This is a genomic window from Streptomyces sp. NPDC091281, from assembly GCF_044757425.1.
Classification (GTDB): domain Bacteria; phylum Actinomycetota; class Actinomycetes; order Streptomycetales; family Streptomycetaceae; genus Streptomyces.
The window spans coordinates 1-228,570 of record NZ_JBIVUY010000010.1 but is presented as its reverse complement, the minus strand read 5'-3'; the positions used below and the strand labels follow the sequence as shown (position 1 = coordinate 228,570).

Genomic DNA, 228,570 nt, shown 5'->3' with positions numbered 1-228,570 from the left:
GCGGGCGGCGACGAGATCGTGCGGGCCGTGCACAGCGTGCTGTCGGGGGAGGCGGGACTGTCACCGAGCGTCCAGCGGCGGCTGCTGGAGCGGCTGTCCGCCCCCGAGCCGGAACCTGCGGTGCCGGCGCCCCCGCCCGACGGGCTGACCCTGCGGGAGACGGAGGTCCTCGTCCTCATCGCCGAGGGGCTCAACAACCAGGAGATCGGGCGTCGGCTGCACGTCTCCACCGCGACCGTGAAGACCCACATCAACAACCTGTTCGCGAAGACGGGGCTCAAGGACCGGGCGGGGGCGGTGCGTTACGCGTACGCGCACCGGCTGGTGCGTCCGCCGAAGGCGTGACCCTCACGGACCGTGACGGTGCTGGTCACCTGATGGGGTGAAGACCGCCGGAAGAAGAGTCGGGGATGCTCCCGATCTGTCCATGCTTGGGCATGCAGTCAAGTACAGGCCGTGTCCGTGCTGGTGGGACCGGCCCCGAGAACACGGGCACACACCAGCCGGACGGGGGACCGGCGTTCGTCGAGATGCCCGACAAGGTCCCGTACGAGGACCCCTGGTACGACGCACTCGCCACCGGCTGGGGCGAGTCCGGCGGCCCGCCGCCGACCGCCGCCGAGGTCCCGCCCGCGCGCCGGGCGTCGTCGTCCGCCGTCGGGGCGACGGCCCGCGTCTACCTCGAAGTCCAGCGCAGCGAGGCCTTCCAGGAGGTCCGCGGCCGGTACCGCCGGTTCGTGATCCCGGCGACCGCGGGCTTCTTCCTCTGGTACGTCGGCTATGTCGTGGCCGCCACCACGGCACCCGGGCTGATGGCCCGCCCCGTGGTGGGCGCGGTGAACGTGGCGCTGCTCGCCGGGCTCGGGCAGTTCCTCACCACCTTCCTGCTCACCTGGGCGTACTCCCGGCACGCGCGGCTGCGCCGGGACCGCGCCGCACTCGAACTGCGCTGGGACACCCAGCAGCTGACCCGTGAGGCGCAGGGCGGAGCATCGTGACCGACGACCACCAGACACTGGCACTGCTGCTGTTCAGCGCCTTCATCGCGCTCACGCTCGGCATCACCACCTGGGTGAGCCGCCGCAAGCAGGGCTCGGCCGAGGAGTTCTACGCGGGCGGCCGGTTGTTCTCCCCGATGGAGAACGGTTTCGCCATCGCGGGCGACTACATGTCGGCCGCCTCCTTCCTCGGCATCTCGGGCCTCATCGCGCTCTTCGGCTACGACGGGCTGCTGTACTCGGTGGGCTTCCTGGTCGCCTGGCTGGTCGTCCTGCTCCTCGTCGCCGAACTGGTCCGCAACTGCGGCCGGTTCACGCTGGCCGACGTGGTCGCCGCGCGGATGAGCGAGCGCCCGGTCCGGATCGCGGCGGGCACCTCCTCGGTCACCGTGTCGGTGCTCTACCTGGTGGCGCAGATGGTCGGCGCGGGCAGTCTCGTCGCGCTGCTGCTCGGCAGCACCGGCGCGGCGGCGCAGGTCTGGGCCGTCATCGGGGTCGGCGCCCTCATGGTGATCTACGTGTCCCTCGGCGGCATGCGGGCCACGACCTGGATCCAGATCGTGAAGGCGGTCCTGCTCCTCGGCGGCACCGTCACGCTCACCGTGCTCGTCCTGGTCCGCTTCCACGGCGACTTCGACCAACTGCTGCGGACGGCGGCCGACCGCAGCGGGCACGGGGCGGCGTTCCTCGCCCCCGGCCTCAAGTACGGCGGCGACTGGACCGCCCGCTTCGACTTCATGAGTCTCGGACTCGCGCTGGTCCTCGGCACGGCCGGGCTCCCGCACATCCTGTCCCGCTTCTACACCGTGCCCACCGCCCGTGCCGCCCGCCGGTCCGTCGTCTGGTCGATCGGCCTCATCGGCGGCTTCTACCTGATGACGATCGTCCTCGGCTTCGGCGCGGCCGCCATCGTCGGCCCGGACGCGGTCCGCGACTCCAACGCGGCCGGGAACACCGCCGTACCACTGCTCGCCCTCGACCTGGGCGGCGGCGCCGACTCCACCGGGGGCACGGTTTTGTTCGCCGTGGTGGCGGCCGTCGCGTTCGCCACCATCCTCGCCGTGGTCGCCGGGATCACCCTCGCCTCCTCGGCGTCGGTCGCCCACGACCTGTACGCCACGCTGCGCCGCAAGGGCTCCACCCCCCGCAGCGAGGTGGCCGTAGCCCGGATCGCCGCCGTCGGCGTCGGCGTGGTCGCGATCGCCCTCGGGCTGCTCGCCCGCGATCTCAACGTCGCCTTCCTGGTGGGCCTCGCCTTCGCCGTCGCGGCCTCCGCGAACCTCCCGGTCCTGCTCTACTCGCTGTTCTGGCGGCGCTTCACCACCCGCGGCGCCGTCTGGTCGGTGTACGGCGGACTGATCCCGGCCCTGCTCCTCGTCGTGCTCTCCCCCGTGGTGTCGGGGACGCCCGCGTCGCTGGTCCCGGGCGCCGACTTCGACGTGTTCCCGTTGCAGAACCCGGGGCTCGTCTCGATCCCGCTGGGCTTCCTCGCGGGCTGGCTCGGCACGGTCACCTCGACCGAGGTCCCCGACGAGGCCCGGCACGCGGAGACCGAGGTGCGCTCGCTGACCGGGGCGGGGGCCGTCTAGGCGACGCGGGCGGCCCCGTCGCCGTGGCTGTGCGGGGCCGGTGCCGCGCGCCAGGTCCGGTCGCGTGTACGGGGGAGCGGGGAGCGGATCGAGCCGTTCCGGGATGGCGTACGTACTGCCGGGGGAGGGCGCGGTCCTTCCCCCGCCCTACGGGCCGTGTCCTCAGGCGCGGGTCGCCCACGCGTAGCGGTGTTCCGGGCGGCCCGCGTCGCCGTACTTCAGCGTCAGTGTGGCCCGCCCGGTGCGTTCCAGGAGCTTCAGATAGCGCTGCGCGGTCTGGCGGCTCACGCCGGTGCGGTCGGCGATCTCCTGGGCGGACAGGGGCTGTTCGGCGTTCATCAGGGAGCGGCGCACGAGTTCCGCCGTGGTGGGGGAGTGGCCCTTGGGCAGTCCGGGCTCCGAGGGCGCGGACAGGGCGCCGAAGATCCGGTCGACGTCCGCCTGCTCGGCCTCGCCCCCGCCGTCCAGCGTGCGGCGCAGCGTCGCGTACGCCTCCAGCTTGCCGCGCAGACCCGCGAAGTTGAACGGCTTGACCAGGTACTGGAGCGCGCCCTGGCGCATCGCCGCCTGCACCGTCGAGACGTCGCGCGCGGCCGTCACCATGATCACGTCGGCCTGGTGGCCGCGGCGGCGCATCTCCTGGACGACCTCCAGGCCGGTCCCGTCGGGCAGGTAGTGGTCGAGCAGCACCAGGTCGATCCGGGTCGGCGGTTCCAGGCGGGCGAGCGCGTCGGCCGCGCTGTGCGCCTGCGCGACGACGTGGAACCCCGGCACCTTCTCGACGTAGGCCGCGTTGACCTTGGCCACTCTGACGTCGTCGTCCACGACGAGGACCTCGATCATCGCTGCTCCTCCCCGGCGGTGCCCGGCGCGGGTGCGGTCAGGGCCGGTCGCGGCCCGGTCTCCGGCAGCGCCTCGGGCAGGACGACGGTGAACTCGGCGCCCCCGCCCCGCGCCTCGGTGACGGTGGCGCTGCCGCCCTGCCGCTCGGCGAGCCTGCGCACCAGGGAGAGGCCGATGCCGCGCTTGCCGTGGGCCGGCGGTGTCTTGGTGGACCAGCCCTCGGTGAAGATCGTTTCACGTTGCGCGGCCGGAACGCCGGGGCCGGTGTCCCGCACCCGCAGGACGACCGTACGGCCCTCGGCGCGGATCTCGACCTCCACGCGCGCGTGCGGACGTCCGGCGGACGCGTCCAGGGCGTTGTCCACGAGATTGCCGACGACGGTCACCAGTCCGCGGGGATCGACCAGCCGGTCGGGCAGCCGACTGCGGTCCGACACGCCCAGGGCCACCCCCCGCTCCGCCGCGACAGTCGCCTTGCCGACCAGGAGGGCCGCCAGCAGCGGGTCACCGATCTTCTCCGCCACCTGCTCGGACGTGGCCCGGTGGTCGCCGACCACCTCGCCCACGAACTCCACGGCGTCCTCGTACATCTCCAGTTCCAGCAGTCCGAGGACCGTGTGCATACGGTTGGCGTGCTCGTGGTCCTGGGCGCGCAGCGCGTCGATCAGGCCGCGGGTGGAGTCGAGCTCCCGGCCGAGCTGCTCCAGCTCGGTGCGGTCCCGCAGGGTGGCCACCGCGCCCCCGTCGTCGGTCGGCATCCGGTTGACGACCAGGACACGCCGCCCCCGGACGGCGATCAGGTCGGTGCCCGTCACCCGGCCCGCCAGGACGTCCGCCGTACGGCCCTCGCCGAGCGCCTCGTCGGGCGTGCGGCCCACGGTCTCCTCGCCGAGGCCCAGGAGACGCTGCGCCTCGTCGTTGAGCAGGCGCACCCGCCCGCGCCGGTCCAGGGCGACCACGCCCTCCCGGATGCCGTGCAGCATCGCCTCGCGCTCCGCGAGCAACCCCGAGATGTCGGAGAAGGCCAGGTCACGGGTCTGCCGCTGGACCCGCCGCGAGATCAGCCAGGCGGCGAGCGCGCCGACCGCGAGCGCGCCGCCCGCGTAGGCGAACAGGCCGGGGATGGCGTGGATCAGCCGCGCGCGCACGCTGTCGTACTCGATGCCCACCGACACCGCCCCGATGATCGTGCCGTCGGTGTCGCGCAGGGGCACCTTGCCGCGCGCGGAGCGGCCCAGGGTGCCGTCGTCGATCTCCATGACCTCACGGCCCGCCAGAGCGCGGCTAGGGTCCGTCGAGACATGGCGGCCGATCGAGCCGGGGTCGGTGTGGGACCAGCGCACCCCCCGCAGGTCCATGACCACCACGTACTCGGCGCCGCTCGCCGCCCGGATGCGCTCCGCCTCCCGCTGCACAGGCCCGTCGACCGTCGGCGCGGTGCTCCGCAGGTCGTCGGCGATCTGCGGGACGGCCGCCGTGGTCTGCGCGATGGCGAGCGCGCGCCGCATCGCCTGGTCGTCCAGCTGGTCGCTCAGCGGGGCGAGGAACAGTCCGGTGGCGAGCACCACGACGCCCGCGGCGATCGCCAGCTGCATCAGCAGGATCTGCGAGAACGCGCGCCGGGGCAGGCCGAGGCGCAGGCGGCGGGCGGGGGGCGTGGGGCTCATACCCACGAAGGTACGTGGACGGGCCCGCCGAGCCGTAGAGGTGTGTGGCGTGGATCTCTTGATCAACCTTGATCGGTGCGGATCAGCCCGCGAGGGCCGCCGGGGTGAGGGGTGCCGCCAGTGCGGGCGCCGCGGGCGTCAGCTCGTCGACCGCCACGACCTCCATGCGGGCGGGCGTGCCGAGGACGGCCGCCCCGCAGCTTTCCGGGCGGGGCGGCAGCGCGGCGGTCTGGGCCACGGTCACCCGCCAGTGCCGTCCGTCGACGTGCGCGACGGTCACCTCCCAGCCCTGCGCCGTCCCGCGCGTGTGCACGACGGAGAGAGTCTCGGCGGTGTCCTCGCCGGTCGCCGCGCGCACGGCCAGTTCGGCCGCCTGGCCGGGCCGGTCCCAGGCGGAGTTCCCCCGGCACCGGTCGATCACGATCCGCCCCTCCTGCGCGCCGTGGAGGACTTCCTTGACGGTGTGGGCGGCGGCCCGGCCATAGGCGTAGCCGTACGGCAGGACGAGCAGGGTCGGGGAGAAGCGGTGACCGCCCAGATGGGTGACCTCCCAGACGCCCGCCACGTCCGACGCGGCCAGTTCGGCGGCGAGCGGGCGTCCGAGGACGGCGCAGCAGCGGTCCCGCTTGCCGTTGGTGCACACGAGCGCCAAGGGGTCGCCGGTGTGGGCGCGGCCGTCGAGGACGGTGTCGAACGACCGGTGGTCGCCCCGGCCGAGCGCCGCGAAGTCCAGGCCGAGCAGCCGGTGCGGTTCGTGGGTGGTCGCGCCGCGCATCCACACCCGCCCGGGGACGGTGTGGGCGGCGTAGACCCGGCGCAGCGGCGGGGTGCCGAAGTCGGCGTGGCGGCCGGGGCGCCGGATGAGCACGACGCGTACGCCGGTGCCTTGTGCCGCGGCCTCCAGGGCGCGTCCCAGCACGGGGTCCAGATGGCTGGAGGTGAGCGCCTTGGCGCCCCAGGGGCCGGGCTGTTCCAGCAGCAGCCAGGTCGTTGCCGTGGCCGCGGTCCCGGACATGGGCTCGTCGAGGTCCCGCGAGACGGTCGTGCACGTACTCACGGAGGTGAGCCTAACCTGACTTGACAGGTGGTGAGTTGCTGTGGGGCACGTGTCCGGCGTTCACGTGTGCGGGCCCGTGCGGGAGGTGCGTGCGGCCCGCGGATGTCGTGCCTGATCAGGGGGGTCCGGTCGACGCGCTGTGATCAGGCGGGTACGGCGACGAGGTGTCGGGCGGTTTTCCAGGCCGCCTGCCGAACGGCCTTCCAGGGCGGCGGCCGACCTGTTTCTCCAGGGCGACGTGCGGGCGGTCGGTGCTCCGGGGCGACGGGCGGTCGGTCGGTCCCCTAGGGCAGCGGGCGGGGTGGGCGGGGGCCGACGTAGTGGCCGCTGGGGCGCATGCGCAGGGGGCGCTCGCCGTACTCCTCCTGGGCGTGCGCGATCCAGCCGGCCGTTCTGGCGATCGCGAAGACGGTCTCGCTCGCCGAGGGCTCCATCCCGCAGGACGCCGTGAGCACGGCCAGCGCGAGGTCGACGTTGGCGTGCAGCGGGGCGTGCCGGGCGGCCGTCCGTTCGACGTCGCGGGCCGCCGCCAGGGCCGGTGCCGCGGCGGGGACGTCCGCCAGCAGCGCGAACAGGGCCCGCGCGCGAGGGTCCTCCCCCCGGTAGAGGCGGTGCCCCAGGCCCGGGACGCGGCGGCCCGCGCGCAGCTCCTCCGCGATCACGGGGCCCGCCGAGCCCCGGTCGAGCACGTCGAGGAGCAGCCGGTGGACGAGGCCTCCGGCGGCGCCGTGCAGATGCCCCTCGACGACGCCGAGCCCGGCCGACACGGCCGCGTACGGGTGCGCGCGGGCACTGGCCGCGACCCGCACGGCGAGGGTGGACGCCGCGAGGTCGTGGTCGACGAGCAGGGCGAGCGCGGCGTCCAGGACGTGCACGGGGGACTCGGCGGCGGGCCGCCAGCTGAGCCGCCCCCAGAGGCGCTGCGCCAGGGAGGCGCCGTCCCGGTGGGTGGGCACCTTGGGCGGCAGCGCGGCGACGAGGGTCGGGATGAGGGTGCGCGCGGTGCCGAGCACGGCGTCCTCGGACAGGTCGAAGCGGAGCGGGTCGGTGACCGCGCAGGCGATCGTGGCGACGCGCAGCCGGTCGGCGGGGCCGGTGTGCTCGGGGAGCGCGCCGACCGCGCGCCGGGCGGCCTCGACGGACGCGCGCGGCGCGTCGAAGGCGACGCCCGCCCGCATCCGCCCCGTCCACAGCCACTCCGCGACCTCCTCGTAGGAGTGCCGGGCCGCCAGTTCCACGGCGTCGACCCCGCGGAAGTAGAACCGGTCGTCCTCGATGAGCGTGACGCCGGTGCGGACGGCCGGTGCGGCCCCCCGGTCCTCGGCGCCGCCAACGCCACCGCCCGTGTGGCTCTCCCGCCGGTTGCTGCGGGCCAGTGCCTCGATCTCGTCGGCGTCGAAGGTGCTGCCCCGGGTGCCGGGCACCCGGCGGCTGCTGAGCCGCCCGCGGCTCACGTACGCGTACACCGTCTCGGGCTTCACGCCGAGGAGGTCGGCGGCCTGCCGGGTGCTGAGCCGGCGTCCTGAGGCGTCGGGGCCGGGTTCCTGATCGAGCATGGGATCACCGTATCCAGAAGCTGCATGCATTGATTGCATCAATATATTGACGTCATTCCCTCAATCATGGACAGTCGAATCAAGTTCTAGGAGGGAATCATGTCCGTCAACAAGGCCGAGGCCACCCGCTCCGAGGTGCCCCGCGGGCTCGCGGGCGTCGTCGTCGCCGACACCCGGGTCGGCGACGTCCGGGGGCGCGAGGGCTTCTACCACTACCGGCAGTACTCCGCGGTCGATCTCGCGCGCGGCCGCTCCTTCGAGGACGTCTGGCACCTCCTCGTCCACGGCGACCTCCCGGACGCCCGCCGCTCCGCCGACTTCGCCGCCCGGACCGCGGCCCTGCGCCGCCTGCCCGGCGAGGTCGCGGCGGCCCTCCCGGCCGTCGCCGCGGCGGGCGCACGGGCCGCGACCGGCCCCGACCCCCTCGCGGGCCTGCGCACGGGCCTCTCCCTGCTGGGCGCGGCGCGGGGCTTCCGCCCGGTCTACGACACCGACCCGGAACAGCGCCTCTCGGACACCCTGGTCGCCGCCGCGGCCGTCCCCACCCTGCTCACCGCGCTGTACCGACTGGGCCGGGGACTCACCCCCGTCGAGCCCCGCGAGGACCTCTCCTACGCCGCGAACTACCTCTACATGCTGACGGGCGACGAGCCGGAACCGCGCCGGGCGCGGGCCGTCGAGCAGTATCTGATCTCGACCATTGATCACGGCTTCAACGCGTCAACGTTCACCGCCCGGGTCATCACCTCGACGGGTGCCGACGTGGCCGCCGCCCTGGTCGGCGCGGTCGGCGCCCTGTCCGGGCCGCTGCACGGCGGCGCGCCCAGCCGGGCTCTCGACACCCTCGACGCGATCGGCACCCCCGACCGCGTCGACCCGTGGATTCGCGCACGCGTCCTGGCGGGCGAGCGCATCATGGGCTTCGGCCACGCCGTGTACCGCACCGAGGACCCGCGCTCGCGCATGCTCCGCGAGATCGCCCAGGAGTTCGGCGGGCCGCGCGTCACGTTCGCGGTGGAGGTCGAGCGGCAGGTCGAGGCGATCCTCGCGGAGCTGAAGCCCGGCCGGGAACTGCACGCCAACGTCGAGTTCTACGCCGGTGTCGTCATGGAACTGTGCGGTGTGCCGCGGGAGATGTTCACCCCGACGTTCGCGGCGGCCAGGGTCGTCGGCTGGAGCGCGAACATCCTGGAGCAGGCGGAGGACAAGAAGATCATCCGGCCCGCGGCGCGCTATGTCGGCCCGGAGGCACCGGAGCCGGTCGCGGCGGCCTGAGGAGGCCGCGAGAACAGCGGTTCAGGAAGTCCAGATTCAGGAAGTCCAGAGGCCACGGCAGGACGGTCCGGGCGGCTTCGGTCCGGTCCCGGACACGCGTGCGGCCTGGTGCCGTTCCGGCGCCAGGCCTCATCGGTGGGGACCGAGCAGGGACGGGGTGCCGCGCTGCTCGCCGGGTGGTCCGGCCCGCCCACAGGTCGTGCGCGGCCGGAGACGCGGGGGAGGGGGTCCTCGGTCGGACCCGGGCTCGTGCGGGGGACTGCGCGGGATCAGGCGTCGGGGATGTCTGCCTTGGCGCGGATCAGGGTCTCGCGGCTGACCACGACGATGCGTTCGTAGTCCGCGCGCGACGCGTCCGCGGGCAGTTCGCCGTCCAGTGCCTCGGTCGCCTCGGTGCCGACGACGGCGAAGTTGCCGTCACTGAGTTCGAACACATCCGGGCAGTTCGCGCCGGAGTTGCTGCCTCGGGCACTCGGGGGCACACCGATGCGGCGCACGATCTTCAAGGGGTTACCGGTCCTTACACGGGTGGTGTACACAGAGGGCAGAACCGTATGGGAAACGTGATGCGCGCGGGCCCGGTTGGGCGAAAGTGACATCGCGCGTGTCGTCGGCGCCGGTCCGGCGCCGGACGGTCTTCGCGCCGGGGCCGGTACGCGGTCCGACGGCGGACGGCGTGCTCGCCGCGGCCCGTGCTCAGTCCGACGGCGGATGCCCCACCACCCACCACGCGTCCGTGTCGGCCTCGTCCAGATCGTTGACGAGGCCGTCGATCATCCGGCCGATGCCCGCCTCCTCCGAGGACTCCCGGATCGTCGACCGCTGGGTGCGCGAGGCCTCCCAGTACTCCCGGAAGAGCGGGCTCTGGAAGAACTCCCGCAGGTACGTGTACAGCTCCTCGCGGTCCAGGATGCCCGCCAGATACAGGTGGTAGAGGTGCGTGTACCAGGCGTTGGCGTAGAAGAACTGCCGCCGCTTCTGCGCGGGGATGGACTGGTCGTAGGTGTCGATCACGGCGGCGAGGGACGGGTCGTCGATGGCCCTGGCCAGCAGTTCCCAGTGCATGCGCTGCTGGTGGGCCAGCGCCTTGCGGCGGTCCGCCAGCTCCTCGATCTCCAGGCGTCTCTCCTGGAGAAGCGCCTCCCGCCGGTGCCGCAGCTGCGCGGCCAGGGCCGTCGCGGCGGTGGCGAGCAGCAGCCCGGCCACGGCCCTCCCCGCCCTGTCCTTCTTAGTGTTCATGTCAACCCCCGGATCGGGCGTCCGTCAGCCGGTCGCCGGAGTGCGGGACGGACGGCGGGGGCCGGCGGGCGGTGGGCGGCGCTTGCCGACTCCCAGGGTGCCGAGCGGCTCTGATCGGCGGGGGAGGCGGAGGGGAGGCGCACGGAGGGAAGCGAGGGTCGCACACCACGGCGCCTGACCGACGTCTGCCCCGGCGAGGCGGTTGACAATCGTTCACTCCGCGGTGATTCCCACCGGCTCGTATCCTGGCTGAGCATTCCGTTTCCGACCCGTGCGCCGGACCGTGAGCCGGTGTACGCGCAGGTGCCAGAGAGGTCGCACGTTGACGCAGAGCCGCAGTCCGCAGCAGATCCCGGTCGTCGTCCTCGCCGGATTCCTCGGGTCCGGCAAGACGACGCTCCTCAACCATCTGCTGCACCACAGCGGCGGCAGCCGGATCGGCGCGATCGTGAACGACTTCGGCGCCATCGAGATCGACGCCATGGCCGTGGCCGGCGCCCTCGGCGACTCCACCGTCTCCCTCGGCAACGGCTGCCTCTGCTGCGCCGTCGACGCCGGTGAACTCGACGTCTACCTCGAACGTCTCGCCCGGCCCTCCACCGGCATCGACGTCGTCGTCATCGAGGCGAGCGGCCTGGCCGAGCCGCAGGAACTGGTGCGGATGGTGCTCGCCAGCGAGCATCCGGGCATCGTCTACGGCGGTCTCGTCGAGGTCGTCGACGCCGCCGAGTTCGACGCGACCCGCGCCCGGCACCCCGAGATCGACCGGCATCTCGCCCTGGCCGACCTGGTGGTCGTCAACAAGGTGGACCGGGTGCCCGACGCCGACCGCGTCCTCGCCCTCGTCCGCTCCCTCACCGACCGCGCGGCCGTCGTCCCCGCGCACCACGCCCGTGTCGACCCCGAGTTCTTCTTCGACTGCCGGCCGAGCGAGGAACGGATGGGCCAGCTGTCCTTCGACGACCTCCACCTGCACGACGAGGGCGAGGAGAGTGACGGCACCGGCACCGGCGGGGGCCACGACGGCGGTCCGGGGCACGCGGGTCACCTGCACGCCGCGTACGACAGCCTGTCGTTCGTCAGTGACACCCCGATGGACCCGCGCCGTCTCATGGCGTTCCTCGACAGCCGCCCCGAGGGCCTCTACCGCGTCAAGGGGTACGTCGACTTCGGGCCGAACGACCCCGGCAACCGTTACGCCGTGCACGCCGTCGGCCGCTTCCTGCGCTTCTACCCGGAGCCCTGGGAGCCCGGCCGTCCGCGCCGCACCGAACTCGTCCTCATCGGCGCGGGCGTCGACATCGCCGCGCTGGGACCGCGGTTGACGGCGTGCGAGAGCGACGCCCCGCACGCCGACGAGCACAGCATGTGGGGCGTCCTGCGGTACGTCCAGGACCCCGAGGAGACGCCCCCGGCTGAGCCCGCCGGGGCCGTCTCCGACCCGTACTAGGTCACCCCGTACCAGGTCACGTCACGCGGCGCGGCCCCGCGCCGGACGGCTCCGGGCGGGCCGGGCCGGTCAGACCGGTCCGGCGACCACCGACACCGTCTTGGCCAGGGACACCCCGGAGCCGTCGCGGCGCGGGTCGATCTCCGGCAGCTCCGCCGGGGTGCCGTTCTTCTGCGCGGCCTTCGGCGGCGTCGGACCCGCCCAGCCCAGGGACAGGCAGTCCTCGCCCTTGAGGAACCGCTGGCAGCGCACCCCGCCGGTGGCGCGGCCCTTGCGCGGGTACTGGTCGAACGGGGTCAGCTTGGCGGTGGTCTGCACCGAGTCGTCGAGCGTGCCGCGGGAGCCCGCGACCGTGAACACCACCGCGTCCACCGCGGGGTCCACGGCCGTGAAGGAGATCACCTTCGCGCCCTCGGTCAGCTTGATCCCCGCCATGCCGCCCGCCGGGCGGCCCTGCGGACGGACCTGCGCCGCCTGGTAGCGCAGGAGTTGGGCGTCGTCCGTGATGAAGACCAGGTCCTCCTCGCCGGTGCGCAGCTCGACCGCGCCGACGATGCGGTCGCCCTCCTTGAGGGTGATGACCTCCAACTCGTCCTTGTTGGTCGGGTAGTCGGGCACCACCCGCTTGACGACGCCCTGTTCGGTGCCGAGCGCGAGACCGGGCGAGGACTCGTCGAGCGTGGTCAGACACACCACCGTCTCGGCGCCCTCCAGGGACACGAACTCCGTCAGCGGCGCGCCGCCCGACAGGTTCGGCGTCGACAGGGTGTCCGGGAGCTGCGGCAGGTCGATGACGTTGATCCGCAGCAGGCGCCCGGTCGAGGTGACCGCGCCGATCTCGCCGCGCGCGGTCGCCGGGACCGCCGAGACGACCACGTCGTGCCGGGTCCGCCGGGCGTCCTCCTCGTCCGTGAAGGGCTCGGCGTTCGCCGTGCGGGCCAGCAGGCCCGTCGAGGAGAGCATCACCCGGCACGGGTCGTCGGCGACCTGCAACGGCACGGCGGTGGCCTGGGTGCCCGCCGACTCCAGCAGGACCGTCCGCCGCTCGGTGCCGAACTTCTTCGCCACCGACGCCAGTTCGGCCGAGACGAGCTTGCGCAGCTCCGCGTCCGACTCCAGGATGCGGGTCAGCTCGGCGATCTCCTGGCTGAGCCGCTCCTTCTCCGCCTCCAGCTCGATCCGGTCGAACCGGGTCAACCGCCGCAGCGGCGTGTCGAGGATGTACTGCGTCTGGATCTCCGACAGCGAGAAGCGCTCCATCAGGCGCTCCTTGGCCTGCGCGCTGTTGTCGCTGGAGCGGATCAGCCGGATCACCTCGTCGATGTCGACGAGCGCGGTGAGCAGACCCTCCACCAGGTGCAGCCGGTCGCGGCGCTTGCCGCGGCGGAACTCGCTGCGCCGCCGGACGACCTCGAAGCGGTGGTCGAGGTACACCTCCAGCAGTTCCTTGAGGCCGAGCGTCAGCGGCTGGCCGTCCACCAGCGCCACGTTGTTGATGCCGAAGGACTCCTCCATCGGCGTCAGCTTGTAGAGCTGCTCCAGGACCGCTTCCGGCACGAAGCCGTTCTTGATCTCGATGACCAGGCGCAGGCCGTGCGCGCGGTCGGTGAGGTCCTTGACGTCGGCGATGCCCTGGATCTTCTTCGAGCCGACCAGGTCCTTGATCTTGGCGATGACCTTCTCGGGGCCGACGGTGAAGGGCAGTTCGGTGACGACCAGGCCCTTGCGGCGGGCCGTGACCGTGTCCACCGTCACCGTGGCGCGGATCTTGAAGGTGCCGCGGCCCGACTCGTACGCGTCGCGGATGCCCGAGAGGCCCACGATCCGGCCGCCGGTGGGCAGGTCGGGACCCGGGACGTACCGCATCAGGGTGTCCAGGTCCGCGTTCGGATGGCGGATCAGGTGGCGCGCGGCGGCGACGACCTCGCCGAGGTTGTGCGGCGGCATGTTGGTGGCCATGCCGACCGCGATCCCCGACGAGCCGTTGACCAGCAGGTTCGGGAAGGCGGCGGGCAGGGCGACCGGTTCGCGCTCCTGGCCGTCGTAGTTGGGCGTGAAGTCGACCGTGTCCTCGTCGATCGACTCGGTCATCAGGCTGGTGGCCTCGGCCTGACGGCACTCCGTGTACCGCATGGCGGCGGGCGGGTCGTCGTTGCCGAGCGAGCCGAAGTTGCCGTGGCCGTCGACCAGCGGGACGCGCATCGAGAACGGCTGCGCCATGCGGACGAGCGCGTCGTAGATCGACGCGTCGCCGTGCGGGTGCAGCTTGCCCATGACCTCGCCGACGACACGGGCGCACTTGACGTACCCCCGGTCGGGGCGCAGGCCCATCTCGTTCATCTGGTAGACGATGCGGCGGTGGACCGGCTTGAGGCCGTCGCGGGCGTCCGGCAGGGCGCGGGAGTAGATGACCGAGTACGCGTACTCGAGGAAGGAGCCCTGCATCTCGTCGACGACGTCGATGTCGAGGATGCGCTCCTCGTACGAGTCGTCGGGCGGCGGGGTCTTCGTGCTGCGGCGGGCCATCGCTGCCGGCTCCTCCTGTTTTCTGGTCTCTCGCCGAGGCGTGTGACGGGATCTGACGCGGACCATTGTGGACCGCGGCACTGACAGCGCGGCCCAGGACCCCGGGTGTCGGTGTCCGCCCGGCCGGGGGAGTTCCACGTCGCGGGGTGTCCGAAGCTGTCCGGGGCTGTGCGCGGCTGTCCGTTGCTGTCTGTGCCCGGCCGGGGCCGGCCGACGTCGGCCGACCACCGTCCACGGCTGCCCGCAGGCTACGCGATCTCGCTCTCGGCGTACGGACGGCGGGAACTCCGCCGCCGCTCCGCGCGCTTGCATACAGTGGCAGGACCGGCAGGAAAACCGCGGTTTGCACGACCGCGCCCGCGATCGGAAGGACGTACATGCCCATGGGTCACACGGCCACAGACCAGGCAGGCACCGGGGGCCTGACAGCGACCGAGCACCGCCTGGCCAACGGGCTGCGCGTGGTGCTCTCGGAGGACCACCTGACCCCCGTCGCGGCGGTGTGCCTCTGGTACGACGTCGGCTCGCGCCACGAGGTCAAGGGCCGTACGGGCCTGGCTCACCTCTTCGAGCACCTGATGTTCCAGGGCTCGGGCCAGGTCAAGGGCAACGGCCACTTCGAGCTGGTGCAGGGCGCGGGCGGCTCGCTCAACGGCACCACCAGCTTCGAGCGCACCAACTACTTCGAGACCATGCCCGCCCACCAGCTGGAGCTCGCCCTCTGGCTGGAGGCCGACCGCATGGGCTCCCTGCTGGCCGCCCTGGACGACGAGTCCATGGAGAACCAGCGCGACGTCGTCAAGAACGAGCGCCGCCAGCGCTACGACAACGTCCCCTACGGCACCGCCTTCGAGAAGCTCACCGCGCTCTCCTACCCGGAGGGCCACCCCTACCACCACACGCCGATCGGCTCCATGGCCGACCTGGACGCGGCGACCCTGGAGGACGCGCGCGCGTTCTTCCGGACGTACTACGCGCCCAACAACGCCGTCCTGTCGGTCGTCGGCGACATCGACCCCGAGCGGACGCTCGCCTGGGTCGAGAAGTACTTCGGCTCCATCCCCGCCCACGACGGCAAGCCCACCCCCCGCGACGGCTCCCTGCCCGACGTCATCGGCGAGGAACTGCGCGAGGTCGTCGAGGAGGAGGTTCCGGCGCGCGCCCTGATGGCCGCCTACCGTCTCCCGGAGGACGGCACGCGCGCGTGCGACGCCGTCGACCTGGCGCTCACCGTCCTCGGCGGCGGCGAGTCCTCCCGCCTGTACAACCGCCTGGTCCGCCGCGACCGTACGGCGGTGGCGGCCGGGTTCGGTCTGCTGCGCCTGGCGGGCGCGCCCTCCCTGGGCTGGCTGGACGTCAAGACGTCCGGCGACGTCGAGGTGCCGGTCATCGAGACCGCCATCGACGAGGAGCTGGCCCGCTTCGCCGAGGAGGGCCCGACCGCCGAGGAGATGGAGCGCGCGCAGGCCCAGTTGGAGCGCGAGTGGCTGGACCGCCTCGGCACGGTCGCCGGACGCGCCGACGAACTCTGCCGCTACGCCGTCCTGTTCGGCGACCCGCAGCTCGCCCTGACCGCCGTCGGGCGCGTGCTGGAGGTCACCGCGGACGAGGTCCGGGAGATCGCCGCCGCCCGGCTGCGCCCCGACAACCGCGCCGTGCTCGTCTACGAGCCCACCGAGGCCGCCGACACGACCGGTGACGCCGAGGCCGACACCACCGCCGACGAGGACCAGAACGAGGAGGCGGCCCAGTGAGCGAGCTGACCGCGATGGACTTCCACCCGCAGCCGCAGCCCGGCGACGCCCGGCCCTGGGCGTTCCCGGCCCCCGAGCGCGGCACGCTCGGCAACGGCCTCACCGTGCTGCGCTGCCACCGCCCCGGCCAGCAGGTCGTCGCCGTCGAGGTCAACCTGGACGCGCCCCTGGACGCCGAACCGGCCGGACTCGACGGCATCGCCACGATCATGGCGCGCGCTCTCTCGGAGGGCACCGACAAGCACTCCGCGGAGGAGTTCGCCGCCGAGCTGGAGCGCTGCGGCGCCACCCTCGACGCGCACGCCGACCACCCCGGCGTACGGCTCAGCCTGGAGGTGCCGGTCTCCCGGCTCGCCAAGGCGCTCGGCCTGGTCGCCGACGCCCTGCGCGCGCCCGCGTTCGACGACGGCGAGATCGAACGCCTGGTGCGCAACCGCCTGGACGAGATCCCGCACGAGCTGGCCAACCCGGGCCGGCGCGCCGCCAAGGAACTCTCCCGGCAGCTGTTCCCGGCCACCGCGCGCATGTCGCGTCCGCGGCAGGGCACCGCAGAGACGGTCGACAAGATCGACTCCGCCGCCGTGCGCGCGTTCTACGAGAAGCACGTCCGGCCCGCCACGGCCACCGCCGTCGTCGTCGGCGACCTCACCGGTGTCGACCTCGACGCGCTGCTCGGCGAGACCCTGGGCGCCTGGACGGGCTCCTCGGCGCAGCCGCGCCCGGTGCCGCCGGTGACCGCCGACGACACCGGACGGGTCGTCATCGTGGACCGGCCCGGCGCCGTCCAGACCCAGTTGCTCATCGGCCGCGTCGGCGCCGACCGGCACGCGCGCGTGTGGCCCGCCCAGGTCCTCGGCACGTACTGCCTCGGCGGCACCCTCACCTCCCGCCTGGACCGCGTCCTGCGTGAGGAGAAGGGCTACACGTACGGCGTGCGCGCCTTCGGGCAGGTCCTGCGGTCCGCGCCGGACGGGTCGGGCGCCGCGATGCTCGCCATCAGCGGCTCCGTGGACACCCCCAACACCGGTCCCGCGCTGGACGATCTGTGGAAGGTGCTGCGCACCCTCGCCGAGGGCGGGCTGACCGACGCCGAGCGCGACGTGGCCGTGCAGAACCTCGTCGGTGTGGCCCCGCTGAAGTTCGAGACGGCCGCCGCCGTCGCGGGCACGCTCGCCGACCAGGTCGAGCAGCACCTGCCGGACGACTACCAGGCGACGCTCTACCGTCAACTCGCCGAGACCGGCACCGTGGAGGCGACCGCCGCGGTCGTCAACGCCTTCCCGGTCGACCGCCTGGTCACGGTGCTCGTCGGTGACGCCGCGCAGATCAAGGCGCCCGTCGAGGCGCTCGGCATCGGCGACGTGACGGTCGTCTCCGCCGAGTGACCGAGTGACCGAGCGGCGTCGCCCGCGCGTGGCGCCCGCGTGCCACGCGCGCGTCGCCCGCTCGTCGCCGCACGACGCGTGTGCGACCTGGGCCCCGGAAGGCGTATCAGCCTCCCGGGGCCCGAGGTTCGGCCGACCGCGTTCCCTCGGCCCGCCACTCACTCCCCTCCCGTCGGCATGCCCGATTTGCGGGGGAGGCGGCCCCTCTGGCCTGTGTCATGCGCTACAAAGGCCCCCTCCCGTTTGGGAATCGAAGGCGTGGGTGTCTAGGTTCGTCCGGGCTGTCCGTCAGGCAGTGCGCCGCGCCCGCGGCACCGGACAGTCATCGCCGAGTCCCCGTACGGCGCGAGCCAGGGGAGCCGGGGACCCAACGAAGGCAGTCCCTGGGGTGAATCGGGTGCCCGCGCGCAGGCGAGGGGGCCCGTAGGAGACCTTCCTGCTCCGAACCCGTCAGCTAACCCGGTAGGCGAGAGGGAAGGAAAGGACCGCTCACCTCCATGGCGTTCATCTGCGCCTCCGGGAAGCACCGGCGACCCGGCCGCACGCAGCGCACCACCGCCCGCGTGGCGGGTGTCGCGGCGCTCACCACCACCGGCGTCCTCGCCACCGTCGCCTCCGCGCCGGCCCACGCCGCCGAGGCGCCCGCCGAACGGACCGGGCTCACCCCCGTCGTCATCGTCGGCGAGACCGTCGCCGCGCGCGTCGACGACCAGGCCGCCGTCCAGTCGCAGGCCGCGGAGCGGGAGGCCGAGCGCAAGGAGGCCGCCGCGCAGGCCGCGGCCAAGGTCAAGGCGGAGCGGGAGGCCAGGGCGCGCGCCGCCCGCGAGGCCGAGCGCAAGCGTCTCAACACCTTCGTGGCGCCGATCAGCGGCTCCTACGTCTCCACCGGGTACCGCTCCGGCGGCTCCCTGTGGTCCTCCGGCAGCCACACCGGGATCGACTTCCACGCCGCGACCGGCACCCCCGTGCACGCGGTGGGCGGCGGCACCGTCGTGGAGGCGGGCTGGGGCGGCGCGTACGGCAACCAGGTCGTCCTGCGGATGCACGACGGGACGTACACCCAGTACGGGCACCTGTCCTCCGTGGCCGTCTCGGTGGGACAGCGGGTCCTCCCCGGGCAGCGCATCGCGCTCTCCGGCGCCACCGGCAACGTCACCGGACCGCATCTGCACTTCGAGGCCCGCAGCGGCCAGGAGTACGGCACCGACCTCGACCCCGTCGGCTACCTCCGGCAGCACGGCGTACGCGTCTGACGGCGGACGCGTCCGACAGCGGACGGCGACAGGACGTCCAGCCCCGGCCCCCGCGGCCGGGGCTTTCGCCGTTTTCGGCCCCGTGTCGGCCAAAAAATATCCCTGGATTCCCGGCTGCCATCGGAAATTCCCGCACGTTGCAATAGAGTCACGGAACACACGTCAATCGTCGACGTTTCACGGGGATTACCGCGGAGGTCGGTCATGCGAATTCCGGCACATTCGGTGTGCACGGCCATCCGGGACGACATCGTCGCGGGTGTCTACGAGCGCGGCGGCCGCCTCACCGAGGAACTCCTCGCGCGCCGCTACGGTGTCTCGCGCGTCCCCGTCCGCGAGGCCCTGCGCACGCTGGAGGCCGAGGGCTTCGTGGTCACCCGGCGCCACGCGGGCGCGTGCGTGGCCGAACCGACCGAGCAGGAGGCCGCCGACCTCCTGGAGATGCGGATGCTGCTGGAGCCGCTCGGCGCCGCGCGGGCCGCCCAGCGGCGCACCGAGGCCCACCTCAAGGTGCTGCGCGGACTCGTCCGGCTGGGCCAGGAGCGGGCCAGGAGGGGCAACAGCGAGGACCTGCGCTCCCTGGGCGGCTGGTTCCACGAGACGCTGGCCCAGGCATCCGGCAGCCAGTCCCTGACCGCCACGCTGACCCAGCTGCGCCACAAGATCTCCTGGATGTACGCGGTGGAGGCGCCCGCCGACCCGCTGGAGTCCTGGACCGAGCACGGGGCGATCGTGGACGCGGTGGCGCGCGGCGACCACGAGCGCGCGCGGGCGGTCACGGCGCTGCACACCGAGCGCGCGACGTCCGCGCACCGGCTGCGCTTCGCGCGGGGGGACCGCCCGGACCGTGTGAGGACTTCGCAACATGCCGTAAACATGTCCGGTCCGCGCCATTAACACGAGGGCCGTATACAAAGGGCAGTCAATTGTGCGGACCCTGCGTCAGGTGCCCGCAAAGCGGTGTCGTCCCGTGAATGCGTGGACGATCGGAAGTCGGTGAGAAACCGATCAGAAACAGACGGCGCGTGAATTCCGCTGCCCGTCGTCCGGCGCGCCCGCGTATTCCGGCGGAGCGCGCTTTTCGTCTGCCGTACCGCCTTTCGCATGGCCTCTTTCCGGCCTGCCTTCTCTCGGGCCCAACGTCTCCCTTGCCCGCCCTTTCGCGGGCGCGGGTGGAAACGACGAGGCCGCGCCACCCCCGGACGGGGTGACGCGGCCCGCGGGTGCGGTGAGCGCGGGGCTCAGACCGTCTCGGGCAGCTCCTCCAGGCCCTCGGCGACCAGCTTGGCCAGCCGGTCCAGGGCCGCGTCGGCGCCCTCGGCGTCGGAGGCGAGGACGATCTCCTCGCCGCCCTGGGCGCCCAGGCCGAGGACGGCCAGCATGGAGGCCGCGTTGACGGGACTGCCGTCCGCCTTGGCGATGGTGACCGGGACGCCGGTGGCCGTGGTGGCCCGGACGAAGATGGAGGCGGGGCGGGCGTGGAGACCCTCGGCCCAGCCGACGTTGACGCGGCGCTCAGCCATGTGATGCTGCCCTTCAGGTGTCTCAGGTTGTCTAGACCAGTGTTCCACACGCGGAGCGCCGACGGGACGCCGGACGCCCCGGCGATCCCCGCGCGCGCCGCACACGGCCCCACGCCCCCCTCGGCGCGGACCCGCGCCCGCCCCACACTGCCTCGCGCCGTTGTCGTACGCGAGCCGTACGCTGGGCCCCATGCAGAGCGCGTCGGACCGGCACGAGTACCCCGCCCACTGGGAAGCCGACGTGGTGCTGCGCGACGGCGGCACCGCGCGCGTCCGCCCGATCACCGTCGACGACGCGGACCGCCTGGTCAGCTTCTACGAGCAGGTGTCCGACGAGTCGAAGTACTACCGCTTCTTCGCGCCCTACCCCCGCCTCTCCGCCAAGGACGTCCGCCGCTTCACCCACCACGACTTCGTCGACCGCGTCGGACTCGCGGCCACCGTCGGCGGCGAGTTCATCGCGACCGTGCGCTACGACCGCATCGGCGGCGACGGCATGCCCGCCTCGGCCCCCGCCGACGAGGCCGAGGTCGCCTTCCTCGTCCAGGACGCCCACCAGGGCCGGGGCGTCGCCTCCGCGCTCCTGGAGCACATCGCGGCCGTCGCGCGCGAGCGCGGCATCCGCCGGTTCGCCGCCGAGGTGCTTCCCGCCAACAACAAGATGATCAAGGTGTTCACCGACGCCGGGTACACCCAGAAGCGCAGCTTCGAGGACGGTGTCGTCCGCCTGGAGTTCGACCTCGAACCCACCGAGCGCTCGATGGCCGTGCAGCGCGCGCGGGAGCAGCGCGCCGAGGCCCACTCCGTACGGCGCCTGCTCGCCCCCGGTTCCGTCGCCGTCGTCGGCGTCGGCCGCGCCCCCGGCGGTGTCGGCCGCAGCGTCCTCGGCAACCTCCGCGAGGCGGGCTTCGCCGGGAGCCTCTACGCCGTCAACAAGGCGTTCCCGGCGGACCTGAAGGACGTCGACGGGGTGCCCGCCCTCCGGTCCGTGCGCGACATCGACGGCCCCGTGGACCTCGCCGTCCTGGCCGTCCCCGCGGAGCGCGTGCCGGACGTCGTCACCGAGTGCGGCGAGCACGGCGTCCAGGGCCTCGTCGTCCTCGCCGCCGGATACGCCGAGAGCGGCCCCGAGGGACGGCACCGCCAGCGTGAACTCGTGCGGCGCGCGCGGGCGTACGGCATGCGGATCATCGGCCCCAACGCCTTCGGCGTCATCAACACCGCCCCCGGCGTCCGCCTCAACGCCTCGCTCGCCCCCGAGATGCCCCGCCCCGGACGGATCGGCCTGTTCACCCAGTCCGGCGCGATCGGCGTCGCCCTGCTGTCCCGGCTGCACCGGCGCGGCGGCGGCGTCACCGGCGTGACCGGCGTGTCGACCTTCGTCTCGTCCGGCAACCGGGCCGACGTCTCCGGCAACGACGTCGTGCAGTACTGGTACGACGACCCCGACACCGACGTCGCCCTCATGTACCTGGAGACCATCGGCAACGCGCGCAAGTTCACCCGCCTCGCGCGGCGCACGGCGGCGGCGAAGCCCCTGGTGGTCGTCCAGGGCGCCGGATCGGCCCCCCAGGGGCACGCCGTCCAGGCCACCCGCCTGCCGCACGCCACCGTGTCGGCGCTGCTGCGGCAGGCCGGGGTGATCCGCGTCGACACCGTCACGGAACTGGTCGACGCCGGTCTCCTCCTCGCCCGCCAGCCGCTGCCGCGCGGCCCGCGCGTCGCCATCCTCGGCAACTCCGAGTCCCTCGGCCTGCTCACCTACGACGCCTGCCTCTCCGAGGGCCTGCGCCCGCTGCCCCCGCTGGACCTCACCACCGAGGCGTCGGCCGAGGACTTCCACGCGGCCCTCACGCGCGCCCTCGCCGACGAGACGTCCGACACGGTCGTCGTCACCGCCATCCCCGCGATCGGCGAGGCCTCCCCGACCGACGCCGAGCTGGCCCAGGCGCTGCGCACGGCCGTCGCCGCGCGCCCCGCCAAGCCCGTCCTCGTGGTCCACGTCGAACTGGGCGGCCTCGCCGAGGCGCTCTCCGCCGCGACGAGCACCGCGCCCCGCGCGCGCCCCGCCGCCCCGCCGCCCGCCGCGGGCACCGCCTCCGACCCCGCACCGGCTTCCGCCGCCCAGGCCCCCGAGGCCCCTGCCTCATCCGAAGCCCCGGAGGCCCCCGCGACCGCCGAAGCGTCCGCGTCCCCCGAAGCCCCCGACGGCACCCACCTCATCCCGGCCTATCCCGCCGCCGAACGCGCCGCGCGCGCCCTCGCCGAAGCCGTCGGCTACGCGCAGTGGCGCCGCGACGCCGCCGACCCCGGCAAGGTGCCCGAGTTCGAGGACATCGACGAGAAGGGCGCCGCCGACCTGATCGGCGGCCTCCTCGCGCGCGGCCAGGGCCTCACGCTCGGCACCGACGCGACCCGCGACCTCCTCGGCCGCTACGGCGTCACCGTCCGCGCCGCGTGCCCCGCGCCGACCCCCGACCACGCCGCGCGCGCCGCCCGCGACCTCGGCTACCCGGTCGCCCTCAAGGCGACCGCCCCCCACCTGCGCCACCGCGCCGACCTGGGCGGCGTCCGGCTCGACCTCGCCGACGAGGAGCAACTGCGGCGCGCGTACGCCGAACTGGCCGACCTGTTCGGCACCGCGCACGAGGTGCGTCCGGTCGTCCAGGCGATGGCGCCGCGCGGCGTGGACACCGTGGTGCGCGCGGTGGTCGATCCGGCGGCCGGGGCCGTGCTGTCCTTCGGGCTCGCCGGAGCCGCCTCCCAACTGCTCGGCGACATGGCCCACCGCCTGGTCCCGGTCACCGACCGCGAGGCCGCCTCCGTGATCCGCTCGGTCCGCACCGCGCCCCTGCTGTTCGGCTGGCGCGGCTCGACGCCCGTCGACACCCCGGCCCTGGAGGAGCTGCTGCTGCGGATCTCCCGCCTGGTCGACGACCACCCCGAGGTCGCCGCGGTCACCCTGGAGCCGGTCGTCGTCGCCCCGCACGGCCTGACCGTCCTCGGCGCCTCCGTCCGGCTCGCCCCGCCGCCCGCCCGCGACGACCTGGGCCCCCGCACCCTGCCCGCCTACTGACCCCTGCCCGCCTACCGACCCCCGCCGCCGCGGCCCCCGGCCGCACACCGCTCCGGCCGGACCGCGCCCGCCGCGGGCCCCCGGCCCCCGGACCCCCGCCCGCCGCGGGCCCCCGGCCCCCGGACCCCCGCCCGCCGCGGTCCGCGCGAGAGCAGCCTGTGTGACGGGTCCCTCGCAGTCAGCGGGTCCCCGTAGGATGGACGTCATGGCCAAGACCAGTACGACGACCCAGGGGCTGCGAGCGGCGATCGAGCGCAGTGGCTACTACCCGGCCCTCGTGGCCGAGGCGGTGGAGGCCGCCGTGGGCGGCGAGCCCGTCCGGTCGTACCTGGTCCACCAGGAGACCACCTTCGACCAGAACGAGGTCCGGCGGCACGTCACCGTGCTGGTCCTCACCGACAACCGCTTCATCGTCAGCCACACCGACGAGCAGGCCGCCGACACCACCTCGCCGACGCCGTACGCCACCACCTCCACCGAGTCCGTGAAGATCGGCCGTATCTCCTCGGTCGTGGTGAGCCGCATGGTCGCCAACCCGGAGTCGTACACGCCGGGCACGCTGCCCCGTGAGGTCGTGCTGACCATCGGCTGGGGCGCCGTCTCCCGCATCGACCTGGAGCCCGCCGCCTGCGGCGACCCCAACTGCGACGCCGACCACGGCTACACGGGCAACTCCACGGCCGACGACCTCAGTCTGCGCGTCAGCGAGGCCGGCGACGGACCGGAGACCGTGCGGCAGGCCCTCGCCTTCGCCCAGGCGCTCTCCGAGGCGACCGCGGACCCGGCGCACTGATGGTCCAGCCCGCCGCCTGGGACCACCCGGAGCCCCTCGCCGTCTCCTCCGCCCCCGTCCCCGCCTACGGATCGGGCTCCCTCGCCGACCTGCTGCCCACCCTGGCCGCCGGTCTCGGCGTGCCCGGCACGACCGCGGCGCTCCCCGAGCTGACCCCCGCCGACCGCAACTGCGTCTTCCTCGTCGACGGCCTCGGCTGGGAGCAGATCAAGGCCCACCCCGACGAGGCGCCCTACCTGCACTCCCTCCTCGGCACCTCCCGCGGCGGCACCGGCCGCCCGCTCACCGCCGGATACCCGGCGACCACCGCGACCTCCCTCGCCTCCGTCGGCACCGGCCTCCCGCCCGGCGCGCACGGCCTGCCCGGGTACACGGTGCGCGACCCCGCGACCGGCGCGCTGATGAACCAGCTCCGCTGGCAGCCGTGGACCCGCCCCGACCAGTGGCAGCCCTACCCGACCGTCTTCGAACTGGCCCATGCCGCCGGGGTGCACGCCGCGCAGGTCTCCGCGCCCGCCTTCCAGAACACCCCGCTGACCAAGGTCGCGCTCAGCGGCGGCACCTTCCACGGCCGCCTCACCGGCGAGGACCGCATGGACGTGGCCGCCGAGCAGCTCGCCGCGGGCGACCGCTCCCTGGTCTACACGTACTACGCCGAACTCGACGGCGCGGGCCACCGCTACGGCGTCGCCTCCGACACCTGGCGCGGCCAGCTCATGTACGTCGACCGGCTCGTCCAGCGCCTCGCCGAGCAGCTTCCGCCGCGCAGCGCGCTCTACGTCACCGCCGACCACGGCATGATCGACGTGCCCTTCGACGAGGACCACCGCATCGACTTCGACGCGGACTGGGAGCTGAGCGCCGGGGTCGCCCTCCTCGGCGGCGAGGGCCGCGCCCGCCACGTGTACGCGGTGCCGGGCGCCCAGGACGACGTCCTGACGTGCTGGCGCGAGGTCCTCGGCGAGCAGTTCTGGGTGGCCTCGCGGGACGAGGCGATCGCCGCGGGCTGGTTCGGCCCGCACATCGACGACCGGGTGTACGCCCGCCTCGGCGACGTCGTCGCCGCCGCCCGCGACGACGTCCTGCTCATCGCCTCCGACCGGGAGCCCAAGGAGTCCGCGATGGTCGGCAACCACGGCTCCATGACCCCCGCCGAGCAGTTCGTCCCCCTGCTCGAAGTACGCTCCTGAACCGCTCCCTCCGCCGACCACGCCGCACCCCCACCGCGCCCCCTCCGCCGAAAGGTCCTCACCTCCCCATGCCCGAGCTGGTGTTCTTCTCCGGAACGATGGACTGCGGGAAGTCGACCCTGGCGCTCCAGATCGGGCACAACCGCTCGGCGCGGGGGCTCCAGGGCGTGATCTTCACGCGGGACGACCGGGCGGGCGAGGGGAAGCTGTCCTCCCGGCTCGGTCTGGTCGCCGAGGCCGTCGAGGCGGCCGAGGGCATGGACGTGTACGGCTACCTCGTCGACCAGCTCTCCAAGGGCGGCAAGGCCGACTACGTCATCGTCGACGAGGCGCAGTTCCTCGCGCCCGCGCAGATCGACCAGTTGGCGCGGATCGTCGACGACCTCGGGCTCGACGTCTTCGCCTTCGGCATCACCACCGACTTCCGCACCCGCCTCTTCCCCGGCTCGCAGCGGCTCATCGAGCTGGCCGACCGGATAGAGGCCCTCCAGGTCGAGGCCCTGTGCTGGTGCGGCGCCCGCGCCACCCACAACGCCCGCACGGTGGACGGCGAGATGGTCGTCGAGGGCGCCCAGGTCGTCGTCGGCGACGTCAACCGCCCGACGGAGGAGATCGGTTACGAGGTCCTGTGCCGCCGCCACCACCTGCGCCGCCTGACGGCCGCAGCCGCCCGCGCGGGCGCCCTCTCCCCGGACGTCCTGCCGGTCACCCCGGCCTGACGGCGGAGGTCCCGGCCCCGCCGCCGGACCGAGCCGCGTGCCCCGTACGCCAAACCGGGCCACGCGCGCGTCGCGCACCCCGTTACCCTCGGCGCATGATCGAGATCAGGACGGCCGGGCCGGACGACGCGGGCGCGCTGGGGGAGGTGCACGCCGCCGGGTGGGAGGCGGCGTACGCGCCCTTCTTCGCGGCGGAGTTCGCGGCGCGCGAGGTGCGCGACCGGCGGACGCGGTGGCACGCGCGCGTCGGCCGCGACCTTCTGCTGCTCGCCTCCCTCGACGGGCGCCCGCTCGCCCTGTCCTGGGCCGGACCCTCCACCACCCGCGCGGGGGAGGCGGAGGTGTACGGCTTCTACGGGCATCCCGACGGCTGGGGCAGCGGCATCGCCACCGCCCTCATGACGCGGACCCTCGACCTGCTCCGCGCCGACGGCCACCCCCGCGTCCACCTGTGGACCCTGCGGGACACCCCGCGCTCGCGCCGCTTCTACGAGAAGAGCGGCTTCGCCCTCACCGGCGAGACGCGCCCCCACGACTTCGGGGACGGCCGCCCGCTCGTCCAGGTCGCCTACGCGCGGGAGTGCTGACCCGTACCGTCACCGCGTGGCGTAGCGGCTCGCCGGGCGGGCCAGACCGAGGTGACCGCGGAGGGTGTCCGCCGTGTACGCGGTGCGGAACACGCCCCGGCGTCGCAGCTCCGGGACCAGGGCGCCGGTGATCGCGTCCAGGTCGTGCGGCAGGGCGGCCGGGCGGAGCCGGAAGCCGTCGAAGCCGGTCGTCCGCCAGTCGAGCAGCAGGTCGGCCAGGTCCGCCGGGGTGCCGGTGAAGACGTGCGCGTCGGAGGCGAGCGGGGCTCCGGCCAGGTCGTCGAGGCGTTCCTTGCGCGCGCGGGCCGCGGCGGCGCTGTCGTCGAGGACGACGAGCACGTCGGCGAAGCGCCGCAGCGGACGGTCCGCCAGATCGCGGCCGGTGACCTCGACGGCCGCGTCCAGCTCCCGGTGGATGCCGCGCGCGTGCTCCGTGTCCCGCGGGGTGACGAACACGACGTCGGAGGCGCGGGCGGCGAACTCGTAGGGCACCGAGGCGTGCGCCAGGCTCGCCACCACCGGCTGCCCCTGCGGCGACCGGGGGGTGATGGACGGGCCCCGGACGCTGAAGTGCGGGCCCTCGAAGTCGATGTGGTGGAGCCGGTCGCGGTCGATGAAGCGGCCCGTCGCCGCGTCGCGTATCTCGGCGTCGTCCTCCCAGCTGTCCCACAGCCGCCGCGCCACCTCGACCACGTCCACGGCCTCGTCGAACAGGGGCCGCAGCCGCGCGGCGATGCTCTCCCCGCCGGTCACGTCCTCGTCGGTGAGCTGCGGCGTGGTCCTTCGGCCGAAGTGCAGGGCGTCGGCGGCGCGCGAGGCGATCTGCGGGCGCCAGCCGGCCCGGCCGCGCGCCGCGTGGTCGAGGGTCGCGATGGAGACCGCGACGTGGAACGGCTCGGTGTGGGTGACGTTGGCCGTCGGGACCAGCCCGATCCGCTCGGTCACCGGCGCCAGCCGCGCCGCGAGCAGCACCGCGTCGAAGCTGCCCCGGACCTGGTCGGTGCGGTCGTCGGGCCGGTGCAGCACCGCGGACTGCTGCCCGAGGGCGTCCTCCAGGGTGACGAAGTCGAGCAGCCCCTCCTCCGCGCGGGTCACCAGGTCCGTCCAGTAGCGGGCGGAGAACAGCTCCGCCGGGCGCGCGTCGGGGGCCCGCCAGGCCGCCGGATGCCAGCCCGCGCCGTCCAGGGCGACGGCCAGATGCAGGGTCACGATGCCTTCCCTTCGCGCACGGGGGAGCCGAGGCCCAGGTGGCCGCGGAGCGTCGCCCCGTCGTAGTCCGGACGGAAGACGCCCTTCTCCTGGAGCAGCGGGACCACCCGGTCCACGAAGTCGTCCAGGCCGTCGGGCGTCAGCAGCGGCACGAGGACGAAGCCGTCCGCGCCGCGCGACTGCACGAAGTGGTCGACGGCGTCCGCGACCGTGCGCGGGCTGCCCACGAAGGTCTGGCCGCCGTGCACCTCGATCATCAGCTCACGGATCGTCAGGTCCTTCTCCGCGGCGAGCGCGCGCCACTTGCGCGCCGTCTCTTCCCGGCCCTTGCGGAACACCGAGTGCCCCTTCAGCAGCAGCGCCTCCGGCTCGGGGTCGACGTCCGGGAGCGGCCCGTCGGGGTCGTAGGCGGACAGGTCCCGGCCCCACACCCCCTCCAGGTGGGCGATCGCGGTCTGCGGGCTCACCTGGGCGCGGGTGATCTCGTCGGCGTAGGCGCGCGCCTCCGCGTCGGTGTCGGCGACCACCGCGGTCGCCGTGGGCAGGATCTTCACGTCGTCCTCGGTCCGGCCGTACGCCGCCAGCCGGGACTTCACGTCCCGGTAGAAGGCGCGGGCCTCGTCGAGGCGGTTGTACTTGCTGAACACGACCTCCGCGTCCGAGGCCGCGAAGTCCCGCCCCGCGTCCGACTCCCCGGCCTGGATGATCACCGGGTGGCCCTGCGGGGAGCGCGGTGTGGTGAAGCGGCCCTCGATGTCGAAGTGCCGTCCCCGGTGCGCGAACCGGCCCGCGCCCTCGCGCACGAACCGGCCCGACGAGGCGTCCGCGAGCACGTCGCCGTCGGCCCAGCTGTCCCACAACGCGCGCGCGGTGCGCAGGAACTCGGCGGCCCGGCCGTAGCGGTCGGCCTCGTCGAGGAAGGCGCCCCGGCGGAAGTTCTCCCCGGTGAACGCGTCGTAGCTGGTGACGATGTTCCAGGCGGCCCGTCCGCCGCTGAGCGCGTCCAGGGTGGCGAGCTTGCGGGCGACCTCGTACGGCTCGTTGAAGGTGGCGTTGACGGTTCCGGCGAGGCCCAGCCGTTCGGTGACACCGGCCAGCGCCGCGAGCACGGTCAGGTTGTCCGGGCGGCCCGTCACGTCGAGGTCGTAGATCGCGCCCTTGTGCTCGCGCAGCCGCAGGCCCTCGGCGAGGAAGAAGAAGTCGAACCGGCCGCGCTCGATGGTCCGGGCGAGCCGGATGAAGGAGTCGATGGCGATCTGGCTCTCGGACCGGGGGTCGGTCCACACGGTCACGTTGTGGATCGCCGGTAACTGCGCCGCGAGATGCACCTGTCTCATGCGTCTGCTCCTTCGGGAACGCCAAGGCCGCACAGAGGTACGGCGATGATCAGAGGCTGCCCGGACGGACCGCCGTCCGCCCAGGGCAACCGGGCTTGTTTCATGAGGTGTTCACGCGGGCGGCGTGGGCCGCACCTGCCGCACCTGGTTCTCGAAGGCGACGCCGTGGCTCTTCACGTCGATGGCGATCCGGTCGCCGTCCTCGATCCGGAACCCGTCGTGGAAGCTCGCCTCGTCGGCGCCCAGCAGCACGTAGTGCACGAGGTGGGGCCGCCGGACGGCCGGGAAGGAGAACAGGTGGTCCGTCATGTCCCGCACCCGGTAGTACAGGGCGTCCTCGCCGCAGTCGAAGCCGCCCTCCCAGGCCGTCGTGCCGTCGCGGGTGATGGTGACCCGGCCGGACGCGGTGCTCGGCGGCTCCCCGAGGAACAGCCAGGGCGTGAGGGCGGTGTCGCACAGCTTGCAGTACGGGTTGTAGCCGGGGTCCTTGCGGTGCAGGCCGATGTCGCACAGGTCGTTGCCGAAGGTGTAGCCCGCGTAGTGCGGGGTGCCGTCGGCGTCGTTGACGTACACGAGCGCCACCTCGGGCTCCTCGATGAGGGCGACGAAGCCGTCGGGCACGGTCAGGGGTTCGCCGGGCAGCCGTATCCAGTCGCCGAGGCCCTTGAAGAACCACTTCGGCGGGGTGAACTCCCCGCCCTCCGGGGCCTTCCGGCCGTCCCACTTCTTGCGGTGCGTGCCCATGAAGCCGCTCAGCAGGGCCCGCGCGCCGCCCTCCGGCAGCAGCGGCGGGACCAGCCGCAGCTCCGGGTCGTCGGCGGCGACCGTGACCGGGGCGGTCCCGGCGGTGACCGCGGCGCGGACCGCGTCCGGGGAGCCGTCGGTGGCCACGAACGCCGCGGCCACCTGCCCCTCGGCCACGGGGTGCAGGACCAGCGCCTCGTCCGGGCCGGGGACGCCGAAGCCGACGTGCCGCTCACCGCGGTACACGGCCTCGAACAGGGTCGGGAGTGACATGGGGACCTCCTGAGGAGAGGGGGGAGAAGGGGAGACGGGGAGACGGGGGCAGAGGGAGGGGGGAGAGGCCGTTCGGGAAGGGGTGTCAGGGCGCCGGGTCGGCGGTCCGGCCGCTCGTCAGGTCCGCCACCGCCCGGCCGATCCAGGCCACCGACTCCCTTATCCACGGCAGTGCGAGCGGATCGGACGCCGCGAGCGCCCGCGCGCGCCGGACGTTGTCGTCGCCGTACAGCCGGCTCGTCGCCAGCCGGACCCGCCAGGTGCCGGACGGTTCCCCGAAGGCGCTCGCCGGGAGGACGCCGATGCCGTGGCGTGCGGACAGGAAGCGGGCCACCGCGTCGCCGCCGTCCAGCCCGTGGGCGGCGGTCAGCCGGGCGGCGAGCGGGGTGAGGTCCGGGTAGAGGTAGCAGGTGGCGCGGACAGGCGCGAGGAGCGCCCCGGCGTCGGTGAGGTGCGCGGCCACCGCCCGCGCGACCGCCGCGTGCAGGCGCCGGCTCGCCGCGATCCGCTCCACCACCTCCGGCGGTTCGGCGAACGCCCAGGCCGCGGCGGACTGCACGGGCGCGGGCGGGCTGGACCAGATCTGGCTGGCCACCGACACCAGCCGTCCGTGCAGCCCGTCGCCGAGCGGGCCCTCGGGGAGCCGGGCGACACCGGTCCGCCAGCCGCCCAGCGCCAGGTTCTTGGTCAGTCCGGTGGTGACGGCGGTCCGCTCCGGCGCGTACCGGGCCGGGGACACGGCGGGCGGCACGCCGTCGTGGACCAGGTCGCCGTAGATCTCGTCCGACACGATCACCAGGTCCAGGTCGCGGGCCGCCTCCGCGAGCCGCCGCACCGTGCCGGGCGTCGCCACCGTGCCGGTCGGGTTGTCCGGCACGGTCACCACGACCGCCCGCGGGTCCCGTCCGGCGGCCCGCGCCGCGAGGACGGCCGCCCGCAGCCGCTCCGGGTCCGGTACGCCGCCCTCGCCCGGCACGATCGGCACCGGCAGCGGCCGGGCCCCGGCGAGCCGGGCCTGCGCGCCGTAGCTCACCCAGCCCGGCACGGGCACGACGACGTCCCCGCCGACCGCCAGCATCAGCGCGAACAGCAGCGCCTTGCTGCCCGGTCCGGCCACCACCCGGCCGGGGTCGACGGGGAGGCCGCGCCGCGCCCAGTACCCGGCGGCGGCCTCGCGCAGCTCCGCGCTCCCGGCCACCGGCCCGTACGCGTTCGCCCCGGCCGCCGCCTCCAGCCGGGCGCGCAGGGCGGGCAGCACCGGCAGGCCGATCTCGCCGCTGGCCATCGGCAGCACCCGTTCCCCGGCCGCGCGGCGGCGGTCGAGGGCGGCGTCGGCGGCGAGGGTGGCGGACATGGGCACGGCGGCGGGGGCGGTCGACACGGCTGCTCCTCAGTGGCGCGGGGGGTGGGGGTCAGGCGGCGGGGGAGGGGCCGGGGCCGAAGCGGCGGCGGAGTTCCTCCTTGCGGACCTTGCCGGTGAGCGTCTTCGGCAGCGCGGTAACCGGCTCCACCCGGTCGGGCAGGAAACGGGGGTCGTCGTGACCGGCCGCGACGAGGTGGGCGCGGACCTCGTCGAGGGTGGGGCCCGGCGTGCCCTCGGGCACCGCGACGACCGCGAGGATCACGGCCGTGTCCGTCACGGGCCCTCCCCCCGCGCGGTCCGCCGGACCGTCCAGGCCGACCAACGCGGCCTCCAGGGCACGCGGATGACCGCCCACGACCGCCTCCAGCTCCGTCACCGGCGCGACCGCGCCGCCCCGGACGATCGCGTCCCGCGCGCGGCCGATGATCCGGACCCCGTCCCGGCCGTCGCCGCGCGCGAGGTCCCCGGTGTCGAACCAGCCGTCGGCGCCGAGCGACTCCGCGAACGCCTCCTCGCGCCGGTGGTAGCCCAGCGCCAGGGCCGCCCCGGACACCCACAGCCGCCCCGCGCCCGCGCGCCCCGGCTCCGTGGAGCCGTCGCCGACGCGCAGCCGCATCGCGTCGATGGTCCGCCCGTTGCTGTGCGCGGCCCAGTCGGCGGGGTCCGACGGGCGGGTCATGGTGACCGGGCCCGCCTCCGACATGCCCCACAGCGAGTACGCGCGCGCCCCGAGCAGGGTGTGGACGTCCTCCGCGAGCCGCGGCAGCACCTGCGCCGAGCCGATCACGACGTGCCGCAGCGTGCCGGTGTCCCGCTTCTCCTCGCGCTGCGAGGCGACGACGTCGGCGAGGGTGGCGGGCGGCCCGTACAGCAGCGTCGCCCCGTACCGTTCGACCAGGTCGAGCAGCACCTCGTTGCGGCGCACGTCCTGGAAAGCGACGGTCCCGCCGAGCAGGACCGAGGTCAGGACGCCCTGCGCGAAGCCGGAGTAGTGCACCAGCGGCGTCGACACCGCCGCCACCCAGCCGTCGTCGGCGCCGAAGGCGTCCGCGTAGCCCCGGATCGCCGCGTGGACGGTGTTCGGGCTGTGCAGCACGCCCTTCGACGGGCCCGTCGTGCCCGACGTGAACAGGACGACGAACGGGTCGTCGGGGCCGACCGCCAGGTCCGGCGGGAGCGGGCCGCGTTCCTCGCGCGCGTCGGCCACGAACCGCTCCTCGAAGGAGAGCGCCCCGTCCGGGACCGGCCCGTCCACGACCACCACGTGCTCCAGCGTGGGCAGTTCGGCCTTCAGGGCGGTGACGACCGGCGCGAGCGGGGTGCCCGACCACTCCGGGACGGTGACGCACACCCGCGCCTCGGTGAGGGAGAGCCGGTGGCGCAGCTCGTCCTCGGGCGTCACCGGCGAGATCGGGCAGACCACCGCCCCCACCCGCAGGCAGGCGAAGACCAGCGGCACCGTCTCCCACCGGTTGGGGAGCTGCACGGCCACGAAGTCGCCCCGCCGGACGCCCAGGTCGTGCAGCGTGGCGGCGAACCGCTCGGTGAGCCGGGCCAGTTCGGCGTAGTCCAGGGTGTCGGTACGGGACGCGGCGACCCGGCGGCCCGCCACGGCGAGCCGGTGCGGGCGCTCGCGGGCCTGCCGGTACAGGTCGTCCAGGAACGTCTCGTCGCGCCACCAGCCGTTGCGGCGGTACGCGGCGGCGGTCGCGGCGCTCACGGTCCGGCCCGCCCGGCCGGCCCCGCTCGTCGCGCTCATCCGAACAGCTCCTTGCGGCGGGCCGCCAGGAGTTCGGGGAGCGGGTCGCCCGCGTGGGAGCCCGCGATGTCGAGCAGGTCCCGCGTGTTGTGCCGCACCCGGTTGCCGACCCAGTCGAACACCCACTGCTTGCGCTGCTCGGCGGGCAGGTCGAAGGGGACCACGCGGGTGACGGCCAGCGCGGCCGAGGCGGCGCCGCCGATGTTGGCGATGACGCCCGGCACGAGGGTGCTCCCCGACGCGGCCACCTTCTCCTTCGCCGCCGCCGTCGAGGCGAGGTTGGCGCCCTCCACCACCAGCGCGGCCCGCAGCCGGTGCGCGTTCTCGGCGGTCAGCGCGTGCTTCTGCGCGGCCAGGATCAACAGGTCCGCGTCGACGTCGAGCCACGCCTCCGGCTCACTCGACAGGGTGACGCCGTCGGGCAGCCGGGAGCGGTCGATGCGGCCGTACTCGTCGGTCGCGGCGATCAGGCCGTCCACCGGCAGCCGATCCGCGCTCACGGTGCCGGCGACGTCGGCGACCGCCACGACCACGTGCCCGCGCTCCTCCAGGAAGCGCGCCACCGCCCGGCCGACCGCGCCGAAGCCCTGCACGACCACCCGCGCGGACCGCGCGTGCCCGCGCGCCTCCAGCGCGGCCAGCGCGGCGACGCCGACTCCGTGGCCGGTGCAGTCGATGAGCGGTTCGTAGTACGTCCGCCAGTCGATCGGCATGTCGGGCGCGCCGAGCCGGAAACGGGGGTCGTAGCGGGCCTCGTCGAAGAAGACGGCGCGGTCGGCGGGCGTGACGCCCATGTCGATGCCGAGGTGGATGCCGCCGTGCAGCAGCGGCTTGACGGTCCGTCCGAACGTACGGAACGCCTCCTCGCGGCCGGGCCCCTCGGCGTTGCCCGCGTCGGCGACCAGGCCCGCCTTGGCGCCGCCGATGCGCAGCCCCGCGAGGGTGAACTTGTCGGTCATGTCGCGGGCGAGACCGGCGACCTCCTCCTCGGTGACGCCGGTCGTCATCCGGGTGCCGCCCATCGCCAGGCCGTCGACGAGGGTGTCGACGACGACCCAGCCCCGGACGGTGCCCCGGCTGCCGTTGAGATGCACGGTGAACGCGGGCTTCTGCGGGTTCTCCCCGAGCGTCATGGCATGCCCCTTCCTGAGAGGTGTGCGGGTGTGTCGTGATACGTGGACGGGCGTCGCGCCGGTCGGTGCGGGCCTGGCCGCGCCCGCAGCGGGCCGGGCCAGGTGGTGCCGAGCCGTGTCGGGCCTGGTCGGGCCCGGTCGGGCCGTGTCGAGGCCGGACGGGTCCCGCCGCCTCCGGGCGGGCCCCGCGCCTCAGCCCCCGTAGAGCCGCGCGAAGCCGCGCAGGATCTCCAGGCCGTCGCGGCGGAACTCCAGATGGGCCTGGGCGCCGAGGACGCGCCCGTCGTCGGAGCTGAGGAACTCCACCGGGGCCTGCGCCGACCGCCCGATCGACCGGAAGCCGGGGGGCGCCTCACGCAGGTAGAGGGTGTGCCGGTGGAACACGGTCACCGTCGGCTTCACGTAGGTGAAGAGCGGCTCCCCGGTGTCGACCTGCGCCTCGTGGCCGCCGACCCGCTGCGGGCCGGGTGTCAGCTCGGCGCCCGCCGCGACGGCGATGATCTGCATGCCGCCGCAGATGCCGAGCACGGGCACGTCGCTGGAGTGCACCAGGTCGAGCAGCGGCCGGTAGAAGTCGGTGTCGTAGGCCCGCACCTTGGTGCCGCTCAGCACGATCGCCTGGTGGCGGCCGTCGAGCCGGGACGGCACCTCGGACGCCCGGACCGCGTCGGTGCGGGAGCCGAGCTGTTCGAGCCGGGAGCGGAGCTGCTTCAGGGAGAGCGTGCCGTTGTCGACGACCAGCACGCGCGGCTGTACACGGGGCTGCGCGGCTGAGCGCGCGGGATTCTGCGCCACGGTCGGGCTCCTCGGGTCAGGGGCGGGTGATGACGGTGCCGGACCGGCCGGCGAGCAGGTCGCTGACGAGGCCGTCGCCGAGGACGACACGGGACACCCCGGCGTCCAGGGCCTCACCGGCCGCCCGCAGCTTCTTGCGCATCCCGCCGGTCGCCTTCCGGTCGCGGAAGGCGGCGGCGTCCGCGGCCCCGATCCGCCGCACCGGCTCACCGTCGACCAGCAGGTGCGGTACGTCGGTGACGAGGACCAGGTCGGTGGCGCCGGTGGCCCCGGCGAGCGCGGCGGCGGCCCGGTCGGCGTCCGTGTTGACCTCCTGCCCGGCACCGTTCCTGGCCAGCGGCGTCACCAGGTGGGCGTGGCCGGGCGCGCGGTTCTTCAGCGGGGTCGGGTCCACGCCGGTGATCGGGCCGACGAGGTTGTCCAGCTCCACGAGCTGCTTCTCCCGCCACCACCAGCGTTCGCCGGGACCGGCGGAGACCAGGCCGTCGCTGCCGAGCAGCCGCTCCCCGCCGACGCCGCGCGCCGCGAGCCGGGCGAGCACCTCGGCCGCCAGGTCGGCGCTCACCCGCTTGATGTCGTCGATGACCTCGGGGGTGGTCCACCGGCTCTGGTTGCCGTACCGGTCGCGCAGCACCGCCGACGGGCCGCGGTAGCGGGCGCCGAGGTCACGCAGCGGCTTCGACCAGCCGTGCACGAGGACCAGCGGACGGTCCCGGCCGTACGCGGCCAGGTCGTCCCACCAGACGGCGGACAGTCCGTCCAGGCAGCTCCCGCCGAGCTTCACCACGAGGGGGACGGGCGGTGTCCCGCGGTCCGCGCTCACGCCGGCACCAGCGGCTGCGCCGTCAGCCCCGTCTCCTCGGGGAACCCGAACCGCAGGTTGGCCGCCTGCACGGCCTGCCCCGCGGCGCCCTTCACCAGGTTGTCCAGCGCGGCCAGCACCACGATCCGCCCCTCGTCCTCGTCGCGCAGCACGGTCACGTCGCAGTAGTTGGAGCCCAGCACCGCCTGCGGGTCCGGCACCGGGATCACCGTCTCGGTGTGCCGCCGCACCCGCACGAACCGGTGGTCCCGGTAGAAGCGGAGGTAGGCGCGGTGCAGTTCCCGCTGGTCGACATCGGCGTCGGTCAGCACGTAGCTGCTGGTCAGCAGGCCGCGCACGGTCGAGACGCCGTACGCCGACATGCTCAGCGAGCCGATGCTCCCGGAACCGGAACGGGCACCTGAACCTGATCCGGACGCTGCGTCTGCGCCGGAGCCGGACGCACCGGAGACCCGGCGTGGCTTGGCGCGGGACAGGAAGTCCAGCACCTCGCCCGCGTGCCGGTGCCCGGTCGGCGCGTACGGGGCGATGGCGCCGCTGCGGAAGGGGTGCAGGTCGGCCGTGGCCGAGCCGAGGCCGCCGCCGCTGGAGCCGCCCTTGCCGTCCACGATGACGGTGTCCAGGTCCAGGCCGAGGCCCAGGACGAGCGGGGCCAGCGCGAGGGTGATGGACGTGGCGTAGCAGCCGGGCAGCGAGATCAGCGACGCGTCCCGCAACTGGTCCCCGACCAGCTCCGGTACGCCGTAGACGAAGCGGTCGGCGAGGTCGGTGGCCCGCTCGACGCCCGGGTACCACCGCCGGTGCAGGGCGGGGGAGCGGATACGGAACGCGCCGCTGAGGTCGACGACGACCGGCACCCTGTCCGCGAGCAGCGCGGCGAGGCGGGCCGAGGCGGGCGCCGGGGTGGCGAGGAAGACCACGTCGAGCCGGTCGGCGAGGGCGTCGGCGGTCTCGGGGGTGACGGGCTCGACGGTGAGGCCGCCCAGGGCGAGGCGCAGACCGGGGTGGAGTTCGGCGGGGCGGCGCCCGGCGCTGGCGGAGCCGCCGAGGAAGACCGGGTCGAGGTGCGGGTGCTGGTCGAGGAGCCGGAGCAGTTCGCCCCCGGCGAGCCCCGAGGCGCCGACGACGCCCGCGCGGACGGTGCGGGTCACGCGAGGACCTCCTGGAGGTGGCGGGCGACGGCGGCGGCGATGTCCGCGCCGGTCGCGGAGGCCACTCCCCGGAAGGCGGGGGCGTGGTTGACCTCGTTGACCAGGGGGCCGTCGGGGGTGCGGAAGAGGTCGATCCCGTAGATGCCGGGACCGAGTTCGGCCACGACGCCGTCGACGGTCTTGCGCACGTCGGGGTCGTGGGCGACGGCCCGGCTGGTGTTGCCGAGGGCCGCATTGTTGCGCCAGTCGGTGCCGCCGCTGGCGAACTCGGCGGCGCCGACGATCTCGGTGCCGACGACCAGGCAGCGCACCGAGGTGCCGTCCCCGACGTACGGCTCGACGAGGCAGGCCTGTTCGAAGGCGTGCCCCAGGTCCTCGACGTAGTCGTAGACGGAGTCGGCCAGGTCGGCGTCGCGGACCAGGGTGACGCGCTTGCCCATGCCGCCGTAGACCGGCTTGAGGACGAGCGGGGTGCCGAGTTCGCCGACGGCCTGCCGGAAGTCCTTGCGGGAGAGCGCGAGCCGGAAGTCCGGCACGGGGACGCCCGCCCGGCGCAGCTCCGCCCGCAGCAGGGGCTTGTTCTCGCAGAGGTGGATGGCGCGCGAGGAGTTGACGACGCGGGCTCCGGCCGCCTCCGCGAGGGCGGCGATCAGGCCGCCGCGGGTGTAGCTGCGGCTGCGCAGGAGGACGGCGTCGTACTCCCGCAGGGCGGGCAGGCCCTCGGCGCCCAGCGTCAGGGACTCGTCGTTGACCCACTCCAGCTGGAGGCCGAGCCCGGCGCCGGTGCGGATCAGCTCGCGTTCCTCCCAGGCGATCCGGTCGGCGACGATCGCGATGCGGTGGCCCATGTCACTGGCCCCAGTCGCGCAGCTGCACCTCGACCGTCTCCAGCCGCAGCGTGTCGGCCTCGACGGCCTCGACGCGCAGGGTGAGCAGGCACTCGGGGCACGAAAGGGTCTCGCCCTCGCCGATCGGCGGCACGGTCAGGTCGGTCTCGCACTCGGGGCAGACGCCGGTCAGAGTGGCAGCGGGCATGGGGAACTCCCGGAAAGGAAGAGGAAAAGGAAAGGGGGGTGGGGGAGAGCGGGGTGCGGGGGCGTTCGGCGGTCAGGTGGCCCGGTAGGCGGTGACGGCCCTGCGGACGCCCTCGCGGTCCAGCAGCGGGGCGCCGCCGGTCTCCTGACGGGCGGTCAGCCAGGTGGTGAAGGCGTCCACGTCGACATCGGCGTACGGGTGGGTGCTGGCGTCGCCGGGGCTGTCGAGGGCCCACCGCACGAGGGCGGGCGTCAGCCGGGTCCTGACCCGCAACTCGCGCCGGTTGCCGACGAGTTCGGGCGGCAGCGTCTCGTAGGCCGCGGGGTGGGTGAGCTGGCCGGGCAGTTCGTAGGCGAAGGCGTGCGGGGTGGTCGGGCCGGACTGGAAGGCCTCGCCGAGACCGGCGCCCGCGAGCGCGAGCCGGGACAGCTCGGTCAGGTGGCTCAGGTCGAAGCGGGTGTCGCCGTGGATCACCCGCAGCGCGGTGAGCAGTTCGGCCAGCGGCGCGTTGCCGCCGCGTTCGCCGATCCCGCCGACCGTCGCGGAGATCCACCGCGCCCCGGCCCGTACGGCGGCCAGCGAGTTGGCGACGGCCAGGCCCAGCATGTTGTGCGAGTGGATCTCGATCTCGGACCCGTCGATCGCCGTCAGGTCCGCGATCACGCGTTCCATCTGCCAGGGCGAGAGGTACGCGACGGTCTCCGCGAGCCGGAACCGGTCGGCCCCGGCGGCGAACCCGGCCGCGACGTACGGCACCAGCCGCCCGGCGGGCGTCCGCGCGCCGTCCTCGCCGCTGAACGTGACGTGGAAGCCGCGCTCCTTGGCCTGCTCGACCGCCGAACGCAGCAGCGCGTGCAGGAGTTTGGCGCTCGGCGTCCCCAGCTTGAGGACGGCGTGCTCCTCGGACGTGGGGATCGAGTACATGATGTGCCGGACGCCGAGCCTTTGCGCCTCGTCCAGCGCGCGCGCCACCTGCCGCCGGTCGCGCACCACGACGAGCGTCATCGACCGTTCCGGGCCGACCGCCTCGTGGGTGGCGAGGACCAGGTCGGCGTCCTTCGAGCCGGGGCCGGACACCATGCCGACCTCGACCAGCTCGACGCCGGTGCGCACCAGCAGGTCCGCGATCGCCGAGGCGTCCTTCGGGCCGAACTCGACGCCCGCCATGTGCGCCGAGTCCCGCAGCGTGGCGTCGGAGACGCGGGGCGGCACGGGTATCGGCTCCGGAGTCAGTTCACTTGCCATGTGCGCTCTCCTTCTCGAATCCCCTCACGAGAAATCGTCAGAGGGCCGTCGGTCTGGTGATCCGCGGGCTGTGATCACCAGACTCCGCAGAATCGTCCGACGAAACAAGGGGGACGCGTGTCAGGGATTCTTCGGAACTGTCAAGAAACGTCAGGAAGGACAAGCCGTGCAAAGGCCGGGTGAGCACTGTGTCGAATACCGTGCGATACGGCGGACGGTGGACCTGGCGGGTCCTAGGGTGCGGGCCATGGACCCTTTCGCCTTTCCCCGTCTCGGTGTCGTCGTGCCGCCGGAGAACCCCACGGCCGAACCGGAGTTCCACCGCCTGCTCGGTGCCGCGATCCACGTCCACACCGCGCGGTTCCCCACCACTCCCGGCGCCGGGCTCAAGGACATGCTGGAGACCTACAACCGGGTGCTGCCCGACACCCTCGACGGCTTCGGCGCGCTGCGCCTGGACGCCGCCGTGATCGCGTGCAGCGCCTCGCACTACCTGCTCGGGCCGCGCGGCGACCGTGAGCTGTGCGAGGCGCTGTCGGAGCGGGCCGGCTTCCCCGTACGGTCCTCGACCCAGGCGACCCTGGCCGCCTGCGAGGCGCTCGGCGTACGGCGCCTCACCCTCGTCTCGCCCTACGAGCCGTGGCTCACCGAGGTGTCCCGGCGCTTCTGGGAGGCGGCCGGGCTCACCGTGGACCGGGTCGTCCTGGTGCCGGCGGGCCGCGACGCCGACGGCGCCGACCACTTCGACCCGTACCGCGTCTCCCCGGCCGCGCTGCGCGAGCGGATACGCGCCGAGCTGGGCGAACCCGGCGTCGCGGGGGGCCGGCCCGGCGCGTCCGCGGGCGGCTCGGCGGTCCTGTTCACCGGCACCGGCATGGGCACCCTGGCCGCGCTGGAGGAGTGGTCCACCGCGGGGACCCCGCCGCTCTCCTCCAACCTGGCCTCCGCCTGGTGGGCGCGGCACGCGGTCCGTACGGCGGTCCCGTCCCCGGAGGCGCATCCCCTGGTGCGGCGGATCGACGTACGGTCGCGGGCGGCGGCGTGAGGGCGGTATGACGGCGATATGACGGCGATATAACCGGCGGCGTGACGGACGGCCGGGTCCGGGGTACGGCGTCCCCCGGACCCGGCTGGTCCGATCCGGTCCGATGCGGTCCGATGCGGTCCGATGCGGTCCGGTCCGGCCGGGTCCGATCCGGTCCGGTCCGGCCGGGTCCGTCGGGGTCAGCCCGCGCGGGTCTCCGGCACCCGCAGGGAGTGCCCCATCCGGTAGCCGACGCCGCGCACCGTGATGATCCAGCGGTTGCACCCCAATTTCGCCCGCAGGGTGCTCACATGGGTGTCGATGGTGCGGCTGCCCGCGGCCCATTCACTGCCCCAGACCTTCGCCATCAACATCTTTCTCGTCACCACGGTCTCGGAATGCGAGGCGAGCAGGTAGAGCAACTCGAATTCCCTGGTCGTCACTTTCACGAGCTGCCCGCGAAGACGCACCTCGCGGGTGCGCGGATCGATATGGAGCGGATCGAGTGAAATGGCGCGTGGACGCGCGGTGAATTCCCGGCGGGTGCGCCGGAGAACGGCTTCTATCCGCGCGCCGATCTCCCGGATGCCCCAGGTCCGCGCGACGCAGTCGTCGGCGCCCGCCTTCAGCGCGAGCACGCGTTCCAGTTCGTCGTCCCGGCCGGTGAACGCGATCACCGGGACGTCGCTCACCGCGCGCAGCCCGCGGCACACCTCGATGCCGTCCACGTCGGGCAGTTCGAGCGACAGCAGGACGAGGTCGGCCTCCCGGTAGGCGAGCAGGGCCCGCGCCCCGGTGTCCACGCTGTGCACGGTGTACCCCTGCCGCCGCAGGTCGCCCGCGAGCGACCCGGCGCCGGACGTCTCGCGCTCCACGACGAGTACGGTGCTGGTTCTTCCTCCCACCTCCACCGCCCGCCCCTCAGCCCGCGGCGGCGGCCGGAGCGCGGACCGCGCCCGGCGCCGGGGAGGGGACGGGGGACGGGCCGGGCCCCTGACCGCGCCCCGGACCGGGCCCGCGCGCCCCCGGCGGTGCGGTGCCGGGCGCGGGACGGCGGCCCAGGTGCGCGTAGGCGTACGCGACGGACGTCATCGTCATGTGGTGGTGCCAGCCCGGGAACGAGCGGCCCTCGAAGTCGACCATGCCGAACCCGTCCTGGAGGGCGGCGACCGCCGACCGCACCGCGGCGGGGCCGCGCAGCAGCTCCGCGACCCGTTCCGCGTGCGCGTCACCGAGGTTGGTGACCCAGAACCGCGAGCCCCGCGACCCGTCCGCCTCCGGCACGTCCAGCAGCCGGTAGGCGCGCGGCCCGCCGTCCGTCCCGGCGGCCCGCGGCGGCAGCCGGACCGTGCCCGAGTGCGTGTACAGGAACAGCGGGCGCCTGTCGGGCCCGGTGACCGCGGGCCGCCGGGCCGGGAAGCCGCGCCAGGACCCGCGCCGGTCCCGCAGCGCGCCGACCGTCGTGGGCACCGGCGTACGCCCCCCGGCCAGCACCGCCTGGCGGGGCGCGACCTCGCACAGGACGTCCACCCGGTGCCGGGCCAGCCCCGCCAGGACCCCGCCGACGTCCTCGCTGTGGGTGAGGTCCAGCACCCAGGGCAGCCCGGAGAGGCCGGGCAGGCCGGGCGCGCCCGGGGGTCCCGCGTACCGGGCGGCGTGGTCGAGCACGCAGGCCCCGACCGGCCGCGCGGTCTCCTCCTTCGGGATGCGGGCCCGCACCCGGCGCTGGGTGTCCCAGCCCCACGGACCGCCCAGGACGAGCGTCCAGTCCACGGGGAAGCAGTGCGTGTCCGTGACCAGGAACAGGCCCACCGCCTGCTGGCCGTTGACGATCCGCCCCGACCGCGGGTCCGCGCGCCGGTGCACGCCCACCGAGTGCTCGCCCCGCTTGGGGATCAGCAGGTCCGCGACCGTCCAGGCGTACGGTGTCGTGCCTGCCGCGACTGCCCCGGCGAGCCTGCGCCGTACCGGCTCCCACGCCCACGGGCTGGTGCTGACGAACTGGTGCAGGCTGTTCGCCGCGGAGGGCGGCAGCCGTCCGGCCCGCGCCATGTTCGCCGGGGTCCGGCGGCCCGGGGCATGGATCAGCCCCCATAAGTAGGTACGCGCCCAGCGACGTTGCTCGGCTCTGTGCAACGGGGCGAAGACCTCTTCGAGGAAGGTCCGCCCTCCGTCCGCCGTGTCCGACGGTTCCGCGCGTTCTCCGACCGGCCTGCTCGACGACATCTGACGTCACGCCCCCTCGTACTTCCCTCGCCCGCACCTGATCCGGTGCTGCTCGCGCTCCGTACGAGGGCAAAAATAGTGTCCCGGCGCAACATTTCCCGAGATCGTCGCCTACTTTGCCCACTCACCCCCTGACCTGCGGAAAAGCCGCCGCGCGAGTGGGCGGGGGGTTCCGCCCACAGGGCGTGGGGGGCGTGCGCCGATCCAGCGCACGCCCCCCACGACCGCTGCGTCGTCGCAGGTCAGGGGCGGTCTCTCCGGCAGCGGCCCGGGTCGCGGCCACTACGTTCACCGTGCATATGTCAACAGCGTGTGAAATGGCGGCGACCGTCGGTGCGCCGGTTCGACGGGTGACGGGCGACGTCCGACGGGTGACAGGCGCTGCCACGCTCCGGCACGCGCCCGACTGGCCGCCCGACCGGTCGTTGGACCGGAAGCCCGACCGGCCGCCCGATCAGCCGCCGACGGGCCGCCCGACCGGCCGTCCGACCGGTCGCAGACCCGCCTCAGACGCCGGGGCGCCGCGCCGGGAAGCCGTGCGCGCGGGACGCCACGACGACCACCAGCACGGGTGCCAGCAGCACCAGGACGGTCCACGGGAAGGAGTCGCTGCCGATCGAGTCGAGCAGCAGCCCGCCCGCCACACCGCCCCCGGCCATCGCCACGTTCCACAGGGTCACCAGCATCGCCTGCGCGGAGTCGGCCTCCTCGCCGCCCGCGTCCGCGACCGCGGTCTGGAGCAGCGTCGGCACCCCGCCCCAGCCGAGGCCCCACAGCGCCGCCGCCGCGTAGACCAGGGCCGTGCTGTCGGAGAGTACGGCGAGGACGGCCGCCCCGGCGGCGACCAGCAGCGTGCTCGCGATCGTCAACTGCCGCAGCCTGCGGTGGATCTGCGCGCCCACGATCCAGATGCTCAGCAGCGAGGCCGCGCCGAACACCAGCAGCACCAGGTCCGCGCTGTCGCCGAGGCCGACGTCGTCGAGGAAGGTGGCGATGTACGCGTAAAGGATCGTGTGCGCCAGGACGAAGACGAGCGTCACGAACAGGACGGCGCTCACACCGGACACCTTCAGCGCGCGCAGCATCTTCGGCCGCGGGCCCGCCTCCTGGCCGGGGAAGTCGGGCACGGCGACGCTGATCCACACCAGCAGGACGACGGTCAGCGCGGTCATCGACAGGAACGCCCAGCGCCAGCCCAGTTGGGTGCCGAGGAACGTGCCCGCGGGCACGCCGAGCGAGAGGGCCAGCGGGATGCCCGCCATCGCCACGGCGATGGCCTTGCCCTGCAACGGCACCGGCGCCAGCCGGCGCGCGTACCCGGCCAGGAGCGCCCAGGCCAGGCCCGCGGCGACACCGGCGACGAAGCGGGCGACCATCGTCAGCCCGTACTCCGACGACACGGCGGTGACCGTGTTCGCCACGGCGAAACCGGCGACGGCGGTGAGCAGCAGCCGCTTGCGCCGCCAGCGCGCGGTCGCGGCGGTCAGCGGGATCGCGGTGAGGGCGGTGCCGAGCGCGTAGATCGTCACCGTCTGGCCGGTCGCGGCCTCGCTGACGTTCAGGTCACCGCTCATCGAGGGCAGCAGACCGGCGGGCAGCGTCTCGGTGAGGCTGGTGATGAAGACGGCGGTGGCCAGCGCCAGCAGCGCGAACAACGGCAGCTTCTGCGCCTCGCCCGGCGGAGCGCCGTCGGGCGTGCTGCCGTCGGGCGGGGAGGCCTCGGTGGCGGTGGTGTCGGGCGTAGTGCTCATGGGGACTGCTCCGGGGGATTCTCGGGGAGAGGGGGGATGGGCGGGTACCAGTGGCACGAGTGGGGGACTGAGGTGGAGGGAACGGGGGCGCGCGGGCGCCGTAGGGGAGCGGGGGAGTCAGGGCAGCCGGGGCGGGGTGCGCGGTGGTCCGGCGGGCCTCACGCGCCCGTCCTAGCCGTCGTGTCGCGAGCCGTCGTGTCCCGTGCCGTCGTCTCCCGTCCGCCGTCCACGGGCAGGCGGGCGCCGGTCGTGAACGTCGCCTCGGTGGCGAGGAAGAGCGCGGCCCGCGCCACCTCCTCGGCCGACCCGAGACGACCGAGCGGCGGCAGCGACGGCGCCACGGACAATGGCGGCGACACGGACCGCGACGGAGGGGCGGAGGGCGACGAAGGGGTGGACGGAGGGAAGGAGGGCGACGAAGAGGTGGACGGTGAGGCGGACGGCGACGGCGACGGCGCTTCCGTCGGGGGCGACGCGGGCGGTGACGGGGCTGTCGGCGCCGCCTCGATGCAGCCCGGCGCGACCGCGTTGACCCGGATGTGCCGCGACGCGCCCTCGGCGGCGAGCGCCCGCACCGCCGCGGCCGACGACGTGGGGTCCGTGACGACGACCGCGCCGCCGTCCCGCAGCCATGCGGGCAGCGGACTCACCAGCGACACGGCGTCCGTGAAGAGCAGGTCGGCCGCCTCGGAGTCGCCGGTCGCGCAGAGCCCGCCGACCGTGCCGACCCCGGCGGTGCCGTCGGTGACGCGGGCGCCGGAACCCAACTCGGTGCGCGCGCGGGCGCGTTCCGCGGGGGTACCGGCGCCGAGGCGGACCTCGGCCCCGCCCTCCACCAGCCGTTTGGCGATGGCCAGCCCGATCGAGGTGTCACGGCAGAGGACGACGGCCCTCTGCCCCGCGTACCTGGTCATGCCCGCCGCTCCCTCACACCACGTCATCGGCTCTCCGGACACGGTGCACCGGCCCGCTTCGGGACCTCTTCGGGTTTCCTTCGGGAACCCTTCGGGCGCCCGTCCGGGCACGGCCCGCGGAGGCCGCCCGCGAGGCGTCGCCAACCGGACAGCCGCCGCGGAAGGGCGAGTTGACGGACCGGAGCCCGGTGTACGGTGACCGAATGCGTTTCGGGGTGCTGGGACCGCTCGTGGTGTGGGACGACGACGGCGCGGTGGTCACCGTTCCCGAGGCCAAGGTCCGGGCGCTCCTGGCCGACCTGCTCGTCCACGACGGCGGGCCCGTCTCCACCGACCGGCTGGTGCGCGACCTGTGGGGCGACCGCCCGCCCACCCGGCCCGTGGCCGCCCTCCAGGCCAAGGTCTCCCAACTGCGCCGCGTCCTCGGCCGGGACCGGGTCGTCCGCCAGCCGCCCGGCTACCGGCTGCGCCACGACGGCGGCCCCGCGCGGACCGACGCCGACCGGTTCCGCGCCCTCGCCGCCGAGGCCCGCACCGCGCCCGACCCGCGCGCGCGGGCCGCGCTGCTCACCGAGGCCCTGGGGCTGTGGCGGGGGAACGCGTACGCCGACTTCGCCGACGAGGAGTTCGTCCGGCCCGAGGCCCGCCGCCTGGCCGAACAGCGGCTGTCCGTCCAGGAGGAGCAGGCCGAGGCCCGCCTCCTGGCCGGTGACCACCTCCTCCTCGCGGGCGAACTCACCGCCCTGGTCGACCGGCACCCGCTGCGCGAACGCCTCCGCGCGGTGCAGATGCGTGCCCTGTACCTCGCGGGACGGCAGAGCGACGCCCTCGCCACGTACGCGGACCTGCGCGCCCGGCTCGCCGACGACCTCGGCGTCGACCCCGGCCCCGCCGTCGCCGCCCTCCACCTAGCCGTCCTCCGCCAGGACCCCGCCCTCACCCACCCGGACCCCCCAGCACCGGCCACCCCGACGCGAAGGACCCCGACCGGCGACCCGGCCACCCCGACCGTCACCCCCCTCACGACGACCGGAACCGCCCCCGCACACCCGCCCATTGCAGCCGACCCCTCTCCGGACAGCCCCCTTCCGCACAGCCCCCTTCCGGACACCTCGCTCCACGCCAGTGGCCCCCTCCCGGACGCCCCCACGTCCGCTGCCGACGCCCCCACGTCCGCTGCCGACACCACCACCCCGCCAGCCACGTCTCCCGCCCCGCCGACCACCACCCCCACTGCCCCCGCCGACACCCCCCTCCCCCCACCCGGAACCCCCGCCCACCTCCCCACCCCCCTCACCGACCTCGTCGGCCGCGCCGAAGCCCTGACCGAGGTGACCCGCCTCCTGCGCGGGCATCGCCTGGTGACCCTCACCGGCGCGGGCGGGGTCGGCAAGACGCGCCTGGCCGTCGCCGCGGCCGCCCGTGAGGCCGCCGAACCGACGGGCACGGTACGGCTCGTGGAGTTCGCGGGCGTCCGCGGCGGCACCGCCGCCGACCTGGCCCAGATCGTCGCGGGCGCGCTCGGCATCCGGGACGACACCCCCGGCGGCCCCCCGGGCACCGGCACGTGCGCGGGCCCCGCCTCGCCGGTCCACCGCCTCGCCGCCGCCCTGCGCGACCGGCCCGCCCTCCTCGTCCTCGACAACTGCGAGCACGTCGTGGACGCCGCGGCCGAACTCGCCGACCTGCTGCTGCGCACCGCGCCCCGGCTCCGCGTCCTGGCCACCAGCCAGGAACCGCTCGGCCTGCCCGGCGAGACCGTGTTCCCCGTCGAACCGCTCGGCGAGGACGCCGCCGTACGGCTGTTCGCCGCGCGGGCCGCCGCCCACGACCCCGCCTTCCCCGCCGACCTGGACGCCGTCCCCGCCGACCGCGCGGCCGTGGCCGAGATCTGCCGCCGCCTCGACGGCATTCCTCTCGCACTCGAACTGGCCGCCACCCGCGTACGAACCCTGGGCGTACGGGAGTTGGCGGACCGGCTCGGCGACCGCTTCCGGCTGCTGGACACCCGGCGGCGCGGCGCGCCCGCCCGGCAGCGCACCCTGCGCGCCGTCATCGACTGGAGCTGGGAACTGCTCACGGCCCCCGAGCGGATCGTGCTGCGCCGCCTCGCGGTGCACGCCGACGGCTGCGACCTGGCCGCCGCCGAGGCCACCTGCGCGGGCGACGGCGTCCACCGCGACGAGGTCCTCGACCTGGTGACCCGGCTCGTGGACCGCTCCCTCGTCGTCGTGGTGGACGGCCCGGCGGGCCGCCGCTACCGGCTGATGGAGTCCGTCGCCGCCTACGCCACCGAACGGCTCGACGAGATGGCCGACCTGGCCGCCGTCCGCGACCGGCACCTGCGCCACTACCTGGCGCTCGCCGAACACGCCGACCCCCTGCTGCGCGGCGCCGCCCAACGCGCCTGGCTGACCCGCCTGGACGCCGAGTCCGGCAACCTCCGCGCCGCCCTCGACGAGGCCGTCCGCCGCGCCACCGACCCACCCCCCGACGCCCCCCACGAGGACGCCCCGCACGAGGACGCGTCCCCCGCCGTCCGCCTCGCCACCGCCCTCGCCTGGTGGTGGCTCCTGCGCGGACGCCTCACCGAGGGCCGCCGCGCCCTGGCCGCCGTACGGACCGCCACCGACCGGCGCGACCCCGAACTGGCCCTGCTGCACGAGGCGTTCACCCTCCTCACCGGCGGCCTGCCCGACGGCTCCGCCACGTCCCGCGCCCCGGAGGTCCCCGACCCCGTGCGCCGGGCCCGCGCCCTCTGGCTCTGCGCCTACGGCCGGTTCAGCGCGGGCGACACCGCGACCGGCGAACGCCTCGACGCCCAGGCACTGGCCCTGTTCACCGAGGCGGACGAGGAGTGGGGCACGGCCGCCGCGCTGGGGCTGCGCGCCGCCCTCGCCCTGGTCCGCGGGGACCTGGCCCGGCTCGGCCGCGACGGACGGCGCAGCGCGGCGGCCTTCCACCGCCTCGGCGACCGCTGGGGCGCACTCCAGACGGTCTCCCCGCTGGCCGCGCTCGCCGAGATCAAGGGCGACTACGCCGACGCCGCCCGCCGCCAGCACGAAGGGCTCGCCATGGCCCGCGAACTGGGCCTGGAGGCCGAGGTGTCGGCCCGGCTGTCCGGCCTCGGACGGCTCGCCCTGCTGGCCCACGACTTCGACCGCGCGCGCGAGCTGCACGAACAGGCCCGCGCCCGCGCCGCCGCCCAGGGATACACGTACGGCGAGATCCACGCCGAGATGGGACTGGCCCTCGGCGCCCGCCGCGCGGGCGACCTGGCGGCGGCCGAGGCGCATCTGCACCGCATCCGGGACGGCTGGGCCGACGTGTCCTCCCAGGCGGGCGACCATCTCCTCCACGCCGAACTGGGCTTCCTCGCGGAGCTGCGCGGCGACGCCGACACCTGCCGGGACCAGCATCTGCGCGGCCTGGCGGTCGCCCGCTCGCTCGACGAACCGCGCGCGCTCGCCCTCTCCCTGGAGGGCCTCGCGGGCGCGTCCCTCCTGCGCCCCGCCCCGGTCCCCGCCTCGACCGGCACCCCCACCAGCGCCGACCGCCCCGCCGTCTGCGCCGCTGCCTGCGCCGCCCTGCTGCTGGGTGCCGCCGACGCGGCCCGCCGCAGTGTGGACGCCCCGCTGCCGCCCGCCGAGCGCGGCGACGTCGACCGTGTGGAGTCGGCGGCCCGGCGGGCCCTGGGCGACCGTGCGTTCGAGGAGGCGTTCGCGCGCGGCGCCCTGCTCGGCCCCGCCGAGGCGGTCCGCCGGGGCGTGCCGCTCAGCGTGGGCGCCGGACGAGCGTGAAGCGCGCGCCCTCCGGGTCCGCGGCCTCCACGACCCGCCCGTGCGGCCCGTCGTGGACGGGGCCGAGGGCGCGCCCGCCGAGTTCCGTGACGCGCGCGTGCGCCACGTCCGGGTCGGCGACCTCGAAGTACGTCGTCCAGTGCGCGCCCCGCTCCACCGACAGCGCGTCCCCCGCGCCCCGGACACCGGCCACGGGCCGCCCGCCGACGCGCAGGGTGACATGGTCCACGCCCGGAGCGCCGTCGGCCTCGCCCGCGTGACCGAACACCGTCTCGTAGAAGCGGACCACGCCCGCCGACGTGCCGGTCACCAGCTCGTGCCAGGCGGGCGCGCCCGGTACGCCCGTCACGCCGAAGCCCGGATGGTCGGCGGCCTCCCAGATGCCGAACAGGGCGCCGGACGGGTCGGAGCCGAGGGCGAGCCGCCCCGCCTCGGCGGCGTCCAGCGGGCCGACCCCGATGGTCCCGCCGCACAGACGCACCGTCTCCGCGGTCGTGTCCACCCGGTCGGAGGCCAGGTACGGCGTCCAGGCGACGGGCAGCCGCCGGTCGGCGGGCGCCTGCCCGAGCCCGGCGACCGGCCGCCCGTCGAGCAGCGCGCGCACGTACGGGCCGAGCTGGAACTCCCAGCCGAACAGGGCGCCGTAGAAGTCCTGCGCGGCCGTCAACTCCCTCACCATCAGACTCACCCAGCAGGGTGTACCGGGCGCGTACCGCGGGTGCGCCCCGCCGTGGGGACCGGCCGCTCCGGGTGCCTCGGTCATCGTCACTCTCTTCCGGTCCCCGCGCGGGGGTCCGCGTCGCTTCCGCACGCCGGTCGGCCGGGGGCGCGCACCCGCGCGCCGACCGGGGCGTCGCTCGCGCGCACGCCACGTGCCCGTGCCGGTACGCCGTGTCATCGGGCCGTCCGGCGGAGCACAGTAGCCGTACCCGGGCACCGGGGCCACCCCGTGCGCGAGGATGGTCCCCATGAACGCCATCATCTCCGCACCGGAACTCGCGACCGCGCTGACGGGGGACGCCCCGCCGGTCGTCCTGGACGTCCGCTGGCAGCTCAGCGTGGCGAAGGCGGCGGGCGAACCGCCGTTCGACGGCAGGGCCGCGTACGCGTCCGGCCATGTCCCCGGCGCCGTCTACGTCGACCTCGACCGCGAACTGGCGGGCACCGCGGGCGACGCGGGCCGTCATCCGCTGCCCGACCTGGAGGAGTTCGGCGCCGCGATGCGCCGCGCGGGCGTCTCGGCGGACCGTCCGGTCGTCGTGTACGACGGCGGGCAGGGCTGGGGGGCGGCGCGCGCCTGGTGGCTGCTGCGCTGGACCGGCCACCCGGACGTACGGGTCCTCGACGGCGGTCTGCCGGGCTGGACCGGCGACCTCGCGACGGACGTGCCGGCGCCCGCGGCGGGCGACTTCGAGCCCCGGCCGGGCGCGTCGGGCCTGCTCGACGCGGACGCGGCGGCGGCGCTGGCCCGCTCGGGCGTGCTGTTCGACGCGCGCGCGGGGGAGCGTTACCGGGGCGAGGTCGAGCCGATCGACCGGGTCGGCGGGCACATCCCGGGCGCGGTCTCCGCGCCCACGACGGGGAACGTCGACGCCGCGGGCCGCTTCCTGCCCGCCGCCGACCTGCGGGACCGCTTCAAGGGGCTCGGCGCGGCGGACGGCACCGAGGTGGGCGTGTACTGCGGTTCGGGCGTCTCCGGCGCCCACGAGGTCCTGGCGCTGGCCGTGGCGGGCATCCCGGCGGCGCTGTACGTCGGTTCCTGGTCGGAGTGGTCCTCGGACCCGTCCCGCCCGGTCGCCGTCGGCCCCGACCCCCGGTAACACCCCACACGCGCGTGACCCGTGCGCGACGTGGGCGCGCGCGGGGTGACGCACGACCACGCGGCGCAGCCCGAAGCGGGCAGCGCGAAACGGCCGCACCCTTTCGCCGGGGTGCGGCCGCTTCGTCGTCGCTCCTGTGCCTGCCTACTCCTGCTTCTTGCGCCGTGTGCCGAAGACGATCTCGTCCCAGCTCGGCACCGCGGCCCGGCGTCCGGGGCGGACGCCGTCGGCCTCGGCCTGACGGTCCGTGGACCCGACGAGCCGGTCCCGGTGGCTGCCGACGGAACGCGGCATCAGGACGTCGGCGTAGGCCGATCCGGCGGACGCGGCGGGCGCGGGCGGCTCCTCCGCCTCCGGCTCCTCGCCGGGCTCCTCCGGCTCCTCGACGGGCAGGTCGGGGACGACCATGTCGCCGCGGAAGCTCGGCACCGCCTCCAACAGGCTGGTCAGCGAGTCCCGTTCGCGTTCGGCACCGCTCTCCTCGGCCGGGTCGGGCGCGGCGGGCAGGCTCGGCCGGTCGAGCGCGCGGTCCATGCCCCGGTCGCGCGGCAGCCGTGCGATGCGCGGCACGAACGGGAAGCTGGGCTCGGGCGCGGCGAGGTCGTCGGACTCGCCGATCAGTGAGCGCGCCTCGTCGTCGACGGCCTGGACGAGACGGCGCGGCGGATCGTACGTCCAGCTCGCCGAGTGCGGTTCGCCCGCGACCAGGTAGACGAGCAGGACCTCCCAGGTGCCGTCGTCCCGGCGCCAGGAGTCCCACTGGACGGTCTCCTTCTCGGCGCCGCGCAGCGTCAGCCGCTCCTGCACGGCCTCACCGAGCTGCGGCCCGGCGTTCTCCCCGGGCCGCCGGACGGGCGTCTTGCGCGCGCGCTCGGCCATGAACGCGCGCTCGGCCAGCACCGGGCCCTCGAAGCGGCGTACGCGGTCGACGGGGATGCCCGCCATCTGGGCGACCTCTTCCGCCGTCGCGCCCGCGCGTATACGTGCCTGGATGTCGCGGGGGCGGAGATGGCTCTCCACCTCGATCTCGATCTGGCCGAGGCGGGGACGGTCACCGCGGACGGCGGCGCGCAGCCGCTCGTCAATCGGAAGGGTGTACTCCGTGCTGTCCGCAGCCTTCAGCACCAGCCGTGTGCCGTCATTCGAGACGGCCACGACACGCAGTTCGGGCATGGGGACCTCCCGGGTGGTGCCTGCCGACGTCACGTGCGTCGCTGCTTCCGCTAGTCGAGTGTGGCCTGCCCGGGTGCAGCCTGCCACAACCTTGCCGAGTTGCCCGGCGTGTCGGGCACGAGCCCTTGATCGCCGTTATGGCACGGTTACTTATTCGCCACGCTGAGTGACCGATGTCGTCACCCTGTGCAACTAGCCCCTCCTGGCGGTCCAGCAAAGGCTCCGGACGCCCTGATGGGAGACCGGACCCAGGGCTCGCAACAGTACTCCATTCGGGCCACGTGCGTGGATTGGCGCGCCGCCCAACTTCTGCCGCCAGGTGCGACTTGGCGGTCCGGCAGGCGATTTCGACGATCTTGAAAGTGGCGTACTTCACGTAACCGCCGTAATCGGAACTATCGATTTCGCCCGTACGTCCCCTTCTCGTACGGATGAGGGATCAGATCCCGGAAGTCGATCAAGTACGGGAAAGGCAGGCAAGGCCCCGGTATGCGTGAACAGCCGGACGTCGGTGCGGAGTCGAGCGGGGGAGAGGAGGTGAAGGAGGAGTCCACGGACGGGACGAAGGAGCGCGCGCGGATCGACCTGAGCGTCCCTCAGGTCGCGGGCGCCGCGGTCGCCGCCGTGGTGGCCGCCAAACTCGCCTCGTACTTCGGTGTCTACGGGACGATCCTCGGCGCGGGGCTGGTGAGCGTCGTCGCCACCTGCGGCGGCACCGTCTTCCAGCACGTGTTCAGCCGCACGGGCGAGCAACTCCGCGACGCGGGCGCCCCGTCCGGGGCACGATCGGGGACGGCGCCAGGCGCGCGGCCCCCCTCCCGGTCCCGCGGCCGAGACCGGCCGGCGGCCACCCCGGCGCCGACCATGGCGACCGCGTCCCCACCGGGCGCGTACTCCGCGGGGACCGTGCACCGCGCGCGGGTGCGGGGCCGACGGCGGCCCCTGACCGCGGCGGCCGTCGTCTTCGGCGTCACCCTGGCAGGCATCACCACCTACGAGCTGGCCTCCGGGAGCAGCTTCGGCGGCGGCACCGGCACCACCGTCCGCGACGCCCTCACCGGGCACAACACGCCCTCCTCGTCCGGCGGATCGACCGACCGCGACCCCGACCGGGACGGCGAACCGTCCTCCGGCGGCACCGACCCGGCACCGGCCTCCCCGTCGCCCTCGACCTCGTCGGAGGACCCGTCGGACACCGGCGGCCCGTCCCCGTCCACGCCGCCGCCCTCGTCCGGCGCCGACGACGGCGGCACGGAGTCCCGCGACCCCGCCGACCCCGGCACCCCGAGCGGTACGACGGAACCGACACCCGCGCCGAGCGCGAGCGGCGACGCCGGGAGCGGCGGTGACGGCACCTCGCGCGCGCCCGGCGGGACGGCTACGCCCCCAGCACCCTCCGCAGATAGTCGTTCTGGAACAGCCGATCGGGGTCCAGCCGGTCCCGCAGCGCCGTGAACTCGGCGAAGCGCGGGTAGACCCCGGCGAAGTACTCCGCGTCCCGGGTGTGGATCTTGCCCCAGTGGGGCCGCCCCTCGTGCGCGGTGAAGATCCGCTCGGCGGCGGTGAAGTACCCCTGGTAGGGCGTCCCCTTGACCATGTGGACGGCGATGTACGCGGTGTCGCGGCCCGAGGCCGTGGACAGGGTGATGTCGTCGGCGGGCGCGGTGCGCACCTCGACCGGGAAGCTGATCCGCAGCGGAGAGCGTTCGACCATCGCCCGCAACTCCCGCAGCGCCCCGGTCACCGCCGCGCGCGGCACCGCGTACTCCATCTCCACGAACCGCACCCGACGCGGCGAGGTGTAGACCCGGTAGGGGATGTCCGTGTACGTGCGCGCGGACAGGGCCCGGCTGGAGACCTTGGCGATCGCGGGGATCGTACGGGGCACCGCGCGCCCGGCCCACTGTGCGGCCTGGAACACGCCGTTGGAGAGGAACTCGTCCTCGAACCAGCCCGCCACCTGCCCCACCGGCTTGCGGGGGCCCGCGCTGCGGTTGTTGCGTTTGGTGTTGGTGCTGCCGGTGTGCGGGAACCAGTAGAACTCGAAGTGCTCGTTCTCCGCCCACAGCGCGTCGAAGTCGGCGAGCACCTGGTCCAGAGGCATCGGCTCCTCGCGCGCGGTGAGCAGGAACAGCGGTTCCACGGCGAAGGTGAGCGCGGTGACGATCCCCAGGGCGCCGAGGCCGATCCGGGCCGCCGCGAAGACCTCCGGGTTCTCCTTCTCCGAACAGTTCAGGACCGACCCGTCCGCGGTGACCAGTTCCAGGCCCTTGATCTGCGCGGCGATGGACGCCGACTCCCGGCCGGTGCCGTGGGTGCCGGTGCTGGTCGCCCCGGACACCGTCTGCTCCATGATGTCGCCCATGTTGGTGAGCGACAGCCCCTCGCGCGCCAGCGCCAGGTTGAGTCTCTTGAGCGGGGTCCCCGCCTCCACCGTGACCGTCATGGACTCCCGGTCGATGTCACGGATCCCGGTCAACAGTTGAGGGCGGATCAACACACCGTCCGTCGCGGCGATCGACGTGAACGAGTGCCCCGTACCGACCGCCTTGACCGTCAGACCGTCCTCGGCGGCCCGGCGCACGGCCGCGGACAGCTCCTCGACGGAGGCGGGCGTGACCTCCCGCGCGGGACGCGCGGAGACCGTGCCGCCCCAGTTACGCCACGTGCCGTTCTTCCCGCTCGCTGTGCTGCCCAACGGTGCCTCCCCGACCCGGAGCCGGCCTGCTGAGCCGGCGGTACCCCAGGAAACCGACCGCGACCGCGACGGCCCCGGCCACCGCCGGGACCCCGTACCCCGCCCGCGCGCCGGCCGCGTCGATGACCCACCCGGAGATCGAGGAGCCGAGCGCGATGCCGACCGCGAGCCCGGTGCTCACCCAGGTCATGCCCTCGGTGAGCTGCGCGCGTGGTACGTGCTCTTCGATGAGGGACATCGTGGTGATCATCGTGGGAGCGATGGCGAGACCCGCGACGAAGAGCGCCACGGCCAGAAACGGCAAGTTTCCGACCAGTAGGAGGGGGATCATACTCACGGCCATCATGACCACGCCCAGCAGCCAGCGCCGCTCCGCCGAACCCTTGAGCCGCAGCAGGCCGAAGACGAGCCCGGCCGCGCACGAGCCCGCCGCGTAGAGGGCCAGCACCAGGCTCGCCGCCGTCTTGCGGCCCTCCTCGTCGGCGAAGGCCACCGTGACCACGTCCACGGCCCCGAAGATCGTCCCGGTCGCCGCGAACGTGGCCACCAGCACCTGGAGCCCCGGCGAGCGCAGCGCGCTGTCACCGCGCGTCCGCGCGCGCGGGTGGGGTTCCGGCTCGGTGGCGCGCTGCGCGGTCAGCCAGAAGACCCCGACCGCCAGGAACCCGGCCGCCAGCAGCGGCCCCGCCTCCGGGAACCAGGCCGTGGACAGACCGATGGAGAGGATCGGCCCGAAGATGAAGCAGACCTCGTCCACCACCGACTCGAAGGAGTACGCGGTGTGCAGTTGCGGGGTGCCCCGGTACAGCGCCGCCCACCGGGCCCGGACCATCGCGCCCAGCGAGGGCACCGCCCCGATCCCGGCCGCGCTCACGAACAGCACCCAGTCCGGCCACCCGAAGTGCGCGGTCAGGAGCAGCAGGGCCCCCGCGGCGAGCGCCACCAGGGTCGCGGGACGCAGCACCCGGCGCTGCCCGAGCCGGTCCACCAGGCGGGAGATCTGCGGCCCGAGCACCGCCGCCGACAGCGCGATGGTCGCGGACAGCGCGCCCGCGAGGCCGTAGCGCCCGGTCAGCTGGGAGATCATCGTCACCACGCCGATGCCCATCATCGACAGCGGCATCCGGCCGATGAAGCCCGCGGCGGAGAACCCCTTGGAGCCGGGGGCGTCGAACAGGGCGCGGTAGGGGCTGGGCACGGCGGTCTCCGATGATCCGGTCGTACGCGCGCGTACGACGGCTCGGCGCGGCGCGAGGGGCTGTACTGGGCTGTACAGAAGGTTCTGCGGGGTCCTGCGGCGGTTCTGCGAGCCCTGCGGGCGCGGGCGGGCGCGGGTCCTGAGGGGGCTCGGTGGGGCATGGTGCGTGCGCGGCGGGCCCGTAAGGCGTGACACGCACCCATACAGCTTACGAGTCGGCAAACCCTAACGCACCGGTCGGTACAGGCCACGCGCGCGGGACGCGCGGGACATGAGGGGCCGCCGACGCCCCCCTCCCCCACCCCCCCGGGGGGGGGCGGGGGGGGGGGCGGCGGGGGGGGCGGGGGGGGGGGGGGCCGGCGGCCGGGCCGCCGTCGGCGCGCTCCTCGCCCTCGCCGCCTGGGCCGGGGGGGGGGGCCCCCCCCACCCCCCCCCCCCCCCCCGGGCGCGCGGGGGGGGGGGGGGGGGGGGGGGGGGGGGGCCCCCCCCCCCCCCCCCCCCCCCGGGGGGGGGGCGCGGGGGGGGGGGGGGGCGGCGGGTGGCAGGATCGGAGGTATGCCAGACGCGCTCGATGCCACCCCCTACGACGCCCTGCTCCTGCTCTCCTTCGGCGGCCCCGAGGGCCCGGACGACGTGGTCCCGTTCCTGGAGAACGTGACACGGGGACGCGGCATCCCCAAGGAACGCCTCAAGGAAGTCGGTCAGCACTACTTCCTGTTCGGCGGGGTCAGCCCCATCAACGACCAGAACCGCGCCCTGCTGGACGCCCTGCGCAAGGACTTCGCCGACCACGGCCTCGACCTCCCGGTCTACTGGGGAAACCGCAACTGGGCGCCCTACCTCACGGACACCCTGCGCGAGATGACCGCCGACGGGCGCCGCCGCGTCCTCGTCCTCGCCACCAGCGCGTACGCCTCCTACTCCGGCTGCCGCCAGTACCGCGAGAACCTCGCCGACGCCCTGGCCGCCCTGGAGGCCGAGGGCCTGCCGGTGCCGAAGGTCGACAAGCTGCGGCACTACTTCAACCACCCGGGCTTCCTGGAGCCGATGATCGACGGCGTGGTCCGCTCCCTGGCCGACCTCCCCGAGGACGTCCGCGACGGCGCCCAGATCGCCTTCACCACCCACTCCATCCCCACGGCCGCCGCCGACACCTCCGGCACCCCCGCCGACCACGGGGACGGCGGCGCCTACGTCGCCCAGCACCTGGAGGTGGCCCGCCTGGTCGCCGACGCGGTCCGCGCCCGCACCGGCGTCGACCGCCCCTGGCAGCTCGTCTACCAGTCCCGCTCCGGAGCCCCGCACATCCCCTGGCTGGAGCCCGACATCTGCGACCACCTGGACGAGCGGCACGCGGCCGGTGCCCCGGCCGTCGTGATGGCCCCCATCGGCTTCGTCTCCGACCACATGGAGGTCCTCTACGACCTCGACACGGAGGCCACCGCCCGCGCGGCCGAACTGGGCCTGCCGGTCCGCCGCTCCGCCACCGTCGGCGCCGACCCGCGCTTCGCCGCCGCGATCCGCGAACTGGTCCTGGAACGCGCCGCCGGCGAGAGCGGACGGGACGTCACGCCCTGCGCGCTGGGCTCCCTCGGCGCGAGTCACGACCTGTGCCCGGTCGGCTGCTGCCCGTCCCGTGCCCCCCGGCCCGCCGCCGCGGGCGTCGACAGCCCGTACGCGTGAGGAGCGCCGTGACCGACCCCCTGCACACCGACCTGCTCGCCCTGGCCGAGGAGGCCGCCCGCCGGGCGGGCGAACTGCTGCGCGACGGCCGCCCGGCCGACCTGGCCGTCGCCGCCACCAAGTCGAGCCCGATCGACGTCGTCACCGAGATGGACATCGCGGCCGAGAAGCTGATCACCGGCCTGATCTCCGACCGGCGCCCCGACGACGGCTTCCTCGGCGAGGAGGGCGCCTCCAGCGAGGGCACCAGCGGCGTCCGCTGGGTCATCGACCCCCTGGACGGCACCGTCAACTACCTCTACGGCCTGCCCACCTGGGCCGTCTCCATCGCCGCCGAGCAGGACGGCGAGACCGTCGTCGGCGTGGTGGCCGTACCGATGCGCGGCGAGACCTACCGCGCGGTCCGCGGCGGCGGCGCGTGGCTCACCGCCGACCGGGACGGCGAGCGCGCGCTCGCCTGCCGACCCCCGGCCCCCCTCGACCAGGCCCTGGTCTCCACCGGCTTCAACTACGTCACCGACGTCCGCACCCACCAGGCCGACGTGGCCCAACGACTGATCCCCCTGCTGCGGGACATCCGGCGCGGCGGCTCCGCGGCCGTGGACCTCTGCGACGTGGCCGCCGGCCGCCTCGACGGCTACTACGAGCGCGGACTGCACCCGTGGGACCTCGCGGCGGGCGACCTCATCGCCCGGCAGGCGGGCGCCCTGACCGGTGGACGCCCCGGTGAGCGCCCCGCGTACGCGCTGACGGTCGCCGCCACCCCCGGCGTCTTCCAGCCCCTCCAGCGGCTCCTGGAGGACTTCGGCGCCTGGCACGACTGACCCCGCCCGACCGCCCGCCCCTGGGGACCGGGAACGCGCGGAGGCCCCGGCGCTGGATTCGCCGGGGCCCCTGCGTCGTACGGGAGAAGCGCGTACGGGAAAGTGCTCGGACCGCTCGTCCGTCGTGCGTCGAACCGCTCAGACGCTGGTCGCGCCGACCTCCACGCCGTGCTCGGCGGCGAGGCGCCGCAGGTCGTCGAGTTCCGCCTGCTCCACCTCGGCGAGGAAGTCGTCTCCCTCGTCGCGAGCCCGCGTCAGATCCGTCTCGGTCGCCCTTATGCGCTGCAGAAGTCCTGCGGTGAATGCGTCCATGCTGCGCCCCCTCGTCCTGGGTCGTGGGTCGTTGGCACGGGGGTGTGCCGGTTGGGAAGGGGCGATCACGTCTCTTGCGGGTGCCCAGCGCTGCCCTGGCCGGGCGGCGACGGTGCCGGACACCCACGCCCGCTCCGCGGCAAACGGAAGGTGACGTGCCGCATGGTGCTGCGGCACATGCAGAGCGTGATCGCGGGGTGTAAAGCCGTCCTCCCCCCGCTCTCTTCCTCAGAAACCTCAACCCGGCGAGAAAATCTGGCATTCCCGGGTCTCACACCCGTCTCTCAGGGGCCCCACCGTCGTCTTACCGCCGACTTACGGCCGAAAAGGGCAGGATGGAGACACACACTCACCGGAAACCCCCCTGCCCGCGTGCGCCCACCGAGCGCTCGCGCGGGTGGACAGCGGGTGGACACAGGAAGGACAAGCGACGTGCGCGTACTCGTCGTCGAGGACGAGCAGCTGCTCGCCGATGCGGTGGCCACCGGACTGCGCCGGGAGGCCATGGCCGTCGACGTCGTGTACGACGGCGCGGCCGCCCTGGAACGCATCGGCGTCAACGACTACGACGTGGTCGTCCTGGACCGCGACCTGCCCCTCGTGCACGGCGACGACGTCTGCCGCAAGATCGTCGAACTCGGCATGCCCACGCGCGTGCTGATGCTCACGGCCTCCGGCGACGTCAGCGACCGCGTCGAGGGACTGGAGATCGGCGCCGACGACTATCTCCCCAAGCCGTTCGCCTTCAGCGAGCTGATCGCGCGCGTGCGCGCCCTCGGCCGCCGCACCAGCGTGCCGCTGCCGCCCGTCCTGGAGCGCGCCGGCATCAAGCTCGACCCCAACCGCCGCGAGGTGTTCCGCGACGGCAAGGAGGTGCAGCTCGCCCCCAAGGAGTTCGCCGTCCTGGAGGTCCTGATGCGCAGCGAGGGCGCCGTCGTCTCCGCCGAACAGCTTCTGGAGAAGGCCTGGGACGAGAACACCGACCCCTTCACCAACGTCGTCCGGGTCACCGTCATGACCCTGCGCCGCAAGCTCGGCGAACCGCCGGTGATCGTCACCGTCCCCGGTTCCGGCTACCGGATCTGACCCGTGGCCACCACCCCCGCGCCGCCCCAGGCGCCCCCCAAGCCGACCTGGGACCCCAGAAGGCCCCAGACCCCGTTCCCGTGGCTCCGCCCGACCATCCGCATACGGCTCACCCTGCTGTACGGCGGCATGTTCCTCATCGCGGGCATCCTGCTGCTGTCGATCATCTACCTGCTCGCGGCGAACGCCCTGAACGTCGGCAGTGAGCTGCCGTTCAGGATCCTCGCCGGTCAGGTAGCCAGCGACAGCTGCAACTTCCCCAGCTCGCCGACGGCCACCGAGCTGAACCGGGCGATGGCCGAGTGCGCCAGCCAGCAGCGCCAGCACGCGCTGGACGACCTGCTGAGCCGTTCGCTGCTGGCCCTCCTCGGGCTCGCCGTGATCGCCTTCGCGTTCGGCTACGCCATGGCGGGCCGGGTGCTCTCCCCGCTCGGCCGCATCCTGCGCATCGCGCGCTCCGTGGCCGGCTCCGACCTCTCCCGCCGGATCGAGCTGGACGGGCCGGACGACGAGCTGAAGGAGCTGGCCGACACCTTCGACGACATGCTGGAGCGGCTCCAGCGCGCGTTCACCGCCCAGCAGCGGTTCGTCGGCAACGCCTCGCACGAGCTGCGCACCCCGCTGGCGATCAACCGGACCCTCCTGGAGGTGCACCTCTCCGACCCGGAGGCGCCGGTGGAGCTCCAGCAGCTCGGCAAGACGCTGCTGGCGACCAACGAGCGCAGCGAGCAGCTCGTGGAGGGCCTGCTGCTCCTCGCGCGCAGCGACAACCAGATCGTCGAGCGCAAGCCGGTCGACCTCGCGGAGGTCGCCGGACAGGCCGTCGACCAGGTGAACGGCGAGGCCGAGACGAAGGGCGTGGAGATCCGCGGTAAGCGCGAGACCGCAGTCGTCCAGGGCAACGGCGTCCTGCTGGAGCGCATCGCCCTGAACCTCCTCCAGAACGCCGTGCGGTACAACGTGCCGGAGGACGGCTGGGTCGAGGTCTCCACCGAGATCCAGCACGGCCAGGCGGTCCTGGTGGTGTCCAACACCGGTCCGGTCGTCCCGGCGTACGAGATCGACAATCTTTTCGAGCCCTTCCGGCGACTGCGCACGGAGCGGACGGGCAGTGACAAGGGGGTCGGGCTCGGGCTGTCGATCGTGCGGTCGGTGGCGCGGGCGCACGGGGGGCATATCGTGGCCCAGCCGCGTGAGGGAGGAGGACTCGTGATGCGAGTCACCCTTCCTCTCTGAGATCATGTCGCCGACACACACGGGGATGTTCGCTTTGCGCGGAATTTTCAGGGCTCGGACCGAGCACCTCCATGTGTGATCGATCACAAGGGCGAATTTCCAGCCATCCACTCTCCGTGATCATGAATGCCGTCGGAAAGCCCGGAAGCTCCGGGTTTTCGGGGGTCCTGATCACGGGAAGTACACGGTGAGGCGCCTTTGGAGTGCGACATTCGGACCGTGTACGGTCCCGATCGCCGCCCAACCCGATCACCTGTGAGGACCCCGGTTGGGTGTCGATTGAGTAACAGACCTTGATGTGAGGCAAAATCTCCGCCTCGAGGCGGGCACAAGTCCGGCCTCTCACGCGTTACGTGCGCTGGAGACACCGCAAAAACCCAGAGGGGGAGAGGCGAAATGGCAACCGATTACGACACCCCACGCAAGACCGATGACGACGTCGACTCGGACAGTCTTGAGGAGCTGAAGGCCCGGCGGAACGACAAGTCCGCCTCGGCCGTGGACGTCGACGAGTTCGAGGCCGCGGAGGGCCTGGAGCTTCCCGGAGCAGACCTCTCCAACGAGGAGCTTGCCGTCCGGGTCCTGCCGAAGCAGCAGGACGAGTTCACTTGCATGAGCTGCTTCCTGGTCCACCACCGCAGCCAGCTGGCCCGCGAGAAGAACGGCCAGCCGATCTGCCGCGACTGCGACTGAGGGCGGGTCGGCCGTGACTGGCTCGACCCCTCCCCGGAAGCGCCGCTTCCCCCTGGGAGCGGACAAGGGGCCCTCCGAAGGCCCTCACGGCGTGCGTGACGACGAGCGGGGCTCATCCGCTCGGGGAGAACTCCCCGGGGGATCGGCCTCGCTCGAAGCGGGTGGCCGGGGTGACCTCCCGGCGCCGGTCGCCGCGCCCGTCGCGCGGCGACGGGCCGCGGTGATCCGCGACAAGGCCGTCGACCTGGCCCGGGAAGGCGTCCGCAAGGGCGGCAGCCGCGCCAGGGCGGGCGTCGCGCATCTCGCCGACCGGATCATCGAGATGGCGCCCCGGGTGCCCGTCCGGGACCTGGCGACGCTCCGTCGGCAGTTCCCCGGCCTCGGACCGGAGCAGCTCGCCGACAAACTCGTCGCGGGCGCGGCCAACGCCACCTCCACGGTCGGCGCGGGCGTCGGCGCGGCGGCCATGCTGCCCGTGCCACCGGCGATGCCCGCCGAGATCGCCGCGGAGATCACCGGCGTCGCCGCGATCGAACTGAAGCTGATCGCCGAACTCCACGAGGTCTACGGCGTACGGCCCGCGGGCAACCTCGTCGAACGCAGCACCGCGTATCTGCGCTCCTGGTCGGGCGAGCGGGGCGTGGACGTCCTCAAGCCCGCCTCGATCAACGCCGCCCTCGGCGGCCAGATGAAGCGCGAGCTGCGGCAGCAGATCATGAAGCGCATGGTCCGCGACCTGCCGAACCTGATGCCGTTCCTGGTGGGCGCCGCCGTCGGCGCGATGATGAACCGCCGCGACACCAAGAAGCTCGCCGGGAAGGTCAGGAACGACCTCCGCAAGCTCCAGGTGCCGTGGGACGCGCTGCCCGCGCAGCCCCCGCTGGAGAAACCTGACGACCCGCTGCCGCTGCCCACGGGCGAGCACTTCCCGGACCCCGGTCACTGACCCGAAAGCCGAGAGCGGGGGAAGCGACCTTCGGGCGGACTACGACTCCGCCTGCGCCGCCGTGCTCTCCCGCGCCGCGCGCAGCGCCTCGGCCAGCCGCTCGGGCTCACGCGTCGACAGGTACAGGTACGGCGTCGGGTCCGCCGGGTCGGTGACCTCGACCCGCAGCGCGGTCGGGATGTAGGAGCGCAGCAGCAGGAAGGCCCGGGTGTCGGCCTTGTACGTGCGCCAGGCGCGCGCCTCCTCCGCGTCCAGCACCTCGGCCTCGCCCAGCGCCGCCACCGGGATCTTCGCCTCGCCCGCGATCAGGGCGTCACCGACGACACGGATGCGCAGGGAGCCGTAGGCACTGGCGGCCACGGCCGCCACGGCGGTGCCGCCGACCAGGCCGCCCAGCAGCGGCAGCGTGCCGAAGGGCAGCAGGATCAGGGCGAACGAGACGCCCACGAGGAACGAGATCAGCCACCATGAACGGGGCGCGGTGAGACGTTCTTCGTACGGGCCGGCGGAGAGCTGCATACGTCCAAGCTTGGCACGCTGCCCCGGTACCGCGGGGGCCAGGGTCGGCCCGCGTACGACGCCCTCCGGAGCGGTGCGCGCGACGCCCTCCGACGAGGTGGCGGCGGCCACAGGGCGGGCGGGTAAGGTCTCCCGCTGTGAGTCGTACTTCCGCAGCTCTTGAGCCTCCGGCCGACGCCGTGAAACCGGCCCGGCACCCCGACGCACCCGCCCCCGGCGAGCCGCTCGGCGCCCACTACGAACACTGTTTCGGATGTGGCGGAGAACAGCCCCACGGGCTGCATCTGGAGTCGCGTGCCGGGGAGGGCGTGACCGTCACCGCCGAGTTCACCGTCCAGCCCGCCCACCAGGGGGCACCCGGCCTCGCCCACGGCGGCGTCCTGGCCGCCGCGCTCGACGAGACCCTCGGCTCCCTGAACTGGCTGCTGCGCACCATCGCCGTCACCGGGCGGCTGGAGACGGACTTCGTGCGGCCCGTACCGGTCGGCACGACGCTGCACCTCGCCGCCGAGGTCACAGCGGTCGCCGGACGCAAGATCTACTCGACCGCCACCGGCCGGATCGGCGGACCGCGGGGCCCCGTGGCCGTCCGCGCCGACGCGCTCTTCGTCGAGGTCGCCGTCGAGCACTTCGTGAGCCACGGCCGCGAGGAGGAGATCAAGGCCGCGATGAGCGACCCCGACCAGATCCGCCGTACCCGCGCCTTCGAGGTGAACCCGTGACCGCCGAGCCCCCCGCCCGCCCCGCCGCGCCCTTCGCGGCGCGCGAGCCGCTGCCCGTGCTGATCCGCCGCGTCGATCCGGACGTACCGCTTCCGACGTACGCGCAGCCCGGGGACGCGGGCGCCGATCTGCGGACCACCGAGAGCCGGGAACTGGCGCCGGGGGAGCGGGCCGTGCTGCCCACGGGGGTGTCGATCGCCCTCCCCGAGGGGTACGCGGCCTTCGTGCATCCCCGGTCGGGGCTGGCCGCCCGCTGCGGCGTCGCCCTCGTGAATGCCCCGGGGACGGTTGATGCCGGGTACCGTGGGGAGATCAAGGTGATCGTGGTGAATCTCGACCCGCGCGAGTCCGTGCGGTTCGAGCGCTTCGACCGGATTGCCCAACTGGTTGTCCAGCAGGTCGAGAGGGTCCGCTTCCAGGAGGTCGCGGAACTTCCCGGCTCGGCACGGGCCGAGGGGGGCTTCGGGTCCACCGGTGGCCATGCCGCCGTGGGCGCCGGAAGCGGCACAAACGGTCAGGCCGCCGTGGGCGGCGCGACGGGTGGGAATCGATACGCTTCGGTCGTATCCGACCGGGAAGGACAGTGACGTGTTCGGACGTCGCAACAAGAAGGGTGCCGCCGAGGACGCGGCCGGCGAGGCCGAGCAGGTCGTCGACAGCGTCGACACTGAGGCGGACGACACCGAGGGCACGCGCGAGCGCGTACGGCTCGAACCGGAGCCGCGGCCCGACGGGCCCTGGGACAGCACCGAGGTGCGCGACCCCGCCGAGGGCCGCGTGGACCTGGGCGGCATCTTCGTGCCCGGAGTCGACGGCATGGAGCTGCGGGTCGAGGTCGCGGGCGACGCGATCGTCGCGGCCACCGTCGTGCTGCGCGACAGCGCCATCCAGCTCCAGGCCTTCGCCGCTCCCAAGCGCGAGGGCATCTGGGGCGAGGTGCGCGAGGAGATCGGCTCCGGCATCACCCAGCAGGGTGGCATCATCGACGAGGTCGAGGGCCCGCTGGGCTGGGAACTGCGGGCCCAGGTGCCCGTCCAGCTCCCGGACGGCACGGGCGGCTTCCACGTCGTGCGGTTCGTCGGCGTGGACGGCCCCCGCTGGTTCCTGCGCGGGGTGATCTCGGGACAGGGCGCGGTGCAGCCGCAGGCCGCCGGGCTGCTGGAGCAGATCTTCCGCGACACGGTCGTGGTCCGCGGCGAGGGCCCGATGGCCCCGCGCGACCCGATCGTCCTGAAGCTGCCCAACGACGCCCAGATGGTTCCCGAGGGCGTGCAGACCGAGGAGGCGGGCTCCCGCTTCTCCGGCGGCATGGGCCAGCTCCAGCGCGGACCGGAGATCACCGAGGTCCGCTGAACGACCCGGAATCCGGCCGTCCGTGAGGCGCGGCCGACCAGGCACGAAAGGGCCGTACCCCCCTCGGGGTACGGCCCTTCGCGCTGCGCGGCCTCTTGACGCCGGATTGGTCTGTACCTACGGTCTCCGCTCAACGCCTCATTCATAAGGGCGCTCTGTGTTCACATACAAGAACGAGAACGGAGTCGCTGTGCGTCGAACCCCCCTCCTGGTGACCGTCACCGCCCTGCTCCTGGGCACCCTCGCCGCCCCCGCGGTCACCCGCGCGGAAGCCGCCCCCGCCACCTTCGTCCACCCCGGCGTCACCGTCTCCCGGGCCCAGCTCGACTTCACGCGGGGCCGCGTCAACGCGGGCGCCCAGCCGTGGAAGGGCGCCTACGACCGGATGCTCGCCAGCAAGTACGCCGATCTCAACCGCACCCCCAAGCCCCGCGCGGTCGTGGAGTGCGGCTCCTACTCCAACCCCAACAACGGCTGCACCGACGAGCGCGAGGACGCGATCGCCGCCTACACCACGGCCCTGGCCTGGTACATCACCCGCGACGAGCGGTACGCGCGCAAGTCGATCCAGCTCATGGACGCCTGGTCCGCGACGATCCGCGACCACACCAACAGCAATGCCCCGCTCCAGACCGGCTGGGCCGGCTCCTCCTGGCCCAAGGCCGCCGAGATCATCAAGTACACGTACACCGGGAGCTGGGCCAACTCCGGCCGCTTCTCCACCATGCTGCGCGACGTCTACCTGCCGAAGGTCATCAACGGCTCCAACTCCAACGGCAACTGGGAACTGTCGATGATGGAGGCCGCCGTCGGCATCGCGGTCTTCCTGGAGGACAAGTCCGCCTACGACCGCGCCATGGCCCGGTTCCGCACCCGCACCGCCGCCTACGTCTACCTCGCCTCCGACGGCGCCCTGCCCAAGACCGTCCCCAGCCAGAACCTCAACACCCGCGACAAGATCGTCTCGTACTGGCAGGGCCAGTCCACCTTCGTCGACGGCATCAGCCAGGAGACCTGCCGCGACTTCACCCACACCGGGTACGGCCTCTCCGCGATCTCCCACATCGCCGAGACCAGCCGCATCCAGGGCCAGGACCTCTACGGCACCGACGTCGGCGAGCGGCTGCGCCACGGGCTCGGCTTCCACGCCAAGTACCAGCTCGGCACCGCCGTGCCCGGCTGGCTCTGCGGCGGCTCCCTCACCCTCGGCCTCGGCCCGATCACCGAGGTCGGCTACAACGCCCTGCACAACCGCCTCGGCATCGCGATGACCAACACCCAGACGCTCACCCAGCAGAACCGCCCGTCCGGCACCAACAACCTCTTCGTCGCCTGGGAGACGCTGACCCACGGGGACAGCACGGTGTGAACCGGCGTGCACGGCGTGAGCCGGGCAAGTGTGGCTTGAGCCAGGGAAGTGTGGCGTAAGCCGAGGAGGCCCGAGCCGAGAAAGTCCGTGCCGGTGTGAACCGATCGAGGGGGCCCGTCCGATGAAGGGGTGAGAAGGAAGCACTTCGGCACGAGCGAGGGGGAGGGCCCATGGCCGGGACGACCTGCGGACACCCGCCGTCGGGACCCACCGCGTCAGGGTTGCGTCAAAGGCGCCCCGGGCCCTCCCTCTCGTCCTCTTTGTCCCCGCCCCCGGTCGTAGGGTCGACGCTGCGTACACAGCAGTCACGGGAAGACAATGAGGCCATGGCACGCGGCAAGCTTCGAATCCACCTCGGCGCGGCCCCGGGCGTGGGCAAGACCTACGCCATGCTCTCCGAGGCCCACCGCCGGGTGGAGCGGGGCACGGACTGCGTGGTGGGCTTCGTCGAGCACCACGGCAGGCCCCGCACCGAGGTGATGCTGCACGGCCTGGAGGAGGTTCCGCGCCGCACCCTGGAGTACCGCGGCGGCTCCTTCACCGAGATGGACGTCGACGCGGTCCTCGCCCGCCGCCCCCAGGTCGCCCTGGTGGACGAACTGGCCCACACCAACGTCCCGGGCTCCCGCAACGCCAAACGCTGGCAGGACGTGGAGGACCTGCTCGCGGCCGGCATCGACGTCCTGTCCACCGTCAACATCCAGCACCTGGAGTCCCTCGGCGACGTCGTCGAGAAGATCACCGGGGTCCGGCAGCAGGAGACCGTCCCGGACGAGTTCGTCCGCCGCGCCGACCAGATCGAGCTGGTCGACATGTCACCGGAGGCCCTGCGCCGCCGCATGGCCCACGGCAACATCTACGCCCCCGACAAGGTGGACGCCGCCCTGTCCAACTACTTCCGGCCGGGCAACCTCACCGCCCTGCGCGAGCTGGCGCTGCTGTGGGTCGCCGACCGGGTCGACGCCTACCTGAAGCAGTACCGCACCGAGCACCGCGTCTCCGCGATCTGGGGCTCCCGCGAACGCATCGTGGTCGGACTGACCGGCGGTCCCGAGGGGCGCACCCTCATCCGGCGGGCGGCCCGACTGGCCGAGAAGGGCGCGGGCGGCGAGGTCCTCGCCGTCTACATAGCGCGCAGCGACGGACTCACCGCCGCCTCACCCAAGGAGCTGGCCGTCCAGCGCACCCTGGTCGAGGACCTCGGCGGCACCTTCCACCACGTCGTCGGCGACGACATACCGGCCGCGCTGCTCGACTTCGCCCGCGGAGCCAACGCCACCCAGATCATCCTGGGCTCCTCCCGCCGCAAGGCCTGGCAGTACGTGTTCGGGCCGGGCGTCGGCGCCACCGTCGCCCGCGAGTCGGGACCGGACCTCGACGTGCACATCGTCACCCACGACGAGGTCGCCAAGGGGCGGGGCCTCCCGGTGGCCCGGGGCGCCCGCCTCGGGCGGGCCCGCATCGTCTGGGGCTGGGCGGTCGGCCTGGCCGGACCCGTGCTGATGGCGCTGCTCCTCAGCACCGTCCACCTCGGCCTCGCCAACGACGTGCTGCTGTTCCTGACGGTCACCGTGGCGGCCGCTCTGCTCGGCGGGCTGCTCCCGGCGCTCGCCTCGGCCGCCCTCGGGTCGCTGCTCCTGAACTACTTCTACACACCGCCCGTGCACCACTGGACGATCGCCGACCCGAAGAACCTCGTCGCCATCGTGATCTTCGTCGGGGTCGCGGTGTCCGTCGCGTCCGTGGTGGACCTCGCCGCCCGGCGCACCCACCAGGCGGCGAGACTGCGCGCCGAGTCGGAGATCCTCTCCTACCTCGCGGGCAACGTGCTCAGAGGCGAGACCAGCCTGGAGGCGCTGCTCGACCGGGTCCGCGAGATCTTCGGCATGGAGTCGGCGGCCCTGCTGGAACGGCAGGGCGACCGGGGCCCCTGGGCCTGCGCGGGCCGGGTCGGTGTCGGCCCCCCGGTCGGGCGGCCCGAGGACGCCGACGTGGACGTACCCGTCGGGGACCACCTCGCCCTCGCCCTGACCGGCCGGGTGCTGCCCGCCGAGGACCGGCGGGTGCTGGCCGCGTTCGCCGCCCAGGCGGCGGTCGTGCTGGACCGGCGCCGCCTCCAGGCGGAGGCCGAGCAGGCACGCGCCCTCGCCGAGGGCAACCGGATACGCACCGCCCTGCTCGCCGCCGTCAGCCACGACCTGCGCACCCCGCTGGCCGGGATCAAGGCGTCGGTGTCCTCCCTGCGCTCCGACGACGTGGAGTGGTCGCCCGAGGACGAGGCCGAGCTGCTGGAGGCCATCGAGGACGGCGCCGACCGCCTCGACCACCTGGTGGGGAACCTCCTCGACATGTCCCGGCTCCAGACCGGCACGGTCACCCCGATCATCCGGGAGATCGACGTGGACGAGGTCGTGCCGATGGCGCTGGGCGGGGTCCCCGAGGACAGCGTGGAGCTGGACATCCCCGAGACCCTGCCCATGGTCGCCGTGGACGCCGGTCTGCTGGAGCGGTCGGTGGCCAACCTGGTGGAGAACGCCGTCAAGTACAGCCCGCAGGGCGTCCCGGTATTCGTCGCGGCCAGCGCGCTCGCCGACCGCGTCGAGGTGCGGGTCGTGGACCGGGGGCCGGGCGTCCCCGACGCGGCGAAGGAGAAGATCTTCGCGCCCTTCCAGCGGTACGGTGACGCTCCCCGGGGCGCCGGGGTCGGACTGGGCCTCGCGGTAGCGCGCGGCTTCGCCGAGGCCATGTCCGGCACGCTGACCGCCGAGGACACCCCGGGCGGCGGACTGACGATGGTGCTGACCGTCCCGGCGGCGGGAGCGGAGCCGGCGGGTCCGCTGCCGCCCGAGGACTCGTCGGCGGACCCGTCCACGGGGGCAGCGGCCGAGGGCGAGGCGACCGGCGGGAGTCCCGGCTCCCGCGCCTCCGGCGCCACGCCCCCGCAGCACCCCGCACGACCTGAAAGGCAGGCCTCATGACCCCGACCGGGGCGGCCCCGCAGCCGAGCGCCACCAGGGTGCTCGTGATCGACGACGAGCCGCAGATCGTGCGCGCGCTCGTGATCAACCTCAAGGCCCGCAAGTACGAGGTCGACGCCGCCCACGACGGCGCCACCGCGCTCCAGCTCGCCGCCGCCCGTCACCCGGACGTGGTCGTCCTGGATCTGGGACTGCCCGACATGGACGGCGTCGAGGTGATCAAGGGGCTGCGCGGCTGGACCAGGGTGCCGATCCTGGTGCTGTCCGCCCGGCACTCCTCGGACGAGAAGGTCGAGGCACTCGACGCGGGCGCCGACGACTACGTGACCAAGCCCTTCGGCATGGACGAACTGCTGGCCCGGCTGCGGGCGGCCGTCCGCCGGGCCGAACCGGCGGGCGGCGGCGAGGACGAGGTCCTGGTGGAGACCGACGGCTTCACCGTCGACCTGGTCGCCAAGAAGGTCAACCGGGACGGCCGCGACGTCCGGCTGACCCCCACCGAATGGCACCTGCTGGAAGTCCTGGTCCGCAACACCGGCCGCCTGGTCAGCCAGAAGCAACTGCTCCAGGAAGTCTGGGGACCGTCGTACGGCACGGAGACCAACTACCTGCGGGTGTACATGGCGCAACTGCGAAGAAAGCTGGAGGCCGACCCCTCCCATCCACGGCACTTCATCACCGAGCCGGGAATGGGATACAGGTTCGAGCGGTAGCCGCACGGAGGGCAGAAGCGCAGCACGGCGCGGCACGACCCCGGGAGGGCAGCGGCAGGGCCGTGGCGGGGCACCGGCGGGGGCGGCCCGCGCGTGTCGGCGTGTCGGGCCCTCCCGGTACCCTTCAGACATGAGTGCTGTTTCTCGTTCCGAGAAGCCGGTGGGCCGGTTCCGGCGCATGCTCGATCGGCTCTCCTCGTCCCAGGAGGACCTGGAGTCCGAGGAACTGCGGGAGGACGCCGCCACCGCCGGCTGCGTACGGATCGGAGACTGCCGGGACCGCCAGATCGTGACGGTTACTGGTACCTTGCGCACGGTCACCCTGCGGCCGCGCGCCGGAGTCCCCGCCCTGGAGGCCGAACTCTTCGACGGTTCCGCCGCACTGGACGTGGTGTGGCTGGGCAGACGCTCCATCGTGGGCATAGAACCGGGGCGCAAGCTCATCGCATCGGGCCGTATCTCGATGAGCCGGGGCCGCCGGGTGCTGTTCAACCCGAAGTACGAACTGAGACCCCTCGGTAGGGAGTAGCCGGTGACGTCGCTCGACAAGCCGACCCAGGACACCCAGCAGGACGAGGACGCGCGGGCGGTGACGGAAGCCGCGCTGTTCGAGGCCTTCGGCGGCGTCCGGGGCATGGTCGAGACGGTGGTGCCCGGCCTCCTCTTCGTCACGATCTACACGATCAACAAGGACCTCCACATGTCGGCGATCGCCGCGCTGGCGGTCTCGCTGGTCCTGGTCGTGATCCGGCTCGCCATGAAGGACACCGTCAAGCACGCCTTCAGCGGCGTCTTCGGTGTCGCCTTCGGTGTCGTCTTCGCGATGATGACGGGCAACGCCAAGGACTTCTACCTGCCCGGCATGCTCTACACACTGGGCCTGGCGTTGGCGTACATCATCACGACCCTGTGCGGGGTGCCGCTGCTCGGGCTGATCCTCGGCCCGGTCTTCAAGGAGAACCTCTCCTGGCGCACCCGCAACCCCGGCCGCAAGAAGGCGTACGCCAAGGCCAGTTACGCGTGGGGCCTGATCCTGCTCGCCAAGTGCGCGATCCTCTTCCCGCTGTACTGGTGGGCCGACACCACCCAGCTCGGCTGGGTCCTGGTCGCCCTGAAGATCCCGCCGTTCCTGCTCGCCGTCTGGCTGACCTGGGTCTTCCTCGCGAAGGCTCCGGCGCCCATCGACGTGTTCGCGGAGATGGAGGCGGAGGAGAAGGCCGAGGAGGCACGCAAGGAGGCCCTGGCCGCGGAGCGCGCCGGGACAGGCGCGACCGGCGCGACCGGTGCCGAGACCGCCGGGACACCCGGTACGACGGCGTACACCCCCGAGCAGACCGGTCGCACGGACACGACCGGCGGACGGCACCGCCGCTAGGCTCGCCGACAGCTGGGCCGGGCCGCAGGGCCGGGCCTGGCCGCAGGGCCTTTCGGCCCGTTCGACTGTAGGTGTGCCGATGGGGCGCCCGGAGATCTCCGGGCGCCCCATCGACGTCAGCGGATCACGCCCCAGCGGATCACGCGTCGGCGGACCACGGCGGGAGCGTCTCAGCCCGCGTCGGTGCGGCGGACCGACAGCAGGTCCTCCAGCTGCTCCTCGCGGGCCTGGGCGGCCACGAAGAGCAGTTCGTCACCGGCCTCCAGGGAGTCCTCGCGGGACGGCGTCAGGACGCGCGTGCCACGGATGATGGTGACCAGCGTGGTGTCCTCCGGCCACTCCACGTCCCCGACCTGGGTACCGGCCAGCGCCGACTCCTCGGGCAGGGTCAGCTCCACCAGGTTGGCGTCGCCGTGGCTGAAGCGCAGCAGGCGGACCAGGTCGCCGACGCTCACCGCCTCCTCGACCAGGGCCGACATCAGACGCGGCGTGGACACGGCGACGTCCACACCCCAGGACTCGTTGAAGAGCCACTCGTTCTTCGGGTTGTTGACGCGGGCGACGACGCGCGGGACGCCGTACTCCGTCTTCGCGAGCAGCGAGACGACCAGGTTGACCTTGTCGTCGCCGGTCGCGGCGATCACGACGTTGCAGCGCTGGAGCGCCGCCTCGTCGAGGGAGGTGATCTCGCAGGCGTCGGCGAGCAGCCACTCCGCCTGCGGGACGCGCTCGACCGAGATGGCCGTCGGCGCCTTGTCGATCAGCAGGATCTCGTGGCCGTTCTCCAGCAGCTCGCCCGCGATCGAGCGGCCCACAGCACCGGCCCCGGCAATGGCGACCCTCATCACTGACCGCCTTCCTTCGGGCCCTCGGCGAACGAGGCCTCGACCTTCTCGACCTCGTCGCTGCGCATCATCACATGCACGAGGTCGCCCTCCTGGAGCACCGTCTGCGAGGTGGGCAGGATCGCCTCGCCGAGCCGGGTCAGGAACGCGACGCGGACACCGGTCTCCTCCTGGAGGCTGCTGATCTTGCGGCCGACCCAGGCGTCGGAGGCGTGCACCTCGGCGAGCTGCACCCCACCGGTCGGATCACGCCACAGCGGCTCCGAGCCCGAGGGCAGCAGACGGCGCAGCATCTGGTCGGCCGTCCAGCGGACGGTGGCCACGGTCGGGATGCCCAGGCGCTGGTAGACCTCGGCGCGGCGGGGGTCGTAGATGCGGGCGGCGACGTTCTCGATGCCGAACATCTCGCGGGCCACCCGGGCGGCGATGATGTTGGAGTTGTCGCCGCTGGAGACGGCGGCGAACGCGCCGGCCTCCTCGATGCCCGCCTCGCGCAGGGTGTCCTGGTCGAAGCCGACCCCGGTGACCCGGCGGCCGCCGAACGAGGAGCCAAGACGTCGGAAGGCGGTGGGGTCCTGGTCGATCACGGCGACCGTGTGCCCCTGCTGCTCCAGGGTCTGGGCGAGAGCGGAACCCACTCTGCCGCAGCCCATGATGACGATGTGCACGACCGTCCTTCCGAGGTCAGAACTTGCTTGCTTGGCTTGAACAGGGTCTCAGACCGCCGACCAAGCTACACACGCGCGGTCGGCGGAGGGCACCCCCGTGCACCCGGTGCGGGTTCAGCGGCGGCTGATGCTCCAGACGCTGAGCAGGGCCAGGACGCCGACTCCGACGAGGGCGCCGACGGCGCCGATCAGCTCGGGGTTGAGGTGCATGGTGGCGGCTCCGGGGAGGAAGAGGGGCGGGTACGCCCCAGGGGTTCCGGGGCGCGGCGGAATCCTCATATGAGCACGGCGATCGTCCCGACACGGGCACGCGGAACGCCCCGGCCACGGAATCCGCACGAGCGGCTCGGCCGATTTCACCCGTGAGGCGGGCGGCGGCCCGCCCGCACCGCGCCGGAGCAGGGCAGGCACGGGTCCGCGGGGCCCGCAGAACCCCTCCGCGGGGCCCACGGGATCCGTTGTGACCGACCCGAGCCCGGGGGAGTGTGGGCGATCCCCTGTTCGAAGGCCTACGATGCTCTGTTGTGTCCAAACTGACCGACGTGCCCAAGCGCATTCTGATCGGGCGCGCACTGCGCAGTGATCGGCTCGGAGAAACGCTCCTGCCGAAGCGCATCGCCCTTCCCGTGTTCGCTTCCGACCCGCTGTCCTCCGTGGCCTACGCGCCCGGGGAGGTGCTGCTGGTCCTGTCCATCGCGGGCGTGTCGGCCTACCACTTCAGCCCCTGGATCGCGCTCGCCGTGGTCGTGCTGATGTTCACCGTGGTCGCCTCCTACCGGCAGAACGTCCACGCCTACCCGAGCGGCGGCGGCGACTACGAGGTCGCCAACACCAACCTCGGCGCCAAGGCCGGCCTCACCGTGGCGAGCGCCCTGCTCGTCGACTACATCCTCACCGTCGCCGTCTCCATCTCCTCCGGCATCGAGAACCTCGGTTCGGCGATCCCGTTCGTCGTGGAGCACAAGGTGGCCTGCGCCGCCGCCGTCGTCATCCTGCTGACGCTGATGAACCTGCGCGGCGTCAAGGAGTCCGGCAAGCTCTTCGCGATCCCGACGTACGTGTTCGTCGCGGGCGTCTTCATCATGATCGCGTGGGGCGCCTTCCGCGGACTGGTGCTGGGCGACGAGATGCGGGCGCCGACCGCCGACTACACGATCAAGGCCGAGCACCAGGGCCTCGCCGGGTTCGCCCTGCTCTTCCTGCTGCTGCGCGCCTTCTCCTCCGGCTGCGCCGCGCTGACCGGCGTGGAGGCGATCTCCAACGGCGTCCCCGCCTTCCGCAAGCCCAAGTCGAAGAACGCGGCGACCACGCTCGCGGCGATGGGCCTGCTGGCCGTCACCATGTTCTGCGGCATCATCGTGCTGGCCCTGGTCACCGACGTGCGGATGGCGGAGTACCCGGCCGTCGACCTCCTCAAGAACGGCGCCGCGGTCGGCTCGGACTACGTCCAGAACCCGGTGATCAGCCAGGTCGCCGAGGCCGTCTTCGGCAAGGGCAGCTTCCTGTTCGTCGTCCTCGCGGCGGCGACCGCTCTGGTGCTGTTCCTGGCCGCGAACACCGCGTACAACGGTTTCCCCGTCCTCGGCTCGATCCTCGCGCAGGACCGCTACCTGCCCCGCCAGCTCCACACCCGCGGCGACCGCCTGGCGTTCTCCAACGGCATCGTGCTGCTGGCCGGGGCGGCGACCCTGCTGATCGTGGTCTACGGCGCCGACTCGACCCGGCTGATCCAGCTGTACATCGTCGGCGTGTTCGTGTCGTTCACGCTCAGCCAGACCGGCATGGTCCGCCACTGGAACCGCCACCTGGCCACCGAGACCGACCCGGCCAAGCGCCGCCACATGGTCCGCTCCCGCGCGATCAACGCCTTCGGCGCCTTCTTCACCGGCCTGGTCCTCGTCGTCGTCCTCGTCACCAAGTTCACCCACGGCGCCTGGGTCGCCCTCCTCGGCATGGTCATCTTCTACGGCGTGATGACCGCGATCCGCCGCCACTACGACGGTGTCTCCGCCGAACTCGCGGCCCCCGACGGCCCCAGCGAGGACAGCGTCCGCCCCTCCCGCGTCCACTCGGTGCTGCTGATCTCCAAGATCCACCGCCCGACGCTGCGCGCCCTCGCCTACGCCAAGCTGATGCGCTCCGACACCCTGGAGGCGCTCACCGTCAACGTCGACCCGACCGAGACGAAGGCGCTGCGCGCGGAGTGGGAGCGGCGCGGCATCGACGTCCCCCTCAAGGTCCTAGACTCGCCCTACCGCGAGGTCACCCGGCCGGTCATCGAGTACGTCAAGAGCCTGCGCCGCGAGTCGCCGCGCGACGCGGTGTCGGTGATCATCCCCGAGTACGTCGTCGGGCACTGGTACGAGCACCTGCTGCACAACCAGAGCGCGCTGCGCCTCAAGGGCCGGCTGCTGTTCACGCCGGGCGTGATGGTGACGTCGGTGCCGTACCAGCTGGAGTCGTCGGAGGCGGCGAAGCAGCGGGCCCGCAGGCGGCAGGAGTGGAGCGCGCCGGGCGCGGTGCGGCGCGGTCCGGCGGACCACCACGGCCATGGCCATGGCCACGGCCAAGGCCAAGGCCCGGGTCACGGTCGCGGCAAGGAAGCCGCGGCGGGCGAGCCGTCCGGGTCTTCCGGGTCCGCGGGAGCGTCGGGGACGTCGAGGGCCTCGGGGCCGCAGGGCGGGCCCGGTGCCTCCGGGGCGGGGCCCGAGGACGGCTCCTCCGGGAGCTGACGGACGGAGTCGACGGAGCTGACGCAGGGGGCGGCCGGAGTGGTCGGCGGCCGGGCGGCACCCACGTAGACTGGTGGGCTGTTGTCCGGCCGTATCCCCGTCTCGTATCTGGAGTCACCCCGCCATGCCGCAAGAACCGACGAAGACGCTGGTGGGGGCGGAGTACGAGGTCGAGGTCGGCCCCGTCGCCCACGGCGGCCACTGCATCGCCCGGACCGAGGCGGGCCAGGTGCTCTTCGTCCGGCACGCGCTGCCCGGCGAGCGGGTGCGGGCGCGGGTCACCGACGGCGAGGAGGGCGCCCGCTTCCTGCGCGCGGACGCCGTCGAGGTGATCGAGGCGTCCAAGGACCGGGTGGAGGCCCCCTGTCCCTTCTCCGGCCCCGGCCGGTGCGGCGGCTGCGACTGGCAGCACGCCAAGCCCGGCGCCCAGCGCCGCATGAAGGGCGAGGTCGTCGCCGAACAGCTCCAGCGCCTCGCGGGCCTCACCCCCGAGGAGGCGGGCTGGGACGGCACCGTCGTCCCGGCCGAGGGCGACAAGCTCCCGGCGGGCCAGGTCCCGCGGTGGCGCACGCGCGTGCAGTACGCCGTCGACGAGGAGACCGGTGCCGCCGGACTGCGCCGCCACCGCTCGCACGAGGTGGAGCCCGTCGACCACTGCATGATCGCCGCGGAGGGCGTCAGCGAACTGGGCGTCGAGAAGCGGGACTGGACCGGGATGGCGTCGGTCGAGGCGATCGCGGCGACCGGCTCCCAGGACCGCCAGGTCATCCTCACCCCGCGCCCCGGCGCCCGCCTGCCGCTGGTCGAACTGGACCGGCCGGTGTCGGTGATGCGGGTCGAGGAGAAGGACGGGGGCGTGCACCGCGTCCACGGGCGCCCCTTCGTGCGCGAACGCGCGGACGGGCGGACGTACCGCGTGGGCAGCGGCGGCTTCTGGCAGGTCCACCCCAAGGCCGCGGACACGCTGGTGACCGCGGTCATGCAGGGCCTGCTGCCGCGCAAGGGCGAGACCGCGCTCGACCTGTACTGCGGCGTCGGCCTCTTCGCCGGCGCCCTCGCCGACCGCCTCGGCGAGACGGGCGCGGTCCTCGGCATCGAGTCCGGCAAGCGCGCGGTGGAGGACGCCCGACACAACCTCGCGGCCTTCGACCGCGTCCGCATCGAACAGGGCAAGGTCGAATCGGTCCTCCCGCGCACCGGCATCACCGAGGTCGACCTCATCGTCCTCGACCCCCCACGCGCAGGCGCCGGCCGCAAGACCGTCGACCACCTCACCTCCCTCGCCGCCCGCAGAATCGCCTACGTGGCCTGCGACCCGGCCGCGTTGGCCCGGGATCTGGGGTACTTCCGGGACGGGGGGTATCGGGTGCGGATGCTGCGGGTGTTCGATCTGTTTCCCATGACGCATCATGTGGAGTGCGTCGCGATCCTCGAACCGGCCTCGAAGGGCGCCTGAGCTGCTGGTCTGATCGTGCGCGGTTGGGTGCGGAGGCGGCCTGACTGCTACTTGAGCGTGGTGTGTGGCTGCCGGATCTCCCCGGGGCGGGCGGCGCGGGGAGATCCGGCAGCGGGACTCAGTCGGTGCAGGTGGTGCCTGGGGCGGGCAGCTTTCGGGTGGTCAGGTAGTGGTTGGTGGCGTCTCGGACGCACTGGGAGACCAGGAACATGCTGTAGTCGTCGCCTTCTCGGCTGAGGACGACGCTGCCGGGCAGTTGGGCCGCCATGGCCGCGCCCGCGCTGTGGGGGGCGAGGGCCTGGTGGGTGGACTGGACGATCAAGGTGGGCGGCGCGCCGTGGACGGGGGCGCCGGCCTTGACCGGCCGGGCCGGGACCGGCCAGCCGAGGCAGCCCGCGAGCGCCTTGTACGAGCGTACGGCGCCGCCCAGGTGGGGAGAGATCCGGGCGAGATCCTTCTGCAGGTCGGCGAGTTGGGCGAAGGTGCGCACCGGGCGGGCGTTGTCCAGGCAGGCCGGCACCTGCACCTGTACCTGGTCGAGCGTGTCGTCCGGGTCGTGGGTGAAGTCCGCGGCGTCCGGGCCCTTGGTGAAGTCGGCCGCGTCCTTCTTCTCCGTGGCCTTGACGATGGCGCCCGCCAGTTCCGACCAGGCGGGGGAGACGACGTTCAGGAAGTCCTGGGTGGCCTCTCTGATGTCCTCTCCGGTCAGCGGTCTGTGGGCCCGTGCCTTGGCCGGGATCGGGTCGCGGTCGGCGGCGGCGACCAGGGCGTCGTACTCGGCCGCGACGTCCCTCCCGTGCAGCGCACAGTTCTGCGACGCCTCGCACCAGGCGACGAAGCGGTTGAACGCCGTCTCGGCCGTGGCCGCCTCTGCCTTGATGCGTTTCAGCGGTGCCGTGGTGTCGTCGAGCGCCGTGTCCAGGACCATGGTGCGCAGTCTGCCGGGGTGGAGCTTGGCGTAGGTGCGCCCGAGGAGGGTGCTGTAGTGGATGCCGTACCAGTTCAACTGGCGTTCGCCGAGCCCGATGCGGACCGCTTCGAAGTCCTTGGCGGTGCTCGTCAGATCGACCTGCCCCACGAGCGAGCCGTTGCGGCGCAGGCAGTCCGAGGCGAAGGCCCGGTTGTGGCGGGCGAGCGCGTCGTAGGCGGCCTGGTTCTCGGGGAAGTGACTGACTCCGGCCGGCTTGGGGTCCTCCCCGCACAGGATCGGCGTACTGTGCCCGATGCCGCGGGGGTCCACCGCGACGATGTCGAAGTTCTTGGTCATGGCTCCGCCGACGGCGGACAGACCGAACTGCGCGGCCAGCCGCAGCTGTTCGATCGAGGAGCCGCCCGCGCCGTCGTTGAGCAGGAGCGTGCCCCGGCGGTGGGCCCTGTCGTCGGCGGGCCTGCGGACCATCGCGAGGGTGAGTCTGCCGGCCTCGGGGCGTGACCAGTCGACCGGCACCTCCATCGTTCCGCACTGCATGTTCCTGAAGCCGGTGTCCGCGCAGGCGTGCCAGGAGATGTCGTGTACGGAGGGCCGGGGAGTGCTCTTCTCCGGCTGGGCGAGCGCTGTGGTGGCGGCGGTGCCCAGCAGGGCAGCCCCGGCGGCGGTCCAAGCGGCGTACTTCCAGGTTCGTGGCATGTCGCTTTTCCTCGTGGGTGATGGGGTGGCGCGTCAGCCCTGGGGCTGCGCGTCGTCGATCGTCAGGTCCGGGATCCCGGAACGGGCGTCGGCGACGGTCGGTGGAGGGGGGCGGCGTGTGAGGAGCAGGGCCAGGAGCGCGGTCGTGGCCAGGACCGCGGCCGAGACGGTGAACGCGGCTCGGTAGCCGGCGGTGAGCGCCTCCGCGTGGGGTTCGTGGAGCGCGGAGCGGGTGGTGACGGAGCCGGCCAGTGTCGCGAGGGCGGCGAGTCCGACGGCGCCCCCGACCTGGCGGGTGGTGTTGACCAGACCGCCGGCCAGCCCCGCGTCCTCGGGCGGGACGCCTTCGACGGCGAGGGCCGTGAGCTGTACGAAGGCGATGCCGAGGCCGAGGCCCACCAGGATGCTCGGGCCGAGGATGTCGGCGATGTACGTGCCGTCGGCCCTGATCCGGGACAGCCACAGCAGTCCGGCGGCTTCGGTGAGCAGGGCTCCGGTCACCGTCACGGTGGCACCGGCACGACGGGACAGGCGCGGGGCGAGGGTGGAGCCGAGCATGTTCGCCGCCGCGAGCGGCAGTTGACCCGCGCCGGTGGCCAGGGGGCCTGCCCCGAGGACTTGTTGCTGGTAGAGCGGAAGGAAGAAGAACAGGGCGATCCACACCGACCCGAGGAGTGCCATGAGCACGTTGCCGACGGCGACCCGGCCGGTGCTGAACAGCCTCGGCGGTATCAGGGCGTGAGGTCGGCGCAGCTCGATCACGGCGAAGGCGGCGAGCAGCGCCACCGCGGCACCGAGAGCAGTGAGCACCGCGGCGTCCGTCCAGGCAGTGCCGCGCGCGGTGGTCAGCGCCCACACCAGACAGGTCAGGGCGAGAGTGACGGTCGACGTGCCCAGCAGGTCGAACCGTCCGGGCACGCGGACACCCGTCGGCGGCACGAACACCACCACGCCGACCAGGATCAGCACCGCCCCGAACGCGACGGTGTGGAAGATCCAGGCCCAGCCCCACGCCTGGGTGAGCACGCCGCCCAGCAGGACTCCGCCTGCGCCGCCCGCGCCGGAGACGGCTCCCCACACGCCGAGTGCTTTTCCGCGCCCGGCTCCGGCCGGGAACTGGTCCATGGCCAGGGCGAGCGCCGCCGGGGCGATGGCCGCGGCGCCGAGCCCCTGAGCGGCGCGGGCGGCGATCAGCGTGCCGGGACCGTCGGCCAGTCCCGCCGACAGCGAGGACGCCGCGAACAGCAGCAGACCCGCGATCAGTACCCGGCGTCGGCCGAGGAGGTCGGCCGCTCGACCGCCCGCCAGGAGAAGCGCCCCGAACGCCAGGCCGTAGGCGTTGACCACCCAGGTGGTTCCGCTGTCCGACAGGCCCACCCCGCCACGGATCTGAGGGATCGCCACGTTGACGATCGACGTGGCGAGCATCACCGTGAACTGGCTCGCGGCGAGCGCGGCCAGCACGGCACCGGCTCGGGGGGCCCGCGCTCGTCCGTCCCGCCGCGGGCGGAGGGCAGCGCGCTGCCTGGTGTCGGCCACCCGGCCGAAGAGCCTGCGCCGGTGGGGGTCGGGCGGGCTGTCCCGCAAGGATCGGTCGGTCATGGCAGTCCAGAGGTCGGAAATCCGGGTCGGATGGGCGGCGGCGACCCCCATGGCTCGGCGCAGGGGAGGGGACGCCCGGTCGCGTGGTCAGACGGACCGTTCGGTGTCGGGGATCCAGTGGCCGTGGATGCCTGCCGGCACCCTGCGGGGCAGTTCGACGGTGGCGACAGGGCTCAGGTCGTTCGCCGCCAGGACCAGGAGTTCCGAGGCGTCCGCTTCGATGTCACTGACGATGGTGAGGAGGTAGCCGTCGTCCTCGGAGGTCGCGCCTGCGGCGGGTGCGAAGACCGCCTCACCGGGCATCCGGCCCTCACCGTGGGAGAACAGCCGCTGCCGGCCGGTGCGTGAGTCGAGTTTGACGGTGTGGTAGGTGGACAGACCCGCGCCGGGGAAGCCGACGGCGTAGCTGTAGCGGTAGTCCGCGCCGGTGTGGGAGTCGTTGATCGAGGGGAACTCGGTGACCAGGTCGTTGAGGGCTTCCGTGGTGATCTTGCCGGTAGCGGGGTCGATGACCCACCGGTGAAAGGTCGAGCCGGCGTTGGGCGTGGTGCCGTAGCCGGGCGCGCCGATCCACCACTTCCACGACATCTTCCACGAGGAGCGGTCGAAGCGCGGTGCCTCGAGGACGATCCGGCCGTGTGCGTCGGTGTAGGCGTTGGCGACATGCAGCAGCGCGGCCTGCTCCGGCGCCTCGAACCACGTGGTCCGGTCGCCGTCGCGCGACATCACGCCGATGCGCAGCGGGACGTCGTCGTGCCAGCGGTAGGGGATGCCGGACTGCTCGGCGTGGTCGAAGACCACCGGGGAGTCGAGGAAGACGACGTGCTCGCGGGTGATGGCGAAGTCGTGCATGAGCGAAGGGCCCGCGCCCTCGACGACCTGGGACGTGACGATGTCTCCGGACGCGTCGGCCACGTAGTAGGTCAGATGCGGCGGGAACGGGCTGTAGCCGAAGAAGTGCAGCTCACCGGTCTCCGGGTCCTCCTTGGGGTGTGCGGTCATCGCGGTGCTGAGCTTGCCGCCGAAGTCGTGGACGCCGATCGTGTCGAGGTCGGGACCGACCTCCCACGGCAGGTTGGCCTCCTGGAGGGCCAGGTAGCGGCCGGCGTGGAAGACGATGTTGGTGGCAGCGGCGCTGACGTCCAGCTCGGTTCCGGTGAACGGCACGCCGTCGAGGAACGGCGTACGCACCCAGCGGTTGCGGTACCACTCGGCTCGTCCGCCCTGAAGCCGCACCCCGTGGATCATGCCCTCGCCACGGAACCAGTGACGTGGAGTGATGCCTGGTTTCGGGTTGTGACCGTTGCGGAAGTAGCGGCCGTTCAGCTCGGGCGGGAGTACGCCCCGCACCTTCAGATCACGGCCCGTGATCTCGCTCGTGACGGGGGCGAAATGCCCGCTGATGTAGGGCTTGTCGAGAGTCATCGTCATGCTTTCCGGGTCGGGAGGGCCGTCATGAGGTGCGCCAGGACGACGCAGGTGAGGAAGCCCGCGCTACGAGGGAGGAGATGAGTGGGGTGGGCGGTCTCGGTAGGTGGTCCTGTCGGCCGACCTGCTGCTCGTCTCCGTCGAACCGGAGTGCTTCCTGCGGCGACCCGCTGCGGGGTGACCGCTCTCTTCTCGGAGTCGAACCGCTCGACGTCCGGTGCGAGGCAGGCGGTAGTCAGAGCCTGGCCGCGGCGGAGACCTGCTCGCGTCGGTAGTTTTCACCTACACGACCGCACAGGAGAGCCGGGAGCGGGCTGGACCGCCCCGCATGTCTTTGAGATCGAAATGCGCATATATTTTGCTCATGGCGATGACAAATGCCGACGTACTGGTAGGTCGTCAGGACGAGATACGAAGGCTCGACGCCCTGCTGACCTCGGTACGGGCCGGCAAGGGCAGCGCTCTCGTCCTGAGAGGCGAAGCGGGCATCGGCAAGAGCACCCTGTTGCGGCACCTCCAGGACACCGCGACGGGACTGCTGGTCCTGAGTGCGTCGGGCGCGGAGTTCGAGACCGAGCTGCCGTTCGCCGTACTGCACCAGTTGCTTGCTCCCGTCGCGGGCCGATCGGACGCGCTGCCCGCACGGCACCGTGAAGCACTGGACATCGCCTTCGGCCGAGCCAAGGGCGCCCTCGATCCGTTCATGGTCGGTGTCGCCTCGTTGGGCCTGCTGGCGGAGAGCGCGTGCGAGCGTCCCCTGGTGTGCGTGATCGACGACGCCCAGTGGCTCGATCAGGCGTCGGCGAAGGCAGTGGCCTTCCTCGCCCGCCGCATCGCCGCCGAACCGATCGCCATGGTTCTGGCCGTGCGCGAGCCGAGTCGACTGCCCGCACTGGAGGCACTGCCCCGCCATTCCCTTCAGGGACTTCGTGAGACGGAAGCCCGCGCACTGCTGGCCCGCGCGGTGCGTGCGCCGCTGGACGAGCGGGTGCGCGACCGCATCCTGTCCGAGGCACGCGGCAACCCGCTGGCCCTCCTGGAGTTGCCGAGGACCTCCGGGCTCGCCGGGATGGCCGGTGGCTACGTCCAGCCCGACTCCGTGCCGTGCGTGATCGAGCAGAGCTTCCGGTCCCGGCTCGAACTCCTGCCACCGACGGCCCGGCTGCTGGTGACGCTCGCCGCCGCCGACCCGATCGGTGACCCCGCCCTGTTGTGGCGCGCCGCCGAGACCCTGGGCATCGACGAAGGGACCGCCGCGCAGACAGCGGGGCTGGTCGAGTTCGGCACCCGGGTCCGATTCGGTCATCCCCTCGCCCGCTCGGCCGCCTACCGGGCCGCGGCCCCGGAGGAGCGGCGCAGGGCGCACGGGGCCCTGGCCACCGCGACCGACCCGGTCACCGATCCCGACAGGCGAGCCTGGCACCGCGCCCAGGCATGCGCGGGCCCGGACGCGCACGTGGCCGCCGAACTCGAGGCCTCCGCGGCCCGCGCCCTCGACCGGGGCGGCGTCGCGGCCGCGGCCGCCTTCCTCGAACGCTCGGCAGCGCTCACCGTGAGTCCGGCCCGGCGCACGGAGCGAGTTCTCGCGGCGGCCGAGGCCAAACTCTCGGCGGGCGACTTCGACACCTCGGCCGACCTGGTCAACACCGTCGTCACCGATGACTCCGGCAAAGCCGCCCAGGCGGACCTGCTCCGCGGCCGGCTGTCCTTCGTCCGCCGCCGGGGAGGCGAGAGCCCCACGACGTACCTCCTGCGCGCGGCCACCCGCCTGGAGCGGACAGATCCCTGCCGGTCACGGGAGTGCTACCTGGACGCCGTCGAGATGGGTCTCCTTCTGGGCGGTCTCGACCAGGTGGTGGAAGCCATCGGCGTCGCCCCGCCGCTCACCGAACCAGACGCGACGGTGGCAGTCCTGACCGGCCTTGCCAGCCTGGTCGGCAAGGGCCACGAGGCGGCGGGAGAGGTGCTCAGATCCGTCATCGACGACACCGGCAACCACGTGTGGAGCAAGCGGCCTTCGCTGGGGTTCATGCTCGCCGCGGAACTGTGGAACTTCGACGCCATGTGCGGCATCGCCGGTCTCGCCGTCGCGGCCGGTCGCGCGTTCGGATCCTTCCACGCCCTCCCCATCGGCCTGGCGATGCATGCCACCGCCGCGGTGCACCGAGGCGACTTCGGCGCCGCGATGGAGCTGATCTCCGAGGAAGAGGCGATCGCCGACGCGACCGGAGCGGCCCCGTTGATCTACCCGCGCCTCCACCTGGCCGCGCTGCGTGGGCGGCGCGAGGAAGCCGTCGCGCTGTTCGCCTCGGTGGACCAACGGATGACCCTCAGCACCCCATGGGCGACAGCGGTGCTCAACAACGGTCTCGCCGACTACCCGGCCGCGATGAAGGCAGCACAGCGGGCCGTCGACCACGGCGCCATCACCACCACGGGCCTCGCTCTGCCCGAACTGATCGAGGCGGCGACGCGATGCGGCGAGCGCGACGTCGCCGCTGGGGCGCTCGCGTCCCTCCAGGAACGCGCACGGGCCGGCCGGCATCCCTGGGGCCTCGGCGTCGCCGCCTACTCCAGAGCCCTGGTCTCCGATGACGAGGCCTCCTACTGCGAAGCCGTCGCCCTCCTCGACGACAGTGCCCTGGTCGTCTACCGGAGCCGGGCCCAACTGCTGTACGGAGAATGGCTACGCCGCCGGGGCCGACGACGTGACGCGAGAGCCACGCTGCGGCAGGCTCACGAGACGCTGGCCGGTCTCGGCATGTCGGCGTTCGCCGAACGCGCGGCGTGCGAACTGCGCGCGACGGGTGAACAAGTACGCAGCCGCACGCCACAGGCGACCGAACAGCTGACGGTCCAGGAAGTGCACATCGCGCGCCTGGTCGCCGAGGGCGCCACGTCCAAGGAGGTGGCGGCGAGGCTCTTCCTCAGCCCGCGCACCGTCGACGCTCACCTGCGAAACATCTTCCGCAAGCTCGGCCTCACCTCACGAAGGCAACTGAGGGGCCTTGCCGAACTCTGCTAGCGCGTCCGGCCCGTGCGCCACTGGCCGGACGCGCGTCGGTGTCGCGGCGGCCGGTCGACGGCGTGACGCGGGACCACGATCGAGCCGGGGGCTCAGGGCGTAGGGGGCAGGAGCGGAGCAAGTGACTCTGTCCCGTGCTTCACGGGCACGTCGGGAGTGTGACGCGGGTCGTCAGGCCGCCGGTCGGGTTCGCCGTCGCGTCGATGTCTCCGGCGTGGGCGCGGACGACGGAGGCGACGATGGACAGGCCCAGCCCCGCGCCCTCGCCCGGTGCGTGACGGCGGGCCTGCGCGCGGCGGAACGGCTCGAACAGCAGGGGGACGACGGCCGGGTCCACCAGGGGGCCCGTGTTGGCGACCGTCAGACCGGTCGGGCCGACCCGGACCCGTACGGTCCCGCCGGGATGGTTGTGGCGCAGGGCGTTGGCGACCAGGTTGTGCACCAGGTGGTCCAGGAGGACCGGGTCGCCCCGGACGTGCAGCGGCCGGGTCTCCACGTCGACGGTGACGGCCCGCTCCGCCGCCTCGGCCGCCAGCTTTCCGGTGACCGCGGCGGTGGTCGCGGTCAGGTCGACGCGTTCGCGCCGGCCCAGTCCCTCGTCGGAGACGGCGAGGAGGAGCAGGCCCTCGATGAGCTGCTCGCTGTCGGCGGCGGTGTCGATGAGCTTGTCCCGTATCAAGGCGACCTTGCCGGGGGACGGATCGTCGGCGAGGCCGATCTCGGCGGCGGCCCGCTGCACGGCGAGCGGGGTGCGCAGTTCGTGGGCGGCGTTGGCGGCGAACCGCTGGCGCGCGGCGACCAGGTGCTCGATCCGGTCGAGCATGCCGTCGAAGGTGTCGGCCAGTTCCTTCAGCTCACCCGGCGGGGCCTTGAGCGCGATCCGCTCGTGGAGGTTGGAGCCGGAGAGCCGACGGGCCCGCGTGGTGATGATGCCGACCGGGCGCAGGACCCGCCCGGCCATCCACCAGGCGAGCGCGACGGACAGCGCCGAGTAGACGGCCAGGGAGATCCCGGAGACGGTGAGGAGCTGGTGGAGCACGGTGTCCCCGGCCACGGTGGACACGTTCCGCGCGACCGCGTACTGGCCGGGCAGGATGCCACTGGGCTGCGCCCGGCCGGAGGCGGGCAGTGTGGGGACGGAGGCGGTGTCCGTCAGGGAGGCGGGGACGGCGGGGGCGACCGCGGTCAGGACGCTGCTGTAGAGCCCGTCGCTGACCTGGACGTAGACGCAGCCCATGAGCAGGACCCCGGCGAGGACCAGCAGGCCGCCGTAGAGCGCGGTGAGCCGCGCGCGCTCGCCGGTCACCGGGCGCCGCCCCCGCCGCCCGCCGAGGGGCCGTCCCCGATGCGGTAGCCGGCCCCGGGGACGGTCTCGATCACGGGTGGCGCGCCCAGCTTCGTCCGGAGCTTGGAGAGGGTGACCCGGACCGCGTTGGTGCGGTAGCTGGTGTCCTCCTCCCACACCTCCTCGATCAGGTCGTCACCGCTGACAACGGCGCCCTCGGCCCGCAGGAGGGTCTCCAGCACGGCGAACTCCTTACGGGAGAGGGAGAGGTAGCGGCCGTCGCGGCAGACCTGGCGGCGCGCGGTGTCCAGACTCAGCCCGGCCCGTTCGAGGACCGGTGGGAGGGCCGGGCGGGAGCGGCGGCCGAGGGCGAGGACCCGGGCGAGGAGTTCGTCGTACGCGAACGGCTTCGTCAGGTAGTCGTCGGCGCCGAGACCGAGGCCGACCACCCGGTCCCGTACGGTCCCCGCGGCGGTGAGCATCAGGATCCGGGTCAGCAGGCGCGCGCCGACGACCCGACGGCACACCTCGTCGCCGTGCAGTCCGGGCAGATCGCGGTCGAGGATCATCACGTCGTACGCCCCGAACCGGAGCTTCTCCAGCGCGGTCGGCCCGTCCGGGGCGACATCCACCGCGACCGCGTCACGGCGCAGCCCCTCGGCGATCATCTCCGCCAGGAATTCCTCGTCCTCCACCACCAGCACGCGCATGGCCCCTGTGTACCCGACCGGGATGTTTCGTCGGTGTAAGCACCGGCGCTGAGAGAAACGAAACCGGCTCCCCGCCGACGCTGAGCCCGTCCGTGCCGGACCCCGGTATGCCGGCACCGTAGGAGGAGCCCCACATGATCCATCGCGCGATACGCCGGCGCGGCCTCGCCGCCTGTCTGCTCGCCGTGACCGTCGTCCTGTCCGCCACGGCCTGCACGGGCGACGGCGGCGGCACGAAGGACGGCGGACCGGCCTCCACCGCGAAGAAGACGGACGAGGACCAGGCGCTGGAGCACCGCAAGTGCCTGCGCGAGCAGGGCCTGGACATCCCCGAGCCGAAGCCGGGCGAGGTCGGCGCCGGCGTGACCATCGACGGCGGTTCGAAGAGCCGGAAGGAGGTGGAGAAGGCGTTCAAGGCCTGTGAGGACAAGGCGGTCGGCGGCGGCCCCCAGGAGCTGAGCCAGGCGGAGAAGGACAAGATGGTCGCCTACGCCCGGTGCATGCGCAAGAACGGCTTCGACATGCCCGACCCGAAGTTCGGGGGCGGGGCGGCGCCGGGGATGCCCGCGCTGAAGCCGCAGGAGATGAAGACGTACGAGAAGGCCGACAAGGCCTGCGCGGGCGTGGGCCGATGAGCCGCGGACGGGTGGTGGCGGCGGCCCTGGCGGTGGTCGCCATGACGGCCGGGACCATCGCGGTCACCCAACTCGGCGACGGCGCAACGGAGTCGGCCGGCGCGGGCGGCGGCGGACTGCCGCCCGCGACCGCCCCGGTCGAGCGCGGCGACCTGCGCGACAGCGCGCAGGCCGAGGGGACCCTCGGCTACGACCGGCAGCGCAGGATCAACGCGGCCGTCGCGGGCACCCTGACCCGGGCCCCGCGCACCGGCTCGACGATCGAGCGGGACGAGCGGCTGTACGAGATCGACGGCCGGGCGGTCCGGCTGATGTACGGCTCGGGCCCGATGTACCGGACGCTGAAGGCGGGCGACGAGGGCCGGGACGTCGAGCAGTTGGAACGCAACCTCGCCGCCCTCGGCTACACCGGCTTCACCCCGGACACCGAGTACACCGAACTGACGGCCGCGGCCGTCAAGCGCTGGCAGAAGGCGCACGGCGACCGGCAGACCGGCACGGTCGGCCCGCAGGACATCGCGTTCGCCGCCGGGAAGGTCCGGATCAAGGACGTGGCGGCGGCCGTCGGCGATCTGGTGCAGCCCGGTACCCCGCTCCTGACCACGACGGGCTCCGAGCGGATCGTGACCTTCGAACTGGACGTGGCGGAGAGCCGGTTGACGAAGGCGGGCACCAAGGTCGAGGTGGAACTGCCGGACGGGGGCAGCGCGTCCGGCACGGTCTCCTCGGTCGGCCGGACGGCGCGGCCCGGCAAGGACCCGCAGGACACCGGCCCCAAGGTGACGCTGACCGTCTCCTTCGACAAGCCGGACGCGGTCGGCGGTGTCGACCAGGCGCCGGTCACGGTCAACCTCACCGGCGAGACCCGCAAGGACGTCCTGACCGTCCCGGTGAACGCGCTCCTGGCGCTGCCGGGCGGCGGATTCGGCGTCGAGGTCGTCCACGGCAGCACGACCCGCGAGGTCGAGGTGCGGCTCGGGATGTTCGCCGAGGGCCGGGTCGAGGTGTCCGGCGGCGGGCTGCGCGCGGGCATGAAGGTCGGGGTGCCGAAGATATGAGCGACGCCGCACCCACCGACACAGCTGCCCCGCCCACGGACAAGGTCACCGAGCCTGCGGACAAGGTCGCCGCACCCACCGACACGGTCGCCGCACCCACCGACACGGTCGCCGCACCTGCGGACACGGTCGTCAGTCTCCGGGGTGTCACGAAGGAGTACGCGGGCGGGGTCACGGCGCTGCGCGGCGTGGACCTCACCGTCCGCGAGGGTGAACTCCTCGCCATCGTCGGCCCGTCCGGCTCCGGCAAGTCCACCCTGCTGCACATCGTCGGCACCCTGGACCGCCCCACCACCGGTACCGTCCACATCGCCGGCCACGACGTGGCGGCCCTCTCCGACCGCCGCCTCTCCGCCCTGCGCGCCCGTCATGTGGGCTTCGTCTTCCAGGCGTTCCACCTGGTTCCGGGCGTCAGCGCCCGCGACAACGTGGCGGAGGGCCTGCTCTACTCCGGCCTCCCGCGCTCCGTACGCCGCCGCAGGGCCGCCGAGGCGCTGGACCTGGTCGGGCTGGCGGACCGCATGGACCACAAGCCGCACCAGCTCTCGGGCGGGCAGAAGCAGCGGGTCGCCATCGCGCGCGCGGTCGTCGGCCGGCCCGCCCTGCTGCTGGCCGACGAACCGACGGGGGCCCTGGACTCCGCGTCGGGGGCGGCGGTGATGGAGCTGCTGCGGCACCTGAACCGGGAGGGCGCGACGATCGCGGTGATCACGCACGACACCGAGATCGCGGCGAGCCTGCCGCGCGCGGTGCGGATCAGGGACGGTGAGGTGGTGGCGGACGTACGGAACGAGGCGTCCGCCCCGTCCGTGGCGGCGGGGGCGCAGAGGTGAGCCGTACGGAACGGGGGCGGGGACGGCTCAAGGCGGCCCGCCTGGGTCCCCGCGAGGTCCTGCACGTCGGTTCGTCCGGCCTGCGCAGCCGCCCGGTGCGGGTCGTGCTCTCCGCCTTGGGCATCGCCATCGGTATCGCCACCATGATCTCGGTGGTCGGCATCTCCGCCTCCAGCCAGGCGAAACTCCTGCGGGAACTCGACGAGTTGGGCACCAATCTGCTGGTGGCCTCGCCCGGCGAGTCCATGTTCGCCGGACAGGACGTGAAACTGCCCGAGGGCGCGGTCGGCATGGTGGGCCGGATCAAGGGTGTCCAGGAGGTCGGGGCCACCGCCGACCTCGACGCGACCGTGCGCCGCAACGAGAGGATCGACGAGGGCGACACGGGCGGGATCACGGTCCGGGCGACGACCGCCGGCCTGCTCCGCGTGCTGCGCGGCGAGGTCGCCACCGGCAGGTGGCTCAACGCGGCGACCGGCCGTTACCCCTCGGTCGTGCTCGGCCATGTCTCCGCCGGACGGCTCGGGGTCACCAGGCCGGGGCAGCAGGTGTGGATCGGTGACCGGTACTTCACCGTCACCGGCATCCTCGCTCCGCTCCCCCTCGCCCCGGAGATCGAGCGCTCGGCCCTGGTCGGGTGGGAGGGCGCGAAGCGTCTGCTGGGCTTCGAGGGCCACCCGACGTCGGTGTACGAGCGGTCGGACGACGCGGCGGTACGGGACGTGCGCAAGGTCATGGCGGCGACGATCGACCCGCAGCACCCGCAGAACGTCAAGGTCACCGACCCGTCGTCGGCGCTCCGGGCGAAGGCGGCGACCGAGGGGGCGTTCAGCAGTCTGCTGCTGGGGCTCGGCGGCATCGCCCTGCTGGTCGGCGGTGTCGGCGTCGCCAACACCATGATCATCTCTGTGCTGGAGCGCCGGTACGAGATCGGTCTGCGCCGCTCGCTGGGCGCGACCCGGGGTCACATCCGCGTCCAGTTCGTCACGGAGTCGCTGATGCTGTCGGGCCTCGGCGGCCTGGCGGGGGTGGCGTTGGGCGCGGCGGCGACCGGGGTGTACGCGTACTCCGGCGGGGTGCCGTGGGTCGTTCCGCTCTGGGCGGTCGGGGGAGGATTCGGCGCGACGCTGGTCATCGGCACGGTGGCGGGCCTCTATCCGGCGGTCCGGGCGTCCCGTCTCTCCCCGACCCTGGCGTTGCACGCGGCGTGAGGACGGCACCCTCTGCGGCGTGAGGACGGCACCCTCCGGGGCCGTACCTCCCAGGACCCGTACCTCTCAGGGGGTACGGGTCCTGAGGGGTACGGGTCCGCCTGCCGCCGGGCCGCCTCGGAGTTCCGTGGCGCCGGTCAGGGCAGGGCTGTCCAGCCGTGGGCGAGGTGCCAGTGGCCTCCGGCGCGGAGGTGCCGGACGAGGGAGCGTTGCAGCGCCGTCCCCTGCGGCAGGCGGCCGAGGTCGGCCCGTCCCGGCGGCCGGTGGAAGACGAACTCCAGGACGTCGTCGTCGCACACCGGGCGGGCTCCGAACCGGGCGAAGCGGCTCTGGAAGGCGAGGATGCGGGACTCGGGCGCGAGGTGCTCGGCCAGCTGCGGGTCCAGCAGCCAGGAGCTGCAGGTGGCGCGGGCGTGGCGGGTGGCCGGGAAGTGCCGTGCGTAGAAGTGCCGGGCGGCGGCGAACGACGCGTCGCAGGCGGAGCGGGAGAGCGGGCCGTCCCCGGGGATGTGCACCTGGAGGACCGGGTCCCCGTGGGCGGGGCCGCCCGAGGCCGCCGCGTCACCGCCGTGGGCGTCCGCGTCGAGGACCGCCCGGTCGAACTGGAGGCGCCCCAGCCGGTGCAGGGTGCCGCGGAAGTGCCGGGCGATCCACCGCTGGCGGTCGAAACCGCCGGTGCCGTGGGCGAGCCGGTAGGAGGTGAGTTTCGCCCCGAGGTCGGCGAACGTGGCGCCGACGACGTCGTCCGGGACACCGAGCCGGTGCTGCCGCTCCAGCGCCAGAGGGAGCGCGAGGACGAACAGGTGGGCGTAGAAGTACCGCCCGGTGGCGCCGAGGGCGGCGGGGGCGTCGGGCCAGTCGAGCGCAGCCGTGCCGTCCGCGCCATCTGTGCCCTCCGCGCTGTCCGCGCCGTCCGCGGGGGCGGCGAAGAGGCGCTGGTGGCAGCGGATCAGCGCCTCCCACACGGCGGGGTCGCGGTCGGGCCCCGGCATCTCGGCGCACAGCCGCTCGCGGTCCGCCTCGGGGACGGCGAGCAGGGCCAGCCGCTGCCTCAGCCCGGTGGGGGAGGGCGGTACGGGGTCGGGGACCCGCCCGGCGGGCTGTCCGCGGAGGCCGGCCAGCCAGCGCCGCACCGCCGCGGGGTCGGCTTCGTGCCGCGTGTGCGCGGGTGCCGTTCCGCCGGTCATGCGCGGGCCGCCCGCTGGAGCTGGTGGCGGAGCCGGTCCAGTTCGCCGATGCTGTCGTCCAGTCCGCCCGGCCGTGACCTGAGGAGCCAGCAGGCGCGCTGCTCGGCGAGCAGGGGTTCCATGCGGCGCAGCAGACGGCGCGCGGTCGACGGGGCGACGGCGTCGGCGTCGGCGTCCGTGCCGGTGCCCGGTGCGGTACCGGCGTCGGGGCCGGTCCTGATCGCGGCGCGGGCCCGCAGGACGTCCACGGCGAACTCCGCGAGGGCGATGGCGTGCTGGAGTTCGCGCCGCACCACCTCTCCGTCACCCGCCGCGGGGTCGGCGGCGGCGAGGTCGTCGCGGCAGGCGGCGAGCGTCGCGGCGACCCGGTCCGCGGCCTCCGGCGTCGGGAGGGACGGCAGGGGGACGGCGGGGTCGGGGAACAGGGCGCGGGCGATCGGTGAGCCGTTGAGCAGCGGCACCCCCAGGTCGCGGTGCACCCGGCCCAGGCGCGTCAGGACGCCGCCGGTCAGGCGCGCCGCGTCGAGCAGGACGTGCTCGTCGAGGACGGCGGCGATGTCGAGGTCCCGGTTCGCCTCCAGGCACCAGCTCACCGCGCCGCCGAAGACCGCGGGTCCGTACGCGACCGACGGGGCGTCCCAGTGGCCGTGGTCGCCCCAGGACGTGAGCAGGAATCCCTCGGCGTCGTTCTCCAGGCCGGTGCCCGCCGCGTCGAGCATGTTGTCGACGGCGTTGTCGATCCGGCCGAGGACCGAGTTCCAGTTGCTCGCGCCGGGGGCGACCCAGAACGGCACGCCCGCGTCGGAGAGCGGCTTGCCGCGCGAACGGAACCCGCCGCGGAGGTTGTCGAGGTCCGCGCCGAGGCGCTGCCAGGTGCGGGCCTCGGGGGTGTCACCGTCGATGACCTCGGACAGCAGGCGCGGCCCGTCGTACTGCCACACCACCGGCACGGCTCCGGGCGGGACCCGGTCCATCAGCTCGGGGTGGTCGGCGAAGACGTCGGCCCAGAACTCGACGGTGTGCCCGGACTCCAGCCAGGGCGCCATCAGCCGGGTGACGAAGTCGAAGTAGACCTCGCCGACACCGCGCGCGGCCACCAGGTCCGCGGAGCGCCCCCGGCCGAGTTCGAAGGGCTCGTCGGCGCCGATGTTGAGGCGCCGGGAGCGGATCTCGCGGGCGACCTCCCCGACCAGGGCGTTCGCGAAGGCCGCGTTGTCGTCGGTGGGGCGCAGGGTGCTGGGCGGACGGTGGACCCCGCCGCGTTCGAAGCCGTCGGGGTTCTCGGCGCGGTGGGCGTGGCGGGGGTGGCGCAGGAAGCGCTCCATGTGGCCGAAGGTGTTCTGGTTGGCGACCAGTTCGATGCCGGCGGCCGCGCAGCGCGCGTCCAGCCAGTGGAGGTCGTCGGCGGTGAGCGGGGAGGCGTCCCGCCAGACCTCGTGGTGGTCGCGGAAGGCGTAGGTGTGTTCGCCGTACAGCTCCAGCTGGGTGTAGCGGGCCAGGGAGAGGATCTCGATCCAGCGGGCCAGGGTGCGGCGGGTGGGGACGCGGTCGCGGCTGATGTCGAGGAGAAATCCCCGGACCGGGAAGTCGGGGTGGTCGCTGATGTCGTAGCCGGTGGCGGTGTAGGCGCGGTCGGCGCGGAGCTGGTCGAGGGTGGCGAGGGCGTAGCGCAGGCCGGGGGCGTCGCGGTGGTCGACGGTGACGCCGCCGGGGCCGGTGCGCAGGCGGTAGCCCTGCGGCGGGAGGGCCGGGTCGGCGCGCACGTGGACCGGCGCGTCGAGTGCCGCGCCACCGGGGGTCGTCGTCAGGGAGCGCGGGGCGGGGAAGGGGGTGACGGGCACGGTCGGGCTCCGGGGTGAGGGGGCGGCGGTGCCGGGCGGCGCGGTGCTCGCGCCGCCCGGCGGGGTGCGGGTCAGGCGCAGGAGCCGAGTTCGCAGATGTCGCCGCGTCGGGTGGAGACCTTGAGGTCGTCGTACCAGATGTAGCTGGTGTCGTTGTTCGGGGCGAAGGAGGGGGTCGCGCCGCCCGCGAAGCTGGAGAAGTAGGCCCGGTCCACCTGGTCGTTGTTGGTGACGAAGCGCAGGCCGGTCACCTTGGCGGCGGACGTCCCGTTGTAGAAGACCTCGATCTCGCCGTCCGCGTTGGCCCTTCCGCCGGTGACGGTGTTGACCTTGACGCGCTGGGCGACGTTGACCCACTGGTTCCTGGGCCAGTGGATGTCGGCGCCGTTCCTCTTCAGCACGGCGTAGTCGCCGTACTGTCCGGCGTGCCCCATGTGGTAGTAGTACACGGCCGCCTGGCCGTTGTTCTGGCGCCAGATCATGCGGGAGCTGAAGCCGTTCGTGCCGTCGCAGACCTGTCCGCCGGAGCAGGAGGCGCCGCCCGCGAGGCCGAGTCCGACCTTGCCCGCGTACTCGGTGGTGCCCCAGCTGAAGCTGCCGCTGAACTTCACCCAGAACGAGAGGTAGTACTCGCGCGCCTTGGTGAGGGTGAAGGGGGCCTGGGCCCCGGAGTCGGCGGGGCCGATCTTGCCCTTGGGGTAGTGGACGCGCAGGGACTTGGAACCGCCGTGCGCGGGGGTCGAGTTGTCGATGCGGGCCCGCGTCTCCATGCCCTGCTGCCAGGGGGCGGTCCAGCCGTCGGCGGCCCACTGGCCGAGGGGGTAGTTGGTGCCGGCGGCGGGGCGTTCGAAGGTGTTGGACTTGTACGTCGCCGCCTTCGTCGCGGGGGCGGCTCCGGCGGTGGCCTGCGGTGCCAGGACGGCGGCGGGGACGAGCAGCGCGGTCGCGGCGGTCAGGAGCAGGGTCTTCTTCTTCATCTTTCCTCTTCCCTGTGGGGTCGGGAGTGCGGGGTGATGTCAGGCGAGCCAGCGCGGCAGGGCACCGGCGACGAACGCGTCCTCCTCTGCGAGCCAGGGGTACGTGGTGTGCACGCGGTCGATCTCCTCCGCCTGTCCGGGCGAGAGGCCTTCCGCGGGATCGAGGCACCAGGTGCCGTTCAACAGGCCCTGGCGGCGCAGTACTTCGTGGACGCCCGCGATGACACCGGCGAAGCCGCCGCGGACGTCGTAGACGGCGGCGTTGGCGTCGGTGTCCCCGGCGAGCCGGGCGAGCGCCCGCCGCCGGGCCCGTTCGTCCCCGCGGTCGGCGGCGTGGACGTCGGCCAGCAGCCGGACGGCCGAGCGGGTCCAGACGGCCCAGTGGCCGAGCAGCCCGCCCACGAAGCGGCGGACGGCGGGTCCGCCGGGAGTGGTCACGTGGTACGGGGTGAGAAGGTCGGCGACGATGGTGTCGTCGTTGCCCGTGTAGAGGGCGACCTCGGCTCCCCGGTCGGAGTCGGCGACGCCCTGGACCAGTTCCAGGGTGCGGTAGCGGTCGAAGGGGGCGGCCTTGACCGCGACGGTGGACTCCTGGTCGGCGAGGGCCCGCCAGTAGGCGCGGGGCAGTTCGCGGCCGCCGACGGCTTCCTGGAGGTAGAAGCCGATGACGGGGAGGATCTCGCCGACGGCGGCGCTGCGGTCGAGGAGGTCGTCGAGTCCGGCGTGCGGGAGTCCGGCGGGTGAGACGAGGACGGCGTCGTAGCCGAGTGCGCGGGCGGTGGCGGCCTCCTCGACGGCCTGGCGGACGGGTCCGGCGACCCCGGCGATCCGCAGGAAGGGGCGCTCGGCGGCGGTGGGCGCGCTCTCCTCGGCCGCGAGTTCGAGGACGGGGCGCAGGAGTCCGTGGTCGCGGACGGCGAACTGGGTGGTGTGCACGCCCACCGCCACTCCTCCGGCGCCCGCCTCCAGGTAGTAGCGGGTGAGCGCGCGCTGGCGCCGTTCGTCGAGCCTGCGTCCGGCGGTGAGGGCGAGGGGGTGGGCGGGGACGACGGTTCCGCGGTGCAGGAGTGCGGCGGTCTCGGGAGCCAGTGCGGCGGGCATCAGACCTCGCCCTCCCGTCCCGGCGCGCGGGTCGTCGGCGGTGTCGTGGCGCGCATCAGAACCGGCCGTCCCGTCGCTCGAACTTGGTCGGCCTGTCCCAGAGTTCGCCGCCCTCGGCGATCCATCGGGCCTGGAGGGCGAGGAGTTGGCCGAGGGTGCGGTCCGGGTAGCCGAAGAGGGTGTGGCAGAGCGTGGCGTCGGCCAGCAGGCCGGTGGCGGGCTCCTCGCCGGTGAACTCCGCTGCGACGCCCAGGTGGTGGGCCAGCCGGGTGGCGAGGGCGCGCACCCCTGCCGTCTCGGGTCCGGTCAGGTTGAGGACGAACGGTTCGGGTGCCGTCGCGTGCGGGACGCTGCGCAGGACGACCTCGTTGGCGTACCGCTGCCAGACGACGTTCACCGCGCCCGCGCCGAGGTCGACGGCGTGCCCGGCGAGCAGGGTGCGGGCCAGGTCGGCGAGGACGCCGTAGCGGGGTTCCACCGCGTAGTTGAGGCGGATCAGGGCGACCGGCGTGGACCGCTCGCGGGCGGCGTGGGTGAAGACCTGCTCCCGGCCCCGGCAGGTGACGGCGTAGTCGCCGACGGGGCGGGGGGCGTCGCTCTCGCGCGAGCCGCCGGTGACCGGGGCGGTCATTCCGTAGACGTTGCCGGTGGAGAGCGCGACGACGCGGGCGTCGTGGTAGCGGCGGGCTACGAAGGCGGGCAGCACGGTGTTGGTCATCCAGGCCTGCTCGGGAGCGGAGGCGGTGCCGAACTTCGCGCCGACGAGGTGGATCACGACGGCCGCGTCCGGGAGGGCGTCCACGGCGGCGGTGTCTGACAGGTCGGCGGCGACGGTGCGGACGCCGAGCGTCTCCAGCGCGGCCCGACCCCGCGGGTCCGTCCACCGGGAGACCGCCCGGACCCTCACGTCGTCCCGGCCCGCCGCGTCCAGGGCGCGGCGGGCCATCGACGAGATGCCCGTCCCGGTCTTGCCCCCGGCCCCCAGGACCACCACGTCACCGGGCCAGTCGGCGGCCTCGGTCACCAACCCCGGTCCCGGTCGGCCCAGTTCCTCCTCAAGATCCGACACATCGAGATCCGACACATCGAGATCTGGCACGTCGAGATCCGGGACATCGCTCCGGATTTCCTGCATCGCATTCTCCCGCCCAATTCATTCCCTCAAAAGGAATGAATTTCTGCATTTCTTGAAGCTGACGTTACGAAAGCACCGCCAAGTGGTTGACGCAAGAGGTTGATTGCTGCAATCTCACCGGCATGAAATCGGCAGAGGAGAAGGATTCATTCCTTCGCGGGCCCAAATACCTGCAAGTCGCCGAGCGGCTGCGCAGGGAGATCAGCAGCGGCTCCTGGGCGCCCGGAACCCGCATGCCCGTCGAGCGGGAGCTGGCGGACACCCTCGCCGTCAGCGTCAACACCCTGCGCCGGGCGGTCGGCGAACTCGTCGACGAGGGCATCGTCCAACGGCGGCAGGGGGCGGGCACGTTCGTCGCGCCGCCCGTCGAGACCGCACCGGAGGACGCCGGTCCCTCCGCGGGCCGCCGTCTCGTCGGCGTCCTCGTCCCGTCGACGACGTACTACTATCCGCGGGTCGTCGACGGCATCCAGCGGGTGCTGCGGGACGCGGGCGTCGGGGTCGTCCTCGCCTCCTCGAAGTACGACCCGGACACCGAACGCGACGAGGTGCGGGCGATGCTCGACAGCGGCGTCCAGGGGCTGCTGCTCGTGCCGAACCTCCATCTGCTGGACGCGCCGCAGGACCACGTGGACGATCTGCGGCGGCTCACCGTGCCGTACGTCCTCGTCGAGCGGCGTCCGCCCGCCCCCGCGCCGGACGATCCCACCTCCTACGTGGCGACGGACCATCCGGGCGGTGTCTGCCTGGCCGTACGCCATCTGCGCTCGCTCGGCCACGAACGCATCGGTCATCTGGGGCGGCTGCGCACCGGCACGTCCGACGCCGTGGCCCGGGGCTTCGACGAGGCCGCGGCGCTGCTGGGCGCCGACGTCGTGGACGGCGCGGTGGCCCGCGCGGAGCTGTGGACCCCCGAGGGCATCGCCGCCTACGCCCGGCACTGCGCGGCCGCGGGCGTCACCGCGGTGTTCTGCCACGGCGACCGGGACGCGGCCGCTCTGGTGGTGGCGGCCCGGCGGCACGGCCTGTCCGTCCCCGCGGACCTCGCCGTCGTCGCGTACGACGACGAGGTGACCGACGTGGGCGACACCCCGCTGACGGCCGTCTCGCCGCCCAAGGAGGAGGTCGGGGCGCTGGCCGCCCAACTGCTGCTGCGCCGCATGGACTTCGGCCCCGGCGCGGTCTCCCACCGGATCGACGTCCAGCCGCGCCTCATCGTCCGCGCGTCCTGCGGCGCCGCGCCCCGCGACCCCTGACCTCCCCTCCGCCGTCCGCCCCGCTCCACCTCACCCCGTCTCACCCCGCCTCTCCTGGAGATCTCCATGCCCCCCGCCCCGCCCGCCCGCCGGTTCCGGATCGGCGTTCTCGGCGCGGGAGGCGTCGGCGCCGCGCACGTGCGCGCGGCCGTCGGCGCCCCCGGCCTCGAGATAGCGGCGATCTGCGACACCGACCGTCGCGCGGCCCGGTCGCTCGCCGAGACCGCCGCCGTGCCCGCCTACGACGACCACCGGGCCATGTTCGCCGAGGCGGGCCTCGACGCGGTCGTGATCGCCGCGCCGCACGCCCTGCACGCCCCGCTCACCGTCGAGGCCGCGCGCGCCGGACTCCACGTCCTCGTGGAGAAGCCGATGGCCACCACCGACGAGGACTGCGCCCTGATGGCGCGGGCGAGCGCGGAGGCCGGGACGCTGCTCGCGGTCGCCCACGTCATCCACTTCGATCCCGTCGTCCGCGAGGCCCGCGCGCTCATCGCCTCCGGCCGGTACGGACAGCCCCTGCTGCTCACGCACCGGCGCTCCTCCCACTACGAACCCGGCTCCCGGCCACCGTGGTTCTTCGACCGGGCGGTCGCCGGCGGCGGCATCGTCCTCAACGTCGGCACCCACGGCATCGACCGCATCCAGCTGTTCGCCGGCTCCGCCGTCCGCCGGGTCAGCGGGGTCGTGCGGGGGCGTCCCGGACTGGACGTGGAGACCGACGCCCTGGCACTGGTCGAACTCGGCAACGGGATCAACGCCACCCTCGCGCTGACCAGTCGGGGCATGCCCTACGTCGACGAGACCGAGGTGGTGCTCGACGAGGCCACGCTGCGCATCTCGGCGACCGAAGGCCTCTTCGTGCTCCGCGGCGGACGGGCCACCCACCTCCTCGGGGCCGACCCGGGCCATCAACAGCAGGCCTTCCGCGACCAGTTGCGCGGCTTCGTGACGGCGGCGCGCGGCGGCGCCGGCGACTACGTCGACGGGGCGTACGGCCGCAGCGTCGTGGCCGCCGCGCTCGCGGTGTACGACTCCGCCGCGCGGGGCCGGCAGGTCGAGGTCGCCGACGAGCGGGTGGCCCCGTGAACCCGCGGGCGTTCAGCACCCTGGGCTGCCCCGGCGCCGACCTGGACGAGGTGATCCGGCTGGCCCGCGCGGGCCCCTGCTCCGGCGTCGAACTCCGCTGCACCGAAGGCGAGTCGGTCCATCCGGACCTGGACCCGGAGGAGGCGGACCGGATCGCCGGAGCGCTGCGGCGAGCGGGGCTCGCGGTGCCGGTGCTCGCCTCGTACGTCCAGGTCGCCGCCGACGAGCCCGACGTCGTCGACCGGTTGGTCCGGCACATCGCCCTGGCGGCCCGGTTCGGCGCCGGGCAGGTGCGGGTCCTCGGCGGCGGCGCTGGGGACCCGGCCGAGCGGCGGGAGCGGGCGGTGCGCCATCTGGCACGGGCCGCGCCGGTCGCCGAGGCGGCCGGGGTCGGCATCGCGCTGGAGACCCACGACGTGTTCCTGACCGGCGCCGAGGTGGCCGGAGTACTGGAGTCCGTCGGCTCACCCGCCGTGGGGGCCGTGTGGGACGCTGTCAACCCGTGGCGGGCGGGCGAGAGCCCGGAGCGCACCGCCGCGCTGCTGGCGCCCTGGCTGCGCCACGTCCAGCTCAAGGACGTCGCCTCACCCACCGATCTGCGGCCGGTCCTCCCCGGCCGGGGCGTGCTGCCGCTCGGCGACGTGCTGGCGCAACTGCGCCGCCTCGGTCACCAGGGCTGGATCAGCCTCGAATGGGAGCGCGCCTGGCACCCCGAGGCGGCCCCCCTCGCCGAGGCGCTCGCCGCCTTCCACCAGGTCCTCGACACCGCCGCCTGACGCGGCACCTCTACGCGCCCTCTCGCGCCGAACCACCCACCCACGGCCAACCACCCACCCGCGCAGGTCACTTGCGCGCACGCCTGAGCGGCCTCCGCGTCTTTGAGGCTCTCGGCTGCCGGACCTCCCGTCACCACCTCCCACGAAAAGGGGTTTCCCATGCGTCCTTTCCGTCCCACCGTCACCGTGCCCGCCCCGGGTGTCCGCCATGGGTAGGCCGGCGCTCGGCAGACGGGGCCTGCTCTCCGCGGGAATGTGGACCGCTCTGGCCGGAGCCACCGCGACCGCCTGCGCGGGTGGCGCGGCGGCCGGGCGCGGCGATCCCGACGGCCCGCTGACCCTGTGGTCCGCGCTGCGCGGCACGGACACCCTGGTCAGCGCCTGGAACGAGCGGCACCCGGACGACCCGGTCGACTTCTCCCCGATGACCTCCGGGCTCGCGGGCGGCAACGCGAAGCTGTCGAACGCCGCGCGGGCCGGAAACGCGCCGGACATCGTGACGCTGGTCGACGCCGATCTGCCGTCCTTCGCCATCGACGGCGTCTGCGCGGACGTCACCGATCTCGTCACCCCGCGTCTGCGCGAGCGGCTCGGCCCCCAGGCGTGGACCAACGGGGTGCTGGACGGGCGGACGTACGGCATTCCGGTCGATCTCGGCCCGATGCTCTTCGCCTACCGGGAGGACATCCTGACCCGGCACCGGATCGAACCGCCCGCGACCTGGGAGGAGTTCGAGGAGGCCGCCCGCCGGCTGAAGCGGGACGCGGGCGTCGACCTCGCGACCTTCCACCCCAACGCGTACAACGTGCTGGCCGGGCACGCCATGCAGAGCGGCGGGCAGTGGTTCGCCGTCGAGGACGACACCTGGGTGCTGGACTTCCTCGACGAGCCGACCCGGCGGGTCGCCGGATACTGGCAGCGCCTGGTCGACGAGGACCTGCTGATGTTCGCCCCCGGCTCCAGCCAGCAGTGGCTGTCCGCGCTCGCGGGCGGGCGGGTCGCCTCGCACCTCGTCGGCCCCTGGGGGCTCGCCGCCCTGGTCCGTTCCGTACCGGGCACCGCGGGCCGCTGGCGCGTCGCCCCCCTCCCGCGCTGGGACGGCGGCCGGGACCTCGTGGGCACCGACGGGGTCTCCGTGCACTCCGTCACCGCCGGGAGCAACAAGAAGGAACGCGCGATGCGGTTCCTGGAGTGGATGACGACCTCGCCCGAGGCGATCACCGCCCGCCTCTCCGGGGGCCGTTCCAGCATCCTGCCCGCCGACGCGCACCTGGTGCGGGACGCCGCCCGCCAGTTCGACACGGCGTTCTACGGCGGCCAGGACCTCTACGGACTGGTGGAGAAGCAGGCGCGGCTGCTGCGCACCGGCTGGACGTGGGGTCCCCGCATGCAGGCGACCGCGACCTCGCTCCACCAGGGGCTGGCCCGCTTGGAACACGGCACCACCATCGCCGAGGCGCTGCGCACCGCCCAATCCGAGACGCTGCCCGACCTGCGCAGCCTGGGCCTTTCTGTGAGGCAAGCATGAGCACCGCCACCGACTCCCGCCGTGCCCACCGCCCTCGGCGCCTGGCCGTCCCGGCCCTCCTGGGGCCCTTCGGCGTCCTGCTGTTCGCGGTCTTCGTCGCCCCGACGCTGTACGCGGTCCACCTGAGCTTCTTCTCGACCTCCCACCACGGCCTGGGCTTCGGCAACGCCCACACCTCGTTCGCCGGACTGCGCAACTACGCCGCCGTCCTCTCCGACCCGAGCTTCGTCCGCGGCGTCGGCATCACCCTGCTGTACGCGCTGGTGTTCATCCCCCTCGTCCTGCTGGGGGCGCTCGTACTGGCGCTGCTGTTCGACTCGGGGCTGATACGGGCCCGGCAGCTGACGCAGACGCTGCTGTTCGTGCCGCACGCGGTGCCGGGCATCATCGCCACGGTCATCTGGCTCTACCTCTACACGCCGGGCATCTCTCCCGTGCTGGACGCCCTCCACGGCCTCGACATCACGGTGGACTTCCTCGGCCTGACGATGATCATCCCGTCACTCGTGAACATCGCGATGTGGAGCGGCCTCGGCTACACGGCCGTCATCTTCTTCGCCGCGCTCAAGGCCATCCCGCCCGAGCTGATCGAGGCCGCCGCGATGGACGGCGCCGGTCCGGTGCGCACGGCGCTCACCATCAAGGTGCCGCTGATGCGGGGCACCCTCGGCACGGTGGCGATCTTCACGACCATCGGAGCGCTCCAGCTGTTCACCGAGCCGATGCTGCTGGCGAGAGCCACCCCGCTGGTCAGCCCGCGCTACACGCCCAACATGTACATCTTCGACGCGGCGTTCACCCGGAACAACTACGGCCTGGCCTCGGCCGCCTCCGTCCTCCTGCTGATCGTCTGCTGCGCCCTGTCCTTCGCGGTGACCCGCGGGTCGACCCGGCAGCGCACACGAGTCACCCCCTCGGGAAAGGCCCGCCCGTGAGTACGTCGGTCCGCCCCCACGCGTCGGCGCCGGACGCGTCCGGCGCACCCTCGCCCTCCGCCCCGCGCCCGACCCGCGGCCCGCGCCGCAGCGGCTGGACCGGCCCGGCCGCGGCCAACCTCGTCGTCGGTGTCAGCGCGCTCTACGCGCTGCTGCCGCTGCTCTGGCTGCTCATGGCGTCCGCCGTGGACGCGGAGGCGCTGTTCGCCTCGGACTTCTTCGACCTGTCCCACTTCGCCCTCTTCGACAACGTGAAGACGCTGCTGGCGCAGGACGACGGCGCGTATCTGCGCTGGTACGGCAACAGCCTGCTCTACGCGGTCGGCGGTGCGGCCGTCGGGGCGCTGATCAGCACCTCCGCCGGGTACGTGTTCGACAAGTTCGAGTTCACCGGCAAAGGCCCGCTGTTCGCGCTGATCCTGATCTCCGTCATGGTCCCGGCGACGGTGCTCGCGCTGCCGATGTACCTGCTCGCCTCCGACCTGAACCTCGCCGACACCGTCTGGTCGGTCCTGATCCCGGTGCTGTTCAACCCCTTCGGCGTCTACCTGGCGCGCATGTTCTCCGCCTCGTACGTGCCGGACGAGGTGCTGGAGGCCGCGCGGGTGGACGGCGCTAACGAGCTGCGCAGCTTCTTCTCGGTCGGCCTGCGGATGATGGCACCCGGCTATGTGACGATCTTCCTGTTCCAGCTGACGGCGATCTGGAACAACTTCTTCCTGCCGCTCGTCATGCTGTCCGACGAGTCGCTCTACCCGCTCAGCCTCGGCCTGTACAGCTGGAACGCCGCCGCCCCCATCAACCCCGACTACTACCCGCTGATGGTGATCGGTTCCCTGCTCGCGCTCCTCCCCCTGGTGATCGCCTTCCTCCTGCTTCAGCGCCACTGGCGATCCGGACTCACCGCGGGCAGCGTCAAATAGCGCATCCTCACCCGTCGGCCGCGTAAGCCCGTAGCAGCGTCATCGTCTGGCGCAGGGCGTGGGTGAGGTGGGCGGTGTTCGCGGTGGCCCTGTCCATGACGGCGCCGCCCTGGAGCACGGCGATGATCAGGGAGGAGAGCTGGTCGACGGGGGCGTCGGAGCGCAGCAGGCCGTTCGCGCGGAGGGTGTCGAGGCGCTCGCGCAGGTCCGTGTCCCACTGGGTGAACACGCGGCCGATCAGGGCGCGTTCGGTGGGGTCGGCGTCCAGGGCGCGGCCGGCGAGGGCGGCGACCTCGCAGGCGTCCTCGCGGGTCTGCCGGACGTGCAGGGCGATGATCTGGCCGAACCAGGCCTCCCAGTCGTCCCAGGTCGCCAGGGGGCCCGGAGTGCCGTGGTCGACGAGGCGCCGTACCTGGAGTTCGGTGGCCGCCCGGCGCAGTTCGTCCTTGCCGCCGGGGAAGTGGGAGAAGAGCTGGCCCTTGCTGGTGGCGGTGGTGCGCAGGACGTCGTCCAGGCTCAGCCGGGCCGCGCCGCCCGCGATCAGCAGGTCCACCGCGGCGTCCAGAATGCGCCGCTTCGTCGCCTCGCCCTTCGGTGTTGCCATGCGACCATTTTCGCCCTCTCATTTTTGGACTTGCAAGTCCAAAAATGGCGGAGGAAGGTCGGAGGCACTGGAGCGGGCGGACACCGCCCACCCCGGTCCCCCCTTTCGCTGACCTTCCGAGGATCTCTGTATGACCACCACATCGCTCACCCGTCAGCGCCTCGCCGGGCGCCGCGCCCTCGTCACCGGCTCGACCTCCGGTATCGGCCGGGCCGTGGCCGAGGCACTCGCCCGCGAGGGGGCGTACGTCGTCGTCACCGGCCGCGACAAGACCGAGGGCGCCTCGGTCGTCGACGCCGTGACCGCGGCGGGCGGCGGCGCCCGCTTCGTGCCCGCCGACCTCGCCGCGGGGGCGGCCGCGGTCGAGGAGCTGGCCCGCGCGGCGGCCCTCGCCGCCGACGGACCGATCGACCTGCTCGTCAACAACGCCGCCCAGCTCATCCCCGCGCAGTCCCTCCTCGACGTGGACGAGGACCTGGTCGACCGGGCCCTCGCCGTCAACGTCAAGGCGCCCGCCCTGCTGACCAGGGCCCTCGTCCCGCACATGCCCGCGACCGGCGGCGCGATCGTCAACATGGGGTCGGTCAACGGCGAGACCGGCATGGCCGTCGCCGCCCTCTACGGGGCGACCAAGGCGGCCCTGCACTCCCTCACCGCCTCCTGGGCCGCCGAGCTGGCGGGCCGGAACATCCGCGTCAACGCGGTCGCCCCCGGTCCCACGACGACCCCCGCCAACGCCCCCGCCCACGGCATGCTGCGCGACCTGACCGCGGGCCAGCCCGACGGGCGGCCCGGCACCGGCGAGGAGGTCGCCGACGCCGTGGTCTTCCTCGCGAGCGACGAGGCAGCCCACATCCACGGCGTCGTCCTCCCCGTCGACGGCGGCTACCTCGCCGCCCGCTGGTAGCGCCGTGCGGAGGGCGTACGGGGCACGAAACCCCGCCTGGTCGGTCCGCGACCTCCCGGACCGCGCGGGCAGGACCTACCTCGTGACCGGGGCCGGCTCGGGCATCGGGTACTTCATCGCCGAGCAACTGGCCTCCACGGGCGCCGAGATCGTCCTCGCGGGCCGTACGGCGGACCGGCTGTCGACCGCCGCCGCGACGATCCGCGGACGGGTGCCCGAGGCCAGGCTGCGCCCCCTCGTCCTGGACCTCGCGAACCTGACGTCCGTACGGGCGGCCGTGACGGCGCTCGACGGCACCCCGCTCGACGGGGCCGTGTTCAACGCGGGCGTACTGAAGCAGCGGACCCGGCGCGAGACGGCCGACGGGCACGAGCTGGTGTTCGGCACGAACCATCTGGGGCACTTCGCCCTGGGCGCGCTCCTGCTGCCCCTGATGGCCGCCGGGAGCAGGTACGTGACCATGGGCAGCGTCGCCGCCCGCTCGGCACGGCTGGACCTCGACGGCCCCGGCGCCCGGCAGCGCCTGGAGTCGGCGGCCGGGCCCTACCGGGGCTTCGAGGTCTACAAGCGGTCCAAGCTCGCGCAGATGACGTCCGCCTTCGCACTCGACCGACGGCTGCGGGCCGCGGGCAGCCCCGTCGCCAGCGTCGTCGCCCACCCGGGTGGCGCGCTGGACGGGCTCACCCCGTCCCGTCCGCCCGTCCACGTCCGCCGGGCCGCCGCGTTCCTCAAGGCCGCCCCGCTCGCCCCGCTCGTGCAGGGCAAGGACGCCGCCGCCTGGCCCGCGGTCCGTGCCCTCCTCGACCCGGAGGTGACCGGGGGACAACTGTGGGGACCCCGGCTGGCGCGCAGCCGGGGGCGACCGGTCCTGGAGCGGCCCACCGCGCGGATGCTCGACGCGGCGACCGGCCGACGGCTGTGGAGCCTCACCGAGGAGGCTGTCGGCCTCGCCTGGCCGGGCCTCTGACCTCACCTTTCTCCCGCCTGCGGGGCGAGCCCCACGCCCCAGGGCTCGCCCGGCAGCCGCGCACGACTCGTCGTGCACCTGGCGTGGGGCAACCGGGAGAAGACACTCCGGGCATCCCTGACCGCACTCCTGGCCGTCGGCCGGGAATTCCACCGCAGACTTCCCGAAGAGTTTCCCCTATTTCCCGGGGTGAGCGACCTGTTCACGCGCGACCCCGTTCTCCGGGAATGCGTGTTACTGCTCAACGGCGCGTTGCAAGCCACGTATTTCTTTGTCGGCGTGAAAGCGGCAGGCCCTGCCGCCGGACCGATGAACGGATTCGGCGAGGACGGCGTCAACCGTGAATTCCTCCCCGACGGCCGGCTTTCCGTGCTGGTCGCCGTGATCCTCGGCCGGCCCGTGCCGATGCGTACACCTGCGGCCCGCGGTCGGCGCGATCTGTCCGGCATGCTGCCGAAGCCGTCCTCCGGCACGCTGCCGAGGTCGGTCCGGTGCTACGCGGGGCGGCGGACCGTCTCCCGGTACCAGCGGCCCCACTTGTCCAGTTCCTCGGTGATGGAGTCCAGGCTGTGGCCGACGTCCGTCAGGGTGTAGTCCACCCGGGGCGGCACCTCGCGGTGGACGGTCCGGGTCACCAGGCCGTCCGCCTCCAGCTCCCTCAGCTGCCGGGTCAGCATGCGCTGGGTGATCGGCGGCAGCGCCCGCCGCAGTTCTCCGAAACGGAGCGAGCCCGGCACCAGTTGTTTCAGGATCGCGAGTTTCCACCGGCCGCCGAGAATCTCCATGGCTAACTCGACCGAGCAGTGATCCGGCGTTTCTTCGACCGCGGAACGCACCGCTGACCTCCATTGGTATACCGAGTGGTACTAGGGGACACGAATGACCGTACTTGCGGCCCGCGTCTTTACGTACGGAAACTGAGGATATGTTGAACAGGGACGTGTCCGCACCGCCGCGGACGACCGGCGAATCCACCGCACCGAACCGACGCCGGCTGGTCCTCGCCGTGGTCTCGGGAAGTCTCCTGCTGTGCGGGATCGACCTGACCGTGCTGCATGTCGCCGTACCGAGCATGAGCCGCGAACTGCGTCCCAGCGCCGCCCAGTTGCTGTGGATCGTCGACGTGTACTCGCTGGCGCTCGCCGCCCTCCTCGTGACGTGCGGGACGCTCGGGGACCGCATCGGGCGGCGCAGGATGGTGCTGAGCGGCTTCGCCGCGTTCGGTCTCGCCTCGGCCGCCTGTGCCTTCTCGGCGTCGACCGGTCAACTCATCGCGGCCCGCGCCGCGCTCGGCGTCGCCGCCGCGATGATCATGGCGTCGACGGTGGCGATCATCCGCGTCGTCTTCACCGACGACCGGGAACGGGCCCTCGCGATCGGCGTCTGGACCTCCGCGCACAGCGTCGGCGCGACCATCGGCCCGCTCGTCGGCGGGATCGTCACCGAACACTGGGGCTGGGGCGCGGTGTTCCTCGTCAACGTCCCCGTCATCGTCGTCATCCTGGCCGTCGGCGCCCGCGTCATCCCCGAGTCGAAGAACCCGGTGCCGCGCCGCTGGGACGTGGCCAGCGTCGCGCTGTCCGTCACCGGACTCGCGGGCGTGGTCTACGCGCTGAAGCAGGCCGGTGAACATGCCGGGGTGGACACCGTGATCGCCGTCACCGCGCTCGGCGGGGCCGCCCTGCTGTACGTCTTCGTCCGCCGCCAACGACGCCTCGCCGAACCGCTGCTGGACTTCTCCCTGTTCGCCGAACGCCGCTTCACCACGGCCACCCTGTGCGTCATCGGCTGCTTCGGCAGCTACGTCGCCCTCCTCTTCTTCCTCACCCAGTGGCTCCAACAGGTGGGCGACTACTCGCCGTTGCGCGCGGGGCTCACCCTGATGCCGCTGGCCGCCGCCAACGCCGTCGGCGCGGTCACCGCGCCCTGGGTGTCGGCCCGCCGGGGCAACCGCTGGTCGCTCACCGGGGCGTTGGTCCTGTTCGCCGCCGCTTACGCCGCGATCGCGGCGGTGGGCGACACCGCGCACTACGGGCTGCTCCTGCTGCCGCTGCTGGGCGCCGGGTACGGCGCGGGGATCGTGATGACCCTGGGCGCCGACTCCATCATGAGCGCCGCCCAGCCCGAACGGTCCGGGGAGGCCGCCGCCATCCAGGAGACGTCCTTCGAACTCGGCGCGGGCCTCGGCGTCGCCGTCCTCGGCACGGTGCTCGCCCTCGTCTACCGCACCGGCCTCCCCGACGTGGCGGGCCTCACCACGGCGGACCGGTCCCACGCCGAGGAATCCTTCTCCGCCGCCGAGGACGTCGCCGCCCGCCTCCCGTCGTCCACCGCCGACGCCGTCCTCGACGCGGCCCGACAGGCCTACGACCACGGCTTCACCATCGTCGCGATCACCGCGACGGTGGTGCTGATCGGCACGGCGGTGATGGCGGCGGTGATGTTGCGGTCTGCGGGGGCGGGGGAGTCGTGACGCGCGGGACATGCGTGCGGCTACCGGCGCTTGCGCAGGCGGTCCGTCGTGATCAGGGTGAGGTCGATCGCCAGGGCGGTCGCGGCCAGGGCGGTCTGCCAGACGGGGCCGTCGGTGACGATGTTCTGCACCAGGTAGATCGCGAGGATCGCGCCGATCACGAACCTGTGCACGTCGTCGCGCAGCCACCACCGTACGCGGGGGGTCTTCTCCTGCTCGGCGAGCTTCAGCGCGTAGACCTCGACCGGGCCGAACTCGTCGACCGGTGAACGGCCCGTGGCGATCAGGTGGTTGGCGGCCTCGGTGGTGAGTTCCGTCGCTCGCGCGCGCGGTATGCCGTTCCGCTCCTCCAGCAGGCGGGGCAGGTCGCGCAGCCAGTCCTCGTTCCTGAACTCGCTGCGGCTGTGCTCCTGACGGTTCATGCCGGCTCCTTCATCATTGAGTGTCGTCGGTCGTCGGTCATCGTTCGGTCGTCGGTCCGGTGCGCGTGGCCGACCAGAGGAGGGCGATGCCCAGTGCGCACAGGGCGGGGGAGGGGAAGCGGCCGAAGTCGGTCGTGGGGAGGGTGGTGAACGCCACCGCCGCGCTCACGACCGACACAAGGGCCACGACTGCCCATGCGGCCGCGGTGCGGAGTCGGTGGCGGGAGACGGTGAGGGCCAGGGAGGCGCTCGGGAGCGCGACGGCGGTGAACGTGGTGCCGACCAGGCCGGCGGCGGTCAGCGGGGGCATGATGCCGGTGGAGATCCACAGGTAGGCGCCGGTGAGCAGGGCGGTCACGCCGGTCGTCGTGAGGGCGGCGAAGACGTCGTCCGCGCGGGTCAGGCCGTCCCGGTCCCGGCGGGCGCGCTCCTCGACCGGGACACGCTCACGCACCACCGCCACGGCGTACTCCTTCGGCGTGCCGAAGGCTTCCTCCGGGGTCTCGCCGCTCTCCGCGCAGTGCTGGGCGACCTCGGCGAGCACCGTGTCGGCGGTGGCCCTGTCCACGGACGCCGCCGCCAGCTCCAGCCGCATCTGCGCGTCCCATCGGGCGAATGCGTTCGTCACGAGGACTCCTTCACGTTCGTGGCCAGCAGCCGGTCCATCGCGTCGGAGAACTGCCGCCAGCCGGCGGTGTCCTCGCGCAGTCGGGCGTGTCCCGCGTCGGTGAGCCGGTAGACCTTGCGGCCGGGGCCGCCCTCGCCGGGCTCCCAACGCGCCTCCACCAAGCCGTCGTTCTCCATCCGGCCGAGCACCGGATACAGCGCGCCGCCGCGGACGGTGCCGAAACCGTGGGCCGCCAGTTGCTGCACCAGCGCGTACCCGTGCTGGTCGCCACCGGCCAGCACCGCGGCGAGCGCCAAGGGCAGTACGCCGCGCAGCCATCCCGGCGTGGAATCCGCCGTGGGCACCGTAACCACCTTCGCTCTCTAGTTACGTTTCTTGACTAGTTCTATTTCAGACTAGAGGGGTGAGGGCGGTGAGTCAACGGCCGACGGCACGCCGTCGGCCGGGGCACCGCCGTCACCGCCACCCCCGCGAGCCCGGACCCCACCGTTTCGAATCTCTGTCCGGTCTCCCCGTGCAACTGATGCTCTCTCTGATGTAATTGGGGCTGCTGCGCGTAGGGATCCTGCTGTGGTCCTCCGGGGGTGCGGCGCACGGTCGGTGTGTGCTGTGGATGCTCTGCGTGATGCACCGGACCGGTCGGCTGCCTCCCCGCGCACCTCACGGCACGCGTGCTGGGGACTCGTGGGCCTCCGCACCCTCGCCGCCGGTCCGCGCCGTGCCGACCGCGCCAGACGAGGAGCAAGCCCATGGATGCCCAGACGCCCTCTCCCACGCCACCGCCGGGATGCCCGGCCCACGGCCCCGGCGGCCGAGTGCCGCTCTACGGGCCGACGTTCGACGCCGACCCGCAGGCGTACTACGCGTTATTACGGCAGTACGGACCCACGGCGCCCGTGGAACTCGCCCCCGGTGTCGAGGCCACCCTGGTCACCGACCACGCGACGGCGCTGAAAGTGCTGCGCGACACCGCGACCTACCGCAAGGACGCCCGCCGCTGGCGCGACCTCATGACCGGCAGGATTCCCGCGGACAACCCGGCCGTTCCGCTCCTCGCCCACCGGCCCAACTGCATGTTCGCCGACGGCGGCGAACACCAGCGGCTGCGCCGGGCGGTCACCGACAGCATGGCCCACGTCGACTTCCACCGGTTGACGACGGTCACCGGGCAGGCCACGGACTACCTCATCGCCCAGTTCAGCAGCCGCGGTTCGGCCGACCTGATGGCCGACTACGCCCGGCAGCTCCCGCTCCTGGTGTTCAACGAACTCTTCGGCTGCCCCGCGGAGATCGGTGACCGGGTGGTGTTCGGCATATCCGGCATGTTCGACGGCGTCAACGCCGAGGAGTCGGCCCACGTCCTGCACGGGGCCGTCGCCGAACTGGTGGCCCTGAAACGGGCGTACCCCGGCGACGACGTCGCCTCGTGGATGGCGCAGCACCGTGCGGCCCTCTCCGACGAGGAGATGACGCACCAGCTGTCCCTGCTGCTGGGTGCGAGCGCCGAACCGCTGCGCAACCTCATCGGCAACACCCTGCACCTGCTCCTCACCCGCAGGCGGGAGGCCTACGAGGACGTACGCCAGATCCTCAACGACACCCTGTGGGAGAACCCGCCCGTCGCCAACTTCGCCCCGCACTACCCGGTGACCGACACCGTCCTGGCCGGGCAGAAGCTGGCGGCCGGGGACCTGGTGCTGATCGGGTTCGCTGCCGCCAACACCGGTCTGGCCCTGATGGACGCGATCCGGGCGGGCAGCAGCCAGGGCTCCCTGGCGTGGAGCGCGGGCCCGCACGCCTGCCCGTCGAAGGACGTCGCCCAGCACGTCACCATCGTCGCCCTGGAGAAGCTGCTGGCCCGGGTCCCCGACATCGAACTCGCCGTCCCGGCCAACCTCCTGACCTGGCGGCCCGGCCCCTTCCACCGGGCGCTGAACCAGCTTCCGGTCCGCTTCGAACCGGTCCAGCCGCTTCGCTCGTCAGGCCCGCCCGTGCCGCCCGCGACACCAGGTCAGGGCGCGGGCGCCGCACCCCACCGCAAGCAGCAGGAAGGCGGGAAGTGGAGCCAGTTCCTGGCCTGGCTCACGGGGTGATCCGACAGGCCGGGCGGTCCTCTCCGGCCCGGGGCCGCACGGCCGCGCCGCGAGTGATCAACTCGGCGGTCTAGACGGCCCCGGAGCGGGGAAGCATGCCCGGCGACACCCGAACCCGCCTGACTCCGGGCGGGTTTCTTCTTATGCGCACTTCGCGTTCATGGAGGTATGACGTGCTTCGTACAGAGACCGCCTGGGTCTTCTTCTCCGCTGGGATCATCTTCGTCGTCGCCATGGTCCTCGGCGTGTGGAAGTGGCAGCAGTCGATCTCGTCGGCGGACGGCACCGCCCACCGGTACGTCAACGTGGCGCACAGCGCGGCGCTGATGTACTCGTTCGCCACCGCGGCGATCGTCGCACCGCTCGTCCAGTTCTCCGGCTGGCCCACCGCGGTGAACGTCGCCGCCGCGGCGGCGACGGTCGGCATGTTCGTCGTGACGGTCACGAACTACATACGGCTGGGAATCCGGGGCGGGACCGACAATCAGATGCGGGACCACCGCGCCAACCTCAGATTCGTCCGCGAGGCGCTGGTCCTCGGGGAGATCGGCGGCACCGTCGTCCTGCTGGCGGGCTTCGCCTCCGCCCAGCTGTAGCCCGCGACGGCGGAGGCCCTGACCGGGGTGGGCTGACCGGGATGGGCCTGACCTGGGGCGGCCCTGACCGGGGGTGGGCCCCGACCCTGGCGGGCCCCGGGACGTCTTCGGCCCTGGGACGTTGCCGGTCCCGAGGCGTCGTCGGCCCCGGGACGTCGTCGGCCCAGGAGCGGACGGTCGCCGCCCTCAGTCGAACAGCGGCGCCAGCGCGGCCCCGCCCGCCAGGATCCGCCAGGCGGGCACCCGTACCGTCCTGGTCACGGGGCAGGGCTTGGCGCCACGGCCCCCGGAGGGCAGGGCGGTGAGCAGGTCGGACCGGGCGTGGGTGAGCCGGAGGTGCCGTGCGGGGTCGGTGCCGGGGGCGGGGCCCGCGTCGATCAGTACCGCCGTGTTCGTGCCCTCGTCGGTGAAGAGGAGGTCCACCGGGTGCCCGCCGACCAGCGCGGAACGCTCCAGGTCGGTGACGCCCCGCGCCATGAGGTACTCCTGGAGGCGGTCGGTGAGGTCCTCGCCCGCCCCGGTCGCCGGACCCGGCGCGGCTTCTCCGGCGCCACCGCTGTCGTCGCCCGCTCCGAGGGCGGCCGAGCGCGCGGCCAAGAGAGCGGGCAGGCCGCTCCGGTCCTGCCAGAAGGCCCTGCTTCCCACGGTGATCAGCTGTGACCTGGCCCGGGTGACCGCCACGTTCCACAGGTTGACCTGGCTCGCGACCCAATGGGCCGTCCGCTCGGGCGTGTTGGGCGCCGCCACCGGGCTGAGCACCATCACGTCCCGCTGTCCGCCCTGGAAGGTGTGGACGGTGCCGACCTTGACCCGGTCGTCCGCCCGCCACCTCCGCGCCAGTGCCTCCTTCTGGGCCCGGAACGGGGTGACGACACCCACCGTCGCCTCCGGCGGCAGCCCCGCCAGCAGCCCGTCGACCACGTCCTGTACGGCTTCCGCCTCCCGCGCGTTGCGCCAGGACTGCCCGCCGCTGCCACGCGCCGACTCCCCGGACGGCACGTCGACCCAGCCGAGCACCGGTGCCCGGCCGGACGCGCCGGTGGGGTCGTACGCCGCCGCCTGCCGCCGTGTGTCGGTCAGCACCCGCAACCGGCCGCCGTAGCAGTGGCCGTTGACGACGTCCGCGATCCGCGGGTGGCAGCGGTAGTGCTCGTCGAGGAGCAGCGCGGTGTCGCCGTGCTGTTCGGCCGCGTGGTACGCGGAGTGCACGTGGTAGGTGAGGCGCTGGTGTTCCAACTGCGCGGCGCTCAGCCCGGCCCGTGCCCGTGCCTGGCGTTCCTGCTGCGGAGACACGCCGGGGATGTGACCGAGCTGCATGGGGTCCCCGATGATCAGAGCCCGGCGGGCCCGGAACAGCAGCGGCAGGACCGACGGGATGGAGCACTGGCTGGCCTCGTCGATGACCACGAGGTCGAACAGCTTCGGGGTGAGTTCCAGTTTCCCCACCGAGTGGGTGCTGATGGCCCACCCCTTGATGTGCGTCATCAGGTTCCGCTGACTGCGCCGGTGGCCCGCGCCGCTGCGGAGGGCCTGGAGGCGCTGGTTCAGGAAACCGGTGGCGCGGGCCAGGGCCTCGGCGGACAGGGCGCGGGACAGCTCCGCCGAGAGGTCCGACCGCGCCTCGTCCGTCGCGAGCCGGTCGCGCCGCAGCTCTTCCTCGTCCCACCGCGTGTGCTGGTGGACGCCTTCCCGGACCTCCCGCTCCACGGACACGATCGCGGCCAGGGACAGCAGCAGTTCGGGCGGCACCGGTCGGCCCGTCACCCACACCGGCCATGCCGGTCCGGCCCCGTCCGGGCGCTCGGCCCGCGCCGCGACCAGCGCGGCGAGTGCCCGCCCGCGCCGCCACGCTCCCAGCTGCCACCAGCGTGCCCCGGCGGTCTTCCGCGCCCGCTCCGCCCACCGCTCCAGCGCCGCCACGCCGTTGCCGTCCGCCGACCAGATCCCCTCGACCAGGGACAGCGGCAGATCCAGCGCGGCGGCCCGCTCCTCCCGGTCGCGGAGCAGTTCCAGCAGCCGTCCCTCCTCGGTGACCCGGTGTGCCGCCCGCGTCCGCAGCGTTTCGGCCGCCTTGCGGGTGGCGCGCAGTTCGCCGCCGACGGTGGCCGATCCGCGCCGCGGCACCCCGGCGGGCTCGGCGAGCAGCCTTTGCAGCTTGGCCGCCTCCCGCTCCAGCGCCTCCGCGTTGCCGGTCCGCATCAGCAGACCGGGCGCGATCGCGTCGCAGCGCTGGGCGACGACGTTCACGGCCTCGTTGTTCGTGGACGCCACCAGCACGGACTGGCCCGCGGCGACACAGGTGGTGACCACGGCCGTGACCACCTCGCTCTTTCCCGTACCCGGCGGCCCGGTCGCCACGGTCAGCGGCTCGGTCATCGCCGACGCGATCACCTGCTCCTGGCTCTCGTTGCACGGCCCCGGAGCGACGGGTGTGACCGAGCCCTCGGCCGCCGCGGTGGACCGCGGGGCCGCTCCACTCAGCAGGGCCTCCAGGGCCGTGCCCGTGATCTGCGCGGTACGCGTGGACATCTGGAGCAGGTTGTCCACCAGCGCCTGGGTGGCCCTGGCCTCCGCGCCCGAGGGCACCAGCAGCACGGCCGCGTTGTGCGCGCCGGGCCGCAGCGCCTGCATCACGGTGCGGTCGCTCAGCGCGGACGGGACCAGCGGTTCGAGTTCCGGCAGTCCCAGCACCTCCAGCACGTCCCGCACGGCGCGCAGCATCTGCGCGTCGTTGCCCTCCTGCCAGGCGGGTTGCCAGCGCGCGACCAGGTCGGCCGCGTCCTCCGCGTCCAGGAGTTCCGATACGACGCCGCTGTGCAGGGACGGCACTCCGCTGGGCCGGAGCACGTCCCGGCCCTCCTCGTCGGGCGCCAACTCCATCTGCTGGATGAACAGCGGCGCCAGCTCCACCGCCGTGCGCCGCCCACGCGCGCCGTCCCGCGCGGGCAGGGTGATCGCGGGGTAGCCGTACCAGTACTCCTGCCGCGCGCCCGCCTCCGCGCCGGAACCGGTCGGCCCCTCCTGGGGCCGGGGGAGCGTGCCGGGCGCGACGATGTGCGGTCCGCGCCCGGACTGGATGGTCTCCTCGCCCTGCGCGAGCAGGAAGTACTTCGTGTTCCGCCCGCTGTCCCGGTCCGGCCGCATCCCGGCCGCGGCCTGCGCCGTGAGGCAGTCCGCGTAGTACCGCAGCAGCCGCTGCGGGTCGACGCCGTCCCGTTCGTCCGCGTCCGCCCGTTCCCGTGCCTTCAGCAGGGCGGGTGAGTGCCGGACGGCTGCGGAGGCGTCGTGGGGCAGCGCGGGGAGGCGCACCGGGCGCGCCACCGACCGGGCGAAGGGAAGGCTCCGGGTCGCCCTGATCGTGGACTTGGTGGGCCGCTGCTCCTCCGGGACGCCCTCACGGGCCATCTGAGCGGTCAGATAGTCGAAGAGGTCGTCCGGGGTGATCCAGCCGCCGCCCTTGATCCTTCCGTTGCGCAGCCCCTCCACGATCTCCCCGGTGAACCGGGAGGTGCCGAGGTCCGACCCGGGCGGCGCCATCGCGGAGGCCGCCTGGAGGGCGTCGGACGCGGTGATGAAGTACACGCCCGACGGCCGCAGCAGGGTGCTCGGCGCGGGCCGGTCCGGTTCCCCCGACGGGCCCTTGGCGGTCCAGCCCTGGACGACGGACCCGCTGGAGCAGCAGTCCAGCAGGACCAGCTTGGAGGCGGCCCGGCAGGACTGGAGCATCCGCTCCAGGAACTCCGCCGGTACGGCCGTGCCCGGCAGGTCGGCCGGGTCGGTGTCGCGGGTCAGGAAGTACAGCTGGCCGTCCTGCTCGCAGTACTCGCCGTGCCCGCTGAAGTAGAGCAGCGCGGTCTCGCTCGGCTGCCGTGACTCCAGGAACGTCTCGACGGCGTGCAGCATCTCCGCGCGCGTCGGCTCGGCGGCCACCTCGCACTCGTTGTACATGCCGATCTCCAGGTTCTCCAGCACGGCCCGCATGTAGTGCAGGTCCGCGCGGACGGCCGGGAGGTCGGCGTACGTCTCGCTGTCGTAGGTGGAGACGCCGACGAGCAGGGCGTGCCGGTCGTTGTCGGTCATCGGCGCTCAGTCCGCCGTCGGTGCCGACGCGCTGCCGACGGTGCCGTCCGTGCTGACGGTCTGCCCCGTGTCGGCGGTGTTCTCCGCGAGGAACCGCTCGACGAGGGTGTCGTCCTCGCGGGCCTCCTTGCCGGTGAGCCGCAGGGTCGCCCCGTCCGGCCGTTTCACCACGACGGTGCGCTGCGGGACCCGGGCCAGCCAGGTCTGCACCAGCGCGACGGCGAAGGAACCGGCGCTGAGCACCAGCCCGACGGTCTCGGCGGACGGCCCGCCCTTGTCCCCGACCCCGGTCAGGGGTCCGGCCGCGGGAAGGTCGAGCCGGGCTGCCGGGTCCACCGTGGTCAGCGTGGCGAGCAGTTCGCGGGCGTCCCTGCGGGCGCGCAGGGGATCGTCGTCGACGACGGAGATCAGGTGTCCGGTGCGGTGGTCGGGCATGGCTTTCTCGTACTCCCCGTGGCTTCACCGGCTCTCTGCCGGGCGAACGACAGTAGTGCCCGGTACTGACACCGGACGGCCGGGGGGTGCTTCCCTCCTGGTCGTTGGCGTGAAATCGGCTGACGATGGCCGGGCACCCGCTTCTCGCGTCCGGCGGTGGGTGTGCGCCCGCCGGGCGTGCGCGCCGGTGCGCCGGCACCCCCGTGCCGGGGCTCGCCTTCGGCCCGTCGGGCTCCGCCACGGCTGCCCGTCGGCCGGTCCGGCGCCGCGGCGCCCGCCCTTCGACCGATCCGGCCAGGGACTCATGATGTCTCACTGTGTCGTCACTGTTATGCTCGTGATGACACAGTGAGACATCGGATGGGTTGTTCCGGAGAGGGGATGGCGCATGGCGGAGAGCGCGAGCGGCGGTGAGGTCTGGGTGCTGGGTGCGGGCGGGCGGATCGGCGGGGCCGTGTCCGCGTCGCTGGTGGCACGGGGGGTCAGGGTGGTCATGGTCGGCCGGGACGCCACGCGGCTGCGCGCTGTGGTCCCGGAGTCCGCCGTGCGGGACGGCACGGTCGAGACCGTCGAGGCCGACAACGCGTACGACATCGCCGCCCGCATCCGGCAGCGGCGGCCCGCCGTCGTCGTCAACGTCATGGGCGGGTTCGCGCGGAACGCGGTCCCGATCGCCCGCGCCTGCCTGCCCGGCGGCCACTACGTCGACGCGGCCGCCGACATCCCGGCGCTGACGGGCCTGCTCGGTCTGCACGCCGAGGCCCTCGCGGGCGGCAGCACCCTCGTGACCGCGGCGGGATTCGGGGTGCTCGGCACCGAAGCGGTCGTGGCCCGGCTGTGCGAGGGGCGTCCCACCCCCAGCAGTGTCCGCGTCGACGCCCTGGCCTCGGTGGCCACCGTCGCCGGGACGGTGGGCGAGGCCTTCGCCGCGACCACGGCCGACGTGATCACCTCCGGCGGCCTCGCGTACGAGCACGGGCACCTGGTCCGCACGCGTCTCGGGTCGGACGTCCGGCGCCTCACCCTGCCGGACGGCGAGACCGTCCGCTCGGCGAGCGCCCCCTCGGGAGAACTGCTCGCGGCCCGACGGGCGAGCGGCGCGCCCTCGGTGGCGGTCACGTCCGCGCTCGCTCCGACCGCGTTCGTGGTCCGCGCGGCCGTTCCCCTCCTCAAGGCCCTGCTGTCGATTCCGGCCGTACGGCGCGTCTTCGTCCGAGGGATGGCCGGTTCCCGGCTCAAGGCGGCGCCGATGCCCCGCAGGCACTCATGGGGGCACGCGGTCGTCAGCTGGCCGGACGGCGTCACCCGTGAGGGCTGGCTGCGCGCGGGGGACGGCATGGACTTCACGGCCGACACCCTGACGGAGGTCGCCGTCCGCCTGGCGCGCGGCGAGGGCAAGCCCGGCGCCCACACCCCGGCCGCCGCCTTCGGCCCCGAACTGGCCGTCGCGGCGGGGGCCACGCTCCTCGTCGACTGACGGGCACGTCGCCCCGGCGGGCGTACGCGGTGATCCGCGCAGGTCGGTCGCCCGCGCCGCCGCCTCGGCCGACTTCCTCGTGCGGCACCTCGGCCCGTGGTGGCGCGGGGGAAGGGTGACGGAGGGGCGGGCGTACCCCCAGGGGGTCAGGCGGACTTCGTCCCCAGGGCCTCGCCCAGCAGTTCCGTCTTGGTGTCGAGGCAGGCGGCGAAGCCGCGGTCCGGGGTGTCCACGCACTCCTCGAACGCCGCCTGGAAGAGGTCGACGGCGACGCGCGCGAAGAGGGCGGCCGTCGTCGGCGCCACGCCCCGCTCTTCCAGGGCGCCGGCCGCGGCCGCCGCCAGCGAGGCGAGCTTGGTCCGCTCCCGTTCCTGGAGTTCGGGGCTCGACCGGATGACCGCCTGGCGCTCGACCGGGCGGGACACCAGCGCCGTCAGCTCGGTGCCGACCTCCGCGAGGGCGGCGATGAGGGCGTCGAACGGGGGGAGCGCGCCGTCCGCGCGCCGGACCGCGTCGGCGAGGAACGGCGGCAGCCGGTCCGAACCGGCGAACAGGATGTCCCGCTTGTCGGTGAAGTAGCGGGAGAACGTGCGCCGGGTCAGCCCCGCCCGCTCGGTGATCTCCTGGACGATGACCTGGTCGTAGCCGCGCTCGACGAACAGGTCCAGTCCGGCGTCGCGCAGCCGCTCCTCGGCCCCGGGATTCCAGCGTGCCATGAGGTCATCCTAGAGGGCATGTTGCGGTGAGACATCGACGGTCCGGCGTGCCGAGCGGTCGGCGGTCGATGCGCTGAGCGGGGCGCCTCCGCGTCCCGGCCTGTACTGGCCTAGCCCCCTCACACCCCCAACTCCCGCTCCAGCCCCCCGATCAACGTCTCCACCGCCGCCGCGAACGACGCGTCGACGCGGGCCGCCTCCGACGCCCAGCGTTCGCTCTCCGCGGTGAGGGCCGCGCCGCCGGGGAGGTGGGCGGGCCAGCGCTGGGGTTCGGACTTGTCGGAGAGGGCGATGCCGAGGGTGACCGCGTCCAGGAGGTCGATGACCTGGGAGGCGCGGGTGGCGGAGAGGCCCGCCGTCATCAGGGAGTGGCCGAGCTGGGTGTAGGAGGCCAGCACCCGTTCGGAGTTGATGGGGACCTGGGCGAGCAGCTTGATGAGGCCGGGGTGGTCGGCGAAGACGCGGCGGTGCGTGGTGGCGACCGTGCGGACGGCCTCCTGCCAGGTCATGAGGTCCAGCCCGTCCGTCGGGTACGCGGCGGCGATCCGGTCCCGCAGGTGGTTGACGAGGGCCTCGCGGCTGCCGATGTGGTTGTACAGCGACGACACGTGGACGCCCAGCTCGCGGGCGACCCGGCCGACGCTGAACTCCTGTCCCTCCCGTACCAGCCGCCACGCCGTGTCGACGATGACGTCCTCGGTCAGCAACGGGGAGGTCGGACGGCCTCGCCGGACACGGTCGTGCGGGGGGGAGCTGCTCATCGGATCAACGTAGCCCATCGAACGAATGCGGCGGGAGTCTGGCGCTACCGCCCATTAACCAATACCGTTGGTTTCGGTTAACCAATGGTACTGGTTTACTTCCGCCGGGCCGCTCCCCGAGCCCGGACGGAGCCCGGTCGACCAGCGAGAAGAGGCCCTGAGTGCGAGCCGCAGAGAGCGTCACGGACGCCACCGTCACCGAGATCCAGCACGCCCTCACCGAGGGCGTCACCACCCGCCGCGAGGTGGTGGAGCACCATCTGGCCCGCATCGCGGCCCACAACGGCGTCGTCAACGGCTTCGTGGAACTGCGCGCCGACGAGGTCCTCGCCGAGGCCGAGGCGGCCGACGCCGCGCACGGCCGCCGTATCGCGGGGCCGCTCGACGGCGTGCCCTTCTCCGTGAAGGACTCCTACTCGGTGGCCGGCCTGCGCCGCACCGACGGCCTCCCGGTCAACAAGGACAACGTCGACGCCGTGGACGAGCTGACCGTGCGGCGGCTGCGGGACGCGGGCGCGCTCGTGCTCGGGCACGCCGCGATACCCGACCTCTGCATCCGCTGGAACACGGTCAGCGGTCTCTACGGCACCACCGTCAACCCTCGGGACGTCACGCGCTCGGCGGGCGGCTCCTCCGGCGGTGACGCCGCCAACGTCGCCGCGGGCTTCGCCACCGTCGGCATCGGCGGCGACCTCGGCGGCTCGATCCGCGTCCCCGCCTCCTTCTGCGGCGTCTACGGCTTCCGGCCCGGCGCCGGACGGGTCGCCGAGTACAACCCCAACGTCGCCGAGCCCGAGGGCGTCTCCCACGAGCTGATGTGCGAGATCGGCCCGCTGGCCCGCAGCGTCACGGACATCGAGACGACGTACGACGTCATCCGCGGCCACCACCCCCGCGACCCCGCCAGCATCCCCGGCCCGGCCCGGCCCGCCGGGGAGCGGCCCCCGGTGGCGCTGCTGCGCCACGAGACCGGCGCGGTCCTCGACCCGGCGATCGAACGCTCCCTGGACGAGACGGCCGAACTGCTGCGCGCCGAGGGCTACACCGTCGAGGAGCACGTCCTGCCGGACCTGCGCCGGGCCCCGGACGTCTGGGCGCAGATCATCGGCACCGAGCTGATCCGCGACTACCTGCCCGTGATCGGCGAGCACGTCATCGACAGCGAACGCGTCCACATCGAGGAGATGTTCGGCGCCTACGAGGTCGGCGGCGACGTCCGCGCCTACCTGGCCGCGTGGCGTGAACGCCGCGCCCTCCAGGGCGTGTTGCTCGAAGCGATGGAGAAGCACCCGCTCGTCCTCGCCCCGGTCGCCGGGATGCCCGCCCCGCCGCTCGACTTCGACAGCTTCATCGGCCGCGAGGCCTCCGTGGCGCTGCTGGACCGGATGCGCTGCGTGCCGTGGGTCAACCTGTTCAGCCTGCCGGGCCTCGCCCTGCCCAACGGCATCCAGATCGTCGGCCGCCGCTTCGCCGAACCCGAGGTGCTCGCCGCCGGACACGCCGCCGAGCGACGGCTGCCCCGCGTCGCCGTCGCCGACCTGTGACCCGCCCGACGCGGACGCCCCGGCAGGCGCCGCGCACGCCCCCCACACGGCCGACCCAGCAGTTCCCGCCCGTCCCGCCGAGCCCGCCGGGTCCGCGGACCCCGCCGATCCGGCCTCCCGGAAGGAAAGCCCCATGAGACGCACACTCACCGCCCTGGTGGGGGTGACCGCAGTCCTCCTCAGCGCCTGTACCGTCAGCGGGACCGGGGGCGACAAGAAGACCACCGCCCGCGTCACCATCGACGCCCCCAACACCATGGACCCGCGCAAGTCGCTGGCCCTGCCCGACTTCCAGCTCGCCCGGCTCAGCTACGACACCCTGGTCCGGCGCGACGAGGGCGGTCTGGTCGCGGGGCTCGCCACGTCGTGGAAGGCGGAGCCGTCCGAGGTGACGTTCACCCTCCGCTCCGGAGCCACCTGCTCCGACGGCACCGCGATCACGCCCGAGGTGGTCGCCGGTTCCATCAACTCCTTCGTCAAGAACGGCGAACCCTCCACCCTCGCCTCCATCTTCGGCGGGACGACCCCCAAGGCCACCGCGAGCGGCGACTCCGACGTCGTCGTCACGACCGACTTCCCGTGGGCCGAACTGCCGCAGGCCTTCAGCGTCGCCGCCTCCGGCATCGTCTGTCCCAAGGGCCTCGCGGGCGGCGGCAAGGAACTCGCCCGCGGGCCGGTCGAGGGGGCGGCCTCCGGCCCGTACACCCTCAAGTCCTTCGAGAAGGGCGTCCGTTACGTCTACGCCCTGCGCGACGACTACAAGTCCTGGCCCGAGTGGCGGACGAAGCTGGACGGCGAGGCCCCGAAGACCGTCGAGTACGTCGTCGCCCCCGACGCCTCCGCCACCGCCAACATGGTGCTCTCCGGCGACCTCGACCTCGCCCGGATCATGCCCGACTCCCGCAGCCGCTTCGACGGTTCGCGCGACGTCACCCTGAACAGCTCGCCCTTCGGCACCTTCTTCATGCTGTTCAACGAGCGCAAGGGCAGCCCCTTCGCCGACCGGGCCAAGCGCGTCGCCGTCGCGCAGGCCGTCGACCGGCAGGCCCTCAACCAGACCACCACGGACGGCACCGGCGTCCTCGGCGTGACCCTCGCCAACGCGGGCAACACCTGCGTCCCCGAGACCAACGACGCCCTGATCCCCACCGACCCCGCCGCCGCGGCCAAGGCCCTCAAGGGCGTGAAGATCCGCATCCTCGGCGCCCAGATCGTCGGCGCGGGCGGCAGCGGCAACGTCTACCTCCAGGAGGTCCTGCGCAAGGCGGGCGCCGACGTCACCCTGGAGAACGTCGACATCGGCACCTGGGTCTCCAAGGCGTTCAGCGAGCCCAACACCTGGGACATGACGATCTTCCCCGACCTGAACTTCCTCGGGTCGCTCGCCAACGTCCTGCCGCTCTTCCTCGGCCCCGACGTTCTCGACGGCGGCCCCAACATCGGCGCGGTGCAGAACTCCACCACCGCCGGTGCCTTCGACCAGGCCCGCGGCGAGGAGAACCTCAAGGCCCGGTGCGCCCTCTACAACAAGGCCACCGACGCCCTGATCTCCCGCGCGGACGCGGTCCCGCTCCTCACCGAGCAGTACATCTACGCACAGCGCGCGGGCTTCAAGGTCTACCTGCTGGGCGGCTCCCTCGACGACCACATCTTCCGCGTCGTCGACTGACCCCCGGGCCGCTGGTCCCGTAGCCCCGCAGGCCCGACCCCGCAGGCCCCCGGCCCGCGGACCCGGGGCCGGTCCGCCCCCGCGGCCGGCCCCCGGGCCCCACCCCCTGGAGGAATCATGAGCACCCTGACTGCGGTGCAGCCCGGCACCGAGCGCCGCGGCCGGTCGGCCGGCGGCTGGCAGACCTTCGCCGTACGGCGGGGGCTGGGGTTCGTCCTGTCCTTCGCGTTCCTGGTGCTCGTGACGTTCCTGATCGTGCCGCTGCTGCCGGGCGACCCGGCCCGCGCCATCCTCGGCACCCGCGCGACACCCGCGTCCATCGCCGCCCTGCGGGACCGCTTCGGACTGGACGACCCCCTGCTGACCCGCCTCGGCGACTACGTCGGCGGACTGCTCCACCTCGACCTCGGCACGTCCTACCGGTACGGCACCCCGGTCGCCGAGACCATCACGACCAAACTGCCGTACACCCTCACCCTGACCGGCCTGGCGATCGCCGTGGTGCTCGCCGTAGGCGTCCCCCTCGGCATGCTGGCCGGGGTCCTGACCCGCGGCGGCCGCCGCCCCCGGCTCGGTCTCGTCTTCGGCTCGGTCGCCGGGTTCATGGCCTCGATCCCCGGCTACGTCACCGGGACCATCCTCATCGTCGTCGCCTCGATCTGGCTCGGACTCCTGCCGCCCGGCGGCGCCACCGAACCGACGAGCGTGATCCTGCCCGTGCTGTCCCTCGCGCTGGGCCCCACCTTCGCCGTCGCCCGCGTCGTCCGCCAGGAGACCCAGAACGTGATCGAACAGGACTTCATGCGCACCGCGCGCGGCCGCCGCCTGCGAGCGGCCCGGCTCTACGTGGTCCACGCCCTGCCCAACCTGCTGACCAGCACGCTCACCCTCTGCGGGCTGATCGTCTCGGGGATGATCGGCGCGGCCGTCGTCATCGAGAGCGTCTTCAACTACCCGGGGATCGGCCAGGAGATCGTGCAGGCCATCATCTACAAGGACTACCCGGTGGTGCAGGGCATCGTGCTGGTGCTCGGCCTGTTCGCCATCACCGTCAACCTCCTCATCGACGTCGTCCTCGGTTTCCTCGACCCGCGCACGCTGGGAGGCCGCGATGTCTGATCCGACCTTCCTCCCCCCGGCGGCGCAGACGGCTCCGACAGCGGCCGGAGCATCACTGCCGGGACCGGCGACGGGACCCGCGGAGGGACCGGCCGCGGTCCGCGGAGCGAAACCCGGCGCCGGACCCGGCGCGCAACGGGCCCGCCGTCCCGTCCCGCTCGTCGCCGGACTGATCATGGCCGGTCTCCTCCTCGCGGTCGCCGTCCTCGCCCCGCTGTTCCTCTCCGGACCCGCCACCGACCTCACCGACCAGGTGCGGCAGGCCCCGTCCGCCCAGCACTGGTTCGGCACCGACCAGTTCGGCCGGGACATCCTCGCCCGCGCCCTCGTCGCCACCCGGCTCACCGTCCTCATGGCCGTCGCCGCCACCGCCCTGTCCGTGGTCGTCGGCGTCCTCGTCGGCGGGCTGAGCGTCCTGCTGCCCCGGCGGCCCCGCGAGATCGTCCTGCGATGTCTGGACACCTGCGTCGCGTTCCCGCCGCTCATCCTCGCCCTCGTCATCGCCGCCATCCTCGGCCCCGGCACCACCTCGGCCGTCGTCGCGATCGGCGTCGCGGGCATCCCGAGCTTCGCCCGCCTGACGTCCACGATGAGCGCCTCCGTCGTCACCCGCGACTTCGTCGTCACCGCCCGGCTGCTCGCCGTGCCCTGGCCCGCGATGTTCCGGCGGCACGTCCTGCCCAACATCGGCGGACCGCTGCTCATGGTCGTCACGTCCAGTTTCGCGCTGACCCTGCTGGAGATCTCCAGCCTGTCCTTCATCGGACTCGGCGTGCAGAGCCCGCAGTTCGACTACGGCCGTGTCCTCAACGAGGCCCTCTCCACCATCTACGTCCAGCCCTGGGGCGCCGTCGCCCCGTCCGTGATGCTCATCTACGCGGGCATCACCGTCATGCTCATCGGCGACGGCCTGGGCGCCCGCCTCAACCCCGCCTCCCGCGGCGGCCGTTCCGGTGCCGTGCGCCGCCCGGTCGCCCAGGGTCCGGGGCGTCCCGAGGCGCTGCTGGAGGTCGACCGTCTGACCGTGACCGCGCCGAACGGCGCCGTCCTCGTCGACGACGTCTCCCTCAGCATCGCGCCCGGTGAAGTCCTCGGCCTGGTGGGGGAGTCGGGCTCGGGGAAGTCCACGACGGCCATGGCGATCGCCCGCCTCACCCCCGAGGACCTGCGGGTCGAGGCGGCCACCCTGCGCCTCGACGACCTCGACCTCCTCGGTACCCCGCCCGCCCGCCGCCTCGCGACCGACATCGGCCTGATCTTCCAGGACCCCGGTACGACGTTCAACCCGGCCCTCAGGATGGGCCCGCAGCTCACCGAGACGGCCCGCGTGCACCTCGGCATGAAGCGCGGCGAGGCCCGCCGCTCGGTCGTCGACGCCCTCACCGGAGTCCAGGTCCGCGAGCCCGGACGGCGGCTGCGGCAGCACGCCCACGAACTCTCCGGCGGCATGCTCCAGCGGGCGGCCATCGCCACGACGACGGTGAGCGACCCGCGGCTGCTCGTCGCCGACGAACCGACGACCGCCCTCGACGTCACCGTGCAGGCGCAGGTGCTGCGGCAGTTCCGGCGCGTCAACCGCGAGTCCGGCACGTCCGTGCTGTTCATCTCCCACGACATCGCCGTGGTGACCGCGCTCTGCGACCGGGTGCTCGTCATGCGCGGCGGCCGCGTCGTCGAGGAGGTCACCGCCGACGCCCTGCGCTCCGGCCGCGTCACCCACCCTTACACCCGCCGCCTGCTGGACGCCACGCCCACGATGAGCGGCACCCGCCGGAGGAGGACCGACGCATGACGACCCCGACCGGAGTCCCCACCGGCCCGCCCGCAGGAACCGACATCGAGCCCGGCGGCGCGGGAGCCCGCGCCGCGTCCGAGACCGAGAGCCCCATGACCGAACAGACCAGCCGCCGGCTCCTCGAAGTCGACGACCTCCACGTGCACCTGGGGTCGCCGCGCCGGCACATCCTCAGGGGCGTCAGCCTCTCCGTCCCGGCGGGTGCCGTCCTCGGCCTGGTCGGGGAGTCCGGTTCGGGGAAGTCGACCCTGGCCAAGACACTCGTCGGCGTGCACCGGCCGAGCGGGGGCGCCGTCCGCTTCGACGGCCGCGACTGCCTCGCCCCGGGCCGCCGGGAACGCGCCCGGCTGCGGCGCGACATCCAGTACGTGCCGCAGGACCCGTACTCCTCCCTCGACCCGCGCCGCACGATCGGCCAGACCATCGCGGAGGCGCTGGACCCGAGGCGGGCGCGGGTCGGCGCGAACCTGGCGCGGATCACCGAACTCCTGGAGACGGTCCAGCTCGACGGCTCGGCCGTGCACCGCTATCCGCGGGAGTTCTCCGGCGGGCAGCGGCAGCGCGTCGCCATCGCGCGGGCGCTCGCGGTCCGGCCCTCGCTGGTCATCGCCGACGAGATCACCTCCGCGCTCGACCTCTCCACCCAGGCGGAGGTGCTGGACCTGCTGGCCCGCCTCAAGGAGTCGATCGGGCTGACCCTCGTCTTCGTCTCCCACGACCTGGCCGTGGTCCGCAGCATCAGCGACTCCGTGCTGGTCCTGCTGCACGGCGAGGTCGTCGAGTCCGGGCCCACCCGGCAGGTCTTCGAGGAACCCCGCGCGGAGTACACCCGCACCCTCATCGACTCCGCCCCGGGCGGACCGGGCTTCTCCCTCGACTGAGACCCCTGACGGGGATTTCCCCGATCTAGATCCACCCGCTGCGCGTGGGGACAGCGGGTTCCGGGCCGGACCGCCGGGGACGACCGGACCGGCTCGGCAGACGTGCACGCCGGGGGGCGTGTGCGGCGCGGGGGCGCGGCGTGGTGTCGCCACGCCCCCGCGTGAAGGCGCGCCGCAGTGCATTCGCGCGTGGGTGCACTGCGGCGCGTCGTACGTATGGCGACCTCCGGCGTACGGCCGCCTCGGGCGCACGACGTGCCGCGCCGTACGGCGTCCGCGGGGCGTACGCCCGTCAGTCCGCGTCCGCCGTCGCCGCGCGCATGCCGCGGGCGGCGGCCAGTTCCGACGCCCGGCCGGAGCGCAGGAGGGCCAGGGCGTCGCGGGCCCGGTCCGGCGCGGCGGAGGCGGTGAGTACGGCGCCGTCGAAGGCCGAGGTGATCGCGGTGTCGCCCGGCAACGGGCCGACGACCGTGACGCCCGCCAGGTCCGCCAGCTCACTGTGCTGCTGGAACGCCAGCTCCGCCCCGCCGTCCGCCAGCAGGCTCCCCACCGGCACGCCCGGCGCCGCCCGGACCAGCCGGTCCCGCAGCGCGTCCGTCAGGCCGAGCCGTGCGATCAGCTCGACCAGGGCTGTCCCGCTGGGCCCGGTCGAGTAGGCGATCCGCCCCGCCGACAGCAGCGCCGCCCGCAGCTCCGCCGCCGACCCCAGCACGGGGACGGGCGCCCCCTCCGGGACGGCCGCGACGACCTGCGACAGCCAGAGCGGCGTCACCGTGCCCGGCACCACGAACCCCTCCGCCGCCAGCTTGGCGAGCGCCCCCGACGCCAGCACCAGCAGATCGGCCGCGGCCCCCTCCCGGACCCGCCGGGCCGTCTCCACACCCCCCGCGGCCTCGAACCGCACCGCCACGCCGTGCGCGTCCCGCAGGTGTGCGGCGAGGTCGGCCAGGACGGGCCGGGTCGCCATCGAGGACAGTCCGGACAGCTCTCGGTTCACTGGACCTCCAAAGGGTGGGCCCGCGGACGCCGGGCCGGAAACCGGCAGCTCGACGCGGGTCTGGGAGACTGGCCGCATGAGCACAGTCCGGATCTCGGCGGCGGGGAAAGTCCTCAAGGTCCTCTCGGCCTTCGACCGTGAGCACCCGGCGCAGACGCTGTCCGAGGTGGCCCAGCGTACGGGGCTGGCGCTCAGCACGACGCACAGGGTGGTCGCCGAACTCGCGGGCTGGGGCGTCCTGGAGCGCGCGGAGGACGGGTCCTGGCACGTCGGACTGCGCCTGTGGGAGATCGCCTCCGGCTGCCCCCGCACCCAGATCCTGCGCGACGTGGCCCTGCCGTTCATGCAGGACCTGTACGAGGCGACCCACGAGAACATCCAGCTCGCGCTGCGCGAGGGCACCGAGCTGGTCTTCGTCGAACGCATCGCCGGGCACCGGTCGGTGGAGCTGCTGACGATGGTCGGCTCCCGCTTCCCGATCGCCGCCACCGGCATGGGCCGCGTCCTGCTCGCGTACGCGCCGGGGGAGTTGCAGGAGGAGGTCCTCGCGGCGCCGCTGCGGGCCTGGACCCCGCACACCGTCACCGACCCGAGGGAACTGCGCGGCGAGCTGGACCTCATCCGCCGCGAGCAGGTCTTCGTCAGCGACCGGCAGCTGTCGGAGAAGTCCGTCGCGGTGGCCGCGCCGGTCCGCATCGGCCGTACCGGCCCGGTCAGCGCCGCCCTCGGCATCGTCGTCGCCGCGCACGGCGCGCACCGCGCCCGCCGGTTGCGTGAGCCGCTACTGCGGGCCGCGCGCGGCATCTCCGACGAACTCGGCCGCCGCGCCCGTACGAGCCTCTGACCCGTACGAGCCTCTGACCCGTACGGGGCGGGTCGGGACGCCGCCTACCGCGAACTCGCCTCCCACGAACCCGCCTCCCGCGAACCCGGCTTCCGTCTGGTGGAAACGGCGGCGACCGGGTGGTCCTCCGGGTGCCACCGTTCGACGTGTCCGGCATCCCGGCCGCCGCTCGGAGACCCCTCATGATCATCGACTGTCACGGTCACTTCACCACCGCTCCGCCGCAGGTCGCGGCCTGGCGGGAGCGTCAGATCGCGGCGATCGGCTCGCCCGCCGACGCCCCCGACCCCGACGACCTGGTCGTCACCGACGACGACCTGCGCGAGGCCGTCGGCGCGAACCAGCTGCGCTTCATGGACGAGCGGGGCATCGACCTGACGGTGTTCTCGCCGCGCGCCAGCTTCATGGCCCACCACCTCGGAGACCTCGCCGTCTCCGCCGCGTGGGCCCGCGTCTGCAACGACCTGGTCCACCGGGTCGCCGCCCTGTACCCGGACCGGTTCGCGATGGGCGCGATGCTGCCCCAGTCGCCGGGCGTCGACCCCGCCACCTGCCTGCCCGAACTGCGGCGCGCGGTCGAGGAACTGGGCGCGGTCTCGGTCAACCTCAACCCGGACCCGTCCGGCGGCCGGTGGACGGCGCCGCCGCTGACCGACCGGAGCTGGTACCCGCTGTACGAGGCGCTCACCGCGTACGACGTGCCCGCGATGATCCACGTCAGCACGTCCTGCAACCCGGCCTTCCACACCACCGGCGCCCACTACCTCAACGCCGACACCACGGCGTTCATGCAGCTCGTCCAGGGCGACCTGTTCGCCGACTTCCCCACGCTGCGGCTGGTGATCCCGCACGGCGGCGGCGCGGTGCCCTACCACTGGGGCCGCTTCCGCGGGCTGGCGCAGGCCCTAGGGCGGCCCGACCCGGTGACCCTGCTCGACAACGTCTCCTTCGACACCTGCGTGTACCACCAGCCCGGCATCGACCTGCTGACCCGGGTGATCCCCGCGCGGGCCGTGCTGTTCGCCAGCGAGATGATCGGCGCCGTCCGCGGCGTCGACCCGGACACCGGCCACCACTTCGACGACACCCGGCGCTACGTCGAGGCCACCCCGCACCTCACCGACGCGGACCTCGAAGCCGTCCGGCACGGCAACGCCCTGCGCGTCCATCCCCGGCTCGCCGCCCGCCTCGCCGCCCGGCCCTCCGCCGCCGGCCTCTGACCAGGAGCAGCGTCATGGAACCCGCACCGATCGGCGTCGTCCGCACCGCGATCACCCGCGCCGACCCGGAGGCCGTCGCCGCGCTGTCGGCGTTCGGCGTCGCCACGATCCACGAGGCGATGGGCCGCACCGGCCTCGCCCGCCCCTACCTCCGCCCCGTCTATCCGCACGCCCGGCTGTGCGGGCCCGCGGTGACGGTGCTGCTCCAGCCCGGCGACAACTGGATGCTGCACGTCGCCGCCGAGCAGATCGAGGACGGTGACGTCGTCGTGGCCGCCTGCACCACCGAGAGCGAGGACGGCTTCTTCGGCGAACTCCTCGCCACCTCCTTCCGCGCCCGCGGCGCCCGCGGCCTCGTCATCGACGGCGGGGTCCGCGACACGGCCGAGCTGGAGGAGATGGACTTCCCGGTGTTCTCCCGCGCGGTCAACGCGCGGGGCACCGTCAAGGCCACCCTCGGCTCGGTCAACGTGCCCGTCGTGTGCGCGAACGCCCTGGTCCGGCCCGGTGACGTCGTCGTCGCCGACCGGGACGGCGTCGTCGTGGTGCCGCGTGAGCGCGCCGCCGAGGTGGCCGCCGCGTCGGCCGCCCGCGAGGCCGCCGAGGAGACCAAACGCGCCCGCTTCCGCGCGGGCGACCTCGGCCTCGACCTGTACGGCATGCGCGCCCCGCTGGCCGCGCTCGGCCTGCGCTACGAGACCGGGTCCGAGGGCGCCGACGGGACGAAGAACCTCCGGGACGGCGACGCGCGGGAGGCCCGACGATGAGCGCCCTCTCCGAGAAGACCCCCGGCTGGCTCGACTGGCACCCCGATCCGAGCGTGCCGCGCTTCCGGCTGCCCGAGGGCGCCGTCGACGCGCACTGCCACGTCTTCGGCCCGGCGGACCGCTTCCCGTTCGCGCCGGAGCGCAAGTACACGCCGTGCGACGCCTCCAAGGAGCAGCTCTTCGCGCTGCGCGACCGGCTCGGCCTCAGCCGCAACGTCATCGTGCAGGCCACCTGCCACGGCGCCGACAACCGTGCCCTCACCGACGCCCTGCGCGCCTCCGGCGGGCGGGCCCGCGGGGTGGCGACGGTCCGGCCCGACGTGACCGACGCGGAACTGCGCGACCTGCACGTGGCCGGGGTGCGGGGCGTCCGCTTCAACTTCGTGCGGCGCCTCGTCGACGCGGCGCCCCGCGACGCCCTGCGCACGGTCGCCGAGAAGATCGCCCCGTACGGCTGGCACGTCGTCGTCTACTTCGAGGCCGCCGACCTGCCCGGCCTGCGGGACTTCCTGCTGTCGGTGCCGGTGCCGCTGGTCGTCGACCACATGGGCCGCCCGGACGTCACCCGCGGCGCGGACGGCCCGGAGTTCGGGGCCTTCCTCGACTTCCTGCGGGCCCGGCCGGACATCTGGTGCAAGGTCAGCTGCCCGGAACGGCTGTCGGTGAGCGGCCCGCCCGCCCTCGACGGCGAACCGCACCCCTACCGCGACGTCGTCCCCTTCGCGCGGCGCGTCGTCGCGGAGTTCCCCGACCGGGTGCTGTGGGGCACCGACTGGCCCCACCCGAACCTCACCGGCCACATGCCCGACGACGGCCTCCTCGTCGACCACATCCCCCGCATCGCCCCGACACCCGAGGCGCAGCACCGGCTGCTCGTGGCCAACCCCACCCGCCTGTACTGGCCCGACGCCGACTGACCCCCGAAGGGAGCCACCCACCATGTCCGTGGACAAGTCCTACCAACTGGTGCCGGGGACGACGATCTTCGACGCCGACCAGTCCGCCAAGGGCTACCACCTCAACCAGTTCTGCATGTCGCTCATGACGGCGGAGAACCGCGCCCTCTACCTCGCCGACGAGCGGGCCTACCTCGACGCGTGGCCGCTGCGCGAGGAGCAGAAGCGGGCGCTGCTGGACCGCGACCTCAACGCGGCGATGCGCGAGGGCGGCAACATCTACTTCCTCGCCAAGTGGGGTGCCACGCTGGGGTTCTCGTTCCAGCAGATGGCGGGCTCCATGACCGGGATGACCGAGGAGGAGTACCGGGCGATGATGGCGGGCGGCGGCCGCTCCGTCGAGGGCAACCGCATCGACCACGCCGTCCTCGACGCCGCCTACGCCGACCCGACGCCCCCGGCCGAGCACGCCACGGTCACCGGCGCCGTCTTCACCTCCCACGTCCCGGCCATCGGCGCCGCCATGGACCACGGCAAGACCGAGGAGCCGTACTGGAAGCCGCTGTTCGAGGGCTACGCGTACTCCCGGGCCTGGCTGCGGGAGAACCTCCCCGACGTGATCTTCCTGGTCTACAACGACCACGCCACCAGCTTCGACCTCTCCCTCATCCCCACCTTCGTCCTCGGCACCGGCGCCGCCTACCCCACCGCCGACGAGGGCTACGGCCCCCGCCCGGTGCCCGGCATCGAGAGCGATCCCGACCTGGCCGCGCACATCGCGCACTCCCTCATCCGCGACGACTTCGACCTGACCCTCGTCAACGAGATGAGCGTCGACCACGGCCTCACCGTCCCGCTCTCCCTGATGTTCGGGGAGGTCGACGCCTGGCCGTGCAAGGTGATCCCGTTCCATGTCAACGTCGTCCAGTACCCCGTGCCGTCGGGCGCCCGCTGCTTCCGCCTCGGCCGGGCCCTGCGCAAGGCCATCGAGTCCTACGACAGGCCGCTCAAGGTGCAGGTCTGGGGCACCGGCGGCATGAGCCACCAGCTCCAGGGGCCCCGCGCGGGCCTCATCAACCGGGAGTGGGACAACGCCTTCCTCGACCGCCTCATCGACGACCCGGTCGGCCTGTCGGAGGTCCCGCACCTGGAGTACGTGGAGGAGGCGGGCTCGGAGGGCATCGAACTCGTCATGTGGCTGATCGCCCGCGGCGCGCTCAGCGACGTGCCCTACGAGGACGCCGCCGCCGCGTCCGCCTCCGACGGCGCCGAGGACGGCCGGGTCGAGGTCCGGCACCGCTTCTACCACGTCCCGGCCTCCAACACGGCCGTGGGCCACCTGATCCTGGACAACCATCCGCGGGCGCAGGAGCCCGCCGAAGGAGCGCACTGACATGACCGACGACCGGACCCTGCGGATCGCCCTGGCCGGGGGCGGCGCCTTCGGCGCGAAGCACGCCGCGGCACTCAGGCGGATCGAGGGCGTCGAGGTGGCCGCCGTGGTGAGCGCCCACCTGGACGAAGCCCGGAAGTTCGCCGCCGAGCACGGTGTCGGCCGCGGTGTCGGCTCCCTCGACGAAGTGCTGGCCGACGACTCCATCGACGCCGTCGTCCTCGCCACCCCGACCCCGCTGCACGCCGAGCAGACCCTCGCCTGCCTCGACGCGGGCAAGCACGTCCAGACCGAGATCCCCGTCGCGATGTCGCTGGCCGACGCTGAGGCGTGCCTCGCGGCGCAGCGGCGCACCGGGCTGGTCGCCATGGTGGGGCACACGCGGCGCTTCAACCCCAGCCACCAGTGGATCAACCGGCGGGTGCGCGCGGGGGAGTTCAGCATCCAGCAGATGGACGTGCAGACGTACTTCCTCCGCCGCTCGAACCTCAACGCGCTGGGTCAGCCGCGTTCCTGGACCGACCACCTGCTGTGGCACCACGCGGCGCACACCGTCGACCTGTTCGCCCACCAGACCGGTTCGCCGATCGTCCGCGCCCACGCCCTCCAGGGCCCGCCCCACCCCGAACTCGGCATCGCCATGGACCTGTCCGTCCAGCTCCAGGCCGAGAACGGCGCCCTGTGCACCCTGTCGCTGTCCTTCAACAACGACGGCCCGCTCGGCACGTTCTTCCGCTACATCGGCGACACCGGCACCTACCTCGCCCGTTACGACGACCTCGTGACCGGCAAGGACGAGCCGATCGACGTCAGCGGCGTCGACGTCTCCCTGGACGGCATCGAACTCCAGGACCGCGAGTTCGTCGCAGCCATCCGAGACCACCGCGAACCCGAAGCCTCCCTCTCCCGCGTCATGCCCTGCTACCGCACCCTGGCAGCCCTGGAAACCCAACTGACCTCCTGAATCCACGCCACCCCCGCTGACCCCGGGACCGCCGCAGGCGTCCCCAGGGGCGCGGGGAACGGCGCGCCCAGCCACAACACACCCGCACGTGCGCACCGGGACCGCCGCAGGCGTCCCAAGGGGCGCGGGGAACTGCGCGCCCAGCCACGACGCACCCGCACCCCGCACCCGCACCCCGCAGCAGCACCCCGCACCCCCGGTACACCGCTGAGCGCCGCACGGCACCCGCAAACCTGCCCCGGCCGAAACATGGCCCCGAAGGCAGGTGGTAGACGAGCAATGAGCGCTCCGGGCAAGGGTGTTCGGCCATCGACCCGATGGCCGCCCCCGCACCCGCCCCCGCCGCGCCGTCGAGCCACCGGACACGGAAACGGAGCACGCCATGCGGGAAGCCACCCAGACGGAAGTACGCCGTGCCTTCGACAGCGGACTGCCGGGGCTGCGGCCCCCGCGGTCCGTCATCGTCGTCGGCGCCGGCCTCGCGGGACTGGCCGTCGCCCACGAACTCGCCGCGCGGGACTGCGAGGTGACCGTCCTGGAGGCCTCCGGCCGGCCGGGCGGGCGCGCCTACACGTTGAGGGAGCCGTTCGCCGACGGCCTGCACGCCGAGGCCGGCGCGATGACGCTCACGCCGCACTGCCACTACGCGATGCACTACCTGCGCGAACTCGGCGTGGAGACGGACACCGCCGACCTCTTCGGCACCACGTTCTCCTATTTCGCGCGGGGCCGTTTCTTCACCCCCGACCCGGAGTCGGTCGCGGAGGCCGGACTGGATCTGCACCCGCACGAGAAGGACCTCGGCGTCGGCGGCATGATCGAACGCTACGTCTCGGCGGTCGCCGACAGCCTCCAGCCCGATCTGAGCGCCCGCGACTGGGCGGTCACCCAGCGCCTCGCCCCGTACGACCATCTCTCCGTGCACGAGGTCCTCACCGACCGGGGCGCCTCCCAGGCGGCCATCGACCTGATGGAGCCTCTGTTCCTGGAGATGCGCGGCGGTGACCTGAAGGCGGCGTCGGCGCTGTCCTGGCTGCGGCACGAGGCGAGCCCGCACTCGCTGGGCCACGCCGACCCGCGCTGGGCGAAGGTGCGGGGCGGCACGGACCGTTTCCCGCAGGCGTTCGCCGAGCGCCTGAAGAGCCGTATCCACTACCGGCGTCCGGTGGTCCGCGTCGAGCAGGACGCGGAGCGGGCCCGGGTCACGTTCCTCGCCCACGGCCGCCTGGAGACCGTGGAGGCCGAACGCGTCGTCGTCACCGTCCCGTTCAGCACGATCCGGCACATCGACTTCACCGACGCGGGCTTGACCGACGCCAAGCACGACGTGATGCGCCGGGTGAAGTACGCGTCGATCGTCCGCGTCTACCTCCAGATGCGCCGCCAGTTCTGGCCGCAGCACAACGCCAGCTTCTCCACCGACCTGCCCATCCGCTGGATACGTGACGCCACGCCTCAACTCCCGGGCCCGCGCAAGATACTGGAGTGTCTGATGACGGGGTGGCGGGCCCGCGCGGTGTCGGTGATGACCGAGGGGGAGCGCCTGGACTTCGTCCTGAACGAGGTCGAGCGGATGCTGCCGGGCGCCCGCGAGCACTTCGAGACGGGCACCTCGGTCTGCTGGGACCAACGCCCGTACGCGGAGGGCGCGTACATCCTTCCCGAGCGCGGCCACAGCGCGCTGATGCCGGTGATCCGCAGGCCGGAGGGGCGGGTCCACTTCGCCGGGGACCACGCCGGGTTCGAGCCCAACGGCGGTTCGATGACCTTCGCCCTGGAGTCCGCGGCCCGCACTCTCGTGGAACTCGGCGCGGCGGCCGACGCCTCCTGAACCCGCGGGAGACGAGGCCGCGGGCGACGGGGCCGGGGCGGCGGTCCGGTGGACGGGTCAGTCCAGCAGGCGTCGCAGCACCCCGGCCCCGTCGGTCGTCAGCACCGACTCGGGCCGGAACTGCACGCCCCGCACGGCCCGTTCACCCTTTTCGTCGAGGGTGACCAGTTCCCGCCCTTCCGGGCCGGTCACGATCGCGTAGGTGTTACGGAACGCGGCCGTGACCGGCGTGCCGAAGGCCTCGACCCGCCGTGCCAGCCCGGTGCCGCCGGGCCGGGGCACTACGCGGGCGTCCGGCAGGGCGGCCAGGGCCAGCAGTTGGAAGCCGAGGCCGACCCCGGCCACCGGGGGTCCGCCGGGCGACCGGTCCCGCACCAGGGACGCGGCCGTCCGCCGCAGCAACGCCAACCGCGCGCATCCGGGGTCGTCGGGGCGGCCCGGCCCGGACGCAAGCAGCACGGGCCCCGGATGCCAGAGCAGGGTCTCGGCGGCACCGGGGGCGTCGTGACGGACCACCTCGGCGGGCCCGTGCACGGCCCTCACCAGGTGCAGCAGGGCGGTGAGTCCGGCGAGCGGGTCGCCGCCCGGGTCGAGCACCAGCACCGGGGCGGCGTCCGCGGGCGGGGCGGTGGCGCCGTCCGTCCAGAACGCCGACAGCGCCGCGTGCCGCCGGGCCAGCGCGTCCCGTACGGCCGGGTCCACGTCCGGTGCGGCGGGGGTGGGAGGCGGGCCCGCCTGCTCCGTGGCGGGCGGGTCGGTCGTGAGGGCGGTCAGCAGGGCCCGTGCCTTGGTGCGGGTCTCGGCCGCCTCCGCCTCCGGCGTCGACCGGCCGCCCACGGTCGCCCCCACCGACAGCCGGGCCCGGCCCCGGTGGTCGACGACGAGGGTGCGGATCGCCGCCGCCGAGTCCAGCTCCTCCCCGCCCGCCGCGTCCCGGCCGAGCAGCGCGAGGAGACCGCCGTAGTAGCCGCGCCCCGTCGTCTCGTACCGGTGGATCGCCCGGCAGGCGTCGGCGTACGGGCTGCCCACGGCCGTCGAGGCGAACAGCGTCCGCGCGAGGGTCTCGCGGGCCCCGGCCGCCGCGGGCCCGCTGATCCGGCACTGGGTGTGCAGCAGATGCGCCATCCCGCGCAGGAACGGCCCCTCGACCCGCACCCCTCGACCGGCCAGCCCGCACAGCACCGCGACCTCCGCGTCCACGGTGGTCGCCAGCTCCTCGGACTCCTTGCGGTCGGCGAGGAAGGCGAGCAGGCCCCCGGTGTCCGGTCCCTCGGGCGGGCGCCGGTACGTGCCGCACAGCGGGTTCATCACCACCCGGCCCTTCTCGACGCCCACATGCCCCTGCGGGGTCGCGCCCACCAGGGTGACCGGCCGGGCGCCCCCGGTGTGCACGACGAAGGTCCAGTACGCGCCCGACTCGGCGGTCAGCAGCCGCCGGAACAGATCCACCGCCACCGCGGGCCCGAACTCCGGCAGGCGGGCCGTCCAGTCGCGGCGCAGCAGCACGTTCAAACCGCCGCGGGCCTCCTCCGACGCGACGAACTCCCGTACCAGGTCGCCGTATTCGGCGTCACTCGTCGTGAACCCGGCGTCCTGCCACCGCACCGGCCGTCCCCCGTGAGCGGGCCGCCCGGTGAACACCTCCACCGGCAGCACGTGATGCTCCCGCACCCGCAGCACCCGCACCGGCGTGCCGTCGTCGTGGCACACCAGACCGTGCCCGGCCAGATGCCGGAAGGGCAGCAGGGCCAGCAGCCGCGGCCCCGGACCGGCCCCGCACGCACCGGCCCCACCCGCCGCGCCGACACGCTCCGCACCGTCCGTACCCTCCGTGCCCACCACGTCGTCCGGACCCGCCAGTTCCGTCAGTTCCGCCGCCCGCGCCGCCTCCTTCACCTCCCCGAACAGCAGCTCCACCGGCGCGGGCCCGAGTGTGCCGGGGCGCTGCCGGCGCAGCAGCGCGAAGGGCGGCACGTCCGCCCCGTACAGCCGCTCCAGCACGTCCGTGTCCGTCGTCGGCGTCATCGGCCGCTCCCTCCCCGTCGGCCGCGCGGCGGCGGACCGCCCGAGGCGATTGGTTTCCCCACGGATAATAATTTCGGCCTCACGGGCAATAAGTAGCCCGTCGGAGGGGCCCGTTGCCGTCCCCCGCGCGCGCCACCCCGTCACTCGACCGAGTCCCCGTGAGGTGTCATGCGAATCGCGATCATCGGAGCCGGACCCGGCGGCCTCTACACGGCCGCGCTCGTCAAACGGCTGCGCCCCGCAAGCGAGATCGACGTCTGGGAGGTGAACGCCCCCGACGACACCTTCGGCTTCGGCGTGGTCTTCTCCGAGGGAGCCCTCGGCGGCATCGAGGCCGCCGACCCCCCGCTGTTCGCCGCGCTCGGCGCCGAGTGCGCCCACTGGTCGAGGATCGACGTCCACCACCGGGGCCGCACCACCCGCAACGGCGGCTACCGCTTCTCGGCGATCGGCCGCCGCGCCCTGCTGGGCATGCTGCGCGCCCGCTGCGCCGACCTCGGCGTCACCGTCCGCCACGGCACCCGCGCCCCCGAGGCGGACGTGCTGGCCGCGACGTACGACCTGGTGGTGGCGGCCGACGGTGTCAACTCCGCGACCCGCGAGGCCCGTCGGGAGGAGTTCGGCACCGAGACCACCCGGCGCGGCTCCCGCTATCTCTGGCTCGGCACCGAACGGGCCTTCACCGCGCTGACGTTCGCCGTGGCCGAGACCGGGCACGGCACGCTGCACGCGCACGCCTACCCCTACGCGCCCGGCCTCAGCACCTTCATCGCCGAGGTCGACGACCGGGTGTGGGAGGCGGCCGGATTCACCGAGGGCGACGCCGGTGAGCCCGACGCCTCCGGCCGCAGCGACACGGACCGCCTCGCGGAACTCTTCGCCGACGTCCTGGACGGCCACGACCTGCGCGTCAACCGGTCGCGCTGGGGCCGCTTCGTCTCCGTCCGCAACCGGCGCTGGAGCCACGGCCGGACCGTCCTCCTCGGCGACAGCGCGCACACCACGCACTTCTCCGTCGGCTCGGGCACCCGGCTCGCCATGGAGGACGGTCTCGCGCTCGCCCTCGCCCTGGACGCACACGGGTCGGTGCCCGAGGCGCTCGCCGCCTACGAGGCCGAACGCCTGCCGGAGGTCGCCGCCATGCAGCGCACCGCCCGCACCAGCCAGGAGTGGTTCGAGGAACTGGACCAGTACACCGACCTCGAACCGGAGGCGTTCAACGCCCACCTGATCACCCGCAGCGGCCGGCTCACCCGCGACGACCTCGCGTCCTGGTCCCCGGACCGCGTCGAGCGGGTCCGGGAGCGCTTCGCGCGCGCCGACCACGGCACGCGCGGAGCCGCCGTCCGCTGAACCGGCGGCCCCGCACGTGCGAGCCGCCCCGGAGAGTCCGGGGCGGCTCGCGGCGGTGCGGGGACGGGTCACGAGGGGGAGGCGCGCCGCTCGGCCATCGACCGGCCGCCCACGAACCAGCGGTCCGGCGGCGCCTCCTCCACGATCACCCGGACGGACTCCGCCGGGGTGCCGAGGGTCTCGTGCGCGGCGGCCGTGAGCGCCTCGCCGAGCGCGGCCACCTCCTGCGGCGACCGGCCCTCCAGCAGGGTGACGCGGATCAGGGGCATCTCCGTACTCCTTCCGGTGCGGTGCGGGGAGCGGGTCAGGACGAGGGCTTCTCGCGGGCGGCCCGCAGATCGGCCGCGAGGCTGCGCCCCGTGTGCGAGTCCTTCGAGCGGGCCAGGTCGGCGGGGGTGCCCTCGAACACCACCCGGCCGCCCTGGCTGCCCGCCTCGGGGCCGAGGTCGACGACCCAGTCGGCGTGCTTGACGACGTCCAGGTCGTGCTCGATCACGAGCACCGTGTTGCCGCCGTCCACGAGCCGGTCGAAGAGGTCCAGCAACCGGCGCGTGTCGCTCATGTGCAGTCCGGTCGTCGGCTCGTCGAAGACGTAGACGCTGCCCGTCTCCTTCAACCGGTGCGCCAGCTTGAGGCGTTGCCGCTCGCCGCCGGAGAGCGTGGACAGCGGCTGGCCCAGGGTGAGGTAGCCGAGCCCGACCTCGGTGAGGAGGGCCAGCTTGCGGCGGACGGGCGCGTCGTCGAAGAAGTCCGACGCCTCCTCGGCGGTCATCGCGAGGACGTCGACGACCGTCCGGCCGCGCACGGTGTGGCGCAGCGCCTCCTCGTTGAACCGGCGCCCGTCGCAGCGTTCGCACACCGTGGTGACCGGGTCCATGAAGGCGAGGTCGGTCTCGATGACGCCCTTGCCGCCGCAGTCGGGGCAGGCGCCCTCGGAGTTGAAGCTGAACAGCCCCGGCTTCTCGCCGGAGGCGCGCGCGAACCGCTGCCGCAGACTGTCCATGATGTCGGTGTACGTCGCCGGGTTGGAGCGCGCGGAGATCCCCACCGACGACTGGTCGATGACCACGGCCTCCGGGTACTGCGCGGTGAACACCTTCGACACGAGCGTGCTCTTGCCGGACCCGGCGACACCGGTCACCGCGGTGAGCACCCCCGTGGGGAAGCCGACCGTCACGTCCCGCAGGTTGTGCAGCTCCGCCGCCCGCACGGTCAGCTCGCCGGTGGGGGAGCGGACCTCCTCCTTCAGCCCGGTCACGCTCCGCAACTGCTTCCCGGTGACCGTGCGGGAGCGGCGCAGCCCCGCCGGGGTGCCCTCGAACGTCACCTCGCCGCCGTCGCGTCCGGCGCCCGGACCCATGTCGACGACGTGGTCGGCGATCGCGATGACGTCCCGGTCGTGCTCCACGACCAGCACCGTGTTCCCCTTGTCCCGCAGCGCCAGCAGGATCTCGTTCATCCGGCTCACGTCCCGCGGGTGCAGCCCGACACTCGGTTCGTCGAAGATGTACGTGAGCCCGGTCAGGCTGCTGCCCAGGTGGCGCACCATCTTCAGCCGCTGCGCCTCGCCGCCGGACAGGGTCCTGGTCTGCCGTCCGAGGCTGAGATAGCCGAGCCCGACCGCCCGGATGCGCTCCAGCGCGGCCCGCGCGCCCGCCACCACCGGCTTCACGGCGGGCGTGTCGATCCGGGCCAGCCGTTCGATGAGGTCGGTGATCTCCATCGCGGAGAAGTCCGCGATGTTGTCGCCGTCGATGCGGGAGGCGAGGGCGGCCTCGGTGAGCCGTCCGCCGTGGCAGACGGCGCAGGGGCCCTGCGTCACCACCCGCTCGATCTCCGCGCGCTCCTTGCTCTTCGCGTTGTCCAGGCCGGGGGTGATGTAGCGGCGGGTGAAGCGCTCGACGACGCCCTCGTACTCGTTCTTGTAGACGCCGTTGCGGCCCGCCCGGTCGACGGTGAACCCCTTGCCGTGCAGCAGCAGTTCGCGGTCCTTCTCGGTGAAGTCGCGTAACGGCCGGTCGGGGTCGAAGAGCCCGGACTCGCCGTAGAGCTGCCACTGGAAGGTGCCGACCGCGAACGACGGGAAGCGGATGGCGCCCTCGTTGAGGCTCTTGTCCTCGTCGAGGAGCTTGTCGAGGCGCAGGGTGACCGTCGTGCCGAGGCCCTGGCACTCCTGGCACATGCCGCGCGGGTCGTTGGGCGAGTACATGTGCGAGGGGCCCGCGCTCGGGGTGCCCGCCCGCGAGAACAGCACCCGCAGCATGGGCAGGATCTCGGTCATCGTGCCGACCGTGGAACGGGCGTTGCCGCCGACCTGTCGCTGGTCGACGACGATCGCCGTGGAGAGGTTCTCCATCACCTCCGCGTCGGGCCGTTCGTACTTCGGCATCCGGTGGCGGACGAAGGCCGGCAGGGTCTCGTTGAGCTGCCGCTGCGACTCGATCGCCAGGGTGTCGAAGACCACCGACGACTTCCCCGACCCGGAGACCCCGGTGAAGACGGTCAGCTTCCCCTTGGGGATGCGCAGGTCGACACCCTTGAGGTTGTTCTGCCGGGCCTCGCCCAGCACGATGTAGCCGTCGGAGCGTCCGCCGTGTCCGCTGTGTCCGGAGGGGTTCTTCCGGTGAGCCGCCATGTCAGCACCTTCCGCGAGAAGACGGGTGGTTTCCCTCGGGAAACCATTCCATGTCCTCCTCTCCTACCCCGCGACCGCGTACGCCTGCGCGCCGCGCGGGCTCGCCGCGCCGACGACCAGTCCGTCCCCGGTCAGCCCGGTGGCGCACACCTTGCTGAGCGAGTGGTCCGCCACCAGCTCCACCTCGTGGCCCCGCCGCCGCAGCGCCTCCACCTCCGCCGCGGGCCAGCCGCCCTCCATGACGACCGTCCCCGGCCGGAACCGGCGGGGCGCGAAGGAGGTGGGCACGTGGTCGGTGTGGAAGGTGCGCGCCTCGATCGCCGCCTGCGGGCCCATCCCGTGCTCCGTGTGGTGCAGGAGGAAGCTCAGCGTCCACTGGTCCTGCTGGTCGCCGCCCGGCGTCCCGAACGCCAGGTACGGCTGTCCGTCCCGCAGGACCAGGGTCGGGCTGAGCGTGGTCCGCGGGCGCTTGCCGGGCGCCACCGTGTTGGGGTGACCCGGGGTGAGGGTCGCCATCTGCCCCCGGGTACCCAGCGGGAAGCCCAGTCCCGGCACCACCGGGGAACTCTTCAGCCAGCCGCCGCTCGGGGTGGCCACCACCATGTTGCCCGCGGCGTCGGTGGCGGTGACGCAGCAGGTGTCGCCGGTCGCCGCCGTCAGCTTCATGATCGCCGGGATGCCCTGCTCCAGCTCGCCCAGCCAGGCCGGGTCGGCGGGTGCGCCGCTGTCGTCGTGCAGCGGCGGCAGCAGCGGCTCGCGCCCGCCGGGACGGCCGGGCCGCAGTTCGTGCGAGGCGAACGCGCCGAGGAGTGCCCGCCGCGCCGCGGTGTACGCCGGGTCCAGCAGGGCGTCCACGGGGACGTCGGCGTGGTCCGGGTCGCCGTACCAGGCCTCACGGTCGGCGAAGGCGAGCTTGGCGGCCTCGACCACCGTGTGGACGTACGCGGCGCTCTCCGGGCCGGTCGCGGCGAGGTCGGCGTCGGCGAGCAGGGCGAGCTGCTGGAGGAAGACGGGGCCCTGCGACCAGGGGCCCGCCTTGTGCACGGTGAGCCCGCGGTGGTCGAGGCTCAGCGGCCGCTCCAGGCCGGGCCGCCAGGCGGCGAGGTCGGCGCCGGTCAGCAGGCCCCTGTTGCGCCGCCCCGTCGAGTCCATCTCCTCGGCCTTGGCGAGGTACGTGTCGATCGCCTCCGCGACGAAGCCGGTGTAGAACGCCTCCGTCGCCGCGTCGATCTGCCCCTCGCGGTCCCGGCCGGACGCCTTCGCCTCGGCCACCAGCCGCCGGTACGTACGGGCCAGGTCCGGGTTGGTGACCCGCTCCCCGGCGCGCGGGGCGACGCCGCCGCGCAGGTAGGTGCGGCCCGACTCCGTCCAGGTGTCGCGGAACAGCTCGGTGAGCGCGCCGATCATGGCGGCGCACTTGGGCAGCACCGGGTAGCCGTGTTCCGCGTAGCCGATCGCCGGTTCCAGCACGGTCTCCAGGGGCAGCGTGCCGTACTCCTTGAGCAGGCGGAGCCAGGCGCCGAAGGCGCCGGGGACGACCGCGGGCAGCAGGCCGGAGCCGGGAATCACGGCGAGGCCGCGCCCGGTGAAGGCGTCCGGCGTCGCCGCCGCGGGCATCGGCCCCTGCCCGCAGACGACGTCGACCGCGCCGGTCCCGGAGCGGTGGGCGAGGATCGGGACGTCGCCGCCCGGCCCGTTGAGATGCGGTTCCACCACCTGGACGACGAAGGCGGCGGCGGTCGCGGCGTCGAAGGCGTTGCCGCCCTTGTCCAGCATGGACATGCCCGCCGTGGAGGCCAGCCAGTGGGTGGAGGCGACGGCACCGCGGGTGCCGTGCAGTTCCGGTCGGAAGAGCACCTGGGGAGATCCTTTCTGGTCGTACGGCCACACGGTCCGTACCGCGTGGGGGAGCGGGCGGCTCAGGGCCGTCCGGGGGGTGTCATGCGGCCGGAGGCGGTGGCGGTGACCCGGCCGTGGACCGTCGCGGCGGCGGCCCGGCCCCCGGTGAGGTCGACGGTGCAGGACAGGGTGGCCGGGCGGCCCAGGCCCTCGCCCTGGCGGACCTGGTAGGCGTGGCGGCCGTCGGTGCCGGGCAGCGCCTTCTCCTCGGCGAGCCAGGCGCCGAGGCCCAGCGCGGCGGAGGCGCAGGCGGGGTCCTCGGGCATGCCGTAGCCGGGCGCGAACACCCGGACGCGGGCGGTCCGGCTCGCGGTGTCCCAGGCGACGAGGACCGCGTCCGCGCAGTCCGCCCAGACCGGGTCGGCCAGGTCGGCCGCGGCGCGGTCGAGGGCCCCGGCGGCCACCGGCAGGACGTGGAAGGCGGGACCGAAGCCCGTCAGCCGCGGGGTGCCCGCCAGGTCGGCGTCCGTGAGGCCGCACGCCGCGAGCAGCGCAGCGGGGTCCCACTCCGGCCGCAGCAGCGGCTCGCCCGCGACGGACAGGGTGGAACCGGCCGCCCCGGCGGTCACGGCCAGCTGCCGCCCGCCGCACTCCTGCACCGCCTCCCCGGCCGCCAGCCGCCCGGCCCGCACCAGCGCGCTCGCCGTGCCCACCGCGCTGTGCCCGCCGTACGGCGACTCCCCGTCCGGGGTCATCACCCGCACCCCGTACGTGGACCCCGGCAGGGTCGGCGGCACCACGAACGCCGTCTCCGTCAGCGCGGTCTCGCGGGCGACGGCCAGCATGTCCGCCGTGGAGAGCCCGGCCGCGTCGGGGACCACCCCGAGGGCGCAGCCGCCGTACGGGGTGTCCGTGAACATGTCGACGATCTCGTACGCGATCAACGTCCCTCTCCTTCGCCGCCGGGAGCGCCGTCCGGCCGGGGTGCCGCGGCCGGGGGCACGGGACCGGCCTGCGGCGCGGCCTCCCGGCCGGGGAGGAGCACCTCCTCGGCGACGGCCTCCAGCACCCGCGGGTCGCCCTCGTAGGGGAACGACGCGCGCGGCCAGTGCACGACCAGGTCGGTGACGCCCAGCTCGCCGAAGCGGCCCACCGCGTCCCGGTAGGACTCGACGGAGTCGAGGACCCCGCCGACCAGGGCGCCGGTCAGCAGCAGCCGGTCCAGGGTGGCCGGGTCGCGGCCGGCCGCCTCGCACGCGGCGTCCAGCGCGTCCAGCTGCCGGGCGATGTCGGGCAGCGCCTTCTCGTAGGGCAGCGCGTCGAAACGGCCCGGAGGCCCGGCGGTCACCCAGGTGTCGGCCCGGCGTGCCGCCAGCCGCATCCCGCGCGGCCCGGTCGCGGCGACGGCGAACGGCACCCGCGGGCGGGTCAGGCAGCCGGGGTTCACCGGCACGTCGTCGAAGGCGTAGTGCTCCCCCGCGTACGAGGCGCTCCGCTCCGTCAGCAGCACGTCGAGCGCCTCGACGAACTCGGCGAACCGGTCGGCGCGTTCACGCGGGGTCCGCTCGGCGGGGTCCACCACCCGGTCGTCCAGGCCGCCCGCCCCCGCGCCCAGTCCGCAGACGAACCGGCCGCCGGCGACGTCCTCCAGCGACATCACCTCCTTGGCCAGCGTCACCGGATGGCGGTAGGTGGGCGTGGCGACCATCGTGCCCAGCGTGATCCGGGAGGTGACGGCCGCGGCGGCGGCCAGGGTCGGGACGCAGGCGAACCAGGGCTCGTCCCGCAGCCACCGCCACATCAACTGGTCGTAGGTCCAGGCGTGGTCGAAGCCCAGGCGCTCGGCCAGCACCCACTGGTGGCGCGCCGTCGACCAGCGCCGTTCGGGCAGGATCACCACTCCGTGCCGCACGCGTACTCCTCCTTCGTCCCGTCCTCGTCACGTCGTGCGCGGCGTCCCGTGTCGCGTCGGACGCCGCCGGGTCAGGGGGTGCTGTGGTGCAGCACCTTCGGCCTGAGCTGCCGGGCGGCCGCGTCGATCCGGCCCAGGACGGTCGCGAAACCCTCCTCGTAGACCTGGCGCACCTCGTCGCCGCGCAGCTCCTCCGGGAACGCCGCGTCCTCCCGCGGACCGAGGCCGGGATAGAGCCCGTTGGTCGCCACGTCCTGGGTGATCGCGCGCAGCCTGCTCCGCAACTGGCCGACCAGCTCGCCCGCGTCGACCGGAGCCCGCAGGGTGAGGAAGTAGTGGTCGTAGATCAGGGCCTGCGTCTCGGGGCGGGTCGGGGTGACCTCGGTGGCCGACTCCTGGAGCAGCGACCGGCCGCCCGGCACCAGCTTGGCCGCCACCCCCGCGTGCACCGTGTGGTACATCCGGACCGCCTTCTTCAGCCGGTCGGCCTCGGGCGTCCCCTCCCACTCGGTCTTCCGGCCCCGCAGCAGCGAGCGCACGGGCACGAAGTCCGGGGCCCAGGTGCCGCTGAAGCTGCGGTGCTGGAGGTACATGCTCGGCCGGATCACCTGGCCGTACACGTCGGCGGGGCAGGAGCTGGTGTAGAGCAGCATCGCGGTGTAGGCGTCGGTGAGGTCCGTCATCGCCCGCAGCGAGGGGGCCGGGTCGGCGCGGACGCGGGCCTGGTGCAGGGCGTGCGCGGTCAGCTGCCAGACGGCGAAGGTGGCCTGGTGGCCGGTGATCCAGCGGAACCAGAACAGCTGGTGGGAGATCTCCTCGGCGGCGAGGGCCGGACCCGTGCGCGGGCACCGGACCCCGCGGTCCACACGGGACTCCTCGGCGGGCAGCACGTCGGGTATGTCGTACCCGGCGTCGGGCGTCGGCGGCTCGGGCAGGGTCAGCGGCTCCAGACCGTAGGGGAAGTCCCCGAAGTCCCAGCCGTCGGGCACCGGCAGTTCGGTCACGGTGCGCGGGACGCGTGTGCTCATCGGTCTCCTCCTGGCGGCACGTAGGTGAACTCGAACTCCAGCCCGTTGACGTCCAGGACGTAGCAGCTCTGGACGCCGTCGTCGTCGATCACGATGTCGGTGGGCTTCTCGTCCCCGGCGAACGTGAAGCGGCCGGACTCGTACAGCCGGAACCAGCGCTCGCGCCAGGCCCGCAGCTCCTCGGGGGAGCCCGTGGCGAGGCAGATGTGCTGGAACTGGCGGGTGTTGGCGCCGGGGACGGCGCCGTCGTGCCCGGTGCGCTCGAAGAGGTGGAAGCGCAGCCCGGCCACCATGACCTCGGTCAGCCGGGTGATGCCCGGCAGCCGGCTCAGGGTCAGGTCGGAGAAGGTGTCCAGCGTCCAGTTGGTCCGGCAGCCGAAGAACTCCTCGTACCAGGCGGCGCAGTTGTCGAGGTCGTCGGTCTGCACCCCCACGTGGTGCAGCACCGGCACGAGATCCGCACCGGGCCCGGTGTCAGGTCCGGGGTCGGGTTCGAGGGCGGGGTCGGAGGCGGGTCCGTCGTGCGGCGGTCGCTCGGTCGTGGTCCCGGTTCGCGGCAAGATACTGCGCTCCTCTCAGGGCGATCAGGTCAGGAGAGATCGAAGGGCGTTCTTTTCTCTTTCAGGCAGGCGATTTCCCGGAAATCCCGTCGACTAACCGACCGGAAAGTGATCGGAATAAGTGGACGACGTGAATCCGCCGATTTTCTGGAATTTCTTCCTTCCGGGTGCCGGATTTCCTCCTCGCGGGGAACACTGGAGTCATGACACAGCATCAGTGGAGCGCGGTGGACGGCTACTTCGACGCGGTTCTCGGTGACGAGGACCCCGCTCTGGCCGCCGCCGCCCAGGCACACATCGGATTCGACCTCCCCGATATCGGGGTCTCCCGCTCCCAGGGGAAGCTGCTGCATCTGCTGGCCCTCGTCCAGCGCGCCGAACGCATTCTGGAGATAGGCACCTTCGGCGGGTACAGCTCGATCTGGCTGGCCCGCGCCCTGCCGCCCGGCGGACGGCTGGTCACCATCGAGTGGGAGCGCTCGTTCGCCGAGACCGCCGCCGGCCACCTGGAGCGGGCCGGGGTCGCCGACCGAGTCGAGCAGCGGGTGGGCCGGGCCCTCGACATCCTGCCCGACCTCGCGAAGACCGCCGAGGAACCCTTCGACCTGGTCTTCATCGACGCCAACAAGCCCGACACCCCCGAGTACTTCGACTGGGCGCTCGAACTGTCCCGGCCCGGCGGCGTCATCGTCGTCGACAACGTGGTGCTCGGCGGCGCCGTCGCCGACGGCGACAACCCCGACGGCGGCGTCCGCGGGATGCGGCGCTTCCACGAGAAGGTCGCCGCCGAGCCCCGGGTGAGCGCCACCACGATCCAGACGGTGGGCGCCAAGGGCTACGACGGCTTCACCCTGGCGGTGGTCCTGCCCGACCCGGACGACCGGACCGCGGCATCCGACCTGCCCTGACATCGCGCGGACGACCGGCCCCGCGGGGGCGGCGGAGGACCGGACACCGGCCGCCCGCCGCCCCCGTCGCCGTGCCGCCCCGCCGCTCATGCCTGGTCGGGCCCGATGAGGTCCGGCGCGGTCCAGCCGTCCAGGTCGTACTCCGCCATGCACTCCTCGGCGAAGCCCCGGTAGCCGTCGACCAGACCGGACGCCGTCTGCGCCATCAGCAGCTCGATCCGCACGTTCTCGTGGTTGCCCGAGTAGTTCCGCTCGTACAGCTCGTGCCGGCCCGCGAACTCCGTGCCCACCGAGTCCCAGATCAGCTTCATCAGCTTGACCCGCTCCACCGCGTCGTATCCGTTCGAGCCCCGCATGTACCGGTCCAGATGCGGACGCAGTTCGGGGTTCTGGAAGTCCTTGGCGTGTGAATTCAAGTAGATGAGACCGCTGCTGAGGTCCTGGAGAATGATCTCGCGGACGCGCGGATAACCGATCGTCATGAACCAGCGGTACGCCATGCCGTAATCCAGGTTCGGCAGCAGTCCGTCGTCGTGCCACTTGTTCGGGTTGTGCGCCATCGCGTCGCTGAGACCCCAGAACATGTTCCGCCAGGCGAGCACCTCGCCCACCCGCGTCTGAATGCCCCGGAAATCCTTCGTCCCGGTCACGTCCAGGCCCTTGAGGAGCAGACCGGCCAGGAAGTCCAGCTTCACCGCGAGCCGGGTCACCCCGTGGAAGGTGAGCCGGTGCGTGAACCCGGAGGTGTTGAGGAACGTCCCCGCCTTCGCGGTGTCGCCGTAGATGAAGACGTTCTCCCAGGGGATCTTCACCTTGTCGAGGATGAAGACGGTGTCGTTCTCGTCGAGGCGGCTCGACAGCGGGTAGTCGAAGGGGCTGCCCATCCGGTTCGCGGCCAGCTCGTAGGACTGGCGGCAGATCAGCTTCACCCCCGGCGCGTCCATCGGCAGCGTCGCGACGAGCGCGAACTCCTTCTTCTTCACGGGCAGTCCGTAGTGCGCGACGAAGTTGAAGTGGGTCAGCGCCGACCCCGTCGCCACCACCTTCGCCCCGCTCACCACCAGACCGTCGTCGCACTCCTTCTCGACGTGCACGAACACGTCGCCGACGTCGTCCGGCGCCCGGTTGCGGTCCACCGGCGGGTTGATCACCGCGTGGTTCCAGAACAGCACCCGCTCCTGCGCCTCCGCGTACCAGCGGCGGGCGTTGTCCGCGAACTCCCCGTAGTAGTCCGGGTCCGCGCCCAGCGTGACGAGGAAGCTCGCCTTGTAGTCGGGGCTGCGGCCCATCCAGCCGTACGTCATCCGCGCCCACCGGGCGATCGCGTCCCGGTCGCCGACCAGGTCCTCCACACTGCGCGGCACCCGGTAGAACTTGTGCGTGTAGCCGTCGCTGCCGGTGTCGGTCGGCGTGGTCAGCGTGTCGTGGTGCTCCGGGTCGTGCAGCGCGTCGTACAGCCGCGCCGTCATCCGCGCCGTGTTGCGGAACGCCGGGTGCTTGGTGACGTCGTCGACCCGCTCCCCGTACGCCCATATCTCCCGGCCGTCGCGGATGCTCTCCAGGTACTCGTCACCGGTCATCGGGCGGGTCGTGCGGCGCGGCCCGGTGTCCCCGGCGCCCGCGGCGGTGCCGGGGGCGCCCGCCGGGCCGGTGCCGTGCGTCGTGTCCGTGGTGTCGGTCATGTGCGTCAGTCCCCTGTCCTGTCCGCCCTGTCGGGCTCGTCGTGTACCGGGAGGTGCGCCACCGGGTCCATGCCGTCCAGGCACAGCGACCAGGCGACGGCCGTGTCGTCCGGCGCCAGCTCCGGGAAGGCGCCGCCGTGGAACAGCAGCGGCCGCCCCGGACGGCTCTCGAACTCCTCGACGCTCCCGATGTGCAGCGTGTGGTCGCCGCCGTCGTGGATCTGCCAGGGCCGGCAGACCAGATGGGCCACCGTCCCCGCCAGCCGCGGATGCGGCCCCTCCTCGTCCACCCACGGCACCGGGTCCGCCATGGGCCGCCCGGCGAAGTGCATCGCCAGGTCGCGCTGGGAGGCGTCGAGGATGTTGACGACGTAGTCGCCGTCCTCCCGCAGCAGCGCGCCCGCCCGGCTGCGCCGGTCCAGCGCCACCAGGGCCAGCGGCGGGTCCAGCGACACCGACGTGAACGCGTTGACCGTCGTGCCGTGCACCAGGTCGCCGCGACGGCAGGTGATCACCGTGACGCCGGTCGCGAACTGCCCCATGCAACTGCGCAGGGCGCGCGGGTCGATCGGACGGGGCGCGGTGTCCACGCCCCCTCGCTCAGGCATGCTCATGGGTCCCCCTGGACTCCCGGAGCCCGGTGCCGTGGACACCGGACCCGCCGTGGTCGTGGACGCCCGGCCGGGGTGCCGCCGGTGCCAGGGCACCGCTCAGCAGGTCGGCCAGGATGCCGGGGCCGTCCTCGGTCAGGAACGACTCCGCGTGGAACTGGATCGTCGACAGGGCCGGGCCGCGCAGCGCGATGACCTCGTCGCCGACCCGCTGCACCTGCACCGGCCCGCCGCCGGACGGCGGCTGGAGCCAGTCGCCGTCGGCCCGCGCGGCGAAGCTGTTGTAGAAACCGGCCCGGCGCGCCCTGCCCCACAGCGGGACCCGCAGCCGCCGGCCCTGCGCCGGGTCGGGCAGCCGCGCCACCCGCAGCCCCAGCAGCGTGCACACCACCTGGTGCCCCAGGCAGACCGCCGCCAACGGCAGCCCGGCCGCGAGGCGTTCGGCGGCCGTGGCCCGCAGCGCCCGCACCCGCGGGTTGGCCACGTCCCGCGGATCGCCCGGCCCCGGACCGAGCAGGACCACGCCCGGCGCCCCCGCGACCCCGGCGGCCGTACCGTCCGCGTCGGCCGCCCGGTGCCACGGCACCAGCCGCACCGCGCAGCCCAGCGACCGCAGCTGGTAGGCGAGCATCGACGTGAACCCGTCCTCGGCGTCGACGATGGTGACCTCGGCGCCCGCCACCGGCCGGGCGGCGGGCGCGTCGGCGGCCCCGCGCAGCCAGAACGCCGCCAGCCCGTCGTTGCGGGCGGCCAGCGCCCCGCGCACCGGAGGGGCCTCGGCCAGCCCGGCGGCGGAGGCGGGGGCGGGCGTCTTCGCCGACCGCCGCCCGGACAGCGCGTCCAGCAGGCCCGACAGCTTCGCGGTGGTCTCCGCCGTCTCGTGCGCGGGCACCGACTCCCGTACGACGGTGGCGCCCGCCGTCAGCCGGACCGAGCCGTCCGCCCCGAGGTCCGCCGTCCGCAGCATCAGCGCCGCGTCCAGCCGCCGCTGCCCGCCGTCGCGGCCCAGCAGGGCGATGACCCCGCTGTAGTAGCCCCGGCCGCGCGGCTCGTACCGCTCGATCACCCGGCAGGCGTTCTCCACCGGGCTGCCCGTCACGGTCGGGGCGGGCATCGTGGTGCGCAGGATCTCGGTGAGGGGGCGCCCGGAGCGGCCGGAGAGGTAGTACTCGGTGTGCGCGAGCCGGGACATCCACTTCAGGGACGGCCCGCTCACCCGCACCTCGTCGCCGCACAGCGCGGCCATCATCTTGAGTTCCTCGTCGACGACCATGTACAGCTCGTCGGTCTCCTTGGGGTCGCGCAGGAAGCGCAGCAGCCCCGGCAGGTCCGCGCCGGTGCGCGGGTAGCGGTAGGTCCCGCTGATCGGGTTCATCTCCACCAGGTCGCCCCGCACCCGCACCTGCTGCTCGGGCGTGGAGCCGATCAGGTACCGGTCGCCGGTGAAGATGAGGAACGTCCAGTAGGCGCCGGTCTCCGCCGTCATCAGCCCGCGCAGCACCGCGAGCGCGGCCGTGCGGTCGAAGGCGGGGATACGGCCGTGCAGACTGCGGGCCAGGACGAAGTTGGAGCCCTCGCCGCGGTGGATCTCGTGGTGGACGATGCCGTCCACGGCCGCCGCGTAGCCGTCGTCGTCGATGTCGAAGCGGGTGTCCTCCACCCGCGGCGCCCGGTCCGGCAGGCAGGCCAGCAGCCGGTCGAGCGGGACCCGCCGGTGCTCGCGCACCTCCATGGCGAGCAGCGGCTCGCCGTCGTCGGGGTGCGCGAAGCCGCGCTCCCGGATCTGCCGGTAGGGGGCGAGGACGAGGGTGTCCGTGGCGTCCGCGCCGCCGCCCGCGGCCCGGTCCGTGCCGCCGGGCCCGTCCAGGCCGAGGGCGTCCAGGTCGTCCGCGCGCCGCACCGGGCCGCTGAGGATCTCCACGGGCGCCGCGCGGTCGGCGCCGGGGCGGTGCAGCACCGCGAAGGGCCGGCCCGGCGGCGGCAGCAGCGCGTCGAGGGCCTCCGCCGGAGCGGTGGCGGTGGTGGGGGGCGCGGTCATGCCGCCGCCCCGACGGGCAGCCGCCAGTGCGCGGCGGCGGCGACGGCCTGGACGAGGCTCAGCCGGGGGTCGCACAGGCTGCGGTAGCCCGGCCCGCGCACCGGGACGCGGCCCGCGCCCTCGCACTCGGAGATGTCGTCGGGGGAGGCCTCCAGGTGGAGTCCCGCGCAGCGCTCCCCGTTCTCCGCCAGCACGTCCACGCACTGCCGGATCTCGGACATGATCGCGTCGAGGCGGCGGGTCTTCAGCCCGTCGGCCGTCTTCACGGTGTTGCCGTGCATCGGGTCGCACATCCACAGCACCGGGTGCCCGGCCTGCCGCACGGCCCGCACCAGCGGGGCCAGCGCGGCGACCCGGTCCGCGCCGAACCGGGCGATCAGGGTGAGCCGGCCCGGCGTGCGGTGCGGGTCGAGCACCGCGCACAGGTCCAGCACCTCGTCGACGGTCGCCTCGGGCCCGATCTTGCAGGCCACCGGGTTGTCCAGCTCGGCCATCAGCCGCACGTGCGCGAAGTCGGCCTGCCGGGTGCGCTCCCCGATCCAGGGCCAGTGCGTGGACGCCAGATAGCTGCCGCCGTCCGCGTGCCGCCGTACCTGGGGGAGTTCGTAGTCGAGCAGGAGCGCCTCGTGGCTGGTCCACACCCGGTCGGCGGGGTCGGCGCCCTCGCCGCGGCCGAGCCGGTCGAGGGCGGTGACGGCGCAGCGCGCGGCCTCCAGCCCGGCGACGACACGGGACGGGTCGGGGGTGCGGGCCTCCTCGCAGGCGTCCGGCGCGTTGACGACCGGGCCGCGGAACACCGGGAGCCGTCCGCCGGGCACCGTCTCCCAGTCGTCGGAGCGGGGCTTGGCGAACTGCCCGGCCATCCGCCCGACGCGCACGACGGGCAGCCCGGAGCCGGTGCGCATGACGTCGCCGAGGACGTCGAGCATCTCCACCTTGCGTTCCACGTCGCAGGGTTCGCACTCGGTGGTCAGCTCCACGCAGTCACCGGCCTGGATGAGGCAGAACTCGCCCTCGGCGGCCCGCGCGAGCAGTTCCCCGAGGTCGCGGACGCTGTCGTACGACACCAGGGGGGACTCCTGGACCAGGCGGTCGTGCACGGGGGACAGGAGGGAGCGGTCGGGCCACCGCGGCTGCTGGCGGGCGGGGAGTCCGGCCACCATCGAGGCGATCAACGGGTCGTGTCCGGCTCCCTGAAAGGGGTATCGAGACATGCTGTCGGCCTTCGTTCGGAGGCGGCGCGTGGGGGCGTTCGCCTGCGGATGTCTGGGTGGGGGAACCGCTGGACGGCGCGGCCTACGCGCGCGCGGGGGGCCGGGCGGTCAGCTCACCGGCCGCCTCGAACCAGCGGATCATGCGGGAGAGGGACCGGCGGTCGATGTCGGGCCAGCGCAGCCCGAGCCGGTCGAGGAGCCGGGTCGTCCTCTCGTTGCCGTAGGTGTTCTCGCCGAGTTCCAGCGCGCCCTCCCGGAACAGCGGCACGGCCGCGGCGAGGGCGTTGCCGCCGGGGCGCCGCGCGGACTCCTCCAGGAGGGTCAGCCACTCGTCGGCGGGGACCGTGTCCAGCGGGTGGCCGCAGGCGCGGACGGCGGCGTGCACGGGGGTGAAGTCGGAGCCGCGCGGGTGGAACAGGTGGTGGGTGGCGCCGTCGGCGGAGGGTTCGCGGGAGAGGGCGACGACGGCCCGGCCGACGAAGTCCACCGGCAGCAGGTCGGTGGTCAGCTCCTCGGCGGGCGGGGCCGAGCCGAGTTCGATGAAGCTCTTGATCTGCCGCCACAGGAAGTCGTCCGCCTGGCAGGCGCCGGTGACGCTGTCGCCGGAGATCCGGCCGATGCGGTAGACCGTGACCGGCATCCCGCGCTCGCGGGCCAGGCGGGCGACGCCCTCGGCGACCCACTTGCTCTGCGTATAGCCGATCCCGAGCCCCTCACACGTGTCGGGCACCGCTTCCTCGGTGATCGGCCCGTCCGTGCGGCCGGGCGCGAACACGGCGACGGTCGACATGTGGTGCACGTGCTTGAGCCGTCCCGTCGCGGCGAACTCCAGGACCGAGCGCAGCCCGTCGACGTTGGCCGGCTTCACCGAGGCGTACGGCAGCACGAAGTTGATGTGCGCCGCCGCGTGGTGGACCGCCTCGACCGAGGCGGCCAGCTCGTCGTGGTCCGCGTCGGACAGCCCCATCCGGGGGCGGGCCAGGTCGCCGGGGACGGCACGGACCCGGTCCCAGGCGATGTCCCCGCCGATGCCGTACCGGTCGGCGGTGGCGTGCAGCCGGGCCAGCGCGGCGTCCGCGTCGTCGGCGCGCACCAGGCAGGTGACGGTGTGTCCGGGGACGGCCGCCAGTTCACGCAGCAGCCAGCCGCCGAGGAAGCCGGTCGCGCCGGTCAGCAGGAACCGGGTCGCCGCGTCCGGCGCGACCGGCGTACGGTCGCCGGGCCGCACGGAGTCCGGCAGGGTCACGTCGGCCCGCAGGTCGGCCGCGGGTTCGGTGAACGCCGTCGTGTCGCCCGCCCGCCGCTCGTCGATGCGGGCGGCCATCCCGGCGACCGTCGGGTTGTCGAACAGGGTCCGCAGCGGGATGTCGACGTCGAACAACGTCCGCAGCCGGTAGACGAGTTCGGTGGCGATGATGCTGTTGCCGCCGAGGGTGAAGAAGTCGCCGTCCCGTCCGGGCGAGCCGCCGCCCAGGACGTCCGCCCAGGCCTCGGCGATCGCCCGCTCGGTCCCGGTGCGGGGCGCCTCGGCCGTCCCGGAGCGCTCGTCGGCGCGCCGGTCGCGGACCTCCCCGGCCAGCCGCCGGGCCAGCCCGGCGCGGTCGATCTTCCCGCTCGGCGTGGTCGGCAGCCGGTCCAGCCGCACCAGGTGCGCGGGCACCAGGTACTCCGGCAGCCGCTCGGCCAGTTCGGCCCGCAGCCGTACGTCCTCGTCGGCGCCGTCCCCGGTGACGGCGGCGACCAGCCGCCGGTCGCCGGGACCGAACTCCACCGCCACCACCGCCGAGTCGCGCACCCCGGCGAGGGCGTCCAGGGCGGCCTCCACCTCACTGGGCTCCACGCGGTAGCCGCGGATCTTGATCTGGTCGTCGGCGCGGCCCAGGTACTCCAGGTCGCCGTCCGGGTTCCAGCGGACGAGGTCGCCGGTGCGGTAGAGCGTCTCGCCGTCGCCGCCGTACGGGTCGGGCAGGAAGCGGCGCGCCGTCTCCTCGGGGCGCCCCCGGTAGCCCGGCGACAGGTGCGGGCCGCCGATGTACAGCTCGCCCGTGACGCCGGGCGGGAGGAGTTCGCGGTCCGGGCCGAGGACGCGCAGCCGCATCCCGTCGACGGCCCGCCCGATCGGCGGGGCCTCGGGCCAGTCGGCGGGGTCGCCGGACAGCTCGTGCCAGGTGGCGAGATGGGTCTCGGACGGGCCGTACATGTTGAGCAGCCGGGCCCGCGGGTGCCGGGCGAAGAACTCCCGGATCTGCGGGGACACCACCAGCGCCTCGCCCACCGAGGTCACCTCGCGCAGCGCGTCGCAGGACAGGTCCTCCGCCACCGCGAGCGCCGCGAACCGCTGGAGCGCGATGTACGGCAGGTACATGCGGGTGACGTCGTGCGCGGCGACGAACGCGGTCAGCCGGTGCAGGTCCTTCTGGAGTTCGTCCGGGATCAGGGCGAGCGTGCCGCCGACGCAGAGCGTCCCCAGGATCTCCATCACGGAGACGTCGAAGGAGAGCGTCATGTACTGGAGGGTGGTGCCCGTCGCCCCGCACGGGGAGACCCGGTGCTGGGCGGCGACCAGGTTGCCGACCGTCCGGTCGAGGATGACGACGCCCTTGGGGGCGCCGGTCGACCCGGAGGTGTGGACGACGTAGATCTCGTCGTCGGGCGTCCTGGTCCGGCCGAGCGGCGCGGGGTCGGCGGCGGCGATCCGGTCCGCGACCCGGTCGATCTCCAGCAGCCGCGCGCCGGACGGGAGTCGGGCGCCGGTGGCGCTGTCGGTGAGGACGAGGTGGACCTCGGCGTCGTCCAGGACGTACGCCACCCGCTCCGGCGGGTGCGACGGGTCCAGCGGCACGTAGGACGCCCCGGACCGTACGACGGCGAGCAGTCCCGCGACCATGTCGGCCGAGCGGGGCAGGGCGATCGCCACCCGGCGGCCCACCGCCGCTCCCTCCTCGCGCAGCACGCGGGCGATCCGGCAGGCCCGCGCGTCGAGTTCCCGGTACGTCCAGGTCCGGTCGCCGTCCGTGACGGCCACGGCGTCCGGGGTGGCCGCCGCCTGCCGTTCGAACAGCTCGGCCACCGGCACCGGGGGAGCCGAGCGGTCCACGCGGTCGTCGTGGGCCAGCAACTCCCGCTCCTCGTCGGCCGCGAGGAGACCGAGCGTGTGCAGCGGGGTGTCCGGCTCCGCCTCGGCGAACCGGGCCAGCAGCCGGCCGAGCCGTTCGCCCATGCTCCGGGCCGTCGCCTCGTCGAAGAGGTGCGCGTCGTACTCCAGGCTGCCGTGCAGCCCGTCCGCCTCCCGCGCGAACACCACCGACAGGTCATACTTCGCGCCGTGCGCCATGTCCCGCCGGATCGTCAACGGATGCCCGTCGTACGTCACTTGCGCGGAACCCGGATCGGTCAGCACCAGCATCGTCTGCACGACCGGCGTGTGGCCGCCGGTGCGGTCGGGCCGCAGCCGTTCGACGACCTTGTCGAAGGGGGCCCACTTCAGGCGCAGCGCGTCGGCCACCTCGTCGCGGGCCCGCCCCAGCGCCTCCCGCACGGTCAGCTCGCCCGTCACGTCCTGGCGCAGCACGACCATGTTGACGAAGTAGCCGACGAGGTCGCGGGTCTGCGGGTCGTCCCGCAGGGAGACGGGCGAGCCGACCAGCACCCGCTCCTGGCGGCTCAGCTTGGCGAGGAACGTGCCGTACACGGCGAGCAGCGCCATGAACAGCGTGACGCCCTCCCGTTCCGCGAGCCGCTCCAGCTGCTCCGTCACCGCGGCCGGGACGTGCAACGGGACGGTGCCGCCCCGGTGTTCCTGTGCGGCGGGCCTGGGGCGGTCCGCGGGCAGGGCCAGCACGGGCAGGTCCCCGGCGAGCCGCTCGGCCCACTCGTCGAGCAGGCGCGTGCTGCGCTCGGGCGAGAGGTGGGAGCGGTGCCAGTGCGCGAAGTCCGCGTAGTGCGGGCGTCCCGGCTCGGCCTCCACCGGCAGGTCCCGCCCGACACGGTCGTAGGCGTCGAGGAGTTCGCGCAGGAAGATCCCGGCCGAGGCGGCGTCGGAGGCGATGTGGTGGATGTTGCAGACGATCGCGCTCTCCTCGCCCGGCCCGAGCGCGCAGGTCACGGAGAGGACCGGCCCGTGGGTCAGGTCGAGGCGGGTGTTGGCCACCCGCTGGGCGAGCGCGTCGAGTTCCTTGTCGTCGCCGTAGTCCTCGACGCCGTAGAGGAACGCGGTGTCGTCGTCGGAGACGACCTGGAGGAGGCGGGCTTCGCGCAACGCGTAGGTGGTGCGCAGCACTTCCTGGCGGCGCAGCACCCCGGCGACGGCCCGGCGCAGCCGTTCCCCGTCGACCCGGAACGGCAGCCGCACCAGGAACGGCCCGTTGTACGCCTGCGGGGTCGGCAGGTACTGGTCGATGAGCCAGATGCCGCTCTGGCCGAACGAGGCCTGCGTGGCGCCGTCTTCGCGCGGCGCGGAACCGGCCGTCAGGTCCTGCCCGGCGGAGCCGGACCGGCCCCGCGTGAGGCGTTCGGCCAGCGACGCCGCGCTCTGGCCGCCCAGCCGCTCCCCGGTCGGCGGGTCGACGGCGAACACGGCCCGCAGCACGGTGCCCAGTTCGTCCAGCAGCGCGGGATCGTCGCAGTGCTCGGCGAACGTCTGGTCCGGTCCGAGGCCGGGCGACCCCAGTGTTCTCCTGGCCAGGTCCAGAACGGCCGATGTCAAAGGGTTGTTCACGGTCCGCCCCCTCCGGAGACGTCGGGCGACCGGCGCGGCGTACGGGCCGGGCGCTGTCGGGTCTCCGTCAGCCGTGCGACGACGAGGTGGTGGCCGCCTGCTCGCGGGACTCCTCGATGAAGCGCGCCAGCTGCTCGACCGTGCCGTGCCGGAACACCGACTCCGTGGTGATCTCGATCCCGAATATCTTCTGGAGCCGGGAGGCGAGCTGCACGAAGTGGAGGGAATTCCCGCCGTGCCCCAGGAAGGAGTCGGTGGTGGAGAAGTCGTCCATTCCGGATATCTCGATCCAGGACTGGAGGACGACAGCTTCGAGGGGATTCTGCATGGTCTTCTCGCCTTTCTCGGATTTCGCGTTGCCGTTGTTCGGGATGTTCAGGTCGTTCGGTTCGTTCGGGTTGCTCCGGTTCTTCTGGTGGTCGCGGTTCTTCCGGCTGCTCCGGGATTCCACGGTGAGGGCGGTGCGGTCGATCTTCCCGTTCACGTTCGTCGGCATCTTCTCCAGGTGCCGGAACGCGGAGGGGACCATGTGGGAGGGCAGGTCCGCGGAGAGCCGCCGGACCAGCTCGCCGGGGTCGACCGGGCGGCCGTCGACGGTGGTGTAGAAGGCGACGAGGTGCTTCTCGCGGGTGTCCTCGTCCTCGAACGCCTTCACGGCGGCGTCCGCGATCCCGTCGAGGGCGCGCGCCGCCAGCGTCACGGCGCTCGTCTCCACCCGGAACCCGCGGATCTTCACCATGCTGTCGGACCGTCCGACCAGCACGATGTCGCCGTTCTTGCTCCGCCGCGCGAGGTCGCCCGTGCGGTAGAGCAGCCCGCTGCCGTCCGGGTCCCGCGTGAACTTCTCGGCGGTCAGCTCCGGCTGGTCGGCGTACCCGAGGGCCACGCCGGTGCCGCCGACGCAGAGTTCGCCCACCTCGTCGGTGCCGCAGGGGCGCAGCGCCGGGTCGTAGACCTCCAGCGTGACCGTCGGCAGCGGCCGGCCGATCGGGACGACGCCCGCGCCGTCCACGTCGTCGGGCGAGGTCAGCGGGTGCAGGGCGGTGATCGAGGAGTTCTCGGTGCAGCCGTAGCCGTTGTAGATCACGGCGTCGGTGTGCGCGAGGGCGCGGCGCAGGTGGTCGGGGGAGGGGAAGTCGCCGCTGAGCAGCACGATCCGCACCGAACGCAGGCACTCCGGCTCCTGGTCGACCAGGGCGTTGAACAGGCCGCACGGCAGGCTGAGCACGGTCGCGCCGCGCTCCTCGACGGCCTCGCGCAGCACCGGCAGCGAGGGCAGTCCGGGGGGCATCGGCAGCAGGGTGGCGCCGTGCAGGAACGCGAGCCAGATCTCGATGGTCGAGGCGGCGAACGAGAACGCGGCCGACTGGGTCAGGCCGTCCGCCGGGCCGATGTCGAGGGGGCCGCTGTACGGGCCGAGCCGGGCCAGTCCCCGGTGCGCGATCCGGACGCCCTTGGGCCGGCCGGTGGAGCCGGAGGTGTACATGAGGAACGCGGTGTCGTCCGGGCCGGTGCCGGGATCGGGGGCGCCGTCGTCGAGGCCCTCGCTGTCGCGGACCAGGTCGTCGCGGGAGAGCGCGCTGTCACGGGCCTCGGGGGGCAGGTCGTCCGGGTCGTCGCAGATCACCGGCGACGGGCGGGCCTCGCGGAGGATGCGGGCGAGGTACTCCGTGGGATACGCGGGGTCGAGCGGGACCACGCAGGCCCCGGCCTTGAGGACCGCGAGGAGGACGGCGTAGAGGTCGGGGGAGCGGCGCATGTGGACGCCGACGCGGTCGCCTCTGGTGACGCCGCGGTCCCGGAGGTGCCGGGCCATGCGGTTCGCCCGCCGGTCGAGCCGGTCGTACGTGACGCGCTCGGCGCCGTCCGCGAGGGCGACGGCCTCGCCGTGCTCGCGGACCGTCCGCGCGAAGAGGGTCGTGAGGACGAGAGGGGGTGCCTGGGACGAGGGGTCCCGGGGCGGTGGGGCCGGGGAGCCGTGGGTCGGTGGACTTCCCGCCCGTAATGCGGCCTCTGGCTTTTCGGTTAACTTTTCCGTCGAGGGTGACGGGGAATTGTTCTCCATGATCGCTGATCTCCTCGGGGGTTCGTCCGGAGGAAGGGCTCCCGTGGTCCCCGCGGCGCGTGGCGCGCATTATGTGGAGAACCTGAGACGGGTTCGTGCGTGGTCAGCGGGCAAAAGTGGAAATATGGTTTCCTTCTGGAAATCGATGCTAATCACGGTTTCGCATCGATGTCAAACGCCTGCGCTGGACCGTGAGTTGAGCGGGTATTTCCGTGCTTTTCGTGCGCATGCCGACCGTCGGAACGGGGCCTGCGGCGCACCCCGCTTCCGTGCCGGTCCGATCTGTCCGGTGCGCCCGTTCGGTCCGGTCGACCGGTACGGGCCCGTGACCGGCCCTCGCACTCCGGTACCCCCGCTTCGCGCCCTCACGCCCCCCGGATGGTGTCCTCAGGGAAATCATTTTTCGCCGCGACCGGAGGCCCGCGCGCGGCCCCTTGATATCTTGGAACCACCCCCACCGGTCACCCCCGTACCGGAAGCGCTCATGACTTCACGAGACGACCAGACCCCCACCCGCCCCCCGGAACCGACCGTGCTCCAGACGGCCCTGACGCACCTTCAGTGCCTCCTGGTCGCGCGCCGCTCCCGCGTCAACCCCGAGGGCGTCAACTGGCACCAGTACGACGTCCTCGAACTCCTGCGGGCGCGCGGCTCCATGCGGCCCTCCGAACTGAGCGACGTCCTGGAGGTCTCCCGGCAGACCACCTCGAAAGCCCTGCGCGTCCTCAAGGACCTCGACCTGGTGACCCAGGTCGCCGCCGGGGAGGACCGCCGCGAACTGAGCACCTCCCTCACCCCCGAGGGCCATCTGTTCCTCGCCCGGATCGCCCGCGGCCACCACGACGTCGGACAACTCGCCGCCTCCGTCCTCACCGAGGGCGAGAGCGCCCTCTTCGCGGAGCTGTGCCAGAAGGTGGCCGCGGCCATGGAGTCCGACCCGGTACGGTGACGCCCCGCCCGGTGCCCCGCGGGGTGCTTGCTCGTTGCGCCGGGCATGAACGACCACACCCCCCACACCGCACCGGCCCCCGTCCTCGTCCTCGGCGCCCGCGGCACCACCGGCCGCCGGGTCGCCGCCCGCCTGCGGGACGCCCACCACCCGGTACGCCCCGCCTCCCGCGACTCCGAGGTCCCCTTCGACTGGCACGACGACACCACCTGGGAGCCCGCCCTCACCGGCGCCGACCGCGTCTACCTGATGCTCCCTCATGAACTGCCGCTGGACCCGGACTTCGTCCACCGCGCGGTCGACACGGGCGTACGCCGCCTGGTCCTCCTGTCCAGCCGCGCCGTCGAGGAGATGGGCGACGAACGGCTCATGGCCGCCGAACGCCTCGTCCGCGACTCCGGGGCGGACTGGACGGTCGTACGGGCCGACTGGTTCAACCAGAACTTCGACGAGGGCATCTTCCGCGCGGCCGTCCTCGACGGCACCCTGGCCCTGCCGCTCGGCGACTGCCGCCAGACCTTCGTCGACGCGGACGACATCGCCGCCGTCGCCGTCGCCGCCCTCACCGAGGACGGCCACACCGGCCGCACCTACGAGGTGACCGGCCCCGAGGCGCTCTCCTTCCCGGACGCGCTGGCCCTGATCGGCACCGCCGCCGACCTCTCCGTCGACTACCACGGCGACCAGGACACCTACCGCGCCACCGGCCTCGCCGAGGGCCGCCCCGCCGAGGACGTCGACCGCGAGATCAACGCCTTCGCCGCCCTGACCGCCCTCGGCGACGCCCACCCCTCCGACACCGTCCACCGCCTCACCGGCCACCCGGCAAAGCCCTTCGCCACCTACGCACGGGAGGCGGCGGGGACGGGGGCCTGGGCGGGGAAGGGGTAGCCCGCGGGGGAAGGGAACGTAGCGGCGGGACGCAGTGCCGGGACGTAGCGGTGGGGACATCGTCCCACCGACCGGCCCGGAGGTGGCGTGCCGGGCCGGAACACCCCCACGCCACCTCCCGCCGTCACCCCTGGGGCGGTGCCGCCCGAGGCCGCTTCCTGATACGAGCGGCACCACCGGTCCGGGGCACAGCCCACGCTAGGCCGCCGACCGGCGGAGGCACCCGCATCGCGCCGGGGCGTCATCACTCCGTAAGACGTGCGGCAGCCCGGGGACGGGTCGCCGCGCCAGGAACGGCAGGACCGGCCAGGAAGCGGAGAACGTGCCGGGAAGATCCGTTCGGCGGGCGCGGGCCGTAGGCAGATCGGTGGGCGTGCGGGGGTTTATCCCGTGTTCTCGGGATCACGCGGGTAGAGGTCCTGACGTAGTCCGCCGCCGATCCATTACGACCTGTTCCGATCTATCTCGATCTATCTCGTTCTACTCCGATGCAGTGCGAAGGGCAGAGCCATGACGGAGATCCGACCCGTGACCACGACCGACTCCGGTGCGCCGGTCGAGAGCGACGAGCACTCACTGACGGTCGGACCCGGCGGCCCGATCCTGCTCCAGGACGCCTATCTGATCGAGCAGATGGCGCAGTTCAACCGGGAGCGGATTCCCGAGCGGCAGCCGCACGCCAAGGGCAGCGGGGCCTTCGGGCGCTTCGAGGTCACCGACGACGTCAGCGCGTACACGAAGGCCGCCCTCTTCCAGCCCGGCGCGCGGACCGAGCTGGTCGCCCGCTTCTCGACCGTCGCCGGGGAGCGCGGCAGCCCGGACACCTGGCGCGACCCGCGCGGCTTCGCGGTGAAGTTCTACACCAGCGAGGGCAACTACGACATGGTCGGCAACAACACGCCGGTCTTCTTCGTGAAGGACCCGATGAAGTTCCAGCACTTCATCCGCTCCCAGAAACGCCGCGCCGACAACAACCTGCGCGACCACGACATGCAGTGGGACTTCTGGACCCTGTCCCCGGAGTCCGCCCACCAGGTCACCTGGCTGATGGGCGACCGGGGCATCCCGCGGACCTGGCGCCACATGAACGGCTACACCTCGCACACCTACATGTGGATCAACGCGGCCGGTGACCGGTTCTGGGTGAAGTACCACTTCAAGACCGACCAGGGCGTCGAGTTCTTCACCCAGGACGAGGCCGACCAGATGGCCGCCGTCGACACCGACTACCACACGCGAGATCTCTTCGAGCACATCCGCGACGGCGACCACCCGAGCTGGACGCTGCATGTGCAGGTCATGCCGTACGAGGAGGCCGGGGGCTACCGCTTCAACCCGTTCGACCTCACCAAGGTGTGGCCGCACGCCGACTACCCGCTGATCCGGGTGGGGCGCATGACCCTCGACCGCAACCCCGTCGACAACCACGCCCAGATCGAGCAGGCCGCCTTCCAGCCGAACAACTTCGTCCCCGGCATCGGCCCGAGCCCCGACCGCATGCTGCTCGCCCGGCTCTTCTCCTACGCCGACGCCCACCGCTACCGCATCGGCGCCAATTACCAGCAGCTCCCGGTCAACGCCCCCGTCGCCGACGTCCACACGTACTCCAAGGACGGCGCGATGGCGTTCCGGAACACCACCGACCCGGTGTACGCCCCGAACTCCAAGGGCGGCCCCGCCGCCGACACCGAGCGGTACGGCACCCCGCCGAGCTGGACCGCCGACGGCGAGATCACCCGCGCCGCCTACGTCTCCCACCCGCAGGACGACGACTGGGGGCAGGCCGGGACGATGGTCCGCGACGTCCTCGACGACGCCGCCCGCGACCGCCTCGTGGACAACGTCGTCGGCCACCTCCTCAACGGCGTGAGCGCACCCGTCCTGGAACGTGCCTTCGCCTACTGGACCTCGATCGACGAGACCCTCGGCAAGCGCATCGCCGACGGGGTGCGCGCCAAGGCCGACGAGACGGACCCCAAGGCCGACGAGCAGGGCAACCCGGCGCGCAGCACCATGCAGCACAAGGCCTGACCGGCGACACGGCAAGGCGGCACGGCACAGCGGCACGGCGCACAGAGTTCCCAGGCCCGAGCGGGCCGCGGCGGCGGGGCCCACCCACGAGCGGTACGGGTGGGCCCCGACCCCTGCGCGGCACGGGTCGGCGCCGCCCACGAGTGGCGTCCCCACGCCCGCGGGCGTGGAATGGAAGGGCGGGGGCGGACCTCTGGAGGCGCCGTGGGTGTGACACCGCTGGACGAGATACTCGCGGCCCCCTTCGCCGAGCGGTACGCCGTACCGGCCATCAACATCGTCAACGACCTCACGCTGGAGGCGGTCCTCGCCGCCGCCGTGGAGCACGACTCGCCGCTGATCGTGCAGACCTCCGTGAAGACGGTCCGCTCCATCGGCAGCGACGTCCTCTTCGCGCTGTGGACCTCGATGACCGCCGGGATCGAGGTGCCGGTCACCCTCCACCTCGACCACTGTCCGGAGCGGGAGGTCATCACCGAGTGCCTGCGGCGCGGCTGGAACTCGGTGCTGTTCGACGCCTCCACCCTGCCCGTCGAGGAGAACATGCGGCAGACCGTCGAGGTCGTCGCCGAGGCCCGGACGTACGGCGCGGCCGTCGAGGGCGAGATCGAGTCGATCACCGGCGTCGAGGACGGCGTGGGCAGCGACACCGCCGCCGAACGGCAGGACCTCGCCGTGGCGCTGGAGTTCCTGCGCACCACCGGCGTCGACGTCTTCGCCCCCGCCATCGGCAACGCCCACGGCTCCTACAAACAGGCGCCCGTGCTCGACGCGCAGCGCGTCTCCGACCTGGTGGCCGCCCACCCGCTGCCCATCGCGCTGCACGGCGGCAGCGGGCTCTCCGACGCCCAGTTCCACGACCTGATCTCCCGTGGCTGCGCCAAGGTCAACATCTCGACGGCGCTGAAGGAGACGTACATGAAGTCCAACCTCGCCTTTCTCCGTACCGCCGAGGAACGGCAGAAGTGGGACCCGCCCTCGCTGTTCAGGGCCGTCCGCGCCGACGTCATGGAGCTGACCGGCTCGCTGATGCGGCTCTTCGGCAGCGCGGGCCGGGCGGGGCGGGACGCCGGAGGCGCGCGGGCCGGGCGGGCGGGGTAGCCGTGGCCACGCTGATCTTCGACTGCGACGGGGTCCTCGCCGACACCGAGCGCGACGGCCATCTGCCCGCCTTCAACCAGACCTTCGAGGAGTTCGGCCTGCCGGTGCGCTGGAGCGACGCCGCGTACGCCGAGAAGGTCAAGGTCGGCGGCGGCAAGGAACGTATGCGGACCCTCCTCACCCCCGAGTTCACCGCCGCCGCGGGGCTGCCCGCCGACCAGGACGCGCTCGACGAGCAGGTCGCCGCCTGGCACCGCCGCAAGACGGAGATCTACACCGGCATCATCCGCGGCGGCAGCATCCCGCCCCGCCCCGGCGTACGCCGCATCGCGGGCGAGGCGTACGAGGCGGGCTGGACCCTCGCCGTCGCCTCCACCTCCGCCGAGGCCTCCGTGCGCAGCGTCCTCGACCTCGCCATGGGGCCCGAACTGGCCGCCCGTTTCACCGTGTTCGCCGGTGACGTCGTCCCCCGCAAGAAGCCCGCGCCGGATATCTACCAGCTCGCCGTCCGTGAACTGGCCGTCGACCCCGCCTCCGTCGTCGTCATCGAGGACAGCCGCAGCGGGATGCTGGCCGCGCTCGCCGCCGGGCTGGTCTGCGCGGTCACCACCAGCGCCTACACCGGCGACGAGGACTTCACCGGGGCCTCCCTCGTGGTCAGCTCCCTCGGCGACCCGCCGCCCCGCGAGACCGTCACCCGCGTCCTGAGCGACCCGCTCGGGGTACGGCCGGGCCCGTACGTGGCACTCGCGGGCCTCGCCGTGCTGCTGACCCCGGAGGCCGCCCCGGTGGCGGACCCGACGCCGGGCCCGGTCCCGGACCCGGGCGGCGCGGCGTGACCGGCGGGGCGGGTGTGGCGGGCGGGGCGGGCGTGGCCGGGGCGCCGGCACGGCAGGTCGCGGCACGGGCGGCACACGCGGCACACGCGGCACGGGCACCGGGGGGACAGCCGAAACAGTGGGGAGAGCCATGACATCGCCCTCGGCCTCCGAGCCGTCACCGTCGACACCCGGGCCGTCGCCCTCGGCACCCGGGTCCGGGTCCTCGCCGGACGCCTCCGGTTCGTCGCCCTCGGCGTCCGGCGGCGATCTCGCCCTCGTGGTGCAGTCCATCGCCCGTACCGCCGTGGACAACGAGCGCGCGTTCAGCGACCTCGACGCCGTCGCGGGCGACGGTGACTTCGGGTACTCGCTGGCCCGCGGCTTCGAGATCGTCCTCGCCGACTGGGACGGCCTGGTCTCCGACGTACCGTCCGACCTGCTGAAGAACGTCGCGCTGGTCATCTCCAAGCGGGTCGGCGGCACCTCGGGCCCGCTGTGGGGCACCGCCTTCCTGCGGGCCTCCGCGGCGGTCCGGGACCGGCCGGAGCCGACCGCTGCCGACGCCGTGGCCATGCTGCGCGCCGCCGCCGAGGGCATCAAGGCGCGCGGGAAGTCCGACCTCGGCGACAAGACGCTGCTCGACGCCCTGATCCCGATGACGGACGCCCTGGAGGCGCGGCTCGCCGACGGCGGACCGCCCGCGACGGCGGGGGAGCTGGCCGCGCTCGCCGCGACCACCGCCCGGACCGCCGCCAACGCCACGACCCCGCTCCAGGCGCGGCGCGGACGCCAGAGCTATACGGGGGAGCGCAGCATCGGCTCCCCGGACCCGGGCGCCGTCGCGGTCGCGGTCATGGCGGAGCGGGTCGCCGCGGAGTGGGACGCCCGCGGCTGAGCCGCCGGTCCCGACGGCACGAACCAGAGAAGGTGCGGCATGAAGAAGTTCGTCAACGATCCGAAGGACTACGTCGCCGAGATGCTGGAGGGACTGGCCCTCGCCAACCCCGGCACCCTGACGTACGTCCCCGAGTACAACCTGATCATGCGGGCCGACGCCCCGCGCGAGGACAAGGTGTCGATCGTGCAGGGCTCCGGCTCCGGGCACGAACCCGCGCACGTGATGAGCGTCGGACCGGGGATGCTCGACGCGGCCTGCCCCGGCGACGTGTTCGCCGCGCCGCCCGCCGACTTCGTCTACGAGACCGTCAAGCGGGTCGCCTCGCCCAAAGGCGTCCTGCTGCTCGTCAACAACTACACCGGCGACCGCATGGCGTTCGAGATGGCCGAGGAGCTGTCCCAGGCCGACGGGATCACCGTACGGACGCTGTTCATCGACGACGACGTGGCCGTGGAGGACTCGACGTACACCGTCGGGCGGCGCGGCGTGGCCGGGAACTTCTTCGTGATGAAGGCCGTCGGCGCCGCCGCCGAGCGGGGCGCCGGCCTGGACGAGGTGTACGCGATCGGCGAGAAGGTCAACTCCGTCACCCGCACCATGGGCATGGCGCTCACCGCCTGCACCCCGCCCGCCAAGGGGTCGCCGCTGTTCGAACTCCCCGACGACGCCGTCGAGATGGGCGTCGGCATCCACGGCGAACCCGGCCGCAGGCGCGAGCCGCTCCAGCCCGCCACGGCCCTGGTCGGCGAACTCGTCACCGCCGTCGTGGACGACCTGCCGTTCACCTCCGGCGACCGGGTCGCGCTCATGGTCAACGGCCTCGGCGGCACCCCGGTCGGCGAGCTGTACCTCGTCTACGGCATCGCCCACAAACAGCTCGCCGCCCGCGGCTTCGAGGTCGGGCGCAGCTACGTCGGCGAGTACTGCACCTCGCTTGACATGGCCGGGGCGTCCGTCACCCTGACCCGCCTCGACGACGACCTCCTCGACCTGCTCACCGCTCCGGCCGAGATCCCGATCCGGGTGTTCTGACACCGGACGCCGGACGGTCACCGCCGTCACCGGGGCCGGTGGCGGGGGCGGTCGCGGGCTCGGCCACCGTCCCGTCCGGCGCCTGCGCCTCCCCGGCTCGTACGACCGCCTCCGCCTCCGAGGCCTTTGCCGCCTCCGCGGCCTCAGCGACATCGGCGACATCGGCGACCTCCCCGGTCTCCTTCGCGCCGTCGTCCCGGCCGACGCCCGGTCCCTTCGCGGTCCGCGGGTCCGTCCTCGGCAGCAGGACGGCCGCCGCCACCGCCGCGACGGCCATGAGCGCGCCCGCGACGAGGAACGCCCGCGCGTACCCCGCCGTCAGGGCCGCCGGACCGGCCGCGCCCGCGGGGTCGTCGTGGTGGCGGGTGACGGTGGACGCGACGGTGACGAGGACGGCGAGGCCGATGCTTCCCCCGCACTGCCGCGCCGAGTTGAGCAGCCCGGAGGCGAGTCCGGCCTCCGCCCGCGTGACGCCGGAGGTGCCCGCCGCCGTGTTGGTGACCATGCACAGACCGAGCCCGAAGGAGGCGACCAGGGACGGGCCGAGCATGTCGGTGAGGAAGTCGCCGTCCGCGCTGACCCCGCCGAACCAGCCCATGCCCGCCGCGCCGAGCGCGAGCCCGGCGACCAGGAGCGGCCGTGGCCCGACGGTCGGCATCAGGCGTCCGGCGACGATCGTGCCGACGACCACGCCGACGCTGAACGGCACGAAGGCGAGGCCGGTCGCCACCGGGCTGTAGCCGAGGACGCCCTGGAGGTAGAGGGAGGCGAAGTAGAAGGCGCCGAACTGGCCGCAGGCGATGAGGAACACGGTCAGACAGGCCACCGCCAGGGACCGTGTGCGCAGGATGCCCAGCCGGACCAGCGGGGCGGCGGTCCGCCGTTCCACGACGACGAACGCGGCGGCCAGCAGCACCGCCAGGGCGAACCCGCCGAGGGTCTGGGCCGAGCCCCAGGCGTAGGTGTCGGTCCGTACGACCGTGTAGACCAGGGTGGTCATCGCGGCCGTGCCGAGCAGCGCGCCCACCACGTCCGGCCGCTCCCGGCGCCCCGGCCGCAGGTCGCGCAGACAGCGGGCGGCGAGCGGTACGGCGACCACGGCGATCGGCACGTTGACGAAGAGCGTCCAGCGCCAGTCCAGGTACTCGGTCAGCACCCCGCCGAGCAGCACCCCGGCCGCGCCGCCCGCCCCCGCGACCGCGCCCCACACGGCCAGCGCGCGGTGCCGGGCCGGGCCCTCCGCGAAGGTGGTGGTGATGACGGTCAGGCTCACCGGCAGCAGCACGGCACCGGCCACGCCCTGGGCGGCGCGCGCGGCCACCAGTTCGGCGGGGCTCTGCGCGAGTCCGCCCAGCAGCGAGGTCACGCCGAACAGGCCGAGGCCGAGGACCGCGGCGCGGCGCTGACCGGCGAGGTCGGCCAGTCGCCCGCCGAGCAGCAGCAGGCCGCCGAAGGTGAGGGTGTAGGCGTTCACCACCCACTGGAGCCCGCTCGCGCCGAACCCGAGGTCCGCGCGGATCGACGGCAGGGCGACGTTCACCACCGACACGTCCAGCACCACCATCAGCTGGCACAGACACACCACCGCCAGCACCAGCCCCGGCCGCGGAGGCCCGTCCCCCCGCCCCCTCGGACGCCCCCGCACGCCACTCCCGGTACGCGCGCCCACCCGCTCGGCTTCCGACATCACGCTCCCCTTCCCGCCCACGCGGCCCGTACGGCCGTATTGGACACTGTCCAATTAGGTTAGCCTTACCTGAATCAAAGGTCCAAGTGTCGACCGGCTCCACGCACTTGATCCGCCGCGCACCGGGCCCCCTCGAAGGCCGAACGAGACCACCACCCCGGACGGCGATCCGCACGCCCCACCTCCCCGACCGGGCCGCGTCCCCCCACTCACCGGTGTGAGAACGTAACCGGCATGGCAGCGACCCCCGGTGCGCCCCGGACCGGCCCTGATCCCTCCCGCCCGCGCAGGGGCCCGAAGCCCCGGCTCACCCCCGACCGGGTCGTCGACGCCGCGCTGGAACTGACCCGCGAGTACGGCCTGGAGGGCTGGACGGTCCGGCAGCTGGCGCAGGCGCTGGACACCTGGCCCAACACGATCGCCCACCACGTCGGCGACCGGGACGCGGTACTGGACGCGGTCGTCCAGCGGGTCGTCGCGATGATGCCGAACCCGCCCGCCGAACTGGGCTGGCAGGACTGGTTCCGGGCACTGCTCTACCCGGGCCGCGCCGTCATCGCGCGGCACACCGGAGTGGCCCGGCGGCTGGCCCGCGACGGTGCCACCGTCCCCGCCGCACTGCCGATCATGGACCGCGGCATCGGCCTGCTCACCGCGGCGGGCTTCGGCCCCCGCGCCCCCCTCGCCTACGCCGTCCTCCTCAACACGGCCGTCCTCCTCGTCGCCCTCGACGACGACCGCAAACTCGCGGGCCACCCCACCGACGCCGCCGCCACCCTCCTCGCCATGCCCGCACCCCCCGGCGCCGGAACCGGCTGGAGCACCATGCAGCCCTGGCTCCGCCAGTGGTCCGCCGACCCCGAGACCAACCGCGAGACCTTGTACCGCTACACGATCGAATCCCTCCTCACCGGCCTGGAGGCGAACCGGGAGGGGGAGTGAGTGTGCGGCACGCGCAAGGTCGGCGCCTCTGACCCCGTCGCCCTGTAGGTGTGTTCGGCCCAGGACCGACGGGCGTGCGGAGTTCAGGGGAGGGCGGCGACCTCCAGCAGGGCGGGCGGGAGGTGGTCGCCCGCGTGCACCGCGATCCGCGGCGGGAGACCCGCGCCCGTCGCTCCGGCGACGTACGCGTGGACGGCCGACGCGGCGACGGCGAACGTGACCCATTCGGCGCGGTCCGTCCAGCGGGCCCGGAGCCGGGTGCCGTCGGCGAGGAGCACCGCGCAGCCCTGGTCCGCCTCCTCCACCGCGACCAGGGAGCACCCCGGGAACCGGGCGGTGAAGTCGGACCACTTGACGTCCTCGGCCCGGGGGCACCGCTCGCGCGGCAGCAGCAGCACGTCGGCGGACCGGGGATGACGGCACTCGGGGTCATCGGGGTCGGCGGCCAGATGGGCGCCGGTCAGGTGGGGGCCGCCGGTCCGCTGGAGCGCGCTGGGGAAACGGCGCACCACGACGCGCGGCACCGGTCCGTCGTCTCCGCCGTCATGGACCGTCGCCGTGACCAGCAGGGCGGGCAGATGAGGCAGCCGCCATGCACCCGACCCGTACGGCACCGGGATCGCGCGGACCGGAGCGGGACACGGCGGCTCCGGCAGCGCGAGCCAGGTGTGGAAGAGACGGCGGAGCAGCGTCGCGGACTCACCTGGTTCCGATGTGACGGTCGCGCGCAGCGCGGCCAGGGCCGGGTCGTCCCGCTGGGTGGCGGCGGCGTGGGCGAGCCGGGCCGGTAGCGGCTCCGCGAGGTCCAGTCGGGGGAGGAGGTCCCCGAGGCGCCGCATGGGGGAGCCCGGCGCGACGACGGCGTCCCGGAATGCGCCGAGCACCGTGGGAATTCCGAGGGCCGTTCCGTAGAGGGTGAGGGAACCGTGGTCGCCGATCAGGAAATCGGCGGCGCAGAGAGCGGCTTTCCAGAATTCGGTGTCCGGGGTCGGGAGAATGAGCCCCGCTTCGAGCAGCGGGGTCAGCCACGTACGGATCTGCCAGGCGCCGTGCCCGTGCCACGCGTTGGGGTGGACGGCCGCCACGACCCGGAACTCGTCGGCGGGGAGTTCCGCGAGGGCGCGCCGCAGGGCATCGGACCGGGGCGCGCCTACGACCGAGTCCGGGCCCCAGGTCGAGGAGACGACCACCAGGCGCTGACCGGGCAGCAGGCCGAGCGCGCGCCGGTACGTCTCCCGGAACGGCAGGCCCGCGCGCAGTTGGTCGATGACGGGATCACCCACGACGTGGGCGATCGGCAAGGCCTGCGGGCAGCCCTCGGCGAGCCGGTCCAGCTGCTCGGTGTGCGACAGCACGATCGCCGACGGGATCAACCGCCCGTCGTGCACCAGCCATTCATCGGTGAGACCGAAAGCTCCCGGCTCCCGGCTCCCGGCTCCCGGCTCCCGGCTCCCGGCTCCCGGCTCCCGGCTCCCGGCTCCCGGCTCCCGGCTCCCGGCTCCCGGCTCCCGGCTGAGTTTCTTATTGTATCCGGACCCGTGGGGCGTAAATATGAGCGGGGAGTTAATTCTTTGGAGATCTCCGCCCCGACTGGTCGCGATGGCGAGATCGAAAGGCAGGTTCACCGCTTCCTCCCACGGGAGGTGGAGCATTCCCCGGGCGGTGAGGAATTCCGCCGTTCCCCCGTCGAGCGCCGACGAACCCGTGCACGAGAACACCACCTGGACCCGCCCGTCACCGCCGAACACCGACAGCAGGTCAAGGAGTCGGGTCGCGGAGGCGATGTTGTGCACGATGCCGAGGACGGTGCGCTCGGCGTGCACGGTGCTCCAGCGCCGTCCGTCGTCCCGCACCGGCACGGGCAGCCGCCCCGCCTCCGCCACGCGCACCCCTCATATGATCGCCCCGGCCCGTCGGCCCCCACGATAGCCAGGTCTCGGGGCCGTTCCGTCTGTCATGGGCCCGTACGGGATCGGTGACCGTCCTGTCGCAGGGCGTCCGGTGTCTGAGTTCCCGCGCGGGGCGGGGACGTAGCCGGGGGTGAGGGGTCGCCCGGTGCCTTCCGGGGGCGGGTTGACCGCTCGGTTCACTTCTTCGGCACCGGTCGAGGCGGCCGACCCGGCTCCTCACTTCCACGGGATACTTGCGTATGCGCTTTCGACTGCTCGGACGGCTCGACGTCACGGCATCCGACGGAACCCCGGTCGACCTGTCCGGACCGCTGGCCCGGTCGGTCGTCGGCCGGCTCGTCCTCGCGGGCGGGCGGCCCGTCCAACGGGACTCCCTCATCGACGAGTTGTGGGGCGACCGCGAGGCCAGGAACCCGGTCAACGCGCTCCAGGTGCAGATCACGAAGCTGCGCGCGCTCCTCGCCGAGCACGGCGAGGACGACCGGCTGGGCATGCGGGCCGGTGGGTACCGGTTCCTGCTGGACGACCGGGACCGCGTCGACGTCACCGACTTCGAGGACGCCGTCCGCCGGGGCCGCGAACAGTTGGCGGCGGGCGCGTACCGGGATGCGGAGAAGACCCTCCGCGGCGGGCTCGGGCTCTGGCACGGGCGGGCCCTGGAGGACCTGTCCGGCCCGGCGTTCGACGGCGAGCGCCGACGGCTGGAGGAGCTGCGGCTCGCCGCCACCGAGGACGCCGTCGCCGCCGGGCTGGAGTGCGGCCGGGCCGAGGAACTGGTGCCCGAACTGACCGGCCTGCTCGCCGAACACCCCTTCCGCGACCGGCTCCGGGCCCGGCTGATGCTGGCGCTCTACCGCTGCGGACGGCACGCCGAGGCGCTCGACGTCTTCCACAGCGGACGCAGACTGCTCGACGCCGAACTCGGTCTCGCCCCCTCACCCGAACTCCAGGTCCTCCAGACCGCGATCCTCACCCACGACCCGTCCCTGAACGGGACGATCACGCCGACCGGAACACCCCCGCCGACCGGAACACCCTCGCAGGCCGGGACGGCCGGCCCCGCCGGGGCAGCTCCGGGGCCTCGGACCGGCACCGCCCCCCGGCCCGGCGCGGACCCCCGCCCGCACCACCCCGCTCCCACCGCCCCCGCCCCGCCCCCGCAGCCCGCCGCGCCGCCCCGGCGCCCGGAGGGCAACCTCGGCCGTTCCCTCGGCCCCTTCGTCGGCCGTGACCGTACGGTGCGCGGCCTGCGGGCCGCCATCGCGCGGGAGCGCCTCGTCACGGTCCTCGGGCCGGGCGGCGTCGGCAAGACGCGGCTCACCCTGGAGGCGCTCGCGCTGCCCGGCGACGCGGTCGACGAGGCCGAGGCGGTCGATGCGGTCTGGTGGATCGACCTGGCCGTGACCGGCGAGGACAACGTGCTCGCCGTTCTCGCCGCCACCCTCGGCCTGTCCGACGCGTCGGCGGCGACCGGCGGGGGCCCGCCGGACTTCCTGCGACGCGTGGTCGCCCACCTCCGCGACCGGACGGCGATCGTCGCGCTGGACAACTGCGAGCACGTCCTCGACGCGGTCGCCCCCCTGGTCAAGGAACTGCTCGACCAGTGCCCCGGTCTCACCGTGGTCGCCACCAGCCGGGAACCGCTCAGCACCCCGCGCGAGGCCCACTTCACGGTGGAGCCGATGACCGCCGAGGAGGCCGCCGAACTCTTCGCCCTGCGCGCCTCGATGGTCAGCTCCGCGTTCGGGACGGACACCGCGCCCGACGCGGACATCCTCGCCCTCGTCCGGCGGCTCGACGGTCTCCCGCTCGCCGTCGAACTCGCCGCCGCGCACGCCCGGATGCTCTCCGTCAGCGAGATCAACCGCAGGCTGGACGACCGGTTCGCGCTCCTCGTGAAGGGCGAGCGCACCGCGCCCGCCCGCCACCGCACCCTGCGGGCCGTCCTCGACTGGAGCCACGCCCTGCTCGACGACTCCGAACAGGCCGTGCTCGGCGAACTCGCCCTGCGGGTGGGCGGAACCTCCCTGGAGGACGCCGAACGGGCGGACATCCGCACCCCGGAGCACGGCACCGGCGTGAGCATCCTCCCGGTCCTCACCCAACTCGTCGACAAGTCGATGCTGTTCACCGTGCCCTCCGCGAACGGCACCCGCTTCCAGATGCTGGAGATGGTCCGCGAGTACGCCATGGGCCAGGTGCGCGCCAAGGGCCTGCTGCCCGCGACCGAACGCCGGTTCACCGCCTGGGCGTTGGCCTTCGCCGCCGAGCACACCGCGGCCCTGCACTCCGGGGAGCGGGCCGCGCACCGGCTGCGTATCGCCGAGGAGGCCGCCAACCTGCGGGCCGCCTCCGAACTCCTCGTCCGCCGCGGCCGGTTCGCCGAGGCCCTTGCCCTGGAGGCCTCCCTCGGTTCCTTCTGGTACCTCTCCGGCCGCGAGGAGGAGGGCATCGACCGGCTCGTCCGCACCGTGGACGCCTGCGACCGGCAGAAGCGGGGGAGCGGAGGGGAAGGCGGGGGCCGTGGGGGCGGCGGCATCGGAGGATTCCCGGGCGCGACCAGCCTCACCGGTCCTGACAGGCCCACGGGGTTGGCCAGCGTCACCGGTCCAACCGGCCTGCCCGGAGCGGCCGTTCCCCTCGCGCTGACCGCGTCCGCCGTCCCGGCCGACCCCGCCGAGGCGTGGGCGCTCGTCCACGCCCTCGCGTGGCTGGCCCGGTTGAGCCGGGTCGCCGGGCGGCAGGACACCGCGCGGGTGTACGAGGACCGCTGCCGTACCACCTGGCGGGGGGCCGCCGATCCGGACCGGGCGGCGATCTGCCCGGTCCACGACGTCCTGTTCACGCGGGTCACCGCGGACGAGGGGCGCGGCGACCTGTTCGCCGAGGCGGCGGCGTCCGTCGCGGTGCTCGACCGCCCCGCCGTGTTCGACCGCCCCGCGGTGCTCGACCGCCCGGCGGTGCTCGACCGGCCGGGTGGCGGCGCGTACCCGGCGGACGCCGCGGGCTCCGCCGCCGACCACGATCCGGGCCGCGCGTTCTCGGCCTGCCGGGTGTGCGTGGGATGACGACGACCGGGCCGGTCCCGAAGGACCGGCCCGGCTGTCAGGGCGTCAGGGGGTGTGCTGACGCCGTGGGTTCTGGACGGAGGATCAGGCCACGTCGTACCGGTCGAGGTCGGAGACCTTCGCCCAGGCGGCGACGAAGTCGTGGACGAACCTCTCGCGGGCGTCGTCGCTCGCGTACACCTCGGCCAGCGCCCGCAGTTCGGAGTTCGAGCCGAACACGAGGTCGGCGCGGCTGCCGGTCCAGCGGACCTTGCCGGTGGCGGCGTCGCGGGCCTCGAAGGTGCTCTGGTCCTCGGAGGTCGACGTCCACGTCGTGCCCAGGTCGAGCAGGTTGACGAAGAAGTCGTTGGTCAGCGTGCCGGGCCGGTCGGTGAGGACACCGAGCTGCGACTGCTGGTGGTTGGCGCCGAGGACGCGCAGACCGCCGACGAGGACGGTCAGCTCGGGGGCGCTCAGGGTCAGCAGGTTGGCGCGGTCGAGCAGCAGGTACTCGGCGGGGAGACGGTTGCCCTTGCCGAGGTAGTTGCGGAACCCGTCGGCGGTCGGCTCCAGCGCGGCGAAGGACTCCGCGTCGGTGTGCTCGTCGGTCGCGTCGACGCGGCCCGGCGTGAACGGCACCTCGACCTCGACGCCGGCGTCCTTCGCGGCCTTCTCGACCGCGGCGGCGCCGCCGAGCACGATCAGGTCGGCCAGCGAGACCTCCTTGCCGTCGGTGCGGCCCGCGTTGAAGGAGCCCTGGACGCCCTCCAGGACGCGCAGCACCTGCGCGAGCTGGTCGGGGTCGTTGACCTGCCAGCCGCGCTGCGGCTCCAGGCGGACACGGGCACCGTTGGCGCCGCCGCGCTTGTCGCTGCCCCGGAAGGTCGAGGCCGACGCCCACGCGACCGACACCAGCTGGGAGACGGTGAGGTCGGTGGCGAGGATCTGCTCCTTGAGCGCCGCGACGTCGGCCGCGTCGATCACGGCGTGGGTGCGCTCCGGCAGCGGGTCCTGCCACAGCAGGGTCTCCTCCGGGACCTCCGGGCCGAGGTGGAGCGACTTCGGGCCCATGTCACGGTGGGTCAGCTTGTACCAGGCGCGCGCGAAGGCGTCCGCGAACTCCGCCGGGTTCTCGTGGAAGCGGCGCGAGATCTGCTCGTAGACCGGGTCGAAGCGCAGCGACAGGTCGGTGGTGAGCATGGTCGGGGCGTGCTTCTTCGACGGGTCGTGCGCGTCGGGGATGGTGCCCGCGCCCGCGCCGTCCTTGGCGACCCACTGCTTGGCTCCGGCCGGGCTCTCGGTCAGCTCCCAGTCGTAGCCGAAGAGGTTGTCGAAGAAGCCGTTGCTCCAGCGGGTCGGCGTGCTGGTCCAGGTGACCTCCAGGCCACTGGTGATGGTGTCGCCGCCCTTGCCGGTGCCGTACGAGTTGTGCCAGCCGAGGCCCTGCTGCTCCAGCGGCGCCGCCTCGGGGTCGTCGCCGACGGCGTCGGCCGGGCCCGCGCCGTGGGTCTTGCCGAAGGTGTGGCCGCCCGCGATGAGGGCGACGGTCTCCTCGTCGTTCATCGCCATCCGGCGGAACGTCTCGCGGATGTCGCGGGCCGCGGCCAGCGGGTCCGGGTTGCCGTTGGGGCCCTCGGGGTTGACGTAGATGAGGCCCATCTGGACGGCGCCGAGCGGGTTCTCCAGCTCGCGGTCGCCGGTGTAGCGCTGGTCGTCGAGCCAGGTGGTCTCGGGGCCCCAGTAGACGTCCTCCTCGGCCTCCCACACGTCGGCGCGGCCACCGGCGAAGCCGAAGGTCTCGAAGCCCATAGTCTCCAGGGCGACGTTGCCGGAGAGGACCAGCAGGTCGGCCCAGGACAGGCTCTGGCCGTACTTCTTCTTCACCGGCCACAGCAGGCGGCGGGCCTTGTCGAGGTTGGCGTTGTCCGGCCAGCTGTTCAGCGGGGCGAAGCGCTGCTGTCCGGCGCCAGCGCCGCCGCGGCCGTCGCTGATGCGGTAGGTGCCGGCGCTGTGCCAGGCCATGCGGATGATCAGCGGGCCGTAGTGGCCGAAGTCGGCGGGCCACCAGTCCTGCGACGTGGTGAGCACCTCGGCGATGTCCCGTTTCACGGCGGGCAGGTCGAGGTTGGTGAAGGCCTCGGCGTAGTCGAAGTCCGCGCCGAGCGGGTTCGCGACGGCGGGGTTCTTGGCGAGGATCTTCAGGTTGAGGCGGTCCGGCCACCACTGGCGGTTCCCGCCGCCCTGCGTGGGGTGCGGGGCGCGTCCGTGCGCGACCGGGCAGCCGCCGCCGGTCTCCTCCGGCTTGGGGTCGGTGACGATCGCGTCGTGGTTCTCAGACATGGGAATCCTTCCGAACGGGGTGGATCACTGTGCTGATGCGGGGGTGGACGTACAGGCGGGGCACAGGCCCCGGAAGATGACCTCGGCCTCATCGACGGTGAAGCCGCGGGGGTCGGAGGCGGTCAGACAGGGGGCGTGCCCGACCGCGCAGTCGACGTCGGCGACCGCGCCGCACGCGCGGCACACGAGGTGGTGGTGGTTGTCCCCGACGCGGCCCTCGAACCGGGCCGGGCCGCCGGGCGGCTCGATACGGCGGACGAGACCGGCCGCGGTGAGCGCGTGGAGCGCGTCGTACACCGCTTGCAGCGAAATGTGGCCGACGCGGGCACGGACCCGGGCGGCGACGTCCTCCGCCCCGAGATGGCCACCGTACCGAACGGTCTCCAGCAGGGCGACGCGAGCGGCCGTGACCCGCAGTCCCGCGCCGCGCAGATCCCGCGCGGCGTCTGCGCGGGCGTCGCCCGGTACGCGGTCCGGGGCGGTGCCCGGCGCCGGGTCCGGGGCGGTGTCCGGCGCGGGGCCGGGAGTCGCGGAAGCGCTCATGCCGCCAACCTACCCCCATAAACGCGAACGGTTCAAGAAATGGAATGAATCCAAGTCTGTGTCGCGTCGTGTCGCCGGGGGAGTGTGCGGATCGTATCCGTGACGGGCCCGCCCGGCATCCGGAACGGCCCCGAAAGACCCTGGGGCGACGAAGATCGACCGGAGGATGTCCCGAGGTGAGAGCCCCGGTCGCCGCCGAGGCGAGCCGTGAGGCGCGTCGGGGCGCGGGCTGTGGCGCGTGCCGCGGCACGGCCCGCGGCACGGCTCGTGGCGCGACCTCAGGCACGGCCCGTGGCCCGGCCTACGAGGTGGTCGCGTCCTCCGCCGTCGGCTCCGGCAGGAGCCCGCGCATCGCCTCCCGCTGGGTGGGCCCCATCACGTGGGCCAGGGCCTCGGCGACCGCGGCGGCGAGGGCTCCGGAGGCCTCCGTCAGCAGCAGGCGGGCCTTCTCGGTGAGGGTGACGACCACGCCCCGCCGGTCCCCGCAGGCCGCCTGCCGGGAGACCAGACCGGCGCGCTGGAGGCAGGCGATCTGGTACGTCAGCCGGGTCTTCGGGCGGCCGAGCAGCTCCGCGATCCGGGTCATCCGCAGCCCCTCCGGCGGCAGCTCCGCCAGCAGGCACAGCACCAGGAACTCGTCGTGCGAGACGTCCAGCCGCTCCTTCACGACCCCGCGCAGCCGCTGCTCCACCGCGCCGACCCCGGCCAGCATCACCATCCAGGCGCGCAGCTCGGGCGGCAGCAGGCCGGTGCCCAGGGTGGTCGGGCACGGGGGGAGGTCGGTGCGGTGCTCCTCGGAGCGCTCCTCGGGGTCGGCCATGGTCCGAGTGTAACGGTTGTCCAAATTTGCAAGAGATTCGCGGGGAGGGGGGCGCGGAGAGGTTGTTCATATTTGGATGACCGGCTAGCGTCAGCGTCGACAGCAGTCATTCAAATTTGGAACAACTGATCCCCCAGGAGTACGTCATGACCGTCGCCGTGGACACCGGGCTCTGGCAGCTCGACGCGACCGCCTCCACCGTCGCCCTCCGGCACCGCACGATGTGGGGCCTGGTCACCGTCAAGGGCACGTTCGCCGCCGTGACCGGTCAGGGCGAGGTGCGCCCCGACGGGTCCGCCGTGGGGACGCTCACCCTCCAGGCCGCCTCCCTGGACACCAAGAACGCCAAGCGCGACGCCCATCTCAAGGGCGCCGACTTCTTCGACACCGACCGGCACCCCGAGATCGTCTTCGTCACCCAGAGCGCCGAACTCCGCGACGGCGACGCCGTGCACGTGACCGGCCGGCTCACCGTGCGGGGCGTCAGCCGGCCGCTCACGTTCGTCGCGCGGCTCGTCGGCGCGGAGGGCGACGCCCTCACCCTGGAGGGTGAATTCACCGTGGACCGCGCCGAGTTCGGCCTGGGCTGGAACCAGCTGGGCATGATCCGGGGTCTGACCACGGTCAGCACCACCCTGCGCTTCCGCCGCTCCGCGACCTGAGGCCCCGCTCCGACCGGCCGTGTCGCTGTTGGGCCGAACGGGTGAGTTGGCGTAAGAATTGACTGGTGCAGGCATGGAGTGCGAGTCAGTTCAGGGGGTGCCGGTGAACCGTTACGACGTCACCGACGAACAGTGGGAAGGGCTCGCTCAGGTCGTTCCGTTGCGCGGCCGGGACGCCTGGCCGTCATCGGTCGACCACCGGTCGCTGCCGGACTCCGAGACCGAGACCCGGCGCCGTTTCGTGGTGCTGCGGGTCAACGTCTTCGGAGACGCCCGCGAGGTCGCCGAGACGATCATGGCGGGCATCCCCGTCCTGCTCGACCTGACCGGCGCGGAGGCCGACGTCGCCAAACGCGTCCTGGACTTCTCCACCGGCGTGGTCTTCGGCCTCGCCAGCGGCATGCACCGGGTCGACCGCAACGTCTTCCTGCTGACCCCGCCCGGCATCGAGGTGGGCGGTCTCATGGACGGCGCGGGGGTCTGAGCGGGCCTCGGGGACGGGAGAGGGGCGCCGCGGGCCGGGCGCGGTGAGGTGGCGTACCCGCCGGGTGGTGTCGCCCGTTCGTAGGAAGCCCGCGAGGGCGAAACGGTTCGCCCGTCGACGGGGTTCTACGGTCCGGCGTATGGCCGTGCCGACCGCGTCGACGTCCGCGTCACCCCCGACGTCCGCGCCACCCCTCCCCCCGACCCCCGCCGCCCGTACCGGACCGGGCGGCGACCCGTCCGCCGGGCCCGCGCCGGGCGCGGCCCGGCCCGTCCTCACCGAGCTGCGGCTCTCCGCGTTCGCCGGGCACCGCAACACCGTCTGCCCGCTCGGACCGGTCACCCTGTTCGCCGGGCGGAGCGGCAGCGGCAAGACGACCGCGCTGCGGGCGTACGAGGCGCTGGCCCGGCTCGCCTCCGGCGCCGGGATCGGCGACGTCTTCCCCGACCCGGCCCCGTACGTCCCCGACCGCGCCCGCCCCGACGCCCAGCGCCGCCGGGGCTTCCGCATCGGCTGCACGGCCGACGGCCCCGAGGGACCGGTCCGGCTCGACCTCGCCGTCCAGGCCGAACCGGGGCTGCGGATCGTGGGGGAGCGGCTGAGCGTGGGCGGGCTGGTCCTGCTGGAGACCGCGCTGCGCGACCCGGCCCGGCGCACGGTCCAGGCCGCCTGGCACACCGGGGGCTCCGCGCCGGTCACCCGGGCCCCGCTGCCCGACGACCGGCTCGCCACCGCCCTGCTGCCGCTGCGCGTCGCGGGCAGGACCGACGGCCAGCGCCGCGTCCTGGCCGCCGCCGAGCAGGTGCTCGTCGCCCTGCGGTCCGTCTTCGCCTGCGACCCGCGCCCCGAGCGGATGCGCGCCCCCGTGGCCACCGGCTCCGGGCGGCTCCTCGGCGGCTGCGACAACCTGGCCGACGTCCTGTGGCGCACCCGCAGCGAGTGCGCCCGGCGCCACGCCCGGCTCGTCGCCGCCGTACGCTCCGGCTGCGCGGGCCCGGTCACCGACGTACGGGCCGAACTCCTCGGCGACGGCACGGTCCGCGCCCTGCTCGACCGGGGCGGCGCCCCCGCCACCGAACTGGCCCGCCTCGGCGACGGCGAACTGCGCCACCTCGCCCTCGCCCTGGTCCTGCTCACCGGGCCGGGCGTCCTGGACGTCGATCCGCCCGGCGAGGTGCCCGACGCCCTGCGCGCCCTCACCGTGCTCGCCGACGGCTTCGACCGCTCCCTGGACCCCGCCCAGCGGCACGAACTGCTGCGGCTGGCGGTCGGGATGGGGGAGCGCGGCCACCTCCGCTGCGTGGCCGCGGTCAGCGACGGTTCGTGGGCGGCGCGGACCGCCGGAGTGACGGTGGTAGACCTGGGGGCGTGACAGAACACCTCGACGTGGCGACCCTGCAACGCAGACTGGCCGAGTTCGCGGCCGCGCGGAACTGGCAGCCCTACCACACCCCGAAGAACCTGGTCGCCGCGCTCAGCGTGGAGGCCTCCGAACTGGTCGAGATCTTCCAGTGGTTGACGCCGGAGGAGTCGGCGCGGGTGATGGCCGACCCGGACACCGCGCACCGGGTGACCGACGAGGTCGCCGACGTCCTCGCCTACCTGCTGCAACTCTGCGAGGTGCTCGGCGTCGACCCGCTCGCCGCGCTCGCCGCGAAGATCGAACGCAACGAGCGGCGGTTCCCCGCCCCTTGAGCCGCCGACCGAGACAGTGTTACTTACTCTGAGTAATCGTTCAGCCGTCCGAAACCGATTTGTTGTCCACAGATTTCCGCCTTCCTCTGGCTTTTCGTCCCACATGCCATCACTCTGGGTAGTGAATACGGGAGTTCGGGCGGACGTGCGACGAGCACGGCGTTGACAGACGGGGGCACCCATGGAAGCGGTGCGGCTCATCCTGGCGAGCAGGCGTTCGCTCGCCGACAGTGACAGCGGTGCGCGGACCCTGCGCGAGGTGTGGCAGGCACAGGCCCTGGCGCAGGCGATCGGCAGCCGCCTGGCGGTCTCCGGCCCGCCCGAACTACGCGGCGAGGCACTGGGGTTGACCGAGCTGGCGGGCCGGGGCTGCGGCGTGCTCGACACCCCGGACCTCGATCCCGGCGAACTGCTCGCCGCCCGGCTCACCGAGCTGGACGACGCCCGCGAGGCGCTGCTCGGCCTCGGCAGTCTGCTCGGCGAGGTCGGCATCGCCCTCGTCGGCCTGGCCAGCGCCTCGGCCGACCAGGGCACGTACTGGCAGTGCATGGAGGCCATCGACGCGGCGGACGAGTCCCGTGACCGGGTCCTGGAGATGCTGCGGAAACTGGCGGCGAGAGAAGGGGTGTTACGGGAGGGGTGAGCCCACCCGGCGCTCGTCCCGGCGCATGTCCCCCCGACCAGGGAACGGACCCGGCAGGTGAGAGGGCTGACGGGGGTGACGGCGGGGCGCGGCCGGGGCGGGCGCGGACGTCCCCGGCGGGGGTCTCGGGCAGGATGGAGGCATGGATCTCCGCATCTTCACCGAACCCCAGCAGGGCGCCACCTACGACACCCTCCTCACCGTCGCCAAGGCCACCGAGGACCTCGGCTTCGACGCCTTCTTCCGCTCCGACCATTACATGAAGATGGGGGACGTGGACGGCCTGCCCGGCCCCACCGACGCCTGGATCACCCTCGCCGGACTCGCCCGCGAGACCCGCCGCATCCGCCTCGGCACCCTGATGACCGCCGCCACCTTCCGCCTCCCCGGCGTCCTGGCCATCCAGGTCGCGCAGGTCGACCAGATGTCCGGCGGCCGCGTCGAACTCGGCCTCGGCGCGGGCTGGTTCGCGGAGGAGCACGAGGCGTACGGCATCCCCTTCCCGGAGGAGAAGTTCGGCCGCCTGGAGGAGCAGCTGGAGATCGTCACCGGCCTGTGGGGCACGGAGACCGGCAAGACCTACGACTTCGACGGCACCCACTACCGCCTCAAGAACTCGCCCGCGCTGCCCAAGCCCGCCCAGGCCCGCGTCCCCGTCCTGATCGGCGGCCACGGCGCCACCCGCACCCCCCGGCTCGCAGCGCGCTACGCCGACGAGTTCAACATGCCGTTCAGCTCGGTCGCCGACACCGAGCGGCAGTTCGGCCGGGTCCGGGCCGCCGCCGAGAAGGCCGGCCGCCCCGCCGACACGCTCACCTACTCCAACGCGCTCGTGGTCTGCGTCGGCCGCGACGACCAGGAAGTGGCCCGCCGGGCCGCCGCCATCGGCCGCGAGGTCGACGAGCTGAAGGAGAACGGTCTCGCGGGCAGCCCCGCCGAGGTCGTCGACAAGATCGGCCGCTACGCCGAAGTCGGTGCCACCCGCTTCTACCTCCAGGTCCTCGACCTCGACGACCTGGACCACCTGGAGCTGATCTCGGCGCAGGTCCAGTCGCAGCTGGCGTAGCTGCCGCAGCCCAGCGGCCTCCCCACCGGCCCCGGCCGGGAACCGGCGGGCCGCGCGCCCACCGGCGTTCCCTCCGGCCTCCCCGCCAGGCGACAGCCTCGTTTGTGACACCCCTGTGACCGGAACTATGGCCTCCGTCACAGGGGTTGGGGCCGGGCCCTGATGAGGTGACCGGATGCCCCGCAGATCTGCCTCCCCCCACCCGGCGCCCGCCGCCCCGACCGCCCCGCTCCCGCGCGCCGTGCGTGCCCTCCTGGTGCTGGCGGTGTCCGCCCTGCTGCTCACCGCCTGCGGGAGCGAGGGCGCCGCGCAGTCCGGCCCCGGCGGGGACCGCCCGCCGTCCCGCACGCAGGTCGACGACCCGGGCAAGGACGGCGTGCGGATCACCGCGGTGACCTTCGGCGCGGACAGCCCCTCGCCCTCCCCGACCCGCGCGTACTCCGTCACCGCCGACAGCCTGCCGCGCGAAGAGATCTCCGCCGCGTACGAGGTCACCAACGACAGCGCCGAGACGCTGACGTACACGGTCGTCATCACGTTCACCAGCGCCGACGGCGGCGCCATGGACAACCAGACCGCGACCGTGCGGGACGTCGGCCCCGGCCGGACGGTGCGCGGCACGGTCCGGGTCGGCTTCCTCCCGCCCGGCACGCCCCGGGTCACCGGCGCCAGGGTCCTGAAGGTCACCAAGGTCCCCGCGGGCGAGGCCCCCGCCGAGCCCGGCACCTGCCCCGCCTCCGGTGTCCAGGTCACCGCCGACCAAGGCGACGCGGCGATGGGGCTGCGCGTGGTGGGCCTGCACCTCCACAACTGCGGCACCCGCCCCTACACCGTCGAGGGCTACCCGCTGCTGGAACCGCTCGACGAGGACCTCCGGCCGGTCGACGGCGTCAGCGTCCTCAAGGGCACCGGAGGGATCACCACCGGCCTGGGCTCCGACGAACCGCCCCGCCAGGTCACCCTGGCGCCGGGCGAGTCCGCCACCGCCGACCTGGCCTGGCGCAACACCACCGGCGCCGGTACGGCGGTGAACGCGCCCCACGTCCGCGTCCGCGCCAAGGCCGGAGCCGACCCGGTCACCGTCACCCCGAACCTCGACCTCGGCACCACCGGCAGACTCGGCGTGAGCCCCTGGAAGCGGGTCGATCCCCAGGGCGTGAACGCCGGAGGCTGATCGGCGAGCGCGCCCCGAGCCCACGAGGCGCCGAAAATCCCGGGGCCCTCCGCCCCCGCAGTCGGTACGTTGGAGCCCGCGGGGGCGCACCACCTGCGCTTTCGCTTCCACCACACCCATTCGAGGCACCGACCGTGTTCCTGACGATCAGCACCACCGGCACCCCCGAACGCCCCGCGACCGACCTGGGCTACCTGCTGCACAAGCATCCCGACAAGGCGCAGACGTTCTCCACCTCCTACGGCACGGCGCACGTCCTCTACCCCGAGGCGGATCAAGCGCGCTGCACGGCGGCGCTGCTGCTGGAGGTCGACGCGGTGGCGCTGGTGCGGCGCGGCAAGGGCAAGGGCCGCGGCGGCGCCCCGGACGCGGCCCTCGCCCAGTACGTCAACGACCGCCCCTACGCGGCCTCCTCGCTGCTCGCGGTCGCCCTCAGCGCCGTCTTCTCCAGCGCCATGCGGGGCGTGTGCGCGGCCCGGCCCGAACTGCCCGCGCAGGCGCTGCCGTTGCGCGTCGAGGTGCCCGCGCTGCCCGCGCGCGGCGGCGCCGGACTGGTCCAGCGGCTGTTCGCGCCGCTCGGCTGGACGGTGGACGCCGAACCGGTGCCGCTGGACACGGAGTTCCCCCAGTGGGGCGACTCCCGTTACGTCCGCCTGGTGCTGGAGTCGGAGACGCTGACCGTCGCCGAGGCGCTGCGGCACCTCTACGTCCTGCTCCCCGTCCTCGACGACGCCAAGCACTACTGGGTGTCGGACGACGAGGTGGACAAGCTGCTGCGCGCCGGTGAGGGCTGGCTGCCCGACCACCCGGAGCAGCACGTGATCACCAGCCGCTACCTGTCCCGCCGCTGGTCGCTGACCCGGCAGGCGCGGGAGCGCCTGGAACTGCTGCGGCTGGCCGAGGCCGACGACACCGAGGTCGAGGAGATCGACAACGCGGTCGCGGCGGAGGCCGAGGAGGGCACCGAGGAGCGGCCCACCCCGCTGGCCGTCCAGCGCCGGGACGCGATTCTCGCCGCGCTCACCGCCTCCGGCGCGGCCCGCGTCCTCGACCTGGGCTGCGGCCAGGGCCAGTTGGTGCAGGCGCTGCTCAAGGACGTGCGGTTCACGGAGATCGTCGGCGTCGACGTGTCGATGCGGGCGCTCACCATCGCCTCCCGGCGGCTGAAGCTGGACCGCATGGGGGAGCGGCAGGCCTCCCGGGTCCGCCTGCTCCAGGGCTCCCTGGCGTACACCGACACCCGCCTCAAGGGCTACGACGCGGCCGTGCTCAGCGAGGTGATCGAGCACCTCGACCTGCCCCGGCTCCCGGCGCTGGAGTACGCGGTGTTCGGCTCGGCCCGCCCGCGCACGGTCCTCGTGACCACGCCGAACGTCGAGTACAACGTCCGCTGGGAGTCGCTGCCCGCCGGGCACGTCCGGCACGGCGACCACCGCTTCGAGTGGACCCGCGAGGAGTTCCGCACCTGGGCCGCCGACGTGGCCGAACGCCACGGCTACACCGTCGAGTTCGTCCCCGTGGGCCCCGACGACCCCGAGGTCGGCCCACCCACCCAGATGGCCGTGTTCACCCAGGCCCCCACGACACCGGACCAGAACACCTCGACGACCGGGAACACCTCGACGACCGGGAACGCCTCGACGACCGAGAAGGAGGAGAAGGCGGCATGACCGACGAACGCAACGAGCCCACCGGGACCCCCGAGTCCACCGGGACCCCCGAGTCCACCCCCGCGGCCCCGCGGCAGTCCCGTGTGCTGCCCGTCACCGACCTCTCCCTCGTCGTCCTCGTCGGCGCCTCCGGTTCGGGCAAGTCCACGTTCGCGCGGCGGAACTTCGCGCCCACCGAGATCCTCTCCTCCGACTTCTGCCGGGGGCTGGTCGCCGACGACGAGAACGACCAGAGCGCGAGCGGCGACGCCTTCGACGTCCTGCACTACATCGCGGGCAAGCGGCTCGCCGCCGGACGGCGCACCGTGGTCGACGCCACCAGCGTCCAGCAGGAGTCGCGCCGTCAGCTGATCGACCTGGCGAAGCAGCACGACGTCCTGCCCATCGCGATCGTGCTGGACGTGCCGGAGCAGGTGTGCGCCGAACGCAACGCGGCCCGCACCGACCGCGCCGACATGCCCCGCCGGGTCATCCAGCGCCACACCCGCGAACTCCGCCGCTCCCTGCGCCACCTGGAGCGCGAGGGCTTCCGCAAGGTGCACGTCCTGCGGGGCGTGGCCGACGTGGAGGACGCCACCGTCGTCACCGAGAAGCGCTACAACGACCTGACCCACCTCACCGGCCCGTTCGACATCGTCGGCGACATCCACGGCTGCGCCGCCGAACTGGAGGCGCTGCTCGGCAAGCTGGGCTACGTCGACGGCGTCCACCCGGAGGGCCGCCAGGCCGTGTTCGTCGGCGACCTGGTCGACCGGGGCCCCGACAGCCCGGCCGTGCTGCGCCGGGTGATGGGCATGGTCAAGGCGGGTCACGCGCTGTGCGTGCCCGGCAACCACGAGAACAAGTTCGGCCGCCACCTGCGCGGCCGTACGGTCCAGCACACCCACGGACTGGCCGAGACCATCGAGCAGATGGCGGGGGAGAGCGACGCGTTCCGCGCCGAGGTGCGGGAGTTCATCGACGGCCTGGTCAGTCACTACGTCCTGGACGGCGGCCGCCTGGTGGTCTGCCACGCGGGCCTGCCCGAGAAGTACCACGGCCGTACCTCCGGCCGGGTCCGCTCGCACGCCCTGTACGGCGAGACCACCGGCGAGACCGACGAGTTCGGCCTGCCGGTGCGCTACCCGTGGGCGGAGGACTACCGGGGCCGGGCGGCCGTCGTCTACGGTCACACCCCGGTCCCGGAGGCCACCTGGATCAACAACACGATTTGCCTCGACACGGGCGCCGTGTTCGGCGGCAAGCTGACGGCGCTGCGCTGGCCGGAGCGGGAACTCGTCGACGTCCCCGCCGAGCGGGTCTGGTACGAGCCGGTGAAGCCGCTGCGCGCCGAGGCGCCCGGCGGGCACGACGGGCGCCCGCTGGCGCTGACGGACGTGCAGGGCCGCCGGGCGGTGGAGACGCGGTACGCGGGGCGGGTCGCCGTCCGTGAGGAGAACGCGGCGGCGGCGCTGGAGGTCATGAGCCGTTTCGCGGTCGACCCGCGCCTGCTGCCGTACCTGCCGCCGACGATGGCGCCGACCGCGACCAGCCGGGTCGAGGGGTACCTGGAGCACCCGGCGGAGGCGTTCGCGCAGTACGCGGCGGACGGGGTCGCGCGGGTCGTGTGCGAGGAGAAGCACATGGGGTCGCGCGCCGTGGCCCTGGTGTGCCGGGACGCGGAGGCGGCCCGCCGCCGCTTCGGCACCGACGGCCCGACCGGCTCGCTCTACACCCGTACCGGCCGCCCCTTCTTCGACGACGGCGCCGTCACCGAGGAGATCCTCGACCGGCTGCGGGCGGCGGTGGACGGGGCCGGGCTCTGGGCCGAGCTGGACACCGACTGGCTGCTGCTCGACGCCGAGTTGATGCCGTGGTCGCTGAAGGCGTCCGGGCTGCTGCGCGCGCAGTACGCCGCCGTGGGCGCCGCGTCCGGCGCGGTGTTCCCGGGGGCGCTGGCCGCCCTGGAGGGGGCCGCCGCGCGGGGCGTGGAGGTCGGCGACCTGCTGGCCCGGCAGCGCGAACGGGCCGCCGACGCGGGCGCGTTCACCGACGCGTACCGCCGCTACTGCTGGACCACGGACGGCCTCGACGGTGTCCGCCTGGCACCGTTCCAGGTCCTCGCGGCCCAGGGGCGCAGCCTCGCCGCGCTGCCGCACGACGAGCAATTGGCGCTGCTGGACCGGCTGGTGGAGCACGACCCGACGGGCCTGCTCCAGACGACCCGGCGGCTGTACGTCGACACGGCCGACCCGGAGTCGGTGCGGGCGGGCGTCGACTGGTGGCTGGAGATGACCGGCCGGGGCGGCGAGGGCATGGTGGTCAAGCCGCTGGGCGGTGTCGTCCGCACCGGTGAGGGCCGCCTGGTCCAGCCCGGCGTCAAGTGCCGCGGCCGGGAGTACCTGCGGATCATCTACGGTCCCGAGTACACCCGCCCCGACCACCTGGCCCGGCTGCGCCACCGCTTCCTCAACCACAAGCGCTCGCTCGCGATCCGCGAGTACGCGCTCGGTCTGGAGGCGCTGGACCGGCTGGCCGAGGGCGAACCGCTGTGGCGGGTCCACGAGGCGGTGTTCGGCGTCCTGGCCCTGGAGTCGGAGCCGGTCGACCCCCGGCTCTGAGCCGGGAAGTCGGGAAGCCGGGAAGCCGGGGAGGCGAGGAGGAGGGGGAGACACGGCGACGTGTCTCCCCCTCCTCGCTCCCGCGCGCGGACCGCTCCGGCCCCGCACCCTCCCGGCCCGCGCCCTTGTCCGATTCCCCCCGTCCGGGCGCCCCGTCCCCCCCGTCCCGTCACCCCACCAACCGCAGCCGCTCCCCGCACACCCCCACCGACACCCGCTGCCCCCAGGTCAGTTCGACCGCGTCGCTCTCGATGCCGTCGCCGAAGGCGACCAGCCGCTCCGACTCGACGGTCAGGCTGAGCCGTCCGCCCGCCGCGAGTTCCCCCGCGACCAGCGAGGTGCCGGTGGCGGGCGACGGCCACGCCTCGCGGACGTACCACAGCAGCCGGTCCTCGGTGGGGCCCGGCAGCCGCAGGCCGCCGCCCCGCTCCTGCCACACCGAGCGGAGCCAGCCGGTGGCCCCGGTCCCGGTGCCCACCAGCACCCCGGAGGAGGCCTGGGCCTCGGCGGCACCCCCGTCGTCGCCGAGGCCCAGGCGGTACCGGGCGGTCTGGTGACCGGCCGCGCCGAGGTAGATCTCGTTCAGGGCCACCAGCCGCTGGGTGTCGTCGGCGACCGCCTCCACCATGGTCAGCTCGCTCACCCCGGTCCCGGCCGCCAGGGCGGCGGGCAGCAGCGTGGCCGCGTCGCCCGCCCGGTGCCGCACCAGCACCCCCGGATTGCGTCCGGGGTCGGAGTCCACGCCCACCACCGGCTGCCCCGCGAGGTACTTGGCGGCGTTGGCCACCAGCCCGTCCTGCCCGACCACGACCACGATGTCCTCGGGTGCGAACAGGAAGCGGTCCAAGTCGCCCCGCTCGACGCGGCTCTGACGCCAGGTCAGCGGGATCGCGGCCGTCACCTCCGCCAGGGCCCGCCGGGTGCGGTGGTGCCGTTCGGCGACCTCCTCGATGTCCCGGCCCCGCGAGGCGAGGAAGAAGGCGGCCTGGCCGTGCGTGCCGTGGTGGGCCACCAACTCCTCGTACTCCGTGGTGCGGTGGACCAGCACGGCCCGCGGGGCGAGACTCACTCCCGGTCCCCGCCGCCGAGCCGCGCCAGCAGACCGGTGAGCACGTCGGGCGAGATCGTCACGCTGTCGATGTGCGGCAGGTTCTCCGCGAGCCGGGTCCCGGTGAGGGCCTTCAGCGTGGCGACGTCGACGTCCGCGTGCACCCGCAGCCAGGCCGCCTGCGCCTGGGCGCGCGCCTCGCCGACCTCGCGCGCGGCCTCCGCCTCCGCGCGGGCCAGCCGTACGGTACGAGCCGCCTCCGCGTCGGCGAGGGTGACCGTGCGGGCCGCCTCCGCCGTCGCGAGGCGTTCCGTGCGCCGCGCCTCCGCGTCCGCGAGGGTCACCGCGCGGGTCGCCTCGGCCGCCGCCCGCACCTTGTCGGCGGACGCGTGCTCCTCCGCCTCCCGCCGGGTGTTCGTACCCCGCTGCTCGACCAACTGCTCCTCGCGCCGCGCCAGTTCGATCTGGCTGGCCAGCTCGTTCTCGGCGATCGTCCGCTCCCGCTCGACCGCCACCGCCCGCCGCTCGTACGTCGCCCGGTCGGCCTCCTGCTGGATCTGCTCACGGGCCGGGGTGCGCAGCGCCCGCTCCACCTCCGGCTCGGGCCGCAGCGCCACCACCCGCACGGCGACGATCTCGATGCCGGTGGCCGGCAGCCGGGGCTCCGCCGCGAAGCCCGCCGCGACCCGTTCGCGCACCGACGTCACCCCGTCGACCAGCGCCGCCGCCAGCGGCGTACGGGCCAGGACGTCCAGCGCGTGCTGCTGCGCGGTCTCGGTCAGCAGGGTGCCCAGCTGCTCCAGCGGGGTGCCGCGCCACACGCCGGTGTCGGGGTCGATGGAGAAGTCGAGGCGGGCGGCGGCGAGGGCCGGGTCGCTGACCCGGTAGGTCACCGTCGCCTGCACGGCCACGTCCTGGAAGTCGGCCGTCCGGGCGTGGAAGGTCATCGCCAGCTCCCGGTCGTCGACCGGCACCTCGGAGAGCGCGGCGGTCAGCGAGCGGAACCAGAAGCTGAGGCCCGGACCGTCGTGCGCCAGCTCCCCCGAGCGGTGGTGCCGGATGTGCGCGGTCGGCGCGCCCCGCAGGTGGCGCCAGCCGAAGCGCCGGGTGATGTCGGCCACGGGATTCCCCCCTCGTCCACTGTTTTTCGTCAGTGAGACGATAAGCGGAATCCCCGCTTGTCGTCAAGGGGACGACAACGGGAAGGGCGGGGCGGACGGGAACAACCGTGCGTGGAATCGGCGTAGGAGCGGGTCAACCAGGGCCGCGGTGGTCAGGATGGAGGCATGGCTTTCCATGTCGACTCCGAGGCCGGGCGGCTGCGCCGCGTCATCCTGCACCGGCCGGACCTAGAGCTCAAAAGGCTCACCCCCAGCAACAAGGACGCCCTGCTCTTCGACGACCTGCTCTGGGTGCGCCGGGCGCGCGCCGAGCACGACGGCTTCGCGGACGTCCTGCGCGACCGCGGTGTCGCCGTCCACCTCTTCGGCGACCTGCTCACCGAGGCCCTGGCGATCCCGGCGGCCCGCTCCCTCGTCCTCGACCGCGTCTTCGACGAGAAGGAGTACGGCGTCCTCGCCACCGACCACCTGCGCGCCGCTTTCGAGCACCTCCCCGCCCCCGAGCTGGCGGAGATCCTCGTCGGCGGCATGACCAAGCGGGAGTTCCTGGCCGCCCACCCCGAACCGACCTCCGTCCGCTTCCACGTCATGGAGCTGGACGACTTCCTCCTCGGCCCGCTGCCCAACCACCTCTTCACCCGCGACACCTCCGCCTGGATCTACGACGGCGTCTCCATCAACGCGATGCGCTGGCCCGCCCGGCAGCGCGAGACCGTGCACTTCGAGGCGATCTACCGCCACCACCCGCTCTTCCGCGGCGAGGACTTCCACACCTGGTCCGAGGGGCAGGCCGACTACCCGTCGACCATCGAGGGCGGCGACGTCCTCGTCATCGGCAACGGCGCGGTCCTCATCGGCATGAGCGAGCGCACCACGCCCCAGGCCGTCGAAATGCTCGCCCACAAGCTGTTCGCGGCGGGCTCGGCCCGCACCATCGTCGCCCTCGACATGCCGAAGCGGCGCGCCTTCATGCACCTCGACACCGTCATGACCATGGTCGACGGCGACACCTTCACCCAGTACGCGGGCCTCGGCATGCTCCGCTCGTACACCATCGAACCGGGCGTCGGCGAGAAGGAGCTGAAGGTCACCGACCATCCGCCGGAGCACATGCACCGCGCGATCGCCGCCGCCCTCGGCCTCGACGCGATCCGCGTCCTCACCGCCACCCAGGACGTGCACGCCGCCGAGCGCGAGCAGTGGGACGACGGCTGCAACGTCCTCGCCGTCGAACCCGGCGTCGTCATCGCCTACGAGCGCAACGCCACCACCAACACCCACCTCCGCAAGCAGGGCATCGAGGTCATAGAGATCCCCGGCAGCGAGCTGGGCCGCGGCCGAGGCGGCCCGCGCTGCATGAGCTGCCCGGTGGAACGGGGGCCCGTGTAGGCGGGGCGGGAAGAGTCCTCGGCCGCGTCCCGGCCGGGCGGACGGGGAGCGGGCGGACGAGGGGGCCGGGTGAGGCGTCGTACGGGCGTGCGAGACAGTAGGAGAACGTCTCGCATATTAATGCTGCTGTTCGTATAGACTTCCAGGCGTCCCGGTTCACCCGCCCCCTCCTCAGCCTTCCTGGAGCGCCCCCATGGCGACAGTCCCGACCTCCCTCGCCGGCCGCCCCCTGCTCAAGGAGCTGGATCTCACGGCGGCGGAGTTCCGCGGGCTGGTCGGGCTGGCCGCCGAGCTGAAGGCCGCCAAGCGGGCCGGGGCCGAGCAGCGCCGCCTGACCGGGAAGAACATCGCGCTGATCTTCGAGAAGACGTCGACCCGCACCCGCTGCGCCTTCGAGGTCGCCGCCGCCGACCAGGGCGCCGCCACCACCTACCTCGACCCCTCCGGCTCGCAGATCGGCCACAAGGAGTCCGTGAAGGACACCGCGCGCGTGCTGGGCCGGATGTACGACGCGATCCAGTACCGCGGCGACAGCCAGCGCAAGGTGGAGGAACTGGCCGCGTACGCCGGGGTGCCCGTCTACAACGGCCTCACCGACGACTGGCACCCCACCCAGATGCTCGCCGACGTCCTCACCATGACCGAGCACACCAGCAAGCCGCTCGACGAGGTGACCTTCGCCTACCTCGGCGACGCCCGCTTCAACATGGGCAACTCCTACCTCGTCACCGGCGCCCTGCTCGGCATGGACGTGCGGATCGTGGCCCCCGAGAGCTACTGGCCCGCCCCCGAGGTCGTCGCGCGGGCGCGCGAGCTGGCCGCGGCCAGCGGGGCGCGCGTCACGCTCACCGAGTCCCTCGCGGACGGGGTGCGCGGCGCCGACTTCGTCGCCACCGACGTCTGGGTCTCCATGGGGGAGCCGAAGGAGGTGTGGGACGAGCGGATCGCCGCCCTCCACCCGTACGCCGTGACCATGGATGTGCTGCGCGCCACCGGGAACCCCGACGTCCGCTTCCTGCACTGCCTCCCGGCCTTCCACGACCTCGGCACCGAGGTCGGCCGTGACATCCACGCCCGCCACGGGCTGGACTCGCTGGAGGTCACCGACGAGGTCTTCGAGTCCGGGCACTCCGTCGTCTTCGACGAGGCGGAGAACCGCCTGCACACCATCAAGGCCGTCCTCGTGGCGACCCTGGCGGCGCCCGGCACCGTCTGATCCGCGGGTGCGCGGGCGCGGGGGCCGGTGGCTGCCCGCCTACGCCGTGCCGGTCCCGGCGGCGCGCGGGCGCCGCCGCGACTCCAGTTCGGCGTAGCGCGCCCGCATCCCGTCCCCGGCCGCCGGGCCCGAGGTGAACACGTACGCCTCGCTGTCGTCGAGGCTGCGCCCGGTGCGGGCGTCGACCACGACCGGCTCCGCCTCCCGGCCCGTCTCCGCGTCGACGAGGATCATGGACCGCTCCTCCGGCGCGAGATGCCGGTTGCCCCACGCGGCCAGCGCCACGATCACGGGCCGCAGGGACCGCCCGCGCTCGGTGAGGACGTACTCGTGGCGGACCGGGTTCGTCCGGTACGGCCGCCGCTCCAGCAGCCCGTCCGTGACCAGGGTCTTCAGCCGCGCCGTGAGCATGCTGGTCGAGATGCCCAGGCTCTGCTGGAACTGGTCGAAGCGCGTGTAGCCGTCGAAGGCGTCGTGCAGGATCAGCAGCGTCCACCACTCGCCCACATGCTGCACCGTCGTCGACAGCGGGCACTCCCGGTCCTCCAGCCGCACCCTGCTCGCCATGACACCCTCCGAGTTACTGCTAATGTGAAAGTCACTGGCTTCTATTTTAGCAGTCACCGGGTGGGTCTCCGCGCGGCCCGCGCGCCTCCCGGACACCACCGCACCCGCACCTGCGAGGCAGACATGACCGACCCCCACACCCCCGACAGCCCCCACACGTCCGACGCCCCCGACGCCTCCCGCGCTCCCGATGCCCCCGTCGCCCCGCTCGCCCTCGCCGACCTGCCGGAGGTCGTCGGCCGCTATCTGCGGGCCCACGACGCGCGCGACACCGAGGCCGCCCTGGCCACGCTCGCGCCCGGGGCCTCGGTCACGGACGAGGGCCGCACCCACACCGGCGCGACCGGCGTCCGGGCCTGGCTGGAGCGGGCCGGCAGCGCGTACACGTACACCATCACGCCGGTCCGTGCCGAGCGGGAGGGCCGCGACCGCTGGACCGTCGTCCGGCACCTCGAAGGCGACTTCCCCGGCGGCACCGTCGACCTGCGCTTCCGCTTCGCCCTCGACGAGCACGGCCTCATCCGCGACCTCGTCATCGCCCCCTGACAGCACCCCCGACGCCGCCTCCGGGCGCCGTCCCCGGGATCACGCCGGGCGGGGCCGCCGCTGCGGCGGGACGGCCGCGAGCCGGAACCAGACCGCCTTGCCGGTGTCGGTCGGGCGGTGCCCGCAGGACGAGCTGAGGGCGCGGATCAGCAGCAGGCCGCGCCCGTGCTCCTGCCACGGATCGGGCTCCTGCACGGCGGAGGCCGGGCGGGTCAGGTCGCCCGGCGGCACCGGATCGGGGTCGTGCACCTCGACCTGGCAGCCGGTCGGCAGCAGCCGCACCACCAGCTCTATCGGCTGGTCCCCGGCCGTGTGCTCCACCGCGTTCGCCACCAGCTCGGCGGTGAGCAGCTCGGCCGTGTCGCTGTCGGCACCGTGCTCCAGCTCCGCCAGCGCCGAACGGACCAGGGCGCGGGCCACGGGCACGGCCGCGGCGGAGTGCGGCAGCGCGATACGCCAGGAGGCGGGCGGGGCGGGGGGTTCGTGCACGACGAGTCCGTTCATGGCGCAGGGTCGATCCCAGGGGTCCGGCATCAGGCTGCCCTGCGTGCGGCTTCAGGAATGGTACGGCGGCCTCCCGGTCGGTCACAGGGCGGTCGCCGCAGGGAGCCGGCGGCCCCCGTCACCGGGCGGTCTACCCGCCACAACGGTCCCGTCCGACCGTCCGATCCCGTTGTTACCGCTCTATTGACGACCGGTGACGCCTGTGACGCGCGCGACGCCCCGCGACGCCCGTGACGCCCACGGGACACCCCGCGGGCCGCAGAGGCCGCGAGGATCGCGCCCCTCACTTCTATCGCGTGCTCGTGACGACAGTCACGGTTCGATGATAATTTCGGAGGGACCGCCCGTCGAGGAGGCCGCCCCCATGAGTCCCTTCACCGGCTCCGCCGCCCGTACCCCGCACTGGCGGCACCTGCGCGTCACCCGCGACGACGGCGTCGTCACCGTCACCCTCGACCGCCCCGAGAAGCTCAACGCGCTCACCTTCGGCGCCTACGCCGACCTACGCGACCTGCTCGCCGAACTCTCCCGCGAACGCACGACGCGCGCCCTGGTCCTCACCGGGGAGGGCCGCGGCTTCTGCTCCGGCGGCGACGTCGACGAGATCATCGGCGCCACCCTCGCCCTCGACACCGCCGCACTCCTCGACTTCAACCGCATGACCGGCCAGGTGGTCCGCGCCGTACGCGAGTGCCCGTTCCCGGTGATCGCCGCCGTGCACGGGGTGGCGGCCGGGGCGGGCGCGGTACTGGCGCTCGCCGCGGACTTCCGGGTGGCCGACCCCAGCGCCCGCTTCGCCTTCCTCTTCACCCGCGTCGGCCTCTCCGGCGGCGACATGGGCGCCGCCTACCTGCTGCCCCGCGTGGTCGGCCTCGGCCACGCCACCCGGCTGCTCCTGCTCGGCGAACCGGTCCGCGCGCCGGAGGCCGAACGGATCGGCCTGATCAGCGAACTCACCGAGGAGGGCCACGCCGACGAGGCCGCCCTGCGCCTCGCCCACCGCCTCGCCGACGGACCCGCCCTCGCGCACGCCCAGACCAAGGCGCTGCTCACCGCCGAAATGGACATGCCGCTCGCCGCCTCGGTCGAACTCGACGCGGCCACCCAGGCGTTGCTGATGACCGGCGAGGACTACGCCGAGTTCCACGCCGCGTTCGGCGAGAAGCGCCCGCCGAAGTGGCGGGGGCGGTGAACGGGTCCGGCGGGGAGCCGGCGCGGACGGCCCCGCCGGGGGAGACCCGTCGCCCGCTGAAGGTGGCCGTCGTCGGCGGCGGCCCCGGCGGCCTCTACGCCGCCGCCCTCCTCCAACGCCTCGACCCCGCCCGCGAGATCACCGTCTGGGAGCGCAACGCCCCCGACGACACCTTCGGCTTCGGCGTCGTCCTGTCCGACGAGACCCTCGGCGGCATCGAGCACGCCGACCCCGTCGTGTACGCCGCGCTGCGCGAGGAGTTCGTCCGCTGGGACACCATCGACGTCGTCCACCGGGGCGTACGGCACACCTCCGGCGGCCACGGCTTCGCCGCCCTCGGACGGCGGCGCCTGCTGGAGATCCTGCACGCCCGCTGCCGCTCCCTCGGCGTCGGCCTCCGCTTCCGCACCCCCGCGCCGCCCGTCGGTGAACTGGCCCGCACCCACGACCTGGTGGTGGCCGCCGACGGGGTCCACAGCGGCGTCCGCACCGCCCTCGCCGACGCCTTCCGCCCCCGTCTAACGCCCCACCGCTGCCGGTACGTGTGGCTGGCCGCCGACTTCGCGCTCGACGCGTTCCGCTTCGAGATCGCCGAGACCGGGCACGGCGTGATGCAGCTCCACGCCTACCCCTACGCCCCCGACGCCTCCACCGTCATCGTCGAGATGCGCGAGGAGGTCTGGCGGGCGGCGGGCTTCGACACCCTCGACGAGCGCGCGTCGGCCGAGGCCTGCGCCAAGGTCTTCGCGGAACCCCTCGACGGCCGCCCCCTGCGTTCCCACCGCTCCGCCTGGACCACGTTCCGCACGGTCGTCACCGACCGCTGGTCCCACGGCAACGTCGTCCTCCTCGGCGACGCCGCCCACACCGCGCACTTCTCCATCGGCTCCGGCACCAAGCTCGCCGTCGAGGACGCCCTCGCCCTCGCCGCCTGCCTCCGCGAACAGCCCGACACACCGGCCGCGTTGACGGCGTACGAGGCCGAACGCCGCCCCGTCGTCGCCTCCACCCAGCGGGCCGCCCGCGCCAGCCTGGAGTGGTTCGAGGACCTCGCCCTGTACGTCGGCCAGCCGCCCCGCCGGTTCGCCTTCAACCTGCTCACCCGCAGCCGCCGCGTCACCCACGGCAACCTGCGGCTGCGCGACGCCCGCTTCACCGCCGCCGTGGAGCGGGAGTTCGGCTGCCCGCCGGACACCCCGCCGATGTTCACGCCGCTGCGGCTGGGCGGCCTGACCCTGCGCAACCGGGTCGTCGTCTCCCCGATGGACCTGTACTCCGCGACCGACGGCCGCCCCGACGACCTCCACCTCGTCCACCTCGGCGCCCGCGCCCTCGGCGGGGCCGCACTGGTGATGACCGAGATGGTGTGCGTCTCGCCGGAGGGCCGCATCACCCCCGGCTGCACCGGCCTGTGGAACGACGGACAGGCCGACGCCTGGCGCCGGGTGACCGACTTCGTCCACACCCGCGCCCCCGGCACCGCGCTCGGCGTCCAGCTCGGCCACTCCGGCCGCAAGGGCTCCACCCGCCTGATGTGGGAGGGCATGGACGAGCCGCTGCCCGAGGGCAACTGGCCCCTGATCGCGGCCTCCCCGCTCCCGTACCGCCCCGGCGGCCAGGTGCCGCAGGAGGCGAGCCACGAGCAACTCGGCCAGATCCGGGCGCAGTTCGTGAGCGCCGCCGAGCGGGCCGCCCGTGCGGGCTTCGACCTCCTCGAACTCCACTGCGCCCACGGCTATCTGCTCTCCGGCTTCCTCTCCCCGCTCACCAACCACCGCACCGACGCCTACGGCGGCTCCCTCGACCGGCGGCTGCGCTTCCCGCTGGAGGTCCTCGACGCCGTCCGCGCGGTCTGGCCCGCCGAACGGCCCCTGACCGTACGGATCTCCGCCACCGACTGGGCCGAGGGCGGCACCACCGCCGAGGACGCCGTCGCGATCGCCCGCGCCCTCGCCGCGCACGGCGCCGACGCCCTCGACGTCTCCACCGGCCAGGTCGTCTCCGACGAGACGCCCGCGTTCGGCCGCTCCTACCAGACCCCGTTCGCCGACCGCGTCCGCAACGCCACCGGCGTCCCCGTCATCGCGGTCGGCGCGATCTCCTCCTGGGACGACGTCAACTCCCTGCTCCTCGCGGGCCGCGCCGACCTCTGCGCCCTCGCCCGCCCGCACCTCTACGACCCGCACTGGACCCTGCACGCGGCGGCCGAGCAGGGCTACACGGGCCCCGGCGCCGTCTGGCCCGCCCCCTACCGAGCGGGCAGCCGCCCACCCCGCACGGGCGCCGCCGACACCCCCCGACCCCGCCTCACCCTGGACCGTTGAAGACGCACCACCCGGCGTCGCGCACTCACCCTTGCGGCGGCGCGCCCGCGAACTCCGCCCCGGCGTCCCGCAGTCGGTCGTGCAGCCCCCGGAAGACCGCCGCCGAGCGGGCACCCGGCCAGTCGTCCGGGAGGAGGCTGACCGGGAGACCCGGGTCGGTGTAGGGGAGGTGCCGCCAGGCGTCCAGCGCCAGCAGATAGTCGTGGTAGGCCGCCTCCGGCGGGGTGTCCGCGCGGTGCTCCCAGGCGCGCAGGACCGGGCCGTGGCGGTCGAGGAAGGACTCGTGCTCCTTGGCGATGGCCGCCAGGTCCCACCAGCGGGCCACCGCCTCGGCGGTCGCCGCGAAGCCGAGGTGCTCGCCCCGGAACAGATCCACGTAGGCGTCCAGGCGCAGCCGCCGCAGCGTGTGCCGGGTCTCCTCGTGCAGCCGGGCCGGGGCGATCCACACACCGGGCGCCGCCGTCCCGAAACCGAGTCCGGCGAGCCGCGAGCGCAGGACGTGCCGCTTCTGCCGCTCCGACTCCGGCACCGAGAAGACCGCCAGCACCCAGTTCTCGTCGCCGGGCGGAGTCGTCGCGTAGATCCGCCGGTCCCCGTCGTCCAGCAACTGCCGTGCCTCCGGCGACAGTTCGTATCCGGCGGCGCCCCGCGCGGTGCGCGCCGGGACCAGCAGGCCGCGTCTCTTCAGCCGGGAGACCGAGGAACGCACCGAGGGCGCGTCCACCCCGACCGCGGCGAGCAGCCGGATCAGCTCGGCGACGGGCACCGGGCCCGGCACGAAGCGGCCGTACGCGCCGTAGAGCGTGACGATGAGGGACCGGGGGGCGGGCTGATCGGGCACGTTGATCATCTTAGGTCGTCGGCATCATGGCTGGTCACCATCGGTGTGAATCCAGATGCGCAACTTGAACCGCTGGAGCTTGCCGGTCGCGGTGCGCGGCAGGGCGTCCAGGAACACGAACTCGCGCGGACACTTGTACGGCGCCAACTCCGCGGTGACGAAGGCCCGCAGGGCCTCCTCGTCCGGCCGCACCCCCGGCCGCAGCACGGTGAACGCCACCACCACCTGCCCACGCGCCTCGTCCGACCGCCCGACGACCGCGGTCTCCAGGACGTCCGGGTGGCGCAGCACCGCCTCCTCCACCTCCGGGCCCGCGACGTTGTACCCGGAGGAGACGATCATGTCGTCGGCGCGGGCCACGTACCGGAAGTAGCCGTCGTTCTCGCGGACGTAGGTGTCGCCGGTGACGTTCCAGCCGTCCCGTACGTACTCGCGCTGGCGCGGGTCGGCCAGGTAGCGGCAGCCCACCGGGCCGCGCACCGCGAGCAGGCCCGGCAGGCCGTCGGGGACGGGGTCGCCGTTCTCGTCCTGCACGCGCGCCTGCCAGCCCGGCACCGGCACCCCCGTCGTACCGGGCCGGACACGGCCGTCGGCGGCGGAGATGAAGATGTGCAGCAGCTCGGTCGCCCCGATGCCGTTGATCAGGCGCAGCCCGGTCCGCTCCCGCCACGCCCACCACAGGGCGGCCGGCAGGTTCTCCCCGGCCGACACGCAGCGCCGCAGCGACGACACGTCGTGGGCGTCCAGCTCGGCGAGCATCGCGCGGTAGCCCGTGGGCGCGGTGAACAGCACCGTCACCCGGTGCGCGGCGATCGCCTCCAGCAGCTGCCGGGGTCCCGGGTGCTCCAGCAGCAGCGCGCAGGCGCCCGCCCGCATCGGGAAGACCAGCAGCCCGCCGAGGCCGAAGGTGAAGCCGAACGGCGGGCTGCCCGCGAACAGGTCGTCCCGCCGCGGCTGGAGCAGATGCCGGGAGAAGGTGTCGGCGACGGCGAGCAGGTCCCGGTGGAAGTGCAGGCACCCTTTCGGGCGGCCGGTGGTGCCGGAGGTGAAGGCGATCAGCGCCACGTCGTCGGCGGCCGTGTCCACCGCCGGGTACGGCAGGTCGGAGGCCGACCGGCGCAGCAGGTCGTCGGGGGTGTCGCCGCCGTACGGCGTGATCCGCAGTCCGGGGGCCTCCGCCTTGACCAGGTCGTCCAGCGCGCGGACGTCGCACAGGGCGTGCCGCACCTCGGCGATCTCGCACATCGTGCGCAGTTCGTGCGGGCGCTGCTGGGCCAGCACGGTGACGGCGACGGCGCCCGCCTTCAGCACCGCCAGCCAGCAGGCCGCCAGCCACGGCGTGGTCGGCCCGCGCAGCAGCACCCGGTTGCCGGGGACCACGCCCAGCTCGCCCGAGAGGAGGTGCGCGATCCGGTCCACGCGGGCGCGCAGCTCGCCGTACGTCCAGGGCGGCCCGTCGGGCGTGCGGAAGACGACGTCGTCCGGGGCGCCCCCGGTGAGCAGCTCGGCGGCGGCGTTGAGCCGATCGGGGTAGCGCAGCTCGGGCAGGTCCATGCGCAGGTCGGGCCACTCGCCGGGCGGCGGCAGGTGGTCGCGCGCGAAGGTGTCGACGTGGGCCGAGTCGTGCATGGCGGGCGCCCCCTGGTCTCGGTGCCGGGACGGCGGCGGAACGGCGGGGAGTGGGTGACTCGCCCACCGAGCGTATCGTGTTGGTGACGACAGTCAACGGTTCGCGATACCGTCGACGGTGGCAGCGGAACGTACTCACAGGCCGCCGGCGGAGAGGGACCCGCGATGCCCGCATTCTCACTCGAACCGGAACAGATCGCCTGGTGTGCGGAGCTGCGCGCCCTCGCCGCGGACCGCCTCGCCCCCCTCGCCGCGCGAGGCGAGCCGGGCCGCGTCAACCGGCCGCTCCTCACCGAACTCGGCCGCCTCGGCCTCCTCGACCGCCTGTTCACCTCGGGGGCGGTCGACCTCTGCCTGATGCGCGAGTCCCTCGCCCGCGTCTGCACCGAGGCGGAGACCGCGCTCGCCCTCCAGGGCCTCGGCGCCCACCCCGTCCACGCCCACGGCACCCCCGCCCAGCGCGCCCGCTGGCTGCCCCGCGCCGCCGACGGCACCGCCGTGGCCGCCTTCGCGCTCAGCGAGCCCGGCGCCGGGTCCGACGCGGCGGCCCTCGCCCTCGCCGCCGCCCCCGACGGGCCGGGCGGCTGGCGGCTGACCGGCGAGAAGTGCTGGATCTCCAACGCTCCCGAAGCCGACTTCTACACCGTCTTCGCCCGGACCGGCACCGCGGGCCCGCGCGGCGTCACCGCCTTCCTCCTGCCCGCCGACCGGCCCGGCCTGACCGGCGAACCCCTCGACATGCTCGCCCCGCACCCCGTCGGCCGCCTCCGCCTCGACGCCGTCCCCGTCACCGCCGACGACCTGCTCGGCGCCCCCGGCGAGGGCTTCCGCGTCGCCCTGACCACCCTCGACCTGTTCCGCCCCAGCGTCGGCGCCTTCGCCGTCGGCATGGCCCAGGCCGCCCTCGACGCCACCCTCGCCCACACCGCCCGCCGCGACGCCTTCGGCGGCAAGCTCAAGGACCTCCAGACCGTCGCCCACCAGGTCGCCGAGATGGCCCTGCGCACCGAGGCCGCCCGCCTCATGGTCCACGCCGCCGCGGCCGCCCACGACGCGGGCGCCCCCGGCATCCCCCGCCGCGCCGCCATGGCCAAACTCCTCGCCACCGAGACCGCCCAGTACGTCGTCGACGCCGCCGTCCAGCTCCACGGCGCCCGCGCCCTGCACCGCGGCCACCTCCTCGAACACCTCTACCGCGAGGTCCGCGCCCCCCGCGTCTACGAGGGCGCCAGCGAGGTCCAGCGCGGCATCATCGCCAGAGAGCTGTACCGCGACCTGCCCGCGGCCCCCGCGACGGCGCCGCAGGAGGAGGCGCGGTGAGCGCCGAGCGGCTGAACCCCCCGGAGCTGTCCCCGCCCACCGGCTTCTCGCACGCCGTCGTCGCCACCGGCTCCCGCCTGGTCTTCCTCGCCGGGCAGACCGCGCTGGACGCCGACGGCCGGGTCGTCGGCGCGACCCTGCCCGAACAGTTCGCGCGCGCCCTCGCCAACCTGCTCACCGCCCTCGCGGCGGCCGGCGGCACCCCCGCCGACCTGGCCCGCGTCACGGTCTACGTCACCGATGTGGAGGCCTACCGCGCCTGCGCCCCCGCCCTCGGCCGCGTCTGGCGCGCCGCGGCCGGACGGGACTACCCGGCGATGGCGGTCATCGGGATCGTCCGCTTGTGGGACGAGGCGGCCCTGGTCGAGCTGGACGGGGTCGCGGTGCTGGGGGAGTGACCCTGCGCCGGGCGGCCCCGCGCTGCCATGGGGCTCAGGCGGCCGCCGTCAGGCGGTCCGCCGCCACCCGGTGCGGGGCCTCGATCCGGCCGTCCGGCAACAGGGAACCGGAGTCGTCGAAGACGATCGTCCCGTCGCACAGCAGGCTCCAGCCCTGCTCGGGCCGGGCGGCGACGACATGGGCCGCCGCGGTGCCGCGCCGGGGTCCGGCTGCGGTGGACGTCTGGTGGGAACACATGGCGCACCTCCACGTCGATGGGGCCGTTCGCCCCTGTTCCCGACGATGCGCCCGCGCGTTCCCGGCCGCCAGATCCGGGCGGCGAGTGTGACAGCACCCGGACACGCCGCGGACCGTTCGCCGACGTGCCGCGCGGACTCGCCACCGAAGGAGTGACGGTCACCCCGCCGGACCCGCGCGCCCGGTACGAGTAAGGCCCCACACCACCGGCCCCCGGCCCGCCCCGGGCATCGGCCTGTCCACGGAGGTTCCCCCCATGTCGTTCCGTCCCGTGCTCGCGGCGCTCACCGGCGCTGCGGCCCTGCTGCTGCTCGCCGTGCCCGCTGGTGCCGCCCCGTCCGAGGACCTCACCGTGACGTCGGTCGGCCGGCTCGCCGCCGACGGCACCGTCACCCTCTCCGGCACCTACCGCTGCCTCGGCGCCACCGGCCCGGTCTACGTCAGCTCCTCGCTCACCCAGGAGTCCGCCGCCGACACCGCCGACGGCACGACCCTGCGCCACGGCATCGGCGGCACGCGCGCGCTCTGCGACGGCGCCGTCCACCCCTGGGTGAACACCGGCCGCCCCGCCCCGGCCTCCCTCGCCCCCGGCGCGGCCCGCGTCGAGGCCACCCTCATGGAGCTGCGGCAGCAGGGCGGCCTGCCCCTGCCCCGCTTCCACGCCACACGCGCGCAGGACGTGACGCTCACGGCACGCTAGCCCGTAGCCCGTAGCCCGTAGCCCGTAGCCCGTAGCCCGTAGCCCGTAGCCCGTAGCCCGTGGTCCCCGAGTCCGCGGCCCCGGCTTTTCGGGCCGGGCAGGCGCCCCCCGTCTCCGTGGCCCCGCCCGCACCGTGGCCCGGCCCGCACCGGGGGCGCCTGCCCGGCCGCGCTACGATCCCCTCGTGAACTCCTACTGGCACGTCGTCCTTCCGCCGCTCGCCGTCTGACGGGCGCGCCACCGAAGGACCGGCCTCTCCCACGGCCCCTTCCCGCCCCGCCGGGCCGCCGCCGCGCGGCCCCGGGGCACCTGTCGTGCGCCCGTTCCGGATCGAGAACCCTCCGCATCCGACGACGGAAGACACACGACCGTGCCCGATCGCACCACCACCCCCGCCTCCGCGCGCCCCGCCGCGGCCCCACGCGCCTCCCGCCCCCGACGCCTCGGCGGCCCCGCGCCCGTCCTCGCCGCCGCCCTGCTGTGGGGCACCACCGGCACCGCGAGTTCCCTCGCCCCGGCCGGTGCCCCCGCCGCGGCCGTCGGCTGCGCCGGACTCGCCCTCGGCGGCGCCCTCCTGTTCCTCACCGCGCGCGGCGTCCGTGCCCTGCCGCGGGCCTGCTCCCGCGCCGACCGCGCCCTCCTCGTTCTCGGCGCGCTCGCCGTGGCCGGATACCCCGTCGCCTTCTACCCGGCGGTGGCCCGCACCGGCGTCGCCGTGGCCACCGTGATCGCCCTCGGCAGCGCGCCCGTCCTGGCCGGACTGCTCGCCTGGGCCACCGGGCACGGGCGGCCGACCGCGCGCTGGACCGCCGCCACCGCGGGCGCCGTGCTCGGCTGTGCCCTGCTGGTGCTGAGGCCCTGGCTCACCGGCGCCGGTACGCCGACCGACCCGGTGGGCGTCGCCCTCGCCGCCTGCGCCGGACTGGCGTACGCCGTCTACTCCCTCATCGGCGGGCGGCTCATCACCGGCGGGCACCCCTCCGGCGCGGTCATGGGTGTCCTGTTCGGCGCCGCCGCGCTGCTGGTCCTGCCGGTCGTGCTCCTCACCGGCGCCGACTGGCTCGGCAGTGTGCGGGGCGCGGCCGTGGCCGGGTACCTCGCCCTGTTCACCGTCGCCCTCGCCTACGCCCTCTTCGGGTACGGGCTACGGCGGACGCCCGCGTCCGTGGCCACCACGCTGACTCTGGCCGAACCCGCCGTCGCCGCGGTGCTCGGTGTCGCCGTCCTCGGCGAGCGGCTCCCCGCCGTGTCCTGGGCCGGGCTCGCGGTGCTCGGGGCGGGACTGGTCCTGCTGACCCGTCCGCAGCGGCGACGGCCCGGTCACGGCGTACGCCCCTCCCGCGAACGGGGGCAGACCCGTGGGTTGTGACGCAGGTCACGGGAAGGCGGGGGTGGGTGCCGGACAGCTCAGTGAGGTGAGCACTGATATGCGGACCCGGGTACGGGCCGGGGATCCGACCGTGTTCGCGGAGCTGTTCGACAGCTACGCGCGCGCGGTCTACAACCATGCCTTCCGGCTGACCGCCGACTGGTCGACGGCCGAGGACGTCATGTCCGCGACCTTCCTGGAGGCGTGGCGACTGCGCGACCGCGTCGACCCCGAGGGCGGCTCCCTGCGGCCGTGGCTGCTGGGCATCGCCACCAACACCGCGCGCAACCAGTACCGCAGCAACCGGCGCTACCGGGCCGCGGCCACCGCCGCCGCGGCCGCCGAACTCGCGGTGCCCGACCACGCCGAGGAGGTCGCCGACCGGGTCGACGACCGGCGGCGCCTGGCCGCGGCCCTGACCGCTCTCGCGGGCCTGCGCCGCACGGAACGCGAGGTCGTCGCGCTCTGCCTGGGGGAGGGCCTCGACTACGAGTCCGCGGCCCGCGCCCTCGGCGTCCCCGTCGGCACGGTCGCCTCCCGGCTCTCCCGCGCGCGGCGCAAACTGCGCACCCTGACGGCCGCCGAGGTCGCCGACGCCGGGGCGCCGGTACGGGCCGCCGGAGAAATTCCGCGGAAAAGTTCCGGGAAACGGGAAGGCGGCCGTCCCGCCCGACAGACAAGAGGTGATCACACCCACGTGATCCGGCCCGCGCAGGAAGGAAACCGATGAGCACGGACACCACGGACGGCCAGAACGCGCCCCGGCCAGGTCCGGTCGCACCGCAGGAGGGCGCCTCGCTCTTCGCCGGTACGGCACGCGACCTGCCGACGGGCCGTCACCAGTTCCACAGGGAGCGTCTGATGGTCCAGATCCAGCAGGAACAGCGCGCACAGCAGGACTCCGGGCGGCCCGCCCCGGCGAAGCGCCGGGGACTGCGGCTGCCGCGCCCGGCGATCACCCTGCCGCTGACGGCGGTGGCGGTCGCCACGGCGGTCGTCCTCGCGCTGTCCTCCGGCGGCGAGCAGCCCGGCACGGGCCTCGCCACCGGACCGGCGCTGACCACCACGGTCGGCGTCGCCACCACCAAGGGCGTGCCCCAACTCCTCGACCAGATCTCGCTGGCGGCGGCGAAGACGTCCCACCCGACGGTCGGCGACGGCCAGTTCGTCTACGTCGAGTCGCAGACCGCCGACACCTTCGTCAAGACCGTCGACGACCGGTCGAGCCTGGCCAGTCACGTCCTGCACCGCCGCCAGGTGTGGATGTCCCCGGACGGCAAGGAGGGCTGGCTGATCGACCCCGCCGTCAACGACGACAAGAAGGGCGAGACGCTGAGCCTGCCCGACGAGAAGGGCAACCCCCGCGAGGCCTACCTCAACGGCCCGTCCTACGCCTACCTGGCCGCCCTCACCACCGACCCCGACCAGCTCCTCGCCAAGATCTACAAGGAGACGAAGGGCATGGGGAACTCGCCCGACCAGCAGGCCTTCACCACCATCGGTGACCTGCTCGGCGAGAGCTACCCGCCCGCCGAACTCTCCTCGGCCCTCTTCAAGGCCGCCGCGAAGATCCCCGGCGTGGCCGTCGTGGAGAACGCCGTGGACGCGGTCGGCCGCGAGGGCGTCGCCGTGGTCCGGCTCGACGAGGCCAGCGGCCAGCGCGAGGAGTGGATCTTCGACCGGGCGAGCCACGCCTTCCTCGGCCAGCGGACCGTACAGGTGAAGAAGGGCACCGGGGACGACGCGCTGCTCGTGCCGGGCACGGTCACCCACACCAGCGCGATCACCAAGCGGGCGGTCGTCGACGGCATCAAGGAGGTTCCCTCGCAGGCCGGTTAGGCCCACCCCGCCCGCGCCGGGCGGAGAGGGCCGGGTGCCGCCTCCGCTCAGGCGGGAGAGCCGTGTGCCGAACGTGCTCAGGCCGGATAGGCGTGTGTCTGGGCCGCTTTGACGGCGGCCCAGACCATCGCCCCGGTGTGCAGGCCGAGTTCGGCGGCGGCGACCGTGCCGACGTCGGCCGCCAGCGCCGGTTCACCGCTGAGCGCGACCCGGACGCGGTCGCCGCGGCTCTCCAGTCCGGCGACCTCGCAGTGCCAGACGTTGCGGGCGCTGGACCCGGCCGGGCGGTCCCGGTGCAGGGTCACCGCGTCGGGCGGGAACGTCACGAACACCGGCCCGGACAGGTCGTCCGCCGTGGTGAGCGAGGGCCCCGAGTCCAGCCGTACGGTGTGCCCCTCGGCCCGGCCCCGGTAGAGGTTGAGGCCGACGAGGTGGGCGATGTAGTCGGTGCGCGGATGCCGCGCGATGTCGGCCGGGGCGCCCTCCTGGACCACGTGGCCGTCCTCGACGACGACCAGCCGGTCCGCGAGGACCATCGCGTCCAGTGGATCGTGCGTGACCAGCACCGCGACCGCCTCGAAGTCGTCGAGGTGGCGCCGGAGTTGGGCGCGTACGTCGAGCCGGGTACGGGCGTCCAGCGCGGCGAGGGGTTCGTCCAGGAGCAGCAGCCGGGGCCGGGTGGCGAGCGCGCGGGCGAGCGCCACCCGCTGCGCCTGCCCGCCGGACAGCATGCGCGGCCTGGCCCCGGCGTGCTCGGCCAGCCCCATCCGCGCCAGCCACTCGGCGGCCCGCGCCCGCGCCGCCGCCTTCGGCATGCCCTGGCAGCGCGGCCCGAACGCCACGTTGTCGAGGGCGCTGAGGTGCGGGAAGAGGAGATAGTCCTGGAAGACGACACCGACCGGCCGGGACTCGGGCGCCACCCGCTCCAACGGCACCCCGTCCAGACGTAGATGACCGTCCGTCAGGTCGGTCAGTCCGGCCAGTGCCCTGAGCGCGGTCGTCTTCCCCGCGCCGTTGGGCCCGAGGACGGCGACCACGTCACCGGGGGCGGCGCGCAGCGTGACGTCGAGCCGGAAGTCGCCCCGGTCCACGACGAGTCGGGCGTCGAGACCGTCTCCGGGGGCCGGGGGAGCGTTCTTCGTCAGGGCGTCGGTCATCCGGCGATCCTCCGGCGGTCCGTCGGCGGTGGGACGGTCATCGGGCGGTCCGTGGGGCGTAAGAGAAGCACCGAGCGGTCCGTCGGCCGGGGGAGGGTCACCGAGCGGTCCGTCGGCCCCGGGACGCTCATCGGGCGGTCCGTCGATCATGAGGCGGTCATCCAGCGGTCGCGCAGGCCCGCGAGGACCGCGACGGACACGGCCAGCAGGACGAGACTGAGGGCGATCGCCGCCTCCGGGTCGCTCTGGAGCGCGAGGTAGACGGCGAGCGGCATGGTCTGGGTCCGGCCGGGGAAGTTGCCCGCGAAGGTGATCGTCGCGCCGAACTCGCCGAGCGCCCGCGCCCAGGCGAGCACCGCGCCCGCCGCGACGCCCGGCGCGATCAACGGCAGCGTCACCCGGCGGAACGCGGTGAACCGGGAGGCGCCCAGTGTCGTCGCGGCCTCCTCGTAGCGGGGGTCGGCGGCCCGCAGGGTGCCCTCCACGCTGATGACGAGGAACGGCATCGCGACGAACGCCTCCGCGACGACCACCCCGGCCGTGGTGAACGGCAGGGTGACCCCGAACCAGGTGTCCAGCCACTTCCCGACGATCCCGTTGCGGCCGAGCGCCATCAGCAGCGCCACACCCCCGACCACGGGCGGCAGCACCAACGGCAGGGTGACCAGGGCCCGGACGAGGCCCCGGCCGGGGAACTCGACCCGGGCCAGCAGCCAGGCCAGCGGCACCCCGATGACGAGGCTGACGGCCGTCGCGAGGGTCGCGCAGAGCAGGGACAGCTTCAGCGCCTGCCACACCTCGGGCGCGGTCAGCAGCTCCGGCAGACTCCGCCAGGGCGCGCGCACCAGCAGCGCGACCAACGGCAGCACCAGGAACGCCAGTCCGACGAGGGCGGGCAGGAGCAGCGGGAGCGGGGCGGTGCCGCGCCGGGCACGGAGGCGGGGAGCGTCCTTCCGGCGGGGGCGCCGGGAGCCGCCGTCCCGGCGGGGCCACCGCCAGGCTTCGTCCCGGCGGGGCCGCCGGGGGCCGTACGGGAGTCCCGCCCCGCGCCGGAACCGCGACCCGCCGGGGAGCGGGCCGGAGCCGTGCTCGTCCCGACCGGTCGCGGCGGCGGAGTCGTCGGCCTCGGTCACGGCTGGAGGAAGCCCGCCTCGCTCAGCACCTTCTGCCCCTCGGGGGACTGCACGAGCGCGATGAACGCCCGGGCGGCGTCCGCGTTCTGCGCGTCCTTGAGGAGGGTGATCGGGTAGTCGTTGATGGCGTCGGCGGACTCGGGGAAGTTCACGCCCTCCACCTTGTCACCGGCGGCGTGCACATCCGTCTTGTACACGACGGCGGCGTCCGCCTCCTTCAGCTCGACCTTCGTCAGGGCGGCCTTGACGTCCTGCTCGTAGGAGACCGGGGTGAGCTTGATGCCGCTGGCGTCCAGGGCCTTCTGCGCGGCGGCGCCGCACGGCACCTCCTTGTCGCAGAGCACGACCTTCAGCCCCGGATCGGTGAGGTCCTTCAACGAGGCGATCTTGTCCGGGTTGCCCGGCAGGGTGGCGATCTCCAGCTCGTTGCGCACGAACGTCGCCGGGGTGCCCTCGGCGTCACCCGCGTCGGTCACGATCTTCATCGTCTTGGGGCTGGCGGAGGCGAACACGTCGGCGGGGGCGCCGCCGGTGATGCTCGCGGCCAGCGAGTCGCTGCCGCCGAAGCTGAACGTCACCTTCGTCCCCGGATGGGCCTTCTCGAAGTCGGCGCCGAGCGCCGTGAAGCTCTCCTTCAGCGAGGCCGCGGCGAACACGGTGACCGTGCCGGACAGCTTCGCGGAGCCCGACGCCGACGCCGAGGCGGACGACGAGGTGTCCGAACCCGAGGCGGAGTCGTCGGAGGAGGAGCAGGCGGTCAGCGCCAGCAGCGCGGCGGCGCTCGCACCGGCCGCCGTCAGCATCCGGCGGCCACGGTGTCCACCGGGGGTGAGGCGGGCGCCGAGGGCGCGACGGGTCCGGCGCGCGGAACGGGTCATCACGGGCTACTCCTTCTGAAGTCCTTCTGAGGGCGCGTCCGGGGTGGTGCCCCTGACCGGCCCGGAGCCGGGGACCGGCCGGGAACGGACTCCCGGCGGGCCACCGCCTCACCGGCCGCGCGAACAGGTACGCGTACCGGGAGCATAACGCCGCATCTGCCAGCTGAGTACGGTTGCCCACCTGGTAGGAGCCGCATCATCGAACCGTAAGGAATGGCAGGTGCGTTTGTGCGGGCGGGCCGGGTGGGTACCGTCACCCGGGAGGTGGTGGCCCGTGCGCAAGCCCTTCGCAGCCACCCGCACGACCGAGACGGCGCCTGCCGGACCGACCCGCACCGCGGCGCCACCCGCCGCCCCGGCAAGCGCTGACACGCCACTCGCCGACGCGCCGCCCCTCGCCACCGCGCCGCCCAGACTCACGCTCGCCGGTGACCTGGCCCGTCCCGCCCGGCTGGCCGTGGCCGACCTGCTGGCCTGGCCGCAGCACCGCGCCGAGGTCACCTTCGAGTGCGCCACCGACGGCGCCCGCCGCCACCGGTTCACCGGCCCGCTCCTGCACGACGTGCTCAGTGCCGCCGCCCCTGGCTTCGACGCCGCGCGCCGCAAGGACCGGCTGCGCTTCCTCATCGCGGTGACCGGAGCCGACGGCCACCGCACCCTGCTCACCTGGGCGGAGATCGACCCCGACTTCGGCCGGGCCCCGGTCCTGCTCGCCACCACCCTCGACGACCACCGCCTCGACACCACCGGACCCCAACTGGTGGTCCCCCAGGACCGCTGCGGGGCACGGTACGTGAGCGGGGTACGCGCGATACGGGTGGACGGCGGCTACCCGGGGACGCACTGACCGAGCCCACCCACGCACCCACCCCGAACCTCGTCCCCTATCCCTGTCCCTACCGCTATCCCTGTCCCTGTTCTTGTTCCCGCTCCACCGGCAGCCACAGTTCGGCGTCGGCCTCGGTCCCGTCGGCGGAGAGGCGGGTGCGGAGGATCTCCGGGCCGGGCCTGCCGCGGTAGGGGTTGGACGGGAACCACTCCACGAACACGTCGCGCCACAGCTCCTGGATGGCCCGGGGCGCGGGCCCGGAGACGGTGAACACGGCCCAGGTGCCCGCGGGGACGGGCAGCCGGGCGATGCCCTCGGCTCCACCGTCTCCGTCCCCGGCCACGGCGTCCGGTGAGGTCACCACCCCTTGGTAGTAGTCGAGTTGAGTTCCCTCGGCCCGACCCGGATCGAGATCGTCACAGACGGAGACGATGCCGCGGGGCTCCTGCCCCGACCGCTCCGACAGGTCCGCGAGCCGCTCGTTCGTCGCCGGATCGATCCCGCGGACGAAGTCGATGATGGCCTGGTTGGGCCCCGAATGCACCAGGGGGACGCGGGCCTTGAGTCCCACGACGGTGAACTCCGGCCGTTCCCGTTCCACGACGCGATAGCGCATGCTGCTGCTCCCTTCGACGGTGAGGCGGAAGGAGAGCCGGGGCTGCGAGACGAGCGCGGCGCCGCGTCGCCGGGCCTCGCCCGGACCGACCCCGTGCACGGCACGGAACGCCCGCGCGAAGGCCTCGCCCGAGCCGTAGCCGTAGCGCACCGCGATCTCCAGCAACGAGACCCGCCCCGCGAGGACTTCGGCGCCCGCGACGGTCATCCGCCGACGGCGCACGTACTCCGACAGCGGCATCCCCGCGAGCGCGGAGAACATCCGGCGCAGGTGGTACTCGGAGGTCACCGCGATCCGCGCCATCTCGGCCACGTCGACCTCCGCACCGAGCCGCTCCTCGACGTACTCCAGACTCCGATTGAGCCGCTCCAGCACCCCGGACACCTCCCTCTGCCTCGTTCTCTTCCTCCGTCGTGAACGCTAGGCGGCGGAAGTGTCGCAGCACCCGACATCCTGTGCCCGGCGCGGTCGGGTCGGACGGGACGGGCCGCGCCGGATCGCTACGGGCCGCGCCGGATCGGGGCGGGCCGGGGGGCGTCGGGGCAGTCCGGACGCGCGGAGGTCCCGCCCCACCGGGTCCACGGGATGCCGTCGCCCGCCCGCCCCCGCCCGTCAGGCGTGCGCCGCGCTCGCCCTGCCCAGCCGGTACATGCGGGTGTTGAGGGTGGCCCGGACCGACCAGGGCAGGCGGGAGACGACCTTGTCGACGAGGGTGGCGTCGAGGCCGATGTCGTACTTGAAGCGGGGCTTCGGCGTGTCGACGATCCGGACGAGCTTGCGGGCGACCTTCTCCGGGGTCGCGAGGAAACGGGAGTTCTGCGATCCGACCCCCAACGCCGCGTAGTGCGCGAAGAGTTCGCGGTACCGCTCCCGCCCCTCCGCGGACAGCGCGTCCAGCGACGCCGTCCCGTCCGCGGTGGTCTTCCCGAGGAGGGGGGTCTTCGTGACGCCGGGAACGGCGAGGACGGCGTGGATGCCGAGGAGGCGCAGGTCGTAGAACATGGACTCGGTGAGCCCGACGACGCCGAACTTGGAGGCGTTGTAGAAGGAGATGTACGGCGCCGACACGAGCCCCGCCCACGAGGCGACGTTCACCACGCGCGCGTGCGGCCCGCCCGCTGTCCGGCGCGCGGCGAGGAGCGGCACGAACTTCTGGGTGACGCGGTAGGGGGCGAGGAGGTTCACCTCCAGCACGCGGCGCGCCGTGGTCTCGTCGACGTACTCGAAGGGCGCGGAGTGCCCGATGCCCGCGTTGTTGACCACCGCGTACAGTCCCGCCTCCCCGACCTCCCCGGCGACGAGATCGTAGGCCTCGTCGAGGTCACCGCGATCGGTGACGTCCATGCGGACGGGCCGTACGCCGTCGAGGACGGAGAGCTTCTCCCGGTCCGTCTCTTTCCGGTACGTCGCGAAGACGTCGTAGCCGCGCGCCGCGAACGCGACCGTCGTGGCGTGTCCGATGCCGGAGGTCCCGCCGGTGACGAGGACTGACTTTCTCATGGTGCTCCACCCGCTCACTGTCGTCATGCCTCGCACACGAACCGGACGGCCCGCCGCAGGGATTCCAGATACGCGGGCACCGAGGACGACGCCCGCTTGAGTCCGCCGGAGGTGGCGTAGAGCAGCGCGGCGACGGCCTCGGCGCTGTCACCGTGCCGCCGCCAGGGGCTGTCCGCGTCGGTTGCCTCCAGCGCCCGCGTGAACTCCGCGACGATCGCCCCCTCCAGCTCGGCGGCGGACCGTCCGGTGAGCCGCTCCGCCGTGTCGAGCAGCTCGTCCAGGCCCGAGGCGAGCGTCTCCCCGGCCATCGCCTCGAACGCCGCGACGATCCGCTCGCCGAGCGCCGCGCCGGGCCGTTCCAGAGCGGACCGCGACACGCTCACGCTCCGTGCGAGGAGGTGCTCGACGGTCGCCGTGAAGAGGGCGTCCTTGGTCGGGAAGTGCTGATAGAGCCCCTGCCGCGAGATCCCCGCCAGCCGGGCCACCTCGTCGACGGACGCCTTCCGGAACCCGTACCGCAACAACACGCCGGCAGCGGCGTCAAGAATCCCGCCCCGCCGCCCGGCGCCCCGCTCACCCACCCGCCCGCCACCGCGCCCGACATCGCGTCCGGCAGTGGACGTCTCACTCCGACTGACATCACCCATGTGGACATGATTGACACTACTCGACAAGTTTGTCAACAAAGAAGGGTGGGTGCCCTCGCCTGTCGGTGAGCGGCGAGGCGCATCAAGTGCCCTCCGTGGGAACGGTGTTCTGTCCCAAAACGGGGTTCGCGTGTCCCGCTGAATGGGAGACTGTGCCGCGATATGACGATCCGAGGAGTACGAGGCATGGCGGACGACGCCCCCGGCGAAGAGGTTCCGGCGGAAGGCTCACGCGGACAGCGCGCCCTTGAGCTGCTCGACAAGGCGATCGACGCGCAGAGCACGCTGGTGCGGAAGAACGTCGCGCGAGCCCGTCAGCGGAAGCCGGAGGCGACGCCCGGGGAAGTGATCCGCACCCTGGAGCGCATGTACGTCAGTGCCCTGGCGGGTACGGGAGCCGCGGTGGGCGGGACCGCCGCCGCTCCCGGTGTCGGGACCGGCGTGGCGCTGGCGCTCTCGGCGGGTGAGGCGCTCACCTCGCTCGAACTGAGCGCTCTCTTCGCGCTGTCGGTCGCCGAGGTGCACTGCATCCCCGTCGCCGAGGTCGAGCGGCGCCGGACGATCGTGATGGGCATCCTGCTCGGCGGGTCCGGTGGCGAGACCATCTCCAAGGTCGCCGGGCGGACCGGTCAGCACTGGGGACGCCAGGTCGTCGCCAAGGTGCCGGTCGAGACGCTGCGTCAGGTCAACAAGGTCCTCGGGAAGAACTTCGTCACCAAGTACGGCACCAAGCAGGGCATCATCGTGCTGGGCCGCGTGGCGCCCTTCGGTATCGGCGCCGTGATCGGCGGCGGCGCCAACGCCGCGCTGGGCGCGCTCGCCGTACGGGCCGCCCGTCGCGCCTTCGGTCCGGCGCCCACGGACTGGGCGTAGCCGACGGAGCCGCCCGCGCCCCCCGCCCGCCCGCACCCTCTCGCCCGTGACCCGCCCGGTCCGCCCTACGGCCCCAGCCGCAACTGCAACCAGCAGGACAACCGGTCGTCCGGGTGGGTCAGGTCGAGGTCGAAGAGGTCGGGGACGCGGCGGAGGCGGTACTTCAGGGTGTTGGGGTGGCAGCCGAGGCTCTCCGCGGCCTGGGCGATGTTGCCGACCGCGTCGAGCCAGGCCAGTACGGACGCCGCGTACGCGGTCTGCTGCCGCCGGTCGTGGTCGAGCATGGCGGTGATGGCCGGGTGCCGCAGCCGCGGCTCGCGGGCCAGGGTGTCGCCCAGGTGGGCCAGGAGGACGCGGGCGTGGGCGTCCTCCAAGGCGGCGACGGGCCGGGCGGCGGGATCGGTGGTGATCACGCGGAGGATGTCGTCCACCTCGGTGCGCAGCGCGGGCAGCTGCCCCGGATCGACGTCGCCGCGGCTGACCGCACAGCGCAGGGCGCTGCCGCGCGGCCGGGCCAGCGCGGTCACGGCCTGCTCCGCCAGCCGCCGCACGGCCGACGCCGACAGTTCCGGCAGCAGCACGTAGACCGTCCTGCCCAGGGTGGCGACCGCCGCCTCCGGGTGGACGGCGGCGAAGTGGCCGACGGCAGAGACGCCGAGCTGGATCGCGGGCGGCGGCTCCCGGCCGGCGTCCCGCGGGTGGGCCAGGCCGAGGAGGGTGAAGCGGGGCTGGTCGGAGAGGCCGAGGTGGAAGCGGGCCCCGGCGGCGAAGCCGCCCCCGGCGAGAGCGCCGCTCAGCGCCTCCTGCCGTGCGTGCAGGTCCAGTTCGGCGGCGCTGCGGTGGCGCAGCATGTGCAGGGCGGCGAGCCGGGCGCCGTCGAGCAGCGCGCGCTCCCCGGCCGCGTCGACCCCGCCCGCGCCCTCGATGGCCCAGACCGTGCCGAGCGGGATCTCCCCGGCGCGGACGGCGACGGCGACCCTGGGCAGCTCGCCGTCGGCGAGCGGCGGCAGGCGGATCACGCCCGGCGCGTCGAGCACCGCCCGGTACTGGCGCAACTGCCGGGGCTCGTCGGGCACCCGCCGGTTGAGGATGCCCTCGCGCCGCAGGTCGTCGATGAGCTGGTCGGGCAGCGTCGAGTAGGCCAGGACCCGCCGGTCCAGGTCCTCGACGGCGACCGAGCCGCCGACCACGGCGGCGACGGCGTCACAGAGGACGAACAGCTCCTCGCTGGTCCCCTCCCGCATTGGTGAATTCGTCGATGACACAGCTCGATCGTAGGCGTATCCGACAAAGACCGCAGGGGGTGTGCGGCGCAGCATGGTGGGCACCGCTCGACGAGGGCGGAATCCAGCCAAAGCGCCTGAAAGGCTCATCGTGCGCGAGTTGCTCAGCCTCTTCCCGCCCGGGACCCACCTCGCCCCGGACGGCCAGCTCGTCATCGGGGGCTGCCCCGTCGAGGACCTGGCGGCGCGGTACGGCACACCGGCCCTGCTGGTCGACGAGGACGCCCTGCGGCGCCAGGCCCGCCGCTACGCGGACGGTCTCGCGGCCCGCAGGCCGGGCTCGCGCGTCGTCTTCGCCTCCAAGGCCTTCCCCTGCACGGCCGTCTACCGGCTGATGACGGAGGAGGGCCTGGGCATGGACGTGGCGAGCGGCGGCGAGCTGACCCTCGCCCTGGCCGCCGGGGCCGCACCGGCCGACCTGGTGGTCCACGGCAACGCCAAGACGGACGAGGAGCTGCGACTGGCCGTCGACGCCGGGGCCGGACTGATCGTCGTCGACAACTTCGACGACATCGACCGCCTCGAACGGATCGTGCCGCCCGGCGGTGACCAGGGCGTGCTGGTGCGGGTGACCCCCGACATCCGGCCCGTCACCCACGGGGCCGTCGCCACCGGCCAGGCGGGCAGCAAGTTCGGTCTGCTGCTGCCCGATGCGCGCCGCGCGATCGCCCGCCTCCGGACGAGCGACCGTCTGCGGCTGGACGGCCTCCACGTCCACATCGGCTCGCAGATCATGGACGTCAAACCCTTCGAACAGGCGGTGCGGGCCGTCGCCGGGCTCGGCGAGTTCGCCGTCTACGACCTCGGCGGCGGACTCGGGGCGCGCTACACCTACGCCGACACCCCGCCCAGCGTCGAGGACTACCTGGACACGCTGACGGAGACCGCCCGGCGCGTGCTGCCCGCCTCCGCCCGTCTGCTGATCGAGCCGGGCCGCTCCCTCGTCGCCGAGGGCGGGGTCTCGCTGTACCGCGCGGTCACCGTGAAGCCCGGCGAGCCGACCTTCGTCGCGGTCGACGGCGGTATGGGCGACAATCTGGAGGTCTCCCTGTACGGGCAGCGCTTCGAGGCCACCGTCGCCACCCGCGTCGGCGGCGGCCAGGTCTGCACGCTGGTCGGACGGCACTGCGAGTCGGGCGACACCCTCACCACGGCGGTCCGTCTGAACGCCCCCCGGCCCGGCGACCTGATCGCCGTACCCGCCACCGGCGCCTACACGTTCTCCCTCAGCAACAACTACAACGCCGCCCTGCGGCCCCCCGTCGTCCTCTGCCGCGACGGCCGCTCCCGAGCGGTGGTCCGCCGTGAGACGTACGCCGACCTCACCCGCCGCGACCTGGACTGAGACACCCCCGCCGCCCGGCCCCGGATCGCCCTCTCCCCCTCCGGGACCGCCCGCCCGGACCGCCCCGCCCGTGAAAGGCCCACCGTCATGCCGCCAGCACCCTCGTCCCCACCTCCCCCGGCCGCCGCCCCCTCCTCCCTCCGGGTCCAGGCCCTCAGACGCAAACCGATCAGCTCGTTCCAGCAGGACGTCGACCGCGGCACCCTGCGCCGTACCGTGGGCCTGTTCCAGCTCACCATGATCGGCATCGGGGCGACGATCGGCACCGGCATCTTCTTCGTGCTGAACTCCGCCGTCCCCGAGGCGGGACCGGCCGTCGTCGTCTCCTTCGCGATCGGCGCGGTGACCGCCACGCTCACGGCCCTGTGCTACGCCGAACTCGCCTCCGCCGTACCGGTGGCGGGCTCCTCGTACTCCTACGCCTATGCCACGCTGGGCGAACTCGCGGCCGTCGCGGTCGGCTGGTGCCTGCTGCTGGAGTACGCGGTCTCCGGGGCGGCGATCGCGGTGAGCTGGGGCCAGTACCTCAACGACTTCACCGACCGGCTCTTCGGCTTCCGCATCCCCGACGCGATCGCCGCCCCGCCCGGCGCGGGCGGCTACGTCAACCTGCCGGGCGCGGTCCTGATCCTGCTCTGCTGTCTGCTCCTGGTCCGCGGCACCCGTGAGTCGGCGGTCGTCACCACCGTCATGGTGCTGGTCAAACTCGCCGTACTGGTGCTGTTCGTGGCGCTCGCCGTGACCGGCTTCCACTCCTCGAACCTCCACCCCTTCGCGCCGATGGGGTGGGCGGGCATCGGCGCCGGAGCCGCCACCGTCTTCTTCTCCTTCATCGGCATCGACGCCGTCTCCACCGCCGGTGAGGAGGTCGAGAACCCGCGCCGCACGCTGCCGCTGGCCATCATCTGCTCCCTGCTGGTGATCACCGCGGTGTACGTGATGGTCGCCTGGGTCGGCGTCGGAGCCCAGCCGTGGACCAGGTTCGACGGGCAGGAGGCGGGACTCTCCGCGATCCTGACCGAGGTCACCGGGGCCACCTGGCCGGGCGCCGTACTGTCGGCCGGAGCGGTGCTGTCCATCGTCAGCGTGGTCCTGGTCGTCCTGTACGGGCAGACCCGCATCCTCTACACGATGGGCCGCGACGGCCTGCTGCCCGCCTTCTTCCACCGGGTGCGCCCCAGCACCGGCACCCCGGTCGCCGGAACCGTCGCCGTCGGCGTGCTCGTCGCCGGACTCGCGGCCGTCGTACCGCTGGACGACCTGGCCGACCTCACCAGCATGGGCACCCTGGCGGCCTTCGCCGTGGTCTCGGTCGGCGTGATCATCCTGCGTCGCACGGCCCCCACGCTCCCGCGCGGCTTCAAGGTGCCGGGCTACCCCGTCGTCCCCGTCCTCTCCGCAGGCTTCTGCGCCTATCTCGTCTACGAACTCCCCGTCCGCACCTATCTGCTGTTCGCCGGCTGGATGGTCCTGGCCGCGGCCGTCTATCTGCTCTACAGCCGCCACCACTCCCGCCTCCGCACCACCGACGCCGGCACCGACTCCCGCGGCGGCAGCGCCGGTCCCACCGAGACGATCGAGGTCTGACATGCCCAGAAGAACCAGAACCCGCAGCCTCCGGCGCGCCTCGAAGGCCGCGCTCCTCACCGCCACGGCCCTCGCCCTCGTCGGCACCGGCGCCACGGTCCCGGCGTCCGCGACCCGGCCCCCGTCCCACCACACCACCCAGGACCGCGACCTGCGCCGGGCACTGGACACCGCGCTCGCGAAGGCCACCGCGGACGCACCCGGCCAGGGCGTCCAGGCGGTGCTGCTCCGGCACGGCCGCATCGTCTGGTCCGCCCACCGGGGCGAGGCCGTCAACAACGTCCACCCCGCGATCCGCGTCGACGACGACACGATGTTCAACCTCGGCAGCCTCGGCAAACTCCTCCTCGGCACGTTCGCGCTCCACGAGGTCGAGAAGGGCGAACTCGCCCTCGACAAGCCCCTGTCGACGTACGTCGGCGACACGGTCGCGGGCTCCCGCAAGGTCACCCTGCGCATGCTGCTCTCACAGACCTCGGGCTACGGCAACGTCTACGCGGACCCCGCCGTCGTCCCGCTCTTCCCGCCCGGCACCGAGGGCGCTCCGGCGGGCACCGCCCCCAACCGCTACCGCCCGAACGTCCCCTTCACCTTCCAGCAGTTGAACGCCGGCATCCACAACCCCAAGTCACCGGGCGCCCGTTACGAGTACCAGGACACCAACTTCATCGTCCTGCTCCAGGTGCTGGTGAAGCGGCTCGGCGGCGAGAACGCCGTCAAGCGCCAGATCGCCCGCTTCTACGCCGCCGCCGGTTCCGTCGCCCCGCAGACCGGCCGCCGCCTCACCCAGGACCGGTACGCGCCCCACACGCTGCGGCACTTCGCCCACGGCTACCACCCGCTGGCCGACGGACTCGGCGTCCAGGACTACAACACCGCCTACGGCGCGACCGGGGTGCCCACGGACTCCTTCGGATTCCCCTTCGGCGACGGCTCGTTCGCCGGCACCGCCCTCGGCGCCGCCCAGGCCCTCGACGCCCTCTTCGCCCGCGGCACCCTGCTGAGGAAGCCGACCGTCGACGAGATGGTCAGGCCCACCGCGCAGGCACGGGCCGCCGACGCGACGTACGGCCTCGCCACCGAACGGACCGTCGTCGACGGCGTCACCTGGCAGGGCCACCCCGGCTCCTTCGGCGGCTTCACCTCCACCTCCTACACCGACCGCCGCCACGGCACCACCCTCGTCGTCCTCACCAACCGCGACCGCCCGTCCCCCACGGTCTCGGAGAAGATCTGGACGTCCCTGGCCAAGGCCTACGGCGCAGACCTGACCTGACCCCCCAGAACTCCGGGACATGACCGGGGGGAGCCCCGGAGACACCGCCGCACCCCGCCCCGACGCCCTGCACAGCAGGCGGGGAGGGGTGCGGCGGCATCGTCGTATTGGATGTCCCGGAAGAGTCCAGACCCCTCGGTGACCTGTGACGATGTGCGGGGTTCGGTTGCTGACCCGCGCGAATGGCCTTTCGGTTGTTTCACACTCGTGCCAGTTGGCGCCTTGCGGAATCGTCGGTTCCTGGTGATCGATGATGACCCTGTGGTCGCTGGCGGCAGTGAGCCGGCGGTGTCCGCCAAGCCTTGGCCGCTCTCCAGCGAGAGGTCCGTCGCGCGGGACCGGCGGACGAAGGCGCATGAGCCAGTGGCGAGGCTCGTCACCAAGGAGCTGGTGCCTGTCCTCGCGCGACTGAGACCGGGCGCTCTCCGGGGTGCGGGGCTCCGGGGGCTTCCTGTCCCGCCTGCCGTCGTTCTGAACCGGAGCAAGGGCATAGCGCCTGAAACGATGGATCTAGGACATGGGGCCCTGTCTCCCACCGCACGACGACGGTCAGCTCGGTGGTACCAGAAGGTGGGCCGGCGTGACGTGGTGAAGGTGCAGGAGGAGGTCGTGGGCGGCCGCGGGGGCGATGTCGTGGGGGCGTTCCGGGTAGGACGTGCCGATGCTGCGGGTGCGTCGGGGCCTGCTCAGCCACGCGCGGGCCGCGGGCGGGGACGTGCGCAGGTCCATGATGTAGTCACCGGGGCGCACTCGGTCGAGGAAACGTTCGGTGCTGTTGCGCGGCGGGGCTCCCACCGTGTGGACGCGGGCCGTGCCGTCGGGGCCGGTCGCGTTGAAGGAGCCGGTGCCGAACGTCACGGCAGCGCTCACATAGCCCTCGCCCAGCCGTTCCCGCAGGAACGCTCCTTGCATCCGGGGGTAACGCGGGTCGGAGGTGCGGTAGGAGACATGGCTGTTGTGGGCCGACAGTAGGACCTTGAGGCCCGTTCGAGCCTGCCACCAGGCGACGTTGTCCGCCATCAGCCGGTCGCGATAGCCCATCGACGCCCGCAGTTGCTCCCGGTCGTCGAAGTCGAAGGCGTAACCGCGCGCGGTCTGCGCCAGGGCCCGGGCGTGCTGTACGGCCCAGGCGTGGGCGTCCTCCGTCGCACAGGCGGGAACCGGCTGCCGGGCCAGCAGGGACAGTGCCGCCTCCGCGCGGACGGCCATCGCGCGCCGCTCGGACAGGGGCCGGGCCAGGTACGCCTTCATGTAGGCGCCCGCTGGGGTGGTGGGCCGCAGCCTCCGGTAGAGCGCCGTGAGGCGCGGCAGCAGGTCCGGTCGGTAGCGGGCCGCGTACCGCAGCACCCTGTCGTACTGCTCCGGGCCCGCGTACGCGAAGTCGTCGCCCATGAACCGCACCGGGTCTCCCGGATGCCGTTCGTTGTACCCGCGCATCCACTTGATGAGGGCGAGGTACTCCTCGGTGTTCCACCACGCGTACGTGTCCTGGAACTCCTCCCGCATGATGCGCCGCGGGTCACCCTCGCCCTTTCGCACGTACGTGTCCAGCCGCAGGCCGCTGCTCCAGCTCGTCTCCAGGGCGAAGGTGCGGAAGCCCTCGTGCTCCACCAGGTAGCGCAGGACGCGGTGCTTGAGGGTGAAGAACTCATGCGAGCTGTGCGTCGCCTCGCCGAGTCCCACCACCTTCGCGCCGTCCACCATGCGGCTCAGCGGCCGCAGGTCGGCCTGGTCGCCGTGCGGACCGGTGGTGCGCAGGGGGTGGGAGACGCGCTCGGCCGCCCGCAGAGCGCGTGTCTCCTGTGGTGGCGCGGCGCCGGACCACAGGGCCCCCACGCAGAGCAGCACCAGCAGCAGGATGAGTACCGACCGGTTTCGCTTCATACGTCGAGGGTCCGTGTCCGGGCGGTCTCAGGACATCCGACGCACCCCCGACTTCCCCGCGAGTTGCCCCCACCCTGGGCATGCCGCTAAACCGGAAGGGGTTGTGCCGGTTCCATGGCGATACGGGCGACCCGCTCGACAGCCGGCACCAGATAGAAGTGATCGCCTTCCAGCACCGTGAGAGTGAAGGCCCCCGACGTCACCGCACTCCACCTCGCCGCCTCGTCCGGGCTGACCTGCGGGTCCCGGTCACCTGTCAGGGCGTGGACGTCGGCCCGCAGCAGGGGCACGTCGGTCCGGCGGCGGTAGGCGTCGATCAAGTGGTAGTCATTGCGGATCACCGGCAGGAGCAGCTCCCGCAGGTCCGGATCGTCGAAGACGGCCGCCTGGGTGCCGCCCAGGGATCTGACCGCCTCCACCACCTCCTCGTCCGTCCGTAGGGCCGGGGCCGCGGCACCGTCGGGGGACCGGCCGGACACGCAGAGGCGGGTGATGTGGACGGCACCGCCCGCTTGTTGGAGGCGCCCAAGCGTCTCGTACGCCACGGCCGCGCCCATGCTGTGGCCGAAGAACACCGTCGGCAGCGGCGGCAGGGCCAGCAGCTCGTCGGCGATGGCCGACGCCAGCGAGTCCATCTCCGGGATCAGAGCCTCCCGGAACCGGTTCTCGCGGCCCGGGTACTGGGCGGCCACCAGCTCCACCGAGGGGCCCGCGTAGCGAGACCACGGGCGGAAAAAGCTCGCCGCGCCTCCCGCGTGCGGAAAGCAGACCAGGCGGCGCTCGGGGCGCTGGGGTCGGGTGTGTCGGGTCAGGTACGGCGAGGGAGAGGATAAAGGCATATGAGAGGTCCGATCGTCGGCCGAGGATGGCCTCGCCCAGCGGGGTGAGGTGGTGGACCGCCGGCTGTGCCGACGCTCTGTGGTCACGAGGAGGACGGGACGGTGTGAAGGGTCAGCGCCACTCCGTGGAGACCTCCAGGCTGCTGTAGCCCTGCACGAGGTTGGAGCGCATCCAGCGCACCTCCCCGGCCAGTTCCACTCCCCGCGCCTCGGCTGCCAGCTCCTGGAGCAACGCACGCAGCTCGAGCCGGGCCAGAGCGGCGCCGAGGCAGTGGTGCGGACCGTTGCCGAACCCCAGGTGGCGGTTGGGCGTTCGGTCCGGGACGAAGCGGTGCGGGTCGGGGAAGAGCCGCTCGTCGCGGTTGGCGGCGGACAGCCACGCCACCACAGGCTGCCCCTTGATGATCTTCTGGCCGCCGATCTCGCAATCCTCGGTCGCCACCCGCAGGACGTGCGCCGCCGGGGACGTCCAGCGGACCACCTCCTCCACGGCGGGGCCGACGAGCTCCGGGTCGGCGTGCAGCGCGTCCAGGGTGCCTGCGGACGCCTGGAAAGCGTGGAAGGCGCCGGTGATCGAGTGACGGGTAGTCTCGTTGCCGCCGATCAGCACGTTGTCACAGTTGACGAGCACGTCCTCGGTGCTGAGCCGCGCGTCTTCCAGCAACGCGCTCACCAGGTCGGAACCGGGCTGCCGGCGGCGCCGTTCGATCAGTTCGTGGAAGTAGAAGAGGATCTCCGTGTGTGCCTCGGACGGAGTCATGCTGTCGAAGCTGCTCTCCTCGCCGCCGAAGGCGTGATTGGTCAGTTCGATCAGCTGCTCCCGCTCGCTGAGCGGCACGCCGATGACCTCGCACACGATCGCGGCCGGGAGCCGCGGGCCGATGCTCTGCGCGATGTCGGTGGTGTCCTGCGACCGCAGCCGGTCGACGATGTCCCTGACCTCCCGGTGCAGCACCGACTGGAGTTCGGGGGCGCGCAGCCGCGAGAGGAACGGGCCGATGAGCCGCTTCAGCGTGGAGTGCCAACTGCCCTCGCTCACTACCAGCATCCTGCCGCCCGAGTTGTCGGGGTGCTCGGCGTCGAAACCGATCATCATGCCGCACTCGGAGGTGAAGGGAGCCTTGGGGGAGAGGACGGCGGCGACGTTGCGGTGGGAGAAGACCGACCAGAAGCCGGACGGGGAGAGGCCCGGATCGCTCCAGACCTTCGCGTCCGCCCGGGTGTACTCCCCCCACATGGTGAAGCGGGCATCGGTGGTGTAGAGATCGGGGTTGGCCAGATCAATGGTGGCCGGATCAATGGTCATGGTGAGCTGTCTCTGTCTGTCAGCGGACGGGGGAGGGGCAGCGCCGGCACGGGGCTTGCGGGTGCCGACGCCGACGCCGGCACGGGCGTGTCGGTGTCGGGCCGTGCGGTGTCGGCCGCGCCGAGTTCCGGTACCTCGCGCAGCGCTGGGCTCAGCGACGTCAGCAGAGCGATGGCCGCCATCACGGCCGTGCACCCGAGCAGGCCGGCGAACCGGCCGGCCTGATCCAGCACGATGCCGCCGGCCAGCGGGGCGATAGCCCCGCCGCCACCGCTGGCGAGGGCCGCCACGCTCACCACCCGCCCACGGTGACTGTCCGGGGTGAGCATCAGCTGACAGGTGGTGAAGTAGGCGTTCGCCGTCGGTGCCGCGAAGGCGATGGCCCCCAGCAGCACCCCCGGCGTCCAGGCGCCCGGCAGCACCGCGATTCCCGCCGTGAGCACGACGAACGTCCACAGCACGACGTGGATGGGCCGGGCACCGGTCAGGAGCCGTCGTCGGAGCAACGGCGCGGCGAGGGCGCCCAGCAGGCCGCCCACGCCCAGCAGCGCCGCCATCGCACCGATGACCCCGGTCGCCATGCCGCCGGTCCGCGCGGAAGCGATGACGATGAAGTAGATGGCGCCGAAGAAGAAGTTCGTTGCCGTTGCGCACACCAGTCCCACGCGCAGGAACGGATGCGAGGCGATGAAGCGGACCCCCTCCAGCAGGCCTCGCCCGTTGAGCACCGGTCGGTCGACCGGGCCGTCGGCGGCCGGCGGCTGCCGCCTCAGGAACAGCAGCAGGACCAGTCCCGCCAGATGCGCCAGGCAGCCGACGACGAACGGGAACGCGTTCTTCAGCGCCAGCAGGAATCCGCCGACGGACGTACCGGCCAGCTGGCCCGCGTAGGTGCGCGCCGCGTTCATCGCCACCGCGTCCGAGAGCCTCTCCTCCGCCACCAGGCTCGGGATCATCGACTCTCCCGCCGCCATCGTCACAGCGGTTGCCGCACCGTTGACGAGAGCGAGCGCCACCAGCGCGGACAGCGACACGGCGTCCGCCCACAGCAGCAGGGCCAGCGCGCCGAACACCACCACCAGCGCGGCCTGGCACCACAGCATCACGCCCCGGCGGTCGTACCGGTCGGCGAGGGCCCCGGCGGGCAGCCCCGCCAGGAGCATCGCCGCCGCGTCGACGAAACCGATGATTCCCGCCTGCGAGGGCGAGCCGGTCAGCGCCAGCACGATCAGCGGCAGCACGATCAGCGATGTGCTGTATGCGAACTCACCGAGCGCCGACCCCACCCACAGCAGCGTGAAACCGCCACCCTGCAGTGTTTCCTGGGGGGGCATCAGCCGAGGAGCCGCGAACGCGTCTTCGTTCGCACGTAGGTACGTCGCAGATCGCGGACCAGGCTGGTGCGCTTGAGCCAGCGATCCGTCCCGTCGTAGCGGGGGATGAACGTGTCACGCCCGTGGACGGCCCGGTGGTTGTCGATGAACGCTGCGTCGCCGGGGCTCAGGACGACTCGCTCGGCCGCGGCGGCCAGCAGACCGGCGGCCTCCCTCATGGCCGCCTCCGCCCCGGTGTCTCCGGCCACCGCCTCGGTGAAGTCCGCGTCGATCCGCAGATACGGCGCCTGCTCCGGACCGAACAGCACGGACGCCACCTCATGGGGGCGGTCCTTCAGCGCCGACGGGTTCTCCGCGCTGTGCTGCGGCACCACGTGATGGGAGTCGTCCGGGAAGAACCGGAAGCGGTCCTGGTGCAGCGCCCGCCGCACCGGCTCCGGGAAGTCCACCGACTCCACCAACGCCACCGTCGTGCCCACCGCGTCGCAGTTGCGCAGGCACATCAGAGCCACGTAATCACCCCGGCAGGAGTGGAACACGTCCTCCGTGTGCAGTGTGAGCTGCTGCCGGCTGCTCGCGCTGGTCAGGGAGTTCTCCTGGCCCCTGGACGGGCAGACGTCGTGCACCAGGCGGCCGTTCTGCTGGTTGACCCAGCCGAACGGCTCTCCGAGCACAGACCCGACGAGCAGCAGCACCAGCTCCTCGCGGACCGCGGCGGCCTCCTTCTGGGCGATCTCCCAGCTCGGCGGGGTCGGTACCAGATCCTCGACGACGGGCAGGTTCCCCAGCACGATGACGGCGTCCTCGGCGGCACGGGACGACACCAGGAACCGACGCACTCCTACCGGGAGCCGCTCCGCTTCGACGCGAATGTCGTTCGCGTACTCCAGCGGCGTCCAGACGGTGTGGGTGGCAAGGAACTCGTCCGCCACAGAGGCCAGTTCGTTCTTCTCGACGTCACTCAGCACGTAGCGAGCCACAGCAAAGCCTTCCGATGATGGTCAGTTACCGGCCGCGGCGGCGATCTGCCGCAAGGCGGTGGTGAAGTCGTCCGCCAGCCGACGAACGGTGGTGGGGGCGTGGGTGGACGGCGCGTACAGCCAGTCGATGCGCAGTTCGCCGTCGCTGACGGCGGCGACGACGTCGATCAGGTGCGGACGGGCCTCGCCGGGCGCCTGATCGGCGCCGAGGCTGTCCAGCCGGTCCCGGATCAGTCCGCCGTCGTCGCCGGCCGCGCCGTCCCACTGCCCCAGGTAGTTGAAGCTGATCTGCGGATGCGGGGTGGCGGCGAGCGCGGTGTGCGCGGCGCTGCCCGGCTCGGACAGGTAACGCAGAGCCCCGTAGCCGAGCCCGCGCCCGGGGAGCTTGCGCAGGGTCTTCTTGACGGCCTTCAGCGCCGTCTCCCAGGGGCCCTCGGGGATGTCGAGGGCGACAGGGTGGATGGTGGTGAACCAGCCGACGGTGCGGGACAGGTCGACGTCGTCGAACAGTTCCTCGCGGCCGTGGCCTTCCAGAGCGATCGTGACCGGCGCGCCCGCCCAGTCCCGCAGGACCCGGCCCAGCGCGGCCAGCAGCACATCGTTGATCCGGGTGCGGAACACTCCGGGTGCCTGCTGGAGCAGTGCCTCCGTTGCGGAACGGTTCAGCACCGAGGACTCCACGGCGACCTCGCCGTACGTACTCGCGCTAGGCCAGTCGTACGGGATGTCCATGGTGCCAGACACGGCCTTGCGCCAGTACGCGGTCTCGTGATCGATGGCGCCAGAGCGGACGTGTGCGGTCAGGCGGCTCGCCCACTGCTGGTAGCTGCTGGTCTCGGGGCCGAGGTCCAGGGCGCGGCCCTCGGCGAGTTGCGCGTAGGCGGTGGACAGGTCCTCCAGGACGATCCGCCAGGACACGCCGTCCATCACTAGGTGGTGCACCGCCAGGAACAGCCCCGGCGGTGTGTCCGGCATGCGCAGGAAGACGCCCCGCACCAGGATGCCCGTGCGCAGATCCAGCGCGTGCTGGGCCTCCAGCGCGGCGTCGTTCCGCGCCTGTTCCCAGTCGGCCGCGGCCGTCAGGTCGCGGACCGAAAGCAGCCCGCCGGGGCGCTCTCCGTGCTCTTGGACCCAGCCGCCCGCGCCGTCGTCCGCATACCGCATGCGCAGCGCGTCGTGGTGGTCGACCACCGCCGCGAGGGCGCGCTCCAGCACAGCGGGGTCCGTGTCCGGGGCCAGGGCGACGTGCACGGACATCGCATACTGGTCGGGGTGCGCCGTGTGCTCGGCGAAGAACCACCGCTGGATGGGCGTCAGTTCGACCTTGCCCGACGCCTCCGGGGCACGGTTCCCAGCGGCCGGCGCGTAGGCGTCCGCGCGCCGCACCACGGACGCCACCTCGGCGATGGTCTGGTGGACGAACATCTGCTTGGAGGTCAGGTGCAGCCCTGCCTGGCGGGTGTGGGAGATGATCTGGATGGAGAGGATGGAGTCGCCGCCGAGTTCGAAGAAGTTGTCGTGGATGCCGACTTTCTCGAGGCCGAGGATGTCGGCCCAGATCGCTGCG

Annotated in this window: 190 protein-coding genes and 1 riboswitch (1 of these 191 only partly in view); of the genes, 99 read left to right on the top strand and 91 right to left on the bottom strand. The window is 73.6% G+C overall.

Features of this window, described 5'->3' with window-relative positions; all coding sequences use genetic code 11:
* From ACIQPQ_RS25485 to ACIQPQ_RS25475, 3 genes are all read left to right on the top strand, one after another.
* On the top strand, positions 1 to 345 hold the 3' portion of the coding sequence (locus tag ACIQPQ_RS25485; RefSeq protein ID WP_383771773.1) for a response regulator. Its footprint begins 339 nt before the window's first position; 345 of the gene's 684 nt are visible here — the last part of the coding sequence; its start codon lies beyond the left edge, outside the window; its stop codon occupies positions 343 to 345.
* Between the two features lie 92 nt (positions 346 to 437).
* Complete coding sequence (locus ACIQPQ_RS25480) at positions 438 to 998, top strand: DUF485 domain-containing protein (RefSeq protein ID WP_383771775.1); 561 nt, start codon at positions 438 to 440, stop codon at positions 996 to 998.
* Positions 995 to 2,587: a cation acetate symporter gene (locus ACIQPQ_RS25475; protein WP_401307653.1), complete on the top strand. Its 1,593-nt coding sequence runs from the start codon at positions 995 to 997 to the stop codon at positions 2,585 to 2,587. The genes ACIQPQ_RS25480 and ACIQPQ_RS25475 overlap by 4 nt, the downstream gene beginning before the upstream one ends.
* Before the next feature lie 162 nt (positions 2,588 to 2,749).
* Here ACIQPQ_RS25475 and ACIQPQ_RS25470 read toward each other — a convergent pair whose 3' ends face one another.
* From ACIQPQ_RS25470 to ACIQPQ_RS25455, 4 genes are all read right to left on the bottom strand, one after another.
* Positions 2,750 to 3,430, bottom strand: coding sequence for a response regulator (locus tag ACIQPQ_RS25470; protein WP_401307650.1), 681 nt, complete (start codon positions 3,428 to 3,430; stop codon positions 2,750 to 2,752).
* Positions 3,427 to 5,097 carry an ATP-binding protein gene (locus ACIQPQ_RS25465; RefSeq protein WP_401307647.1) on the bottom strand — a complete coding sequence of 557 codons (1,671 nt, stop codon included), beginning with the start codon at positions 5,095 to 5,097 and terminating at the stop codon, positions 3,427 to 3,429. Before ACIQPQ_RS25465 ends, ACIQPQ_RS25470 begins: the two co-directional genes overlap by 4 nt.
* Positions 5,098 to 5,179: 82 nt before the next feature.
* The gene (locus ACIQPQ_RS25460) at positions 5,180 to 6,154 is read right to left on the bottom strand and encodes a sucrase ferredoxin (RefSeq protein WP_401307644.1); all 975 of its coding nucleotides are present in this window, start codon (positions 6,152 to 6,154) and stop codon (positions 5,180 to 5,182) included.
* Between the two features lie 284 nt (positions 6,155 to 6,438).
* Positions 6,439 to 7,710: a citrate synthase gene (locus ACIQPQ_RS25455; RefSeq protein ID WP_401307641.1), complete on the bottom strand. Its 1,272-nt coding sequence runs from the start codon at positions 7,708 to 7,710 to the stop codon at positions 6,439 to 6,441.
* A gap of 99 nt (positions 7,711 to 7,809) precedes the next feature.
* Between ACIQPQ_RS25455 and ACIQPQ_RS25450 the strand changes: the two genes are divergently transcribed.
* A complete protein-coding gene (locus ACIQPQ_RS25450; RefSeq protein ID WP_401307639.1) occupies positions 7,810 to 8,985 on the top strand; it encodes a citrate synthase in 1,176 nt (391 codons plus the stop codon).
* 269 nt (positions 8,986 to 9,254) lie between these two features.
* Here ACIQPQ_RS25450 and ACIQPQ_RS25445 read toward each other — a convergent pair whose 3' ends face one another.
* On the bottom strand, positions 9,255 to 9,491 hold the full coding sequence (locus tag ACIQPQ_RS25445; protein WP_383771896.1) for a hypothetical protein: 237 nt from the start codon (positions 9,489 to 9,491) through the stop codon (positions 9,255 to 9,257).
* A gap of 190 nt (positions 9,492 to 9,681) precedes the next feature.
* Complete coding sequence (locus ACIQPQ_RS25440) at positions 9,682 to 10,224, bottom strand: DUF6082 family protein (RefSeq protein ID WP_401307635.1); 543 nt, start codon at positions 10,222 to 10,224, stop codon at positions 9,682 to 9,684.
* Between the two features lie 322 nt (positions 10,225 to 10,546).
* On the opposite strand from ACIQPQ_RS25440, the gene ACIQPQ_RS25435 reads away from it, so the two are divergent.
* Positions 10,547 to 11,674: a CobW family GTP-binding protein gene (locus tag ACIQPQ_RS25435; protein ID WP_401307632.1), complete on the top strand. Its 1,128-nt coding sequence runs from the start codon at positions 10,547 to 10,549 to the stop codon at positions 11,672 to 11,674.
* Positions 11,675 to 11,743: 69 nt separating this feature from the next.
* On the opposite strand, the gene ACIQPQ_RS25430 is transcribed toward ACIQPQ_RS25435, so the two are convergent.
* The gene (locus ACIQPQ_RS25430; protein WP_401307629.1) at positions 11,744 to 14,200 is read right to left on the bottom strand and encodes a DNA topoisomerase (ATP-hydrolyzing) subunit A; all 2,457 of its coding nucleotides are present in this window, start codon (positions 14,198 to 14,200) and stop codon (positions 11,744 to 11,746) included.
* Positions 14,201 to 14,583: 383 nt separating this feature from the next.
* On the opposite strand from ACIQPQ_RS25430, the gene ACIQPQ_RS25425 reads away from it, so the two are divergent.
* From ACIQPQ_RS25425 to ACIQPQ_RS25410, 4 genes are all read left to right on the top strand, one after another.
* On the top strand, positions 14,584 to 15,954 hold the full coding sequence (locus ACIQPQ_RS25425; RefSeq protein ID WP_401307626.1) for a M16 family metallopeptidase: 1,371 nt from the start codon (positions 14,584 to 14,586) through the stop codon (positions 15,952 to 15,954).
* A complete protein-coding gene (locus ACIQPQ_RS25420; RefSeq protein ID WP_401307623.1) occupies positions 15,951 to 17,339 on the top strand; it encodes a M16 family metallopeptidase in 1,389 nt (462 codons plus the stop codon). Before ACIQPQ_RS25425 ends, ACIQPQ_RS25420 begins: the two co-directional genes overlap by 4 nt.
* A gap of 316 nt (positions 17,340 to 17,655) precedes the next feature.
* Positions 17,656 to 17,823, top strand: a riboswitch (cyclic di-AMP (ydaO/yuaA leader).
* Between the two features lie 13 nt (positions 17,824 to 17,836).
* A complete protein-coding gene (locus tag ACIQPQ_RS25415) occupies positions 17,837 to 18,592 on the top strand; it encodes a M23 family metallopeptidase (RefSeq protein ID WP_401307620.1) in 756 nt (251 codons plus the stop codon).
* Positions 18,593 to 18,796: 204 nt separating this feature from the next.
* A complete protein-coding gene (locus ACIQPQ_RS25410; protein WP_383771799.1) occupies positions 18,797 to 19,489 on the top strand; it encodes a GntR family transcriptional regulator in 693 nt (230 codons plus the stop codon).
* A gap of 344 nt (positions 19,490 to 19,833) precedes the next feature.
* Here ACIQPQ_RS25410 and ACIQPQ_RS25405 read toward each other — a convergent pair whose 3' ends face one another.
* On the bottom strand, positions 19,834 to 20,115 hold the full coding sequence (locus ACIQPQ_RS25405) for an HPr family phosphocarrier protein (protein WP_252103506.1): 282 nt from the start codon (positions 20,113 to 20,115) through the stop codon (positions 19,834 to 19,836).
* Between the two features lie 190 nt (positions 20,116 to 20,305).
* On the opposite strand from ACIQPQ_RS25405, the gene ACIQPQ_RS25400 reads away from it, so the two are divergent.
* The 5 genes from ACIQPQ_RS25400 (at position 20,306) to ACIQPQ_RS25380 (ending at position 26,480) form a co-directional block, all read left to right on the top strand.
* Positions 20,306 to 23,191: a GNAT family N-acetyltransferase gene (locus ACIQPQ_RS25400; RefSeq protein ID WP_401307616.1), complete on the top strand. Its 2,886-nt coding sequence runs from the start codon at positions 20,306 to 20,308 to the stop codon at positions 23,189 to 23,191.
* Positions 23,192 to 23,387: 196 nt separating this feature from the next.
* Positions 23,388 to 23,984 (top strand): DUF5998 family protein, encoded by a 597-nt coding sequence (locus ACIQPQ_RS25395; RefSeq protein WP_383771805.1) that lies wholly within the window; start codon positions 23,388 to 23,390, stop codon positions 23,982 to 23,984.
* Entirely contained in the window at positions 23,984 to 25,174 is a 1,191-nt protein-coding gene (locus ACIQPQ_RS25390) for an alkaline phosphatase family protein (protein WP_401307613.1), read from the top strand. The genes ACIQPQ_RS25395 and ACIQPQ_RS25390 overlap by 1 nt, the downstream gene beginning before the upstream one ends.
* Positions 25,175 to 25,242: 68 nt before the next feature.
* A complete protein-coding gene (locus ACIQPQ_RS25385; protein WP_401307610.1) occupies positions 25,243 to 25,893 on the top strand; it encodes a thymidine kinase in 651 nt (216 codons plus the stop codon).
* A 95-nt stretch (positions 25,894 to 25,988) separates the two neighbouring features.
* Positions 25,989 to 26,480 (top strand): GNAT family N-acetyltransferase, encoded by a 492-nt coding sequence (locus ACIQPQ_RS25380; RefSeq protein WP_401307607.1) that lies wholly within the window; start codon positions 25,989 to 25,991, stop codon positions 26,478 to 26,480.
* A gap of 9 nt (positions 26,481 to 26,489) precedes the next feature.
* Here ACIQPQ_RS25380 and ACIQPQ_RS25375 read toward each other — a convergent pair whose 3' ends face one another.
* From ACIQPQ_RS25375 to ACIQPQ_RS25320, 12 genes are all read right to left on the bottom strand, one after another.
* Positions 26,490 to 27,692 carry an LLM class flavin-dependent oxidoreductase gene (locus ACIQPQ_RS25375; RefSeq protein WP_401307924.1) on the bottom strand — a complete coding sequence of 401 codons (1,203 nt, stop codon included), beginning with the start codon at positions 27,690 to 27,692 and terminating at the stop codon, positions 26,490 to 26,492.
* The gene (locus ACIQPQ_RS25370) at positions 27,686 to 29,026 is read right to left on the bottom strand and encodes an NtaA/DmoA family FMN-dependent monooxygenase (RefSeq protein ID WP_401307604.1); all 1,341 of its coding nucleotides are present in this window, start codon (positions 29,024 to 29,026) and stop codon (positions 27,686 to 27,688) included. The genes ACIQPQ_RS25375 and ACIQPQ_RS25370 overlap by 7 nt, the downstream gene beginning before the upstream one ends.
* Positions 29,027 to 29,137: 111 nt before the next feature.
* Entirely contained in the window at positions 29,138 to 30,043 is a 906-nt protein-coding gene (locus ACIQPQ_RS25365) for a fumarylacetoacetate (FAA) hydrolase (protein ID WP_401307601.1), read from the bottom strand.
* Positions 30,044 to 30,128: 85 nt separating this feature from the next.
* Positions 30,129 to 31,424 (bottom strand): pyridoxal phosphate-dependent aminotransferase, encoded by a 1,296-nt coding sequence (locus ACIQPQ_RS25360; RefSeq protein ID WP_401307598.1) that lies wholly within the window; start codon positions 31,422 to 31,424, stop codon positions 30,129 to 30,131.
* Between the two features lie 31 nt (positions 31,425 to 31,455).
* Positions 31,456 to 33,165, bottom strand: coding sequence for an AMP-binding protein (locus ACIQPQ_RS25355; protein ID WP_401307595.1), 1,710 nt, complete (start codon positions 33,163 to 33,165; stop codon positions 31,456 to 31,458).
* Positions 33,162 to 34,298 carry a Glu/Leu/Phe/Val dehydrogenase dimerization domain-containing protein gene (locus ACIQPQ_RS25350; RefSeq protein ID WP_401307593.1) on the bottom strand — a complete coding sequence of 379 codons (1,137 nt, stop codon included), beginning with the start codon at positions 34,296 to 34,298 and terminating at the stop codon, positions 33,162 to 33,164. The genes ACIQPQ_RS25355 and ACIQPQ_RS25350 overlap by 4 nt, the downstream gene beginning before the upstream one ends.
* Before the next feature lie 192 nt (positions 34,299 to 34,490).
* A complete protein-coding gene (locus tag ACIQPQ_RS25345) occupies positions 34,491 to 35,093 on the bottom strand; it encodes a type 1 glutamine amidotransferase (protein WP_401307590.1) in 603 nt (200 codons plus the stop codon).
* A gap of 16 nt (positions 35,094 to 35,109) precedes the next feature.
* Positions 35,110 to 35,916 (bottom strand): acetylglutamate kinase, encoded by an 807-nt coding sequence (locus ACIQPQ_RS25340; protein ID WP_401307587.1) that lies wholly within the window; start codon positions 35,914 to 35,916, stop codon positions 35,110 to 35,112.
* Complete coding sequence (locus tag ACIQPQ_RS25335; RefSeq protein WP_401307584.1) at positions 35,913 to 37,067, bottom strand: N-acetyl-gamma-glutamyl-phosphate reductase; 1,155 nt, start codon at positions 37,065 to 37,067, stop codon at positions 35,913 to 35,915. Before ACIQPQ_RS25335 ends, ACIQPQ_RS25340 begins: the two co-directional genes overlap by 4 nt.
* On the bottom strand, positions 37,064 to 37,915 hold the full coding sequence (locus ACIQPQ_RS25330; RefSeq protein ID WP_383771829.1) for a RimK family alpha-L-glutamate ligase: 852 nt from the start codon (positions 37,913 to 37,915) through the stop codon (positions 37,064 to 37,066). Before ACIQPQ_RS25330 ends, ACIQPQ_RS25335 begins: the two co-directional genes overlap by 4 nt.
* Before the next feature lies 1 nt (position 37,916).
* The gene (locus ACIQPQ_RS25325; RefSeq protein ID WP_383771831.1) at positions 37,917 to 38,102 is read right to left on the bottom strand and encodes a lysine biosynthesis protein LysW; all 186 of its coding nucleotides are present in this window, start codon (positions 38,100 to 38,102) and stop codon (positions 37,917 to 37,919) included.
* Between the two features lie 72 nt (positions 38,103 to 38,174).
* On the bottom strand, positions 38,175 to 39,347 hold the full coding sequence (locus tag ACIQPQ_RS25320) for an isopropylmalate synthase (protein WP_401307580.1): 1,173 nt from the start codon (positions 39,345 to 39,347) through the stop codon (positions 38,175 to 38,177).
* Positions 39,348 to 39,594: 247 nt separating this feature from the next.
* Here ACIQPQ_RS25320 and ACIQPQ_RS25315 point away from each other — a divergent pair, with 247 nt between their 5' ends.
* A complete protein-coding gene (locus tag ACIQPQ_RS25315; protein ID WP_401307577.1) occupies positions 39,595 to 40,392 on the top strand; it encodes an arylmalonate decarboxylase in 798 nt (265 codons plus the stop codon).
* Positions 40,393 to 40,571: 179 nt separating this feature from the next.
* Here ACIQPQ_RS25315 and ACIQPQ_RS25310 read toward each other — a convergent pair whose 3' ends face one another.
* The 4 genes from ACIQPQ_RS25310 to ACIQPQ_RS25295 all read right to left on the bottom strand — a co-directional run bounded on the left by ACIQPQ_RS25310 (position 40,572) and on the right by ACIQPQ_RS25295 (position 45,262).
* Positions 40,572 to 41,246 (bottom strand): response regulator transcription factor, encoded by a 675-nt coding sequence (locus tag ACIQPQ_RS25310; RefSeq protein WP_401307574.1) that lies wholly within the window; start codon positions 41,244 to 41,246, stop codon positions 40,572 to 40,574.
* A gap of 46 nt (positions 41,247 to 41,292) precedes the next feature.
* A complete protein-coding gene (locus ACIQPQ_RS25305) occupies positions 41,293 to 42,597 on the bottom strand; it encodes a transposase (protein ID WP_401307571.1) in 1,305 nt (434 codons plus the stop codon).
* 506 nt (positions 42,598 to 43,103) lie between these two features.
* Complete coding sequence (locus ACIQPQ_RS25300; RefSeq protein ID WP_401307568.1) at positions 43,104 to 44,348, bottom strand: MFS transporter; 1,245 nt, start codon at positions 44,346 to 44,348, stop codon at positions 43,104 to 43,106.
* 158 nt (positions 44,349 to 44,506) lie between these two features.
* A complete protein-coding gene (locus tag ACIQPQ_RS25295) occupies positions 44,507 to 45,262 on the bottom strand; it encodes an SDR family oxidoreductase (RefSeq protein ID WP_401307565.1) in 756 nt (251 codons plus the stop codon).
* A 203-nt stretch (positions 45,263 to 45,465) separates the two neighbouring features.
* On the opposite strand from ACIQPQ_RS25295, the gene ACIQPQ_RS25290 reads away from it, so the two are divergent.
* On the top strand, positions 45,466 to 49,062 hold the full coding sequence (locus ACIQPQ_RS25290) for an AfsR/SARP family transcriptional regulator (protein WP_401307562.1): 3,597 nt from the start codon (positions 45,466 to 45,468) through the stop codon (positions 49,060 to 49,062).
* Here the strand turns inward: ACIQPQ_RS25290 and ACIQPQ_RS25285 are convergent.
* Positions 49,037 to 49,825, bottom strand: coding sequence for a VOC family protein (locus ACIQPQ_RS25285; RefSeq protein ID WP_401307559.1), 789 nt, complete (start codon positions 49,823 to 49,825; stop codon positions 49,037 to 49,039). The genes ACIQPQ_RS25290 and ACIQPQ_RS25285 overlap by 26 nt on opposite strands.
* 205 nt (positions 49,826 to 50,030) lie before the next feature.
* Between ACIQPQ_RS25285 and ACIQPQ_RS25280 the strand changes: the two genes are divergently transcribed.
* Entirely contained in the window at positions 50,031 to 50,882 is an 852-nt protein-coding gene (locus ACIQPQ_RS25280; RefSeq protein ID WP_401307556.1) for a sulfurtransferase, read from the top strand.
* Between the two features lie 144 nt (positions 50,883 to 51,026).
* Here ACIQPQ_RS25280 and sepH read toward each other — a convergent pair whose 3' ends face one another.
* Positions 51,027 to 52,055, bottom strand: a complete 1,029-nt coding sequence (sepH, locus tag ACIQPQ_RS25275) for a septation protein SepH (protein ID WP_401307553.1) — start codon at positions 52,053 to 52,055, stop codon at positions 51,027 to 51,029.
* Between the two features lie 489 nt (positions 52,056 to 52,544).
* Here sepH and ACIQPQ_RS25270 point away from each other — a divergent pair, with 489 nt between their 5' ends.
* On the top strand, positions 52,545 to 53,510 hold the full coding sequence (locus tag ACIQPQ_RS25270) for a hypothetical protein (protein WP_401307551.1): 966 nt from the start codon (positions 52,545 to 52,547) through the stop codon (positions 53,508 to 53,510).
* Here the strand turns inward: ACIQPQ_RS25270 and ACIQPQ_RS25265 are convergent.
* Together ACIQPQ_RS25265 and ACIQPQ_RS25260 are read right to left on the bottom strand one after the other, a co-directional pair.
* Positions 53,434 to 54,753 (bottom strand): D-arabinono-1,4-lactone oxidase, encoded by a 1,320-nt coding sequence (locus ACIQPQ_RS25265; protein ID WP_401307548.1) that lies wholly within the window; start codon positions 54,751 to 54,753, stop codon positions 53,434 to 53,436. The genes ACIQPQ_RS25270 and ACIQPQ_RS25265 overlap by 77 nt on opposite strands.
* The gene (locus ACIQPQ_RS25260) at positions 54,713 to 55,951 is read right to left on the bottom strand and encodes an MFS transporter (RefSeq protein ID WP_401307545.1); all 1,239 of its coding nucleotides are present in this window, start codon (positions 55,949 to 55,951) and stop codon (positions 54,713 to 54,715) included. The genes ACIQPQ_RS25265 and ACIQPQ_RS25260 overlap by 41 nt, the downstream gene beginning before the upstream one ends.
* Positions 55,952 to 56,506: 555 nt before the next feature.
* Between ACIQPQ_RS25260 and ACIQPQ_RS25255 the strand changes: the two genes are divergently transcribed.
* Together ACIQPQ_RS25255 and ACIQPQ_RS25250 are read left to right on the top strand one after the other, a co-directional pair.
* Positions 56,507 to 57,634, top strand: a complete 1,128-nt coding sequence (locus tag ACIQPQ_RS25255) for a ferrochelatase (RefSeq protein ID WP_401307543.1) — start codon at positions 56,507 to 56,509, stop codon at positions 57,632 to 57,634.
* Between the two features lie 8 nt (positions 57,635 to 57,642).
* Positions 57,643 to 58,458, top strand: coding sequence for an inositol monophosphatase family protein (locus ACIQPQ_RS25250; protein WP_401307540.1), 816 nt, complete (start codon positions 57,643 to 57,645; stop codon positions 58,456 to 58,458).
* A 138-nt stretch (positions 58,459 to 58,596) separates the two neighbouring features.
* On the opposite strand, the gene ACIQPQ_RS25245 is transcribed toward ACIQPQ_RS25250, so the two are convergent.
* Positions 58,597 to 58,770: a hypothetical protein gene (locus ACIQPQ_RS25245; protein ID WP_383771863.1), complete on the bottom strand. Its 174-nt coding sequence runs from the start codon at positions 58,768 to 58,770 to the stop codon at positions 58,597 to 58,599.
* A gap of 432 nt (positions 58,771 to 59,202) precedes the next feature.
* Here ACIQPQ_RS25245 and ACIQPQ_RS25240 point away from each other — a divergent pair, with 432 nt between their 5' ends.
* The 4 genes from ACIQPQ_RS25240 to ACIQPQ_RS25225 all read left to right on the top strand — a co-directional run bounded on the left by ACIQPQ_RS25240 (position 59,203) and on the right by ACIQPQ_RS25225 (position 62,731).
* The gene (locus ACIQPQ_RS25240) at positions 59,203 to 59,856 is read left to right on the top strand and encodes a response regulator transcription factor (RefSeq protein WP_003993508.1); all 654 of its coding nucleotides are present in this window, start codon (positions 59,203 to 59,205) and stop codon (positions 59,854 to 59,856) included.
* A 3-nt stretch (positions 59,857 to 59,859) separates the two neighbouring features.
* Positions 59,860 to 61,092 (top strand): sensor histidine kinase, encoded by a 1,233-nt coding sequence (locus ACIQPQ_RS25235; protein WP_383771865.1) that lies wholly within the window; start codon positions 59,860 to 59,862, stop codon positions 61,090 to 61,092.
* Positions 61,093 to 61,488: 396 nt separating this feature from the next.
* Entirely contained in the window at positions 61,489 to 61,785 is a 297-nt protein-coding gene (locus ACIQPQ_RS25230) for a DUF4193 domain-containing protein (RefSeq protein ID WP_003993510.1), read from the top strand.
* A gap of 13 nt (positions 61,786 to 61,798) precedes the next feature.
* The gene (locus ACIQPQ_RS25225) at positions 61,799 to 62,731 is read left to right on the top strand and encodes a hypothetical protein (protein WP_401307535.1); all 933 of its coding nucleotides are present in this window, start codon (positions 61,799 to 61,801) and stop codon (positions 62,729 to 62,731) included.
* A 39-nt stretch (positions 62,732 to 62,770) separates the two neighbouring features.
* Here the strand turns inward: ACIQPQ_RS25225 and ACIQPQ_RS25220 are convergent, their stop codons facing one another.
* On the bottom strand, positions 62,771 to 63,250 hold the full coding sequence (locus ACIQPQ_RS25220) for a DUF3093 domain-containing protein (RefSeq protein WP_401307532.1): 480 nt from the start codon (positions 63,248 to 63,250) through the stop codon (positions 62,771 to 62,773).
* A 137-nt stretch (positions 63,251 to 63,387) separates the two neighbouring features.
* On the opposite strand from ACIQPQ_RS25220, the gene ACIQPQ_RS25215 reads away from it, so the two are divergent.
* The 8 genes from ACIQPQ_RS25215 to ACIQPQ_RS25180 all read left to right on the top strand — a co-directional run bounded on the left by ACIQPQ_RS25215 (position 63,388) and on the right by ACIQPQ_RS25180 (position 71,760).
* Complete coding sequence (locus ACIQPQ_RS25215; RefSeq protein WP_383771872.1) at positions 63,388 to 63,972, top strand: PaaI family thioesterase; 585 nt, start codon at positions 63,388 to 63,390, stop codon at positions 63,970 to 63,972.
* On the top strand, positions 63,969 to 64,559 hold the full coding sequence (gene dut / locus ACIQPQ_RS25210; protein ID WP_401307529.1) for a dUTP diphosphatase: 591 nt from the start codon (positions 63,969 to 63,971) through the stop codon (positions 64,557 to 64,559). The genes ACIQPQ_RS25215 and dut overlap by 4 nt, the downstream gene beginning before the upstream one ends.
* Position 64,560: 1 nt before the next feature.
* Positions 64,561 to 65,325: a DUF3710 domain-containing protein gene (locus ACIQPQ_RS25205; protein ID WP_383771876.1), complete on the top strand. Its 765-nt coding sequence runs from the start codon at positions 64,561 to 64,563 to the stop codon at positions 65,323 to 65,325.
* 190 nt (positions 65,326 to 65,515) lie between these two features.
* Positions 65,516 to 66,694, top strand: coding sequence for an alginate lyase family protein (locus tag ACIQPQ_RS25200; RefSeq protein WP_383771878.1), 1,179 nt, complete (start codon positions 65,516 to 65,518; stop codon positions 66,692 to 66,694).
* Between the two features lie 326 nt (positions 66,695 to 67,020).
* Positions 67,021 to 69,672 (top strand): DUF4118 domain-containing protein, encoded by a 2,652-nt coding sequence (locus ACIQPQ_RS25195; RefSeq protein WP_401307525.1) that lies wholly within the window; start codon positions 67,021 to 67,023, stop codon positions 69,670 to 69,672.
* A complete protein-coding gene (locus ACIQPQ_RS25190) occupies positions 69,669 to 70,385 on the top strand; it encodes a response regulator (RefSeq protein WP_383771882.1) in 717 nt (238 codons plus the stop codon). Before ACIQPQ_RS25195 ends, ACIQPQ_RS25190 begins: the two co-directional genes overlap by 4 nt.
* Positions 70,386 to 70,515: 130 nt before the next feature.
* Entirely contained in the window at positions 70,516 to 70,914 is a 399-nt protein-coding gene (locus ACIQPQ_RS25185) for an OB-fold nucleic acid binding domain-containing protein (protein ID WP_383771884.1), read from the top strand.
* 3 nt (positions 70,915 to 70,917) lie between these two features.
* Positions 70,918 to 71,760: a DUF3159 domain-containing protein gene (locus tag ACIQPQ_RS25180; protein WP_401307520.1), complete on the top strand. Its 843-nt coding sequence runs from the start codon at positions 70,918 to 70,920 to the stop codon at positions 71,758 to 71,760.
* 170 nt (positions 71,761 to 71,930) lie between these two features.
* On the opposite strand, the gene ACIQPQ_RS25175 is transcribed toward ACIQPQ_RS25180, so the two are convergent.
* Both ACIQPQ_RS25175 and ACIQPQ_RS25170 read right to left on the bottom strand, forming a co-directional pair.
* Positions 71,931 to 72,605 carry a potassium channel family protein gene (locus ACIQPQ_RS25175; RefSeq protein WP_383781392.1) on the bottom strand — a complete coding sequence of 225 codons (675 nt, stop codon included), beginning with the start codon at positions 72,603 to 72,605 and terminating at the stop codon, positions 71,931 to 71,933.
* Positions 72,605 to 73,273 (bottom strand): potassium channel family protein, encoded by a 669-nt coding sequence (locus ACIQPQ_RS25170; RefSeq protein ID WP_401307518.1) that lies wholly within the window; start codon positions 73,271 to 73,273, stop codon positions 72,605 to 72,607. The genes ACIQPQ_RS25175 and ACIQPQ_RS25170 overlap by 1 nt, the downstream gene beginning before the upstream one ends.
* A gap of 524 nt (positions 73,274 to 73,797) precedes the next feature.
* Between ACIQPQ_RS25170 and ACIQPQ_RS25165 the strand changes: the two genes are divergently transcribed.
* Both ACIQPQ_RS25165 and ACIQPQ_RS25160 read left to right on the top strand, forming a co-directional pair.
* Positions 73,798 to 76,005 (top strand): APC family permease, encoded by a 2,208-nt coding sequence (locus ACIQPQ_RS25165; protein ID WP_401307515.1) that lies wholly within the window; start codon positions 73,798 to 73,800, stop codon positions 76,003 to 76,005.
* A 124-nt stretch (positions 76,006 to 76,129) separates the two neighbouring features.
* Positions 76,130 to 77,461, top strand: a complete 1,332-nt coding sequence (locus ACIQPQ_RS25160) for a class I SAM-dependent RNA methyltransferase (RefSeq protein ID WP_401307512.1) — start codon at positions 76,130 to 76,132, stop codon at positions 77,459 to 77,461.
* Positions 77,462 to 77,579: 118 nt separating this feature from the next.
* On the opposite strand, the gene ACIQPQ_RS25155 is transcribed toward ACIQPQ_RS25160, so the two are convergent.
* The 3 genes from ACIQPQ_RS25155 to ACIQPQ_RS25145 all read right to left on the bottom strand — a co-directional run bounded on the left by ACIQPQ_RS25155 (position 77,580) and on the right by ACIQPQ_RS25145 (position 82,121).
* Positions 77,580 to 79,088: an alpha/beta hydrolase gene (locus tag ACIQPQ_RS25155; protein ID WP_401307509.1), complete on the bottom strand. Its 1,509-nt coding sequence runs from the start codon at positions 79,086 to 79,088 to the stop codon at positions 77,580 to 77,582.
* A 33-nt stretch (positions 79,089 to 79,121) separates the two neighbouring features.
* Positions 79,122 to 80,690, bottom strand: a complete 1,569-nt coding sequence (locus ACIQPQ_RS25150) for an MFS transporter (protein ID WP_401307506.1) — start codon at positions 80,688 to 80,690, stop codon at positions 79,122 to 79,124.
* 87 nt (positions 80,691 to 80,777) lie between these two features.
* The gene (locus tag ACIQPQ_RS25145) at positions 80,778 to 82,121 is read right to left on the bottom strand and encodes a carotenoid oxygenase family protein (RefSeq protein WP_401307503.1); all 1,344 of its coding nucleotides are present in this window, start codon (positions 82,119 to 82,121) and stop codon (positions 80,778 to 80,780) included.
* A gap of 361 nt (positions 82,122 to 82,482) precedes the next feature.
* Here ACIQPQ_RS25145 and ACIQPQ_RS25140 point away from each other — a divergent pair, with 361 nt between their 5' ends.
* Positions 82,483 to 85,143: an ATP-binding protein gene (locus ACIQPQ_RS25140; protein ID WP_401307500.1), complete on the top strand. Its 2,661-nt coding sequence runs from the start codon at positions 82,483 to 82,485 to the stop codon at positions 85,141 to 85,143.
* Positions 85,144 to 85,282: 139 nt separating this feature from the next.
* On the opposite strand, the gene ACIQPQ_RS25135 is transcribed toward ACIQPQ_RS25140, so the two are convergent.
* Together ACIQPQ_RS25135 and ACIQPQ_RS25130 are read right to left on the bottom strand one after the other, a co-directional pair.
* Positions 85,283 to 86,449, bottom strand: a complete 1,167-nt coding sequence (locus tag ACIQPQ_RS25135) for a sensor histidine kinase (protein WP_401307496.1) — start codon at positions 86,447 to 86,449, stop codon at positions 85,283 to 85,285.
* Positions 86,446 to 87,138, bottom strand: a complete 693-nt coding sequence (locus ACIQPQ_RS25130) for a response regulator transcription factor (protein WP_401307493.1) — start codon at positions 87,136 to 87,138, stop codon at positions 86,446 to 86,448. The genes ACIQPQ_RS25135 and ACIQPQ_RS25130 overlap by 4 nt, the downstream gene beginning before the upstream one ends.
* A 134-nt stretch (positions 87,139 to 87,272) precedes the next feature.
* Here ACIQPQ_RS25130 and ACIQPQ_RS25125 point away from each other — a divergent pair, with 134 nt between their 5' ends.
* From ACIQPQ_RS25125 to ACIQPQ_RS25110, 4 genes are read left to right on the top strand one after another with little or no spacing between them, the layout of a single operon-like run.
* Positions 87,273 to 87,773 carry a hypothetical protein gene (locus ACIQPQ_RS25125; protein ID WP_401307490.1) on the top strand — a complete coding sequence of 167 codons (501 nt, stop codon included), beginning with the start codon at positions 87,273 to 87,275 and terminating at the stop codon, positions 87,771 to 87,773.
* Positions 87,770 to 88,831 carry an efflux RND transporter periplasmic adaptor subunit gene (locus tag ACIQPQ_RS25120; protein ID WP_401307487.1) on the top strand — a complete coding sequence of 354 codons (1,062 nt, stop codon included), beginning with the start codon at positions 87,770 to 87,772 and terminating at the stop codon, positions 88,829 to 88,831. The genes ACIQPQ_RS25125 and ACIQPQ_RS25120 overlap by 4 nt, the downstream gene beginning before the upstream one ends.
* A complete protein-coding gene (locus tag ACIQPQ_RS25115) occupies positions 88,828 to 89,664 on the top strand; it encodes an ABC transporter ATP-binding protein (protein ID WP_401307484.1) in 837 nt (278 codons plus the stop codon). Before ACIQPQ_RS25120 ends, ACIQPQ_RS25115 begins: the two co-directional genes overlap by 4 nt.
* On the top strand, positions 89,661 to 90,875 hold the full coding sequence (locus tag ACIQPQ_RS25110; RefSeq protein WP_401307481.1) for an ABC transporter permease: 1,215 nt from the start codon (positions 89,661 to 89,663) through the stop codon (positions 90,873 to 90,875). Before ACIQPQ_RS25115 ends, ACIQPQ_RS25110 begins: the two co-directional genes overlap by 4 nt.
* Before the next feature lie 137 nt (positions 90,876 to 91,012).
* Here the strand turns inward: ACIQPQ_RS25110 and ACIQPQ_RS25105 are convergent, their stop codons facing one another.
* The 5 genes from ACIQPQ_RS25105 to ACIQPQ_RS25085 form a co-directional block, all read right to left on the bottom strand.
* The gene (locus ACIQPQ_RS25105) at positions 91,013 to 92,062 is read right to left on the bottom strand and encodes an acyltransferase domain-containing protein (RefSeq protein WP_401307478.1); all 1,050 of its coding nucleotides are present in this window, start codon (positions 92,060 to 92,062) and stop codon (positions 91,013 to 91,015) included.
* On the bottom strand, positions 92,059 to 93,903 hold the full coding sequence (locus tag ACIQPQ_RS25100; RefSeq protein WP_401307475.1) for a glycoside hydrolase: 1,845 nt from the start codon (positions 93,901 to 93,903) through the stop codon (positions 92,059 to 92,061). The genes ACIQPQ_RS25105 and ACIQPQ_RS25100 overlap by 4 nt, the downstream gene beginning before the upstream one ends.
* 71 nt (positions 93,904 to 93,974) lie before the next feature.
* Complete coding sequence (locus ACIQPQ_RS25095; RefSeq protein ID WP_401307472.1) at positions 93,975 to 94,880, bottom strand: polysaccharide lyase; 906 nt, start codon at positions 94,878 to 94,880, stop codon at positions 93,975 to 93,977.
* 39 nt (positions 94,881 to 94,919) lie between these two features.
* Positions 94,920 to 95,981, bottom strand: coding sequence for a dihydrodipicolinate synthase family protein (locus tag ACIQPQ_RS25090; RefSeq protein WP_401307469.1), 1,062 nt, complete (start codon positions 95,979 to 95,981; stop codon positions 94,920 to 94,922).
* A 55-nt stretch (positions 95,982 to 96,036) separates the two neighbouring features.
* Positions 96,037 to 97,116, bottom strand: coding sequence for an NAD-dependent epimerase/dehydratase family protein (locus tag ACIQPQ_RS25085; RefSeq protein WP_401307466.1), 1,080 nt, complete (start codon positions 97,114 to 97,116; stop codon positions 96,037 to 96,039).
* A gap of 122 nt (positions 97,117 to 97,238) precedes the next feature.
* Between ACIQPQ_RS25085 and ACIQPQ_RS25080 the strand changes: the two genes are divergently transcribed.
* The 6 genes from ACIQPQ_RS25080 (at position 97,239) to ACIQPQ_RS25055 (ending at position 103,623) form a co-directional block, all read left to right on the top strand.
* Positions 97,239 to 98,372, top strand: coding sequence for a GntR family transcriptional regulator (locus ACIQPQ_RS25080; protein ID WP_401307463.1), 1,134 nt, complete (start codon positions 97,239 to 97,241; stop codon positions 98,370 to 98,372).
* 66 nt (positions 98,373 to 98,438) lie between these two features.
* A complete protein-coding gene (locus tag ACIQPQ_RS25075; protein WP_401307461.1) occupies positions 98,439 to 99,461 on the top strand; it encodes a Gfo/Idh/MocA family protein in 1,023 nt (340 codons plus the stop codon).
* Positions 99,458 to 100,237 (top strand): sugar phosphate isomerase/epimerase family protein, encoded by a 780-nt coding sequence (locus ACIQPQ_RS25070; protein ID WP_401307458.1) that lies wholly within the window; start codon positions 99,458 to 99,460, stop codon positions 100,235 to 100,237. Before ACIQPQ_RS25075 ends, ACIQPQ_RS25070 begins: the two co-directional genes overlap by 4 nt.
* A 208-nt stretch (positions 100,238 to 100,445) precedes the next feature.
* A complete protein-coding gene (locus ACIQPQ_RS25065; protein ID WP_401307454.1) occupies positions 100,446 to 101,765 on the top strand; it encodes an ABC transporter substrate-binding protein in 1,320 nt (439 codons plus the stop codon).
* The gene (locus tag ACIQPQ_RS25060) at positions 101,762 to 102,700 is read left to right on the top strand and encodes a carbohydrate ABC transporter permease (protein ID WP_401307451.1); all 939 of its coding nucleotides are present in this window, start codon (positions 101,762 to 101,764) and stop codon (positions 102,698 to 102,700) included. The genes ACIQPQ_RS25065 and ACIQPQ_RS25060 overlap by 4 nt, the downstream gene beginning before the upstream one ends.
* Positions 102,697 to 103,623, top strand: coding sequence for a carbohydrate ABC transporter permease (locus tag ACIQPQ_RS25055; protein ID WP_401307448.1), 927 nt, complete (start codon positions 102,697 to 102,699; stop codon positions 103,621 to 103,623). The genes ACIQPQ_RS25060 and ACIQPQ_RS25055 overlap by 4 nt, the downstream gene beginning before the upstream one ends.
* Before the next feature lie 7 nt (positions 103,624 to 103,630).
* Here ACIQPQ_RS25055 and ACIQPQ_RS25050 read toward each other — a convergent pair whose 3' ends face one another.
* Positions 103,631 to 104,227 carry a TetR/AcrR family transcriptional regulator gene (locus tag ACIQPQ_RS25050; RefSeq protein WP_401307446.1) on the bottom strand — a complete coding sequence of 199 codons (597 nt, stop codon included), beginning with the start codon at positions 104,225 to 104,227 and terminating at the stop codon, positions 103,631 to 103,633.
* A gap of 130 nt (positions 104,228 to 104,357) precedes the next feature.
* Between ACIQPQ_RS25050 and ACIQPQ_RS25045 the strand changes: the two genes are divergently transcribed.
* Together ACIQPQ_RS25045 and ACIQPQ_RS25040 are read left to right on the top strand one after the other, a co-directional pair.
* The gene (locus tag ACIQPQ_RS25045; protein WP_401307443.1) at positions 104,358 to 105,134 is read left to right on the top strand and encodes an SDR family NAD(P)-dependent oxidoreductase; all 777 of its coding nucleotides are present in this window, start codon (positions 104,358 to 104,360) and stop codon (positions 105,132 to 105,134) included.
* A gap of 4 nt (positions 105,135 to 105,138) precedes the next feature.
* Positions 105,139 to 106,101 (top strand): SDR family NAD(P)-dependent oxidoreductase, encoded by a 963-nt coding sequence (locus ACIQPQ_RS25040; RefSeq protein WP_401307440.1) that lies wholly within the window; start codon positions 105,139 to 105,141, stop codon positions 106,099 to 106,101.
* 494 nt (positions 106,102 to 106,595) lie between these two features.
* Here ACIQPQ_RS25040 and ACIQPQ_RS25035 read toward each other — a convergent pair whose 3' ends face one another.
* Positions 106,596 to 106,886, bottom strand: a complete 291-nt coding sequence (locus tag ACIQPQ_RS25035) for a winged helix-turn-helix transcriptional regulator (RefSeq protein ID WP_401307437.1) — start codon at positions 106,884 to 106,886, stop codon at positions 106,596 to 106,598.
* A gap of 155 nt (positions 106,887 to 107,041) precedes the next feature.
* Here ACIQPQ_RS25035 and ACIQPQ_RS25030 point away from each other — a divergent pair, with 155 nt between their 5' ends.
* Positions 107,042 to 108,574, top strand: a complete 1,533-nt coding sequence (locus ACIQPQ_RS25030; RefSeq protein ID WP_401307434.1) for an MFS transporter — start codon at positions 107,042 to 107,044, stop codon at positions 108,572 to 108,574.
* Positions 108,575 to 108,594: 20 nt separating this feature from the next.
* On the opposite strand, the gene ACIQPQ_RS25025 is transcribed toward ACIQPQ_RS25030, so the two are convergent.
* Genes ACIQPQ_RS25025 through ACIQPQ_RS25015 form a run of 3 tightly spaced genes read right to left on the bottom strand, consistent with a single transcriptional unit; the run spans position 108,595 to position 109,968 of the window.
* Positions 108,595 to 108,996, bottom strand: a complete 402-nt coding sequence (locus ACIQPQ_RS25025) for a hypothetical protein (RefSeq protein ID WP_401307431.1) — start codon at positions 108,994 to 108,996, stop codon at positions 108,595 to 108,597.
* 37 nt (positions 108,997 to 109,033) lie between these two features.
* Positions 109,034 to 109,624, bottom strand: coding sequence for a hypothetical protein (locus ACIQPQ_RS25020; RefSeq protein ID WP_401307428.1), 591 nt, complete (start codon positions 109,622 to 109,624; stop codon positions 109,034 to 109,036).
* Positions 109,621 to 109,968 (bottom strand): PadR family transcriptional regulator, encoded by a 348-nt coding sequence (locus ACIQPQ_RS25015; protein WP_383781342.1) that lies wholly within the window; start codon positions 109,966 to 109,968, stop codon positions 109,621 to 109,623. Before ACIQPQ_RS25015 ends, ACIQPQ_RS25020 begins: the two co-directional genes overlap by 4 nt.
* A 405-nt stretch (positions 109,969 to 110,373) precedes the next feature.
* On the opposite strand from ACIQPQ_RS25015, the gene ACIQPQ_RS25010 reads away from it, so the two are divergent.
* Positions 110,374 to 111,717, top strand: a complete 1,344-nt coding sequence (locus ACIQPQ_RS25010; RefSeq protein WP_401307425.1) for a cytochrome P450 — start codon at positions 110,374 to 110,376, stop codon at positions 111,715 to 111,717.
* A gap of 173 nt (positions 111,718 to 111,890) precedes the next feature.
* Entirely contained in the window at positions 111,891 to 112,313 is a 423-nt protein-coding gene (locus tag ACIQPQ_RS25005) for a hypothetical protein (protein ID WP_401307423.1), read from the top strand.
* 186 nt (positions 112,314 to 112,499) lie between these two features.
* On the opposite strand, the gene ACIQPQ_RS25000 is transcribed toward ACIQPQ_RS25005, so the two are convergent.
* On the bottom strand, positions 112,500 to 116,393 hold the full coding sequence (locus ACIQPQ_RS25000; protein ID WP_401307420.1) for an AAA domain-containing protein: 3,894 nt from the start codon (positions 116,391 to 116,393) through the stop codon (positions 112,500 to 112,502).
* A 6-nt stretch (positions 116,394 to 116,399) separates the two neighbouring features.
* Positions 116,400 to 116,828, bottom strand: coding sequence for a hypothetical protein (locus ACIQPQ_RS24995; protein WP_401307417.1), 429 nt, complete (start codon positions 116,826 to 116,828; stop codon positions 116,400 to 116,402).
* Positions 116,829 to 117,216: 388 nt separating this feature from the next.
* On the opposite strand from ACIQPQ_RS24995, the gene ACIQPQ_RS24990 reads away from it, so the two are divergent.
* Positions 117,217 to 118,305: a hypothetical protein gene (locus tag ACIQPQ_RS24990; RefSeq protein ID WP_401307414.1), complete on the top strand. Its 1,089-nt coding sequence runs from the start codon at positions 117,217 to 117,219 to the stop codon at positions 118,303 to 118,305.
* Between the two features lie 146 nt (positions 118,306 to 118,451).
* Here the strand turns inward: ACIQPQ_RS24990 and ACIQPQ_RS24985 are convergent, their stop codons facing one another.
* Positions 118,452 to 119,021 (bottom strand): TetR family transcriptional regulator, encoded by a 570-nt coding sequence (locus tag ACIQPQ_RS24985; RefSeq protein WP_401307411.1) that lies wholly within the window; start codon positions 119,019 to 119,021, stop codon positions 118,452 to 118,454.
* Positions 119,022 to 119,140: 119 nt separating this feature from the next.
* Positions 119,141 to 119,782, bottom strand: coding sequence for a TetR/AcrR family transcriptional regulator (locus ACIQPQ_RS24980; RefSeq protein WP_401307408.1), 642 nt, complete (start codon positions 119,780 to 119,782; stop codon positions 119,141 to 119,143).
* Positions 119,783 to 119,943: 161 nt separating this feature from the next.
* Here ACIQPQ_RS24980 and ACIQPQ_RS24975 point away from each other — a divergent pair, with 161 nt between their 5' ends.
* The 5 genes from ACIQPQ_RS24975 to ACIQPQ_RS24955 all read left to right on the top strand — a co-directional run bounded on the left by ACIQPQ_RS24975 (position 119,944) and on the right by ACIQPQ_RS24955 (position 126,790).
* A complete protein-coding gene (locus tag ACIQPQ_RS24975) occupies positions 119,944 to 121,326 on the top strand; it encodes an amidase (protein ID WP_401307405.1) in 1,383 nt (460 codons plus the stop codon).
* Between the two features lie 133 nt (positions 121,327 to 121,459).
* Positions 121,460 to 122,995 (top strand): ABC transporter substrate-binding protein, encoded by a 1,536-nt coding sequence (locus tag ACIQPQ_RS24970; RefSeq protein ID WP_401307402.1) that lies wholly within the window; start codon positions 121,460 to 121,462, stop codon positions 122,993 to 122,995.
* Between the two features lie 117 nt (positions 122,996 to 123,112).
* Complete coding sequence (locus tag ACIQPQ_RS24965; protein WP_383775131.1) at positions 123,113 to 124,114, top strand: ABC transporter permease; 1,002 nt, start codon at positions 123,113 to 123,115, stop codon at positions 124,112 to 124,114.
* Positions 124,107 to 125,906: a dipeptide/oligopeptide/nickel ABC transporter permease/ATP-binding protein gene (locus ACIQPQ_RS24960; RefSeq protein ID WP_401307398.1), complete on the top strand. Its 1,800-nt coding sequence runs from the start codon at positions 124,107 to 124,109 to the stop codon at positions 125,904 to 125,906. Before ACIQPQ_RS24965 ends, ACIQPQ_RS24960 begins: the two co-directional genes overlap by 8 nt.
* The gene (locus tag ACIQPQ_RS24955) at positions 125,903 to 126,790 is read left to right on the top strand and encodes an ABC transporter ATP-binding protein (protein ID WP_401307395.1); all 888 of its coding nucleotides are present in this window, start codon (positions 125,903 to 125,905) and stop codon (positions 126,788 to 126,790) included. The genes ACIQPQ_RS24960 and ACIQPQ_RS24955 overlap by 4 nt, the downstream gene beginning before the upstream one ends.
* A gap of 292 nt (positions 126,791 to 127,082) precedes the next feature.
* Here ACIQPQ_RS24955 and ACIQPQ_RS24950 read toward each other — a convergent pair whose 3' ends face one another.
* Positions 127,083 to 127,787, bottom strand: a complete 705-nt coding sequence (locus tag ACIQPQ_RS24950) for a substrate-binding domain-containing protein (protein WP_401307392.1) — start codon at positions 127,785 to 127,787, stop codon at positions 127,083 to 127,085.
* A 76-nt stretch (positions 127,788 to 127,863) separates the two neighbouring features.
* On the opposite strand from ACIQPQ_RS24950, the gene ACIQPQ_RS24945 reads away from it, so the two are divergent.
* The 7 genes from ACIQPQ_RS24945 (at position 127,864) to ACIQPQ_RS24915 (ending at position 135,702) form a co-directional block, all read left to right on the top strand.
* Positions 127,864 to 128,631: an IclR family transcriptional regulator gene (locus ACIQPQ_RS24945; RefSeq protein ID WP_401307389.1), complete on the top strand. Its 768-nt coding sequence runs from the start codon at positions 127,864 to 127,866 to the stop codon at positions 128,629 to 128,631.
* 182 nt (positions 128,632 to 128,813) lie between these two features.
* Complete coding sequence (locus ACIQPQ_RS24940; RefSeq protein WP_401307386.1) at positions 128,814 to 129,851, top strand: amidohydrolase family protein; 1,038 nt, start codon at positions 128,814 to 128,816, stop codon at positions 129,849 to 129,851.
* 14 nt (positions 129,852 to 129,865) lie between these two features.
* Positions 129,866 to 130,618: a 4-carboxy-4-hydroxy-2-oxoadipate aldolase/oxaloacetate decarboxylase gene (gene ligK, locus ACIQPQ_RS24935; protein WP_401307384.1), complete on the top strand. Its 753-nt coding sequence runs from the start codon at positions 129,866 to 129,868 to the stop codon at positions 130,616 to 130,618.
* Positions 130,615 to 131,535 (top strand): amidohydrolase family protein, encoded by a 921-nt coding sequence (locus ACIQPQ_RS24930; RefSeq protein ID WP_401307381.1) that lies wholly within the window; start codon positions 130,615 to 130,617, stop codon positions 131,533 to 131,535. Before ligK ends, ACIQPQ_RS24930 begins: the two co-directional genes overlap by 4 nt.
* Positions 131,536 to 131,557: 22 nt before the next feature.
* Positions 131,558 to 132,907, top strand: a complete 1,350-nt coding sequence (gene ligA, locus ACIQPQ_RS24925) for a protocatechuate 4,5-dioxygenase subunit alpha (RefSeq protein ID WP_401307378.1) — start codon at positions 131,558 to 131,560, stop codon at positions 132,905 to 132,907.
* A 1-nt stretch (position 132,908) separates the two neighbouring features.
* Positions 132,909 to 133,871 carry a Gfo/Idh/MocA family oxidoreductase gene (locus tag ACIQPQ_RS24920; RefSeq protein ID WP_401307375.1) on the top strand — a complete coding sequence of 321 codons (963 nt, stop codon included), beginning with the start codon at positions 132,909 to 132,911 and terminating at the stop codon, positions 133,869 to 133,871.
* 382 nt (positions 133,872 to 134,253) lie between these two features.
* Complete coding sequence (locus ACIQPQ_RS24915) at positions 134,254 to 135,702, top strand: flavin monoamine oxidase family protein (RefSeq protein WP_401307373.1); 1,449 nt, start codon at positions 134,254 to 134,256, stop codon at positions 135,700 to 135,702.
* A 57-nt stretch (positions 135,703 to 135,759) separates the two neighbouring features.
* On the opposite strand, the gene ACIQPQ_RS24910 is transcribed toward ACIQPQ_RS24915, so the two are convergent.
* Complete coding sequence (locus ACIQPQ_RS24910) at positions 135,760 to 137,727, bottom strand: chorismate-binding protein (protein WP_401307370.1); 1,968 nt, start codon at positions 137,725 to 137,727, stop codon at positions 135,760 to 135,762.
* Positions 137,728 to 137,895: 168 nt separating this feature from the next.
* Between ACIQPQ_RS24910 and ACIQPQ_RS24905 the strand changes: the two genes are divergently transcribed.
* Positions 137,896 to 139,080: an FAD-dependent monooxygenase gene (locus tag ACIQPQ_RS24905; protein ID WP_401307367.1), complete on the top strand. Its 1,185-nt coding sequence runs from the start codon at positions 137,896 to 137,898 to the stop codon at positions 139,078 to 139,080.
* A 68-nt stretch (positions 139,081 to 139,148) separates the two neighbouring features.
* Here ACIQPQ_RS24905 and ACIQPQ_RS24900 read toward each other — a convergent pair whose 3' ends face one another.
* The 7 genes from ACIQPQ_RS24900 to ACIQPQ_RS24870 all read right to left on the bottom strand — a co-directional run bounded on the left by ACIQPQ_RS24900 (position 139,149) and on the right by ACIQPQ_RS24870 (position 147,054).
* On the bottom strand, positions 139,149 to 139,349 hold the full coding sequence (locus ACIQPQ_RS24900; protein ID WP_401307363.1) for a 4-oxalocrotonate tautomerase family protein: 201 nt from the start codon (positions 139,347 to 139,349) through the stop codon (positions 139,149 to 139,151).
* A 35-nt stretch (positions 139,350 to 139,384) separates the two neighbouring features.
* Positions 139,385 to 141,715, bottom strand: a complete 2,331-nt coding sequence (locus ACIQPQ_RS24895; RefSeq protein ID WP_401307360.1) for an ATP-binding cassette domain-containing protein — start codon at positions 141,713 to 141,715, stop codon at positions 139,385 to 139,387.
* A 63-nt stretch (positions 141,716 to 141,778) separates the two neighbouring features.
* Positions 141,779 to 143,572 (bottom strand): gamma-glutamyltransferase family protein, encoded by a 1,794-nt coding sequence (locus ACIQPQ_RS24890; protein ID WP_401307357.1) that lies wholly within the window; start codon positions 143,570 to 143,572, stop codon positions 141,779 to 141,781.
* A 62-nt stretch (positions 143,573 to 143,634) separates the two neighbouring features.
* A complete protein-coding gene (locus tag ACIQPQ_RS24885) occupies positions 143,635 to 144,498 on the bottom strand; it encodes a PhzF family phenazine biosynthesis protein (protein WP_401307355.1) in 864 nt (287 codons plus the stop codon).
* Positions 144,495 to 145,466, bottom strand: a complete 972-nt coding sequence (locus ACIQPQ_RS24880; protein WP_401307354.1) for an LLM class flavin-dependent oxidoreductase — start codon at positions 145,464 to 145,466, stop codon at positions 144,495 to 144,497. Before ACIQPQ_RS24880 ends, ACIQPQ_RS24885 begins: the two co-directional genes overlap by 4 nt.
* Positions 145,467 to 145,537: 71 nt before the next feature.
* On the bottom strand, positions 145,538 to 146,494 hold the full coding sequence (locus ACIQPQ_RS24875; protein WP_401307351.1) for a hypothetical protein: 957 nt from the start codon (positions 146,492 to 146,494) through the stop codon (positions 145,538 to 145,540).
* Positions 146,491 to 147,054: a VOC family protein gene (locus ACIQPQ_RS24870; protein ID WP_401307348.1), complete on the bottom strand. Its 564-nt coding sequence runs from the start codon at positions 147,052 to 147,054 to the stop codon at positions 146,491 to 146,493. The genes ACIQPQ_RS24875 and ACIQPQ_RS24870 overlap by 4 nt, the downstream gene beginning before the upstream one ends.
* Positions 147,055 to 147,257: 203 nt before the next feature.
* Here ACIQPQ_RS24870 and ACIQPQ_RS24865 point away from each other — a divergent pair, with 203 nt between their 5' ends.
* Positions 147,258 to 147,962 (top strand): O-methyltransferase, encoded by a 705-nt coding sequence (locus ACIQPQ_RS24865; RefSeq protein ID WP_401307345.1) that lies wholly within the window; start codon positions 147,258 to 147,260, stop codon positions 147,960 to 147,962.
* A gap of 86 nt (positions 147,963 to 148,048) precedes the next feature.
* Here ACIQPQ_RS24865 and ACIQPQ_RS24860 read toward each other — a convergent pair whose 3' ends face one another.
* From ACIQPQ_RS24860 to ACIQPQ_RS24835, 6 genes are all read right to left on the bottom strand, one after another.
* A complete protein-coding gene (locus ACIQPQ_RS24860) occupies positions 148,049 to 149,644 on the bottom strand; it encodes a 4-hydroxyphenylacetate 3-hydroxylase family protein (protein WP_401307342.1) in 1,596 nt (531 codons plus the stop codon).
* Positions 149,645 to 149,649: 5 nt separating this feature from the next.
* Positions 149,650 to 150,252 carry a flavin reductase family protein gene (locus ACIQPQ_RS24855; RefSeq protein WP_401307339.1) on the bottom strand — a complete coding sequence of 201 codons (603 nt, stop codon included), beginning with the start codon at positions 150,250 to 150,252 and terminating at the stop codon, positions 149,650 to 149,652.
* Positions 150,245 to 152,293, bottom strand: a complete 2,049-nt coding sequence (locus ACIQPQ_RS24850; RefSeq protein WP_401307336.1) for a chorismate-binding protein — start codon at positions 152,291 to 152,293, stop codon at positions 150,245 to 150,247. Before ACIQPQ_RS24850 ends, ACIQPQ_RS24855 begins: the two co-directional genes overlap by 8 nt.
* Positions 152,290 to 153,507, bottom strand: coding sequence for a 3-deoxy-7-phosphoheptulonate synthase (locus tag ACIQPQ_RS24845; RefSeq protein WP_401307334.1), 1,218 nt, complete (start codon positions 153,505 to 153,507; stop codon positions 152,290 to 152,292). The genes ACIQPQ_RS24850 and ACIQPQ_RS24845 overlap by 4 nt, the downstream gene beginning before the upstream one ends.
* A gap of 82 nt (positions 153,508 to 153,589) precedes the next feature.
* Positions 153,590 to 158,224 carry an amino acid adenylation domain-containing protein gene (locus tag ACIQPQ_RS24840; protein WP_401307331.1) on the bottom strand — a complete coding sequence of 1,545 codons (4,635 nt, stop codon included), beginning with the start codon at positions 158,222 to 158,224 and terminating at the stop codon, positions 153,590 to 153,592.
* 67 nt (positions 158,225 to 158,291) lie between these two features.
* Positions 158,292 to 160,289, bottom strand: coding sequence for an amino acid adenylation domain-containing protein (locus ACIQPQ_RS24835; RefSeq protein ID WP_401307329.1), 1,998 nt, complete (start codon positions 160,287 to 160,289; stop codon positions 158,292 to 158,294).
* A 484-nt stretch (positions 160,290 to 160,773) separates the two neighbouring features.
* On the opposite strand from ACIQPQ_RS24835, the gene ACIQPQ_RS24830 reads away from it, so the two are divergent.
* From ACIQPQ_RS24830 to dhaK, 7 genes are all read left to right on the top strand, one after another.
* On the top strand, positions 160,774 to 161,238 hold the full coding sequence (locus ACIQPQ_RS24830) for a MarR family winged helix-turn-helix transcriptional regulator (protein WP_401307326.1): 465 nt from the start codon (positions 160,774 to 160,776) through the stop codon (positions 161,236 to 161,238).
* A 45-nt stretch (positions 161,239 to 161,283) separates the two neighbouring features.
* Entirely contained in the window at positions 161,284 to 162,129 is an 846-nt protein-coding gene (locus ACIQPQ_RS24825) for an SDR family oxidoreductase (RefSeq protein WP_401307323.1), read from the top strand.
* A gap of 510 nt (positions 162,130 to 162,639) precedes the next feature.
* Positions 162,640 to 164,160, top strand: a complete 1,521-nt coding sequence (locus ACIQPQ_RS24820) for a catalase (protein WP_401307321.1) — start codon at positions 162,640 to 162,642, stop codon at positions 164,158 to 164,160.
* A gap of 204 nt (positions 164,161 to 164,364) precedes the next feature.
* Entirely contained in the window at positions 164,365 to 165,261 is an 897-nt protein-coding gene (locus ACIQPQ_RS24815; RefSeq protein ID WP_401307318.1) for a class II fructose-bisphosphate aldolase, read from the top strand.
* A gap of 2 nt (positions 165,262 to 165,263) precedes the next feature.
* Positions 165,264 to 166,100: an HAD-IA family hydrolase gene (locus ACIQPQ_RS24810; protein WP_401307317.1), complete on the top strand. Its 837-nt coding sequence runs from the start codon at positions 165,264 to 165,266 to the stop codon at positions 166,098 to 166,100.
* 130 nt (positions 166,101 to 166,230) lie between these two features.
* Positions 166,231 to 166,977: a dihydroxyacetone kinase subunit DhaL gene (dhaL, locus tag ACIQPQ_RS24805; protein ID WP_401307315.1), complete on the top strand. Its 747-nt coding sequence runs from the start codon at positions 166,231 to 166,233 to the stop codon at positions 166,975 to 166,977.
* A gap of 39 nt (positions 166,978 to 167,016) precedes the next feature.
* Positions 167,017 to 168,012 (top strand): dihydroxyacetone kinase subunit DhaK, encoded by a 996-nt coding sequence (gene dhaK / locus ACIQPQ_RS24800; protein WP_401307313.1) that lies wholly within the window; start codon positions 167,017 to 167,019, stop codon positions 168,010 to 168,012.
* Here dhaK and ACIQPQ_RS24795 read toward each other — a convergent pair.
* On the bottom strand, positions 167,975 to 169,597 hold the full coding sequence (locus ACIQPQ_RS24795) for an MFS transporter (protein WP_401307311.1): 1,623 nt from the start codon (positions 169,595 to 169,597) through the stop codon (positions 167,975 to 167,977). The two genes, dhaK and ACIQPQ_RS24795, sit on opposite strands and share 38 nt — an antisense overlap.
* A 336-nt stretch (positions 169,598 to 169,933) precedes the next feature.
* Here ACIQPQ_RS24795 and ACIQPQ_RS24790 point away from each other — a divergent pair, with 336 nt between their 5' ends.
* On the top strand, positions 169,934 to 170,641 hold the full coding sequence (locus ACIQPQ_RS24790; RefSeq protein WP_401307308.1) for a TetR family transcriptional regulator: 708 nt from the start codon (positions 169,934 to 169,936) through the stop codon (positions 170,639 to 170,641).
* Positions 170,642 to 170,724: 83 nt separating this feature from the next.
* On the opposite strand, the gene ACIQPQ_RS24785 is transcribed toward ACIQPQ_RS24790, so the two are convergent.
* Positions 170,725 to 172,530 (bottom strand): hypothetical protein, encoded by a 1,806-nt coding sequence (locus ACIQPQ_RS24785; RefSeq protein ID WP_401307305.1) that lies wholly within the window; start codon positions 172,528 to 172,530, stop codon positions 170,725 to 170,727.
* 260 nt (positions 172,531 to 172,790) lie between these two features.
* On the opposite strand from ACIQPQ_RS24785, the gene ACIQPQ_RS24780 reads away from it, so the two are divergent.
* Entirely contained in the window at positions 172,791 to 175,619 is a 2,829-nt protein-coding gene (locus tag ACIQPQ_RS24780) for an AfsR/SARP family transcriptional regulator (RefSeq protein WP_401307303.1), read from the top strand.
* A gap of 84 nt (positions 175,620 to 175,703) precedes the next feature.
* Here the strand turns inward: ACIQPQ_RS24780 and katG are convergent, their stop codons facing one another.
* The 3 genes from katG to ACIQPQ_RS24765 form a co-directional block, all read right to left on the bottom strand.
* Positions 175,704 to 177,938 (bottom strand): catalase/peroxidase HPI, encoded by a 2,235-nt coding sequence (gene katG / locus ACIQPQ_RS24775; RefSeq protein WP_401307300.1) that lies wholly within the window; start codon positions 177,936 to 177,938, stop codon positions 175,704 to 175,706.
* Positions 177,939 to 177,962: 24 nt separating this feature from the next.
* The gene (locus ACIQPQ_RS24770; protein ID WP_401307297.1) at positions 177,963 to 178,481 is read right to left on the bottom strand and encodes a Fur family transcriptional regulator; all 519 of its coding nucleotides are present in this window, start codon (positions 178,479 to 178,481) and stop codon (positions 177,963 to 177,965) included.
* A gap of 301 nt (positions 178,482 to 178,782) precedes the next feature.
* Positions 178,783 to 179,301: a MarR family winged helix-turn-helix transcriptional regulator gene (locus tag ACIQPQ_RS24765; RefSeq protein ID WP_401307295.1), complete on the bottom strand. Its 519-nt coding sequence runs from the start codon at positions 179,299 to 179,301 to the stop codon at positions 178,783 to 178,785.
* A 146-nt stretch (positions 179,302 to 179,447) separates the two neighbouring features.
* Here ACIQPQ_RS24765 and ACIQPQ_RS24760 point away from each other — a divergent pair, with 146 nt between their 5' ends.
* The 9 genes from ACIQPQ_RS24760 to ACIQPQ_RS24720 all read left to right on the top strand — a co-directional run bounded on the left by ACIQPQ_RS24760 (position 179,448) and on the right by ACIQPQ_RS24720 (position 189,295).
* A complete protein-coding gene (locus tag ACIQPQ_RS24760) occupies positions 179,448 to 179,963 on the top strand; it encodes a YceI family protein (RefSeq protein WP_401307292.1) in 516 nt (171 codons plus the stop codon).
* A 73-nt stretch (positions 179,964 to 180,036) separates the two neighbouring features.
* On the top strand, positions 180,037 to 180,447 hold the full coding sequence (locus ACIQPQ_RS24755; protein WP_383775026.1) for a cell division protein SepF: 411 nt from the start codon (positions 180,037 to 180,039) through the stop codon (positions 180,445 to 180,447).
* A 139-nt stretch (positions 180,448 to 180,586) separates the two neighbouring features.
* Positions 180,587 to 181,819: an AAA family ATPase gene (locus ACIQPQ_RS24750; RefSeq protein WP_401307288.1), complete on the top strand. Its 1,233-nt coding sequence runs from the start codon at positions 180,587 to 180,589 to the stop codon at positions 181,817 to 181,819.
* Positions 181,816 to 182,142, top strand: a complete 327-nt coding sequence (locus tag ACIQPQ_RS24745; RefSeq protein WP_401307285.1) for a nucleotide pyrophosphohydrolase — start codon at positions 181,816 to 181,818, stop codon at positions 182,140 to 182,142. The genes ACIQPQ_RS24750 and ACIQPQ_RS24745 overlap by 4 nt, the downstream gene beginning before the upstream one ends.
* Positions 182,143 to 182,323: 181 nt before the next feature.
* A complete protein-coding gene (locus ACIQPQ_RS24740) occupies positions 182,324 to 182,785 on the top strand; it encodes a DUF6099 family protein (protein ID WP_401307282.1) in 462 nt (153 codons plus the stop codon).
* 142 nt (positions 182,786 to 182,927) lie between these two features.
* Positions 182,928 to 183,851 (top strand): LLM class F420-dependent oxidoreductase, encoded by a 924-nt coding sequence (locus ACIQPQ_RS24735; RefSeq protein ID WP_401307279.1) that lies wholly within the window; start codon positions 182,928 to 182,930, stop codon positions 183,849 to 183,851.
* A 175-nt stretch (positions 183,852 to 184,026) separates the two neighbouring features.
* Complete coding sequence (locus tag ACIQPQ_RS24730) at positions 184,027 to 185,025, top strand: DUF4232 domain-containing protein (protein WP_401307278.1); 999 nt, start codon at positions 184,027 to 184,029, stop codon at positions 185,023 to 185,025.
* Positions 185,026 to 185,159: 134 nt separating this feature from the next.
* Positions 185,160 to 186,695, top strand: coding sequence for a 3' terminal RNA ribose 2'-O-methyltransferase Hen1 (locus ACIQPQ_RS24725; RefSeq protein WP_401307275.1), 1,536 nt, complete (start codon positions 185,160 to 185,162; stop codon positions 186,693 to 186,695).
* Positions 186,692 to 189,295 carry a polynucleotide kinase-phosphatase gene (locus tag ACIQPQ_RS24720; protein ID WP_401307272.1) on the top strand — a complete coding sequence of 868 codons (2,604 nt, stop codon included), beginning with the start codon at positions 186,692 to 186,694 and terminating at the stop codon, positions 189,293 to 189,295. Before ACIQPQ_RS24725 ends, ACIQPQ_RS24720 begins: the two co-directional genes overlap by 4 nt.
* A gap of 169 nt (positions 189,296 to 189,464) precedes the next feature.
* On the opposite strand, the gene ACIQPQ_RS24715 is transcribed toward ACIQPQ_RS24720, so the two are convergent.
* Together ACIQPQ_RS24715 and ACIQPQ_RS24710 are read right to left on the bottom strand one after the other, a co-directional pair.
* The gene (locus ACIQPQ_RS24715) at positions 189,465 to 190,364 is read right to left on the bottom strand and encodes a hypothetical protein (RefSeq protein WP_401307270.1); all 900 of its coding nucleotides are present in this window, start codon (positions 190,362 to 190,364) and stop codon (positions 189,465 to 189,467) included.
* The gene (locus ACIQPQ_RS24710) at positions 190,361 to 191,464 is read right to left on the bottom strand and encodes an SPFH domain-containing protein (RefSeq protein WP_401307267.1); all 1,104 of its coding nucleotides are present in this window, start codon (positions 191,462 to 191,464) and stop codon (positions 190,361 to 190,363) included. The genes ACIQPQ_RS24715 and ACIQPQ_RS24710 overlap by 4 nt, the downstream gene beginning before the upstream one ends.
* Before the next feature lie 165 nt (positions 191,465 to 191,629).
* On the opposite strand from ACIQPQ_RS24710, the gene ACIQPQ_RS24705 reads away from it, so the two are divergent.
* On the top strand, positions 191,630 to 192,853 hold the full coding sequence (locus ACIQPQ_RS24705; RefSeq protein ID WP_383774998.1) for an arginine deiminase: 1,224 nt from the start codon (positions 191,630 to 191,632) through the stop codon (positions 192,851 to 192,853).
* 193 nt (positions 192,854 to 193,046) lie between these two features.
* Positions 193,047 to 194,069, top strand: coding sequence for an ornithine carbamoyltransferase (gene argF, locus ACIQPQ_RS24700; RefSeq protein ID WP_401307264.1), 1,023 nt, complete (start codon positions 193,047 to 193,049; stop codon positions 194,067 to 194,069).
* A gap of 39 nt (positions 194,070 to 194,108) precedes the next feature.
* Here argF and ACIQPQ_RS24695 read toward each other — a convergent pair whose 3' ends face one another.
* On the bottom strand, positions 194,109 to 194,636 hold the full coding sequence (locus ACIQPQ_RS24695) for a winged helix-turn-helix transcriptional regulator (RefSeq protein WP_401307261.1): 528 nt from the start codon (positions 194,634 to 194,636) through the stop codon (positions 194,109 to 194,111).
* A gap of 123 nt (positions 194,637 to 194,759) precedes the next feature.
* Between ACIQPQ_RS24695 and ACIQPQ_RS24690 the strand changes: the two genes are divergently transcribed.
* The gene (locus ACIQPQ_RS24690) at positions 194,760 to 195,182 is read left to right on the top strand and encodes a nuclear transport factor 2 family protein (RefSeq protein ID WP_401307258.1); all 423 of its coding nucleotides are present in this window, start codon (positions 194,760 to 194,762) and stop codon (positions 195,180 to 195,182) included.
* 39 nt (positions 195,183 to 195,221) lie between these two features.
* On the opposite strand, the gene ACIQPQ_RS24685 is transcribed toward ACIQPQ_RS24690, so the two are convergent.
* Positions 195,222 to 195,686, bottom strand: coding sequence for an ATP-binding protein (locus ACIQPQ_RS24685; RefSeq protein WP_383774987.1), 465 nt, complete (start codon positions 195,684 to 195,686; stop codon positions 195,222 to 195,224).
* Between the two features lie 364 nt (positions 195,687 to 196,050).
* Here ACIQPQ_RS24685 and ACIQPQ_RS24680 point away from each other — a divergent pair, with 364 nt between their 5' ends.
* Together ACIQPQ_RS24680 and ACIQPQ_RS24675 are read left to right on the top strand one after the other, a co-directional pair.
* Complete coding sequence (locus ACIQPQ_RS24680) at positions 196,051 to 196,878, top strand: enoyl-CoA hydratase family protein (protein ID WP_401307255.1); 828 nt, start codon at positions 196,051 to 196,053, stop codon at positions 196,876 to 196,878.
* Entirely contained in the window at positions 196,875 to 199,202 is a 2,328-nt protein-coding gene (locus ACIQPQ_RS24675; RefSeq protein ID WP_401307252.1) for a bifunctional salicylyl-CoA 5-hydroxylase/oxidoreductase, read from the top strand. Before ACIQPQ_RS24680 ends, ACIQPQ_RS24675 begins: the two co-directional genes overlap by 4 nt.
* Positions 199,203 to 199,227: 25 nt before the next feature.
* Here the strand turns inward: ACIQPQ_RS24675 and ACIQPQ_RS24670 are convergent, their stop codons facing one another.
* Both ACIQPQ_RS24670 and ACIQPQ_RS24665 read right to left on the bottom strand, forming a co-directional pair.
* Positions 199,228 to 200,052 (bottom strand): PaaX family transcriptional regulator C-terminal domain-containing protein, encoded by an 825-nt coding sequence (locus ACIQPQ_RS24670; RefSeq protein ID WP_383774981.1) that lies wholly within the window; start codon positions 200,050 to 200,052, stop codon positions 199,228 to 199,230.
* A gap of 15 nt (positions 200,053 to 200,067) precedes the next feature.
* Positions 200,068 to 201,672 (bottom strand): AMP-binding protein, encoded by a 1,605-nt coding sequence (locus ACIQPQ_RS24665; protein WP_401307248.1) that lies wholly within the window; start codon positions 201,670 to 201,672, stop codon positions 200,068 to 200,070.
* Between the two features lie 165 nt (positions 201,673 to 201,837).
* Here ACIQPQ_RS24665 and ACIQPQ_RS24660 point away from each other — a divergent pair, with 165 nt between their 5' ends.
* A complete protein-coding gene (locus tag ACIQPQ_RS24660) occupies positions 201,838 to 202,992 on the top strand; it encodes an acyl-CoA dehydrogenase family protein (RefSeq protein WP_401307246.1) in 1,155 nt (384 codons plus the stop codon).
* On the top strand, positions 202,989 to 203,390 hold the full coding sequence (locus tag ACIQPQ_RS24655) for a RidA family protein (protein WP_401307244.1): 402 nt from the start codon (positions 202,989 to 202,991) through the stop codon (positions 203,388 to 203,390). Before ACIQPQ_RS24660 ends, ACIQPQ_RS24655 begins: the two co-directional genes overlap by 4 nt.
* A 34-nt stretch (positions 203,391 to 203,424) precedes the next feature.
* Here the strand turns inward: ACIQPQ_RS24655 and ACIQPQ_RS24650 are convergent, their stop codons facing one another.
* A complete protein-coding gene (locus tag ACIQPQ_RS24650) occupies positions 203,425 to 203,628 on the bottom strand; it encodes a DUF5999 family protein (protein ID WP_401307242.1) in 204 nt (67 codons plus the stop codon).
* Between the two features lie 256 nt (positions 203,629 to 203,884).
* On the opposite strand from ACIQPQ_RS24650, the gene ACIQPQ_RS24645 reads away from it, so the two are divergent.
* The 4 genes from ACIQPQ_RS24645 to ACIQPQ_RS24630 all read left to right on the top strand — a co-directional run bounded on the left by ACIQPQ_RS24645 (position 203,885) and on the right by ACIQPQ_RS24630 (position 207,536).
* A complete protein-coding gene (locus tag ACIQPQ_RS24645) occupies positions 203,885 to 204,328 on the top strand; it encodes a DUF6299 family protein (RefSeq protein ID WP_401307239.1) in 444 nt (147 codons plus the stop codon).
* A 370-nt stretch (positions 204,329 to 204,698) separates the two neighbouring features.
* Entirely contained in the window at positions 204,699 to 205,697 is a 999-nt protein-coding gene (locus ACIQPQ_RS24640) for a DMT family transporter (RefSeq protein WP_401307236.1), read from the top strand.
* A gap of 58 nt (positions 205,698 to 205,755) precedes the next feature.
* A complete protein-coding gene (locus tag ACIQPQ_RS24635) occupies positions 205,756 to 206,427 on the top strand; it encodes an RNA polymerase sigma factor (RefSeq protein ID WP_401307233.1) in 672 nt (223 codons plus the stop codon).
* The gene (locus ACIQPQ_RS24630; protein WP_401307231.1) at positions 206,424 to 207,536 is read left to right on the top strand and encodes a CU044_5270 family protein; all 1,113 of its coding nucleotides are present in this window, start codon (positions 206,424 to 206,426) and stop codon (positions 207,534 to 207,536) included. The genes ACIQPQ_RS24635 and ACIQPQ_RS24630 overlap by 4 nt, the downstream gene beginning before the upstream one ends.
* Before the next feature lie 77 nt (positions 207,537 to 207,613).
* Here ACIQPQ_RS24630 and ACIQPQ_RS24625 read toward each other — a convergent pair whose 3' ends face one another.
* The 3 genes from ACIQPQ_RS24625 to modA all read right to left on the bottom strand — a co-directional run bounded on the left by ACIQPQ_RS24625 (position 207,614) and on the right by modA (position 210,704).
* On the bottom strand, positions 207,614 to 208,693 hold the full coding sequence (locus tag ACIQPQ_RS24625; RefSeq protein ID WP_401307228.1) for an ABC transporter ATP-binding protein: 1,080 nt from the start codon (positions 208,691 to 208,693) through the stop codon (positions 207,614 to 207,616).
* A gap of 146 nt (positions 208,694 to 208,839) precedes the next feature.
* Positions 208,840 to 209,598, bottom strand: coding sequence for a molybdate ABC transporter permease subunit (gene modB, locus ACIQPQ_RS24620; protein ID WP_383775143.1), 759 nt, complete (start codon positions 209,596 to 209,598; stop codon positions 208,840 to 208,842).
* A 224-nt stretch (positions 209,599 to 209,822) separates the two neighbouring features.
* Positions 209,823 to 210,704, bottom strand: coding sequence for a molybdate ABC transporter substrate-binding protein (modA, locus tag ACIQPQ_RS24615; RefSeq protein ID WP_401307225.1), 882 nt, complete (start codon positions 210,702 to 210,704; stop codon positions 209,823 to 209,825).
* Between the two features lie 274 nt (positions 210,705 to 210,978).
* Here modA and ACIQPQ_RS24610 point away from each other — a divergent pair, with 274 nt between their 5' ends.
* Positions 210,979 to 211,551 carry a molybdopterin-dependent oxidoreductase gene (locus ACIQPQ_RS24610; RefSeq protein WP_401307223.1) on the top strand — a complete coding sequence of 191 codons (573 nt, stop codon included), beginning with the start codon at positions 210,979 to 210,981 and terminating at the stop codon, positions 211,549 to 211,551.
* A gap of 55 nt (positions 211,552 to 211,606) precedes the next feature.
* Here ACIQPQ_RS24610 and ACIQPQ_RS24605 read toward each other — a convergent pair whose 3' ends face one another.
* The 3 genes from ACIQPQ_RS24605 to ACIQPQ_RS24595 form a co-directional block, all read right to left on the bottom strand.
* Positions 211,607 to 212,524 (bottom strand): helix-turn-helix domain-containing protein, encoded by a 918-nt coding sequence (locus ACIQPQ_RS24605; RefSeq protein ID WP_401307220.1) that lies wholly within the window; start codon positions 212,522 to 212,524, stop codon positions 211,607 to 211,609.
* Positions 212,525 to 212,761: 237 nt separating this feature from the next.
* Positions 212,762 to 213,649 carry an SDR family NAD(P)-dependent oxidoreductase gene (locus ACIQPQ_RS24600; RefSeq protein ID WP_401307217.1) on the bottom strand — a complete coding sequence of 296 codons (888 nt, stop codon included), beginning with the start codon at positions 213,647 to 213,649 and terminating at the stop codon, positions 212,762 to 212,764.
* A gap of 23 nt (positions 213,650 to 213,672) precedes the next feature.
* The gene (locus ACIQPQ_RS24595; RefSeq protein WP_401307214.1) at positions 213,673 to 214,296 is read right to left on the bottom strand and encodes a TetR/AcrR family transcriptional regulator; all 624 of its coding nucleotides are present in this window, start codon (positions 214,294 to 214,296) and stop codon (positions 213,673 to 213,675) included.
* Between the two features lie 186 nt (positions 214,297 to 214,482).
* Here ACIQPQ_RS24595 and ACIQPQ_RS24590 point away from each other — a divergent pair, with 186 nt between their 5' ends.
* Positions 214,483 to 215,169 carry a hypothetical protein gene (locus tag ACIQPQ_RS24590; RefSeq protein WP_401307211.1) on the top strand — a complete coding sequence of 229 codons (687 nt, stop codon included), beginning with the start codon at positions 214,483 to 214,485 and terminating at the stop codon, positions 215,167 to 215,169.
* Positions 215,170 to 215,234: 65 nt separating this feature from the next.
* Here the strand turns inward: ACIQPQ_RS24590 and ACIQPQ_RS24585 are convergent, their stop codons facing one another.
* Positions 215,235 to 216,413 carry a PucR family transcriptional regulator gene (locus ACIQPQ_RS24585; RefSeq protein ID WP_401307209.1) on the bottom strand — a complete coding sequence of 393 codons (1,179 nt, stop codon included), beginning with the start codon at positions 216,411 to 216,413 and terminating at the stop codon, positions 215,235 to 215,237.
* Between the two features lie 130 nt (positions 216,414 to 216,543).
* Between ACIQPQ_RS24585 and lysA the strand changes: the two genes are divergently transcribed.
* From lysA to ACIQPQ_RS24570, 3 genes are all read left to right on the top strand, one after another.
* The gene (gene lysA, locus ACIQPQ_RS24580; RefSeq protein ID WP_401307207.1) at positions 216,544 to 217,797 is read left to right on the top strand and encodes a diaminopimelate decarboxylase; all 1,254 of its coding nucleotides are present in this window, start codon (positions 216,544 to 216,546) and stop codon (positions 217,795 to 217,797) included.
* 87 nt (positions 217,798 to 217,884) lie between these two features.
* Positions 217,885 to 219,384 (top strand): APC family permease, encoded by a 1,500-nt coding sequence (locus ACIQPQ_RS24575; RefSeq protein WP_401307204.1) that lies wholly within the window; start codon positions 217,885 to 217,887, stop codon positions 219,382 to 219,384.
* Between the two features lies 1 nt (position 219,385).
* Positions 219,386 to 220,660: a serine hydrolase domain-containing protein gene (locus ACIQPQ_RS24570; RefSeq protein ID WP_401307202.1), complete on the top strand. Its 1,275-nt coding sequence runs from the start codon at positions 219,386 to 219,388 to the stop codon at positions 220,658 to 220,660.
* Between the two features lie 549 nt (positions 220,661 to 221,209).
* On the opposite strand, the gene ACIQPQ_RS24565 is transcribed toward ACIQPQ_RS24570, so the two are convergent.
* The 6 genes from ACIQPQ_RS24565 to ACIQPQ_RS24540 all read right to left on the bottom strand — a co-directional run.
* A complete protein-coding gene (locus ACIQPQ_RS24565; RefSeq protein WP_401307200.1) occupies positions 221,210 to 222,544 on the bottom strand; it encodes an erythromycin esterase family protein in 1,335 nt (444 codons plus the stop codon).
* Positions 222,545 to 222,630: 86 nt separating this feature from the next.
* A complete protein-coding gene (locus tag ACIQPQ_RS24560) occupies positions 222,631 to 223,383 on the bottom strand; it encodes a thioesterase II family protein (RefSeq protein ID WP_401307921.1) in 753 nt (250 codons plus the stop codon).
* 112 nt (positions 223,384 to 223,495) lie between these two features.
* Positions 223,496 to 224,689 (bottom strand): cytochrome P450, encoded by a 1,194-nt coding sequence (locus ACIQPQ_RS24555; RefSeq protein ID WP_401307197.1) that lies wholly within the window; start codon positions 224,687 to 224,689, stop codon positions 223,496 to 223,498.
* The gene (locus ACIQPQ_RS24550) at positions 224,686 to 226,023 is read right to left on the bottom strand and encodes an MFS transporter (protein WP_401307194.1); all 1,338 of its coding nucleotides are present in this window, start codon (positions 226,021 to 226,023) and stop codon (positions 224,686 to 224,688) included. Before ACIQPQ_RS24550 ends, ACIQPQ_RS24555 begins: the two co-directional genes overlap by 4 nt.
* A complete protein-coding gene (locus tag ACIQPQ_RS24545) occupies positions 226,023 to 227,003 on the bottom strand; it encodes a TauD/TfdA family dioxygenase (protein ID WP_401307192.1) in 981 nt (326 codons plus the stop codon). Before ACIQPQ_RS24545 ends, ACIQPQ_RS24550 begins: the two co-directional genes overlap by 1 nt.
* Positions 227,004 to 227,024: 21 nt before the next feature.
* On the bottom strand, positions 227,025 to 228,570 hold a 1,546-nt coding region (locus ACIQPQ_RS24540; RefSeq protein WP_401307190.1), incomplete at its 5' end, for a condensation domain-containing protein.

Bases quoted from the DNA above. Each gene is read 5' to 3' on its own strand.
- ACIQPQ_RS25480 (WP_383771775.1), top strand. From the start codon at position 438: ATGCAGTCAAGTACAGGCCGTGTCCGTGCTGGTGGGACCGGCCCCGAG.
- ACIQPQ_RS25470 (WP_401307650.1), bottom strand. From the start codon at position 3,430: ATGATCGAGGTCCTCGTCGTGGACGACGACGTCAGAGTGGCCAAGGTC.
- ACIQPQ_RS25465 (WP_401307647.1), bottom strand. From the start codon at position 5,097: ATGAGCCCCACGCCCCCCGCCCGCCGCCTGCGCCTCGGCCTGCCCCGG.
- ACIQPQ_RS25455 (WP_401307641.1), bottom strand. From the start codon at position 7,710: ATGCTCGATCAGGAACCCGGCCCCGACGCCTCAGGACGCCGGCTCAGC.
- ACIQPQ_RS25450 (WP_401307639.1), top strand. From the start codon at position 7,810: ATGTCCGTCAACAAGGCCGAGGCCACCCGCTCCGAGGTGCCCCGCGGG.
- ACIQPQ_RS25440 (WP_401307635.1), bottom strand. From the start codon at position 10,224: ATGAACACTAAGAAGGACAGGGCGGGGAGGGCCGTGGCCGGGCTGCTG.
- ACIQPQ_RS25430 (WP_401307629.1), bottom strand. From the start codon at position 14,200: ATGGCCCGCCGCAGCACGAAGACCCCGCCGCCCGACGACTCGTACGAG.
- ACIQPQ_RS25425 (WP_401307626.1), top strand. From the start codon at position 14,584: ATGGGTCACACGGCCACAGACCAGGCAGGCACCGGGGGCCTGACAGCG.
- ACIQPQ_RS25415 (WP_401307620.1), top strand. From the start codon at position 17,837: ATGGCGTTCATCTGCGCCTCCGGGAAGCACCGGCGACCCGGCCGCACG.
- ACIQPQ_RS25410 (WP_383771799.1), top strand. From the start codon at position 18,797: ATGCGAATTCCGGCACATTCGGTGTGCACGGCCATCCGGGACGACATC.
- ACIQPQ_RS25405 (WP_252103506.1), bottom strand. From the start codon at position 20,115: ATGGCTGAGCGCCGCGTCAACGTCGGCTGGGCCGAGGGTCTCCACGCC.
- ACIQPQ_RS25400 (WP_401307616.1), top strand. From the start codon at position 20,306: ATGCAGAGCGCGTCGGACCGGCACGAGTACCCCGCCCACTGGGAAGCC.
- ACIQPQ_RS25395 (WP_383771805.1), top strand. From the start codon at position 23,388: ATGGACGTCATGGCCAAGACCAGTACGACGACCCAGGGGCTGCGAGCG.
- ACIQPQ_RS25390 (WP_401307613.1), top strand. From the start codon at position 23,984: ATGGTCCAGCCCGCCGCCTGGGACCACCCGGAGCCCCTCGCCGTCTCC.
- ACIQPQ_RS25385 (WP_401307610.1), top strand. From the start codon at position 25,243: ATGCCCGAGCTGGTGTTCTTCTCCGGAACGATGGACTGCGGGAAGTCG.
- ACIQPQ_RS25380 (WP_401307607.1), top strand. From the start codon at position 25,989: ATGATCGAGATCAGGACGGCCGGGCCGGACGACGCGGGCGCGCTGGGG.
- ACIQPQ_RS25370 (WP_401307604.1), bottom strand. From the start codon at position 29,026: ATGAGACAGGTGCATCTCGCGGCGCAGTTACCGGCGATCCACAACGTG.
- ACIQPQ_RS25365 (WP_401307601.1), bottom strand. From the start codon at position 30,043: ATGTCACTCCCGACCCTGTTCGAGGCCGTGTACCGCGGTGAGCGGCAC.
- ACIQPQ_RS25355 (WP_401307595.1), bottom strand. From the start codon at position 33,165: ATGAGCGCGACGAGCGGGGCCGGCCGGGCGGGCCGGACCGTGAGCGCC.
- ACIQPQ_RS25350 (WP_401307593.1), bottom strand. From the start codon at position 34,298: ATGACGCTCGGGGAGAACCCGCAGAAGCCCGCGTTCACCGTGCATCTC.
- ACIQPQ_RS25330 (WP_383771829.1), bottom strand. From the start codon at position 37,915: ATGGGCCACCGCATCGCGATCGTCGCCGACCGGATCGCCTGGGAGGAA.
- ACIQPQ_RS25325 (WP_383771831.1), bottom strand. From the start codon at position 38,102: ATGCCCGCTGCCACTCTGACCGGCGTCTGCCCCGAGTGCGAGACCGAC.
- ACIQPQ_RS25320 (WP_401307580.1), bottom strand. From the start codon at position 39,347: ATGGCAAGTGAACTGACTCCGGAGCCGATACCCGTGCCGCCCCGCGTC.
- ACIQPQ_RS25315 (WP_401307577.1), top strand. From the start codon at position 39,595: ATGGACCCTTTCGCCTTTCCCCGTCTCGGTGTCGTCGTGCCGCCGGAG.
- ACIQPQ_RS25305 (WP_401307571.1), bottom strand. From the start codon at position 42,597: ATGTCGTCGAGCAGGCCGGTCGGAGAACGCGCGGAACCGTCGGACACG.
- ACIQPQ_RS25300 (WP_401307568.1), bottom strand. From the start codon at position 44,348: ATGAGCACTACGCCCGACACCACCGCCACCGAGGCCTCCCCGCCCGAC.
- ACIQPQ_RS25295 (WP_401307565.1), bottom strand. From the start codon at position 45,262: ATGACCAGGTACGCGGGGCAGAGGGCCGTCGTCCTCTGCCGTGACACC.
- ACIQPQ_RS25290 (WP_401307562.1), top strand. From the start codon at position 45,466: ATGCGTTTCGGGGTGCTGGGACCGCTCGTGGTGTGGGACGACGACGGC.
- ACIQPQ_RS25285 (WP_401307559.1), bottom strand. From the start codon at position 49,825: ATGACCGAGGCACCCGGAGCGGCCGGTCCCCACGGCGGGGCGCACCCG.
- ACIQPQ_RS25280 (WP_401307556.1), top strand. From the start codon at position 50,031: ATGAACGCCATCATCTCCGCACCGGAACTCGCGACCGCGCTGACGGGG.
- sepH (WP_401307553.1), bottom strand. From the start codon at position 52,055: ATGCCCGAACTGCGTGTCGTGGCCGTCTCGAATGACGGCACACGGCTG.
- ACIQPQ_RS25270 (WP_401307551.1), top strand. From the start codon at position 52,545: ATGCGTGAACAGCCGGACGTCGGTGCGGAGTCGAGCGGGGGAGAGGAG.
- ACIQPQ_RS25255 (WP_401307543.1), top strand. From the start codon at position 56,507: ATGCCAGACGCGCTCGATGCCACCCCCTACGACGCCCTGCTCCTGCTC.
- ACIQPQ_RS25245 (WP_383771863.1), bottom strand. From the start codon at position 58,770: ATGGACGCATTCACCGCAGGACTTCTGCAGCGCATAAGGGCGACCGAG.
- ACIQPQ_RS25230 (WP_003993510.1), top strand. From the start codon at position 61,489: ATGGCAACCGATTACGACACCCCACGCAAGACCGATGACGACGTCGAC.
- ACIQPQ_RS25220 (WP_401307532.1), bottom strand. From the start codon at position 63,250: ATGCAGCTCTCCGCCGGCCCGTACGAAGAACGTCTCACCGCGCCCCGT.
- ACIQPQ_RS25195 (WP_401307525.1), top strand. From the start codon at position 67,021: ATGGCACGCGGCAAGCTTCGAATCCACCTCGGCGCGGCCCCGGGCGTG.
- ACIQPQ_RS25190 (WP_383771882.1), top strand. From the start codon at position 69,669: ATGACCCCGACCGGGGCGGCCCCGCAGCCGAGCGCCACCAGGGTGCTC.
- ACIQPQ_RS25185 (WP_383771884.1), top strand. From the start codon at position 70,516: ATGAGTGCTGTTTCTCGTTCCGAGAAGCCGGTGGGCCGGTTCCGGCGC.
- ACIQPQ_RS25175 (WP_383781392.1), bottom strand. From the start codon at position 72,605: ATGAGGGTCGCCATTGCCGGGGCCGGTGCTGTGGGCCGCTCGATCGCG.
- ACIQPQ_RS25160 (WP_401307512.1), top strand. From the start codon at position 76,130: ATGCCGCAAGAACCGACGAAGACGCTGGTGGGGGCGGAGTACGAGGTC.
- ACIQPQ_RS25155 (WP_401307509.1), bottom strand. From the start codon at position 79,088: ATGCCACGAACCTGGAAGTACGCCGCTTGGACCGCCGCCGGGGCTGCC.
- ACIQPQ_RS25150 (WP_401307506.1), bottom strand. From the start codon at position 80,690: ATGACCGACCGATCCTTGCGGGACAGCCCGCCCGACCCCCACCGGCGC.
- ACIQPQ_RS25145 (WP_401307503.1), bottom strand. From the start codon at position 82,121: ATGACGATGACTCTCGACAAGCCCTACATCAGCGGGCATTTCGCCCCC.
- ACIQPQ_RS25140 (WP_401307500.1), top strand. From the start codon at position 82,483: ATGGCGATGACAAATGCCGACGTACTGGTAGGTCGTCAGGACGAGATA.
- ACIQPQ_RS25130 (WP_401307493.1), bottom strand. From the start codon at position 87,138: ATGCGCGTGCTGGTGGTGGAGGACGAGGAATTCCTGGCGGAGATGATC.
- ACIQPQ_RS25125 (WP_401307490.1), top strand. From the start codon at position 87,273: ATGATCCATCGCGCGATACGCCGGCGCGGCCTCGCCGCCTGTCTGCTC.
- ACIQPQ_RS25120 (WP_401307487.1), top strand. From the start codon at position 87,770: ATGAGCCGCGGACGGGTGGTGGCGGCGGCCCTGGCGGTGGTCGCCATG.
- ACIQPQ_RS25115 (WP_401307484.1), top strand. From the start codon at position 88,828: ATGAGCGACGCCGCACCCACCGACACAGCTGCCCCGCCCACGGACAAG.
- ACIQPQ_RS25105 (WP_401307478.1), bottom strand. From the start codon at position 92,062: ATGACCGGCGGAACGGCACCCGCGCACACGCGGCACGAAGCCGACCCC.
- ACIQPQ_RS25095 (WP_401307472.1), bottom strand. From the start codon at position 94,880: ATGAAGAAGAAGACCCTGCTCCTGACCGCCGCGACCGCGCTGCTCGTC.
- ACIQPQ_RS25090 (WP_401307469.1), bottom strand. From the start codon at position 95,981: ATGCCCGCCGCACTGGCTCCCGAGACCGCCGCACTCCTGCACCGCGGA.
- ACIQPQ_RS25085 (WP_401307466.1), bottom strand. From the start codon at position 97,116: ATGCAGGAAATCCGGAGCGATGTCCCGGATCTCGACGTGCCAGATCTC.
- ACIQPQ_RS25080 (WP_401307463.1), top strand. From the start codon at position 97,239: ATGAAATCGGCAGAGGAGAAGGATTCATTCCTTCGCGGGCCCAAATAC.
- ACIQPQ_RS25075 (WP_401307461.1), top strand. From the start codon at position 98,439: ATGCCCCCCGCCCCGCCCGCCCGCCGGTTCCGGATCGGCGTTCTCGGC.
- ACIQPQ_RS25065 (WP_401307454.1), top strand. From the start codon at position 100,446: ATGGGTAGGCCGGCGCTCGGCAGACGGGGCCTGCTCTCCGCGGGAATG.
- ACIQPQ_RS25060 (WP_401307451.1), top strand. From the start codon at position 101,762: ATGAGCACCGCCACCGACTCCCGCCGTGCCCACCGCCCTCGGCGCCTG.
- ACIQPQ_RS25050 (WP_401307446.1), bottom strand. From the start codon at position 104,227: ATGGCAACACCGAAGGGCGAGGCGACGAAGCGGCGCATTCTGGACGCC.
- ACIQPQ_RS25045 (WP_401307443.1), top strand. From the start codon at position 104,358: ATGACCACCACATCGCTCACCCGTCAGCGCCTCGCCGGGCGCCGCGCC.
- ACIQPQ_RS25035 (WP_401307437.1), bottom strand. From the start codon at position 106,886: ATGGAGATTCTCGGCGGCCGGTGGAAACTCGCGATCCTGAAACAACTG.
- ACIQPQ_RS25025 (WP_401307431.1), bottom strand. From the start codon at position 108,996: ATGAACCGTCAGGAGCACAGCCGCAGCGAGTTCAGGAACGAGGACTGG.
- ACIQPQ_RS25010 (WP_401307425.1), top strand. From the start codon at position 110,374: ATGGATGCCCAGACGCCCTCTCCCACGCCACCGCCGGGATGCCCGGCC.
- ACIQPQ_RS25000 (WP_401307420.1), bottom strand. From the start codon at position 116,393: ATGACCGACAACGACCGGCACGCCCTGCTCGTCGGCGTCTCCACCTAC.
- ACIQPQ_RS24995 (WP_401307417.1), bottom strand. From the start codon at position 116,828: ATGCCCGACCACCGCACCGGACACCTGATCTCCGTCGTCGACGACGAT.
- ACIQPQ_RS24990 (WP_401307414.1), top strand. From the start codon at position 117,217: ATGGCGGAGAGCGCGAGCGGCGGTGAGGTCTGGGTGCTGGGTGCGGGC.
- ACIQPQ_RS24985 (WP_401307411.1), bottom strand. From the start codon at position 119,021: ATGGCACGCTGGAATCCCGGGGCCGAGGAGCGGCTGCGCGACGCCGGA.
- ACIQPQ_RS24980 (WP_401307408.1), bottom strand. From the start codon at position 119,782: ATGAGCAGCTCCCCCCCGCACGACCGTGTCCGGCGAGGCCGTCCGACC.
- ACIQPQ_RS24970 (WP_401307402.1), top strand. From the start codon at position 121,460: ATGAGACGCACACTCACCGCCCTGGTGGGGGTGACCGCAGTCCTCCTC.
- ACIQPQ_RS24965 (WP_383775131.1), top strand. From the start codon at position 123,113: ATGAGCACCCTGACTGCGGTGCAGCCCGGCACCGAGCGCCGCGGCCGG.
- ACIQPQ_RS24960 (WP_401307398.1), top strand. From the start codon at position 124,107: ATGTCTGATCCGACCTTCCTCCCCCCGGCGGCGCAGACGGCTCCGACA.
- ACIQPQ_RS24955 (WP_401307395.1), top strand. From the start codon at position 125,903: ATGACGACCCCGACCGGAGTCCCCACCGGCCCGCCCGCAGGAACCGAC.
- ACIQPQ_RS24945 (WP_401307389.1), top strand. From the start codon at position 127,864: ATGAGCACAGTCCGGATCTCGGCGGCGGGGAAAGTCCTCAAGGTCCTC.
- ACIQPQ_RS24940 (WP_401307386.1), top strand. From the start codon at position 128,814: ATGATCATCGACTGTCACGGTCACTTCACCACCGCTCCGCCGCAGGTC.
- ligK (WP_401307384.1), top strand. From the start codon at position 129,866: ATGGAACCCGCACCGATCGGCGTCGTCCGCACCGCGATCACCCGCGCC.
- ACIQPQ_RS24930 (WP_401307381.1), top strand. From the start codon at position 130,615: ATGAGCGCCCTCTCCGAGAAGACCCCCGGCTGGCTCGACTGGCACCCC.
- ligA (WP_401307378.1), top strand. From the start codon at position 131,558: ATGTCCGTGGACAAGTCCTACCAACTGGTGCCGGGGACGACGATCTTC.
- ACIQPQ_RS24920 (WP_401307375.1), top strand. From the start codon at position 132,909: ATGACCGACGACCGGACCCTGCGGATCGCCCTGGCCGGGGGCGGCGCC.
- ACIQPQ_RS24915 (WP_401307373.1), top strand. From the start codon at position 134,254: ATGCGGGAAGCCACCCAGACGGAAGTACGCCGTGCCTTCGACAGCGGA.
- ACIQPQ_RS24910 (WP_401307370.1), bottom strand. From the start codon at position 137,727: ATGACGCCGACGACGGACACGGACGTGCTGGAGCGGCTGTACGGGGCG.
- ACIQPQ_RS24905 (WP_401307367.1), top strand. From the start codon at position 137,896: ATGCGAATCGCGATCATCGGAGCCGGACCCGGCGGCCTCTACACGGCC.
- ACIQPQ_RS24900 (WP_401307363.1), bottom strand. From the start codon at position 139,349: ATGCCCCTGATCCGCGTCACCCTGCTGGAGGGCCGGTCGCCGCAGGAG.
- ACIQPQ_RS24895 (WP_401307360.1), bottom strand. From the start codon at position 141,715: ATGGCGGCTCACCGGAAGAACCCCTCCGGACACAGCGGACACGGCGGA.
- ACIQPQ_RS24875 (WP_401307351.1), bottom strand. From the start codon at position 146,494: ATGAGCACACGCGTCCCGCGCACCGTGACCGAACTGCCGGTGCCCGAC.
- ACIQPQ_RS24865 (WP_401307345.1), top strand. From the start codon at position 147,258: ATGACACAGCATCAGTGGAGCGCGGTGGACGGCTACTTCGACGCGGTT.
- ACIQPQ_RS24860 (WP_401307342.1), bottom strand. From the start codon at position 149,644: ATGACCGACACCACGGACACGACGCACGGCACCGGCCCGGCGGGCGCC.
- ACIQPQ_RS24855 (WP_401307339.1), bottom strand. From the start codon at position 150,252: ATGCCTGAGCGAGGGGGCGTGGACACCGCGCCCCGTCCGATCGACCCG.
- ACIQPQ_RS24850 (WP_401307336.1), bottom strand. From the start codon at position 152,293: ATGACCGCGCCCCCCACCACCGCCACCGCTCCGGCGGAGGCCCTCGAC.
- ACIQPQ_RS24845 (WP_401307334.1), bottom strand. From the start codon at position 153,507: ATGTCTCGATACCCCTTTCAGGGAGCCGGACACGACCCGTTGATCGCC.
- ACIQPQ_RS24835 (WP_401307329.1), bottom strand. From the start codon at position 160,289: ATGGAGAACAATTCCCCGTCACCCTCGACGGAAAAGTTAACCGAAAAG.
- ACIQPQ_RS24830 (WP_401307326.1), top strand. From the start codon at position 160,774: ATGACTTCACGAGACGACCAGACCCCCACCCGCCCCCCGGAACCGACC.
- ACIQPQ_RS24825 (WP_401307323.1), top strand. From the start codon at position 161,284: ATGAACGACCACACCCCCCACACCGCACCGGCCCCCGTCCTCGTCCTC.
- ACIQPQ_RS24820 (WP_401307321.1), top strand. From the start codon at position 162,640: ATGACGGAGATCCGACCCGTGACCACGACCGACTCCGGTGCGCCGGTC.
- dhaL (WP_401307315.1), top strand. From the start codon at position 166,231: ATGACATCGCCCTCGGCCTCCGAGCCGTCACCGTCGACACCCGGGCCG.
- dhaK (WP_401307313.1), top strand. From the start codon at position 167,017: ATGAAGAAGTTCGTCAACGATCCGAAGGACTACGTCGCCGAGATGCTG.
- ACIQPQ_RS24790 (WP_401307308.1), top strand. From the start codon at position 169,934: ATGGCAGCGACCCCCGGTGCGCCCCGGACCGGCCCTGATCCCTCCCGC.
- ACIQPQ_RS24780 (WP_401307303.1), top strand. From the start codon at position 172,791: ATGCGCTTTCGACTGCTCGGACGGCTCGACGTCACGGCATCCGACGGA.
- katG (WP_401307300.1), bottom strand. From the start codon at position 177,938: ATGTCTGAGAACCACGACGCGATCGTCACCGACCCCAAGCCGGAGGAG.
- ACIQPQ_RS24770 (WP_401307297.1), bottom strand. From the start codon at position 178,481: ATGAGCGCTTCCGCGACTCCCGGCCCCGCGCCGGACACCGCCCCGGAC.
- ACIQPQ_RS24765 (WP_401307295.1), bottom strand. From the start codon at position 179,301: ATGGCCGACCCCGAGGAGCGCTCCGAGGAGCACCGCACCGACCTCCCC.
- ACIQPQ_RS24760 (WP_401307292.1), top strand. From the start codon at position 179,448: ATGACCGTCGCCGTGGACACCGGGCTCTGGCAGCTCGACGCGACCGCC.
- ACIQPQ_RS24755 (WP_383775026.1), top strand. From the start codon at position 180,037: ATGGAGTGCGAGTCAGTTCAGGGGGTGCCGGTGAACCGTTACGACGTC.
- ACIQPQ_RS24750 (WP_401307288.1), top strand. From the start codon at position 180,587: ATGGCCGTGCCGACCGCGTCGACGTCCGCGTCACCCCCGACGTCCGCG.
- ACIQPQ_RS24740 (WP_401307282.1), top strand. From the start codon at position 182,324: ATGGAAGCGGTGCGGCTCATCCTGGCGAGCAGGCGTTCGCTCGCCGAC.
- ACIQPQ_RS24735 (WP_401307279.1), top strand. From the start codon at position 182,928: ATGGATCTCCGCATCTTCACCGAACCCCAGCAGGGCGCCACCTACGAC.
- ACIQPQ_RS24730 (WP_401307278.1), top strand. From the start codon at position 184,027: ATGCCCCGCAGATCTGCCTCCCCCCACCCGGCGCCCGCCGCCCCGACC.
- ACIQPQ_RS24720 (WP_401307272.1), top strand. From the start codon at position 186,692: ATGACCGACGAACGCAACGAGCCCACCGGGACCCCCGAGTCCACCGGG.
- ACIQPQ_RS24705 (WP_383774998.1), top strand. From the start codon at position 191,630: ATGGCTTTCCATGTCGACTCCGAGGCCGGGCGGCTGCGCCGCGTCATC.
- argF (WP_401307264.1), top strand. From the start codon at position 193,047: ATGGCGACAGTCCCGACCTCCCTCGCCGGCCGCCCCCTGCTCAAGGAG.
- ACIQPQ_RS24695 (WP_401307261.1), bottom strand. From the start codon at position 194,636: ATGGCGAGCAGGGTGCGGCTGGAGGACCGGGAGTGCCCGCTGTCGACG.
- ACIQPQ_RS24690 (WP_401307258.1), top strand. From the start codon at position 194,760: ATGACCGACCCCCACACCCCCGACAGCCCCCACACGTCCGACGCCCCC.
- ACIQPQ_RS24685 (WP_383774987.1), bottom strand. From the start codon at position 195,686: ATGAACGGACTCGTCGTGCACGAACCCCCCGCCCCGCCCGCCTCCTGG.
- ACIQPQ_RS24680 (WP_401307255.1), top strand. From the start codon at position 196,051: ATGAGTCCCTTCACCGGCTCCGCCGCCCGTACCCCGCACTGGCGGCAC.
- ACIQPQ_RS24670 (WP_383774981.1), bottom strand. From the start codon at position 200,052: ATGATCAACGTGCCCGATCAGCCCGCCCCCCGGTCCCTCATCGTCACG.
- ACIQPQ_RS24665 (WP_401307248.1), bottom strand. From the start codon at position 201,672: ATGCACGACTCGGCCCACGTCGACACCTTCGCGCGCGACCACCTGCCG.
- ACIQPQ_RS24660 (WP_401307246.1), top strand. From the start codon at position 201,838: ATGCCCGCATTCTCACTCGAACCGGAACAGATCGCCTGGTGTGCGGAG.
- ACIQPQ_RS24650 (WP_401307242.1), bottom strand. From the start codon at position 203,628: ATGTGTTCCCACCAGACGTCCACCGCAGCCGGACCCCGGCGCGGCACC.
- ACIQPQ_RS24645 (WP_401307239.1), top strand. From the start codon at position 203,885: ATGTCGTTCCGTCCCGTGCTCGCGGCGCTCACCGGCGCTGCGGCCCTG.
- ACIQPQ_RS24635 (WP_401307233.1), top strand. From the start codon at position 205,756: ATGCGGACCCGGGTACGGGCCGGGGATCCGACCGTGTTCGCGGAGCTG.
- ACIQPQ_RS24630 (WP_401307231.1), top strand. From the start codon at position 206,424: ATGAGCACGGACACCACGGACGGCCAGAACGCGCCCCGGCCAGGTCCG.
- ACIQPQ_RS24625 (WP_401307228.1), bottom strand. From the start codon at position 208,693: ATGACCGACGCCCTGACGAAGAACGCTCCCCCGGCCCCCGGAGACGGT.
- modA (WP_401307225.1), bottom strand. From the start codon at position 210,704: ATGACCCGTTCCGCGCGCCGGACCCGTCGCGCCCTCGGCGCCCGCCTC.
- ACIQPQ_RS24600 (WP_401307217.1), bottom strand. From the start codon at position 213,649: ATGAGAAAGTCAGTCCTCGTCACCGGCGGGACCTCCGGCATCGGACAC.
- ACIQPQ_RS24595 (WP_401307214.1), bottom strand. From the start codon at position 214,296: ATGGGTGATGTCAGTCGGAGTGAGACGTCCACTGCCGGACGCGATGTC.
- ACIQPQ_RS24590 (WP_401307211.1), top strand. From the start codon at position 214,483: ATGGCGGACGACGCCCCCGGCGAAGAGGTTCCGGCGGAAGGCTCACGC.
- ACIQPQ_RS24585 (WP_401307209.1), bottom strand. From the start codon at position 216,413: ATGCGGGAGGGGACCAGCGAGGAGCTGTTCGTCCTCTGTGACGCCGTC.
- ACIQPQ_RS24575 (WP_401307204.1), top strand. From the start codon at position 217,885: ATGCCGCCAGCACCCTCGTCCCCACCTCCCCCGGCCGCCGCCCCCTCC.
- ACIQPQ_RS24570 (WP_401307202.1), top strand. From the start codon at position 219,386: ATGCCCAGAAGAACCAGAACCCGCAGCCTCCGGCGCGCCTCGAAGGCC.
- ACIQPQ_RS24565 (WP_401307200.1), bottom strand. From the start codon at position 222,544: ATGAAGCGAAACCGGTCGGTACTCATCCTGCTGCTGGTGCTGCTCTGC.
- ACIQPQ_RS24560 (WP_401307921.1), bottom strand. From the start codon at position 223,383: ATGCCTTTATCCTCTCCCTCGCCGTACCTGACCCGACACACCCGACCC.
- ACIQPQ_RS24555 (WP_401307197.1), bottom strand. From the start codon at position 224,689: ATGACCATTGATCCGGCCACCATTGATCTGGCCAACCCCGATCTCTAC.
- ACIQPQ_RS24550 (WP_401307194.1), bottom strand. From the start codon at position 226,023: ATGCCCCCCCAGGAAACACTGCAGGGTGGCGGTTTCACGCTGCTGTGG.